We start from the raw sequence: 219,178 nt of genomic DNA on the forward strand, positions 1-219,178 counted from the left end.
ATGCCGAAGGATTCTTTTCCAAACGGATGCTGATGCTTGATCATGATGTGCTTGGGGGCGAACAATGAGAAAACTAAAAATAGGAATCACATGCTATCCGAGCGTTGGAGGCTCAGGTATCATTGCGACAGAACTGGGGAAGCAGCTTGCTGAAAAGGGACATGAAATCCATTTCATCACATCAAGCATTCCGTTTAGACTGAATACATATCATCCCAATATTCATTTTCATGAAGTTGAGGTTAATCAATATGCTGTTTTTAAGTATCCTCCGTATGATTTGACATTGGCAAGCAAAATCGCAGAGGTGGCGGAACGGGAGAATTTAGACATTATCCATGCTCACTATGCTCTCCCGCATGCCGTTTGCGCCTATCTTGCAAAACAAATGCTGAAACGCAATATCGGCATTGTTACCACTTTGCATGGCACGGATATCACGGTGTTAGGTTATGATCCGTCTCTAAAAGATCTGATCCGTTTTGCCATTGAGTCATCAGACAGGGTGACTGCCGTCTCCTCAGCGCTTGCGGCTGAAACATACGATTTAATTAAACCGGAGAAAAAAATTGAAACGATTTATAACTTTATAGACGAGCGTGTGTATCTGAAGAAAAACACAGCGGCAATTAAAGAGAAACATGGAATTTTACCAGATGAAAAAGTCGTCATCCATGTGTCCAACTTCAGAAAAGTTAAACGCGTGCAGGATGTCATCCGTGTGTTCCGCAATATCGCTGGCAAAACGAAAGCGAAGCTGCTTTTAGTCGGAGACGGTCCGGAGAAATCGACAGCCTGCGAGCTTATCAGAAAATATGGCTTGGAAGACCAAGTCTTAATGCTTGGAAATCAAGACCGTGTTGAAGAGCTTTATTCTATTAGCGATTTGAAGCTGCTGCTATCTGAAAAAGAAAGCTTCGGTCTTGTCCTGCTTGAAGCGATGGCTTGCGGAGTGCCTTGTATCGGAACAAACATTGGCGGTATCCCTGAGGTTATTAAAAACAATGTGAGCGGATTTTTGGTGGATGTCGGTGATGTTGCGGCTGCAACAGCCCGCGCGATGAGCATTTTAGAAGATGAACAGCTAAGCAATCGTTTTACAAAGGCGGCAATAGAGATGCTTGAAAATGAATTTTCTTCCCAAAAAATTGTCAGCCAGTATGAACAGATTTATGGCGATTTAGCAGAACCGGAGTGATCACATGGAAAAAGTTTTTATCAAAGCACTTCCCGTGCTCCGCATCTTAATCGAAGCGGGCCATCAGGCTTATTTTGTCGGGGGCGCAGTTCGTGACAGCTATATGAAACGAACGATCGGAGATGTCGATATCGCGACAGATGCGGCACCTGATCAAGTAGAACGGCTGTTTCAACGAACTGTTGATGTAGGCAAAGAGCACGGGACCATTATTGTGCTCTGGGAGGATGAAACCTATGAAGTCACGACATTCCGGACTGAATCTGATTATGTTGATTTCAGAAGACCGTCAGAAGTGCAATTTATCTCATCATTAGAAGAGGATCTAAAACGAAGAGATTTAACGATCAATGCGATGGCCATGACAGCGGACGGGAAGGTGCTTGATTATTTTGGCGGCAAGAAAGATATTGATCAGAAAGTGATTCGAACCGTTGGAAAGCCTGAGGATAGATTTCAAGAGGATGCGCTTCGTATGCTGAGAGCCGTACGCTTTATGAGTCAGCTTGGCTTTACGCTTTCACCGGAAACAGAAGAAGCCATTGCGAAAGAAAAATCACTCCTCTCCCATGTTTCAGTCGAACGAAAAACTATAGAGTTCGAGAAATTGCTGAAGGGAAGAGCTTCTCGCCAGGCGCTTCAAACGCTCATTCAAACGAGATTGTATGAAGAGCTTCCTGGTTTTTATCATAAACGAGAAAACCTGATTTCAACGAGTGAGTTTCCATTCTTCTCTTTAACATCCCGTGAGGAGCTTTGGGCTGCTCTTTTAATTAACCTTGGCATAGTTTTAAAAGACGCGCCCCTTTTCCTGAAAGCCTGGAAGCTCCCGGGAAAAGTGATCAAGGAAGCCATTCACATTGCCGATACGTTTGGCCAGAGCCTTGACGCAATGACAATGTACAGAGCTGGGGAAAAAGCACTGCTCTCAGCGGCCAAAATATCGCAGCTTCGTCAAAACGAAAAACTGGATGAAAAGAAACTGAAGGACATTCAGTACACTTATCAAAACCTGCCGATCAAAAGCCTTAAGGATCTTGATATCACGGGTAAGGACTTGCTTGCGCTTCGAAACCAGCAGGCCGGAAAATGGGTGTCGGAAGAATTACAGCGGATCGAGCAGGCTGTTGTGACAGGGAAGCTCTCCAATCAAAAGAAACACATAGAGGAGTGGCTGAAGACATGCGGTCAACATTAAGAAAAGACCTTATTGAATTATTTTCTCAGGCCGGCAATGAATTTATTTCCGGCCAAAAAATCAGTGATGCTCTCGGCTGTTCAAGAACTGCTGTGTGGAAGCATATTGAAGAGCTTCGGAAAGAGGGTTATGAAGTAGAAGCCGTTAGAAGAAAGGGATATCGGCTCATCAAAAAGCCCGGAAAACTCAGTGAAAGCGAAATTCGTTTTGGATTAAAAACGGAAGTGATGGGCCAGCATCTTATTTACCATGACGTTCTTTCAAGCACGCAAAAAACGGCTCATGAGCTCGCGAATAATAACGCACCGGAAGGCACCCTCGTGGTGGCTGACAAACAAACAGCCGGAAGGGGCCGAATGTCTAGGGTATGGCATTCTCAAGAAGGAAACGGTGTTTGGATGAGCCTGATTTTGCGGCCTGACATTCCGCTCCAAAAAACACCGCAGCTGACTCTTCTTGCTGCAGTAGCTGTTGTGCAGGGAATAGAAGAGGCAGCAGGCATCCAAACGGATATTAAATGGCCAAATGATATTTTGATTAACGGAAAAAAAACAGTCGGTATTCTAACGGAAATGCAGGCTGAAGAAGACCGCGTACGTTCAGTGATCATTGGGATCGGCATTAACGTTAACCAGCAGCCTAATGATTTTCCAGATGAATTGAAGGACATCGCGACAAGCCTCAGCCAAGCTGCTGGGGAAAAAATTGATCGGGCCGGCGTCATCCAGCATATTTTACTATGCTTTGAGAAACGGTACCGGGATTATATGACGCACGGATTTACGCCGATTAAGCTTTTATGGGAAAGCTATGCGCTCGGTATTGGCACTAATATGAGAGCCAGAACGTTAAACGGAACCTTTTACGGGAAGGCGTTAGGTATAGATGATGAAGGCGTTCTGCTTTTAGAAACGAACGAAGGCATTAAAAAAATCTATTCTGCCGATATCGAATTGGGCTAATGTGTTGGTACAAGCCCGTTGATTTTGGTATACTTCCATTGGGCAGTATCGCCTGCGAACTGCACCTATTATTAAAATAGATAGACATTGCAGCAGTCTGCCTTGATCCAAAAAAGGACTGGGACAGAGGGATGAAACTCGCCGAACTTTAGAAAGTGAAGAATCCTTCTCGTTGTAACGGAAGGTTTTTTGGCTTGCAGAAGAAAACGGCAGATCATCTCCTCTAAACATGAGGAGGAGAAAACATGAAAACAAAACTGGATTTTCTAAAAATGAAGGAGTCTGAAGAACCGATTGTCATGCTGACCGCTTATGATTATCCGGCAGCTAAACTTGCTGAACAAGCGGGAGTTGACATGATTTTAGTCGGTGATTCACTTGGAATGGTCGTCCTCGGCCTTGATTCAACTGTCGGTGTGACAGTTGCGGACATGATTCATCATACAAAAGCCGTTAAAAGGGGTGCGCCGAATACCTTTATTGTGACAGATATGCCGTTTATGTCTTATCACCTATCTAAGGAAGATACGCTGAAAAATGCAGCGGCTATCGTTCAGGAAAGCGGAGCTGACGCACTGAAGCTTGAGGGCGGAGAAGGCGTGTTTGAATCCATTCGCGCATTGACGCTTGGAGGCATTCCAGTAGTCAGTCACTTAGGTTTGACACCGCAGTCAGTCGGCGTACTGGGCGGCTATAAAGTACAGGGCAAAGACGAACAAAGCGCCAAAAAATTAATAGAAGACAGTATAAAATGCGAAGAAGCAGGAGCTATGATGCTTGTGCTGGAATGTGTGCCGGCAGAACTCACAGCCAAAATTGCCGAGACGCTAAGCATACCGGTCATTGGAATCGGTGCTGGTGTGAAAGCGGACGGACAAGTTCTCGTTTATCATGATATTATTGGCCACGGTGTTGAGAGAACACCTAAATTTGTAAAGCAATATACGCGCATTGATGAAACCATCGAAACAGCAATCAGCGGATATGTTCAGGATGTAAGACATCGTGCTTTCCCTGAACAAAATCATTCCTTTCAAATGAACCAGACAGTGCTGGACGGCTTGTACGGGGGAAAATAAGATGAGACAGATTACTGATATTTCACAGTTGAAAGAAGCCATAAAACAATATCATTCAGAGGGCAAGTCAATCGGATTTGTCCCGACGATGGGGTTTCTGCATGAGGGCCATCTAACCTTAGCAGACAAAGCAAGACAAGAAAACGACGCCGTTATTATGAGTATTTTTGTGAATCCTGCACAATTCGGCCCTAATGAAGATTTTGAAGCATATCCGCGCGATATTGAGCGGGATGCAGCTCTTGCAGAAAACGCCGGAGTCGATATTTTATTTACGCCAGATGCTCATGATATGTATCCCGGTGAAAAGAATGTCACGATTCATGTAGAAAGACGCACAGACGTGTTATGCGGGCGCTCAAGAGAAGGACATTTTGACGGGGTCGCGATCGTACTGACGAAGCTTTTCAACCTAGTCAAGCCGACTCGTGCCTATTTCGGTTTAAAGGATGCGCAGCAGGTAGCTGTTGTTGATGGGTTAATCAGTGACTTCTTCATGGATATTGAATTGGTTCCTGTCGATACGGTCAGAGAGGAAGACGGCTTAGCTAAAAGCTCTCGCAATGTATACTTAACAGCTGAGGAAAGAAAAGAAGCGCCTAAGCTGTATCGGGCCCTTCAAACAAGTGCGGAGCTGATCCAAGCCGGTGAAAGAGATCCTGAAGCGGTGATAAAAGCTGCAAAAGAAATCATTGAAACGACTAGCGGAACCATAGACTATGTAGAGCTTTATTCCTATCCGGAACTCGAGCCTGTGAATGAAATTGCTGGAAAGATGATTCTCGCTGTTGCAGTTGCTTTTTCAAAAGCGCGTTTAATAGATAATATCATTATTGATATTCGAGAAATGGAGAGAATATAATATGTATCGAACAATGATGAGCGGCAAACTTCACAGGGCAACTGTTACGGAAGCAAACCTGAACTATGTGGGAAGCATTACAATTGATGAAGATCTCATTGATGCTGTGGGAATGCTTCCTAATGAAAAAGTACAAATTGTGAATAATAATAATGGAGCACGTCTTGAAACGTATATTATTCCTGGTAAACGGGGAAGCGGCGTCATATGCTTAAACGGTGCAGCCGCACGCCTTGTGCAGGAAGGAGATAAGGTCATTATTATTTCCTACAAAATGATGTCTGATCAAGAAGCGGCAAGCCATGAGCCGAAAGTGGCTGTTCTGAATGATCAAAACAAAATTGAACAAATGCTGGGGAACGAACCAGCCCGTACAATTTTGTAGAAGAAAAGCCCCCTTTATCGGGGGTTTTCTTTTAAGATTTTGAGAGTAAAACGGTTTTGCCGCTCCATTTCCGTACAAAACGTGTTACACTTTTGTCGTATGCAAGAATTGAGGTGTCCATTTTAATGAATAAGCAACGGTTCGTTGTTATAGATGTAGAGACAACAGGGAATTCGCCGAAGAAAGGCGATAAAATCATACAAATCGCAGCGGTTGTAATCGAAAATGGACAAATTACTGAGCGGTTTTCAAAATACATTAATCCAAATAAATCAATCCCTGCTTTTATTGAGCAGCTTACTGGAATCTCTAATCAAATGGTCGAGAATGAACAGCCATTTGAAGCAGTTGCTGAAGAAGTATTCCAATTGCTTGACGGCGCTTATTTTGTCGCACACAATATCCATTTTGACCTTGGATTTGTCAAGTATGAGCTACATAAGGCGGGCTTTCAGCTCCCAGATTGTGAAGTGCTTGATACTGTCGAGCTCTCACGTATTGTTTTTCCGGGATTTGAAGGGTATAAGCTGACGGAATTAAGCGAGGAGCTTCAGCTGCGGCATGATCAGCCGCACCGGGCTGACAGCGATGCTGAAGTGACAGGGCTTATTTTTTTGGAAATCCTTGAAAAGCTGCGGCAGCTTCCTTATCCGACATTAAAGCAGTTAAGAAGGCTTTCGCAGCATTTCATCAGTGATCTGACGCATTTGTTGGATATGTTCATTAATGAAAACAGACATACCGAGATACCGGGCTATACGCGCTTTTCTTCGTTTTCTGTCAGAGAACCTGAAGCTATCGATGTTCGTATAAATGAGGACGAGAACTTCTCATTTGAGATCGAAAGCTGGGAAGCGGGAAATGAAAAAGCGCTGTCAGAGTTAATGCCTGGGTATGAAAAAAGAGACGGCCAAATGATGATGATGAGAGAGGTGGCTGATGCGTTTGCCAATCGTGAGCATGCGCTGATTGAAGCTCCTCCAGGCATCGGAAAAACGATTGGCTATCTTATTCCGGCTGCGCTTTTTGCCAAGAAATCAAAAAAGCCGGTCATAATCAGCACGTATTCGACGCTTTTACAGCAGCAGATTCTCACAAAGGATTTGCCGATTGTCCAAGATCTGTTTCCATTTCCGGTAACAGCGGCGATTTTAAAAGGGCAATCGCATTATTTATGCCTGTATAAATTTGAGCAGGTGCTTCATGAAGAAGATGATAATTATGATGCCGTACTGACAAAGGCACAGCTTCTCGTTTGGCTGACAGAGACAAATACAGGAGATGTAGCGGAACTGAATTTGCCTTCAGGCGGAAAATTGCTGTGGGACAGATTGGCTTATGACGATGACTCCTATAAAAGAAGTCGCAGTGAGCATGTGATCGGTTTTTACGAGCGGGCCAAACAGATTGCTTTGCGTTCCGATTTGGTGATCACCAATCATTCTCTTTTGCTGACCGATGAAGGCAGCCAGAAAAAAAGGCTTCCCGAAAGCGGCACATTTATTATTGATGAAGCACACCATTTTGAACGTGCGGCAAGCGAACATTTAGGGAAAAGAGCTACGTACATAGAATTGCATACGAAATTGAGCAGAATCGGCACTCTGAAGGAGCAGGGACTTCTAAAAAAGATGAGACAGCTATTCCAGCGAAACAGCCTGCCGGTTGATTCATTTTTCGAATTGGAAGAGTGGCTTCAGCACGTTCAAGCAGAAAGTGATGCTTTCTTCAGCTCTGTACATTCTTTTGTCAAACGAAGAAAACCTAAAGAAGACTTAAACCGTCTAGTGTTTAAGGTGAACAAAGAAAGCCAGGATAAAAGCTGGTCGATCTTAACAGATGGTGCGGAGAGGCTTTGTTCCATGCTGACACATTTGCAGCAGCTTTTTGAGGCGCAGTCATCCCTGATGGAAAAACATTTGAAGGGTATGAAGAGCAAAACCGTCTTTTTAGCCGATGAATACCAAAGAAGCATGAAAGGCTTGCAGCATTACTGTCAGACGTTGCGGAAGCTCTTCTTTGGGTCTGATGACGATGAAGCGGTTTGGATTGAAATAGATGCAAAGGGTGCGAAAAATGCAGTGGCCATTTACGCACAGCCTCTTGAACCTGGTGAACTTCTGGCTGATCAGTTTTTCGCGCGCAAAAATAGTGTGGTGCTGACATCTGCAACTCTTACAGTCGAAGGTTCTTTTCAATTTATGATTGAACGACTGGGACTGAGTGACTTTTTCCCGCGGACAATGAGAATTGAATCACCCTTTTCTTACGATGAGCGTATGCAGGTGATGATTCCAAAGGAAATGAAATCAATTCAGGATACAGGACAACCTGAATTTATACAGGATACAGCCCGTTATATCGAACTGATGGCAAAGGAAAAACAGCCTAAAATTCTTGTGCTGTTTACATCCCATGATATGTTGAAAAAGGTTCACCAGGAGCTCAAGCATAACATGAGTGCTTCCGGCATTCAGCTCTTGGCACAAGGGATTACAGGCGGAAGTCCCGGCAAACTGATGAAGACTTTTAAAACATCCAATCAGGCGATCCTGCTCGGAACAAATCATTTTTGGGAAGGCGTTGATTTCCCTGGTGATGAACTGACAACAGTAATGATCGTGAGGCTCCCATTCCGGTCCCCTGATCACCCGCTTCATGCTGCAAAATGTGAGTTTGCCCGCAAAAAAGGAAAGAATCCGTTTCAAACAGTGTCATTACCGGAAGCTGTGCTGACCTTCAGGCAAGGAATCGGACGCTTGCTGCGTTCTGCGGGAGACAAGGGAACGATTATGATATTGGACAGACGGATTAAAACCGCTGGTTACGGCCGGCTGTTTCTTGATGCCTTGCCGACAACCTCAGTATCCGAAATGACTGACAGCGAGCTTGAAGCTTATGTTGCAGGGGAAAAAGAATAAAAGCCGCATAAAGCGGCTTTTGCGGTGTGGGAGTAGGATGGTGTTTTATTTAAAAGCGGATTTCCCGCTCTGTGATACTAGTATGGCGTGTCCTGAAATGGAGTATGACTAACAATATTTGTTCAAACTGGAGGATGAAAAAATGGAAAGTAAAATCGAAATTCTTTCAACAATTAATGTAGAGCATTCTGATGATCTGTATAAAATTGTGGACACATTGAATCGTACATTGAAAAGAGACAATCTGATGTTCGGCCTTGCGCTGGATGAAGAAAACAAAAACCAAGCCGTTTTTACCATTTATCGTACGTAGGTGAGAAGATGAGAAAAAAAGCATTAATATTTACCGTCATTTTTGGTATTATTTTTTTAGCAGTACTTCTTGTCTCGGCAAGCATTTATAAATCAGCCATGGCACAAAAGGAAGAGGGGCACGAAGCAGCAGCTGCTGAAGCTAAAAAAGAAACCGATCTCGCCAATGTTGATCAAGTCGAAACATTTGTCGGAAAAGAAAAATATTATGTTGTAAAGGGAACGGATAAAAAAGGCACTGCATTATATGTCTGGGTTCCTGCCGATAAAAAAGCAAAAATTCTCTCAAAAGAAGCGAAAGAGGGAATCTCTGAAGACAAAGCGGCGAAAATCATAAAGGATGAAGGGCTGGTTTCAAAGCAAAAAGAGGTTCATCTGGCAAGAGAAGGAAACGTCCTGCTTTGGGAAGTGACGTACTTAGACAAAGAAGGGCAATACAGTTTAAGTTATGTGGACTTTACAACTGGAAAGATTCTCAAAAATATCACGCCTTAAGACGAATTAGGGGGAGTTCAAGTTGAAACTGGCAAAAAGAGTATCCGCATTAACACCATCAACCACACTGGCAATCACAGCGAAAGCGAAAGAACTGAAAGCCGCAGGCCATGATGTCATCGGCTTAGGAGCAGGCGAACCTGACTTCAATACACCGCAGCATATTATTGATGCCGCTGTGCGTTCGATGAACGAGGGCCATACGAAATACACGCCTTCCGGTGGTTTGGCTGAACTGAAAAACAGCATTGCAGAGAAATTTAAACGCGACCAGAATATTGAATACAAACCGTCTCAAATTATTGTCTGCACTGGTGCCAAACATGCTCTGTATACCCTTTTCCAAGTGATTTTGGATGAAGAAGATGAAGTTATTATTCCAACGCCTTACTGGGTAAGCTACCCGGAGCAGGTGAAACTCGCTGGCGGAAAGCCTGTTTATGTAGAAGGGCTTGAGGAAAATCACTTCAAAATTTCGCCTGAGCAGCTGAAAAATGCAATTACGGAAAAAACAAAAGCAATCGTTATTAACTCTCCAAGCAACCCGACTGGTGTCATGTATACGGAAGAAGAACTATCTGCGCTCGGTGAAGTGTGCCTTGAACATGATATCTTGATTGTGTCAGATGAAATTTATGAAAAACTTACATACGGCGGAAAGAAACATGTTTCCATTGCACAGCTGTCAGACAGACTGAAAGAGCAAACGGTCATTATAAACGGCGTATCGAAGTCCCACAGCATGACAGGCTGGAGAATCGGTTATGCGGCAGGCTCTGAAGACATTATTAAAGCGATGACGAACCTTGCAAGCCACAGCACGTCAAACCCGACATCAATCGCACAATACGGAGCGATTGCTGCTTATAACGGGCCTTCTGAGCCATTGGAAGAAATGAGAGAAGCATTTGAACATAGATTAAATACGATCTATGCAAAGCTCATAGAAATCCCAGGGTTCAGCTGTGTGAAGCCGGAAGGTGCTTTTTACTTGTTCCCAAATGCAAAAGAGGCAGCTCAATCTTGCGGTTTCAAAGATGTAGATGAATTTGTTAAAGCGCTTCTCGAGGAGGAAAAAGTTGCGATTGTTCCAGGATCCGGATTTGGCTCTCCTGAGAATGTCCGTCTTTCTTATGCAACATCGTTAGATCTTCTTGAAAAAGCCATTGAAAGAATCAAGCGTTTTGTAGAAAAACATAGCTAACAGATCAAAAAGCGGCTGACACAAAAGCCGCTTTTTATCTGCATTGACCCGGTTAGTTAAGAGCGGGTATAATAAAGTGATGATAAAAGAGTTCGCGGGGCAATGAGCTTCCGAATGTCTTTCTTGTTTTGGAGGGAAATATGTTGAAAACAACAATCAACCAAGTGTACAAGCACGTAGGTGAGGAAGTAACGATCGGAGCTTGGGTCGCTAATAAGCGTTCAAGCGGGAAAATTGCGTTTTTACAGCTTCGGGACGGTACCGGTTTTATTCAGGGTGTCGTAGTAAAAGCGGAAGTGGAAGAAAGCATTTTCCAAACAGCTAAATCAGTGACGCAGGAAACGTCGCTCTATATAAAAGGGATTGTCAAAGAGGACGAGCGTTCTCCGCTTGGATATGAACTTGCTGTGACAGATATTGAAGTCATTCACGAAGCGACCGATTATCCAATTACACCAAAAGAACACGGAACGGAATTTTTGATGGATCACAGACATTTATGGCTACGTTCAAAGCGCCAGCATGCGATCATGAAAATCCGTAATGAAATCATTCGCGCGACTTACGAATTCTTTAATAACGAAGGCTTCGTAAAAGTGGATCCGCCGATTTTGACTGGAAGCGCACCTGAAGGAACAACAGAACTCTTTGCGACAAAGTACTTTGATGAAGATGCATATCTGTCTCAAAGCGGCCAGCTCTACATGGAAGCTGCGGCAATGGCTTTAGGAAAAGTATTCTCTTTCGGACCGACATTCAGAGCGGAAAAGTCTAAAACAAAGCGTCACTTAATCGAATTCTGGATGATCGAACCGGAAATGGCGTTTGTAGAATTTGAAGAAAACCTTCAAGTACAGGAAAATTACGTTTCTTTCATCGTGCAATCAGTTCTTAAGAATTGCAAAATTGAATTAAACACATTGGGAAGAGACACGTCAAAACTTGAGCAAATCAAAGCCCCGTTCCCAAGAATCACGTATGATGAAGCGATTGAATTTCTGAAAGAAAAAGGCTTTGACGATATCGAGTGGGGAGATGATTTCGGAGCGCCTCATGAAACAGCGATTGCTGAACATTATGACAAACCGGTATTCATCACTCGCTATCCGACGTCCTTAAAACCGTTCTATATGCAGCCGGCTTCTGACCGTGAGGACGTTGTGCTTTGCGCTGACTTGATTGCGCCGGAAGGCTATGGAGAAATCATCGGCGGGTCTGAACGGATTCACGATATGGAACTTTTGGAATCGCGTCTTAAAGAACATGGACTGGATTCTGACGCATATAAATGGTATGCTGAACTTAGAAAATATGGATCAGTTCCTCATTCCGGCTTCGGCCTTGGATTAGAGCGGACAGTAGCTTGGATCAGCGGAGCGCCTCACGTTCGTGAAACGATCCCGTTCCCAAGACTGTTAAACCGTCTGTATCCGTAATACATTCAAATGAAACAAAAAAGAGTCTCCTGCAAGGGAGACTTTTTACAGTAAAGGGGCAATCACAATCCTTTACAGTAAGAGGTGTGACGATGAAAAAACAGCAATTTATTGATATGCAGGAGCAGGGAACATCAACCATCCCCAATCTTCTGCTTACGCATTATAAACAGCTTGGGCTTAATGAAACAGAACTTATTCTGCTGTTAAAAATTAAAATGCATTTAGAAAAAGGATCATATTTTCCTACACCGAATCAGCTGCAGGAAGGTATGTCAATTTCTGTTGAAGAATGCACAAACAGATTGCGGATGTTTATTCAAAAAGGCTTTCTGTTTATTGAAGAATGCGAGGATCAAAACGGCATCAAATTTGAGAAATATTCTCTTCAGCCTTTATGGGGGAAACTGTACGAGTATATTCAGCTTGCACAGAATCAAACACAGGAAAGAAAAGCAGAAGGGGAACAAAAAAGCCTTTATACCATTTTTGAGGAAGAGTTCGCAAGGCCGTTATCGCCTTTGGAGTGTGAAACGCTGGCGATCTGGCAGGACCAGGATCAGCATGACGCACAACTGATCAAACACGCGTTAAAAGAGGCTGTACTATCAGGAAAACTCAGTTTCCGCTACATTGACCGGATTTTGTTTGAATGGAAGAAAAACGGGCTTAAAACTGTGGAGCAGGCAAAAATACACAGCCAAAAATTCCGGCGTGTACAAGCAAAGCAGAATGAACCGCAAAAAGAGTATAAAAGGCAGGTTCCTTTTTACAATTGGCTTGAACAATAAAGTGAAAAGGTGACAATCGTGTTAAATCTAAAACAAATTGAATTCTGTTTAGACAAGATAGGTGACATGTTTCCTCATGCGGAGTGTGAACTGGTTCATTCCAATCCTTTTGAATTAGTGGTGGCTGTTGCTTTATCTGCGCAATGTACAGATGCACTTGTAAACAGAGTGACCAAAACATTATTCCAAAAATATAAACGGCCGGAAGACTATTTGGCTGTTCCGCTGGAAGAGCTTCAGCAGGATATTAAATCAATCGGTTTATATCGTAATAAAGCGAAAAATATTCAAAAGCTGAGTAAAATGATTATTGAAGATTACGGCGGAGAAGTGCCGAGAGACCGCGATGAGCTTGTCAAACTGCCAGGGGTCGGGAGAAAGACTGCAAACGTAGTGGTATCCGTTGCGTTTGGCGTGCCGGCCATTGCCGTAGATACCCATGTGGAGAGAGTCAGCAAACGATTGGGCATTTGCCGGTGGAAGGACTCGGTTCTGGAAGTTGAAAAGACGCTGATGCGCAAGGTTCCCAAAGAAGACTGGTCCGTTACGCATCACCGGCTTATTTTCTTCGGCAGATATCACTGTAAAGCCCAATCTCCGCGCTGTGCGGAGTGTCCGCTGCTTTCTTTGTGCAGAGAAGGGCAGAAGAGGGATAAAAAAGGACTGGTGAAACGATGACGCAAGCAAAAGAAGTGTTGGCTTCCTATGAGCAATACTTGCGCAGTCTTGACCAGAAGAGTTCCTCGGATATGAAGAAAACCTTGCAGACCAATCCCGTGTATTTTGATTTCTGCACGGAATTACAAGGCGATTTGCCATGGGAGGACAGCGGCAAGTATGTTCCGCTTTTATTTGAAGTGTGGGATGACATCAAAGCATCACTTCTTCCAGTCTTTCAAACACGAAAATCGAGATGTGACCAAAACGAAATGTTAAAGGGCATTGTGTGTTTGCTGGCTTCGTTACATTGGACAGCAGGTGAGCCGGTGAAATCGCTCGATTGGCAAGAACTGAGAGAGAAATCATATCCCGCAAAGCCGATTAATTGGGCTGAACGAGTGGAATTTATTCTTCTTAAGCCGACCCAATACCATTGCTTTATTCAGCTTGACGAGCTGATTACCGAAATGAAAAAGCATTTTTATAAATATCATGCGATGAATCGATAAAACCTCCTGTTAAAACGGGAGGTTTTTTATTGTGTACCAAAAAAGCCATCACCCCAAAGGTGACGGCTTTTTTGGTTAATTTGTTTTTTCAATTGATGATGAGTTTGTTTGTGTTTTATTAGATGTGTCTGTTTTATTTTTATTCGTGTCAGTACCTGTTGAGTCATTCGTATCTGAGTTCGAATCACCATCCGACGTATCCTGGTTGTTGCTGTTATTACTGTTATTGTTATTACTATTGTTAGATTGGTCTTGGTTACTGTTGTCAGACGGATTGGTGTTCGTGTTGTCTTGTTTTTTGTCTTGATCATTTGTTGAATCATCTGTCTGATCTTGATCCGTCTTACCGTCATCTTTTTGAGAATCATCAGTTTGTGTATCATCCTGAGTCTTCTCATCATCTTGTTTTTCATCATCCGTTTGCTGCTGGTCTTTTTTATCTTCATCGTCTTCAGCTTTTGGCACCTCATAGGATGTGGAAGCTGTACTTTTGCCATCATCACTGACGGCTGTTACTTCGAATTTGTATACAGATCCTGGCTGCACACCCGAAATGACTGCCTCTTTTGCAGAGCTGTTTTGAATTTCCGAGTAGCTGCCGCCGTCAACAGATTGCTTTACAGCAAAGGTTGCATCTCCATCATAATTCCAGCTTAACGTTAAAGATTGATTGTCTTTATCGTATTTCACGTTTAAACCAGACAATTTAGCTGTTTCCTCTTTTTCTTCTTTCTCATATGTTTTAGAAACAGTAGAAGGAGCTGTGCCTTTAACAAAGTACTCTGTGAGCTTCTTATCGCTTGGCGTATTTGGCCCTGCCAATTTTGCAGGGTTTGAGCCTTTTTCTACAGAGGCTTCCACTACGCTGTCAGGTTTCTCAAATGATCCGCTTCCGTCATCGACATCGGCGATGAGCTGGGCGAAGATGCGCTTTGCAATCTGTTGCTCTGTTTTATTTAAAGATTTTTTTCCTATCTTATTTTGAGAATCTACACCTGTCCAAACAGCAGCGGTATATTGAGGTGTATATCCTACAAACCAAGAATCTGGTACACCGCCTTGTGCGATATTGTATTTTTGCATATCCGCTTCATCAAAGTTTGTTGTACCTGTTTTACCTGCAACTTCCACTCCCGGAACTTGTGCAAGCTGTCCAGTACCTGTTTTAACAGCTGTTTTCAGCATATCTGTAATCATAAACGCAGTATAATCGCTCATTGCTGACTTTGATTTTGGTGTTAAATCAAGCTTTGTGCCATCGTTAAATTCAATAGACTTTACAAAATGCGGTTCGTTATATGTTCCGTTATTTCCGAATGCACTGTATGCTCCAGCCATAGTTAGAGTAGAGACACCGGGATTACCTTCTCCGAATCCTCCGATAGAATATGATTCATACACTTTTTCTTTATTTAATCCGAGCCCCAGTCCATTAGCAAAATCAACTGCTGCATCTTTTCCGACTGCTTGGAATGCTTTTAGAGCCGGAATGTTACGTGATTGGGCGAGGGCTTCACGCATAGACATGACCCCTTTATAGGAACGGTCAAAGTCTCGAATAGGTGTTCCATCTGAATACGTGTAAGCTGAGTCATCAATTTGCTCGTAAGTTGACCATTTTTTATTTTCAATCACTGGACCGTAGTCGAGAATAGGTTTAATGGTAGACCCAGGCTGTCGCTGGGCTTGGGTCGCGTAATTATAGCCACCAACCGTAGAATCTCTTCCGGAGCCAATCGCCCGCACTTCTCCGGTTTTCGTATCGAGAAGCGTCACACCGCCCTGCATGCCTTCAGTAAATCCGACGGTGTCTCCGTCCATTAATTCATCTAGTTTATCTTGTGCTTTTGTATCTAATGTCGTATAGATCTTTAATCCGTCAGCAGATGGATCGACATCAGATTTTTCATCAATTTCCTTCATAACCTCTTCAACAAATGCGCTGTATTTGTTTGTACTTGCTTTTTCATATTCCTTCTGTGACACGACGCCTTCGTCTTTCACTGCCACTTTTTTCGCTTTGTTATATTGAGAATCAGAAATAAATCCTTGCTTTTTCATCAGACTGAGTACGATGTTCCGTCGTTTTTCCGCTTTATCCGGGTTTTTAACGGGATTGTACGCTGTCGGGCTTTGCGGCATTCCTGCAAGCGTCGCAGCCTGTTCGACAGTCAATTTGCTTAAATCTGTAACGCCGAAAAATTCTTCCGCCGCTTTTCCGATTCCGTATGCTCTAGGAGAAAAATAAATCCGGTTTAAATACATTTCTAAAATTTCATCTTTAGAGTAATTGCGCTCCAGCTGAATCGAAAGCCATACTTCCTGCACCTTCCGTTTCAACGTCTTCTGATGTGAAAGAAGGGAGTTTTTGACGACCTGCTGGGTGATCGTACTTCCGCCTTCAGCCCCGAAGCCGTCTTTAAAGTTGGCAACTAAAGCACCGCCGATACGGACAGGGTCAATCCCGTGGTGCTCATAAAAACGAGCGTCTTCTGTCGCGATAAAGGCTTCTTTTACAACATCAGGAATTTCATCTATCGAGACGTAGGTCCGTTTTTCGGCGCCGACTTCGGCGATCTCTTTTCCATTTTTATCATAAATCGTTGATGAATAAGGCGTCTTCAATTTGCTTTCATCAAGAGACGGCGCATCAGAAACCATGACGGCAAATGTAACAGCACCGCCGACTACGCCTAAAACAAACAGAATGAGTAAAGTGAAAAGGGTCTTTTTAAACAATCCGCCCTTTTTTCGTTTCTTGCCTTTTTTCGGTGAAGGACTCGACTTGCTGTTCGCTTTTCGCCGAGCTTCACGGCTGTTAAATTGATCTGACATAACATCTCAACCTTTCGTTAATCAACCTTTCGCACCAGATGATGGCGAAAAATAAAGCTGTTCAATAATACTAATATAATCAATTCTGGGTGCGTATCCAAGAGAAATCGGATAAGCTGTTTCTTCCAACTCATCTTTTCGAATTGATTTTCTGCCGTTTTTTTCTTTTCTGTCCCAGAAATAAAACAGCTTATCGGCTTCCAAAAAATAAACCTGGTCGAAAGCGGATATAATAACAAAACAAATACCGTCTTGAGCCTTTACCTGCTTCATATGCTCGATTTGATGGTCATGAAAATTCTGCAGGGGGAAAGAGGTCTTGTTTTTCGTTTCTTTCGCCTCAAAATCAATATACCGCCCTTTGTAAATCCCATTGTAGTCTGTTGTCGATGATTGTTTAAAGTAAGCTTCTTTAATCACTGCGGCACTTCTTTTTGGATAATGGACATTTACAATTTGAACAGGTGTCGGCTTTTTGTGTATAACGGCAATTTGGTTTGTCAGATAATACTTATTCGTTTCGTTTAAGTCATCTTCGAGGGTCATTCCGCGATTGCTGTAAGACGGGGCCCTTTTCTGACTGTTTTGGGATGAAACCGAATGTTTCGGCTGAAATGTTTTTCCGTTAGGATACCGAATCACTTTCTCATCCTCCTTATTAAACTAATCATGACGGAAGTGAATGAACGTGCAAGAACAACAGACCATCAAAAAGCTTCTGAGCCGGATTGAGCGGCAGACAAAAATAAAAAACGCGGATAACATTTCAAGAACAAATGCTTATAAAGCATTTTACGACCGTCATCCGGAAATCAAATGGTCGCTTTTGGCTTCTTTCGTTTCTCGTAATGCAGGCTGGTCAATGACTGACTTAAAAGGCAGTCTGTTTCAGCTTGGACTCCGTGAGAGACAGCAAAAATGGTTCTTTTTAGCCTATGAAAGAGCGAACTGGCTTATATTTTCGGATGCCTATCCGCAGCTTCTATTATACCAATGGTCAAAAAGAGTCGGGAAACCGCTGTTTCATCTGCTGCATGTGTTTGGCGTCTCACAATTTATGATGGAAGAATGGACCCGTTTTTGGCATGAGCGAAATACGGAGCGGCTAATGTATGCCCTCATTATAAATGAACAAAACACTATCCAAACACCTATTATACAAAATCCTTCGTTTAAAAAGAATGTTTTTGACACGATTCCTTTTTATTTAAGTGATTGGTTACATTTTAACACCGTTATTTTTCCTTCCTCAAATGGGTTTCTTTACGGCATTTCAGTGAAACGCTTTTCAAAGGCGGAGGAAAGGATAAGGCTGGGAAAGCAGCTGTCTCAATTGCTGTTCAAGCCAGAATTGTTCTCCTCTTTTTATCACTTTTTGCACACAGTGCCGCACACAGGTTCCCGTTTTGATATGGAAAAGATAATCGGGATTACAAAAAGAACATCTCCTATGCTAAGGACATGCTACCCTGAGTTAATCCACTCATTAGACGGAACGAAAACAGATTGGTTTCATGGAAAGATAAAGAAAACGTTCTTTAGGCGCGAGGAATTGCCGAAGCAGATTGAATTGACAGACTGGTATTTACATAAAAAGCGCCAGCTTCATGCGCTTTTTGCGGTGGAGCAGTGGCTGAAAAAATAAAGAAGCAAGGAAATTCCTTGCTTCTTACGTAGAAGGGCGGTTCGGGCCGCCTAATTTTTTATCTAAAGAATCGATTGCCTTTGATTCAGTCTTTTTTTGCTGGCCGGCTTTTTTCGGTCTTGTTTTCATACGGCACCTCCTCACAAGTATCGTTTGCATTAACGAGGAGGATCATACAATTTTTGCGGGTGTTTTTGTCGAAAACTTCAGCTTTTCGTGGAATACCTGTTTGTTTGGCGATTTGCTTCTAGTTTTGTCATGAGGAAGGAAAGAGCCTTGAGAGCAAAGAATTTTAACCGGGAGAGACGAGGAAAGGGAGGTACACGAATGTCCGGTTATGTTAGCAAGACAGATATTCTCCGTATGCTTTCTGATATAGAAGATGAATTAACGCGAGCTGAGCAAAGCCTGAATCATTCTGTAAATGCATTAGAGGCTGAGATGCGGGAAACGGAAAACGATCGCCTGAGTGTGCTGGAAGAAGAAATCATAGATCTTCATATTTGTATAAATGAGCTGTATCAATCGCCTGAACACAGGTATGCGTTCGAGAAGGTATACCGCATCGGCTGAATTTGCGAGTGAAATTTGGTACGATAGGCATTGAGGTGAAAGATATTGCTATCACAAACTTTGCTGGAAATGACCGAGCAAATGATTGAAGTTGCTGAAAAAGGCGCTGATCGGTATCAGGAAGGGAAAAACAGTAATCATTCTTATGATTTTTTTGAGACGATAAAGCCTGCAGTTGAAGAGAATGATGAACTGGCCGCTCGCTGGGCAGAGGGTGCTCTTGAATTGATAAAAGTCCGCCGGCCTAAATATGTGCATAAAGAGCAAATTGAGACCGTAAAGGATAATTTCCTGGAATTGGTCCTTCAATCATATGTTCATCATATTCATAAAAAACGATTCAAGGACATCACTGAGTCAGTCCTTTATACATTGCACGCAGTAAAGGATGAAATTGCAAGAGAAGACAGCCGGTAAAAGGCTGTCTTCTTTTCTTTTTTATAGGGGGCCGGACGTTAATTCATCTCATATGCCGGGCTTTCTGCTCCATTTGCTTCGAGAACCTTCATACTGTTACGAAACTCAGTTATGCTGAGATGTCCTTGAATATAGAGGAACTTGGCAAAGTCCATCAGTTTATTCATACAGTCTGTTTCATATTTCTTCATTTCTGCAAAACGTTTGCTTAAGTATGATACGTTCATTATGGTGCATCCCCTCTCATCTGTATTGAAAATATGGTACCATAATGATTCGACTTTTTTCTGTTTTTAAAAAATTTAAACTTTCGACACAATTTGACAAATGCTAATCATCACTTGTGACACAAACAATAGAAGTCATTCATACATATATAGAAGAGAAATATGTTGTGTTTAGGGGGGAATCGCAATGAACGGGAGCTCTCGAAGCTATCCTCGGCAAATGGGCTATTATTATCCTCAGCAAATGCAAGGATATTATCAGCAGGCTGCACCCGGTTATTTAGAGCAACAACTGCCTCAGCAGCATTATGGACAGCAGGATTATTATCAGCCTTATGCTCCGATTCAGCCTATGCCTATGCAGCCGCCTGTATTTTCTAACCCTTATCCTATCCCAAGGCCTAATCAACAGCAGCCTTCGCAATTTCAAAGCATTATGTCGCAGTTTAAAAAAGCCAATGGGCAATTTGATTTTAATAAAATGATGGATACGACAGGTCAAGTAATGAGTGCAATGAATCAGGTCGGATCTTTAATAAAGGGATTTACCAGCTTTTTTAAATGATAGAAGCATGAATGAATCGTTCATTCATGCTTATTTTTTGGAAAGAAAAGTGTCATTGTCTGCTCGTTCCAAGACGTTTCCATATCTTCTTGGCGAACTTCATAAGGCAGCTGAACCGTTCTTGTCATGCTTGTAAAGGTAGCCTCATTTTGGTGTTTCTGTTTTTCTTGGAGTGTTACATGGAGATACCTCGATTTAACTTCAACGACGATCTCGCCATCTCGAAACGTCGCCGGAATGGTAATATCGATATACAGCCCAGTATCTCTTTCTCTGACATGTATGGTAGTCTGCACATCCTTTAAACTCGAGTTGACCAGGTTCTGAAATCCGTTTATAAGGTTGCCGAACGCTGAGGATTGAAAAAGAGTGTCGATTGCCTCCGTTATGATTTCTTCTTTCTTTTGCAGTTCGTTCTTTTTGTCATCATAGAATTCCAATTTCGCCACCGCCTTTTTTAACCAGATTATGCGTCTATGCCAGATGTTGTTATAAATTGAAGCAAAATTGAAAGTGTGGTTAAATAGTGGTGAATGAAGGGATAACGGTTGAAGTGAATGAGAAGGGAGAAAATACATTGCTGAAAAAATTATTCGGAATGGGCAAAACTCAGGAAAAGGTGACAGAAGAGGTTATTTATTCTCCGGCAGACGGTACAGTAATGGACCTGTCAGATGTACCGGACCCTGTTTTTTCACAGAAAATGATGGGAGAAGGAATAGCGGTGGAACCTTCTAGCGGTGAAATCGTTTCTCCCGCTGAAGGTGAAGTCATTCAGATTTTCCACACCAAACACGCCGTTGGCATTCGGACTCGCTCGGGAATTGAGCTGTTAATTCATGTCGGGCTGGAGACAGTCAATATGAACGGAGAAGGATTTACTGCCCACATTAAAGAAGGGGATAAAGTGAAGGTCGGTGACCCGCTGATTACATGTGATTTGGAATTAATAAAAGAAAAAGCGAGCAGCACAGTCATCCCAATCGTTATAATGAATGGTGAGGCTGTAGGATCAATTGTGCCGGCAGGCGAAAAGGCTGCTCGTAAAGGCGAATCAAAGCTCCTTACAATAAAAGCGAAATAAGCAGGGCGTATGCCTTGCTTTTTTTATTCAACTGTATAAAATTTGCACCTAGCCATGCAAACAAATATTCGGTAAACTGTACTTGACAAAGAGGTGTAAAGAATGAAAAAGAAATCACTGACTGAACTCATTTCTGATTTAAAAGGAAATGAAAACGTTGTGAATTGGCATGAAATTGAGCCTCGGGAAGCAAAAACAAGGCCTATGCCCGAAAGTATAGACGAGAGAATCAAAGTGGCCCTTTCGAAAAGGGGCATTGATGAACTATATACTCACCAATATTCCGCTTTTCAATATGTGCAAAAAGGAGAAAGCATCGTTACCGTAACGCCAACAGCATCAGGAAAAACGTTATGCTACAACCTCCCAGTCCTGCAGTCCATCGCCCAAGATGAAACAAACCGGGCGTTATATTTATTTCCGACTAAAGCGCTGGCACAAGACCAAAAGAGCGAGCTAAATGAAATTATTGATGAAATGGGCATTGATATTAAAAGCTTTACATATGACGGGGATACGTCTCCGGCAATCAGACAAAAGGTGAGAAAAGCAGGTCATATTGTCATTACAAACCCCGATATGCTGCATTCTGCCATTCTACCGCATCATACGAAATGGGTCAGTTTGTTTGAAAACCTTAAGTATATCGTCATCGATGAGCTTCATACGTATCGAGGTGTGTTCGGCAGCCATGTAGCAAATGTGATCCGGCGGCTAAAGCGGATCTGCCGGTTTTATGGAAGTGATCCGGTTTTTATTTGTACTTCCGCAACAATTGCCAACCCAAAGGAATTGGGAGAGCAGCTGACAGGCAAACCGATGCGGCTGGTCGATGACAACGGCGCACCGAGCGGACGCAAGCATTTTGTGTTTTACAATCCGCCAATTGTGAACAAACCGCTGAATATTAGAAGGAGCGCAACCGCAGAAGTGAATGAACTGGCGAAAGAGTTCCTTAAAAACAAAGTGCAGACCATTGTTTTTGCCAGAAGCAGAGTTCGGGTGGAAATTATTTTAAGCCATATTCAGGAGCTTGTGAAAAAAGAGATTGGAACAAAATCAATCAGAGGCTATCGGGGAGGCTATCTGCCGAAAGAGCGAAGAGAAATCGAAAAAGGCCTGAGAGAAGGCGACATTTTAGGAGTGGTCAGTACGAATGCCTTAGAGCTTGGTGTTGATATCGGCCAGCTGCAAGTGTGTGTAATGACGGGGTATCCCGGAAGTGTTGCAAGTGCTTGGCAGCAGGCCGGACGAGCCGGCAGAAGACACGGTGAATCTTTGATTATCATGGTAGCCAATTCAACACCGATTGACCAATATATTGTGCGGCATCCTGAATATTTCTTTAATCGTTCGCCGGAATCTGCAAGAATTAATCCGGAGAATTTAATAATTTTAGTAGACCACTTAAAGTGTGCGGCTTATGAGCTTCCTTTTAGAGCTGATGAAGAATTTGGAGCCATGGAAGTCAGTGATATTCTTGAGTATCTTCAGGAAGAGGCTGTTCTTCACCGCAACGGCGAACGGTACCATTGGGCAAGTGAGTCGTTCCCTGCTTCAAACATCAGTTTGCGTTCCGCCTCCCAGGAAAATGTCGTTATAGTTGATCAGTCGGATATTGCAAATGTAAGGATTATCGGTGAAATGGACCGTTTTAGTGCGATGACGCTTTTACATGATGAAGCGATTTATTTGCATGAAGGCGTTCAGTATCAAGTTGAGAGGCTCGATTGGGAACATAAAAAGGCGTATGTCAGAAAAGTCGATGTCGAATATTATACGGATGCAAACCTGGCAGTTCAGCTGAAGGTTTTAGAAATCGATAAAACGAAAGAAAAAAGCCGTACGTCATTGCACTATGGAGACGTCACTGTCAATGCCCTGCCGACCATTTTTAAAAAAATAAAAATGACCACTTTTGAAAATATTGGGTCTGGACCTATTCATTTGCCGGAAGAAGAACTGCATACAAGTGCAGCTTGGCTCGAAATCAAAACAGCGGATGAAGACATCGGGGAAAAGACACTGGAACAGTTGCTTCTTGGCATCTCGAATGTGCTGCAGCATATTGTCCCTGTGTATATCATGTGTGATCGAAATGATGTTCATGTTGTTTCTCAAATTAAAGCAGCCCATACCGGATTGCCAACCATATTTTTATATGATCATTATCCGGGCGGTATCGGTTTGGCGGAGGAAGTCTTTAAACGTTTTTCAGACATTAATGAAGCGGCGAAACAACTGATTACACATTGTCCTTGTTATGACGGCTGTCCGTCTTGTATAGGTACGGAAATAGAAGGGATAAAAGCAAAGGAAAGAATTTTGCAGCTGTTGGATCAAATGTCGTAAGGAGGGAGGCCGGATATGTCATTAAAAGGGAAACTCCAACGGATGAAAAAGCACATGGTGCTCGATGAAGGAGAACAAAAAATAGAAGCAGGCAAACAAGAAAACCACTTTGATGACATCCCGTTTTTAGAAGAGTGGGAGGCTTTTGGCATGAAGCCTTTCATCTTCGAAGATGAATACTGCCTCATCAGAGAAGTAGAATATCCGCTTTCTCACCGCCATGGGTTATACAGCTTTTCTGAGCTTGAGGAAGTGATCACACTGTGGAATCAAAGCGGCCTGTCGCATACGTTGTCAGCAAAAGGGTATAACAAAAACAACCTCTTTTTCTTTGATACAGAAACAACCGGTCTTGGGGGTGGAGCTGGGAATACCATTTTTTTGCTTGGGCATGCGAGAGTATATGAAGACCGAGTGACAGTCAAACAGCATCTTTTGCCCAAACCGGGGAACGAAGTCGCCTTGTACCAAAGCTTTTTAAGCGAGGTTGACATTACATCACTTGTGACCTACAACGGCAAAGCCTTTGATTGGCCGCAGGTGAAAACAAGGCACACCTTGATCCGTGACAGACTTCCGAAGCTTCCGGAGTTTGGCCACTTTGATCTTTTGCATGGAGCTAGACGCCTGTGGAAACACAAAATGGACCGCGTATCTCTTGGCACGGTTGAAAAAGAGGAGCTCGGCATCCGCAGACTAGAAGACACACCGGGCTACTTGGCGCCAATGCTTTACTTTCATTTTATCAAGGCGCAAGAGCCGGATCTTTTAAAAGGTGTCCTGCATCATAATGAAATGGATGTGTTATCACTCATTTCATTGTACATCCATATGTCTAAAAAAATCCTTTCAGAATCACATGCGCCAAAAGAACACAGTGAAGCCTATGCTATGGCGAAATGGTTTATGGCTCATAAAGAAACGGACCAAGCGATCAAGCAGTTGGAAAGGCTTATAGAAAAATCGTTTGAGAATCAGGACAGTGCACGGCTGGATTTATCGCTCCTGTACAAAAAACAAAACCGCTTGGAAGAAGCAGTGCCGCTTTGGGAAAAGCTGTCCCGCTCGCAAAACCAGAAGTGCAGATACGCTGCTGTAATAGAGCTCGCGAAATATTTTGAGCATAAGAAAAAAGAATTCGGAAAAGCATTGCAAATAGCAGAGCAATTGCTTAGCGATGCGGCATGCTTATCAGAGAAAGAAACTGAAAAACTGCATGTGAGAATTGCCCGGCTGAAGAGGAAATATTCCTCTTAAATATTCCCCGGGAAAGCGCAAAAGACGACTTGTTTCGCCATGAATTTTTTTTGCTGAATTCACATTGATTTTGTTGTAGAATAGCGGCGAATCCTGTAAAATGACGTTAGTTATTTTTAAAGGGAGAGTTGGTATGTATAAGGGTGTTTTTTACTTGTTCTTTGTTGTGGTATTTTTGATTGCTTTTGTGTTTTCAAACTTTAAAGACAGCTTAATTGCACACTTTTAAAATAGGTCTTTGCATCAGAACATGTACCCCTTATTTTTCATAGCTTAGTATTGTAATAAAGTTTATGGAAAGGGGATTTTATCATGCATCACTGCAGACCGCATATGATGGCGCCAATTGTCCATCCTACTCATTGCTGTGAACACCATACGTTTTCGAAGACTATCGTGCCGCACATTCACCCACAGCATACAACAAACGTAAACCACCAGCATTTTCAGCACGTTCACTACTTTCCACACACTTTCTCAAATGTTGACCCGGCTACGCATCAGCATTTTCAAGCAGGAAAACCTTGCTGCGACTACTAGTATGGAAAACGTGCAGCTTGATGGTGTAAACAATGCAGCACAACAAATGGGGCCCACGGGAGCCCCATTTTTTAAAGCAGGTGAAATGATGAAAGTACTGGCAATTACGGGCTATAAACCGTTTGAACTCGGGATATTTAAGCAGGATGACAAGGCGCTGTATTACATAAAAAAAGCCATTAAGAACCGGCTGATTGCTTTTTTGGATGAAGGATTAGAATGGATTTTAATTTCGGGCCAGCTTGGAGCGGAGCTGTGGGCGGCAGAAGCTGCATATGATTTGCAGGAGGAATACCCTGACTTAAAGGTAGCTGTCATCACACCATTTTACGAGCAGGAAAAGAACTGGAAAGAACCGAATAAGGAACAGTATGAAGCAGTTCTGGCTCAGGCAGACTATGAAGCAAGCCTGACTCACCGTCCTTATGAAAGCCCGCTTCAATTCAAACAAAAAAATCAGTTCTTCATTGATAAGTCCGACGGGCTTCTGCTTTTATATGACCCGGAAAAGGAAGGCTCCCCTAAGTATATGCTTGGGACAGCGGAAAAAAGGCGCGAAAAGGATGGCTATCCCATCTACTTTATTACAATGGATGACTTGAGAGTGACAGTAGAGGAAGACAGCTACTCATAGCAATAAGAGAAATTTGACAACCGTACAGATTTCTGAAAAAATATATGTGATGATTCACGATACGAGGTGAAAAAGATGCTTGCTGATAAAGTAAAGCTTTCTGCGAAAGAAATTTTGGAAAAAGAATTTAAAACAGGCGTTAGAGGCTACAAGCAAGAAGACGTTGACAAATTTTTAGATATGATTATTAAGGATTATGAAACCTTCCATCAAGAAATTGAAGAACTGCAGCAGGAAAATCTGCAGCTGAAAAAACAGCTTGAAGAAGCAAGCAAAAAACAGCCTGTGCAATCTAACACAACAAACTTTGATATTTTAAAACGGCTGTCTAACTTAGAAAAACACGTTTTTGGCAGCAAGCTTTATGATTGATCACGCTTGAAAAAAATGGCGCTTGTAAATTGTAATCAGTTGTTATATAATAATTCATGTTCTTAACGTTCGGGTAATCGCTGCAGATCTTGAATCTGTAGAGGAAAGTCCATGCTCGCACGGTGCTGAGATGCCCGTAGTGTTCGTGCCTAGCGAAGTCATAAGCTAGGGCAGTCTTTAGAGGCTGACGGCAGGAAAAAAGCCTACGTCTTCGGATATGGCTGAGTATCCTTGAAAGTGCCACAGTGACGAAGTCTCACTAGAAATGGTGAGAGTGGAACGCGGTAAACCCCTCGAGCGAGAAACCCAAATTTTGGTAGGGGAACCTTCTTAACGGAATTCAACGGAGAGAAGGACAGAATGCTTTCTGTAGATAGATGATTGCCGCCTGAGTACGAGGTGATGAGCCGTTTGCAGTACGACGGAACAAAACATGGCTTACAGAACGTTAGACCACTTACATTTAAAATGATGAAAACAAGCTCTCCCGTATAAGGAGAGCTTTTATCTTGAAAAGAGAAAAGTTTTAAAAGACAGGGTGATACGATGAAGAAGTATACACTAATTGCAACGGCGCCGATGGGCATTGAAGCTGTTGTCGCAAAGGAAGTACGAGATTTAGGATACGAATGCAAGGTTGATAACGGGAAAGTTATTTTTGAAGGTGATGCACTTGCCATCTGCCGTGCGAACCTTTGGCTTAGAACAGCCGACCGCATAAAGGTTCAGGTTGCTTCTTTTAAAGCGAAAACATTTGATGAACTGTTTGAAAAAACGAAAGCGATTAACTGGCGCTCATTTATACCTGAAAACGGGAAATTCCCTGTCATCGGAAAATCGGTAAAATCAACACTTGCAAGCGTTCCCGACTGTCAGCGGATCGTCAAAAAAGCAATTGTCGAAAAACTCAAGCTGCAGTCCGGCAAAGCCAATGATTGGATTGAAGAAACAGGTGCCGAGTATAAAGTCGAAATTTCTTTATTGAAAGATCAGGCTTTGATTACACTGGACTCATCAGGGACAGGCCTTCACAAACGAGGATACCGTGTCGATCAGGGCGGTGCGCCGATTAAAGAAACACTTGCTGCCGCTTTGGTGCAATTAACCAATTGGACGCCTGACCGCCCGTTTGTTGATCCTTTCTGCGGCTCCGGAACAATCGCGATAGAAGCGGCGCTAATCGGCCAAAACATCGCCCCGGGATTCAATCGCGATTTTGTTTCAGAGGATTGGGAATGGATCGGTAAAGATCTGTGGAACAAAGCGCGGCTTGAAGTCGAAGAAAAGGCAAATTATGATCAGCCGCTTACAATTTTCGCTAGCGACATATACCACCGCATGGTTCAAATCGCAAAAGAAAATGCAGAGGAAGCAGGATTGGGAGATCTAATCCAGTTCAAACAGATGCAGGTCAAAGACTTTACCACAAATCTGGAATTTGGCGTAATTGTCGGCAACCCGCCATATGGAGAGCGTCTCGGCGAGAAAAAAGCCGTTGAGCAGATGTACAAAGAAATGGGGAAGGCGTTCGAGCCGCTTGATACTTGGTCTGTGTATATGCTGACATCAAATGAAAACTTTGAGGAAGCATATGGCAGAAAAGCAACGAAGAAACGAAAGCTCTTTAACGGGTTTATTAAAACGGATTATTATCAATATTGGTCAAAAGTAAGGCCGCAGCGAAAGAAAACAGAAAACGCATAAAAAGAAGACGCTCTGCATGCGTCTTCTTTCATCTTTCAGCCCTATTCTATCGTTACCAACGGTGAGCTTTCGCGTTGCTTCTCAATATAATGTTGGTTTGGGACATTTCAGTGTGACCGTTTACTTGAGACTTAGAACGTTTAGGCCGCGTCCAATTGTGATGAAACAGTTCAGAATGCTGATCTAATCGGTTTCTATAACTCATGTCAACATCACTCCCTGATAGAATATTGTTGATAAGACGGATAATCCGGAGACGGAATATCAAGTGTAGTTTGTGCATGTTTCGGTGATAACATGCGGTAAAGCATGTATATAAAATGAAAAGTTCGCATACAATGATGATTATTTCCATCAGAGGTGATCTCATGCTGAACAGCGAACATTTTAATCTTATTCAAAGGGCGCTTGACGCAACAGCAAACGAGCTGAAGGAGCTCGGGACTGATTCGTCTCCGTCTGTGATTTCGCATGCGCAAACTGATTTAGAAAAAGCGGTAGAACATATTTATTCAACAGACCATCCTTTTTTATCGTCGCATGTGATCAATCGTAAGTAAACTGCAAAAAACTTGGCATTGCCAAGTTTTTTTATTGTATTCATCAGCGGAAAATGATATTATTGGTGGTCTGAATGTCGAATAGTTGGGGGTTGGAACTAGGTGACAACATCACGTTTGCCTTTTTCTTTAACGAAAACAAAGAATTTTTATGAAGAATTGAACAATTGGATTGGTGACGTGTTTTACGATATCCTTCCCGAAAAAGGGTTTGATCTTCGGGACGAGCAAGTATTTATGGCTTTTCAGCTGGAGCGGGCGTTTAAAGAGAAAAAAGTCATGTTCGCCGAAGCTGGAGTGGGAACGGGGAAAACGCTGGTTTATCTTCTTTTTGCAATCAGCTATGCAAGGTATGTCGGCAAACCCGCCATCATCGCTTGTGCAGATGAAACATTAATTGAACAGCTGGTGAAAAAAGAGGGCGATATTTCTAAGCTGGCTGAGCATCTTGATCTGAAAATTGATACAAGGCTGTCAAAATCACATGAGCAATATTTATGCTTGAAGAAGCTTGAAAAAACAATGCAGCGTTCTGATGATGATAAATGGCTGGATCTTTATGAGTCGTTACCGTCATTTGTCCACGAGTCACAGGCGATGCAGCGCTTTTATCCGTATGGCGACCGTAAGCAGTACGCAAATCTATCGAATGAAGAGTGGTCTGACGTAAGCTACGACTCGTTTCAGGACTGTCTGACTTGTGATATGAGACACAGATGCGGTCTGACACTTTCCAGAGATTACTACCGCAAGTCAACGGACTTAATCATTTGTTCCCATGATTTTTATATGGAGCATGTGTGGACGGAAGAATCACGCAAACGAGAGGGCCAGCTGCCGCTCTTGCCTGATCATAGTGCAGTTGTATTTGATGAGGGGCACTTGTTAGAGTTTGCTGCGCAAAAAGCGCTAACCTATAGAGTGAAGCAGTCTACTCTTGAATTGTTTTTAGAACGATTGCTGCAAAATGACATCAGAGAAGAGTTTGCAGAATTGATTGAAGATGCGCTTCTCGCAAACGACGAATTTTTCTATGTTCTTTCTGAAGAATCAAAGGAAGTAGCCGGTTCACACCGTTTAGAAATAAAAAATGACCAGCGTGTCAAAAAGGCGGCGGACGAGCTTTGCAGTTTACTTGATAAAATCGGTGAGGCACTTGTATTTGAGTCTGAAATGTATACGATTGATCAATACGAGCTGTCAGTAGTGGAAGAATATGTTGAACAAATGGCGTATTCATTATCTCTATATCAAAAGGATGCGATCAGCTGGCTGGAGAAAAAGGAAGCAGAATCAACTTTTGTCGTGATGCCGAGAACGGTAGCAGAAGTACTTGGCGAAAAAGTGTTTTCTAAGAAAATTCCTTATATCTTTTCTTCTGCTACGCTGTCAGAAGGCGGTTCGTTTGATTATATTGCCGACAGTCTTGGGATTCATGATTATTTGTCATTAACTGTTGATTCCCCTTATGATTATGACGAGCAAATGAGTATTAATCTATACGCAAAAACAGATATGGCCGCTGAACAAAAAACGGCTGAAACGATTGAAACAATCAAACGTTACAAAGGAAGAACGCTGGTGCTTTTCCCTTCTTTTGAAGAATTAAACGAGTTTAAAGAGCTGTCGGCGGCATGGGAGCTGCCGTATCCAATTTTCTTCGAAGGTGATGAGGAAATCAGCAGCTTAGTAGAGAAATTCCAAGAGGAAGAGGAAACAGTACTTTGTTCAGTTCACTTATGGGAAGGACTCGACATTCCCGGTGACGCATTGAAGAATGTTACCATTTGGTCATTGCCGTTCCCGCCACACGATCCTGTATTTACAGCGAAGCGCAACGGAGCGAAAAAAGATCCGTTCGAAGAAGTTGATCTGCCATATATGTTGTTACGTGTACGGCAGGGCATCGGGCGCCTGATTCGCTCGAATCAAGACAGCGGCTCGATTCACATTTACGCTGGCGGAGAAAATGAACGCATCATTGATGAGGTCAAAAAGGTCTTGCCTGTTGAACCGCACATGATGTAATGGAAAAAAGCTGACGGTCGTTCGTCAGCTTTTTTTATTTGTCAGCGGGATAGCCAGCCGCCATCAACTGCTAAAATATGTCCATTTACATAATCTGAAGCACGTGATGCCAAAAAGACTGCAGTCCCCCCGATATCATCCGCTTGGCCCCAGCGGCCGGCAGGAATTCTCTTTAAAATGTCCTCATTTCGCTTTTCGTCATCCCGAATAGGCTTTGTATTCGCAGTAGAAATATAGCCTGGGGCGATTGCGTTGACCTGAATACCGGACGCTGCCCACTCATTTGCAAATGATTTTGTCAAACCGGCAACAGCGTGTTTGCTCGCGGTGTAAGCCGGAACGAGGATGCCGCCTTGAAAAGACAGGAGAGAGGCAATATTAATAATCTTTCCATGACCTCTTTTCAGCATGTGCCTGCCAGCAAGCTGTGTCAGAATAAACAGGCTGTGTAGATTGACATTCAGTACGTGCTGCCAGTTCTCTTCTGAAAAATCTTCCGCTTTTTCCCGATGAATAATGCCGGCATTATTGACAAGGATGTCGATCTGCCTGTTTTCAAACAGGTCAGCTGCAGAATCCTTTATCGCTTCCGGCTTGCTCATGTCCAATGTAAAAGATGTAAATATCCGGCCTTCCTGTTCCACAAGCTGCTGTGTTTCAGACAGGCTGCTTGTATGTGATGTGCCGATAATATCAGCGCCAGCCCCGGCTAGGGCTTTGGCAATACCTTGACCGATCCCTGTTCCCGGGCCTGTCACCAGCGCTGTTTTTCCTTCTAATGAAAAGGCGTCATGTAGATAACCCATCTTATTTCAGCCCATCCATCGGAACGAGATCCATGTCCGTAAATGTGTAATTTTCTCCAGCCATCGCCCACACAAAGCTATAGTTTGATGTTCCTGCGCCAGAATGAATAGACCAGGCGGGAGAAAGGACAGCCTGCTCATTTCCAACAACAAGATGGCGTGTTTCGTCCGGCTGGCCCATGAAATGAAATACCTTTGAGTCCTTTTCAAGATCCAGATAAAGATAAGCCTCCATCCGACGGTCATGAACGTGTGCTGGCATGGTATTCCAGTTGTTGTTTTGATCTAATATCGTTATTCCCATCATCAGCTGACAGCTTTTAATGCCATCCTGATGAATGACTTTGTACAGACTTCTGACATTAGACGCTGCATCATCACCAAGGCGGTCCGGTGTCAGTTCAGCTAGGGCGGCTTTTTGTGTCGGATAGCTTTTGTGGGCGCAAGCGGAGACGAAGTAAAACTTCGCTTTTTCACCGTTCAGGCTTGAAAATGATACATCCTGATTACCCATTCCGATATAGAGAAAATCCTTTGTTTGAAGCACATATTCATCATCGCCGACTCTAACGGCACCAGGCTGGCCGACATTAATAATCCCGATTTCACGCCGTTCCAAAAAGAAGTCTGTTTTTAGAAAATCACCTGCATCAAGCTTCAGTTCACTTTGCCCTGGAGCCGCTCCGCCGATGACAACCCGGTCTTCATGTGAGTAATACATCGTAAGTTTGTTTTCTGTAAATAAAGGATCCATTAAGAAATGACTGCGAAGCTCCTCTGTTGTAAAGCGTTTTACTTGTTCAGGATGTACAGAATAACGATTTTCCATTATATTTCCCCCTTGGTTAGGATTTCAGCAACACTTGAATGAAAATATTTTGGTAACGGTTTCAAAGAAAATTTTAGGATAAATAGTGAAAAGAGTCAACGGAAAAATAATGAATTGACACATTATTAAAAAAACTCTTTCCAAATTCTAAAATTATGGTATCCTTTTGTTGTAACGGTTTTGAAATCGGTTTCAAATATATGAGATACAGGAGCACTTGAATGAAAAAGAAAACAACAGGCCATACAACCATCAAAGATGTAGCTGAATGTGCAGGAGTTTCGAAATCGACAGTTTCCCGCTATATTAACGGAAAAATTGACGCGATTTCTCCTGAAAAAGTGAAAAACATTAAAAAGGCAATCGCAGAATTGAATTATCGGCCGAGTAAAATGGCACAAGGTTTGAAAATAAAAAAAAGCAAGTTAATCGGATTTGTTGTAGCTGACATTACAAATCCTTTTTCGGTCGCTGCTTTCAGGGGAGTCGAAGAGGTTTGTGATCAATATGGATACAGCATTATGGTGTGCAACACAGATAACAGTCCTGAAAAAGAGCGGGAAATGCTCTTAAAGCTAGAAGCCCATTCGGTTGAGGGCTTGATTTTAAACGCAACAGGGGAAAACAAGGATGTACTGCGCGCTTTTGCTGAACAGCAAATTCCAACAATCTTAATTGACCGGAAACTGCCGGATCTGAAACTGGATACCGTAACGACTGACAACAGATGGATCACAAAAGAGATTCTTCAGAAGGTGTACAGCAAAGGATATACTGATGTCGCGCTGTTTACCGAACCGATTTCCTCTATCAGCCCTCGTGCAGAAAGAGCAGCTGTGTATCAGGAAATGGCTTCGGTTCATAATGTGAACGGGCTTGTCAGATTGCATGAAATTGACGTAAAGGACAAGGAGCAGCTTAAGGCGGCGCTCCGTTCTTTTCGCAAGGAAATGCCGGAGCAAAAAAAAGCGATTCTGGCTTTGAATGGCTTGATTATGCTGAAAATCATCAGCTGTATGGAAGAGCTTGGCCTGCGCATCCCTCAAGATATAGGGATTGCAGGATTCGATGATACGGAATGGTATAAACTGATCGGTCCAGGCATTACAACGATCGCCCAGCCGTCACATGATATGGGCAGGACGGCGATGGAACGTGTATTAAAAAGGATTGAAGGTGACAAAGGAGCGCCTCAAACCATTGAATTAGAGGCAAAAGTCATCATGAGAAAGTCACTTTAATCCTAGGTGCCCTCAACTAAGAGGAGGTTGGGAAGAGATGAAGCTTGATGCGGTGACATTCGGGGAATCAATGGCCATGTTTTACGCAAATGAGTATGGAGGCCTTCATGAAGTATCCACTTTTTCTAAAGGGCTTGCCGGAGCAGAAAGCAATGTCGCCTGCGGTCTTGCCAGACTCGGATTCCGAATGGGATGGATGAGCAAGGTCGGCAATGATCAGCTCGGAACGTTTATTTTACAAGAGCTTAAAAAAGAGGGAGTAGATGTGTCCCGCGTGATCCGCTCGCAGGACGAAAATCCCACCGGGCTGTTGCTGAAGTCAAAAGTGAAAGAAGGCGACCCGCAAGTTACCTACTATAGGAAAAACTCAGCTGCAAGCACATTAACTTCAGCTGAATATCCGAGAGATTATTTTCAATGCGCAGGCCATTTGCATGTGACAGGCATTCCGCCTGCTTTATCAGCCGAGATGAAAGACTTCACGTATCATGTCATGAACGACATGAGAAACGCAGGGAAGACCATTTCATTCGACCCTAATGTAAGACCTTCGCTTTGGCCTGATCAAGCAACAATGGTACACACAATCAATGATCTGGCTGGGCTTGCAGACTGGTTTTTCCCGGGTATCGCAGAGGGAGAGCTATTGACCGGAGAAAAAACACCTGAAGGCATTGCCGACTATTATTTGAAAAAAGGTGCCAGCTTTGTTGCTATTAAACTTGGAAAAGAAGGCGCTTACTTTAAAACGGGGACAAGTGAAGGATTTCTAGAAGGCTGCCGGGTCGACCGGGTGGTTGATACGGTCGGCGCCGGAGACGGATTTGCAGTCGGTGTAATCAGCGGTATCCTAGACGGTTTGTCGTACAAGGATGCGGTGCAAAGGGGAAATGCGATTGGCGCTTTGCAAGTGCAGGCACCGGGGGATATGGACGGTTTGCCGACCAGGGAGAAATTAGCTTCTTTTTTATCTGCTCAAAGAACGGTTCACCAAAAGAAAGGGGATTATTAATATGGAGTCCAAAGTCGTTGAAAACCGTCTGAAAGAAGCAAAGCTGATTGCAGTCATTCGTTCAAAGGATAAGCAGGAGGCCTGTCAGCAGATTGAGAGTTTATTAGATAAAGGGATTCGTGCAGTTGAAGTGACGTATACGACCCCCGGGGCATCAGATATTATCGAATCCTTCCGTAATAGGGAAGATATTTTAATTGGCGCGGGCACGGTCATCACCGCGCAGCAAGCTGGGGAAGCTGCTGAGGCTGGCGCGCAGTTTATTGTCAGTCCGGGTTTTTCAGCTGATCTTGCTGAACATCTATCTTTTGTAAAGACACATTATATCCCCGGCGTCTTGACTCCGAGCGAAATTATGGAAGCGCTGACATTCGGTTTTACGACATTAAAGCTGTTCCCAAGCGGTGTGTTTGGCATCCCGTTTATGAAAAATTTAGCGGGTCCTTTCCCGCAGGTGACCTTTATTCCGACAGGCGGGATACATCCGTCTGAAGTGCCGAATTGGCTTAGAGCCGGAGCTGGCGCCGTCGGAGTCGGCAGCCAGCTGGGCAGCTGTTCAAAAGAGGATTTGCAGGCTGTTTTCCAAGTGTAAGTGAAATTGTTTTTTCATAACCGGAGGATGGGAGAATCCACAATATGAAAATCAAGGCGACAATTGAACGGGTACCTGGCGGCATGATGATTATTCCGCTATTTCTTGGAGCGGCGCTCAACACGTTTGCGCCTGGAACAGCGGAGTTCTTTGGAGGGTTTACGGGTGCTTTGATTACCGGAACGCTGCCGATACTGGGTGTTTTTATCTTTTGCGTAGGAGCAACGATTGATTTTCGTTCTTCAGGCTATATCGCAAGAAAAGGAATCACGTTATTATTGGGAAAGGTCGGATTTGCAGCGCTGCTTGGCGTGATCGCAGCGCAATTTATACCTGACGAAGGCATACAATCCGGCTTTTTTGCAGGCCTTTCTGTTTTAGCAATTGTCGCGGTAATGAATGAAACGAACGGCGGACTGTATTTAGCGCTCATGAACCATATGGGAAGAAAAGAGGATGCAGGCGCTTTCGCCTTTATCAGTACAGAATCTGGTCCTTTTATGACCATGGTGACGTTTGGTGTGACGGGACTTGCCGCATTCCCATGGGAAACGCTGGCAGCGACAGTCATCCCGTTTTTACTTGGATGTATACTTGGAAATCTGGATCACGATCTCAGAGACTTATTCAGCAAAGTTGTGCCGGCGATCATTCCATTTTTCGCCTTTTCGCTTGGCAATACCTTGAATTTTGGAATGCTGATCCAATCAGGGCTGCTCGGCATTTTTATCGGAGTTTCTGTCGTCATTTTATCGGGCAGTTCCTTGTTTTTACTTGATCGTTTTGTCGCGCGGGGAGACGGTGTTGCGGGAGTGGCCGCTTCTTCTACGGCAGGGGCGGCTGTAGCCGTGCCATATGCATTAGCGGAAGCGAATGCCTCATTTGCGCCAGTTGCTGAGTCGGCAACTGCAATTATCGCGACAAGCGTTATTGTCACCTCGCTCTTAACCCCGCTGGCAACAGTGTGGGTAGATAAAAAAATCAAGCAGAAAAAGCGGAGAACACCTCCGCCAAAAAATCAAATGACGATCAACTGAATAAAAAGGCTGCCATAAAAACATCCCGGCAGCCTTTTATACAAACAATTTGACTTTCATACCCCCTTCCATTAGCCTGTAATGGAACGGCTAGAATAGGGAGGGAATGGATATGGAGATACATACATATGAAAAAGAATTTTTTGATCTTTTAAAAAGAATCTCACATTACAGCGAAGCAGTTGCGTTAATGCACTGGGACTCCAGAACAGGCGCGCCGAAAAACGGCTCAGAGGATCGTGCCGAAAGTATCGGCCAGCTTTCAACAGATATATTCAATATCCAAACATCAGATCGAATGAAGGAGCTTATCGATGTCCTGTATGAACGATTTGATGACTTGTCGGAAGATACGAAAAAAGCAGTGGAACTGGCGAAAAAAGAGTATGAAGAGAATAAGAAAATCCCTGAGGCTGAATACAAAGAATACGTGATTCTGTGTTCAAAGGCAGAAACAGCGTGGGAGGAAGCGAAAGGAAAATCTGATTTCAGCTTGTTTTCTCCTTATTTAGAACAGCTGATTGAATTCAATAAACGTTTTATTACGTATTGGGGATATCAAGAGCATCCTTATGATGCATTGCTTGATTTGTTTGAGCCCGGCGTCACGGTAAAGGTGCTTGATCAGCTGTTTGCTGAGCTGAAGGAAGCGATTATCCCTCTTGTTAAACAGGTGACAGCTTCCGGAAATAAACCAGATACAAGCTTTCTTACAAAAGCGTTCCCGAAAGAAAAGCAAAAAGAGCTCAGTCTGTATTTTTTACAGGAGCTTGGCTACGATTTTGATGGCGGAAGACTTGATGAAACCGTTCATCCGTTTGCAACTACGCTGAATCGGGGAGACGTTCGGGTCACGACGAGATATGATGAAAAAGATTTCCGGACGGCGATCTTTGGCACCATTCATGAGTGCGGGCACGCGATTTACGAGCAAAATATTGATGAAGCACTCAGTGGCACGAATTTGTCAGACGGCGCATCAATGGGAATTCATGAATCGCAATCATTATTTTACGAGAATTTTATCGGCCGCAACAAGCATTTTTGGACACCGTACTATCAGAAGATTCAAGAAGCATCACCTGAACAGTTCAAGGACATCTCCCTGGATGATTTTGTCCGGGCAATCAATGAATCAAAACCTTCATTTATTAGGGTCGAAGCGGATGAATTGACGTATCCTCTTCATATCATCATCCGTTATGAAATTGAAAAAGCGATTTTCAGCAATGAAGTGTCTGTGGAAGATCTGCCGTCGCTTTGGAATCAAAAATACCAAGATTATTTAGGGATTACACCGCAGACTGACGCAGATGGGATTTTACAGGACGTCCATTGGGCAGGTGGAGATTTCGGCTACTTCCCATCCTATGCGCTCGGCTACATGTATGCGGCTCAGCTGAAACAAAAAATGCTTGAGGATCTCCCTGAATTTGACGCTCTCTTGGAAAGAGGAGAGTTCCATCCGATAAAGCAATGGCTGACGGAAAAGGTGCACATTCACGGAAAACGGAAAAAGCCGTTAGACATTATTAAAGATGCAACAGGAGAAGAGCTGAATGTTCGCTATTTAATTGATTATTTATCAAACAAATATTCAAATCTCTATCTGTCATAATCAAAAGCCTGGCGGCGCGGTCGTCAGGCTCTTTTATATCGTATACCCTTGAAATACGAATGATATCTAAAAAAACAAAAATAAAGTTCGGGAATTTTTATTTTCAGCCTATGCAAGAGATTAGAATCTTGATATAATTTATTACAATATAATAGGAACACTCATATAATCGCGTGGATATGGCACGCAAGTTTCTACCGGGCACCGTAAATGTCCGACTATGGGTGAGCAATGGAACCGCACGTGTACGGTTTTTTGTGATATCAGCATTGCTTGCTCTTTATTTGAGCGGGCAATGCTTTTTTTATTCTCATAACGGAGGTAAGACAGGATGGAAGCACTGAAACGGAAAATAGAGGAAGAAGGCGTCGTATTATCTGATCAGGTATTGAAAGTGGATTCTTTTTTGAATCACCAAATTGATCCGCTGCTTATGCAGAGAGTTGGTGACGAATTTGCGTCCAGATTTGCAAAAGACGGTATTACCAAAATTGTGACAATCGAATCATCAGGTATTGCTCCCGCTGTAATGACGGGCTTGAAGCTGGGTGTGCCAGTTGTCTTCGCGAGAAAGCATAAATCGTTAACACTCACCGACAACTTGCTGACAGCGTCTGTTTATTCCTTTACGAAGCAAACAGAAAGCCAAATCGCAGTGTCTGGGACCCACCTGTCGGAACAGGATCATGTGCTGATTATCGATGATTTTTTGGCAAATGGACAGGCAGCGCACGGGCTTGTGTCGATTGTGAAGCAAGCGGGAGCTTCTATTGCGGGAATTGGCATTGTTATTGAAAAGTCATTTCAGCCGGGAAGAGAAGAACTTGTAAAACTGGGCTACCGAGTGGAATCTTTGGCAAGAATTCAGTCTTTAGAAGAAGGAAAAGTGTCCTTCGTACAGGAGGTTCATTCATGAGAAATGGATTCGGCAAAACGCTGTCTTTAGGGATTCAGCATGTTCTCGCCATGTATGCCGGCGCCATTGTCGTTCCTCTGATTGTCGGAAAAGCAATGGGACTGACCGTCGAGCAGCTGACTTACTTAGTATCAATTGATATTTTTATGTGCGGTGTGGCTACACTTCTGCAAGTGTGGAGCAACCGATTTTTTGGGATCGGGCTTCCGGTAGTGCTTGGATGTACCTTTACAGCTGTATCGCCAATGATTGCGATTGGATCTGAATATGGGGTTTCAACAGTTTACGGCAGCATTATCGCTTCAGGCATTCTTGTCATTCTTATTTCATTTTTCTTTGGAAAGCTCGTATCGTTTTTTCCGCCGGTCGTGACAGGCTCTGTTGTTACGATTATCGGTATTACACTGATGCCGGTTGCCATGAATAACATGGCCGGCGGAGAAGGAAGTGCAGATTTCGGAGATCTCTCCAACCTTGTTCTTGCTTTTACCGTGTTGAGTATCATTGTGCTTCTGTACCGTTTTACAAAAGGCTTTATCAAGTCCGTCTCGATTTTGATCGGTATTTTGATTGGCACCTTCATCGCTTATTTTATGGGGAAAGTTCAATTTGATAATGTTTCGGACGCGGCAGTTGTTCAAATGATTCAGCCATTTTACTTCGGCGCGCCGTCTTTTCATGCAGCGCCTATCATTACGATGTCCATCGTTGCAATTGTCAGCCTTGTGGAGTCAACTGGTGTTTACTTTGCTTTAGGTGACCTGACAAACCGCCGTTTGACAGAGAAAGATTTGTCTAAAGGCTATCGAGCTGAAGGACTAGCTGTGCTTCTGGGCGGTATTTTTAACGCTTTTCCTTACACGGCATTCTCTCAAAATGTCGGGCTTGTTCAGCTCACAGGGATCAAAAAAAATGCCGTCATTGTGGTCACAGGTGTGATCCTAATGGCATTTGGGCTGTTTCCAAAGATCGCTGCTTTCACGACCATTATTCCATCCGCTGTTTTGGGCGGTGCAATGGTGGCGATGTTTGGAATGGTGATTGCTTACGGAATTAAAATGCTCAGCCGCATTGATTTTGCGAAACAGGAAAATCTGCTGATTGTTGCTTGCTCAGTGGGATTGGGGCTCGGTGTGACCGTTGTGCCGGATATTTTCAAACAGCTTCCGAGTGCCTTAACGCTGCTTACAACGAATGGCATTGTGGCGGGCAGCTTTACTGCAGTCGTCTTAAATATTGTATATAACGTTTTTTCTAAAGCTAAAAAAACAGAACAAGAAGCTGACCTCGCTGAACAAAAAACAGCAGTCTAACTCCGCCGCGGCGGAGTTTTTTTGCATATAAAAAAGATTGTTGCGGCACAATGTATGCAAAGAGGTGATCGCATGGCGTTTATTTTATCCATTGGAACAAGTCTTCCTGCGTATAATGTAAACCAAGAGAAAGCGGCCGAGTTCGCCCGCTATATGTTTCAGCATTCTTTTAAGGATATTGACCGGCTGTTATCCTCCTTTAAAAACGGGCAAATCCATTCGAGACAGTTTGTTAAGCCGATTGAATGGTATAAAGAGGGGCACAGCTTTGAAGAAAAAAATCAAATATACATAGAAGAAACACTTAAACACAGCAGAGCGGCTGTTCGTGAGTGCCTCTCTCATCCGGAATTTTTTCAAGAAGCCATTCCTTATGAGAAAGTGGAAGCTGTTTTTTTCGTCTCCAGTACAGGTCTTTCCACACCGAGTATCGAGGCGCGGCTTATGAATGAACTTCCGTTTTCTCCATATACGAAGCGGATCCCGATTTGGGGGCTTGGCTGTGCAGGAGGAGCCAGCGGACTTGCGCGTGCAGCCGAATACTGCAAAGCGTATCCTGAGGCTTTTGTGCTTGTCATTGCTGCCGAGCTGTGCAGCCTGACATTCCAGCCGGAAGATAAAACGAAAAGCAATCTGATCGGCACCTCGCTTTTTGGTGACGGCATTGCCGCAGCTTTATTATGCGGAGAGAAGGCGGACCGCAGGATGTCAAAGCTGAAGCTTGCGCCGAAGATAATGGACGCCCAATCTGTTTTGATGAAACAATCAGAAGATGTCATGGGCTGGGACTTTACCGATCAAGGATTCAAAGTCATTTTCTCACGAGACATTCCAACCTTGGTGGAAAAATGGCTCAAAACAAATGTACAGATTTTTTTGGACAAACATAAGCTGTCATTCCATGATATCAGTGTTTTTTTGGCGCATCCAGGCGGAAAAAAAGTGATCGATGCATACATCAAAAGTCTCGGGCTGTCGTCAGAAAAGCTTTCATCTGCGCAAAGCATTTTGCAAAAGCACGGAAATATGTCTTCAGCCACAATCTTGTATGTGATCAAAGACCATCTGCAGAACGGACATAAAAAGGAAGCTGAACGAGGACTGATTGGCGCATTAGGGCCGGGTTTCTCATCAGAATTGCTGTTATTCAGCTGGGAAAAGGGGGCCTGACTCATGTTTTGGTTGTTGATCGCCATTCTCATTGTTCAAAGAGCAGCAGAAATGGCAGTGGCCAGGCAAAACGAACAAAAAGTAAAGAAGCAAGGAGCAATTGAATTTGGCGAGAGCCACTATCCGTATATCATTACGATGCATATCCTTTTTTTCCTGTCCTTAATTGCCGAGGTGCTGCTGATGAATAAACAGCCGTCCAGCTGGTGGCTCGGTATCGCTGCAGTTATTTTAAGCGCACAGATCGTACGGTATTGGGCGCTTTGTTCCTTAGGGGCATATTGGAATACGAAAATCCTTGTTGTTCCAGGTGTAGAGCTTGTAAAAAAAGGTCCATATAAATGGATGAAACATCCAAACTATGCCGTTGTTATACTCGAAATTTTGTTGATTCCGCTGCTTTATCAAGCATACGTCACCATGTGTCTGTTTTCCATTTTCAATGCAGTGTTGTTAAGCGTCAGAATTCGCGCAGAAGACAAAGCATTACAGGAATACAGCGTAAAATAGCGATTGAAAATCATTCTCAACCATGTTAAAATGGATTTGAAAAAGATTCTCAATCAGGATGGTGAAGCAAATGACAATGCTGTTTTTGCTTGGAGCGGTTTGTACATATAGTGTATTAATTGGTTTTGTATTAAAAGGAATCTCTAATAAATCTGTTTGATGAATCTGGAACTTGTAAAAGTTGCAGATTTTCTTTTATAGAAGCTGCCGTAATGGCGGCTTTTTTCTATTCTCCTAAAGAAATTTGGTTTATTCTTGTGTAAAATGAAAAGGGAATGAATTCAGATCTTTCGAAAAAGGTTCACAATTGAAACGGCACAAAGGGGTTCAGACTTATGACAGATCAAAACAGAAAAGAGCTTTTGCATAAAACCGGGGAACTTTATAAGCAATTTATTGAGAATCAAGATGAACAAAGGGCTGCTAAACTGGCTGCGGTCATGAAAAAAGCGGCTGATGAAGAGGTTTATATCGCGTTTACCGGGCATTATTCAGCGGGGAAATCGTCACTGCTGAACTGCCTGTTAATGGAGAATATTTTGCCGACAAGCCCGATTCCGACAAGCGCTAACCTTGTTGTGATCAGAAACGGGGAAAAGCGAGTTCGGCTTCATACAACAGACGGAGCGTGTGCTGAGCTGGAAGGGGCTTACCAGAAAGACAAGGTGCAGCAATATTGTAAAGACGGGGAACAGATTGAAAGCGTCGAAATTTTTGACAGATATACTGAGATCGATTCCGGGGTTGCGTATATTGATACTCCAGGGATAGATTCAACAGATGATGCGCATTTTCTATCGGCTGCTTCTATTCTTCACCAAGCGGATGCGCTGTTTTACGTCGTTCACTATAATCACGTGCACTCTGAGGAAAATGTAAAGTTTCTCAGATCAATAAAAGAAAGCATTCCGAATGTGTATTTTATCGTCAATCAAATTGACCGCCATGATGAGACGGAGACGAAATTTGGAGACTATAAAGCGCAGGTAGAGGAGATGCTTTGCAATGAAGGGATTTCAAAGGAAGCGCTCTATTTTACGTCAGTAACAGAACCGGACCACCCGTTCAATCAGATGGGGGCCCTGAGAGAAGAGTTAAGAAGAATAGAACAGCAATCAAAAAGCAATATGCAGGCTTTAACCGAACAAAAAGTCCGTAATCTGCTAAAGGAACATACGGAAATGCTGAAGAAAGACGACACAGGCGCTCCGAGTTTCGCTGAACAGCTTAATATCCAAACTGGACTGGTCCAATCGCTGCGTGATCAATTGGATGAGGCCGAAAAACAAACGACTGAGGCAGAGAAGAGGATGCAGGAAGAAATCAATCGTATTTTAAAAAACGCCAACCTGACGCCTTTTGAAATGCGTGAATTGGCGGCTGCATTTTTAGAATCACAAGAGCCTTCCTTTAAAACCGGCTTTTTCTTTTCTAAAGCGAAAACTGCACAGGAAAGAGATAAAAGGCGGAATGCTTTTTTCTCTGATGTGGCAAAACGAACAGAGGCCGAAGCGGATTGGCATATGATAGACACGCTTCATAAACTCGCCAAGGCATTTGATGTCTATACCGCTGAAAGTGAAAAGCTGATTCAGGCCTATCGCACACCGCTTGATATAAGCATCATTGAACGCGCGGTCAAGCATGGTGCAGCCTTTTCTTCTGAATATGTATTGCAATATACAAAAGATTTGGCAGAGCTCATCCGGAAAGAGGCGAAAAGAGAAGCCGCAGACATCATAAAGGTGCTCTCCGCTATGGTGAAAGAGCGTGTTTCCAAAGACGTGCAAACGATTAACGACCGGCTCGTCCAAGAATCAGAAAAACTTGTCTTTCTTCAAGAACAGGCGCGTTTAGAGAATAATGCCCGAGAGAAAACCGATCGCCTGTGGGCCATTTGGGAAGAAGAGTCCGCATGCCCAATGCATATAGACACAGAATGGTTTAAATCGAAGAAAACAAGAGTGGCGGCTCCAGAGCAGAAACAAGGCCGAAGCCAGCTGACGGCGCAGCCGATGCCGAAATCAGAAATCAAAATGGAACAAGAAATGCCGCTTCAAGACCAAATCAAACGCTTTTACACTTTGTCTGACCTTTTAGGCGAATGCAGCATGTTGTTAAAGCAAACTTCAGCGTTTCGTGAAAGGGTGAAAAGGCTTGAGGAACGGAAATTTACACTCGCTCTTTTTGGAGGCTTCAGCTCGGGGAAATCATCATTTGCCAATGCGCTTGTCGGCGAAAGAGTGCTGCCATCCTCACCAACGCCAACCACAGCGACAATTAACAAGATCACAATGCCAATCAATGGCAACTTAAACAAAACAGCGGATGTAGTGTTTAAGACAGAGGATGACATAACGGCTGAAATTTTGCAGCTCACCGGAATACCAAAGGAACCGGCAGGCCGTTCCTTCACAGAGAAGTGGGAAAAGGCAGTCAAAAAAAACAGGCTGCAGGAAGAACACGTGAAATTGATCAGCAATTTCCTGCTTGCATATGAGAAGTATCAGCAGTATATACAGGAACAGAAGAAATTAACGATTCCGCTATCTGAATTAAAGCCGTACGTAGCAGAGGAAACAACGGCCTGTGCTGTGAAAGAGGTAACGGTCTACTATACATGCCCGCTCACTGAAAAAGGGATTACGATCGTTGATACACCCGGCGCGAGCAGCATGAATAAACGGCATACAGAACTGGCATTCCAATATATCAAAGATGCTGATGCATTTTTTTATATGACTTATTATCAGCACTCTTTTTCAAAAGGAGACCGTTCATTTTTGCGAAAGCTTGGACTTGTGAAAGAATCGCTCAGCATGGATAAAATGTTTTTTATTATTAATGCTGCAGACCTTGCAAAAGATAAAACAGAACTCGAAACAGTGACCGATTATGTCAGCGCAGAGCTTGTAAAAGAAGGGGTTTATGAACCGCAGATCTTTACTGTATCAAGTAAGGAGGAACTGGTGGGAAAACCGGAGTCATTTTACAATCAGTTCTCAAAAGTAAGAAAACACTTAGACCGGTTTATCGAAGTGGATGTAAAAAAAGCGTCAGCAGCGCAGCTCAGTTCGGAGGCAGACAAACTATGCGAAACCGTTTTTCAGCTTCACCAATCCCAGCATCAGTCCCGAGAAGAGAAGGAAGCGCAGAAACAGCGCCTTATGCTGTCATTTGAGCGGACAGCGGCCGATATCGAGAAACGGCGGAACTCAGAAACCATCATTGAAAAAGTAAAAAAAGATACAAGAGAGCAGCTATATCACATTACACAGCGATTATCATATTTTGCAAATGATTTATTAAAATCGGCATTTCATCCCGGGCTGCAAAACGGGGATTGGAAAAAGAACGTCAGTAAGGCGATGACAACAGCCTTACATGAATATCAATTTGAATATATTCAGGAAATCAAAACGCTTGATGTTCGCATGAGCGGTTTCATCGAACGGCATATCAATGAAGAATGGCTGGATCATTTTCAAAAAACATTAAACGAGGACGGTTATTTTTCCGTTTATGCGGGTGATCAGCATTCGAACGGCATACAGTTGAAGGAAGTTGAACCGGAAATAGAAGAACGTGCTTTTGAGCAGGAACTAAAAGAGGTCAAATCACCGAAGCAGTTTTTTGAGCAGAAAGGAAAATCGGCCTTTATCGAAGCTGTACGGATGAAACTTACGAAAATCACAGAGGCATGGATAAAAAATGAAGAAGAAAGCCTGATTTCTCATTACACAGCTCACCTCAGACGCTTACAGGAAGATATGGGCGAAAAAGCAATCGCGCAAATAACGGATCAAAAAGAGACATATTTAAGAGGATATGCGGAAGGGGAACATGCGAAAGAGATTGAAATAGCGTACCAGGCGTGCATCTCCTGGAAAAATTCAGACAATACAATAAAAATGTAAAATTCAGTTGGCTTGTATTTCAAGTCATGGTAGACTAAATAGAAAAAAGCGAGATGAACGATTAATGTCAGAGGTACATAAAGCAATTTCAGCACATTCATCAAAACAGCACGAGCATATCAAAGCATTTATGCGTCTTGAAAATATGCGTGAATTGGCGATTGAAGAAGCTGTTGCGAAATGCAAAAACGATGAGCCTTATACTACAGAAGCAATTAATGAAATTACCGAGCAAATGAATCAGCTCGCTAAAAAAGGCATCGTCCCGACAAGACGGCTTGTATCAAAAGAAATGGTCAGAGAATACGTAAGCCGCATGTAAGCTGGATGATCCTGTCGCGAGTGAACCTCCTGCCGGAAGCATATACTATAATGCATCCGACGTAAGGGGGGATTCATGTTGGGCAGAACAAAGCTCGGAAACAGAAATGCACAGGCGAATAACAATGCCAAAAAGAAAAACGGATTTCAAACCCATTTTGACTCTTACGCAGGACGCGAAGCTGAAAAGCTGATCGCCAGCAACAAAAGACACAACGATTGATAAATATCCAAACAGTATCTCTAATTAAAGAGATACTGTTTTTTATTTTTGGGCTGCTTTATGATAAAATAGAAGGAATGAAAGAAAAGGGAGTTATTTGATGAATAATAATAAACTATTGCTGGTTGACGGCATGGCTCTTTTATTCCGGGCTTTTTTTGCCACGGCCGTACATCGCAACTTTATGATAAATGACAGCGGGGTGCCGACGAACGGCGTCAACGGCTTTTTAAAGCATTTGATTACAGCTGTGGAAACATTCCAGCCGACACACGTCGTCTGCTGCTGGGACATGGGGAGCAAAACGTACCGAAATGATTTGTTCCAAGATTATAAGGCCAACCGCAGCGCGCCGCCTGTGGAGCTGATTCCGCAGTTTGATTTGGCAAAGGAAGCAGCCGCAGAGCTTGGAATCATGAATATTGGCTTTGCCGGTTATGAAGCGGATGACTGTATCGGTACTCTTGCCGATTTATTTGCGAATGAAGCGGACATTACGGTCGTAACAGGAGACAGAGATTTACTTCAGCTGTTAACGGATAAAGTAAGCGTTGCTTTGCTTCAAAAAGGAATCGGAAATTATAAAGTCTATACAAAAGAGACTTTTTATGAAGAAACAGGCGTAATGCCGAAGGCTTTGATTGATATTAAAGCGCTTATGGGAGATTCCAGTGATAACTATCCCGGAGTCAAAGGGATTGGAGAAAAAACAGCCTACAAACTGATTCGTGAATACGAAACGATTGACCGTTTATTGGAAAATCTTTCTCTTCTTCCAAAAGGACAGCAGGGAAAAATTCAGCAAGGTTTAAGCGATTTGGAGATGTCGAGGAAGCTTGCGGAAATTCATTGCTCAGTGCCGCTGGCCTGCACACTGAAAGACGCTTTATTTACTTTGCAAATGGAGCAGGCGGCTGACATGCTTCGCCGCCACCAAATCAAAGGAATTGAGCGTATGCTTGAAAAGCTGAACGCTAGAGAGATCGTTTAGATCTTCTCTAGCGTTTTGTATTGCTTTTTTTTGCTCTCTCCTCAAGCTCTGTTTTAGGGTCATTATGTGTATTGCCTTCCAGGTCGCCTTGCGGAGTAACACCGCCGGTCAGCCGGCCTTTATCTTTCTTTTTCATGTTAGTTCACCTCCCCATTAGGATGAACCAATCATCAAGATTTAATTCTTTTCATTCAGCCGAATCGCTTCTTTTGCCAGAAGATCGGCTTTTTGGTTTTGCTTGCCCGGTATCCATTTGATGAAAAAAAGAGGGAATGCCGCTTTTAATCGGATGATTTCTTCTACGAACGGTTGAAACGTTTTATTTTTAACCATTTCAAGCTCAGTGGCGCGTTCCACAATATCTGAATCGGTTCGAAAGGAAACCGATTGATACCCGCGCGTTGCACATAGCTTCATCCCTTCAATTAATGCAAGAAATTCCGCTTCCTGATTTGTATGCACTCCGATTGGAATAGAGAAGGATTCTGCTGTTCCCTCATGTTTGATAAAAATGCCGATACCCGAAGGCCCGGGATTACCAGCGCTTGCGCCGTCTACGTATATTTCTGTAGGCATTATGAACTCCTTTCATCTTTAGGTATCATTTTTTTGGCTGCATAAGCATAAGGCAATGAAATCAAAGATACCGCAAACTTAATCAAATATGTAGAAATAAAAATATGAAGCCACACGCCTGCCGGATAAATGCCGAGAAAGGCGACTGCAGTGAATATGAATGTATCAAACAGCTGGCTGACTGCTGTACTGCCGCCGTTTCTGAGCCATAAAAGCCGATCAGAAGGAAATATCCTTCTAATTGCCGAATATACATAAACATCCAGCGTTTGGCTGAAGATAAAGGCAAGCAGACTTCCTAACGCAACTCGCGGAAGGAATCCGAAGATCGTTTCCAGCGCTGTTTGTGATATGTCGCTGGAAGCCGGTTCGAAAAGCAGCACACCCTGCATGACAAATGTCAGCGTCAGGAGCGTTGAGAATCCGAGCCATACCGCTTTTCTGGCTTCAGCTGGTCCGTATTTTTCATTCAGCACATCTGTCGCAAAAAAGATTGTGCCATACATCACATTTCCGAGTGTCGCTGTTAAGCCAAACAGTTCAACTGTTTTGACGACTTGGAGGTTGGCGCAGACTGTCGCAAAACCGATCCAAACAAACAGTCCCATTTTGCCAAATCCTTTATAAAATAAAAGAACAATGATAAAATGAATGATCGCAAAAAAGATCCAAAACGAATTATTAAACAAGATGAAAAAGCTTCCTTTCCGGGGTAAGATTGGTTTGATTATAGCATAAGCCCGGCAACTAATGAATGGTAAGGTGATTGTAATGAAGCTCAGACCGCATTTGAAAATAGAAGCAAAAGGAACGGGATCCGTCTCATTTTTTAGCGAAGACTGGCTGACAGCACAGCAGGCACGTATGCTCGCCAGAGAACTTGGTCGTTTTCCATACATGAAAGAGCTAGAGTTCGAAGACGAGAAAGGCGGCAGCTGGACGCTGAAGGAATTGGAAAAGCTGACAGAGGAGCTTGCTCAAGAGCCTGATGACATTACTGTTTATTTTGACGGCAGTTTCGATAAGGAGAGCGAACTGGCCGGTCTCGGGATCGTCATCTATTATTCATTGGGAGGAATCCGGCATCGCTTGAGAAAAAATAAAAGCTTCCGGCTGAAAACCAATAATGAAGCTGAATACGCAGCGCTTTATGAAGCAATAAGAGAAGTAAGAGAGCTTGGGGCAAGCAGAAATTCAATTACAATCAAAGGGGACTCGCTTGTTGTGCTGAATCAGCTTGACGGCAGCTGGCCTTGTTATGATCCATCTCATAATGAATGGCTTGACAAAATAGAAGCACTCCTTGAATCGCTGAAGCTTACTCCAACCTACGAAACAATACAACGAAAAGACAATCAGGAAGCTGACGGCCTCGCTAAAAAAATTCTATCCCATCAATTCGTAGAAAGCCACACGAAATTAGACCGTAACGGAGATGACGATATTGGATAAGAAAATGATCTTTAAAGAACTGACAGAACTGCACGATGAATATTGCAAGGACTGTTTTATTAAGAAGCAGTTTCGCAAAGAATTTGGCAAAACTTATGCGCATTCATTTTGTATCAATAAATGTACGGTTGGTGAAAAGCTGAAACAATACGGAGATGTCTTAACCAATCACTAAAAATAAAAACCGCAGAAGCTGCGGTTTTTATTCTTTGAATTCATCCAGCTGATGCTCGCTGTCATCTAGCAGTTGCTGTTGCTGCTTTACAAATTCAGGATCATCGAGAGCTGCCAGCTCTTCAGATTGTGACAGTTCTCTAGCATCCTCAATGGCTTGGTATGCAGAGTCAACTAATGTTTTGCTTTGGCCTCTCGTCGCAGCTCCTGTTGTTTTCTGCGCTGTTTCCACCGCTAGTTCCAGCTGCCGCTTATCCGTAAAGCCAGTCTGATCCTCATTATGAAATTCTGAAGTCACCAAAAACACCTCCGCCATTATTTTGCAGAGTTTTTTTGAAATTTATGTACCAAAATAGAAAAGAAAATAAAAATAAGCCGATATAACTATTGAACCAGAATAAATAGGACTGTTTTACTATTTGGGTATCTTGATAGAGAAGGGGAACGCAGCTATGGATGATAAAGACTTGAAGTTGATCCTTCACAAAACATTTATAGAAATATACAGTGATTTAGAAGAACTGGCGGATATTGCGAAAAAAGGAAAACCGTCAATGGAAAAGTATGTTGAAGAGATTGAACAGAGGTGCAAACAAAACATTTTGGCGATTGAAATCCAGATGAAAATCAAATAGGAGAGGCGAATGCCTCTCCTCTATTTGTCATCTCATCATCATGTATTGAGTTTAGAGTTTTACAACATTAGAAGCTTGAGGTCCACGATTACCTTCGACAATTTCAAAAGAAACTTCTTGTCCTTCTTCTAATGATTTGTATCCTTCTCCTTCGATAGCTGTGAAGTGAACAAATACATCGTCTCCGCCTTCAACTTCAATGAAGCCGAATCCTTTTTCGTTGTTGAACCATTTTACTTTACCGTTTTGCATATTGCTTAATTCCTCCTAGTACTGTAGCACCCATGTGCTAAAAAAAATTTTGTCATCATTTAACTTTGATTCATTGTTAAATGATGGTTCAACTATACACCATCTGGGAGCACCCGTCAAGTTGTGAAACGGCTTATTTTTCAAAAGAAGGGCAAGTTCCATAAAAAAATGTAACCGCTTTTATTGATGGCTGAATATAAATAAAAAGAGCACACGATTTTCGTATGCTCTCAAGTACGCCATTACGATAGCACTTTGGCTTTTTGTTTGGCAGTCATCATTTCTGATTCCTTCAGGATATCCTCTAAAATCACTTCAGAGGAGTTTGCTAAATGAAGGTCCTTAATGTTTTTCTTCATGCGATGCAAGGTATCTTCATCTGCAAGAAGGGAAGTGACTGATTCGAGAATCTCTTCATGACGGTTCACAACGATGGCAGCTCCGCGGTCTTCAAAGAAGTTTGCATTTTCTTTTTCCTGGCCAGGCACGGGTTTGTACAGAATGACAGGCACTCCAATGGCTGTGGCTTCTGTCAAAGTAATGCCGCCGGGCTTGGTAATCATGCAATCTGTGATCCGAAATAGCTCATCAATGCGCTCCACATAGCCCAGAACTTTTAATTTGTCACCATTTTCCGCCTCAAGCGCACTCAAAGATTCTTTTAAAGCCGTATTTTTCCCGCACACGACAACCACTTGCACTTGGTCATCCTTGACAAGGTTTTCGCACAGCTCTTTTACGTTCTTTAATACACCGTGAGCACCTGCCATGATCAGAAGCACTTTTTTGTTTGGTGAAAGATTGTACTTTTTATATATCGGGCCAACCGGCATGGATTCTTCAAATTGCGGCCTGATTGGAATTCCTGTGATTTTTACATTGCTTGGATGAGTGCCGATCTCCATCAGTTTTTCCTTCACGTAATCTGTCGCCACATAATATTTATCCACGTTTTCGTGAACCCAAATTTTATGAAGACAAAAATCAGTCATAACGTTGAAGGTAGGAATGACTCTTCCAGTTCGGCGTCTGTATTCCGGCACGACGATCATCGGAAATGTATTAATAATAATATCGGGCTGATGTTCATCGACAAGTTCGCCCAATCTTTTATTACCCATTTTAAAGTAAATATTGAATTTACGTTTATTATAGATTTTGTCAACTCCGTAATAAAACAAACGATAAAACTGTTTCCCGATTGAGAAGCTTTTTAAATAAAGGTATTGAGTTACCTCTGAAACAATCGGATTTGACTCTTGGTACAAATTAGAAACTGTTACATGCTGAAAGCCGAGCCGTACACATTGTTCATAAAGTGTTTTGGCTACCTGCACATGTCCATTTCCGTAATTTGCAGTCAAAATTAATACTCTTTTATTGGTATTCAAGTAAATTCACCTCAATGTAATCAACAACAAGCAAGCTTCATGCATCGTAAGGAGTTATTGTCTATACATAAACATAACACAAATACATAATCGAATTATTAATGCAGTGAAAAAGTTAAGCTAATTTTAAATGATTTGGATTCCAGTATTTTAAATTTTTGTTATACGCAGACTGAATCAGATGTATTTTATCATATTTTTTGCTCAGCGTATCACTAAAAAAGAAAAATTAGTCCCATTCATAAGGAGTTTCTTGGTAAACGTAATAATTCAGCCAATTCATAAACAATAATGTGGCATGCGCTTTCCAGCGATTCACTGGCTCGTTGCTGCCTTTTGCAAAATAATGTTTAGGCTCCTCGACAGTAGAAAGGTTTCGTTCCAAATCTCTTTCATACTCTTGAAGAAGCGTATTTGTATCATATTCAGGGTGCCCTGTCAAAAAGACTTGTTTTTCGTCTTTTGACACAATTAAGCAAACCCCGGCTTCCTTTGATGCGGTAAGAATGTTTAAATCGGGCACTGCTTGAAGCTGTTCCATATTTATATCTGTATGCCGGGAATGCGGCACGTAGTATAGCTCGTCAAAACCTCTTACCAATCTTTCGTGTTTTGAAAGAACGGTATGTTCGAACACACCGAAGATTTTTTTCGGCATTTGAATTTTTTCCACACCGTAATGGTAATACAAACCTGCTTGAGCACCCCAGCAAATATGCAAGGTTGAAGTGACATTTGTTTTGCTCCACTCCATGATTTCCTTGAGCTCTTCCCAATATGAAACATCTTCAAACGCCAAATGCTCGATCGGCGCACCGGTGATAATCATGCCGTCAAACCTCTTGTGACGGATATTGGAAAAAGTCGTGTAAAATTCGTCAAGGTGTTCTCTCGCAGTATTTTTCGGCGTGTGTGTGCTTGGGATTAAAAATGTGAAATGAACCTGTAAAGGCGAATTTCCAAGCAATCTGAGAAGCTGAGTCTCTGTTTGGATTTTTTTCGGCATCAAATTTAATATAATAATTTTTTGCGGCCGGATATCCTGATGAAATGCTCTGCTTTCATCCATTACAAATATATGTTCACTTTCAAGCACCTGTTTTGCCGGCAGGTGTGTTGGTATATTAATAGGCAACGTGCCACCTCCATTATTTCCCCGTTTAATTTTCTTCATTATAGGAATTTTCACGCCAATTTTCAATCTATCTATGCGTGTTGAGGGGGAAACAACAGAAAACTCTTTAAATAAAACGCACTGACACGCCTTTTGGTTTCACAGTAAAATGATTTTCAAAGATGTCAGAGGGAATTGTAATGTTTTATAGAATGATAAGATAAAAAATGAGCCATATGAATTGATAATGAACGGACGCTCATATCGTTAGGTTTCTTATGAGTTCTTAATTGATGTATACATTTTGAATTGCGATTTAAAAAAGGTAAAATAATCAGCACTAGGGACATAGGAGGGACTTACATGTCTATTTATCATATGAAGGTACGTACAATCACAGGGAAAGACATGACACTTCAGCCTTTCGCGGGAAAGGTACTGATGATCGTGAATACAGCAAGTAAGTGCGGTTTTACTCCTCAATTAAAGCAGCTGCAGGAATTATATGATACATATCAGCAGGAGGGGCTAGAGATCTTAGGGTTCCCCTGCAATCAATTCATGAACCAAGAGCCTGGTGAAGAGGCTGACATACAGGAATTTTGTGAAACAAATTACGGTGTTACATTTCCTATGTTTTCAAAAGTGGATGTAAACGGGAAAAACGCCCACCCGCTGTTTGTGTATTTGACAGAACATGCGAAAGGGATGCTGGGAACTAAGGCGATCAAGTGGAATTTCACGAAATTTATAGTGGATAGAAATGGAGAAATCGTTGGCCGTTATTCACCAAATACAAATCCGAAAGAGCTGGAAAACGATATCGTGAAGCTATTAGAGCAATAAAAAGAGGGTGTTTTTGTGAAGGAATTGAAGCAGGCAGAGCAAATCAGGACATGGGTTCAATCTATCCTGACTGACGAAAGCTCTGGACATGACTGGCATCATGTATCAAGAGTAGCAGATCTTGCAGCGTATATTGGAGAAAAGGAAAAAGCGGATTTGTTCATTGTTGAAACGGCGGCTTTGGTTCATGATTTAATTGATGTGAAGCTGCCTGACACGGTCAGGCTTTCTGTGAGCGAAGTATATGATCAGCTCGTTTTTTTCGGAGTAGGAAAAGAGAATGCTGACAGGGTGATTCATATTATAACAAGGATGTCCTTTCGGGACAGGGGGAAATTGGCGAAGGAGCCGCTCTCAATTGAAGGAAAAGCTGTACAGGATGCTGACAGACTTGATGCGATTGGTGCTGTCGGCATTGCGAGAGCTTTCATGTTTGCGGGCGCAAACGGGCATGGCCTTTATGGAGATGAGCAAAGCGCCTACGCTCATTTTTTTCATAAGCTCCTGCGGCTGAAAGATATGATGAATACAGACACTGCACGGGAACTGGCAGAAGAAAGACACAATTTTATGCTTCAGTTTGTCCGCCAATTAGAAAAAGAAATACCCGGGATTGATGCCAAAACGTCGTAATAGAAGGCTTGGAGCGACTATGATAGAATAAGTCACAGATATGCTATAGGAGGACGATCATGAAGATAAAATCAATTGAACCTACACCAAGCCCGAATACAATGAAAGTCATCTTAACGGAAGAGCTTCCGGCGGGCAAAAGCAATAACTATAAACCTGAGCAAGCAGAAGGCGCACCGCCTGTTATAGCGGAAATTCTTAAAATAGATGGAGTTAAAGGGGTATATCACGTCGCAGATTTTCTTGCTGTTGAACGGAATGCAAGATACGACTGGAAAGACATATTACCGCAAGTCCGCACTGCATTTGGGATGGAAAGTGCTGAAAGCGGAGAAGAAAATCGTTCTGATCAAGAATCTTTTGGAGAGGTAAAAGTTTTTGTGCAGATGTTCAGCGGCATTCCTATGCAAGTTAAATTAACCGATGGAGAGCGGGAAGAACGCTTCGGCTTACCTGAACGCTTTCAGAAGGCGATCTTAAAACTTAGATCTGAAGCTTCCAATGTTGTGTTTGAGCGGGCTTGGAAAGAACAAGGTGTCAGATTCGGTGACTTTGATGAAATCGGCCATGACGTGACAGAAGAGCTTCAGGCGGCATACAGTGATGAACGGCTGAAACGACTGACTGAAGCAGCCGCTCAAGGAAAGGGCGAATCAAAACAAACTGTACAGCGCAAAGCGTATAAAGTAACGCTTGACATGCTGGATGATGAGGACTGGAAAAAGCGTTATGCACACTTGGAACAGATGGATCCGAAAGAAGAGGATATCCCGGTTTTACAGAAGGCATTGGATGATCCAAAGGTGTCCATCAGAAGACAGGCTGTTGTGTACTTAGGGATGATTGAAACACCTGATGTTCTTCCTCTATTGTATAAAGCACTTGAGGACAAAGCTGTATCAGTCAGAAGAACGGCCGGAGACTGCCTGTCTGATATCGGCGATCCTCAAGCCATTCCTGCTATGATCAAGTCGTTAAGCGACTCCAGCAAGCTTGTTCGCTGGCGTGCGGCCATGTTCCTATACGAAGTCGGGGATGAAAGTGCAATTGAAGCTTTGCGCGCTGCCGAAGATGACCCCGAATTTGAGGTCAGCCTTCAAGTCAAAATGGCGCTTGAACGTATTGAGCATGGAGAAGAAGCAAAAGGTTCTGTTTGGAAACAAATGACGGAAAGCAGAAAAAAAGGCGAATAGAAATAAAAAAGGTGCAGATCATGCACCTTTTTTATGTGAATTCACTTTTTATAAAAATTATTTCGAATATTGTTGAAAAATATCCGAAAACTATTTATAGTAAGTAACAATATTAATAGTTGGAGGGTTCAAATCGAAAGAAAGCTATATAAATATAAAAACACGAAAGAACAAAACAAGGTGAGGGCGGCCTGTATTTATCTTATTTGCAAAAACAGCCCATAAATAAACTGAAAATTGTCAAAATAAAATCCAATCAAACAATTGAAAGAATTTAGGAGGATCACCATGGCAGAATTACGCAGTAATATGATCACACAAGGAATCGATAGAGCTCCGCACCGCAGTTTGCTTCGTGCAGCAGGAGTAAAAGAAGAGGATTTCGGCAAGCCGTTTATTGCGGTGTGTAATTCATACATTGATATCGTTCCCGGTCATGTTCACTTGCAGGAGTTTGGGAAAATCGTAAAAGAAGCAATCAGAGAAGCAGGGGGCGTTCCGTTTGAATTTAATACCATTGGGGTAGATGATGGCATCGCAATGGGGCATATCGGTATGAGATATTCGCTGCCAAGCCGTGAAATTATCGCAGACTCTGTGGAAACGGTTGTATCCGCACACTGGTTTGACGGAATGGTCTGTATTCCGAACTGCGACAAAATCACACCGGGAATGCTTATGGCGGCAATGCGCATCAACATTCCGACGATTTTTGTCAGCGGCGGACCGATGGCGGCAGGAAGAACAAGTGACGGGCGAAAAATCTCTCTTTCCTCAGTATTCGAAGGGGTAGGCGCCTACCAAGCAGGGAAAATCAACGAAAACGAGCTTCAAGAACTAGAGCAGTTCGGATGCCCAACGTGCGGGTCTTGCTCAGGCATGTTTACGGCGAACTCAATGAACTGTCTGTCAGAAGCACTTGGTCTTGCTTTGCCGGGTAATGGAACCATTCTGGCGACATCTCCGGAACGCAAAGAGTTTGTGAGAAAATCGGCTGCGCAATTAATGGAAACGATTCGCAAAGATATCAAACCGCGTGATATCGTTACAGTAAAAGCGATTGATAACGCGTTTGCACTCGATATGGCGCTCGGAGGTTCTACAAATACCGTTCTTCATACCCTTGCCCTTGCAAACGAAGCCGGCGTTGAATACTCTTTAGAACGCATTAACGAAGTCGCTGAGCGCGTGCCGCACTTGGCCAAGCTGGCGCCTGCATCGGATGTGTTTATTGAAGATCTTCATGAAGCGGGCGGCGTGTCAGCGGCTCTGAATGAGCTTTCCAAGAAAGAAGGAGCGCTTCATTTAGATGCGCTGACTGTTACAGGAAAAACTCTTGGAGAAACCATTGCCGGACATGAAGTAAAGGATTATGACGTCATTCATCCGCTGGATCATCCATTCACTGAAAAGGGTGGCCTTGCTGTTTTATTCGGTAATCTAGCTCCGGACGGCGCTATCATTAAAACAGGCGGCGTACAGAATGGGATTACAAGACACGAAGGGCCGGCTGTCGTATTCGATTCTCAGGACGAGGCGCTTGACGGCATTATCAACCGAAAAGTAAAAGAAGGCGACGTTGTCATCATCAGATACGAAGGGCCAAAAGGCGGACCTGGCATGCCGGAAATGCTGGCGCCAACATCCCAAATCGTTGGAATGGGACTCGGACCAAAAGTGGCATTGATTACGGACGGACGTTTTTCCGGAGCCTCCCGTGGCCTCTCAATCGGCCACGTATCACCTGAGGCCGCTGAGGGCGGGCCGCTTGCCTTTGTTGAAAACGGAGACCATATTATCGTTGATATCGAAAAACGCATCTTGGATGTACAAGTGCCAGAAGAAGAGTGGGAAAAACGAAAAGCGAACTGGAAAGGTTTTGAACCGAAAGTGAAAACCGGCTACCTGGCACGTTATTCTAAACTTGTGACAAGTGCCAACACCGGCGGTATTATGAAAATCTAGATAGCTGGGGACACTTTCTTTTATTTTAAGGTGTGAACATTTGAAATCCGGCCCTCTCTATAGTATCCTTTACTTCAGATGAAGGATACTAGAGGGGGCTTTTTTTATGTCAATGGCTTATGAAGAATACATGCGCCAGCTTGTCGTACCGATGCGCCGCGAGCTGACTGGAGCAGGTTTTGAAGAGTTAACAACAGCGGAAGAAGTAGAAAACTTTATGGAAAAGGCAGAGGGCACAACTCTTGTAGTCGTTAACTCTGTATGCGGCTGCGCGGCAGGCCTTGCGCGTCCTGCGGCTACACAGGCAGTCCTCCAGAATGACAAAACACCTGACAATACGGTGACTGTTTTTGCGGGCCAAGATAAAGAAGCTACTGCGAAAATGCGTGAGTATTTTACTGGCCAGGAGCCTTCTTCACCATCAATGGCTCTTTTGAAAGGCAAAGAAGTCGTACATTTTATTCCGCGTCATGAAATTGAAGGACACGATATGGAAGAAATCATGAAAAATCTGACTGCTGCCTTCGATGCGCACTGCTAAATGCCCGTTTTCCGGGCATTTTCTTTTTGGGAGTACAGAAGATGATAACAACAAGCTATAGACCGTCTGAACACACCATAAAAACCGCAAAGCAGCTTTCTAAAGAGCTAAATATGCCATACTGCGGCCGGAATAAACAAACGGTTGAACACCTGTTGAAGTCAGCTGAACGCGATTTGCTTGTGGTCGGCAAAGAGCGGTTTGAGCTGTATACGAAACAAGGTGCCAAATTCTTTTTTCATCCGAATACAGCGATGTTTAGAGCCAAACGCTTCTTACAGGGAGAGCAAGAGCCTATGCTTCGGGCTGCCGGCTTATCTGAAGGGGATGCGTTTTTAGATTGCACACTCGGGCTGGGGTCAGATGCCATTATCGCAAGTATGGCGGTAGGCGAAACGGGTTCTGTTGTTGGGATTGAAAAAAACCATCTTGTGTCTGTTTTAGTGAGGATGGGGCTGCATTCATGGGAAACGGGTATAGAAGAGCTTCAAGCTGCGATGAGAAGAATCCAGGTGAAGAATGGTGATTGCTTTGAACACATCAAGCAGCTTCCTGACAACTCTGTTGATGTGGTTTATTTCGATCCAATGTTTCATGAACCTGTAGAAACCTCTGACGGTATCGCGCCTTTACGTGATTTGGCAGAGGATTCCGTTTTGCACGAAGGATGTATCAATGAAGCGGTACGAGTTGCCAGAAAAAGCGTTGTGCTAAAAGACCACTGGAAAAGCCCGCGGTTTGAACAGTTTGGTTTTAACGTCATGAAAAGAAAAACAGCACTGTTCCATTATGGCGTCATTCAAACAAGCCCGTGATTCATATCACGGGCTTTCTGTTAATCGGTGACCTCCATGACGACAAAGTATAACAATGTTAAGAGTGAAACTGTGGCAAACAGAGCGTCAATCATGCGGAAAGCCTCCTTTCATGGAATATTGTAAGCGTTTTTACGCAAAGTGCATAGCAACGAATCTCCTAATTTGCATTTCAGTTTCATATAGTACATGACTTGCATGTTTTGGATGTGCTAAAATAAGAGAAACATGACAATAAAATAGAGAGGAATAAGCAGTCATGAAATTGTGGATGAGAAAGACCCTTGTGGTTTTATTTACCATTGTAACGTTCGGGCTCGTATCTCCTCCGGCTGCCCTTATGGCGGACAAGCCTTCCGGACAGCCGAGCAGTCTTGAGCAGAATGATTACACCGCTTTTTATGATGAGCATGACCTGTACGATGATGAGTCGGATGACAGGCGAGATCCTGAACTGCTTTTTCAATCGTACAAGGAACAGCTCCTTGACAGCGCTGAGGATCAGTCCTTTTTAAAATTCGGCAGCAGAATCGCTCCTGTCATTGAGGATGACTATCGGAAAGAGATCCTGCCAAAAATCGAAAATGTGATTAGTGATTATTTAGCGACATTGCAAGATGATGAGGCGTACCAAGATGTTGTGATCTCAAGCATGCCTTCAGCGGGCAAAACGGAAAAAATTTTCAACGTTTACAATCGGACAACTGGAGAAGATCTTCTCAGATTCCATGTGCGAAGAGACCACCCGCCTCATGACGGCTACTGGTTTAATTTTCATTATCATACAGCAGAAGATGGATTTCAATCACATCATGAGCTTGGGAGTATTTACTGGGACCGCAACACGCCTCCCAACTGGATGAGTGCCTAAAGGAGATGCCATTAGACATGAAAAAGTACACAATGAATGAAATGGTCGATATAACAAAGGATATGCTGAACAAACGGGGCGTTATGATAGAAGATATTGCACGGATTGTTCAAAAACTTCAGGAAAAATACAATCCAAATCTGCCGCTCAGTGTTTGCATGGAGAATGTAGAAAAAGTCCTGAACAAACGTGAAATTATTCATGCTGTTTTGACAGGCCTTGCACTCGATCAGCTTGCAGAACAGAAGCTTCTCCCCGAACCGCTGCAGCACCTTGTTGAAACGGATGAACCGCTTTACGGCATAGATGAAATTATCCCGCTTTCCATCGTTAATGTGTACGGGTCGATCGGTTTGACCAATTTCGGTTATTTGGATAAAGAAAAGATTGGAATTATTAAGGAACTTGATGAAAGTCCAGACGGTATTCACACCTTTTTGGATGATATTGTGGCAGCTCTTGCTGCAGCAGCGGCGAGCAGAATTGCACATACGCATCAGGATCTGCAAGATGAAGAAAAAGAACAGGATGAAAAGCCTGTCGTCAGCTGACTATAAAAAAATCATTTCTGGGTTCAGAAATGATTTTTTATTGTGTTACACTACTAGAAGACTACTTTTAAAGGATGAAAAAAATGAAACAGTTTAAGGATTTATGTAGACATGTTTTAGAGCAAAAAGGGGCGGTAAGCGTATGATTTCATTCATTTTTGCGATGGATGCCAACAGGCTTATCGGCAAAGACAATGATTTGCCGTGGCATTTGCCCAATGATCTTGCATACTTTAAGAAAGTAACATCGGGCCATTCAATCATTATGGGCCGAAAAACATTTGAATCGATCGGACGTCCGCTTCCAAATCGGAAAAATATTGTCGTTACCTCAGCGCCGGCTTCAGAATTTCCGGGATGCACGGTTGTCGGTTCATTAAAGGATGTACTGGACATTTGTTCAGGCCCTGAAGAATGCTTTGTGATCGGAGGGGCTCAGCTCTATACGGACCTTTTCCCTTATGCGGACAGACTGTATATGACGAAAATTCATCACGAGTTTGAGGGTGATCGTCACTTCCCTGAATTTGATGAATCCAATTGGAAACTGGTTTCTTCTGAGCAGGGGATCAAAGACGAAAAAAACCCGTATGATTACGAATTTCTAATGTATGAAAAAAAGAATTCTTCTAAAGCGGGAGGATTTTAATTGGTTCGCTACAGCCTTCTAGTGGTTTATATTGTGTATATGCTGTTAAAAAATATGAAACAATTATTTAATCAAACAATGCTTGATCCCCGTCTGTCATACAAAAAACAGATGACTCTTGTGTACGAACAGCCAAAGGCGTTTTTGGAAGGCTGTATCGGTATCTCCGGTTCAGTTGTGACAATCCATCAGCCAGAGCCAATACCACAAGGTCCTGTTTTGTATGTGCATCCCCGTTTGCGTTTGGCTGAACTGGCCTTAATTGCTGGATATATTGAGGAACCGGCTGGCTTTATCGCCAACCCAAAAGTGTTCCGCTTGCCTTTTATCGGGCAATGGCTGGATCGGATGGATGTGATTTCAGACGGTGATTCAGAAAAGGTATATGAAGATGTGACAAAACAGCTGGAAAAGGGACAAAGCCTGATTCTTTCACTAGATGGTTCTATTGATCCTATAGAACTTGCGGCCCGCTATCATCTTCCGTTGGTGATGGTGGAAACGAAAGGAACAGATAACATGCAAAAGGGCTCGTTTTTTAAACGCTTAAAACCGGCAGACATTGAATTGTCCTTTTCAAAAGCTTATATACCTGCCAATGAAAAACAATTACGTGCATAAAAAAAGCGCAGTCGTGAAGACTGCGCTTTTCTGTTACTGTTACGAAAGGAACGGCACCTTTACACAATAGAAGAGCACGCAGAAAAACATGGCAGCGCTCCCGCCCAATACAAAGCTGTGCCAAATGGCGTGATGGAAGGGGATCTTTTTCCAAATGTAAAAGATGGTTCCGACAGAGTATAAAATGCCGCCGAGAAAAAGGAGGCTGAATCCCGCTCCGCTCAGTGAAGCATATAAAGGTTTAACTGCAATAATCATCAGCCACCCCATGACTAAATACACGAAGGTTGACAATAGGATAAACCGTTTCACAAAGAAAATTTTAAAAACGATTCCGCCTAGGGCAAGTGACCATACGATAACCAACAGGGTAAAGCCGAGTGTGCCTTTCAGCGGCCCAAGCAAAAAAGGCGTGTAGGTTCCGGCGATGAGTACGTAAATTGCGCTATGATCAATAATCTCCAAAATGTCCTTCGTTTTTTTATGTGTGATGCTGTGAAGCAGGGTGGAGCTCAAATATAACAGCAGCATAGAGACACCGAATATTGTAAAGCTGACAATGTCCCATGCAGACCCGTAATTAGCCGCAAATATGATTAGAAACACTAATGCTGGGATGGATAAGAGGACACCGATGCCGTGTGTAATCGCATTGGCGATCTCTTCTTTGATTGTAAACAAGTACATTCTCCTTTCGATCGCTAGATCATTTGATTTTTTAACGTCTCTATAAAGCTCAAGCCCTCAAAGGTAATTTTTGTGCCTGCGCGTCCGCGGCTTTTGGTGACATAATCTTTTTTCTCCAAATAGTCGAGACGGCTTCTGACCTGCTGAGGAGTTAACGAGGTTTGGGTATTTTTGCTGTGTTCAGAAATGATCCGTCTGCTGGCAGGTTCTCCTTTTTCGTTCAATACTTTTATTGTTTCCAAAATAAACAAAAACTCAGCTTTTTCCATTAAAGTCAGCAGTTTCGCTTTTTTCTTCGACGTTTTTCCGTCTATCGTGCCTCTAATATACGGCGGCAGGTCATATGGCTGAATCGTTCCCCCGCTTGATACTGCCGCCATATAATCTGCAGCGTTTTTTAATTCCCTGACATTGCCTTCAAATGCATGCTTCTCAAGCACGGGAAAAATGGAGGGATCGATTAACAATTGCTGACCAGAATTTGAGAGAAAATGCTGTGTCAAAAGCGGAATATCGCTTTTTCGTTCCGATAATTCGGGCAGTGTGAGCGTTAAAATGTTCAGTCTGTAGAATAAGTCTTGCCTGAATGTATGTTCCACGGATCGGTCTGCAGAAGCACAGATCATTCGCGGTTTCTCCGTGTCTGAATCAAGCGCTTTTAACAGCTGAGCTTGTACAGAAGCAGGCATGCGCCATACATCATCAAGAAAAAGGGTTCCTCGTACCGCTTTTTGAAAAACACCAGTGTTTCCGTTAGGGCCAAAAAGCTCATGAATAAGGGTTTCTTCCGAATGGGTGCTGCAATTGACGCTTATAAACGGTTCATTGCTTCTCGAAGATTCCAAGTGTATGGCATGTGCGAAGTGATTTTTGCCTGTTCCGATTTTTCCTGTTATTAAGACAGGAAGCTCCGATAACGAGAACTGCTTGGCGATTCGCTTCGCTTCCAGGAAAGTTTGATGTTCTCCGATTAGATGTTGAAATGTATTGAGTTTTGGTGCACTATTCATCAATTGGCTCCTTTTGGTTCTAATTGGTTTCATTATATCATGCCTTTTGGTTGAAAACACCCTTTATTTTACGATCATCTTTTTTCTTGACTCTGCAGGATAATGGTTGAACAGAAGTTACCACAAGATGTGGTGGACATAGTCTGTATTTTTTTAATAATTAAATAAAAATAATTGTCTTATTTTTTGAATATTCATGTTATAATGGCATATTAAATAGGGATTTAAAACAAGAAAGGAATCTGTACATGAAACCGTTGCTTAAAGAAAACTCTCTCATCCAAGTGAAAGACATTTTGAAGGCTCACCAAAACGTAAAGGACGTTGTCATTCACACACCTTTGCAGAGGAATGACAGACTTTCTGAGAGATATGAATGCAATATCTATTTAAAACGCGAAGACTTGCAAGTTGTCAGATCTTTTAAGCTCAGAGGGGCTTATCATAAAATGAAACAGCTTTCCAGCGAGCAGACAGAGAACGGAGTTGTGTGTGCAAGTGCCGGAAACCACGCTCAAGGTGTGGCATTTTCGTGTAAACATCTTGGCATTCACGGGAAAATTTTTATGCCGTCTACTACACCGAGACAAAAAGTATCTCAAGTTGAACTATTCGGAAAAGGATTTATCGATATTATTTTGACAGGCGATACGTTTGACGACGCGTATAAAAGCGCTGCTGAATGCTGTGAGGCGGAATCTCGGACGTTTATCCATCCGTTCGATGATCCGGATGTGATGGCCGGACAGGGAACGCTCGCAGTCGAGATTTTAAACGACATTGATACAGAACCGCATTTTCTTTTTGCAAGTGTCGGAGGCGGCGGCCTTCTCTCTGGGGTAGGTACATATTTGAAAAACGTGTCTCCTGATACAAAGGTAATTGCTGTTGAGCCGGCGGGAGCGGCATCCTACTTTGAATCAAACAAAGCTGGGCATGTCGTCACACTTGATAAAATTGATAAGTTTGTAGATGGTGCGGCTGTTAAAAAAATTGGCGAGGAAACCTTCCGGACGCTGGAAACTGTCGTTGATGACATTCTCCTTGTGCCTGAAGGAAAAGTATGTACATCCATTCTTGAATTATATAACGAATGTGCGGTTGTTGCTGAACCGGCTGGAGCTCTTTCTGTCGCAGCGCTTGATTTGTACAAGGATCAAATTAAAGGGAAAAACGTGGTGTGTGTGGTAAGCGGGGGCAATAACGATATCGGAAGAATGCAGGAAATGAAGGAGCGTTCCTTGATTTTTGAAGGTCTTCAGCATTATTTTATCGTCAATTTTCCGCAAAGAGCGGGGGCGCTCCGCGAATTTCTTGACGAAGTCCTCGGGCCGAATGATGACATTACAAGGTTTGAATATACGAAGAAAAATAATAAAAGCAATGGACCTGCTCTTGTCGGCATCGAGCTGCAGAACAAAGCCGATTATGGGCCGCTGATTGAACGGATGAACAAAAAACCGTTTCATTATGTAGAGGTGAACAAGGATGAGGACTTGTTCCATTTGCTAATCTAATTTTTTTACACAACCGCGCAAAATGACAGACAGCCCGGCTGGCATCATATATAATAGAAGAAAAACAAAAAAGAGGATTGATAGCTTGTTACTCAAAAGCCTAGAGTTCAAACGCGATGACGGGATTCAGGTGAAAGTGACAGAAATACCTGTATTAAAGGAAGATGAGCACTATTTCTTTATGTTACATCACCATTTGCAATTCTACTTAAAAGAAGTGTTTTCATCAAACAGCAGGGCAAAAGTGTATTCTTTCCGACATTATATGAAGCGCCGGATGAAGTGGGCAGATTATCAGGCTGTATTTCATCAAGAGGTGTTAAAGCACAACGCGTAACATGCCGTTTTTTACCTGCATGCCCTCCTTTGTAATCGTTAATGGGGAGGCATGCAGGATTTTTTTTGCTCAGTATCGAATACAAACATGGGACAGTAAGGACGGTTTTAGAAAGCGTTTTTATGCTGGCTGGAAAGGATGGATGTCATGAAGGTTATCAAGGGGTTAACGGCTGGGCTGTTTTTTCTGTTTTTGTGTGCATGCGGAGGACAGCAGATTAAAGATCCGCTCAATTACGAGGTGGAGCCTTTTACATTTCAAAACCAAGACGGCAAGAACGTTTCTTTAGAGAGTTTAAAAGGAGAAGTATGGCTGGCGGATTTTATTTTTACCAATTGTGAAACTGTATGTCCGCCGATGACCGCTCATATGACCGAGCTGCAAAAAAAACTGAAGGCTGAGAACATAGATGTCCGTATCGTATCCTTTAGCGTTGATCCAGAAAACGATAAGCCGAAACAGCTGAAGAAATTTGCCGCAAACTATCCATTATCTTTTGATAACTGGGATTTCCTCACGGGATACAGCCAGAGTGACATTGAGGCATTCGCGCTTAAGAGCTTTAAAGCGATTGTGAAGAAACCGGAGGGAGAGGACCAAGTCATTCATTATTCTTCTTTTTATTTGGTAGGCCCGGACGGTAAGGTGCTGAAAGATTACAACGGAGTGGAAAATACACCGTACGATGATATTATCGCCGATGTGAAGACAGCCAGTACACTCAAGTAAGCTAGGAGACTGGGCATTTGCAAATCTTCTAAAACATGATACACTTTCCACTAGTAGAATGGGAAGGAGCAACAAGATTGAAGCTGCGCATTTTTTCAATCATGGCCAGTTTGATTTTGCTTCTTACTGCGTGTACGAGCATACGTACATCATCTGAGGGAAAACAAAAAGCCCATGAAACGAAAACAAAAGAACACATTGTCATAGCGGCTGTCGGAGATTCGCTGACAGAAGGAGTCGGAGATCCCGACGGAAAGGGATATGTCGGCAAGGTGGCGGATTCTATCCGGTCAGATAAACAAGTCAAAACGGTCGACGTGAAAAATTATGCCGTAAAAGGGAACCGTTCGGATGATTTATTAGAAAAACTAAAAGATAAAAAGGTTCAAAAAGGCATAAAGGACGCAGATTATGTCTTTTTTACAATTGGCGGTAATGATTTGATGAAAATCCTTCGCCAAAACTTTCTGCAATTAACCGTTGAACCGTTTCAGGAAGCGGAAAAACCGTACGAAAAGCGCTTTGAAAAAATCATTTCTGAAATTCGCGAGCTGAATGATCACGCTGAGCTGATTTATGTCAGCATGTACAATCCGTTTACGTTTACATTATCAGAACTAAATGAAATAAATGGTGTCGTCACGGATTGGAACCATATTGCTGAAAAAGAGCTGAAAAAAGATAAACATGCAAAAATCGTTCATATCGAAGATTTGTTCAATCAAAAAAGTGACAGCAGCCGAATTTCTGAGGAAGATGATTTTCATCCTAATGGTACGGGTTATTCTCTTATCGCAAAGCGCGTCTATCAAGCCATTAAAAAAGAAGGATTACCGAAAGAGTAGGGTGACAGCATGAATAAGTGGAAGCGACTGTTTATTATATTGCTTGCAATCAATTTTATCCTCGCCGCCGGGTTTGTGGCACTTGTTTTGCTCCCGGGGGAACAGGCTCAGGTGAAGGATTCATCTGAGAGCGAGTATGGATTTCAAGTGACAAGCACAAAAGAATCATTAGCTGCGTTTGTTAACTCATATTTAAACGACAAAGCATCAAACAAGCTTGATTATAAAGTAGAGATTGATGATGATGTTCATGTCGCAGGGAAAATCAAGGCATTTTCCACGTCTATTGATGCGTTTATCGCTTTTGAGCCGACTGTGAAAAAAAACGGTGATGTAGAGCTGAATGTCACGAAATTTTCGTTAGGGAAATTGAGTATACCAATTAGCTTTGTGTTAAATTATATGGACAGCTTTTATGAATTGCCGTCATTTGTCCATGTTCACCCCGGAGATAAAAGCATTGAAGTGCGTTTGTCAGAAATGCCTTTAACGAATGGAATGTATGTCAAAGCGGATAAGATAAATTTAGAAAAAGATGAAATTGAGTTTTCCTATTACCATCCTAAACAATAGAGGTGACTGAAAATGAAAAGGATTTACCAGTATTTCAGTTTATTATCCTTTACATTTTCCCTGTACTTCGGCTGGCTTGCTTATCATCATCTGGCTGCTGAAGACATGGATCAAATGTATTTGAATGTTTCCTATTGTGCCTTGTTCCTAAGTGTGATGGTGTTTACATTCGGTATGCGAGACCGAAAAAAAACCGATAAGTCATGAAAAAAGAGACATGAAACAACGTCTCTTTTTTCGTGCGGTCCGAAGAAAATTTGAGAACACAAGGAGAAAAGATGAAAGCATACGATTTTACACAGGGGAACGTGCTGAAACAGCTTGTACTGTTTTCAATGCCTATTATGCTCGGAAACGCATTGCAGGTTTCCTTTCAATTTATAGACAGCTTGTGGATCGGCAATTTACTGGGGGCAAAGGCCCTTGGGGCAGCCGCGGTATCAAGCACGATTGTTTTGACCGTGCTGTCTTTTATTTTGGGCCTTAACAATGCGACGTTAACCATTTTATCTCAGCAAAAAGGAAAAGATGATGTAAAAGGAATGGCGTCGTATATTAACGCTTTTGTTGTTTTATTAACAGGCCTAAGCATCGGATTCGGCGCGGCCGGTTTTTTTCTCTCAGAGCTTTTGCTGCGTCTTCTAAAAACGCCGGAGTCAATGATACCGCTTGCTGAGACGTATTTACAGATTCAATTTATCGGCATTTTATTTTTGTTTGGTTATAACTTTATCAGTACTGTGCTTCGTGCGCTGGGCGACAGCAAGACACCTCTCCGGTTTATTGCGTTTGCTGTTGTACTGAATACAGTGCTTGCGCCGCTCTTTATTTCTGTGTTCCGCATGGGAATAGCGGGAGCGGCTTATTCAACGATTTTGTCACAGGGCATTGCGTTTTTGTATGGGTTGTTTTATGTGGTCAAACACAAGCTTGTGCCATTCTCAATTCCGAGAATGCCCAAGTGGGAAGAGTCCGCGCTGATTTTGAAACTCGGGATTCCGGCAGGTCTGCAGATGATGGTGATTACAGGCGGTATGATGGCGATTATGAGTGTTGTTAACTCATACGGGGATCACGTGGTATCAGGCTTTGGCGCGGTGCAGCGGCTTGATAGTATCATCACGCTTCCAGCAATGGCTGCCGGTACGGCCGTCAATAGTATGGCAGGGCAAAATATTGGAATCGGAAACGAAAAAAGAGTGGGAACAATTGCAAGGCTAGGTGTGATAGCTGTTATTTCCTGCATGCTGGTGATTGCGGTTATGATTTGGGTATTTGGTAAATATCTCATAAGGTTATTTATCAGTGAGCCCGATGCGGTCGCATTTGGTGAACAATATTTGAAGTGGATCGCGTTTTTCTACCCTTTTATTGGGATTAATTTTGTGCTGAACGGAATCGTCAGGGCCGCGGGAGCGATGCTGCAGGTTCTGGTATTAAATTTGATCTCGTTTTGGGTGTTGAGATATCCTTTCACAGCTCTATTTTCAGCTTGGCTTGGACAAAAAGGAATCGGGCTTGGAATCGGAATGAGTTTTTTATTTAGCAGCTGCGCGGCATTTTTGTATTATAGATATGGCCGCTGGAAAGCAATGAAGCTGTTTATTGAAAAATAAGTGAAGCACTGCGAAAAGCACATACCTATATATCGGTATGTGCTTTTTTTCACCGTTTTTTATCAAGTTTGCTGAAGAGCTCGATTAACGTGGCAAGTTCAGCATCAGTGTAGCAGTCAAAGCGTTTAAAGAAATATTCCGTTTTTTTCTCGTTAAAGTGCTGAAGGACTTTTTCGCCCGCTTCAGTGATATGAATGCGGATGATGCGTCTGTCTTCCTTCGATCTGATTCTCGTAATCCATTCCTTTTCTACCAGCGCATCTGTCACAGCCGTAATGTGGCTTGCCGATACTTCTAAAATAGGCGCAAATTCAGTGACTTTTTTAGGCCCTTGTTCACTGAGGATCCGAAGAATGGTGAATTCATTCCGCGACAGCTCTTTATCTAAAATTTCATTGATTTCATTGCGTATTTGTTTAAAGACTTTACGGAGTAAAGTTTCCATATCGTACATCATCTGTGTTCTTACTTTCAAATTTGTGAACCTCCATTACATAAGCATATTGCTTAAAACCTATAGATTTTATTGAAAAGCAGAATCATTTTCATTCTATTTTTACATGCTATAATATAATAATACCACGTATTAACAAAGGAGGCACCAGTATGTCTGAAAAAAAAGAAATCGCCACATTTGCAGGAGGCTGTTTTTGGTGTATGGTTAAACCTTTTGACGAACAGCCGGGAATTGAAAAAGTGGTGTCCGGGTATACAGGCGGCCATACTGAAAACCCTACGTATGAAGAGGTGTGCAGTGAAACGACGGGACATCGTGAAGCCGTTCAAATTACGTTTAATCCTGATGTATTCCCTTATGAAAAACTGCTTGAATTATTTTGGCAGCAAATCGATCCGACAGATGCCGGGGGGCAGTTTGCTGATCGCGGCAGTTCCTATCGCGCAGCCATTTTTTATCATAATGATAAACAAAAGGTGCTTGCGGAAGCTTCCAAGCAACGTCTGGCTGAAAGCGGCATCTTTAAAGATCCGATTGTAACGGACATTTTAAAAGCTGAACCTTTCTATGAAGCGGAAGGCTACCATCAGCATTTTTATAAAAAGAATCCAGCACATTATCAGCGCTACCGGACAGGTTCCGGACGTGCGGGATTTATCAGCGAGCATTGGGGGGCTAAATAAATGGCGTACAATAAAGAAGAAAAAATGAAGTCGTTAAATCGCATGCAATATGAAGTAACGCAAAATAACGGCACGGAGCCGCCGTTTCAAAATGAATATTGGGATCATAAGGAAGAAGGGTTGTATGTAGACATTGTGTCAGGGAAGCCATTGTTTACATCCAAAGATAAATTTGATTCCCACTGCGGCTGGCCAAGCTTTACAAAGCCGATTGAAGAAGAAGAAGTGGAAGAAAAACTGGACACGAGCCACGGCATGATTCGCACAGAAGTAAGAAGCCGAACTGCTGATTCTCATCTTGGCCATGTATTTAATGACGGACCGGGTCCAAACGGACTTCGTTACTGCATAAATTCAGCAGCGCTGCGGTTTGTTCCGAAGCATAAGCTGAAAGAAGAAGGATACGAAAGCTATCTGCATCTCTTTAATAAATAAACTGTTAAAAACAGGCCTGCCTAATGGATAGACAGGCTTGTTTTTATGCCTTTTTCTCTTGATGCAATTCTTCAATAATCTGAGCAATTCTTTCTTTCGTAATGAGCGGGGCTTGATCTGATTGATACCCAGGCAGATTGACTTTGCGAAAGTCAGGATGTTTTTCCGGCTCTGGAAGGATTGCATAAAGGTTGCCCCATTCATACAGTGATTCAATTTCATGTGGAGATGTTAATTCTTCGTGAAGCTTTTCACCTGGACGCTTGCCCACTTCTACTGCAGCCGGCCGCGGGAGCCCGTGCTGCGATGCATATTCTTCAAACCCATGAATCAGTTCTTCAAGTTTCAGTGATTCCATTTTGAAAATAAAGGTTTCTCCGCCTTTTGTAATAGCAGCCGATTGTAATGTCAATGTAGCTGCATCGTCTATTGACATGAAAAATCTGGTCATGTTTTTGTCTGTGATGGTCAGAGGTTCACCCTCCATCATCTGTTCAAATAATATGGGGATGACCGAACCTCTGGAACCGAGAACATTTCCAAAGCGGACCGAACAAAACAAGGTTCCTTTGTTTTGGACGTGGCGGTTTGCTTGATGAAACAGCTTTTCAGATAACAGCTTGGTGGCACCCATTGTGTTCACAGGAGATACAGCTTTATCTGTACTGATATTAATGACATGCTGCACTCGGTGTGAAAGGGCAGCTTCCACCACATTTTGTCCGCCGATGAGATTGGTCTGAATCGCTTCAAATGGATGGTCCTCACATGTCGGAACCTGTTTCAGCGCAGCCGCGTGAAAGACGATATCGACGCCTTTCATCACCTGATTCACCCTTCTGTGATCGCGTACATCTCCGAGTACAAATAATAGCCGCTTATCCTCCGCATACTTTTGGCTCATGACATACTGTTTACTGTCGTCTTTGCTGAATACAATCACCTGTTTAGGTGTAAGCAGCAAAAGGCGTTTGACAATTTGACTCCCGATTGAACCCGTTCCGCCAGTGACTAAAACTGTTTTGTTATGGAAAAATGGTTTTAGTTCTGCTGTTTGCTGTTTAGGCATGGCTTATCCTCCAACTCTCGTTTCTCTACCATGCATCATATGTTCAACTTTGTAATCGAATTAATGAAAGCAACCAATAAAACAAAATTTAGGGGAATGATCATGTCACAAAGTGTTCTTTTTTAATGGAAAATGGAAAAACGGACGTAACTAGGGAATAACAAAACTAAAAAAACAATGTACTAAATATTCAACATATTTTTATTTCGCTCCGCAAAAGCAAAGCTGGCAAAGTCATCTCACGTACCTCTTTGGGGAATAAGTTGTTTATGAGTCAGAAACCCTATAAAAAAAGGTTCATTTTCCTCACGGTAATCACCTGTATATATTTTACAATAGTAGTGATAGTGATAAAAGAGGAGGGTACCAAATGAAGGTTTCAAAAACAATGCTGCTAAGCACTGCCGCGGGTTTATTGCTTAGCCTGACAGCAACCTCGGTGTCGGCTCATTATGTGAATGAGGAACATCATTTCAAAGTGACTGCACACACGGAGACAGATCCGGTCGCATCTGGCGATGACGCAGCAGATGACCCGGCCATTTGGGTTCATGAAAAACACCCGGAAAAAAGCAAGTTGATTACAACAAATAAGAAGTCAGGGCTCGTTGTGTATGATTTAGACGGAAAACAGCTTCATTCTTATGAGTTTGGCAAGCTCAATAATGTCGATCTGCGCTATGATTTTCCATTGAACGGCGAAAAAATTGATATTGCTGCTGCATCCAACCGGTCCGAAGGAAAAAATACAATTGAAGTATATGCAATAGACGGGGATAAAGGAAAATTGAAAAGCATTACAGATCCGAAACATCCTATTTCCACCAATATTTCTGAGGTTTATGGATTCGGCCTGTATCACAGCCAGAAAACAGGAGCATTTTACGCATTAGTGACAGGCAAACAAGGGGAATTTGAGCAGTATGAAATTGTTGATGGTGGAAAGGGTTATGTAACAGGGAAAAAGGTGCGTGAATTTAAGTTGAATTCTCAGACCGAAGGCCTTGTTGCGGATGATGAGTACGGAAACCTATACATAGCAGAGGAAGATGAGGCCATCTGGAAATTTAACGCTGAGCCCGGCGGAGGGTCAAAGGGGCAGGTTGTTGACCGTGCGACAGGAGATCATTTGACAGCTGATATTGAAGGACTGACAATCTATTATGCACCAAATGGCAAAGGATATCTCATGGCTTCAAGTCAAGGAAATAACAGCTATGCAATGTATGAACGCCAGGGGAAAAATCGCTATGTAGCCAACTTTGAGATTACAGATGGCGAGAAGATAGACGGTACTAGTGACACGGATGGTATTGATGTTCTCGGTTTCGGACTTGGCCCAAAATATCCGTACGGGATTTTTGTGGCGCAGGATGGCGAAAATATCGATAACGGACAAGCCGTCAATCAAAATTTCAAAATTGTATCGTGGGAACAAATTGCACAGCATCTCGGCGGAATGCCTGATCTTCATAAACAGGTAAATCCGAGGAAGCTGAAAGACCGTTCTGACGGCTAGAATAGAAAGCAGCTTGTGCAGCTGCTTTTTTCTATGAATAAAAAAATCGTTCATAGCAATGAACGATTTTTCAAGAAAGCGCCAGATGAATCGCTTTTAGTTTTGCAGGAAGCTCATCAAACGTAAATGCGGGTACGGTCTCTTTATAATTGGCTGCTGCAGCTTTTTGCCGTTCTTCAGGATGGTTGATATAGAAAGCGGCTTTTTCCTTAAAGTCGTTCATGCCGTGATAAGAAATAAAGGATGAAAAAGGATGCGCCGCGGGTAAATCTGTTAATTGAAATGCTTCGCATGCAGCGATATCAAACGTTCGGTTATTAAAACTGGCATTTTTGATGCGCATAGTATTTTGGTTGAAAGCAAAATGATAGGGACGATGCGCATTAATTACGATGTCTGCCCCATTATAATAATGAACGGCCTGTTCGGGTGGAACCCATGCGCTGACGACATCAATATGCGGCTGTTTGAGCACTTTTTTAGGCAGATATTTTCTCCATTCCTTGCCGATTACCCGAACCGTGAATGGCAGATGGACCGCTTCTTTCATAAGCTGAACCCGATTAGGGTAAGGGTAGCCGATGATTAACAGATTTGAATGATAGGATTGTTTGGTGCCCATTTTTTTAAACAGCCGATGATTAACTGGTATCGGAACATAATAGACGTGCTGGTAGCCGAGCCCTTGATAATAGAGAACGGCATTTTGTTCAATCGTTAATATGGCGTCAGCGAGCTTGATTACCTGTAGGCTGATATCCATATAAAATGGGTCTTCGGTCAGCCAAACATATACGGGGATACCCTTACCCTTTAACCAGGTCAGCCAGTCGTGAGGAACGCGGTCTCCAACCATCAAGAGTGCGAAGTCCGGCTGAAACGTTTCGATCTTCACCAAAGATTCTGCTTCAAGTGTATCTGCAGACATATACTCTGTATGAGTGTTCCGAAAACATTCTTCAGCCCAGCGATCAAAATAACAATATATTCCTCCGTATCCCGACTGGATATACAAGACTTTCATCGGATGTTATGAAAAGAACGTAACGCTTTCTACTTTGTCTACATCAATTAATGTTGTAGCTTGGCCTGCTGGAGTGACGGAACTTTCCTGTGTTACAAATACGATCCCGTGAACCTGATCGAAAGCAACGAAGACAACCGGCCCGATCATGTCTCCTGAATCGGTTACAATGCTGATTGTCGTGCCTGGCGTAACTCTGGCAAAAATCCATCTTGCCGGAAGGGAAGGGTCTAAAAGAGATTCTGCCGTAACCATCTCACTTTCATCTACTCTTTGATCGATGGCAGCTTCAAGCAAGTCTTTAAGGTTACTATCCATGTTTTCTCCTCCTTCTGTTGCAGTTGGAAATAAAGGGCTTAAAACGGCTTTAATTAAATCCTTTTTTAACTGTGCATTTTCAGAGCTCATTACACACACCTCCTATTCGATAGTGAACTCACGTTAATCATATTCTTCCGGCTGTTATTTGGTATGAGTCGAACGCCGTACCTGATCTAATTTTCATCTATTTAAGGAAAATGCTGATTTTTTAATGGAGTGGACATAGCCTATACCATAAATCGGAGTCGCACATATTGTGAAACAGAGATAAGGATAAGGGAGAGGGATGATTTGGATTTAGAGAAACAAGTGGATCGAGAAGAAAACCAAGATGAACTGCATTTTATTTTGCTTTTGCTGATTCTGCTGATACGTCAATCGTCTTCTGAAGGAAATCCATCTGACCTCAGACGCCAGCTTGTTTTTGCAAAAGAGCTGGGCGTACCGGTTTCAAAAGTCAATTTGATCAACGGAGATACACTTCAAAATGTCATCGTAAAAGAAGTTCTGACTGATTTGGTTATTTTCCAAAACCCGTTAAATAACATGAGCTCTCATGTTTCACTCTCAAGTGTTGTAAGCTGGGGTGCTTTTTAAAAGATGACAGAGGCTCTGCTTGCTGCGGAGCCGTTTTTATGTTTGACGGCGGGAGGCGGTATAGATGGGAGAGAAAGTGTCTATTATTTTAACAAGTTACAACAAACCCCATTATTTGCAAAAAGCGATCGAAAGCGTGATACAGCAAACGCATGATCTTTGGGAGCTTTTTATCATGGATGATCATTCGAATGCAGAAACAACTGCGGTGATTCACAAGTATCTCCATGACCGGCGCATTCAATATCATAACAGTTTCGTGCATCCTGCAGATCGATTAAAAACAGCTCGTTATGCCACATTAATTAACAGTGCGCTCCCATTTGCAGACGGCGATTACATTTCCTATCTTACTGACGACACTGTTTATCATCCTGAGCGGCTGAGCCGTATGATGCAAGAGTTTTCACATAAGCCTGAAGCGCAGGCGGTCTATTCAAAACAAAAAGTTGTACATGTAAACGAAAGGGGAGAGGAAATCTCACATTTCTACAGAAATGCCAATGCAGTGTTTGATCAGGCCGCTTTTCAAGTTGATCATTGCTCCGTTATGCATCGCCGTTCGTTACTTAATCTCATCCATCATAAATTTGGAGGCTACTGGGATGATGATATGAAGCATTGGAATCATGGCGACGCAATTTTTTGGGCGAGACTCAACAACTTTACCCGATTTCTGCCGATAAATGAAGTATTAGACACAACCTATAAAACCCCAGATTCATTTCAAAATGCATATCGGTTTCTGCCCGCCGATTTGATTGACGGCTCTTTTGTAAAAGGTTCAGATCAAAATGTGTATTTTTTTGATCAGGGTGTAAGGCATCCTGTTGGAGAAAAGTGGGGTTTTTTGTATCTAAATCGGACTGTCGCTGTTCCAGACCCATATTTATTCCAATATAGGATTGGAAAAATTTTAAACATTCCGAATTATATTTTAGTAAAGGAAGCTGACCATCCTGCAATATTTTATATCGAAGCCGGAAAAAAAAGGCGAATTGTGGACCAGTATGCGTTTCAATTTTATCAATTTCAAAGAAAAGACATAGTGACAATTGGAAAAGAAGAGATGGAGACGCTTCCGGAAGGGCCGCCGATTACGTGGAAACGATCTGAATTGATCAAAAATCCGCCTGGCCGACGTCTGTTTTTCATCGAACGCGAGCCGTTTTTGTTTCTAAACGGCGTCTTTCACCCGATTAGTGAACAAGTAACAAGGAAGTTTTTTTTACATCAGAAGCCAATCTCCGCTTCTTTCCGAAATATTCAGCAATTTCCAATTGGAAAGCCGTTTTATCCGGTGTACGATGAGATTATAAAGAAATTGAATATTGCAACAGAGTAAAGGTATAGGTCATAAAAAGGAGACGTTCATGACAGGACATTATTCAAAAACGGAACATCAATATATATTGTTAACGTCTGAATCGGCATCGTTTGATCATTACAGCGTATACAGAGATCCGCAGCTTCCGCAAATTTTTTCTCATAACTTTGTTCAGCTCCATGATACGTTTCCATTGGAGCGGTTACTTAACTTTTTACCCTCCGTACCAAAGCTGCTTGATGCGAATTATCTCCATTTAAAAGCGTCGCCGCAGCATGTTTTTCCGCTCGGTTTGAAGCAGTCGCTTGTAAAAAGCGGTTTTGTCGTCGAGGATGAGCTACTATATGACATGAAGCTTAGTGACTGGAAGGGGCAGATGGGACATCCTTTAACCGCATGGGGGACGGCAAAAAGTCTTTGCGACGGATCTTCTATTATGAAAATTTACGATTCCATTTATATTGGAGAAGCAATCGCTGTACAAAAATTAAAAAGAAAATATCCTTTCTATGAAGCAGGTATAATCATTCTTGTTGTTTGTTACAGCGACCAGGCACAGAAAGTTCCCATTGGGTGCGGCGAGCTGTTTATCGATCATCAAGAGAAAACGGCTAAAATCGAAGAAGTGGCAATTTTAGATCAGTTTCAAAGGAAGGGCTACGGCAGTATCTTAGTGAAAGAAATGCTGTCTATCGCCAAATCACTAGGAATGGAAGCAGCCTACTTAGTGGCTGCAAGCACTGACGGTGCAACTCAGTTTTACGAAAAGCTGACGTTTAAAAAATATGAGCGGGTGCATACTGTATTTCATTATTTCCTTACATGAAATAGGCGTTTGCACAAACCATTTGGGACTTGGCCCGCATAAAATGCCGTATATCGTGATAAGAAAGGATGAAAACAGCATGTATGGATACTCTGGGTACGGTTACGGATTTGGCTGCGGGACAAATACATTTGTGTTAATTGTTGTCTTGTTCATTTTATTAATTATTGTTGGAGCCGCTTTTATTTGCTAGATGCTGAAATTCCAAAAGAGCCTTCCCTATTAGGAAGGCTCTTTTTATGTGAAAAAGTTTTTGCGGGGAACGTCATGCCGCCATTTGGACACTCATACAATATGGTAAAAGGGGTTTTGAGGTGGGAGCATGAGCAGTTATTTGATTAAGCCAGAGCTTAGCTCGGCCTATCCGGTTGTCAGTTATGCGAAGGGTTCATATGTTTATGATCAGACCGGAAAAAAATATCTCGACGGCTCGTCAGGTGCGGTGACATGTAATATCGGCCACGGAGTTCGTGATGTGACTGAGAAGCTGAAAGAACAGCTTGATCAGGTGTCTTTTGCTTACCGCTCACAGTTTACGAGTGAGCCCGCCGAGCAATTAGCCGCTCTCTTGGCACAGGAGCTGCCCGGAGATGTGAATTGGTCTTTTTTTGTCAACAGCGGATCAGAAGCGATAGAAACAGCTATGAAAATTGCCATTCAGTTTTGGCAGGAAAAAAAGCAAACACAAAAATCCATCTTTTTGTCTCGATGGAGCAGTTACCACGGAATAACTTTGGGAGCGCTTTCATTGTCTGGTTTTTATGAAAGGAGATACCGGTTCACCCATCTCATTGAGCGGTATCCAGCTATCTCAGCTCCTCATATTTATCGGCTGAATTATGAGACGGAAGAAGACTTTGTTCAGACTGCAGCTGATGAACTGGACACTATGATCAAAAGAATCGGAAGCCAATTCATCGCCGGCTTTGTGGCTGAGCCTATTATTGGTGCTGCAGGCGCAGCGATTACTCCGCCTCCGGGATATTATGAGAGATTAAGTGAGGTATGCCGCACACACGATGTGCTTTTTATTGCAGATGAAGTGATGACGGGGCTTGGGAGAACAGGAAGGATGCTCGCGACAGAGCATTGGGACACCGTACCTGATATTGCTGTACTGGGGAAGGGACTCGGTGCGGGGTATGCGCCTATTGCCGCTGCCGTCGTATCTGATTCTATTATTGAAACGATAAAACAAGGGTCAGGTGTGATTATGAGCGGTCACACATATAGTGCACATCCCTATTCAGCCAAAGCTGCTCTTGAAGTTTTGCGATATGTGTTAAAGCACGGCTTGATCAAACAATCAGAAAAAAAGGGCGCTGTGCTGAAGAAGAAGCTTGATGAGGCGGCATCTCAAAGCGGCATTATAGGTGATGTGCGCGGAAAAGGACTGCTATTAGGCATTGAATTTGTGACAGACCAAAAAACGAAGAAAGTGTTTCCGCCAGAGCAGGCGGTAACCCAGCTTATTGTCAGTGAGGCGAAAAAACGCGGGCTGATTGTTTATCCTTCCAAAGCTGGAATAGACAGTGGAGAAGGAGATGCTGTCATTATTGCTCCTCCTTTTACTATTTCAGACGGTGAAATGGAAGAGCTTATCTCTATTTTTTCAGAAACAGTTGCAGCGGTCGAAAAAAACTTAAAAAAGGATTGACATTAAATGGCGCCATTTCAAAAAGCAATCAGCATTGACACAGCAATTGCAGATGTTCGGGATGGATCGGTTCTGATGTTTGGCGGTTTTGGGGGAGTCGGGTCGCCTCCTTCATTGATTGAAGCGATATTGGACAGCGGTGTAACGGATTTAACTGTGATTTGCAATGACGCCGGTTTCCCGGATATCGGGATCGGCCCGCTTATTGTTAATCAACGGGTCAAAACCCTGATCGCCTCGCATATCGGTTCCAATCCTGTAGCCGGAAAACAGATGACAGAGGGGACGTTAGAGGTTCAATTTTCACCTCAGGGAACGCTTGCGGAACGGATTCGCGCTGGCGGAGCGGGACTTGGCGGTATTTTAACCGATGTGGGCATTGATAATCCAATGGTTTGCGAAAAAAAGGACATCGTAACAGTGGCGGGAAAACGATACTTGATTGAAGAGGCGCTGACGGCTGATTTTGCTTTCATCAATGCTTACATTGCAGATGAATTCGGCAATCTAACGTATGACAAAACCGCGCGCAATATGAACCCGCTTATGGCAATGGCCGCCAGGAGAACCTTTGCCGAAGCTGAGCGTATCGTTCCGATGGGGGAGATTTCTGAAGAAATGATTGTCACACCGGGGGTTTTTGTTGAGGGAGTTGTACGAAGCGAGGGAGTGAAGTGGAAATGGGCTTGGGAGTAGCAGAAAGAGAACAGATTGCAAAACGGGCTGCTACTGAAATTAAGCAGGGCATGATTGTGAATCTCGGTATCGGTATCCCATCCTTGGTACCGAACTTTTTGAAGCCTGACATACAGGTCATGTTTCAAGCGGAAAACGGTGTCCTTGGCATTGGAGAAAGTCCCGAAAAGGGAGAAGAGGATGCGCATTTATGCAACGCCGCGGGCTATCCTGTCCGCGCTGTAAAAGGGGCGTCTTATTTTGATACAACCATGTCTTTTGCGATGATCAGAAAAGGCAAAATTGATATTACGATTTTAGGCGCCCTGCAGGTGAGCCAATCAGGAGATTTGGCAAATTGGCTTGTTCCGGGAAAAAAGGTGCCTGGTATGGGCGGGGCGATGGAGCTTGCCCAAAAAGCGAAAAAAGTGGTTGTCGTCATGAGTCATACAGATCAAAAGGGAAGGCCTAAATTAACAGAAAGATGTACGCTGCCATTAACTGCTGCAGGCTGTGTAGATTTGATTATTACCGAAAAAGCGGTTCTTGAGGTCGATAGCCATCACTTCATTTTAAAAGAGCTGATGAATGGCTCGACAATCGATGAGGTGACGAGGCTGACAGAAGCTGAAATCAAAATAGATATGCCTTTTTCTTAAGAGGGGGAATGAGGATGCAAGACATTGAAAGAAAAGTAATCGGGTGGCTTGATCAGCATTCGGCCAAAGCCATTCGTCTTCTCAAAAGGCTGATTGGGGAAAAAAGCACATTGGGGTCAGAGTTTAACGCCCAAGCTGTTGTGCTTGAAAAGCTGCGGCAATTTCATATGGACATTGATGTATGGGAGCCAAGCATAAAGCAATTAAAACAGCATCCCTACTTTAAATCTAACCGATCCGATTTTCATGAGAGCCCGAATATCGTGGCTAAAAAAAAGGGAGCCGGCGGAGGCAGGTCCCTGATTTTGAACGGCCATATCGATGTTGTGCCTGAAGGAAGCGTAAAGGATTGGAAGTATGAACCGTATCAAGCTGTCGAAGAAAACGGTAAAATATACGGCCGCGGTTCAACGGATATGAAGGGAGGCAATACAGCCCTTCTTTTTGCTTTAGAAGCCCTGCACGCCTGCGATGTCAAACTGAAGGGAGATGTATTGTTTCAGAGTGTTGTAGATGAAGAGTGCGGCGGCGCCGGTACACTGTCCGCCATCATGAGAGGCTATCGTGCTGACGGGGCACTGATTCCTGAACCGACGAATATGAAACTATTTATTAAGCAGCAGGGTTCGATGTGGTTTCGGATCACTGTGAAGGGATTATCCGCACATGGGGGCACACGCTATGAAGGGGTAAGCGCGATTGAAAAAAGCATGCACGTTATCACAGCGTTACAAGAGCTGGAGAAAGTCCGCAATGCGAGAATTTCAGATCCGCTGTATGACAATATCCCAATACCGGTACCGGTGAATATCGGCACCATCTCAGGCGGTGCCTGGCCATCTTCAGTTGCAGACCGTGTCGTCATAGAAGGGAGATGCGGAATTGCTCCCCATGAGAAACCAGAAGCTGTAAAACTTGAATTGGAAAACTGGCTGAAGGATTTAGAATACCATGACGAATGGTTTAAACGCCATCCCGTACAAGTCGAATGGTTTGGCGCTCAATGGCTGCCGAATGATTTACCTGATGATCACCCTTTAATTTCTGTGCTGCAATCAGCCTATCAAAAAATGAAACAGACAGAGCCGATTATTGAGGCTTCCCCGTGGGGAACGGATGGAGGGCTTTTGTACCATGCAGGAGATACACCAGTAATCGTTTTCGGGCCGGGGGAAACAAAAACGGCTCATCAGGCCAATGAATACATTGAGGTTGAAGCCATGATAGAATCTGCTAAAATTATTGCACTTTTTGTCATGGATTGGTGCGGGCTTCATACAGATGGGGAGGATGCGGATGCTCAAGTCAATAAAGAGTAGCGGTGTCACAGCAGTTTTGGACCATGACGGTTTTAATAAACGAATCAGAGTGGTCCGTTATGACGGAGCCATTGAGAAGGCTCTGCCGGATATCGTGGCAGCGGCAAAAGAAGAGAATGCAGAAAAAATCATCGTCTATGCGAAGCAGCATGATGAGCCAATGCTTGTCAAACAATTATTTGCGCCTGAGGGCTATCTAAAGGGCTATTATCTCGGCCATTCGGCTTGTGTCATGGTACGTTATCTGTCAGAAAGCCGAAGACAAACAGATTCTTATACAGAGGAACAGGAGATCATCGAAGCCATATATCGCACAGCGCCCCGTCTTCGCAACGACAGTACACCCGTTTTTACGATGAGAAAAGCAGAAACAAACGACATGTACCAGCTATCGATGCTGTATAAAAAAGTATTCCGCACGTACCCAACCCCAGTATTTGACCCCGCTTATATTGAAAAGACGATGAATGCAAATACGGTGTATTATATCATGCTTGATCATGACCGCCTGATCAGCGCAGCAAGCGCAGAAATCAATCCAGAGCTTGGGCATGCAGAAATAACCGATTGCGCTGTGCTGCCGGAATATCGCGGCCATTCGTTAACAAGCTTTTTAATCGAGGCGTTAGAAAAAGAAATGGCTGGAAAGGATATCTTTCATGTGTTTTCTCTCGCCCGTGCTTCGTCTTTTGGGATGAATGCTGTGTTGTACCATTCAGGTTATCAGTATGGCGGAAGGCTGATCAATAATTGCTTTATAGCCGAAGGCCTTGAAAACATGAATATTTGGTGCAAGCAACTGTAAGTCAAAATATGCGCGAGGAGGAGTTCGTTTGAAAAACAAATGGTATAAACCGAAACGGCATTGGAAGGAGATCGAGTTATGGAAGGACGTTCCGGAAGAGAAATGGAACGATTGGCTTTGGCAGCTGACACACACTGTAAGAACGTTAGATGATTTAAAGAAAGTCATCAATCTGACCGAGGATGAAGAGGAAGGCGTCAGAATTTCTACCAAAACGATCCCCTTAAATATTACACCTTACTATGCTTCTTTAATGGACCCCGACAATCCGAGATGCCCGGTACGCATGCAGTCTGTGCCGCTTTCTGAAGAAATGCACAAAACAAAATACGATCTGGAAGACCCGCTTCATGAGGATGAAGATTCACCGGTACCCGGTCTGACACACCGCTATCCCGACCGTGTGCTGTTTCTTGTCACGAATCAATGTTCCATGTACTGCCGCTACTGCACTAGAAGGCGCTTTTCCGGACAAATCGGAATGGGCGTCCCAAAAAAACAGCTTGATGCTGCAATTGCTTATATCCGGGAAACACCCGAAATCCGCGATTGTTTAATTTCAGGCGGTGATGGGCTGCTCATCAACGACCAAATTTTAGAATATATTTTAAAAGAGCTGCGCAGCATTCCGCATCTGGAAGTCATCAGAATCGGAACAAGAGCGCCCGTTGTCTTTCCGCAGCGCATTACCGATCATCTGTGCGAGATATTGAAAAAATATCATCCGGTCTGGCTGAATACCCATTTTAACACAAGCATCGAAATGACAGAAGAATCCGTTGAGGCATGTGAAAAGCTGGTGAACGCGGGAGTGCCGGTCGGAAATCAGGCTGTCGTATTAGCAGGTATTAATGATTCGGTTCCAATTATGAAAAAGCTCATGCATGACTTGGTAAAAATCAGAGTCCGTCCTTATTATATTTACCAATGTGATCTGTCAGAGGGAATCGGGCATTTCAGAGCTCCTGTTTCCAAAGGTTTGGAGATCATTGAAGGGCTGAGAGGCCATACCTCAGGCTATGCGGTTCCTACCTTTGTCGTTGACGCACCAGGCGGAGGAGGTAAAATCGCCCTGCAGCCAAACTATGTCCTGTCACAAAGTCCTGACAAAGTGATCTTAAGAAATTTTGAAGGTGTGATTACGTCATATCCGGAACCAGAGAATTATATCCCCAATCAGGCAGACGCCTATTTTGAGTCCGTTTTCCCTGAAACCGCTGACAAAAAGGAGCCGATCGGGCTGAGTGCCATTTTTGCTGACAAAGAAGTTTCGTTTACACCTGAAAATGTAGACAGAATCAAAAGGAGAGAGGCATACATCGCAAATCCGGAGCATGAAACATTAAAAGATCGGCGTGAGAAAAGGGATCAGCTCAAAGAAAAGAAATTTTTGGCGCAGCAGAAAAAACAGAAAGAGACTGAATGCGGAGGGGATTCTTCATGAAAACATGCGAATGGTGCGGCGAGCTTGAAGCGGTGCCCGGCAGGAACACGGTGTACTGGGAGCTCCCTGATGGAACGAGGGCTATAGAACTGACAGACACCCCTGCCATGGTATGTTCTTCCTGCGGTATGACCTATCAAGAGGAAAACACGGTTAAGGAGATTGAGGATCAGCTGCTTTTAATTCAAACAAAAAAACTGCCTGAAAGCCTGACATATCAGCAGCTCATGGAGACAGAAAGAATTTTGAAACGCAACTATTTTGACTTCTCCTGAGTCATGTTTCAGTATTCTTTTGTTGTAATTTTACACTTCAACTGTATAATAGAACAACAAAAGACAGACACCAGGAGGGGAAACCCATGAAATCCTTTTATCACTATTTATTGAAATACAGACACCCTAAGCCGAAGGACAGCATCAGTGAATTTGCCAATCAGGCGTATGAGGATCACAGCTTTCCAAAAACATCTACCGATTATCATGAAATCAGTTCATATTTGGAGCTGAATGCTGATTACCTTCACACGATGGCGACGTTTGATGAAGCTTGGGATCAATACGAGTCTGAAGTGCACGGCAGATAATAGCTGTTTCATCCGCAGATCACTGCGGATTTTTTTATGTCTCCCATACCATAATTGGATATTTCCTTTGGTTTTCATGCCCATGCGAATTGGCTTCACCCGGCATACGATAGCGTATGAGAAATGTTGCGGCGAGGGGGAGACACCATGAAGCAAAATAAACCGAAATTCCAAGTAGGGGATATCGTAGTCGTCATTATGTATGGAACAGTCGGCACCATCACAAAAGTACACCAAATTGATAAACACTATCTTTATGAAGTCAATCATAACGAAGTTTTATACTTTGAATCATCTATTCAGCTTTATAAAGATTATGAGGGTGTCATTGTCGACATGGAGAAGCTTGATATTGAGTATGAATTCCTTATTGGGGACGTTGTTTATGTAAAAGATTATGGAAAAGAACTCTTTCGCATTATCGGCCATAGAACAGAAATTTGGAGATATTTAGAAGATGGCTGGGAAGATATCATTTATGAGCTGACCCGTTTAAAGGATGGAGAGTGGCTTGAAACGGAGGAAGAGGATCTCACGCTGGTGCTTAGAAAATATGAAATGGACCAGTTTGTGCATCAGCTGTTGTTTGTCCATTATGTCGGAGAAACTGGCCATGAGATCGGCGAAGATATCGCATCGTCTGCTCTTCTTCAGTTTGAAGGCGATGATGAAGATCAAGATACCCTTCACATCCTTGCTGTGTCAATTGTTGATGAGCTTCTGGATATTTATAATGACTACAAAATTCTGTACGAAATGTTTCATGATGAAGAATATAAAGACATGATGATGTTTGTTTTGGAAAGTTTAAAAGAGCATTTCAGTTAGTTTGTGAACATACGGATCAAGACATATAAAAAATATGGCAGACAGCCCCAAATCATCACACGCGTCATTCCTTTGAGCGTTTTTTCCATTATGATATCAAATCTTTCTCCGTCCAGTGCTTCCATCATTTTAGCAATCATAGCGTCAGCCTCCCATGGCTCGTTTTTTATTCAATATATGACTGAAAGAATTGTTTAGAACACCGGGTATAATTCAGCCTGTTTTTTCATAAAACATAAAAAAGGAGGCGGTACGGAGATGAAAGAAATAGATCTTGTGATTGATACGGAAGAAATCGCTGAATTTTTTTACAGAGAGCTTGCAAGACGGGGCTACATACCGAGTGAGGATGAGCTGTTTGAAATCGCTGATATCACCTTTGATTATTTGATAGAAAAATGTATGATAGATGAAGAGCTGGATGAAGATGAATGAGGCTTAAAACCGGAGTTGTCAGCTCCGGTTTTATTATTCATGTTCTATGACTTCTGTGAAAATTGAGGTGGTTAAATTGTACAAGCCCGTTAGTTTGTTTCTTTTCTTTCTCATTCTAGCTGCGGCCATTCATACAAATGCTGTTCAATCTGCAGATGAAGCAATAAGCAAGGCAGCTGTTTTGATCCGTCAGCCATGGCTTAATGAAGTCATGACGGAGATCACGCATCTTGGTGCTTCTTCTTTTCTGCTCCCTCTAATTGTCATCATTGGAGCAGGCATGTTTTTCTACAGAAAAACATGGGACGGCCTGTTGATGTTCTTAGTATTCGGCACAGATCGGCTGTTAAACAAAGTCTTAAAAGAATGGATCGAAAGAGTGAGGCCTGATTTTGCACCGCTGGTTCATGAATCATCCTTCAGTTTTCCGAGCGGCCATTCCATGAATGCTGCTTGTGTCTATCCTGTTATTGCTTACTTTTTAGTGAAACACCTCCCGTTTTTGTCCAAGCATAAAAAAATGGTATATATCATAGCCGGTGTAATTGCTGTTTTAGTCGGCATAAGCAGAGTGTATCTGGGGGTTCATTTTGTGACAGATGTGTTAGGAGGCTTTAGCCTCGGCTTGCTTCTGTTTTTCCTAGTAAAAGGTTTTGACGAAAAGATTAAGCGGTTTCGACAAAAATAGAGAGAGGAAAACACAGCAAAAACGCCAATATGTTAAAGAAATAAAAGGGAGGGGATCTTGATGATGTTATCCGTGTTTAAAAAGAAGTCTTGTTCCTATGACGTGACAATATTTCAGACACCCCGGTTTGGCGAAAAAAAGGGCTACAGAGCCGTCTATCGAACTGAACTGAACGGGAGCGATCATCAAGACGTGCTGAAAAGAGCATTCTCTTTGTTTAATGTATTCGACACTGTTCCGAGTGATTATGATGCAAGATTTATGGCCACAGGGGACGTGATCTTGATTGATGAAGGCAGAAAAGGGAAAACATATTATCAACTGCTTCCCGCCGGCTGGAGGAAAATCAATCGTCTGATTGTACAAACGACATAATGAAAAGAAAACTGCGGAAACCCGCAGTTTTCTGCAGTTTTAAGGCTTGCGTTTGGCAGCAGAATATTCTTTCCCGTGTGCTTCTTCAGCTGCAATGATATCTTTTTCAGGTATATGATTGTTCTTTTTTTGGCCGGTGATCCGGTTGCGATGTTTTTTACCCATGTCCCACCCCTCCTTCCTGCGGTTAGGTTTTCAAATTAACACCCCGATTATCCGTTTTTCTGAGGAAGTGCCTAACAGATCCTCGAACATTTCTTTTTTCGACATATTCCTTTATAATCAATGCTGAAGTTTGTTTCATCATGACATTCGTTGTAAAATGGACGGGCTGGATGATAATTTAGATTTACAGGAGGATATGAGATGAGTGTACATATAGGTGCTGAAAAAGGACAAATTGCGGATACAGTGCTTTTGCCGGGAGATCCTCTCAGAGCAAAATTTATTGCAGAAACGTATCTTGAAAATGTAGAATGCTACAATGAAGTCAGAGGCATGTATGGATTTACGGGTACATATAAAGGTAAAAAAATCTCAGTACAAGGCACGGGAATGGGTGTTCCGTCTATTTCAATTTATGTGAATGAATTAATTCAAAGCTACGATGTGCAAAATCTAATAAGAGTCGGTTCCTGCGGCGCTATTCGTAAAGATGTCAAAGTGCGAGACGTCATTTTGGCGATGACCTCCTCAACTGATTCACAAATGAACAGAGTCGCTTTTGGAAGCATTGATTTTGCGCCTTGCGCAGATTTTGAGCTTTTAAAAAATGCCTATGATGCCGCAAAGGATAAAGGTGTGCCGGTGACTGTAGGAAGCGTATTTACAGCTGACCAGTTCTACAACGACGATTCGCAAATTGAAAAACTTGCAAAATACGGTGTGCTTGGCGTTGAAATGGAAACAACTGCATTGTATACATTAGCAGCGAAGCACGGAAGAAAAGCCCTGTCAATTCTCACCGTGAGTGATCACGTATTAACAGGAGAAGAAACGACAGCGGAAGAGCGTCAAACGACATTTCATGATATGATAGAAGTGGCTTTACATTCCGTATCACAATAAAATATATCAAGAGGCGTGCTGGGTGCCGGCAGCCTCTTCTTTATGAATGCGGAAACGATTGATAAAAGGAAGGTAATGTAATATGAAAAAGTCCGGTAAATGGTTCTCACTGGCTGCCGCTCTGAGTGTAACGGCAATAGTCGGAGCCGGCTGCAGCATGTCGAACGGTGATGCTCAAAAGGATACGAAAACCACAGCAGAAACAAAGCAAACAGAACAAAAAACAGCTGACAGCAAAAAATCAAACACTCAAAACAGTGAGTTTTCATTGGAAAGCCAGTATTTCAATGATATTAAAAAAGTCGATGGTCTGGAAACCATTCAAAATCCAGAAAATATACTCGCGCTTGTCAATAAACAATATGCACTGCCCGGAAACTATGAACCTAGCGATCTTGTCATACCTGATGTAGAGTTTTCTTTTGAAGAAAAGATTCAAAAACGTTACATCAGAAAAGAAGCGGCCGACGCATTAAAAACAATGTTCGATGCTGCCAAAAAGGAAGGCTATGAACTGGCAGCTGTCTCAGGGTACCGTTCGTATGACAGACAGAAAGTCATTTTTGACAATGAAGTAAGCCTAAAAGGGGAAAAGAAGGCAAAGGAAGCGGTCGCTTACCCGGGTGAAAGCGAGCATCAAACAGGCCTTGCGATGGACATTTCGAGCCGGAGCAATGGCTTAGAGCTAAATGAAGCGTTCGGAAGCACGGCAGACGGGAAATGGGTGCAGGACAATGCTTATAAATATGGCTTTATCATTCGCTATCCGAAAAATAAAGAAGATATCACGAAATATGAATATGAGCCATGGCATCTGCGCTATGTAGGCAAAAAAGCCGCAAAGGTCATCCAAGATAATGATTTAACGCTTGAAGAGTACTTTGAAAAAGTGAAGAAAATTTAAAATGAAAAGCCCGCTTACACTAGATAAGCGGGCTTCATTGTGTCTGGTGAATCTAGCATTTGTTCTATGCTTACCAGAAGAATAAACCAGCAAGAGCGACCCCTGTAATTAAACCGAGGGAAATACCGTAAGCTGCTCCGTATCCCCAATAACCGCCCCAATATCCGTAACCGAAACCTCTTGGCCCTCCGCCGGTCGGAGCTATAAAAACTCTGTCTCTTGTTACACGGGTAATTCTGCCGACGTGAACTCTCCCGCCTCTCTCTGTAATTCTGACGACTTTACCTTGATGGTTTTTGCAAAGATGATAATATCTCTCCAATATTGTTCCCCTCCTATCCTGACTTTCTATCAGCATATGATAGATAGGAAAAAAAGGTTGGACGAAAACAGGGGGCGATACGCCGTTTTACTTGTACGCGATAAAAATACAATGACCCATGTACTCACTATATAACTGCATGAGCTGATAATGTGTTTGAAGCGTATCGTAATAGATGGGATCAATCGTTTGCGATAAATCCATTTCTGTGGTTGGTTCAAATTCCATGTCTTCCGGAAGAAGTGTCATCGCTTCTGTTTTTTGAAAGCCATAGGATCTTAGGAGTTTATGCCATTCGCTTTCTTCATGTAAGCAAGTAAATCCGTAAAAATCCATCATTTGCTTCTTTTCTGCAGGGGGCATCGGTTTTTTTAAAGCAGCTTCGATACCAATCAGCATCCCGCCGGGTTTTAAAACTCTTGAAATTTCTTGAAGAGAGGATGTCAGGCGTGAAAAACTGAGGACCGATTCTGACAGGACGCAGGAAAAGGACTCAGAAGAAAACGGGAGATGTTCCAGCTCCGCCTGATATGCAGGGATGGCAAGCCCTTCATTCGCAAATCTTTTTTTCGCTTTCTCAAGCATAATAGGATCTTTATCAACGACTGTTACAGGATACAGCAAATGTCCTAAATAAGCCGCCGTTTGCCCTGTTCCGCATCCGGCATCAAGAATCGGCTGATCCGGGGAGGGCGCAGCCTTTTGCAAGACCGCTTTTGAAAAAGCCAGCCCGCCTGGGTGCGCCCCTGCGACACCGAATAAGGACAGCATTTCTAAATATCGGCTCAATATCGAATCCTCCTTTTTCCTTATCATATGTCGTATAAAGACATAGGTTTATGAAAAGCAAAAGAAGGGCGTTTCTCTTTCATTTCTGCTCCGAGTTGACGAATAAGAATTCGTCCATGATAATAATGTAAGAAGAAAAAGGTGGTGTTTAATTGAAACGGCAATTAAAACTGTTTTTTATTGTGCTGATCACTGCAGTTGTCGCTTCGGCGCTTACTTTATTTATTACGGGCAATTCCAGTATCCTGGGCCAAAAATCAGCAAGCACAGGAGACAGTAAGTTCGACAAATTAAATAAAGCGTATGAGCAAATCAAAAGTGATTATTACCAAAAAACAGATGATGACAAATTAGTAGACGGAGCAATTAAAGGAATGATTCAATCACTGGATGATCCGTACTCTACATATATGGATCAAGAGCAAGCGAAATCATTCGACGAGACGATTTCAGCATCTTTTGAAGGAATCGGAGCCCAAGTAGAGGAGAAAGACGGAGAAATCCTTATTGTATCCCCAATTAAAGGTTCACCTGCTGAAAAAGCCGGTATCAAACCGAGAGACCAAATCATTAAGGTGAATGGAAAAAGCGTAAAAGGCATGAATGTAAATGAAGCCGTCGCTTTAATCCGAGGCAAAAAGGGCACAAAGGTGAAGCTTGAACTGAACAGAGCGGGAGTGGGGAATATCGATCTTTCCATTAAGCGCGATACTATTCCTGTAGAGACTGTCTATTCAGAGATGAAAGACAACAACATCGGAGAAATTCAAATCACTTCTTTCTCTGAAACAACAGCTAAAGAGCTGACAGATGCGATTGACGGTTTAGAGAAAAAAGGCGCCAAAGGCTATATTTTAGACTTGAGAGGCAACCCGGGCGGCTTAATGGAACAGGCGATTACGATGAGCAACCTGTTCATTGATAAAGGGAAAAACATCATGCAGGTTGAATACAAAAACGGTTCAAAAGAAGTCATGAAGGCCGAAAAAGAACGGAAAGTGACCAAGCCGACCGTCGTTTTAGTAAATGACGGTACAGCAAGCGCAGCCGAAATTATGGCCGCTGCCCTTCATGAATCGTCAAACGTACCGTTAATCGGCGAGACGACATTCGGAAAAGGTACAGTGCAAACGGCAAAAGAATATGATGATGGCTCTACTGTCAAACTGACAGTTGCCAAATGGCTGACTGCTGACGGCGAATGGATTCACAAAAAAGGCATCAAGCCTCAAGTGAAAGCTGAGCTGCCTGATTACGCGAAGCTGCCGTATTTGGACGCAGATAAAACGTACAAATCAGGTGATACAGGCACAAACGTCAAAGTGGCTCAGAAAATGCTCAAAGCACTTGGTTACAAGGTAAACGTTAACAGTACGTATGACCAGGACTTTGTATCTGTCGTCAAACAGTTCCAGAAAAAAGAGAAGCTGAAAGAGACAGGCATACTGACTGGCGATACAACAACGAAATTAATGATAGAACTTCAGAAGAAGCTGTCTGATAATGATACGCAAATGGAAAAGGCAATTGAAACACTGAAAAAAGAAATGTAAAAAAACCATACGCGGCTGCCGCGTATGGTTTTTTTATGCACCCTTTTGATTTGGATTAGCGTCTTGTTTTTTGCCAAATAAACCTTCAATGACAGGATTGGATCCCGCGTTTTTAACGAACAGCGGATTCAGGATCACCACAGCGATCATGTTGGCGGCCAATCCCCAGAATCCTTCATAAATGCCATGTGCGGATTGAGTGGTATACACAATAAACGTAACCGCAAGGCCGACTAATAATCCGATAACTGTCGCTTCTTTCGTTTGACGCTTCCAGAATAGACTGACAGCAATCGCCGGGAAGATTTGCACCATGCCGGATACACCTAATAGCTGGAGTGTCACTAAGGCAGTCGGGAACAGCATTCCAAACAGCAGCGCGAGACCGATGACAACAAACACCATTGAACGTGTGACGAGGGTCAGCTTGCTTTGCGACACATTCGGATGAATCAAATCCCGGTATAGGTTGTTGGCGAATAAATTCGATGCGCCGATTGCCATAATGGAACAAGGTATTAATGAAGCAAGAGCGATAGTGGCATATGCAAAGCCTTGTGCCACGCCGCCGTAAGATGTTTGAATCAAATGCAGCAGCGCGAGTCTTGGATTTGTATCTTCCGGCAGGATAAGAAAGGCGATAAAGCCAAGAAAAATGACCAAAATTAACACGATATTATAAAGCGGCAAAAACATGCTGTTTTTTCTTACTGCATCAGCGCTTTTCGCCGTGAAAACTCCTGTAGCGGCATGTGCCCACATAAAAAGTGCCAGAGCGGAAACAATAGATGCTGTGATAAACCAAGGAATGCCTTTTGGTCCTTCTGACGGTATCGTCAGCATTTGCGGCGCTTCCTTCACTAACGTGTCAATCATTGGCGTCCAGCCGTTAAAATGAATGAGAGGGAGGGACACCACCATAAACAGCATAATGACCCATACTAAAATGTCCTTAATGATGGCTGTATATGTGGGCCCTTTAATCCCGCTGAAGAATGTGTAAAGAGCAACCAGAATAAATGAAATGATCACAACGAATTTTACGTTAATATAGCCAGTGCCGGCAACCTGAAGCGTGTCTTGAATGCCGCTAAGCTGAAGGCATATGTACGGAATAAGCATGAGTACCCCAACGATGGCAACGAGGCTTGCCAAAAGCTTACTGTTAAAACGTTCCCGGGCATAATCCGCGAGTGTTGTTAATTTATGAATTTTCGCAACTTTCCAAAGTTTTGGCAAGAAGAAGTAGGCGATAAAGTAGGCCAACACAGAATAAGGAATGGCGAAAAATGCAACACTTCCGCCTGTAAAAGCAGTACTGGTCAACCCTAAGAAAGTATAGGCCGTATAAAGGTCAGCGCCTACTAAAAACCAGACGAGAAGACCGCCGAAGCGTCTGCCGCCGACAGACCATTCTTCCACAGAAGTGCGCGAGGATTTGTCTCTTCCGGCGAGAAAGCCGATACAGACAACGGTTAAAACAATAATAGAAGTAATGAGAAGTGCAGTCAGATTCCCTTGCATTATTCAAGTCCTCCATCTTTTTTTTGCATCTGATAAATGCCAAACGAGCATAACGGCGTAACAATAATCCACAGCAGCAGCCAAAAGTGGAAAAACGGCAGGCCGAACATAATCGGTTCTATTCGATTCACAAGCGGCAAAAGCGCGAGCTGAACGAATGGCAAAAGAATGAGAATAACAATAAGTGCTTTTTTAACCATTTACTTTCCTCCTGAAACATGATAATGCTCACTATAATAGCAGTTGTTAGAAAAGATCACAAGATAATTATTAGAAAAAAATGATTTTTTCAATTATTTAAACAAAACACATGGTTTGCATCCTTTTCAATAAAGGTTTAAAATAATAAATATCTTGAAATCGAGATAAATAGGAGTGAGAAAATGAAAACAGAAGGATTGCACCATGTCACAGCATTCGCCAGAGATCCGCAAGAAAACTTGCGATTTTATACAGAAGTGCTTGGGCTCAGACTTGTTAAAAAAACAGTAAACTTTGATGATCCCGGGACGTATCATTTTTACTTTGGGAATCAAAACGGAGATCCCGGTACAATAATGACCTTTTTTCCGTTCCAAGGAAGCGGACAGGGAACGGTAGGAAAAGGCCAAGCGGGCCGGGTGTACTTTTCAGTTCCCTCAGGCTCCCTGTCTTTTTGGAAGGGGCGTCTTGAGAAAAGCGGGCTGAGCCTAGAGGAAAAAACGTTGTTTGGTGAAAAAGGTCTTATTTTTGATGATACAGAAGACCTTCCGCTGGCGATCATGGAGGATGCGAAAAGCGGCAAAAGCGAGTGGACGCCTGACGGGATCACAACAAATGAAGCAATTACGGGAATGAAAGGTGTGCTGCTATATTCCTACGACCCGCAGGCGACCATACAATTGTTAACGGAAAGCTTTGGATACACCAAAGTGGCTGAAGAAGACCAGATTGTCAGACTGGCAACCTCAGCGGCCGTCGGCGGTGTCATTGATGTCCATTTACACCCTGAAAAAAGAGGAGTCGGAGGATATGGTACGGTACACCATGTAGCGTTTCGGACTAAGAAAAAGGAACAGGCGAAATGGCTGCCGATTATTGCTGAAAACCATCTGCCTTCGTCAGAAATTCTCGACAGGGAATACTTTACATCAGTTTATTTCAGGGAGAAAGGCGGTATCTTATTTGAAATTGCCACAGATGAACCGGGCTTTATGACAGATGAAACGTTTGCTGATCTAGGAACTTCCTTAAAACTGCCTGAATGGCTGGAGAAACATAGACAACAAATTACAGACGTTTTACCTGAACTTTAAAAGGGGGAATTTATAATGAAGCATATTTATGAAAAAGGAACATCTGACAACGTACTTTTGCTGTTGCATGGCACGGGCGGTAATGAACACGATCTGCTTTCATTGGGGCGGTTTATAGACCCTGATGCCCATTTGCTTGGTGTCAGAGGATCGGTGCTTGAAAATGGAATGCCGCGATTTTTCAAACGTCTGAGTGAAGGAGTTTTTGATGAAAAGGATCTTGTGGTGCGGACAAGAGAATTGAAAGATTTTATCGACGAGGCTGCAGAAACGCACCAGTTTAATCGCGGCCGAGTGATTGCAGTCGGTTATTCAAACGGCGCAAACATTGCGGCAAGCCTGCTTTTTCATTATAAAGATGTGTTAAAAGGGGCTATTCTGCATCATCCAATGGTTCCGATTCGGGGTATCGAGCTGCCTGATATGGCGGGGCTCCCTGTTTTTATCGGTGCCGGGAAATACGATCCTCTTTGCACGAAGGAAGAATCAGAAGAGCTTTACCGCTATTTACGTGACAGCGGGGCATCAGCCTCCGTTTACTGGCAGGACGGGGGCCATCAGCTGACTCAGCATGAAGCTGAACAGGCTCGTGAATGGTACAAAGAGGCGATTGTATAAAAAAACCTTAGTCCGGATTTCGGACTAAGGTTTTTCATATCCTTACAGCCAAGTTGATACTTTTGAAAGCGGCAGACGGTTGCTTTGATGCGCAGGCTTCACTGCTTTGCCGATTGAAATAAGCATAACCGGAACATAGCGCTTACTGATATCAAATTGCTTTTGGAACTGCTCTTTGTTAAATCCGCCAATTGCGCAAGTGTCATAACCTTTTGCTTTTGCGGCAATCATAAGCTGCATAGCAGCTAAAGAAGCATTTAAGAAAGCGGAATCACGTGCGAATTGCTCGCTTTGGTAAGCACCGTTGATTTGGCCGAGTAATGTTTGTTTGATTTCATCCGTAATATAGCCTTGGCTTGCTAATTCAGCATAAACTTCTTCACCGTTTTCATTTGCCTTTAAATCGCCTAAAATGGCAACAACAGCAGAAGACTCAACGATTTGTTTTTGATTATACGCTACAGGAAGAAGCTCAGCTTTTGATTCATCGCTGTGGAATACTGTAAAATGCCAATGCTGAAGGTTCCAAGCGGAAGGCGCTTTAGCGGCAAGGTCTAATAGCTCAGTCAGCTCCTCCTTAGAGATCGGGGCATTTGTATCATATTCCTTTACAGATGCACGTGCTTTTAAAACATCCAGAGTATTCGTCATAGTGTTTCCTCCTTCGGATAAACGTGGTATGATAATAGAAAAGTTAGAAGCTTACTAAATGTAACTTGAAAGATTATTGTAATGGATCATTGAATACATGTCAATCAATAGATGAAGGGATGAAGGCTTGTGGGAAATACGATGTGCCCTAAAATGGAATCCGCATTCTCATTGCTGGGAAAACGATGGAACGGTCTGATCATCCATGTGCTAATGGATGGGCCGAAACGGTTTAAAGAGATAACGGAAACAATACCTATGATCAGCCAAAAAATGTTGGCAGAGCGCTTGAAGGAGCTTGAACAAAACGAGATTGTCGAACGGCAGGTTCTCCCTGAAACGCCGGTCAAAGTCATCTACACGCTGACTGAAAAAGGAACAGCGCTTCAAGCTGTATTTCAAGAGATGCAGGCATGGGCCGATCAATTTTGCGAGCCTGGTGACACAGTGTGTGAAGAAGAGAAATAAGGAAAGCGGCGTCTGAAAAAGCGCTCTTGTTTCCATGGTGAGTCATGTAAGTACGGTTCACACCCGTTTACATGACTTTTTATATTTGTCAGACTGATATTTCCGGATTGACAAAAGTGTCATGTGCATATGAAGGGGATATATAAAATAGGAAATGATCAATAAGCTATAACATCCAACCTATTGTAAATGGGGATTATGATGTATCTTATTATGCAAATCAGCAAAATTTTATATTTTCGGCCAAAACCCAGTCAGCTTCCAATTGGCATTTAAACCGGATATAAAAGGAGATCCAGGTTTTTCGTATTGCTGGATGCTTCTATACTGATGACTTCCGCATTTATGAAAAAAGAGAGAGCTTCTTTGGAGCTCTCTCTTCTTTTTTTTGTGGGGAGACGAAATCTTATAGTTTTCCATTCAAAAATTGCGCCTCACCGAGACCAAAACTCCAGTCTGCGTCACCATTCTCAGTAATAGATACCATTAGGTCTTCAGGGGAAATTCCGCATTTTTCTTCTAGCCTTTCAGCAAGCAGAGCATATAATTTTTCCTTTTGGCTTTTGGTTCTTGCTTTGCTGGTCATACTGATGATGACCAGATCCTTGCTTCTTTGCAATCCTAATCCTGTATCCTGGATAATAAGCTCGTTTGCAGGGTGCTGGTGGACAATTTGATAACGGTCTCTTTCCGGAACACCAAATGCTTCAACCATCGCTTGGTGAGCAGTATCTAATAACAATTGCAGCGATTTTTCATCACGGCCTTCAATTACATCAAAACGCAATAATGGCATGTGTACTCCTCCTTCTGTGAAGTTGTTATCCGTCTGTTCTCATATTGTCATATTTGCTTCCAGACAATGGATAGATATAATGATTGGCAGTCAACTTTTAAAAACATAACATATAACCAAAAGTTAATCAACATATAACTAATAAATCATTGGGTTAGGCGGTAGGTAATTGAGACAAGCTCATAAAAACGATTGACAGTCATTGATTAGGAGATTAGTATGAACATATTAGTTGATCAAAAGGTAACAATCATATAACCAATACGTTGTTATTTATAAATGAAAGCGTTTTCTATTCATCTAGGCATGAAAAGCGCCGAAACAATGTCGCGAGAATCATATAAAACACTTTTGGAGGGGTTTCCATGCCGATTTTAATTGTAGCTGTCGGAGTGCTGATTCTGTTATTTCTCATTATTAAAATAAAATTAAATACCTTTGTCTCACTGATTGTCGTTTCATTTTTAGTAGCCATCGGACTTGGAATGGATATCAATAAAATTGTTCTTTCAATTGAGACTGGAATTGGGGGGCAACTGGGGCATTTAGCTTTAGTGTTTGGACTTGGCGCAATGCTCGGGAGACTTGTCTCAGATGCTGGGGGCGGCTACCGGATTGCCATTACGCTGATTGACAAATTCGGGAAGGAACGAATACAGGCGGCGGTTGTAGTTGCCTCTTTTATCATCGGTATTGCGCTGTTTTTTGAAGTGGGTCTTGTTCTGTTGATACCGATTGTTTACGCGATTGCTAAAGAATTAAAAATGCCTTTTCTGTATCTGGGAATCCCGATGGCCGCCGCCTTAAATGTTACTCACGGATTTTTGCCCCCGCATCCTGCTCCAACTGCTATCTCAGTTGCATACGGTGCCCATATTGGCCAGGTGCTGCTTTTTGGAATCATCATCGCTGTTCCGACAACTGTGATTGCCGGGCCTTTATTTAATAAATTTGCGATGAAACGGTTTCCTGGTGCGTATCAAAAGCATGGAAACTTATCGGGGTTAGGACCGAGGAAAGAATTTCAGCTGGATGAAACACCGGGCTTTGCGATCAGTGCTGTCACGTCTTTATTCCCGGTTATCTTTATGGCAATGGCAACAGTTTTTTCTTTATTATTGAATGAACATTCAAAAGGAAAAGACATTATAGAATTTATCGGCACTCCAGGAACGGCAATGCTCATTTCGCTGTTGCTTGCACTCTATACGATGGGATATGCCCGTAAAATATCTATGCAGGAAATCAGCAGATCTATTTCAGAATCAATTTCGCAAATTGCGATGATGCTGCTCATCATAGGAGGGGGAGGAGCGTTTAAACAGGTGCTGATTGACGGCGGGGTCGGCGATTATGTCGCTGATTTTTTCCGCCAAACAAACATGTCGCCGCTATTCGTTACATGGACCATCGCCGCGGTTCTGCGTCTGTGTCTAGGCTCTGCTACCGTGGCTGCGCTTACCACAGCGGGAATGGCAGCTCCGCTTATGGAGGCTGGCAGTGTAAACCCCGCGTTAATGGTGCTTGCAACAGGAGCCGGCAGTGTCATTGCGTGTCATGTAAATGATGCAGGATTTTGGATGGTAAAGGAATTTTTCGGCTTGAGCATGAAAGAAACATTTCAAACCTGGACGCTGCTTACAACAGTTCTTTCGGTTACAGGACTCGGCTGTGTGTTTTTGGCAGAGCTTGTGATGTAACAATCATAGACAGTCCGTAGCCCAATCGTTTTTCTTCCTTGCTGAATACTTTACGTATAGGCAGACATAAAGGAGGAAAAAATCATGTACCCTCATCATTCGTATTTACGCGGAATCCCAGGTCCAGCCGGATATCCGGCGCGTAGTCCTTTTTTGTTTGGCGCTCCTCTAGTCGGCGGTTTATTAGGCGGTTTTCTCGGGAGTGCGCTGTTTAACTATTCTCGTCCCTATGCCTATCCTCCTGGCCCTTATGGATACGGAGGCGGACCGTACGGTTTTGGTGCCGGCGTGCCATACGGGGGATATCCCGGCTTCTATTAATAAAAACGGCCTGCATCGATTGCAGGCCGTTTTTTATCGGATGATTTCTACCTCGGACATATTGTAGTCTTGCTGCTTTTGAAACATGACTTCCAGAAGGCCATCCTTATAGACGGCTTTTGTTCCTTTGCGTTTGACTAAACAAGGAAGATTTACTTTTTTCGGATGATCTGCTCTTGGGAAGTTTTCCAACCATAATTCGTGAGATGTGTGTTTGATTCTCACTTGTTCCAGCCATTCTTCGCTGATTGGCACCTTTACAAACACATGGTCTGCAGTTTCGAATATATCAATATCAGGTTTGACATCAGGTTTGGCGGGCTGTTCTTTTTGGGGGAGAGGATCGCGGAAAGGAAATTGAGCCGCATAATCACTGCCGAACACACTTTCCATCACACGATTGACATACGTTTCAACTTCTTTCGGATCAGCTTTTTTTAATGCTTCTTTAGAAAATTGATTGTGGAAAGGAAAGTACTTGTTCCACTCAAACATTGTCTTCACATCCTTTCTTCACGGACAAAATAGTATATGCCCGCCAGATCTTTCACGTGATATAATATAAGATGCTCTAAAGAAAGGCAGGGATATAAATGCAATATTCAGAAACAAAAAAAGGCGTTATTTACACAGCCGTTTCCTTTATCATGTGGGGCCTGTTTCCGCTCTATTGGAAGCTTCTCGAACAGCTGCCGGCTCTTGATATTTTGGCTCATCGTATTATATGGTCTTTTGTTTTTATGTGTATCGTACTTTTTTTCTTGCGGCAATGGAAAATAGGATGGCAGGAGCTGCGCTCTCTGAAAAAGAACGGAGGGATCCTCTCTTTATTTCTTGCTTCTATCCTGATTTCGATCAACTGGTTTGTATACATATGGGCTGTAAACCATGGCTTTTTGCTTGAGGCTAGTCTTGGCTATTACATTAATCCGCTTGTATCAGTGCTCCTTGGGATTTTATTTTTAAAGGAAAAACTGAATCGCCTGCAATTAGTGGCCGTTTCGATTGCGGCAGCCGGTGTCATCATCTCGGCGTTCCAATACGGCTCCATTCCTTATGTTGCGCTTCTCCTCGCATTCAGCTTTGGGCTGTACGGGTTAAGCAAAAAAAGAACAAGCCTGCCGAGCGCCATCGGTTTAACGCTGGAAACATTCATGATTATGCCGATTGCATTAGGGTATTTGCTGTTCAGCGGACATGTTCAGCCAGCGGGTGCAGAAAGCGGAGGGACGTGGCTGCTTCTCTTTTTGGCCGGTGTGTTTACGGCTTTGCCGCTCTTATTGTTTGCGGAAGGAGCGAAACGGCTGCCACTGTATCAAGTCGGTATCTTACAATATATTGCGCCGACCATTACCCTTCTGATCGGGCTGTTTGTTTACAATGAGCCATTTTCCAGCTCGAAGGCTTTTACATTCAGCTGTATATGGGCTGCGCTGATCTTGTTTACGTTTTCACAAGTGAAGTGGAAACGGGCGTCAAAAAGCCATTGAGGCCTTTGGCTTTTCAGCTGATGCATATATTATGTATAATCATTTCATGTATGTAAGACATAAAGGAGCAAGACGATGGACAATGATAAAGAGATAGTGAAAGCCTATGCTTCACTTTGGAATAACCGATCTCTCGCACATGATGACGCAGAAGCGGTAGCAGAGGCGATTGATCTTGAGCTCTTGGATAAACGAACACATCCAAGACTCCGAAAACCGATGCTGGAAAAATATTTTGCCGCGATTCAGCGCATTGTGAATTCACAGCTCGAACCGGCTGTGAAATATCAGCTGGTCAAATTACATACAGAACGTGCAGCGCATTTAAAAGAAGAAAGAGGGGAGCAATCATGAAAGCGATCATAAAAGAAGATGTGCAAGCATCTTTAGAACGATATGCGGACCGCCCTGTATATATCCATTTAGAAACCACCACAGGTTCTTATTCAGCGCACTTAAATGAAAAGAACATGACGGTTGTTGCGTATATCCGCAATGCAAAAGTCACTTATCATCAGGCAAAAATCAAAGGCAACGGGCCTTACCGCGTTGGCTTGAAAACAGAAGAAGGCTGGATTTATGCTGAAGGCTTGACTGAATACACGGTAGATGAAGAAAACCGTTTATTAATGGCGGGACACCTGCCGGGCGGTAAACTGGCTATTTCTCTGCAAATCAGCGAAAAACCGTTCACAGTTTAAAGAAAAGGGTGAATAATAATGAAAGAACATGTACTAGTAATCCTGCCTCACCCTGATGATGAATCATATGGAGTGGCAGGCCTCATTGCCTTAAACAGAAAAAAAGACATTCCCGTTACGTATGCCTGCGCTACTTTAGGTGAAATGGGCAGAAATATGGGCGATCCATTTTTCGCGAACCGGGAAACGTTGCCGCTATTAAGAAAACAAGAGCTCATCAATGCTTGCAAAGAAATGGATATCAATGACCTTCGTATGCTTGGACTCCGTGACAAAACGCTCGAATTTGAAGATGATGAGTATTTAGCTGATATCATGGAAGAGATCATAGATGATGTAAAACCAAGTTTAATTGTCACATTTTATCCCGGACACGGTGTGCACCCTGACCATGATGCATGCGGGGAAGCGGTTATCCGTGCATTATATCGCAAAAAGAAAGAAGACCGTCCGCGCACGCTCTGCATGGCCATTACCCGCAATAGAGAAGAGGTTCTCGGCGAAGCTGATGTCGTACTTGATATCAAAGAAGTAGCTGATATTAAAATGAATGCGTTAAGAGCTCACCGCACACAAACAGAAGGCATGCTCAGAGAGCTTGAAGAGAAATTGAAAAATAATGAACCTGTTATGGCAACATGGTTTGAAGAAGAAATATATTGGACGTATCAATGGAATGATTAATCAAAAAGGTATAAGGCCTTAAGCCTTATACCTTTTTTAATTTTAAGTCCGATGCAATTGCTGAAGCGAGAGTGGATCTCAAGGAAATACCTTCGAAAGACAAACCTAGCTGAACCGCTGTTTGCGCGATTTCCGGACGGATTCCAGACAAAGTTGAAGAAACACCGATTAAACGAAGCGCCTCAATCAGACTGAACAGCTGATGAGCAACCATCGTATCAATCACAGCTACTCCTGACAAATCAATATACAGTTGTGTCACCTTTTTTTTCGCACATTGATGCAGTGTGTTTTCCATAATCAGCTTGGCGCGGACTGTATCAATATCTCCGATTAAAGGCAGCAGTCCGACGCTGTGAAACAGCACGATGACCGGAGCGCTCAATTCAGTAATCATATCTTTTTGGGCCTGAAGCTGAAGGCTTGTGTTTTTGTACATTTCTTCTATAAAAATATGAATCACAAGATCAAACGCTTTTATAAGGGCGTGATACAGGTCTTCGGCTTCTTCGTTTTTCACAGTATCCTGATTGAGATGGACAAATTCTTTCACATAGGAAACATATAAATCTCTCACTCTGACAAACTCCCGAATAATATAGTGGATAGGAGTTTTTAAATGCTCTTGATCCTGTGTGACTTCAAAGGCCCATTCTTTCAGTATAGGCAAGTATACATCCTCATTATCTATAAAAATACGGTTTATTTTATAGTTAAAGGCAAGATTCTGGCTCTTTAAATTGTGAATGACAACAGGGTCTGTTGAGGCATAAATGGAATTGGGGTCAGTCTCCTCGATTGTTTCATACCACGTTGAACTGATGGTTTCCGCATGCTGGGAAAGATACTCGAATAATTTTTTGTTTTTTGCCATGATTGATCACCTCTTTTAAATGTGTTGTTTTTGCGAATAACGTTTTTGCAGTTTTGCCAGCCTGAAAAACAGCCCAACTGCTCCGGCGGCGAGTCCTGCTATTAATCCAATCCAATAGCCGAATGCACCGAGGCTTGTAAACGTACCGACCATATAACCGACCGGAAGGCCAATGACCCAGTAAGAGACAAAAGCGGCCGCAAGCGTATAGTTCACATCTTTGTACCCTCTGAGTGCTCCTTGGATCGGTGCGGCAACAGCATCGGAAAGCTGAAAAAATAGCGCATAAATTAAAAAGTGCTGTGTCAGCCGGAGCACATCGGGGTCAGAAGTGTACATGCCCGCAATTTGCTCTCTGAATAAAAGGATACAGGCGGCAGTGAACAAAGAAAAGCCGATTGCCATCATGATGCCGATTAAGCTATATGAGCGTGCATCCTTAAAACGGGCTGCACCCGCTTCAAACCCGACAACAATTGTTAGAGCCATGGACACGCTGAGCGGCAGCATATATAAAAGAGACGCAAAATTCATGGCTGCCTGGTGGGACGCGATGGTCACTGTATGAAAATGGCTCATTAGAAGCGTGACAGCTGCGAAAATGCTCGTTTCAAAAAACACGGCGAACCCAATAGGCAGCCCGATTTTGAGCAAATTTTTGCATGCTTTCCAAGAGAACTTATACATGGTAAGGAAAATCCCGTATTCAGAAAACGGTGCGTTTTTATGAATAATGAAAAAACTGATGATGCAGATACACCAATAAGTTAAAGCGGATGCCAGCCCCGCGCCGACACCCCCAAGTGCCGGCATTCCGAACTTCCCGAAGATAAATACATAATTCAATACAAAATTGATCGGAAGAGAACTGAGTGTAATCATCATGGTGACTCTCGTTTTTCCTAATGAGTCGATGAATGATCTCAACACGGTGTAAACAAATAGAGGGAAAATTCCCAGTGATAAAAAGCCTAAAAAGTGTTTAGCAATCTGATGCACGTGAATATCAAGGTTCAATCGGCCAAGAATAAGGTCAACTGCAGCATATCCAATCAATAAAACGGCGATGCTAAGTAGCGCGGCCACGTATACAGCCTGTAAAACAGTAAAGGGGATCTTCTGTTTTTTCTCTGCGCCTAATAGCTGAGCGACAATCGGGGTGACCGCCATTAATATACCTGCAAGTCCTGTGTAAACAGGGGTCCAAAGGCTTGAGCCAATCGCGACACCCGCTAAATCAGCGGGGCTGACTTTCCCTGACATCACCGTATCTAGAAAAGTCATAAGAGAAAGCCCCGCCTGGGTAATGAATATCGGTATTAAAATGTGCAAGAGCTGTTTGATTTTTTCCCGGGCATTTTGAGTTTCTTTCATACATTGATCTCCGTTTCTTTTTCATAACGAGAGAAATTATAACATTTTATGTATAAAAAGCAATGAACGCCGGGCCTATTCTTTTTTTGTCGGTTTCGTTTTTCTAAACATTTGGGCATAAATAAAAGAAAGCGAAATCACGCCTAAAAAGGTGCAAATATACTGAATGATTCTTTCGATTTCCATTCTTTACATCCCTCCTTTACCAATAGAATGTGCATCAATAAGATAAGCATTCGTGAAAAGTTGGAAATTTGAACAGGAGATGAAGATTATGCGCTATGAGCAGATATCAGAAAATGCGTTCAAGGGGAAAATACAGGTGTACCTAGAGCAAATATTAGGTGATGCATCTCTAATCTTGAAAACGCTTCACGAAAAAGACCAGTGTCTCCTTTGTGAATTAGATGAATTAGGGCACATTTTTCAGGACATGCAGGGGATTGCATCCTCCTTTTATTTGCAATCATACATTGAGGAATTTACGCCGGCATTTATTGAGCTGGCCAAGGCGATTAAAGCCTTATCGGAACATAAGCATGGAGCTTTAATTGTGATTGAAAGAGCGGACCCGGTTGAACATTTTATTCAAAAAGGCACCTCCCTACACGCCGAGATCAGCTCTTCATTAATTGAAAGCATCTTTTTCCCCGGAAACCCTCTTCATGACGGCGCTTTGTTAGTGAGGGAAAACAAACTCGTGTCAGCAGCCAATGTGCTCCCGCTGACGACGAAGGAAGTGGATATCCATTTGGGAACCCGGCACCGGGCGGCTCTCGGTATGTCGGGCTATACGGATGCACTGGTGCTCGTGGTTTCAGAGGAAACAGGGAAGATGTCGTTTGCCAAAGACGGTGTATTATATCCGTTAATTTCACCAAGAACGTAAAAATAATAAAAAGGGCCTGATTAAGAATCCTATCATGAGACAAAATGACTGAATTCGCATCTTTATTAAAGCATTCGCTTCAAGCTGAATGCTTTTTGTCTTGAAGACAGGGAATATAAACTGGTAGAAAAGTTATATATGATGAATATTAATTAAGTGAAATACTTTACCTGTTTATGCATTTATAGTACCGTATAAAATATTACATAAATTCTCAAAGGAAGGGTGCTGCCGCATGGCTAATGTATTAATGATCGGTTTCCCCGGTGAAGGGCATATTAATCCCTCTATCGGTGTGATGAAGGAGCTGAAATCCCGGGGAGAAAACATTACGTACTACGCAGTGAAGGAATATAAAGAAAAAATCACAGCTCTTGATATAGAGTTTCGTGAGTATCATGATTTCAGAGGAGATTACTTCGGGAAAAACGCAACCGGCGATGAAGAAAGAGATTTCACAGAAATGCTCTGCGCTTTTTTGAAAGCCTGTAAGGATATCGCGACTCATATTTATGAGGAAGTCAAACATGAATCGTATGATTATGTCATATATGATCACCATCTTCTCGCGGGTAAAGTCATTGCCAACATGCTGAAGCTGCCAAGATTTTCATTGTGTACAACCTTTGCGATGAATGAGGAATTTGCGAAGGAAATGATGGGAGCGTACATGAAAGGATCACTTGAAGATTCGCCTCATTATGAATCATACCAGCAGCTTGCAGAAACGTTAAATGCTGATTTTCAAGCAGAGATCAAGAAGCCATTTGATGTTTTTTTAGCTGATGGTGACTTGACAATCGTCTTTACATCAAGGGGATTTCAGCCACTGGCTGAGCAATTTGGCGAGCGATATGTATTTGTCGGTCCTTCCATTACAGAAAGAGCCGGAAACAATGATTTCCCATTTGATCAGATTGACAATGAAAACGTGCTGTTTATTTCAATGGGAACCATTTTTAATAATCAAAAGCAGTTTTTTAATCAATGCCTTGAAGTGTGTAAGGACTTTGACGGTAAAGTTGTGCTTTCCATCGGCAAGCATATTAAAACAAGTGAGTTAAACGACATTCCGGAGAATTTCAATGTACGCCCGTATGTCCCTCAGCTTGAGATCTTGAAAAGAGCCAGCTTATTTGTGACCCACGGCGGAATGAACAGCACAAGTGAAGGTTTGTATTTTGAAACCCCGCTCGTTGTCATTCCGATGGGAGGCGACCAATTTGTTGTCGCAGATCAGGTAGAAAAAGTCGGCGCAGGAAAAGTAATTAAAAAGGAAGAATTGTCTGAAAGCCTACTGAAAGAGACGATACAAGAAGTAATGAATAATCGTTCGTATGCTGAAAAGGCAAAAGAAATTGGACAATCACTGAAAGCGGCAGGCGGCTCTAAAAAAGCGGCCGATAGCATTCTTGAAGCTGTAAAACAAAAAACTCAATCAGCAAACGCATAGTGTAAAAGCCTGTTCTTATCGAAAGAACAGGCTTTTTGCCATTTCATAAGAATGCAGAGGAAGGGATTTGATACGCCGATAGAGAATTGATTAGAAAAATAGACAAGAAAGGAGGAGAAACTGCTTCGTTCATCAATAGAAAACCATCATTTTTACCCTCACTTAAATAGTTCCTAAGACTTTCGAAAAACATATCGTGCTTATGTAAAATGTTAGATGTTTATTTGAAGGTTTAAAGGTCGAACGATGCTGAAAATGCTGCGCCAAATGTTTGAAAAGGGTTTAACTTGCTGAAAAATTGACGATAAAACAGTTGTGTGCCATTTTTGGAAACAAAATACTAGCTGTTTTTACAAAAAAACAGTTTAGGAGGTTGAATGAATGAAAAAGAAGATTGTAGCCGGCTTGGCTGTTTCTGCAGTTGTTGGGTCGTCGATGGCCGCAGCACCCGCGGAAGCAAAAACGATAAAAGTAAAAAGCGGTGACTCTCTTTGGAAACTTTCCCGCCAGTATGATACGACAATATCAGCTCTGAAATCCGAAAACAAATTGAAATCAACGGTGCTTTATGTCGGACAAAGTCTTAAGGTTCCTGAAAGCAGCAAAAAAAGCACGACATCCCCATCTAATTCAAGCAAAACGTCAACATACACAGTTGCATATGGTGATTCCCTATGGATGATTGCTAAAAATCATAAAATGAGTGTTTCTGAGCTTAAAAGCTTAAACAGCCTGAGCAGTGACCTGATTCGTCCGGGGCAAAAGCTTAAGATCAAAGGGACAAGCAGTTCAAGCGGATCAAATGGATCAAAGAAAAACAGCGGTTCCAATTCTTCAGGTTCTTCAAAAAGTACATATACGGTCAAGCTTGGTGACTCACTGTGGAAAATCGCAAACAGCTTAAATATGACTGTAGCCGAATTAAAAACTTTAAATGGCTTAACATCAGATACACTTTATCCTAAACAGGTGCTCAAAATAAAAGGAAGCAGTTCGCCTAAGAACGGAAACAGCGGTTCCAAAAAGCCGTCAAACTCCAATCCCTCAAAAACAACGACGTACAAGGTAAAAGCAGGCGATTCGCTGTGGAAAATTGCAAATCGGCTCGGAGTCACTGTCCAAAGCATCCGTGATAAAAACAATTTATCATCGGATGTGCTGCAAATCGGGCAGGTTCTGACTATTTCTGGAGCATCAAAATCTAATCCTTCAAATCCGACAAAGCCAACAAAGCCAAAAGATAACTCAGGGTCAAACATTCAAATAGGCTCGAAGATTGACAGAATGATCACGGAAGCGAAAAAATATGTCGGAGTGCCTTACCGATGGGGCGGAAACACGCCTGCCGGTTTTGATTGCAGCGGCTTCATTTATTACCTCATTAATAATGTATCATCTATATCAAGATTGAGTACGGCAGGATATTGGAATGTCATGCAGAAAGTCAGCCAGCCGTCAGTAGGAGACTTTGTCTTCTTTACCACATATAAATCCGGCCCGTCTCATATGGGGATTTATCTAGGCGGCGGTGATTTTATTCATGCAAGCTCATCGGGCGTCGACATTTCCAATCTCAGCAATTCGTATTGGAAACAGCGGTACTTGGGCGCAAGAAGTTATTTTTAAAAATGAGTATGACAAAAAGCCTTTTATAGGCTTTTTTGTTTATACCAGACAATGATTGACCACACTGTTAGAAAAAACAAGGGGGAGACAGTATGCACCGTCTCTTGCTGTTGATGATGCTGACGGCACTGGGAGTTGCCGGATGCGGACAAAAAAAACCTCCAGACCCTCCTAACCGGGTGCCGGAAAAAAAAGTGGTTGAAACGTCAGCGTTTGGTCATCATGTCCAGCTGGTCAATCGTGAAGGGAAAGCAGTCGGTTTTATAGAGATCAAAGAATCAGATGATGAAGGCCTCGATATTCATATTTCCGCAAACAGCCTGCGTCCAGGTGCTTCTCTCGGTTTTCATATTTATGAGAAAGGTTCTTGTGTCAGGCCGGATTTTGAATCAGCGGGCGGTCCCTTTAATCCACTGAACAAAGAACACGGCTTCAATAATCCGATGGGGCATCATGCCGGAGATCTGCCGAACCTTGAAGTCGGTGCTGATGGAAAGGTAGATGTCATAATGAATGCGCCTGACACTTCACTGAAAAAAGGAAGTAAACTAAATATTCTCGACGAGGACGGAAGTGCATTTATTATTCATGAACAAGCGGACGATTATCTGACAAACCCAAGCGGCAATTCCGGTGCGCGTATTGTCTGCGGAGCCCTTTTGGGAAATAACGAGAAGCAGTAATTATCATCCAAGCCCTTTTGTATTGAGCATACAGGGGCTTTTTTAGTATACTCGTTAATGGAATATGAATAGGAAAGGGAATCTGTCTATGACAACTCAACTACAGCACTTAACATTGCCGGAAGATATACAACAAAAGCTTTTATCATATAAAGAGCAGCCTATTTCCCCGGAGTTTCAATCGCTTATAGGAACATCAGGCTATGAGGCGGAGGATGAAGCCATTTTATTTGACGCCATTATTGCATTAGCCATGGGGAAAAATGTCCTGCTGAAAGGGCCTACAGGTTCAGGAAAAACAAAGTTGGCAGAAACATTGTCCAGCTATTTTAATAAACCGATGCACAGCGTCAACTGTTCAGTCGACTTGGACGCTGAGGCATTGGTCGGTTATAAAACGATTGAAAATCAATCTGGCCAGGCGACAATCGAGTTTGTTTCAGGACCTGTTACAAAGGCAATGAAGGAAGGCCATTTTCTTTATATAGATGAAATCAATATGGCGAAGCCGGAAACACTGCCTATTTTAAACGGTGTATTAGATTACAGAAAAATGATGACAAATCCGTTTACAGGCGAGGTCATACGGGCTAAAAGCGGTTTCGGAGTCATTGCAGCCATCAATGAAGGCTATGTCGGAACTGTTCCTCTGAATGAAGCGTTGAAAAACCGTTTTGTCATCATTGATGTGCCTTATATTAAAGGCGAGCTGCTGAAACAAGTGCTCATGTCTCAGTCAGCCCTGAAAGACGAGAAATTGATTGACAGATTTATCACGCTTTCCTCTGACTTGATCGTTCAGGCCAATAACGGACAGGTGTCTGAAGAAGCGGCGTCCATCAGAGCTTTAATCGATACATGTGATTTAGCTGCTTATATTCCGCCGCGTCGTGCCATTGAGCGAGGAATTGTAGAAAAGCTTGATGATGATCGGGAAAAAGCGGCCGTCCGAAATATTGCAGAAACTCTGTTTGAATGAGGGGGCTGCGATGAAATTTATCAAATTTAACGACAGCACGATTGATTCATTTTTATTTATGATGCTGACTGATTTGGCCAAAACACTCACCAAGAGTGAAGCGGTAGAAGTGGAGTATGGCGTTCAGTCCTATTACAATCCATTTGAAAAGAAAATCTATATGAGCCACTTTTGGAAAGACAGGGCAGCTGAGGACATGGAAGCGGGTCTGAAAAGCGACGTCTACCTGCGTTCAGTCGGAACAAGATATAGCTCGCTGCATGAGTTTGCGAACTTTTTGAATGATACCCATCGTCATCTCACCTTTAAAAGTTTTGCCAAGCAGCTCTTTATGCTGCTTGAAGACATTAGGATCGAAGAATGCATCAAACGTGAGCGTCCGGGTACGAAACATGTATTTGCGAAGCGAAAAGACATGTACAGAAAACATTTCTCAACCCAGCTGACCTTAAATTTGGAACGAAGCATTTTTACCGATGCGCTCTTTTGCGCGATCTATGTCAAGCTCACAGCGGAATCGCCGCTCGAGACCCTTCCATCCATGCGTGAAGATATCGATCTGATGCGCCCGTTTATTGAGCAGCAGCTCTTGCGTGTGTATGAAGCAGATTCGACACGGCAGGTTCTGAAAATTGTTGAGGACCTCATGGACGGACTTGAAGAGGTACTCGATAAAGACATGTTGAACACCTACTTCTTTTTGCCTGAGCTTGATTACGCAAAAGCTGCAGAACAGCCGTTATTTGAAGAAGAGAAAAAAGCGCCGAAGCTGAGTGATGACATCACGCTTCCAAAACAATCAGACGGTGATGAGGATATCCATGAAGAAGAAATGCCGACATGGCACCGGGAAACAGAAGCACCGTCTAAAAGCTTCCTTCAATTTGATATTGAACACGGCGCAAAATCAGATTTAGGAAAAGATGCTTCAAGGGAAGGCGACGATGGAGATCAGGCCCTTGGCTCTGTTCAAGGATCAGCCAGACAAACGAAACGGAAAGACTATTCCAAGCTGGAAGCGCTGGAGTCCCAAAAAGACCAGCCGAACGGAGCGGGTATGGCTGACGGCAAAGAAAATAAATATGCATTTCCAATTTATAAAGAACCGCAGCCGGCAACCAGTGAAGAAGAGCTTTCTTATAAACAGCAGGCAAAAACGATTGAATCGTATCAAAAGCGTTTGAAACAAATGATTCAAAAAACGCTGGAGCATAAAAAAACATTGCCGAGAACAGACCTTCATGCCGGGAGACTGAACAATAAGCTTCTTCGTTACTTCACTGAGCGAAATCCGCGCCTGTTCTACAAAAAGCAAGAACCATCTTCAGAAATCGACGCAGTTTTTACATTGCTGGTCGATTGTTCCGCCAGCATGTTCGACAAAATGGAAGAAACAAAACGAGGAATCGTGCTGTTTCACGAAGCGTTGAAATCGGTAGCGGTTCCGCATCAGATTGTCGGTTTTTGGGAGGACACAAATGATGCAACCGAAACAAGCCAGCCAAACTATTTCAATACGGTTATTCCCTTCCAATCATCATTAAGACAAGAGTCTGGACCGGCCATTATGCAGCTTGAGCCAGAGGAAGATAACCGTGACGGGTACGCAATTAGGCAGATGACGAAAAAAATGCTGCATCGCAGCGAGGCGCAAAAGTTCTTAATTGTTTTCTCAGATGGAGAGCCGGCCGCATTTGGCTACGAACAAAATGGGATCGTTGATACAAGTGAGGCGGTTATCGAAGCCCGAAAAAGAGGAATAGAAGTGATAAATGTTTTTCTCTCCAACTCAGAAATAGAAGAATCGCAAATGAAGACGATCCAGGATATGTACGGAAAATTCAGTATATTTGTCCCGGATGTTGATCAGCTACCGGATGTTTTGTATCCGCTGCTGAAAAAACTGCTTCATAAAAGCATAGGATAGCCCTTAATCCTATGCTTTTTGGCGTTTGTTTTTTCGAATGATTAAATTTTTTGTTTTTTATAAAGGTTTTTTACTATTTTGTGAACAATCAAGGTAGAATCAAATTGCAAACAGTGGTAAAATATCGTTGGAAGCGTTTTTATTACATAATTTTGGACACAGCGTTCGAAAGTTATTTCAAGATAGTGAATCAATCACTTGATTATTTAAGTTGGGGGTAATATTCAAATGTTTCAAAATAGTATGAAACAACGAATGAATTGGGAAGATTTTTACGGTCCGAACCTCGGCTATGCGCTGGAGCTTTACGATCAGTATACCCAGGATCCGAACAGCATTGACCCGGATTTGAAGGAAATGTTCGACGAGCTCGGTGCTCCGCCAAGCGATATAAAAGAGGCCTCGGGAACAAAAGAAAAGGGACGTGTTACAGCCGATCTGATTCAAAAGATCGCATCCGCAGTCAGACTTGCAGAAGATATCCGAACCTATGGCCATTTGAACGCTTCCGTCAATCCGCTCAGAAAGGATGAGAAAAAGAGCGAACTTTTTCCATTATCCGATTACGGGCTAACAGAAGAGGAAATAAAAGCAATACCTGCGTCTGTCATCTGCAAAGACGCTCCTAAAAACATTACGAACGGTTTAGAAGCCATTCAGTATTTACGAAATACGTATAAAAGAACCATCTCTTTTGAATTTGACCATGTGCATGACTTCAAAGAGCGCGAGTGGCTGACAAGAAAGATTGAATCTGGCGAGCTGTTCCAGAAGAACTCAGCTGAAAAGCTGTCAGCTGTGCTGGAAAGATTGACAGAAGTAGAGGGCTTTGAGCAGTTTTTGCACCGCACATTCGTCGGGCAGAAGCGCTTTTCCATTGAGGGTCTGGACGCTCTTGTTCCAGTGCTTGATGACATTATTGCACAATCTGTCAAATCAGGCACGACAAGTGTCAACATCGGGATGGCGCACAGGGGACGCCTGAATGTCTTGGCACATGTGCTCGGCAAACCGTATGAAATCATCTTCTCTGAATTCCAGCATGCGCCGAACAAAGATCTTGTACCGTCTGAGGGATCCATTGGAATCAGCTACGGATGGACAGGGGATGTCAAATACCATTTGGGGGCGAATCGGGAGCTTCAAGACGCTGAAACAAAATCAGCGCGCATTACGTTAGCGAACAACCCGAGCCACTTGGAATTTATCAATCCGATTGTTGAAGGCAGCACAAGAGCGGCACAGGAAACGCGAACACAAAGCGGATACCCGGTACAAGATGAAACAAAATCGCTGGCCATTTTAATCCATGGAGATGCTGCATTCCCTGGGGAAGGAATTGTAGCTGAAACATTGAATTTAAGCTCTTTAAAAGGGTATCAAGTAGGCGGTGCGATTCATATTATCGCCAATAACATGATCGGATTCACAACAGAAAGCGCTGAATCCAGATCGACAAAATATGCCAGCGACCTGGCCAAGGGTTATGAAATTCCGATTGTTCACGTGAATGCGGACGATCCTGAAGCTTGTCTTTCAGCTGTTAAGTTTGCGGTCGAATACCGAAAAACATTCAACAAGGATTTTCTGATTGATTTGATCGGGTACAGACGCTATGGACACAACGAAATGGATGAACCGTCAACCACTCAGCCAATGCTGTATGATGCTGTCAGAAAGCATCCGACCGTCAAACAAATTTTCGCTGAAAAGCTGGTAAAAGAAGGCGTGCTTACCGAGGAAGTCGTTCAAAACATCGAAAAATCGGTAACGAAGCGCATTGAGGATGCATATCAGAAAGTTCCGTCTAAAAAGGAACACACTGCTTGTGAAATTGAACTTCCAGAGCCTGTATCAAACGGTTTCCCAGATGTGGACACTTCGATTGATTTTGATGTGCTCCGCAAGCTGAATGGCGAATTGATCAACTGGCCGGAGTCATTTAATGTTTTCGGCAAGCTAAAGCGCATTTTAGAAAGACGCGCCAAGGCGTTCGATGATGACAGAAAAGTGGAATGGTCTTTGGCAGAATCACTCGCGTTTGCTTCAATTTTGAAAGACGGAACACCGATTCGTTTAACAGGACAGGATTCCGAGCGCGGAACGTTCGCCCAAAGAAACCTTGTGCTTCATGACAGTGAGACGGGCAAAGAATTTGTGCCGCTTCATCACTTATCTGACTGCAGCACATCATTTGCTGTTCATAACAGCCCGCTGTCTGAAGGATCGGTTCTCGGTTTTGAATACGGCTATAACGTGCATTCACCGGAAACGCTTGTTTTGTGGGAAGCACAGTACGGAGATTTTGCCAACGCTGCTCAAGTGTATTTTGACCAATTTATTTCTGCCGGACGCGCGAAATGGGGCCAAAAATCCGGATTAGTCATGCTGCTCCCGCACGGTTACGAGGGACAGGGGCCTGAGCACTCAAGCGGAAGAATTGAGCGATTCCTGCAGCTTGCAGCGGAAAACAACTGGACGGTTGCCAACCTGACAAGCGCGGCACAGTATTTCCATATTTTAAGAAGACAGGCTAAAATGCTGCTTCGTGAAGAAATCAGACCGCTCGTCATTATGACGCCGAAGAGCCTTCTTCGCAACCCAAATACGGTGTCGGAAGTGCAGGAGCTCAGCGAAAGCCGCTTCCAGCCTGTTTATGAACAGTCGGGACTTTCTCATGACTATGAAAAAGTAACCAGACTTGTATTATCCAGCGGTAAAGTGTCTATAGACATTAGCGATCATTTTAATAAGTTAGAAGACGGTAAAGAGTGGCTTCACATTGCGAGAATCGAACAGCTGTATCCATTCCCGGCAAAAGGAGTCAAAGAATTATTTGCAAAACTTCCGAACCTGAAAGAAATCGTTTGGGTGCAGGAAGAGCCGCAGAACATGGGGGCTTGGGGTTATATCAGCCCGTATTTGACAGAGATTGCACCAGAGGGAGTAAGCGTTCAATATATTGGACGAAGAAGACGATCCAGCCCTGCAGAGGGAGATCCGACAGTTCATAAAAAAGAACAGGAACGTATTGTATCTGATAGCTTGACTCGCAAAAACTAAGGGGGAAATGAAAAAATGGCGGAAATTAAGGTACCTGAATTAGCAGAATCAATCTCAGAAGGAACAATAGCCCAATGGTTAAAGCAGCCTGGTGACTATGTAGAACAGGGTGAATATCTGCTTGAACTAGAAACGGATAAAGTGAATGTTGAATTGACAGCAGAAGAATCGGGTGTACTTCAAGAGGTATTGAAAGATTCGGGTGATACCGTCCAGGTCGGAGAAATTATCGGTACGATTTCAGAAGGCGCGGGTGAAAGTTCTGCCCCTGCTCCTACAGAGAAAACAGAAAGCAAGGAAAGCGTAAAAGAAGAGAAACAGGCTGAACCAGCTGCACAAGAGGTGAGCGAGGAAGCACAATCTGAAGCAAAATCAAGAACGATCGCTTCTCCGTCGGCCCGTAAGCTTGCGAGAGAAAAAGGAATTGACCTGTCTCAAGTTCCAACTGGAGATCCGCTTGGAAGAGTGCGCAAGCAGGATGTCGAAGCGTACGAAAAACCGGCATCAAAACCGGCTCCTCAGCAAAAGCAGCAGCCTCAGGCTCAAAAAGCACAGCAAAGCTTTGACAAACCTGTTGAAGTGCAAAAAATGTCACGCCGCAGACAAACGATTGCAAAACGCCTTGTAGAGGTACAGCAAACATCAGCGATGCTGACTACATTTAATGAAGTGGACATGACGGCTGTCATGAATCTCAGAAAACGCCGCAAAGATCAATTTTTTGAGCAAAATGAAGTGAAGCTCGGCTTTATGTCTTTCTTCACGAAAGCGGTCGTGGCTGCATTGAAAAAATATCCGCTGTTGAATGCAGAAATTCAAGGCGATGAGTTGATCGTTAAAAAATTCTACGATATCGGAATCGCTGTTGCTGCTGATGAAGGTCTTGTCGTTCCGGTTGTGCGGGATGCGGATCGCCTGACATTTGCAGGAATCGAAAAAGAGATCGGCGAGCTTGCGAAAAAAGCAAGAAACAATAAATTAACCCTTAGCGAGCTTCAGGGAGGCTCCTTCACTATTACAAACGGAGGGACTTTCGGTTCATTGATGTCAACTCCAATTTTAAACAGCCCGCAAGTCGGTATACTGGGCATGCATAAGATTCAGCTGCGCCCTGTAGCCATTGATGAAGAGCGTTTCGAAAACCGTCCGATGATGTATATCGCTTTATCTTATGATCACCGAATTGTAGACGGTAAAGAAGCGGTTGGTTTCCTCGTGACAATCAAAAATTTACTGGAAGATCCTGAACAGCTTTTATTAGAAGGATAATAAAAAAGGGTACATCACGATAAAGTGATGTACCCTTTTTGATGCATATTTAAAGTGATAGATTGCTGCTTTTGGATCCAGCTTGCTTCTTTTTCACTTTTTTTGACCAATATGTTGCAAGCATAGAACCTGAAAGGTTATGCCACACACTGAATATTGCGCTGGGTACGGCAGATAACGGTGAGAAATGAGCCGTGGCAAGTGCGGCCCCGAGTCCGGAGTTTTGCATGCCGACTTCGATTGCGATCGCTTTTTGAGACGGGTAATCCATTTTTAAAAGCTTTGCACAAAGAAACCCCAGTAAATAACCGATACCGTTATGCAGGATAACAACTGAAAAAATGAGCAACCCCGATTGAAGCAGATTTTCCCGATTGCCGCTGACGACAGCTGAGACAATCGCAACGATGCCAATGACAGAAACAAGCGGAAGGGCATGTACGGCTTTTGCCACTTGTTTTCTGAAAAACATTTTGACAATCAGACCTGCAATGATCGGAAATAAAACCGCCTGTAAGATTGAGATAAACAAAGACCCCGGCGAGACAGGAAGCCATTCTTTGGCAAACAGCATAATCAACAACGGTGTTACAACAGGTGCCAATAAGGTAGAAATTGTCGTAACCGCAACAGAAAGGGCAGTATTTCCTTTTGCTAAGAATGTCATAACATTAGATGCAGTTCCCCCGGGACAGCAGCCGACAAGAATAACACCAACTGCGATTTCAGCTGGAAGATGAAGCCCAAATGCGAGGCCGAAAGCAACGAGCGGCATGATCGTATACTGAGCTATTACTCCAATAATAACTTGCCAAGGCTTTCTGACCAGCTCTTTGAAATCATCGGCTTGCAGTGTAAGGCCCATCCCAAACATGATAATGCCAAGAAAAATCGTAATATAAGAACTGATCCACGTAAATAAAGATGGGAAAGAAAATCCCAGCACTGCAAAAACAATGACCCATATGCCAAAGGTTTGTCCTGCAAAATGACTTATTTTTCTAATGATGTCCATAAAAACACTCCTAACACACTTATCAAGAACTTCAGCAGAAATTCTTACAAATTTCATAACATTCTCTTATTATAAATAATTTTCTGAATAATTCAATATTAGTTTTTGGCAGATGTCTATAGATATATGATGTAAACTAATTAAAATGTTCTTGACTATATAGGAAGATATTCTTACAATGAACCTTTATAATGGTTAGATCAAATAGGAGTGATACGGTGAAGGAAGCAAATCAATGGTCTTCGAAGCTCGGCTTTATTTTAGCCGCGGCAGGATCAGCTATCGGGCTTGGTGCGATATGGAAATTCCCATATGTTGCCGGAACCAGCGGAGGAGGCGCATTTTTACTTATTTTTATTTTATTTACGGTTTTAATCGGACTGCCTTTATTGTTAGGTGAATTCATCATAGGCAGAAGAACACAGAAAGATGCCGTTCAGTCCTATAAAACACTTGCTCCAGGAACGAAGTGGCATTGGATCGGTTATTTAGGCATGGTGACGTGCTTTATTCTTCTATCTTTCTACAGTGTCGTAGGCGGATGGATTTTAATTTATATTATAAAAGGCTTCACTGGCGGTTTATCGCAAACATCTGGTTTTGATACGATATTTGCAAGTACCATTTCAAATCCTTATTTGGCTGTAGGAGGCCAGCTGCTCTTTATGGTGGTAACAATTTTAGTTGTTGCAAAAGGGGTAAGCAGCGGAATTGAAAAAGCAAGCCAAGTATTAATGCCGGCGCTTTTTCTATTATTCATCATTTTAATGGTGCGTTCGGTTACACTTGATGGCGCGATGGAAGGAATCAAATTTTTCCTCATGCCTGATTTAACTGCAATTGATGCCAATACCATTTTATATGCAATGGGACAATCCTTTTTCTTATTAAGTGTCGGTGTATCTGTCATGGTAACGTATAGCGCTTATTTAGAGAAACAGGAAAATCTGGTACAGTCCGCTGTATCTGTAACTGTTATGAACATGCTTGTTGCTGTAATGGCCGGAATTGCGATTTTTCCAGCTGTCTTTTCATTCGGCCTCAAGCCAGACCAAGGCCCGGTTCTGTTATTTAACGTTCTGCCGACTGTGTTTAATCAAATGCCGTTCGGAATTATCTTTTTATTAGCATTTTTACTTCTATTTTTATTTGCTGCATTGACATCTGCTTTTTCAATGCTGGAAATTTTGGTCGCAGTACTGTCGAAAGGCGATATCAATAAGAGAAAACGATTCGCTTGGTTAGGCGGTATTGCTATTTTTATTGTCGGTGTGCCGTCTGCATTATCATACGGTGTCTTAAGTGACGTCACTATATTTCATCTGTCTATTTTTGATGCGGCTGACTATCTTGTGAGCAATATTTTAATGCCGTTAGGTGCGTTACTGATTTCGATTTTTGTTCCGCTAAAAATACCGAAACAGGATTTGTTTGACGAGCTGAAAAGCGGTTCCAATCTCAAACGAAAGTGGTTTGCGGTTTGGCTGCTGCTCATTCGATATTTATCTCCTGTTGCCATCATCATCGTGTTTTTGCATGTGGTAGGGATTTTTTAAAACACGAAGCCCCCGAGGAAAGGGGGCTTTTTTTAATAGAGCTTCCAAACGACTTTTTTTGCCTGCTCAAAACGTTTTTCTGCCTCGCGCCAATCCACGACATTCCACCAGTGGTCGACATAGCTGGCCCGGTCATTTTTATATTGCAAATAGTAGGCATGCTCCCATACGTCAAGCGGTAAAAGGGGGATCACATCCCATTGGCTAAAGAGCTGGTGTTTTTCTGCCGTTAAAATCTCCAGCCGTCCTGATCGAGGTGCCCAGACCAGAATGGCCCAACCGACGCCTTCCACTTTTTTAGCGGCCTGGGTAAAATGTTCTTTAAAAGCGGAATAGCTTCCAAATGAAAGGTCTATCATTTGGAACAATGCCCCTGTAGGACGCCGTTTTCCGTTTGGATGCATAGAAAACCAAAAAATACTGTGCAAATAATGGCCTGCTCCATGGAACGCAAGCTCTCTTTCCCAATGAGTGATTAAGTCATAATTCTTTGTCGCTCTCGCTTTTTTAAGCTCTGATTCTGCCTTGTTCAGGCCATCGACATAGCTTTGATGATGTTTTGTATGATGAAGGACCATAATATCGCGTGAAATATAAGGTTCTAAGGCGGAGTATTTGTAAGGAAGCTTTGGCAGCACGTGTTTCCCTATAGGGACATAAGCGCGTCTTTCACTTGTATCATCTGATTCTGTAATATCCCGATAAAGGGCAGCGGCCTGTTTATACCAATCTTCTTCTGTTGTTTGGTCATCTTCCAGAGCCTCAATCATCTTGTCGATTTGATCTTCAAACTGGTCAAGCTGTCCTCGCTTTTGAATCTGATCTTTCAGGGCTTCACACCAATTGAACATCTCCGTTTGATAAGATTCACGTTTCATTTGCTGTCTCCTTTTCAATAGAATCTAAATATTTCCCGACAGCCAGCAAAGAGAATACATATGGATAACTGTGATAGCGAATATAAAATTGTATCGGCAATCCGATCCCTGCTGGATACGCGAGGCTTTCGGCGCTATGCGAACTGCTGTCGGTAAGGTATTGCATGCCTTTCACAACAGACGGATGTTCGGAATTTTCATATGTGAGCAAAGCGTCTAAAGCCCAGGCCGTTTGTACAATGGTTCCTCTATGAAGCGGTACATATGTTTTGATTTCGGCGCTTTTGCAGGATTCTCCCCAGCTTCCGTCATCATTTTGTATGGATTTGAGCCAACGCAGAGCCTTTTGTATACCGGGATGCTTTCGGTCAACCCCGCATGCATACATACCAGTAAGGGCAGCCCAAGTGCCGTAAATGTAGCAAACACCCCATCTGCCGTACCAAGACCCATTTTGTTCCTGATGTTCGAAAAGCCACTTCACTGCGCGTTGAATATGTTGATGTTTTTCTGTGAAGCCAACTTTCTCGCCTAAAAAGTGCAGTACACGTCCGGTGAGGTCGGCGGTTGAAGGGTCAACTGCAGCGTCCTCGGCGGATTCAAGCGGCAGAAGGCGGATCAGTGGGTGGTTCACGTTTTTTTCGAAAGCAGAAAATCCGCCGTCATTGTTTTGCATCGATAAAAGCCAAGATACCCCTCGCTCCCATGCTGCAGGAGAATGATTGCGGGGAATCGCTTTTAAAACGGCTGCAGTGTCGTCACAGTCAGGGTTATTTGTATTAATGTTTGAAAACCCCCAGCCGCCAGGAACTGAATTTGGATTTTTGACAGACCAATCTGCTATTTTGGTATGCTGGCGTTCTAGCAAAAAGTCGGCTGCTTTTGTAACAGAGCCATCCGTTTCGGTCACACCATTTTTTTGAAGGGCATAGCTGATTAGAGCTGTATCCCAAACAGTTGATGTAGAGTTTTCCAGATAAGGAATCCCGTTGCATTTAGTCACCAGTGATTTAATGCCGGTAATCGCCCTCCTGATAACAGGGGAATAGCGTGACACACCAAGTGACAGAAGGCTGTAAACCATAAATATGGTTGCGCTCGCATAGCTGTATAATGTTCCATCTTTTTCAATCCGGTCCAGCATATACGTTTTGGCTGTCTGTAGGCCCAGCTGCTGAAAAGCAAATGGTGCATGAAAAACGCGTTTCCAATGTGACAAAATAGACGTGAGATCTCTTTCTTCGAAAGCATCAGACCGAAGCCAAGTGAAAGGATTTTTTGTCATGTGCGGATCGAGATGGTGAAGAGATGAAATATTGCGGTTAATAAGGACAAATCGCTGATTGAGTGTTACAGCCATAGGAGCAAAATGAATACGGGCATATGAGCTGAACTGATAGAAATGAATCGGCAATGTTGGGGGGAGCGCCATGAGTGATAATGGTAAATACAAAGCAGGCCAAGGATAAAGCCCGTTCGCGGCAAGCATCCATTTTGTCATAAAATGAACATGTCTCAAACCGCCATGTGAGATGATAAATTGTTCAGCTTTCTTCATGTGTGGCTCAGATCTGTGAAAACATCCTGAAGCCAGCATCCCGACATATCCTTGGACGGTAGCCGTTAGATTTCCGCACGTTTCATCGGGATAGTTGATAAATGTGCCGTCTGGCTGCTGTTTTGCATGAATGCCGGCTGCAAGGGATGATATCAGTTCTTTTTCATTTTCGCCTTCATCTAGTGAGGTAAGGAGCAAAATAAAAAAGGAATTTGTCAAGATTGGTCCTTCAAAGCAAAATGTCCATGAACCATCAGCATTTTGCCTGTCTCTTAACTCGGTAATGGTTTTCTTTTGAAAACGCCTCACTTTCTCCTGAAGTGTGCCCATCACGCTCAACTCCTTCAGAAGCATATATATTCAGCGTCTTTTACTGCCATTACAGAAAGAAAAAAACTGCTGGCAGGCAGCAGTTTTTTAAAAATACATGTTAGTCTTCAAGGTTTATCCATACACTTTTGACTTCTGTGTAATTATCCAAGGCATATGATCCCATTTCTCGTCCGAGTCCTGACTGTTTATAACCGCCAAATGGAGACGCCGCGTCAAACACATTATAGCAGTTCACCCAAACGGTTCCGGCTTGAAGTCGGTCCGCGATATAGTGAGCCTGCTTGACGTTCTCTGTCCATAGTCCGGCCGCAAGCCCATATTCTGAATGGTTTGCCCGTTCAATAACTTCATCGACAGTTTCGTACGGAATTGCAGTCAGCACAGGTCCGAAAATTTCTTCTTTTGCGATGGTCATTTCGTCTTCAACATTCGCAAACACAGTCGGTGCGACAAAATATCCTGCTTCAAAAGGACAGCTTCCGCCGGTCACTGCTTTTGCTCCTTCATCTTTTCCTTTTTGAATATAGGAAAGAACGCGCTCATGCTGTTCCTTGCTTACGAGAGGCCCGATTTGAGTATCTTTATGAAGTCCCGCTCCTTGGCGGAGTGACTCAGCATAGGACGCCATTTCATCAACAACTTCATCATATTGGTCTTTATGAATGAAGACACGTGAGCCCGCACAGCAGACTTGGCCCTGGTTAAACATCACACCGTTTAAAGCGCCCGGGATGGCTTTTTTCAAATTCGCATCCGGCAGAAGAATATTAGGTGATTTTCCGCCCAGCTCCAATGTAACACGCTTAATGCTTTTCGCTGCGGTGGACATGATTTTCTTTCCGATTTCAGTGGAACCGGTAAAGGCAATTTTATCAACCGCTTCGTGGTTCGTCAGAGCTTCTCCGGCATCTTCACCGAATCCTGGGATGATGTTAATTACACCGGCAGGGAAACCGGCTTGATCAATTAATTCTGCCAAATAAAGAGCTGAAAGCGGTGTTTGTTCAGCCGGTTTGAGGACGATTGTACAGCCTGTTGCAAGTGCCGCGCCCATTTTCCACATCGCCATCAGGAGCGGGAAATTCCATGGAATGATCTGGCCGACGACACCGACAGGCTCATGACGCGTATAATTAAAATAAGCGCCGGAAACCGGAATCGTCTGTCCTGTTATTTTTGTACACCAGCCGGCGTAATAGCGCATATGCTCAATAGCCAGCGGAATATCTCCATTAGTCGTTTCATTGATCGGTTTCCCATTATCAAGTGTTTCAAGCTGAGCAAGCTCAGTTTTATGCTCTTCCATTAAGTCCGCCAGCTTATACATCAGTCTGCTTCTCGAAGCTGGAGACATTGTTCTCCATTCACCTTGGTCAAAGGCTTTCCGGGCAGCTTTAACCGCTTTGTCCACATCCGCAGCCTGGGCTTCATACAGCGTCATCAAGGTTTCGCCGGTCGCCGGGTTTGGAGTGTCAAAGGTTGCCCCTGAGGCACTCGGAACAAACTTTCCGTCAATATAAAGCTTCTTTGTTCCCTGTAAAAATGTCTCCAGCCTTTTCGTCACTTGCATCGTTAAAGAACTCATCCGTAACAAACCTCCAGTCATTTTTTATGGTCTGTTCTGAGATTCTTGGTGATAGCACATTGATTCCTGGATTGAATAGCAGAAATAAGCTGTGATAGTTGCTTCAAACGTAAGCGTATACAAACATTCTATAATAGAAATCAAGGCAAAATCAATGAATAACCGATATTGCAATTTACAAAAGAAAAAAGCTACAATAAGCTTATAGATAAGAAAAGGAGATTTCATCATGATTCATAAAAATTGGCTTGAAAAAGAAACAATTAAAAAAGTAAAGTGTGTGCAGACAAACGCAAAAAAATATATCGTAAACCGCGTTTTAACGCCGGGAAAAGAATATGAAGTAAAAAATGAAACAGAGGAGTTTCTCTTTGTGGTCGACAATACGAATAAAGTCGGCGGCTATTATAAAGAATACTTCGAAGAGATGTAATGCTTCCTTGAATAATCAGGAATATTTTGTTAAAAGTGGTCGATCCACAAAACCGCAGCTCAGCTGCGGTTTTTTTGTGGTTAAAACAGGAAATATAAAACAAGAATAAAAAATCATTAAAAACCACTTTTTTATAAAAACATTGCTGAATATTGAAACTTTTTTCTCTATATGTGCGTATTACTTGATGACAACAGCTTAAAAGCCAAAAAACAAATCAAAAATTTGAAAAATGTAATCTGTTCGTAATGGTTTAAATGTCTTCTATGTCGTATTCTTATATAGGGATAAAGGACTTATTTTTATGTAGTGAATGATAAAACAAATAGATAAATGCAGAAAGAGGGGTTCTTCATTGGGTATTTTTTCTGTTAGCAGATCAACGGACGCAAAGAAGCTTGAGGCTTTGCTCGTTGAAGGGGAAAGAATAGAATCGATTTATAAGCTCCGAGTGGACCAAATTTGCTTTACAAATAAGCGGATCATTTTCTTTGACAATAAAATGTTTTCTAAAAAGAAGGTTCGTGTATTTCTTCCATATAAAACAATTGAAAGCTTTGCCATTCAAGAAGCGGGAATGTTTGATCCGGACACTGGGCTTTTATTGATGACAAGAAGCAAAACGTTCGAATTAGAATTTGCGAAAGACACCGATTTAAGCGAGGTTCAGGCGGTGCTGACAAAGCATTTGTGCAGCTGAATATTTGATGAGCCAGCCGTTCAAAAAATGGTTAGGCTTTTTTTTATATATAAAAACAAGAACAGGGCATGTGCGCCCTGTTCTTATTACTTATTACACCACACTGTTTTTCGCTGAGTTCGAATCAACAAGATCTGCATCTAATACATTTGAAATCGGTACGACAAGAGGAGTAAAGTCGCCATTTTCTTCTCCAAACCCTTGATTTATTTTAGCTGATAAAAAGTAATCGACCTGCTGATACGGACCGAGTGTTAAAGAGGAACCACGGTCCATTGTATTGATTTTAAATCCGCCGACATTCACGACGGAGGGAGAAAAGAACATCTCATCACTTCCTTTTGATTGAGGAGTTAACCGCTTCACTTTCAAAAGAGGCCGGAGAATCAATTTGGTCTCTGTCATCCACATGGCTTCTCGTGCCCATAAATCCGCTCGCATCTCCAAAATTCTGTCCGTAGCCTTGATTTTTTTTATCAGAATTTTGCCATTCTGCCAATAAATTTTGTCCTACGTTAACCGCTGAAGCATTTTCAAAGGAATTAATTTTCAGCATGAAAATATTAATATTGATATACGGAGTTGGTTGAACCACAGGCAAACCTCCTTTCTATAGTTGTATGCTGGCGGTTATAAAGTATGTTAAGACAGGGGGCTTCAAATGGATTTCGAAAAGATGAAGCAGTGGATGGAATTCGCACAGCAGATGTACGGCGGTGACTTTTGGAAACAGGTATTTGATGAAGACCAAAAAACCCCTTTTATGACAAGTGGCCAATCTCCGTTTCCGTTTGCGCAGCAAGATCAGCGAGGGAAAGGAGATGCTTCATTTCCGAGCATGGATATTGTAGATACCGTTACGGAAGTACAATTTTTAATTTATCTTCCAGGCTACCGTAAACAAGACGTTCACATATTATCGTACGGAGATTATTTAGTGGTGAAGGGGCAGCGCTTTTCCTATTTTAATGAACAGGACTTTCGCCAAAAAGAAGGGAGATACGGAAGTTTTGAAAAGAAAATTCCGCTTTCCGATCATCTTCATGGAAAGATGAATGCCATTTTTAAAGACGGAATCCTATACATCACTATTCAAAAAGACGAAGGTCAAGCGAAAACCATTGTTATTGATGATTGATTTTCATACCGAGTGCATCTGCCCCATCACGGTCATCAATTGATTCAATCGGAATGACCATGACAATAACATCTGCATTTTGTTCCCCAAAACCGTTATTTCTTTTGATAGCAGAGCGCCTGTTCCTTAACTCCGCAGAACCAAAGGTAAGGGATGAGCCGGTGCCTATCGAGTTAGTCTTGAGATGAGAAATATTGATGTTAGTCGGAAGCATGAAAACCTCTCCTTTCTATGGGATATACCTCATTATATATGTAGACGAAAGAGGAGTATGCAAAGGGTCGTGATGTCATGAAAAAAATGTTCCGATCGCTGATCAGGCATTGCTTGAAACCAGAACTTGACAAACTGCGTGAATATGAAGAAAGACTCTCAGTGATTGAGAAACAAAAACAAAGCAGCAAACAGGAGTCTGAAGAAACCTATATACATATTGAAACGCTGAATGTCGAAAAAATTGACTATCATCTTGAATTCGGCGAGCTGACCATTGATGAACTGAGCGGCAGATTAAATATAGGCGCAACCTATTATATACCGCCAGAAGAGAAGGACAAAAAGTGCCAACGAAAACCCGAAGCACCATCGACGCCAGCGGTCACGATCCGTTCAAAAAGGCAGTAGCTCATCTTTCCATCGATGTTTCCATGTTTGACAGAAGGCAAAACGGGAAACAGGATAGAAAGGAGAGGATATACATGGCACTGACAAAAGAACAAACACAGCATCTCTATCATAAATTGCTCGATATGCAAAAAGAATTGTCTGGCGAGAGGAAGGAAACAGAATCAATGACGGAAGAAGTGGGGGAGCTTTCCAACGGGGTTGACAACCATATGGCAGACCACGGGACGCTCGTCACAGACCGGATGACAGACCAAACAGTGAAAGAGATTGACCGGGAGCTGTTAGAGGAGGTCAACCGTGCATTACAAAAGATGAAAGACGGAACTTACGGCGTGTGTGAAAAAACCGGCCAAGAGATTCCTTACGAAAGACTTGAAGCTGTTCCTTATGCAAGAATGACAGTTGAGGCCCAAGCTGATGTGGAGGATGATCTGGAGACAGATGCTCCTTCTTATGAAAGAGAGTTTCATGAACAGGTAAAAGACTTATCCAACAAAGAAACAATTGATCAAAAAAGCTCGCAGACGTATGAAATCTTGGATCGTGAACAAGATTCGAAGTAAAAATGCCAAGCAAGTACACCGATATTAGATGTACTTGCTTTTTTTTTGAAAAAAAATCTCATATTCAAAATAAAGTGATTGACTTTGCGTAAAAAAGAAAGTAACATACTATTTGTAAGTAAATATAAAAAGTTTACCGGGAGGAATACAGATGTCTACAGTTTTATTTGTAAAATCAAGCGACCGTACAGCTGAAGAAGGCGTTTCAACTAAACTTTACGAAGCTTTCTTAGCTGCTTATAAAGAAAACAACCCTAATGATGAAGTGGTTGAATTAGATCTTCATAAGGAAAACCTTCCTTACCTTGGCAGAGATATGATTAACGGAACATTTAAAGCAGGTCAAGGAATGGAAATGACAGAAGATGAGAAAAAACAAGCAGCAATTGCTGACAAATATCTGAACCAGTTTGTAAAAGCTGACAAAGTTGTTTTCGCATTCCCGCTTTGGAACTTCACAGTGCCAGCAGTGCTTCATACTTATGTTGATTATCTGTCTCGCGCAGGCGTTACATTCAAATACACACAAGAAGGACCAGTCGGTTTAATGGGCGGCAAAAAAGTTGCGCTTCTTAACGCACGCGGCGGTGTCTACTCAGAAGGACCAATGGCTGCACTTGAAATGTCATTAAACTTCATGAAAACAGTTCTTGGTTTCTGGGGTGTTCAAGACTTGCACACAGTTGTCATCGAAGGACATAACGCAGCACCTGATCAAGCGCAAGAAATCGTTGAAAAAGGTTTACAAGAAGCAAAAGATCTTGCTGCAAAATTCTAATAAAGCCAAGACTCCTATCGTTACAAATAGGAGTCTTTTTGTATATACACATTAATATAGAAGAAAATAATCATTCGCTTTTAGCGAAAAAGGCTGTTTTTTTTTATTGTAATATATTTTTTGTTTGTCGAATTGTCAGGTATTTTGGAGAAAAAGCAGTTTTATTCACTGGAAAAAGTTTTTCTAAACAATTGTTCAGACCTCTTGATTAAAAGCGCCTGATGGTGTACTATATTAAAGAAGCTACTTTGTGCGTATTGTTAATTAAGTTTTAACCTTTAAGCTGTAATAGGGAGTTTTATATCGAAGCCGGAATGTCATGCCTCCATTGCAGAGGACGACAGGAACGTTTCTGCAAACACCCACTTTGAGGAGTGGTGGTTTAAAACTTTCTTACTTGCATACGGCAAGACGTAGCGAAAGCCATTTCCTTTTCGGAAATGGCTTTTTATTTTATCTAAAAAGGTTTGGTATAGTGAATATTCCATTTTTGTGTGAATGAAATGAAGGCCGCTTTTTTATGATATGATGGGAGAAATTCAAGGAAAAGCGAGGTTTACACGTTATGTTACATAGAGCCCAATCCCTTCTGGCTCATTATTTTGGTTATGAGAAGTTTCGGAGCGGCCAAGATGAAGCGATCCGCTTGGTGACGGAAGCGAGGCAAAATACGGCCTGCATTATGCCGACGGGAGGCGGCAAATCGATTTGCTATCAAATTCCGGCATTAATGTTTGAAGGGACGACGATCGTCATATCACCGTTGATTTCCTTGATGAAGGATCAAGTTGATGCATTAGAAGAAGCGGGGATTAACGCCGCCTACATTAACAGCACACAATCCAATCAGGAAATATATGAGAGGCTGAACGGACTCAAAGAAGGGGCTTATAAGCTTTTTTACATTACACCAGAGCGACTAACGTCCACAGAGTTTATCCGGATTTTGCAGGGCATAGATGTTCCTTTGGTCGCAATAGACGAGGCGCACTGTATTTCTCAATGGGGCCATGATTTCAGGCCAAGCTACAGGAATATTGAAATCTTGTTCCGTGAATTACACGACAAGCCAGTCATCATGGCGTTAACAGCAACAGCCACACCCGAGGTTCATGATGATATTTGCAAACAGCTGCATATTCAAAAAGAAAACACGGTATATACCGGATTTTCCCGAGAGAATTTAACCTTTAAAGTAGTAAAAGGAGAAAATAAAGATCGGTTTATAGACGAATATGTGCAAAACAACAGGCATGAAGCAGGAATTGTCTATACAGCGACCAGAAAAGAAGCTGATCGGATATATGAGAGATTGAAACGAAATCAGGTCAGGGCAGGCCGGTATCATGGAGGTTTGGCTGATGATGAGAGAAAAGAGCAGCAGGAAAGGTTTCTTAATGATGAGCTTCAAGTGATGGTGGCAACCTCTGCTTTTGGAATGGGTATTGATAAATCAAATATTAGATTTGTTCTGCATGCACAAATTCCGAAAGATATGGAAAGCTATTATCAAGAGGCAGGACGAGCTGGACGGGACGGCCTTGCCAGTGAATGTGTTCTCCTGTTTTCACCGCAGGATATTATGGTGCAGCGCTTCTTAATTGAGCAATCAGAACATGAAGAGAAACAAAAGCAGGATTTAAAAAAGCTGAGACAAATGGTCGACTACTGTCATACCGAAGATTGTCTGCAGCGTTTTATCCTTATGTATTTCGGAGAAAAGGAGCCTGATGCGTGCGGACAGTGCGGAAACTGTACCGATACAAGAGCGGCCCATGACGTGACGCGGGAGGCGCAAATGGTCTTATCTTGTATCATTCGCATGAAAGAACGGTTTGGCAAGACGATGGTTGCCCAGGTGCTTGCCGGCTCCAAAAATAAAAAAGTTCTTGAAAACGGCTTTTCAGACCTTTCAACATACGGGATATTAAAACACCAATCCGTTGGCGAAATCAGCGATTTTATCGAATTTCTTATTTCTGACGACTTCATCAGGATGTCAGACGGAACGTTTCCGACTCTTTTTGTCAGCAGTAAAGGAAGGAATGTGCTGAAAGGAGAATTATCAGTAGCGAGAAAAGAAGCGTTAAAAGCGGCAGCGATTACTGAAAATGACGAGCTATTTGAACGATTGCGCATGGTTCGGAAAGAAATTGCGGCTGAGCAGGGTGTTCCGCCATTTGTTGTTTTCTCTGACCAAACGTTAAAAGAAATGTCAGGAAAACAGCCCGTAAATGATGATGAACTTTTGTCTATAAAAGGAGTCGGAGAACAAAAAAGAGCAAAATACGGCCGGCTTTTTTTACAAGAAATACAAGCTTATGCAAGGATGACAGACTAAAAAAACAGAAAAACAATCTTTTTTTCTATAAAAAACACATTTTATTTTCTCTGTTTCGCCTCAAAATAAAAAGACCTGCGAAGCCTATTATATCAAGGGTTCAGCAAGTCTTTCCATCAGAGAGAAATCCTTCATGTAAAGGAACTGTAATCTAAATCATATCTTTTTGTTATTGATTTGACATTTACGTGTGTTACGATATCACCTGTTAGCCGCCAATAAAAAGCTAACAAGGGAGGATTTACTTATGAAGAAGACGATTATGTCCTTTGTGGCAGTTGCTGCACTTTCAACAACTGCATTCGGAGCTCACGCTTCTGCAAAAGAAATTACGGTGCAAAAGGGTGATACGCTCTGGGGAATCTCTCAGAAAAATGGAGTGAACCTAAAGGACTTAAAAGAATGGAACAAGTTAACTTCTGATAAAATCATTGCAGGAGAAAAACTGACCATTTCTTCAGAAGAAACAACCACGACTGGGCAATATACAATTAAAGCGGGAGATACGCTTTCTAAGATTGCTCAAAAATTCGGAACGTCAGTCAACAACCTGAAAGTTTGGAATAACTTAAGCTCTGACATGATCTATGCTGGATCAACTCTTTCAGTAAAAGGTCAGGCAACAGCAGCAAACACAGCTACTGAGAATGCGCAAACAAACGCACCTCAAGCTGCGCCAAAACAAGAGGCTGTGCAAAAGGAGCAACCTAAACAAGAAGCTGTACAACAGCAACCTAAACAAGAAACAAAAGCTGAGGCAGAAACTTCTGTTAACACAGAAGAGAAGGCTGTTCAATCAAATACAAATAATCAAGAGGCTTCAAAAGAACTAACAGTTACTGCTACTGCTTACACTGCTAACGACGGCGGCATTTCCGGCGTTACAGCTACAGGCATTGACTTAAATAAGAACCCGAACGCGAAAGTTATTGCGGTTGATCCTAATGTGATTCCGCTAGGTTCTAAAGTCTATGTTGAAGGCTACGGGGAAGCAACAGCAGGAGACACTGGCGGCGCTATTAAAGGAAATAAAATCGACGTATTTGTACCAAGTAAAAGTGATGCATCTAATTGGGGCGTCAAAACTGTAAATGTTAAAATCTTAAACTAATAATATAGATTGTGGTAAAAGACATGAGCTTTTGGCTTGTGTCTTTTTTTCGTTCTGCTTAGAGCTGTTTATATCATATGCTGATAAAAGAAAGTGGTCCCGTTTTTCTCTTTATGTGCGATTCAGGGGCTCTCGGGTTAAAAGATTGATTCCACATTACAGAGACATTCGGCATCATGACATTTATAGCTGGTTGTTACTATCTTTGATCAGCGAAACGAGCTGGTGTTGTATCTTTTTTGGCAGATAATAAGCAGTTGGATGTAGCAGATGCCATTGACGGAATCGGATTGATTTCAGACGGTTTTTTATTGTGTTATTAGGCTCTTGCAGTTGGGCATGGCAGCTTCGGGAGCGAAGTGGCACAACTTTGTCATACTGAAAATACAATATAATCAATATCAGAAATTCTGCTGATGTGCAATGGCCGACCATTTTAACAGGGATATCATTCAATCCAGTCTTTTATTGGGCTGTTAACCAAGCAATCGTTCAGCGGGCATAGGAGCGAGGATATGGATCAGTTTAATTCTTCTGGTTGCGGCGAGGTTCTCAAACGGGAATTTCAGGTTAAAAAAAGGATCCTGGCAGATGCCAAGATCCTTTTTTATTTAAACCAGCCTTTTTCCTTTGACCGGGTAATGGCTTCAATTCGATTTTTCACTTCAAGCTTTTCTAGAATCATTGAGATATAATTCCGCACCGTCCCGCTTTTGATGCTGAGTTCCTGAGCGATTTCTTTTGTGTTTTTACCGTCAGCCACAAGTTCAAGCACTTCTTTTTCTCTATCTGTAAGAGGGTTAGCTTCGCTGTATAAGTCCTCCATCAGCTCAGGTGCATAGATGCGTTTTCCGTTCATGACGCTACGGATGGCGTTGGCCAGCTCTTCACTCGGACTGTCTTTTAACAAATAGCCTTTAACGCCAGCTTTAATAGCTCTCTGAAAGTAACCGGGTCTGGCGAAAGTGGTTAAGATGATAATTTTGCAGCCTGTATCTTTTAGCTCCTCAGCAGCTTCAAGCCCTGTTTTTCCGGGCATTTCAATGTCCATAATACATACATCAGGCTGGCGTTTTTTGACAAAATCAACAGCATCTTGGCCGGTTGTACCTTTGCCTACGACTTCCATATCGTCTTCGAGGTTTAGAAGTGATCCTAAAGCGCCCAGCAGCATTTGCTGATCTTCTGCAATAAATATACTAATCATATAAGCCATCCTTTATGTTTATTTTGAATTATTAGGAATTGCCATGGTAAGCTTGGTTCCGTTTTCGGTATTGATGTGAAGGCTTCCATTTGCAAACTCAAGCCGTTCTCTCATCCCGAGTAAGCCATGTCCTTTTGAAAAGGAATTTTCTTCTCCTTTGAATGTTCCATCGTCAGACACTGTTATCACAACTTCCTTCCAGAGCTGCTGAATGTCAACTCGGCAAGTTTTAGCCTGGCTGTGTTTGACGACATTTGTGACAGCTTCCTTTAAGCACATGCTCAAAATGTTTTCATTCAGCAATGAGATATTTTCGGGCCATTTCTCTTCTTCATAGATAAACATAATGTCAGCTGCTTCGAGAATTTGTTTGATGTTGATCAATTCATCCTTGAGCCGTATGCCCTTCATAGAGGAAACGATTTTTCTTACTTCATTTAAAGAAGTTCGCGCTGTTTGCTGAACACTTTTCAGTTCACGAGCTGCTTGTTCGGGATCTTTGTATATCAATTTTCTTGCTAAGTCGCTTTTTAAACCGATAAGAGAAAGCTTTTGCCCAAGCGTATCATGGAGATCGCGGGCAATTCGCTGACGTTCTTCTAATTTTACCAGTTCTGCAATCCGTTCATTTGCATCCTCGAGCTTTTCTTCAAGCCGTTCGCGCTCCTTGCGGCTTCTTATACTAAAGGGCAATAAAATTGCGCTGATGAGGGTAATGACGACAAAAGGAATTTGTGTCAGAAAGAATTCCTTTTTTAATACGAGACTGAAATTGGCTGCGACGGCTGCGCTAATTAAATGGACATAATATAAAATATGAAAAGGGACGCGTTCCTTAATGTTTCCAATAAAATACGCGATAAAAAAAGCAAAATAAATATAACTGAACAGGGTAATGGAAGCGGTTGAAATGCCAATTAATAAAAATCCCCACAAATAAATGGTCCAGCCTTTTGAGACAAAAGCAAATCGATATACCGAAAAAAATAAAAGCGTCAAAATGATGCCGACAATAATAACAAATGTAGATGATGATTTCCATATAAAGTAGAAGGGGAGGATGAAAAATATCGTCCATATATAGGGCGTAATCCCGTTTAGTTTTTGAAATGTAAAATGATTTTTAATCATGATCTTACCTCATTTTCAGCTTTTCATCTTACTTGTAACTTTATCATTGTGAAAGCCAGAATGCACCCTCCAACAATAAAAAGGAAGCCTTCTAGTATATTAGAAGACCTCCTTTATCATCAGGCATTCTTCCGCAGCTTCTGTTTTTCTGGTGAATCAGGCGGAAGGCTTACAGGTATATGTTTTATAGCCCGAAATGACACAAACTGTTTGTTATCTTCATCCCATAGACGGAACGCAAGTGATTGCAGGCTTGTTTTTAAGGTGATTGTCGGTACGTTTTTTAATGGTTCGTGATGTTCATGAGCAACTTCAAGCTTATAGTTAGGCACCTTTGGACTCAAATGATGAACGTGGTGGTAACCAATATTGCCTGTTAGCCATTGAAGCAGTTTCGGGAGTTTATAAAATGAACTGCCTTCAACAGCAGCCTGAACGTAGCTCCAGTTTTCATCCGCTTCAAAATAAGAATCTTCAAAGGTATGCTGCACATAAAACAGCCAAACACCGATTGAACCTGAAATCAGAAATATCGGGCCTTGCACCAGTAAAAACGATTGCCAGCCAAAGATCAGACAGCAAGCAGCAGCCAACGCGACAATTGCCAGATTCGTAAGGTATGTGTTTACACGTTCCTTGCGTCTTGCGCCTTTTTTGTTAAAACGGTTCGTAATCAGAAAAACATAAATCGGTCCGAGAATAAACATGATAAACGGGTTTCTATAAAGTCTGTATGCAAGCTTTGTTCGTCTGGATGCAGCTTTATATTCGTTTACTGTTAACATCCAGATGTCTCCTGTTCCGCGTTTATCCAGATTGCTGCTAGTCGCATGATGAATCGAATGGCTGTGCTGCCATTGAAGATACGGGAATAAAGTCAGGACACCTGTCAGAAAACCGAGAATGTGGTTATAGCGTTTTTGTTTGAAAAAAGATTGATGGCAGCAGTCATGGAAGATGATAAAAATTCTTGTCAGAAAACCTGCGGCAATCACCGTTAATGCTAACGTAAGAAGATAGGAGACATCGAGGCTGAGATAAGCAAGAAACCATAGGCCGAAGAATGGGATAAACGTGTTTAAAAGCTGAATCAGGCTGTTTTTTGTTTCAGGCTGAGCAAATGCAGCAACTTGCTTTGTCAGCTGTTTTTGTTTATGTGCAATGGTTTGTTCAGTCATAGTAAGTATCCTCTCATTGTGTGTCTCGGTTCAGTATACGCTAATGAGAGAAGTCTTTTGTAGTAGCACACATCATGCCTCCTATATGACATTTGTCATGTCTCGTGCGGCATGCATAACCGATTGCGCTAAAAAAGCTTGTAAAAAAATTTACAAGCTGATTAATGTTTATCAATCCATATGCGTGATGTACCCGAAATAGCTTCAATCCTGCATGTTCCTCCTATAGGGAACGTGGCAATTGGCGAGGTATGTCCGGCATTTATATTTGCGATGATCGGGATGCCGGATAATTCTTTTTTTGTTTCGATCATGGCTTTTACAAGATCCATTGATACGTTCGATGCTTTCTGAAATCTGCCGATCAAAATCGCCTTTACATGTGAAAAAGCGGGGAGGTGGATGAGTGATTGCAGATCGCGGTCAAACATGTGGATGTCTGACATATAATCATCTTCAATCAATAAAATAGTATGTTCTGTTTCAGGAAAATACTCCGTACCCTGCAGCAAATTAAGCGTGCATAAGTTTCCGCCAATTAAAGTGCCTTCCGCATAACCTTCTTGGATTACTACAGGGCCGTTATTAGGATAAAAACGCCTGTTTTCTTGATCCAAAAACCAGCGATCATCGCTCCACTCACTTGAAGGAAGAATTTCAAACGGATCGTCTGAAGCGCAGCAAGAAAGAAAATACTCTTGTGTATAATCAAGCCCTTTTTTCATTGCAAATGTTGAGAAGTGGGGACCTGAATACGTAACAAGACCCGTTTTTTGATAAATAGCGTTGCAAAGAGCGGTTATATCGGAATAGCCGCACAGAATTTTTGGATGTCGTTTGATTTTCTCGTAATCAAGATAACGCAGCAGCTGATTTGAATTAAACCCTCCGAGTGTCGTTAAAATCGCTTTGACGCCTGGATCAAAAAAGGCAGCGTGCAGATCATGGACTCTTGACTCGATAGAGGATGAATCAAATTCGTTACATTCATTTGCGTGTTCAGCGATGGTTACCCGATAACCTAAGCGTTCTAACGCCGTTTTTGCTTGGATTTTTGCTTCATTTGATAATATAGACATGCTGGTCGCGGGAGACACGATCCGGATTTCGTCTCCCTTTTTCAGTTTTGAGGCGTACATAGAACCCTCCATCAATGGTTTTATACCATTACAGCATATCTTGGCTCTTTCTTCCAGACTTTTTTACAAATCAACCCACTTAATGCTGCCGGATTGGGTATCATGATCGATACATACTTTGAATTGATGTTTTTCATAAAAGTGAATCAGCCGGTCTACATGATTCCAATCCCGTTTGGCGATGTCTCCGGTGACTTTCGGTATATTGTGGTCTCTTGCAATATCTTTTAAATATTTCATGCAAATGGAGCCAAACCCGTGATTCGGAGGGCCTTTGATGTCCCCTATATGAATGGCATCGTCCTTGTAAGACGCTACAAGTGAAAAACAGCCTTTTCCTCGGTATGCCGTTTTACAATCAGTTAGCATAATTTTGCATGTTTGGCCATCATCAATCGAGGAAACAATCATCCACTCATCATGTTTCGATTGATCAATACCAAGCACTTTGGCATCTTTAGATAAATCCTTCATATTCTCCTGCATGCGATAAATTTGAAATTCTAAATCATTTAGTTCTTCTTCAAGCTCTTGACGATTTTTTTCTTTAATAGTAAACAAGATCAAACTCCTTTCAAAAATCAGCTTAGAAACACAGTTACCAATTGTATTAGAAGAGAGGCGTATTGTAAACAACAATTCCATTATTACTAGAAATTAGCGGAAAGTCAGGTTTGATCGTTTTTAAGAGAGGAAAAAGAAAACTAACCTGTGAAAAAGGAGGAATCGGAATGGCGATTGATTCATTGATTAACAAATTACAGTATGTCCAATTGGAACCGCCGGATAAAATTCTCTCTCTGTATCTCAATACAGACATGAGAGATCCAGAGCAGCAGGGGGGAGAATGGAAGATTGCCCTAAAGTCAGGATTCAGCCGATTAAAAGAGTATTTGGCAGCTAGTGATCCAGAGGAGGAAAAGTGTCTGGATGGAATCAGGGCTAAAATGAATCAATACTTGAATGCAATGGGAAAAGACATGCCCCGCAGTCTCGTGTTTTTTGTTTCCGACAGCGGCATATGGGAACCTATTAAGCTTCAAGTCCCTGTAGATACAAGATTTTACTGGGAAGAAACAGCTGTCCTGGATCAGCTGAAGGGTTTGCGCCAGGCATACCCAAGTACGGCGTTTATTTTAACTCAGCAGCATGAAGTGAAAATTATTGAAACTGTTTTAGGAAAAATTGAGGCGGTGGAGCGTTATGAGTATGATATGATCAATGAGTCTTGGAAGAATAGCCATTCCGCTGTAGACAAAGCGCCACCATTTGAAGAGAACCGGATGAGGGAACATGTAACAGAGAACCAATCGAGACTGTATAAGCGGCTGGCTGCCAGCCTTGATCAAAAAGCTGCCGCGAAAAGATGGGAACGAATGGTTATTGCCGGGGATAAAGAAACGGCCGATATCTTGGATCAGCATATGAATAAACCCATTCATTCGAAAATTCAAAAGAACCTGCTGAATGAAAATGAACATAAGGTCATTGAACATTTGATAAAAGAGGCGTAAACCTAACAGGCCGGGGCTAATAGCCTCCGGCCTTTGAAGTGTGTCTAATTTCTGACGAAGCAATCGAAACCGTTGACATCTTCTTTGAATTTGCATACGATTTGGATAGCCAGTACAAATTAGGAGAGGTCACCAAATGAACCAAACAGAAAATAAACCGAAAAATTACACGGGGATTGTCCTTACGCTGACAGTTCTGATTAACGGTTTAATCGCAGTGCTGTTTTTTATGCCTAAATTAGATCAGTTCAGCCATGCGAATATTCACATTTTGCCAATGCTGAATGCGATATTCAACAGCTTTACGTTTATCTTCTTATTGGCCGCGCTGATTATGATTAAACAGAAAAATATCAAAGCTCACAAACGCTTTATTTTGGCCGCATTCACAACAACATTACTATTTTTGATTTGCTATGTGACGTACCACTCGATTGCGGAAAACACGCTCTATGGCGGAGAAGGTATTATGCGCCCGATTTATTTCTTTATTTTAATTACACATATCTGCCTTTCTGCAATCATTGTGCCGCTTGCGCTGTTTACGCTGATCAGAGGCTTCAGCATGCAGGTAGAGCGCCACAAAAAAATTGCGAGATGGACAATGCCTCTATGGCTGTATGTAAGCCTTACAGGCGTTATTGTATATTTGATGATTTCACCGTATTATTAAAAGCCATACTCAGTATGGCTTTTTTTACGTGTAAACATGGCAAAAGCCCAAATTCATTTTTGGGCTTTTGTCAGTAAATTGATAGACTCTTATTCATGAGCCTTGGATTCCATGGTTTCAAGTGTTGCAACCTGCAAAGATTCTTCAACAGTTTTTGTTTTTTCTTTTACTTTTTCTGCATACGTATAATCACCGTAGCAATACGGATAGCGGAAATTTTTCGCATTTCCCCCGCAAGTATACAGATCAGGATTTTTTTTGACTTGCTGCTCGGAGTATTGTTTTGCCAATTCCTCAGTATGCGTTCCTCCATGTTCAGCTACAAAATCAATGTAACCTGCCCCCATGTTGTAGCTTTGAATAATGGTATCCAAATCCACGCCTTTTTCCTTACCGGTCTTGTACATGAGGGTAAATTGCTTGATGCCTTGTTTAACACTGAGTTGAGGGTCTGTTATCTCATTGCGTTTTAACCCCAGAGATTCAGAGGACTGCATGGGATCATTGCCTTTTCCTTTTGACTCCTGATACATCATGCCTAATATGAGTGATGTATAATTAGAGAGTCCTTGGCTTTCAAGCTCTTCTTCCACCAAGGGTTTGTAATCGGTTAAACGTTCCAAAACAATCGTTTTTGTATCGATCGGAAGTTTTTTGACTAAATCCCGGTTGAAAAAAAGCAGGACCAATAAAAAAGAGGCGATGACAAAGACAAAAATCATCATAAAACCCGCAGCAGCGAAACAGCCTTTTCTCTTTTTCTTCACTGTGTTTCACCCTCAATGTTTGGAGCAGTATGACCTTTTTTATTATGACATAAGACGGTATATCAGACCAAGTAAAAACCTGATTTGAAACATAAATTTAAACTATGAGATTGAAATGGAATACAAGCAGGCTGGTTTGCACTCAAGCGCATTTGTTATAAGATAAAACTATGAATAAAGAAAGGTGATACCATATGACTGAATTTAGAGAAACGGAACAATCGGCTGCTGATCTGGACGAGGAGACGCTGTTTCTAGTCGCGCAAACATTCAAAGCGCTTTCTGATCCAACCCGAATCAGGATTCTCCATTTATTGTCCCAGGGAGAACATGCTGTAAACGGAATTGCAGAAAAGCTGAATTTACTGCAATCCACCGTGTCCCACCAGCTTAGATTTTTGAAAAATCTTCGGCTTGTCAAATCGCGCAGAGAAGGAACATCGATTTATTACTCTCCGGAGGATGAACATGTTTTAGATGTTCTTCAGCAAATGATCCATCATACACAGCATGATTGAAAAAGACATCCTTGCTTAACTCGCTGTTAGCGGGCAAGGATGTCTTTTTCTTTATTGTATTCGTGCTGTTCGAGTTCGTTTCTGCTGAGCTTGATGACAAAAGAAGAAAAACCGATATAATAAACGGCTATCAGAAAACAGACGCCAATTGTCAGAGGGTCCGTTCCGATTGACTGACTGTATGATCCAAGGCTGTTTAGATCAGGTGAGGTAAGATAAAGCTCCGTCACTCGATACAGAAATCTTGATAGAAATAAAGTTAAGAGAATCACCTCTACCCAAATATGAGTCCGAAAATAGATCTTTCCTCTGCGTTTTTCAAAGGAGATGTTTTTCTTAGCGAAAAAGACAAGGAGCCATCCGCCAAGAATGCCCAAAATGAGATATCCATATAAAAAAGGGTGAATGGCGCTGAAGATTGAAAGGCCAAAAGCAAACAGCGAGAAAAGAATGATACGGGTGAACAGCCAGCGGGGCTTCAGCGGCTGGTATCCGATGGACCTTTTAATTTTTTTATACAGAAAAAAGATGATGATCATGGCAGGATAAACGCTCTGAAGTGTAAGATGCATGATGTGAAATCCCCTCCGTTGAGAAGTGTATGCTTATCCGGTCAGAAATAGTAGCTGAAATAAATACTGAACACAAAAAAGAAGGGGAAACCCCTGTTTTCATAGCATATGCAAGGTGTATTCCGCCGCATAATAGATATGCCCAAGCTTTATCAAAATGTTATGATTGTTTTGTTGGAAAATACAAGAAGAAAAGGTGCGCAGAATGAAACTGGAACGTTTGTTAGCGATGGTTGTGTTATTGATCAGCAAAAAACAAGTGCAGGCTGCAGAGCTTGCTGAGCTGTTTGAAGTATCTGTCAGAACAATTTACCGTGATATTGAGACGATCAATAGGGCTGGTATTCCGATTGTGACCTCACAGGGTTCCGGGGGCGGAATTGGCATCATGGAAACGTATCGGCTTGAAAGAGAGTGGCTGAAGGAGGAGGAATTGTTTGCAATTGCTTCCGCTTTGCAGAGCGTTTCATCTATGTATGAACCCGTTTCTCACAGCACAGCCTATCAAAAAATCAAACACCTTATACCTGAGCAATCTGCTCAAGCATTTAAGCACCAAACAGAAAAATGGTTTATTGACATGACGGCTTGGGGCCATACTGAGGATCAAAAGACGCTGCGCGAGAAAATCAGCGCTGCCATCGATCGGTTGTCAACGATATCTTTTACATATACAAGCGCAAGCGGGGAAACACTTCTTCGTGAAACTGAACCTTATACATTGGTTTGCAAGGCGGGGCACTGGTATTTATATGCCTACTGCCTGGTAAGAAATGATTTTCGTTTTTTTAAACTAAACCGGATGAAAGATCTGGCTATCTTACATCAGACCTTTATCAGAAAAGACATTCAGCTGGACACTTTGCCATGGGATAAGAATTGGTACCAGAAGGGCCGTTTAACTGAATTGGTTATTCTTGTTCAGCCGGCAGCACGTCAGCGTATAGGTGAATGGTTCGGATATGATGTCCTTCACTGTGAGGAAGATGAAATCTGCCGGGCAGTGATTTCACTTCCAGAAGATCAATGGCTGATCGGTTTTTTGCTCCAGTTCGGAAAGGATATTGAGGTTCTGCAGCCTCTTCATATACGGGATAGAGTAAAAGAAACCATTCATCACATGCAAAAAATATATGAAACCTGACACACTGCTGTCAGGTTTCTTTGTCTATAATCTTAAAAAAAGGAGGAGATCGTATGGGCTTTTCACATATAACACACTTAGACCGGAAACGATTTGCCGGACTGTCACAACGGACAAGCAACGCACTGGAAATGACGGAAGAAAGGAGGATTCCGGCACTGTGGGACCAATTCTGGAAGCAGGATATGAGCGCTCTTTTATCACAGGCTGAAAAAGACAAGAGCATTATTGCCTTATATTCGAATTATGAACAAGAGACGAATGGGTTTTATACGTTTTCAGTCGGAACGTTTCAGGAATACGACGACATTCTTCCGGGACCATATGAAAACATTGATTTGCCGGCTTCCGCTTACGCCGTTTTCACTTCCAGAATCGGTCCTATTGAAGAGATTGTGCTTGAAACGTGGAAGGAAATTTGGACTTGGGATAAGCGGCATCTGCGCACGTTTACAGGTGATTTTGAGATGTATGATCAAAGTGCCGCAGTGCCACAGCGAGCACAAGTTAACATTTATGTAGCGATAAAAAAATAATAAACTCTTGAAAAACTAATGGTGTTAGTTAATAATAAAACTAACGCCATTAGTTTTTGTTAGGAGGGTAAAAAGATGAGAATTACTCAGTACCAAACGGTTTGGCAGCTGACTTTTTTTCCAGCATTGTTTCCGGTTAATTGCTATTTAGTAGAGGAAGAAAACGAAGTCACCCTTATTGATGCCGCACTGCCAGGCAGCTATAAAGGGATTATTCAAGCTGTGAATCAGCTTGGAAAACCGCTTCAGCATATTTTACTGACTCATGCACATGGGGACCATGTCGGATCACTGGATACATTGGCACAAACATTTCCGCATGCAAAGGTCATGATCTCGGAACGGGATTCATTCTTGCTTCAAGGTGACACATCCTTGCGGCAAGATGAGCCGCAGACGCCTATAAAAGGAGGTATTCCGAAACACATACAAACAAAGCCTCACCAACTGCTGACGGGCGGTGAAACAATTGGTTCTCTGCTTGCCATTCCAACACCGGGCCATACACCGGGCAGCATGTCATTTCTTGATACAAGAAACGGCACTTTAATAGCAGGAGATGCGTTTCAGTTGCGCGGAGGAATCGCTGTATCAGGTCAGATAAAATGGACGTTTCCTTTTCCCGCTTTCGCCACATGGAATAAGGAGGAGGCCATCAAAAGTGCACAATTGCTCGCCGATAAGGCGCCTTCCTGTCTCGCTGTCGGACATGGAAATTTCCTGAGATCACCCGCAGAGCGGATGAGACAGGCGATCCAAAAAGCAAAGAAAGGATGATGAGCATGTCACCGAGAATAGGTTTGACCCAAAAAATGATTGTAGACGCTGCAGCGGAGATTGCCGATCAGGAAGGGGTAAATGGTGTCTCACTTGCGGCACTTTCTAAAAAAATGAATGTGCGCCCCCCGTCATTGTATAACCATATCAACGGGCTGCAAGCGATCAGAACAGAACTTGCTGTCAGAGGACTGACAAAGCTTTTTGATCAAATGGCGGACTCCGTAACCGAACGAAAGGGAGATTCCGCTATGCTTTCTTTAGCACATGCATATGTTGATTTTGCAATTGAAAATCCCGGATATTATGAAGCGGCTCTGCTTAAGGTTCAGGACAAACGGACGGAAATCGTCTCTGACCAAATTGTCTGTCTTGTGACGAAGCTGCTCATTGAAAACGGCTATGCAAGTGAAAAGACTGCCATTCATGCGACAAGGGGGCTTAGAAGCCTGCTGCATGGCTTTACTGCTTTAATCGCAAAAGAAGCATTTGAACGTGAAGAGGACATTTTAGAAAGCCTGTCATTTTCAATTCGGACATTTTTGTCGGGATTATTAATAAACAATAAAAATATTATGTAAACAAATAAATGGATGTCTTATATTTCTGAATATTGTATAATATCAAGGGAGTATACATAGGGGAGAGGCATTATGCAATGGATGACATTCACAAGATTGAACGGTTAGCGGCAGCTTCATGGCCGGCTTATTTTCAAAAAAGCATAGGGCAATGGCTTCTCAGAGCGAATTTTGGCGTAACCAAAAGGGCAAATAGCGTATGGACGTCTGCGGATATGCCAGAAGGGGATTTTCAGCTAGAGGCTGAACTTTTTTATCAAAGTTTAGGCTTACCTGTTTGTTTTCATATTAGCAACGCATCACCGAAAGGGCTTGATGACGCATTGGCAGACAGCCGTTATGAAAAGGTAGACGAGTGCTTCCAGATGACAGCGTTGTGCCGGTCAATTATGAGCCGAACAAATGACAACAGCCGATTTACATACAAGTGGGAACAAGAGCCATCATCTGTTTGGATAGATGAATTTATTCAATTAGAAGGGTTTTCACCCGAGCGTCACAAAGGTTACAAACACATTTTCGAACGCATGCCGCCGTGTAAAACTTTTTTCAAGATGTATGACAAAGAAAGCCTGACAGCGCTTGGCACGGTTTCTGTCATTGATGGTTATGGCGGACTTAGTAATATCGTTGTAGCTGAGGAGCACAGAGGAAAAGGGGCAGGAACCCAAGTGATCAGGGTGTTGACTGAATGGGCAAAAAACAACGGAGCGGAACGCATGTTTTTACAAGTGATGAAAGACAATCTGGCGGCAGTTTCTTTATATGAAAAGATCGGATTTTCGCCTATATCGGAACACCATTACCGGATTAAAAGATGACCAAAGGAAGGGGTTTGCTGATGGACTCGCTTCAAGAGATGATTTGCGAAAAACGGACATACACACGCCTTTATCATTCACATAAGCACGCATACAGCCAATTTCTTTTTCCGCTTGAAGGGAGTATTGATCTTGAGACTGAAGAGCGCCAGGTGAAATTAAAGCCAGATCATTTTTTATATATTCCGCCGGAGTGTGAGCATCGTTTCCGTTCTATCGGAAGAAATGAATGTCTTGTACTGGATGTTCCGCTTCATGCAATGAAAATTGATGAGTATCGTGCAGGATCGGGAATTGAAGCTGCACTCGATCCTTTCTGGTCTTCGATCAGGTACTTGCTGACAGAGGAAGCAAAGGCCGGAACAGCCAACTCGCTTCATATGCTAGTACAATACATAAAAGAAAAGCTTCAATCCCATAACTATGCCTCAATTGCATACATTCACAGCCATTTATTTGAGCGGCTGACGATTAAGAAGCTGGCAGAAATCGAGCATTATCACCCAGCTTACTATTCAAGCTGGTTCAAAAAACAGACAGGGAAGTCCCCGCAGAACTATATTGCCGACCTTCGCCTTGAGGAAGCAAAACGAATGCTGATGGAGAGAAATGAAACCCTTACCGTCGTGAGCGAGGCGCTGGGCTTTCAAAACCTTTCTTCTTTTACAAGATGGTTCACGAAAAGCACAGGAATGCCGCCCCGCCTGTATCGAAACACCTTATATTCAGATAAAAAATAATGGCTATTTGGTTAAACAAATCTTGAATATCTCCTTTACAATAGGAGAAAAAGGAGTTATTGATATGGCAGTCATTGAAGACTTTGAGAAATTGGATATCAGAACGGGAACAATTGTAAAAGCGGAAGAATTTCCTGAAGCAAGAGTACCGGCAGTCAAGCTTGTGATAGATTTTGGGACTGAAATCGGCATAAAACAATCGAGCGCACAAATCACGAAGCGTTACAAGCCAGAAGATCTCATCAACAAGCAAGTCATAGCAGTCGTGAACTTTCCGCCCCGCCGGATCGCCGGATTTAAATCGGAAGTCTTGGTCCTCGGCGGCATACCCGGCCAGGCCGACGTCGTCCTTTTGCACCCGGATCAGCCTGTCCCAAACGGCACAAAAATCGGATAACGCAAAAAAAGACGTTTGCCTAAGGCAAACGTCTTTGCGTATTGAGGCGATGCACCACACGCCACATTCGTGTGTGCCGTAAGGCATGTACATCGGCTTACACAATTCAGCTCATCGCTATATGAATATAGCATGGAGGGCGAAGGAATGCAAGGATTACTTTGTTTTTGTGATTGAATTTGTCCGTCTAATCAAGATCTTATTATATGAAATGTAATAATCTTTTAGTACAGAAGGTGAGCATGATCTAAGGTAAGCGATTGACCTCATAAGCAACACGTATTCCAGATTCAATCGCGCCTTGCATCCACGCATGAGTGAGTGAGGCGTGTTCTCCGGCGAAATGAATTCTGCCCTCAGGGACAGGAATATAGGGATACAGCTCTAATTCTTGTCCTGGTTCGAAAGCTGTAAAACCTCCCGCAGAATACGGGTACTGGCTCCAGCTAAAAGAAGTGCCAGACACAAATTCAGACCACACAATATCACCATAGATTTCAGATAAATTCAGTAAAGTATACTGGATTCGCTCTCCTTCTGAAAGACTGTCCCATATCAGTGCCTCATCAGCCCAAGTATAACTTGCCAGAATGACGGCATGTCCATTTGCTCCAATATTTCTGCTTGGATAATACGAAAAACGAATCGGTAGATCAGTAATAGATTTGCCGCCGCGCTGCCCGGCTTTTTCCCAAAATCGGCTTTTAAACTCTATGCCGATTTTTGTTGCACTGATATAGTTTAGCTCACGGATGGCCCTCCGTTTATAGTAAGAGAATGAATGGTATGGTTCGACTTTTACAAATCGCAATGTTGAAAAAGGAATGGTTACAATAGCGAGATCTGCTGTGAACGATGCAAATTCTGCCGTTTGTTGATGCTGACAATGGATCGTAACACTATTTTCCCCCTGAGAAATTTTCATCATTTTTTGATGGTATAGAATGTTTGTTTTTAATTGAGGAAGAAACGCGTGAGGCAGCAGATCCATGCCGCCAGTTATCTCATAGAAGTGAGCGGGCGATGAAAAAAAGATAGATTCCCGCAATACTTCAACAAGGGACATCCCCATATACGCTTCCATATCCAAAAGTACACCAATCATATCGATCGCGCCATATGAAAAATACGTGTTTAAAAAAGAGCTTAACGAATGATTTTTGTATTGTTCTTCGACAATCCGCCAATTTCTCGCTGGATTTTGATTGATAAAATTTAGAATAGGCTGCAGTAAAGAAAGCATCAGCTCTTCAGACGTTTTCCCTTGTTCATTTGGTGCAACTGGGTATCTCAATATTCCAGGAGCTCGTTCAAAAACTTGGAGACGTGTTTTGATTCCATTTGCATAAATGATGTCCATCGGGGTTCTGTTGAGAAATACATTTGTTGGCAATTTGAATTTTTTTATATATTCTAAGGTTAACGAATGGTTATTCGGTATGCGCATCGGGCCAGCGTTAAAATACAAATCATCACTAAAGGGAGCTCTCAAAGTGCAGACACGGCCGCCCGCTCTGCCGCTCGCTTCGAGAATCGTTACTCTGTGACCGGCATTTTTCAGCAATGATGCTGATACAAGCCCGGACAATCCAGCTCCTACAACAAGAATATGCTTTGGATGCTGGGATGCGCTAAGGCCATTTCTAATGATCTTTACCATGTCATCATTCATTAGAGAATTCAATTTTTAGAGGCACCTCTTTTTAGAATTTATTGCATTATATTCACTGAAAAGAGCACCTATCACGATCTGTTCACATCTTTTGGAATTTGAAAGGTTATTGTTAAAAGGAAATAAAGGGGTGATGTATGTGACTAACTTTGTTCATAAGACTGTAAATGGCTTGAAAAGTCTTTTAGACGAAAAAGGAGCCATTCAATTGTTTTGTTCTGAAGGAGATATCATGGAGTTCCTTGTTACATTTTCACAGGACAAAGCAACCCTTAACGACATTCAAAGCTTTGAAGCTAAACATCAGATTACCCTTCCAGAGGATTATCAGAAGTTCATGACACTGCATAACGGTGCGAAAATTTTTGAGATTCTTTCTGATGGGGAGAATATAGGTGGAGGACTTCAGCTATTTAGCCTTGAAGAGATTGAAGAGGAGTTAAAATATGAGGATTTGTTTGAAGATATCAATGGTATTCCAATTGGCTACTTATTGGAAGAATGCCATTTAATGATTGATAAAGATAAAGTGAACCAAGGTGATCCCAACTATCTCTATATATTTGAAAGTGGTTTAGAATATAATCCATTAAATGTAAACTTTGAAATATTTTTAGACCGGTATATATTGGCCAATGGAGAACCTTTTTGGGATTGGCGCTACTATACCGCAGAAAATTATTATAGAACAAGATAGTGTGTGATGTATAAGACAGTCATTTGGGCTGTCTTTTTCTGTTATTCAAATAGATTACTGTGGTAAAATTTACATAGAGTAGTCTAGGAAGGAGAATGATATGAAGGTATTTGAGGCTGATTCATTACTCTTTGAGGCCGATAAAAGAACCAAAGAGTATAAGGAACTAAGGTCGCAAATGGTGAAGCTAAGAAAAGCTTTTCAAAACGTAGCTAACCTAGATGACAGTGAGTTTTCAGGCAAGGGTGCTGACAACATTAAAGCATTTTATCATGATCATGTCGGTGTTACTGATCAATGGATTGATTTAATTGACATGAAGATTGCTTTCTTAAGCAGCATGTCTGCAAAACTTGAAGATGCTAAGATGTCTGATGCTTACATAGAAGAATCCTTTTTAGAACACGAGTTGGCTAACGCCTATACAAAATCAAAATCCATTATGTCTGAACAGAAAAAAGCAATGAAAGACATATTAAACGACATCAATGATATTCTTCCCCTTGAAATATTTTCAACAGAAGACTTCAAAGACAAACTTTCTTCTGCAGATGACAAACGTGAAAAAACAATCGATAAGCTAAACAAGCTTGATGAGGATTTAAAAACAGAATACGCTGAAACAGAGCCTAACGAACAGTTCATCCAGCAAGATTTTAAAAAGCTGCAGGAATCAACAGGCAAAGGGAAGAACGCCACTCCGATTCACTATAACGCCAAAGCGTATAGAGAAAGTGACATACATAAGAAAAAAGGCGACATAGAGAAGCATTCTGAAGCTTACTTAAGCGTGAAGAAAGAAGAAGCAAAGGAACGTGAAATCAAGGAATTAAAGAAAAAACTTAATGACGGTGTCTCTGACCCTGATGAATATTTAGAGATTGCTAAGAAAGTAGGGTACGAGAATCTGGAGCCAGCTCAAGTACAGCTTGCAATGCAAATTGAACAAGCGAAGCAACTAGAAGGAGCAGGAGAAATCACTTGGGATATCGTAAAAGGTGTAGGAGTAGGCTTATATGATGTAGGAAAAGACACTGTAACCGGCATATGGGACTTCATCACCGATCCAGGAGAAACACTCTTAGCGCTGGGCAATGCAGTTATTCATCCAGTGAAAACATATGATGCCATTTCAGTAGCCATAGAAGAGTCATATCAAAAGGATATGGTGAATGGAGATGCCTATTCTAGATCAAGATGGGTTACCTATGCTATTGGTTCAGTGGCTGTAGCTGTTGTTGGTACAAAAGGTGCAGGAGCCATTAACAAAGCAGATGCAACGGGGAAGATCATAAACAAAGCAAGTCAGGCAGGGAAGAAAATAAAAGACGTCAAGATTCCAGATTTGCTGCCTTATAATCCTAAGTACGACTTTGCTATGGCAGGGGGCGTGCCATACAATGTGGTTGATAGCCAAAGCCTTAAGAATGAACTTTTGACTAATGCGAAGAAAATACCGGATGGAACAAGAAAACCGTTTACTGGCCAAAAGATAAGCCCCCCTTGGCTAAATAAAGAAAAGTATGAAGCATATGAAATAGAGGGGAAGGTAAAGGCGAAGGGGAAAGTTAAAGATGTAAGCCGTAGAGTGTATACTATGAAAGATATTGATATTAATCAAAAAACAGAATTCGGTGTTACAAATCTTCAGCTTATGAAAAACGGGAATGCCCCTTATGCAAAAGACGGTACACAGATTAATTTACATCACTTGATTCAAGAAGAACCTGGCCCAATGCTTGAAATCCCGAATAGCTTACATACAAAATATAGTGATGTCATTCATCAGCTAAAGTCTGATGGTGAAAGTTTTAGAAATGATAAGGTTTTAAAAGCACAATACGAGAGTTTTAGAAAGAGATATTGGAAGTGGAGAGCGAAACAATTTGAAAATGAGAATTGAGGTGTTTATATGATTTATTCGAAGGTTGAGAAATTTATTAATGAAAATAAACAAAATGCTATATTTACAGAAGGCGCAAGTCATGAAAACATTGGTCGCATTGAAGAAAACCTCCAATGCGATCTCCCCAACAGTTATAAATGGTTTTTAGAAAAATACGGTGCTGGTGGTTTATTCGGTGTTTTAGTTTTAGGCTACAACTTTGATCATGCATCAGTTGTAAATAGGACTAATGAATATAAAGAACACTATGGCCTTACTGATGGACTTGTGGTTATTGAAGATGTTGATTACTTTGCTTACTGTCTAGATACAAATAAAATGAAAGACGGAGAATGCCCTGTAGTTGAATGGGATAGGGTAGTTGGTTATCAAGATACTGTTGCAGAAAGCTTTATTGAATTTTTTTATAATAAGATTCAGGAAGCGAAAGATGATTGGGAAGAGGATGAAGACTGGGACGATTAAGTAAAAATATTGCAATTGCTCAATAGATACACTTGAGTTGCACATCCTCAATCTAAATAAAATAATGGTTTTATCCATAAAGCAATTGTATTCAAATAACATTTCTATATGGTTATAATTAGGATAAGGATTATGCTTTTTAAGATATAAAAAATGCATAAAATAAAAAGACTAGGGTGCTATCAACACCCCGTCTCTGTACTAAAGCTACCCACTAAAGGGCTTGCTCGATGTGATTTCTTGGTAGACCTATCCCTTCAGGTTCTTAGGCTCAAGGGAGGTCTATTTTTTATTTATATATGTCAACAGGGCAATTACAAATGACCCGAATGCAAGCATTAGCATTAATGCCTGGATGTTGACATAGCCTCACTCTCTTTCATAGGGGATGAGCAAGACTCCCTTGAGTGAGCAAACTTAATGTACAGGAAATATTATACTATACTAAATCCCCTTGACGTTGTAAATTCAAACAATATATTGACAACAGCATTTAATAGAATTTCTATTAACATCAATTACATTTGAAATGACAGACACATATGGTAGTTTGCGACTCGCAAAATTCAAGGCGTAATCCTAATTCAGCTATTGAGTAGGATTGTTAAAAAGTGTTGATTTGTTATTTTCAAAATGAAAAGTGAGGATTGTATATGAAGATTGTTAGCCAAGAAATTCAAGATTTGTCCATTAAATCCTTGGAATCAACTTTTAGTAAACTTTCAAATGCTTATAAAAGTACGACAGAAAAAGGTTCAAACACAACTCTTGTCAAAAAGAGACTAAACGCAGTAAAAATTGGCTTAGAAAGCCTAAAAGGTACCTGGAATGGTGAAAATTTTTGCTATGAGCAAGAAATCATATTGACTTCTAAAGAAGTTCTACAAGATATCATTCCATTTATTGAAAAACAAATAGCAAAAGCAAAAGAAGGCAGGTCTCAAAAAACATTAAATGAGCGTCGCTTAACTGCACTAAAACTGGCAATCGAATCTTTAGAGAACCGTCTTATTTGAGAAAATTAATTGTTCCAGAATCGGGTGCGTTACATAAACAAGATTGAAGGAAACCCTATCTACTATGGTTTCTTTTTATTTTTGCGTATTTATCAATATTAAAATTTGACAGAACCTTATTAAATCATTTAAGGGATTGTCGATATTTAACATGTGTAAAAATGGAAAAGGCAATACGATTATAAAAAGCTCTGAGAGGATCGTGATTATCGGTGGTAAATGTAAACTCAAGCGATCTTATTTATAATCCAAAATTCTTAGCATTTTGCAGCTTGGCTACAGAAGGATACGGGGGAAATAACTCAGCTCCCAGTAGATCCATTGGTTTTAGTGAATTCTGTGAAAAACTTGAGAAAAATGAAGTAGTTAAACCCGAGAACAAAAAAAGCTCACCTGACCTAAATAAGTCTTTAGATTATTGGAAATCAAGATTTAATCCAGGAGGCAATCTTTCTGCGCTAGATTCGCAGGTATTAGATATTATCAAAAAAGCTTATAACTTTAATAAAGATAATATGCTGTTGCGAAATGAAGCAGTTAATGCGTATAAAAATTCAAATTAATTATGAGACAGAGCCCAGCTTAATAAAATGCTGGGCGTTTTACTTATTGGGGTTATTTGCTTGCGAATACTCTCGATGTTCTTTCTCCAATTTTAGTATTATCAATAAAGGAGTGAGTCGATATGTTTAGGGATCGGGGAACAATCAATGGATATCAATGATGCTTCCAGAGCATTTAATACAGCTTAAACAAGATTTGATTGATGGATCAAAAATTGAGATGATCAACAAATTGAAGAGATGGGCGTTTTCGTTTCTGAAGCACTTGAATTTTGAAATTCAAACTTTTCAACTATGGATTTGTTTGAAAATGCCGTTGGCAGAGTTCATTCCATTAATTTTGAACAACATAAGCTTTACGTTAAAGATCAACATAACAACACAGTATATATCAACATGAATAACATCATAGGAGTTACATACAATGATTGATTACTCACAATTTCTACGTAAGAATATACTTTGTGTTTTTATACTTCTGGATCGGCTGTTGCAATGGGGCTTAATCCTTGAACATAGTATCTTGCTGTTGTAGGAAATATGGAGAGACAGGGAAGTGTAGTGTCAGCTGCGTCTCCTGCGTTTAAAAAAGAAAAACAGGATCGAGACTTTTTGAGATGCCTGAAGATCAAGAGTGCACATTTACAGTTCCCGAAAAACCATTGTCCACTGCAATATCATAAGCTGATTTCTTTTCTTTGGCCAGATTAAAGTAAGCTAATTCGTTTCCTTGCAGGCCTTCAATAACAAATACATTATCATGGTCAAGGTTGAGATCTAAAAGCATATTTTTGCGTTCACTGAGTGGCTTATTAGCGATTGAATACCCATCAAATTACATCAAAGACACAGTAAACTACCTTATGGACTGATTTTTTGGACATGAAACGTTGCACTGCAGCTTCAAAGTCAAGAGCACCACCTGGGTCAGCTACAATGATTTCACAATCTCTACTGAATATCTCCTTTATACGCAATGGTTCAATGGGGATTAATTACAGATATTACTCCATCTGAATTAGAAACAAGAATTGTGATCCTGCGAAAAAAGGATCAGGATATGGTGGAAGAAGACCACTTATAATGTGTTTCTAGGTATTTGTAATTAAATTACAAATACTTTTAATATTTGCTCATGAATTCGTGGTATTATACTGAAGGGGACGATCAAAAGCTTTGGCGTTAGTAATTAAAAATGTTTTAAATGTATACGAGTGCTGCCTCAAAGTTGGAAAAAATATTATAGGAGGTAACATATGTTTAAGTTTAAAAAGAATTTCTTAGTTGGATTATCGGCAGCTTTAATGAGTATTAGCTTGTTTTCGGCAACCGCCTCTGCAGCTAGCACAGACTACTGGCAAAATTGGACTGATGGGGGCGGTATAGTAAACGCTGTCAATGGGTCTGGCGGGAACTACAGTGTTAATTGGTCTAATACCGGAAATTTTGTTGTTGGTAAAGGTTGGACTACAGGTTCGCCATTTAGGACGATAAACTATAATGCCGGAGTTTGGGCACCGAATGGCAATGGATATTTAACTTTATATGGTTGGACGAGATCACCTCTCATAGAATATTATGTAGTGGATTCATGGGGTACTTATAGACCTACTGGAACGTATAAAGGTACTGTAAAAAGTGATGGGGGTACATATGACATATATACAACTACACGTTATAACGCACCTTCCATTGATGGCGATCGCACTACTTTTACGCAGTACTGGAGTGTTCGTCAGACGAAGAGACCAACTGGAAGCAACGCTACAATCACTTTCAGTAATCATGTGAACGCATGGAAGAGCCATGGAATGAATCTGGGCAGTAATTGGGCTTACCAAGTCATGGCGACAGAAGGATATCAAAGTAGTGGAAGTTCTAACGTAACAGTGTGGTAACAGATCATCTTTAATTAGGGGTAGCTAACGGGCTGCTGATCGTTCCTTGAGAAGTTTTATAATCAATGATTATTAAAATCGTTAGTAATGGTTAAAGGTTGTTTTCTACTAGGTGAACGGCCTTGCAATTGCTGGAGGTAGGGTATTCTCCATCTGGTTTTATAACTTTTCCAATAGGTTAATAGAATGGTATTTAAATGAGAATGCTACAATTTTTTGTAGTCAGCGCTTGCTCACAACAGACACCTTTACATAACTCTTCTTTATCAAACATAAGCCTTATTCAAAATAAAAATATCTAGTAGTTAACCAAATCTTCATAACTTTACACTAGTTAAAGGTGGGACTGTTAAGAACAAAAAGTCTAATTTATGAATGGGGACTCTACGAACAAAGCAAGTAAGTTCAAAAAGAACCCAACTTTAGGATTTCCTTAGAGGATTGAATCAGCTCAAACCAAGTTTTTTAATGCGACTAGCTATGGAAATTAAGAAAAGAACCTGGGCAATTTCACCAGGTTCTTTTTATATTGCACAAAAACAGACACGGTGATATAATCACACTACGTGCGCTTTCTAGTTAAAAGGTTATAGATATCCATCTTATAATTTTATTATATCCTGCTAGGAAGCTCTTGTCAATATTTTTTTTGAAGGGGAGATGTAGAATGAGTTCTTTGGTTCTCGGTTTACATGAAATTGAAAAAACACAGCTTTCGCTCGTTGGAGGAAAAGGGTTACATTTAGGGGAATTATCAAAAATTCAAGGTATACAAGTACCAGAAGGATTTTGTGTCACAACAGTAGGATATCAAAAAGCCATCGAACAAAACGAAACGTTACAAGTGTTGTTGGATCAATTGACCATGCTAAAAGTTGAGGACCGAGATCAAGTTGGTAACATCAGCAGAAAGATTCGGCAAATCATTATGGAAGTAGACATCCCTTCCGATGTTGTGAAAGCAGTGGCTCAATATCTCTCCCAGTTTGGCGAGGAACATGCCTATGCCGTGCGTTCTAGTGCGACTGCTGAAGATTTACCTCATGCTTCTTTTGCCGGTCAACAAGACACCTATTTAAATATTATCGGCGTCGATGCAATCTTGCAGCATATCAGTAAATGCTGGGCGTCCCTATTTACGGATCGCGCGGTTATTTACCGTATGCAAAATGGATTTGACCACAGCCAAGTCTATTTATCCGTTATCGTTCAAAGGATGGTTTTCCCTCAGGCTTCGGGGATTTTATTTACCGCTGATCCGATTACCTCAAGCCGAAAGGTGTTATCCATCGATGCCGGTTTTGGACTTGGTGAAGCACTGGTTTCCGGCTTGGTATCTGCCGATTGTTATAAAGTACAGGATGGGCAAATCATCGATAAGAGAATAGCAACTAAAAAATTGGCTATCTACGGACGAAAAGAAGGCGGAACAGAAACACAGCAGATCGATTCTGATCAGCAAAAGGCTCAAACACTGACTGATGAACAAATTTTACAGCTGGCACGCATTGGAAGAGAGATCGAAGCTCATTTCGGCCAGCCGCAAGATATCGAATGGTGTTTGGCCCGCGATACTTTTTATATTGTACAGAGTCGTCCAATCACTACTTTATTCCCCATCCCTGAAGCGAGTGACCAAGAAAATCACGTCTATATTTCTGTTGGTCATCAACAAATGATGACGGATCCCATAAAACCACTGGGATTGTCTTTTTTTCTGTTGACGACTGCTGCACCCATGCGTAAAGCCGGTGGAAGGCTATTTGTTGATGTCACACATCATCTGGCATCCCCTGACAGCAGAGAAGTTTTCTTAAAAGGCATGGGGCAGCACGATCAGCTCTTAAAAGACGCACTTATGACCATAATAAAGCGACGAGATTTCATAAAGTCGATACCAAATGATAAAACAGCACCAAATCCCAGCAGAGGCAATGCAGATATGCCGGCTCAAGTTGAAAACGATCCGACAATCGTGTCTGATTTGATTGAGAGCAGTCAAACATCGATAGAAGAGTTAAAACAAAACATCCAAACGAAATCAGGATCAGATTTATTTCGTTTTATTCTAGAAGATATCCAGGAATTAAAGAAGATTTTATTTAACCCAGAAAGTTCGGTTGTGATTCGAACTGCTATGAATGCTTCATTATGGATTAACGAAAAAATGAACAAGTGGTTAGGTGAAAAAAACGCAGCAGATACGCTTTCTCAATCTGTACCCCATAATATTACTTCAGAAATGGGTCTTGCGCTATTAGACGTCGCAGATGTGATTCGTCCTTATCCAGAGGTAATTGATTACTTACAACATGTAAAAGATGATAACTTTTTGGATGAACTGGCTAAGTTTGATGGCGGAAGCAAAACCCGAGACGCGATCTATGATTATCTCAGCAAATACGGAATGCGATGTACCGGAGAAATTGATATTACAAGAACTCGATGGAGTGAAAAACCAACTACACTTATCCCAATGATTCTTAATAATATCAATAACAGTGAGCCAAATGCCAGCCATCGGAAATTTGAGCAAGGGCGACAGGAAGCTTTGAAGAAAGAGCAAGAGTTATTAGATCGATTAAAGCAATTACCGGATGGTGAACAAAAAGCCAAAGAAACAAAACGAATGATAGATATCATCCGAAATTTCAGCGGGTTTAGGGAATATCCAAAATACGGCATGATTAATCGATACTTCGTTTATAAGCAGGCTTTACTGGAAGAAGCCGAACGACTCGTAGAAGCGGGCGTTATTCAAGAAAAAGAAGATATATACTATCTCACTTTTGAAGAACTTCACGAAGTCGTACACACACATAAACTGGATTATCAAATCATCAGTACACGAAAAGACGAGTACAAATTATATGAAAAACTATCTCCACCACGTGTTATCACGTCTGATGGTGAAATCGTTACAGGTGAGTATAAACGAGAAAATCTCCCAGCCGGAGCGATTGTAGGTCTACCTGTTTCCTCCGGAGTGATAGAGGGGCGAGCGCGTGTCATTTTAAACATGGAAGATGCTGATTTAGAAGATGGAGATATATTAGTTACCTCCTTTACCGATCCAAGCTGGACACCATTGTTTGTATCCATAAAAGGCCTAGTCACCGAAGTTGGGGGGCTGATGACCCATGGAGCTGTTATAGCCCGTGAATATGGCTTACCTGCAGTTGTTGGCGTTGAAAATGCTGCCAAGCTGATAAAAGATGGGCAACGAATTCGCGTTCATGGTACAGAAGGCTACATTGAAATCTTATAATGTCTGATGTGTGTAGAGAGCCATCAGATATTCCCCACCAGCCCTAACTAGAAGTTGGGAGGCTGCAATTGTACCGAATGATAAAGTTCCCGTTGAACTAACGAAGATCGATAGCACATTAAGAAAAGCTGGAACCTCTTGGAGGAGGTCTGGCTTTTCTATATAAAATTGGCGTAGTGTGCAAAAGCCGCATTTTACGGGCGGCGCTTCTTTAAAGTGAATTGTTTATTACCAGCATTTAAACTTGTATTTGTGCTTAAAACAAGAGAAAAAGGAGCTAAAATGCTCCTTTATAAATTTAAACAACTTTTGTATAAATAGCCTTGTAAAACCCGATTGAGTAATCAAAATAATGACGTGTAAGCGTATAAGTATAACCGTTGTATTCTATTGTTGGCTGGAAGTCCATTGGCAGAGGACTAATGCGGTATATAGTGTCATAATCATATTCATCACTTTTTACTGCAACCTCAGACGAAGTGCCAGCAGCCAATGCGGGAACCGCGGATATTAGCATGCCAAAGGATAAAGCAGAACTCAATAAGATTTTCTTAATCTTCAATTACATCAACTCCATTTACAATTTATACATATATTATGCTGTGATTGGAAGTTGTTTCGAAAGTGAATAATGGATCGTAAAAAGTAAAAAATCTCGATTTTAGCGGAATAAGAGTAAGGGTATGGTTCGAAGGCAACCACATACGAACATTTGAGAAAGAACAAAAAGAAGTAGATCCGTTTGGTGAATGTCCCTTACATATTAACTAAAGTGTAAGTCAATGAAACAATGAATAAAAAATACGAAATATAAGATATTGCTTTTGAAGAACTTGTTTTATGTTTTTGGAATGTATAGATAAGTGCAAAACCCAAGAAGAAAACTGTTACAAACCAAGAAGTGTATTGTGGAAAGAGGGCGACCGCCAATACCATGATTGTTGAAAAAATAAATGAAGAGTAATGAGTTACTTTATGATCATCATTCAATGAAATCACCTCTACGAATTTTTACCCGATTTAGTCTGTGTATTAACAGCTTGTAAAAGATTCAATATGAGAAAATGAAGAAGTTTCTGGATAGGTTTACACTACAGTTTATTGATATGTAGTTATGGAGTGAGATTGTTAAACATGACGGGAGGGAGAAAGGTTGCCGAAAATTGGAGTAAGCTTGATAGTGCTCATTATTTTTCTTGCAGGCTGCAATAAAAATGAACAAAACGGTGACGAAACAAAGATGCAGAGCCTAGTAGGCTATGTCGTGCTTAAAGACAATGAAAGAGCAATTCTCATTACCGATACAAAAGCTCCAGTAAAAGAAGATTACGATCTTTCTGAAGGACAACTTATGAACAAGTTTAAAAATAACATAGTAATTGTAGGATTAAGTGAGATTGATAACACAGATGATCTCAAAAGAGGTGAAAAAATAAAAGTGTGGTTCCATACACTTAAAGAGTCAAATCCACCAAGTGCAACGATACAAAAATATGAATTATTATAAAAAAAATTGTTGAATTCTCATATAGATAACCTCTGAGACAACAAATGTTGTTCTATTGCATTGAAACTGCCAGTGACCAATATCAAGTTCAGTTATGTTAATTCAAGTGGTTTGATATGTTAGTGTCTTCGAACGAGACGAAATATTGGGAAGAGAGTCCGAATATCAATGAGTATTACAAATTGGTCACAGAATAAGAGACTTAAGAGAGTTGTCTGCATTGTATGTTTACTTGAAGGAGAAGAAAATGGATTTTAGGGTGCTTAATCTTAATTCTTGTCAGGTCAAACTTTACTTGTTCCATAGAATGAAAACTTGCCGTTAATTATAATAACGTTTAATTTTGTGGTGTTTAAATATCTGATTCTAGAGGTCTTATGAAAGAACCGTTCATCAAAAAATGAACGGTAGGAGCTTAAAAAAGTAATGTCTTTTCCTTTGTGGCAAAAGGCTAAACACTTTATTTGAGATCGTTAAGGACGACTTTTGCAGCCTCAGCGATAAGAGCATTATCATAATTAGCATCTTTCGTAAAGCGGTTTGACAGAATTGCCACAACAATAGGAGCTCTGTTTGGCGGCCAAACGATAGCAATGTCGTTTCGTGTCCCGTAACTTCCGGCTCCGGATTTATCGCCGACTTCCCATCCTATTGGAGCGCCTGCCCGAATCAGTTCGTCACCAGTAGCATTGCCTCGCATCCAATCGGTTAAGATCGTGCGTTTGTCAGTCGTGAGAGTGTTATCTAAAGTGAAGGCTTTAAGATCGGTTGCCAGTGCTTTTGCGGTGCTGGTGTCACGAATATCACCAGGAATCGCAGAGTTTAGATCCGTCTCGAATCGTTTAGCTTTCGTTACATGATCCCCAATCTGTTTCAGTGACTTTTCAAAACCTTTAGGGCCGCCAAGCTGTTGCAACAAGATGTTCCCAGCGGTATTATCGCTGTAACGGATAGCCGCTTCCGAGATTTCTTTTAGGCTCATGCCTGTATCTAGGTGTTTCTCTGTGATTGGAGAATATGTAACAAGATCGTCCTTGCTGTAGTGGATGACTTCATTAAGTTTTTCAATTGAGTTTTTCTTCAGGACAGCAGCTGCGGCTAGAACTTTATAGGTTGATGCGTAAGCAAATCGTTCATTCGGCCGATAGGCGATTGTCTTGTTTGAACCTGTATCAATTGCATAAACACCAAGCCTGGCATCAAATTTTTTCTCAAGTTGAACAAATTTTTTATTCGTTATACAGCTTGCCATGTTTGTGTCTTCTATGGATTTTGCTTCGGCATGTGTTGAGCTGTAAAAAGGTGTGAAACCAGTAATGCTTAAACATAAAAGCCCAACACATATTCCGAATTTTATTGACGCTTTATTTTTCAACTTCATCAGGCCTCCTCATTCAAATGATTTTGTATTACCTTTGAAATGTTTCCCATGACAGTTAGTGTAACAAACCCCTTTGCGCTAGTAAACATAGAATCAATTGATCTTATATTTTTAATAAGTTGGGAGAACAAGGGCATAAGAATAGAATCAACAAAAAAGCTGACAATGGCTGTCAGCAAAGTCATCTATTAGAAAGCTTTATCAATTGTGTTTGGAGTGTTATTGGATGCAAACGAGAAAAGTTTATCTCTACGTATTTCACACAATGTCAGACTGGGAATATGGATATTTAATTGCGGAACTAAACTCAGGGAGATACTTTAAACAAGATGCAGCATCTTTAAAAGTAGTTACAGTAGGGGTTAATAAAGAAATGATAACTACGTTGGGAGGATTAAGCATAAAACCAGATATTTCTCTTGACGAATGTATTCTTGGGAGTCAAGATCTTATCATTTTACCCGGAGGAAACACTTGGGGAGAAGTTATTCATCAGCCGATCTTGAAAAAAGTAGGCGACGCTTTAAAGCTCGGCACGACTATTGCTGCAATTTGTGGGGCAACCTTGGGCCTCGCGAATGAAGGATACTTAAATTCGAGAAAGCACACAAGCAATGACCTAGAGTATATGAAAATGGTCTGCCCTAATTACAAAGGAGAAACACTATATGAAAAGGAACCTGCAGTATCTGATAAAAATTTGGTTACTGCATCAGGAATTGCTCCTTTGGAATTTGCAGTAGAAGTATTGAAAAAATTAGATGTATTTGCACCAGATACATTGCGTTCATGGTATAAGCTAAATAAGACTCAAAAGCCTGAATATTTCTTTGAGCTAATGAATACAATAAATCGATAGAAAACACTTTAGCAGTTTTTTGTAGTGCTCCTGAACTTATAGGAGCATTTTTTATATGTGTCTAGGAGCTAAATAAAGAAATGCAGAAACTTTTAAAAAGAATATAGATTGGTAAGCCTTATTTCGAATAGAGTTTGATTTGGGTTAAAACTGTTCTTATTAAGGCTCATTTCATGGTGCTAAAGATTCATTTGGAGAAGACTGTCTTGATCAGAAAAGACCCTTCCAATATATTGAAGTAAAAGATATCGGGAGGAACTCTTTTGAAAAAGATGTTGATGTTAGCTTTTACATTTCTTTTGGCTTTGACTATCCATGTAGGGGAAGCTTCGGCCGTTATCGTGAAAGATGAGGAGAAAGTGAGTTTTACAATGACAGAGAATGAAAAATGGTTTATGAAGTCTGATGACCTAAATTCAAACCATTGGACATCTCACTTTGGGTACAGATTCACCATTTTCGATACTGAAGGATGTACAATTAACGCAAGAATCATGCGAATGACTTTGTCAGGATATGAAATAACCGTTAGTGAAAAAAACTTCTCGGGGGATCATTTTGATTTTAGTGCAACTGATCGAGTTGAGACGATGCCTTATAAGACTCATTATTTGATTTTGACAAAAGATCCAGATTGCGGAGATGTTAAAGTAAAAGGTCTATACGGTTTTCAGTTTGATCAGCCAGAATGGTAATAAAAAAGTATCTGGATTCTCACCAGCCTAAACGCCAGCCAAGCTAATGTCTCACATGCAGACATTAGCTTTTTCCATTGTTTTATAGGCTGTCGTCAGGATTCTAGAAGACTTTCTCGTAATAGTCGTCACCTGTCACATGAAGCCCAAATGACAGGGGAAATGTATATCTTTATACATTCACACTTTCCGTCGTGAAAATGTAAATGTATTCATAAAAATCCCGCAGCATATCAGCAGTGCGCCGAGGATAATATTGATGGTGATCTGTTCGTGCAATTGCAGCCATCCAAAGAATAGGGCCAATACGGGAACAAACATTAATGCCATGGATGCTTTTGACGCTTGGATTTGATTGAGCACCCAAAACCATACGACAAAGGTAAAGCCGGTGGAAAGCAAGCCATTAAACAGCAATGACCACACCGCCTGATATGTCCACTCGGCTGAAGGGACCGGCTCAAATATAAAGGAAAACACCAATAACATGACGGCTCCCATCATAAGGTGCCAGGCATTCATGTGAATAATATCGATATGCTTGAATTGTAGCTTGCTGAACACATTCGCGATTCCCCAGCTAAGCGCTGCCGCAAGTACGCACAGCTCCCCAAATAAAGCACTTTGATCGATATTGAGCATTTCCTTTCCAAATATAAATAACAGTCCGAAGAGGCCGCAGACCAGTCCCATCGTTTTATACACATTCATTTTCTCGTTTAATGAAAAATGGCTGATCACCGTAACAAATATAGGCATTGTATATACCAAAACAGAGGTTTTCCCTGAATCGACAAACTGCATTCCATACGTCAAAATCCCCATATAGCCCAGCCCCATCAACAGGCTCATAATGATATAGCTTTTGAGATGTTCTTTTTGAATTGAAAGCTTTTTTCTTTGGATGAAGAGAATGAGAAATAAAGGAACTGCTCCGATGAACAGGCGCAAACCCGAAAATAAAAGCGGGGGGATGTCATGAATTCCTACTTTCATCGCAACCCAAGTATAACCCCAAATAAGTGTGACAGATATGATTCCCAGCATAACTTTTACCATAATGAAGCCGCCTTTCTTGTTAAAATATCGTGCTGGTTTCTATCATATGTTACATTTATGTATAACTGAAATACATTTTTATTATTGGGGGTATAACCAAATGGTTATGAACATGAACCATCTTCACATATTTGTAAAAGTCGGGGAGAAATTAAATATTACAGAAGCGGCAAAAGAATTGTTCATCTCTCAGCCGGCGGTAAGTAAAGCGATAAAAAACCTGGAGAGCTCACTGCAGCTCAAATTATTGATCAGGGATAAACATCATGGTTTAATGCTGACTGACATCGGAAAAGAAATATTGCTGCTGGCGAGGCAAATGAAGGGAATTGAAAGCAAAATATATCAAGTAGCCAACCGGGAAAACAAGCTGTTAAACGGGAAGGTGAAAATTGGTTCATTTCCTGCAGTTTCAACAAATATCATGCCACAGGCGATTGCGGCATTCAGATCAAACTACCCGCTGATCCGCATAGAATTGATCGAAGGAACCTCTGACCAAATAAAAGGATGGGTTGAAGATCGGACGGTTGATATCGGGATCGCAGCATCTCCATTTGAACCGTTTGAAAATCAGCTATTGTGTAACGACTATATGGTGGCCGTCATCCCGCCGCAGCGTGACGAATTAAAACTTGAAAAGCATGTCGACCTTGAAACATATCAAGATGACCTCATTTTTTGTAAAGGCGGTCATGAAATCGCGATGTCAAACGCATTTTCGCAATACAACATCGAATTAAAGGAAAACTTAACTGTGCAAAATGCCGAAACCTTGATTAATATGGTCAAAAATAACTTGGGTATCGGCATCATTTCAAACTTTACACTTTCATCCGTCCCGCATCAATTGATTAAAAAGGACATCTTTCCTAGGGTTACACGCGATATTGGCGTCATCGTACATTCATTTGAAGAGATAACGCCGGCGGCGCATGAGTTTGTCAAAGTGTTGAAAGCAGTTGTAATCTGAATCAGTTATCGTGTTGCGATGAAATTTGAAGAAGATGAATACTCACCGGCAGAGTTACATAAAAGAAAAAAGCAACCATTTGAACGTTGCTTTTCACTCTATTTGGGACCTTGTATGCGTATGCTAAGAAAAAGATTCATCCATCTCTGCCTTTGTGAGACTCTGCTCCTTAACTTGTTTTAATGATGCTACTATAAGAAAGCTAACAATCACTAGCAAGAGCCATGAACTTACCTTTCCAAGGTGTACGAGACTCCATGTATCGATTTGGTTTGGATATTTCCAAGCTCCAAAAAACGTAGCGATATTTTCCGCTATCCATATAAAAAATCCGATGAGTACAAAAGAAAGTGCGAGCGGCATACGGTAACGAGCTCCATTCACCTCGTATGTAACCCATGTTTGCCAAAAGACAATGATGACAAGCCCAGATAACCACCATCGAATATCTATAGAAAAATGGTGGGTGAAAAAATTCAAATAAATTGCTGCGGCAAGCGGGACAACTGCAAAAAAAGGCGGCCACTTAACCAGTTCAACTTTAAGCCTTCTCCATGCCTGGCACAAATAACTGGCTACACTTGCGTACATAAAGCCGCTATACAAAGGTACTCCAAATATTTTGGAGTATCCTTCTTCTGGGTAAGACCAGGAGCCCATATGGACTTTAAAAAGTTCCAGAGCAAGCCCAATAAGATGGAATAATGTGATCACTTTTAATTCATCCCGTGTTTCAAGACCGGAACGCACCATCCACAATTGCATGAGAACGCAGATAATGAGCAGCCAGTCATATCGCGGCAAGAAGGGCAGTGGGATGATTTGCGTAATAGCCAAAGAGGCAAAAATAACGGCAGGAAACAAACATGAAAGGGCTTGTTCCCAGCCAAAATGAACGATTTGTTTTATTGCTCTCATGATATATGCCTCCTCCATAGTTGTGTTCTTCGTGTATGGAAGGGACGCTTAGTATAGCAGCTAGATGGATATAAGTTTATGTCCATAAGCTCACCGCCAATCACTTTATTTTTCTGTTGATCTTACATATTTTTTTGCGAATCCTGTGTGGCTTCATCACTTCGGTATTCCAATATATCCCCGGGCTGACATTCTAAAGCCTTGCAAATCGCTTCTAAAGTTGATAATCGAATAGCCTTTGCTTTTCCGTTTTTCAATATCGAAAGATTAGCCATGGTGATGCCAACTCTCTCTGAAAGCTCTGTTACGCTCATTTTCCTCTTAGCAAGCATCACATCAATGTTGATAATAATCGCCATGTCATCACCTCAGACCGTTAAGTCATTTTCTGATTTTATATCTATCGCTTCTTTTAACAGTTTTTGAAGAACAGCAGCAAAGACCGCAATCACCATTGAAGCAAAAATAATAACCAATCCGATCACAATGATACCGGGGGCGTCGTCTATCTCGGCCATCAGATAAAAGACAGGCATGCCTGCTGCGTAAAAGATACTGATAGTGACTGCGCAGTATTTTATATTCTTCAAAGCTCTTACAGACAAACCCGAGAAAGCTTTGTTTTTGTCAATATAGCTTAAAAGTTTGAACGCTTGATAAAGAGCAAAGTAAAAAGGTATCGCCGTTACATACAAATAGATGAAAACGAGATATTTTATATAAGCGATATTTGGAAATAATTCTGCTGAATAGTTGGCTATCTTAGGCACTAAAAAAATGCATAAAGCAAGAATTGGAATTCCAATAAGAACCAAAGCTATCTTTAAAAAAATTGTCGACATTCGATTCATAACAAGCACCTCATTTATTTGTTGTCTAATTGAATGTAACAAAAAATTTATCGTTTCTCAATAAAAAAATATTGAAATGGATTGATTTGTTGTTGTTATAGGAGACCCTTTTCATTTTTGCCAAGACAAAAAAGCATCCCTCATCACTGGGAGATGCTGAACTACTTCAAACTTGCCGACTGAATGAACCGTGTGCTCAGTGAGCTCAGGGATCGGTCTGATCATAAAGCTAAGCTCTTTTATGAAGGTTTTTATCAACGTCTAAAGATTCAAACAAACGATGGGAAGAAATACATCAAAGGATAAGCGGCTGTTCATACTAATGATCGGGAGGTAAACCGACTTATGATACAAATTTTGATCACTGGTCTTTTTTTATTGGCTCAGCCGAGTGAGCCGCAGGACAGTTTAACGGTCACACAGCAAGGACGGACGATTGCCACTGTTAACCGTGAAGACTTTACAATGCCTCTTCCCGGCACTCCAATGGTTGACTATGAAAAATACAGTAAATTCATCAAACAGCTTGATCAGAAAGTGTACCGTGAGCCGATAAATGCTGTCCTTAACGATCATGGAAGCATCGTCCCGGGCAGGGTTGGCTACAAACTGTATCAACAGGCGTTTATGGAAAAGTTTTATGCGTATTTTTATGGGCAAGGTCCCTCCAAGATAGAAGTGCCGGAAATGAACATTTATCCGAAAGTTGACAGCGAGCTGCTAGCTCACATCAGTACGCAGCAGCTTGGTCAGTACGTGACGTATTTTAACTCAAGCAATAAAAGCCGTTCACACAATATTTCTCTATCTGCAAAAGCAATCGACAATCACGTTGTTTTCCCTAATGAGACGTTTTCGTTTAACCAAGTTGTGGGAATGAGAACTCGGAACAAAGGATATAAAAGTGCACCCATTATTGTAAAAGGGGAGTTGTCTGAAGGTGTAGGAGGAGGAATTTGTCAGGTGTCCTCAACTCTATTTAATGCAGTTGATCGTGCAGGACTGCAGATCGTTCAGCGCTATTCTCATACTAGAAGTGTACCATATGTACCGCCCGGACGGGATGCGACGGTAAGCTGGGGAGGTCCTGACTTTCGCTTTCAAAACCAATATAACCAACCAATCTTAATTCGGGCAAAAAGGTATGGGGGAAGTATGATTATTACGCTATACTCTTCTGATGTGATAAACAGCAAATTGAGAAAAATCCCCAAAGCTCCCTCTCGGATACCGAAAGAAATAAATGCAGAGCAGTAAAGACAAAACCTCAGGTAAGGTTTTGGTTAAGAGAGCTTGTAGAATGCTCAAAATCAATTCTTTAAGGAGCGGCCAGTGAAAGGAAGGAGGGATAAATGAAGTGAAAAGGGTATTATTTTCTGTAATTGTTTTTACAGCAGTTGGATTTACGTTTTGCCAATCAAAAGCGCATGCCCTGACTTTTACGGTGTTGCCTATTACACAAAAAACAGACCAGTGGTCAGTAAAAGTAAGTGAAGCAAAAAATGTAAAGGAATTTGCGAGACCTCAAAAAGGAGAATATCAAGTATATTCCTTGGAAGTCAAAAATATAGGGGAAAAAGCAGCTACAGTGGATGTGCAATTGTATAGAAATGATCCTGATTCAATCACAAGATTTTCACTTTTTGGATGCCTCGATGAAAATTGTGACAAACCAAAAGAAGATTCTAAAATGTTAGCTGAAAGTTTAAATGATGGCTCACCGCTGAAGTTCAATCATTTTATGCTGGCAGATAAGGCCTCTGAATTAGAGGTTGTGATTATTTGGACACAGAAGGGGCAAGAAGGACGCAATTTAAAACAGACCTTTAAATTCACTGAAGATGGCGTTAATTAGACAGTAAAGATAGAATGGCTTTGATGATTCGATCTCTTACTTTGCCTGAGGAAAAAACGAAAATAATTGTTGGAAAACCAATCGTAGCTGAGTCAAATGTCAAAGTGACTGTGATTTATGACTATAGAGAAGAACCAGAGGAGGCTTTTTGGATACACTTATCCGATGGGAGTGAAATGTTTGTCGATGATCACAAAGTCTTTATGGAATACGAATAGAGACTTTGTGACTGACTGCGCATTTCAGCGTAACATTTTACTGATAATGACAGTGACACCTAAACAAGTGCAGCCCGTTTCATTATTAAAAATCTTTAATTTCGAAATTTTCACAGTTCAATTTCAGTCAATTCAGTTATCATTGAAAGAAGAGGAACAAAAGTCACCAGCTATTTGGACAACTTTTAGCGTTTTTTTTGATGGGAGATTTGTGACTCACGAGATCATGAGTATAAATAAATTTGAAAAGTTACTTAATACACTAGCTTGATTTTTAATAATAAAAAGCCATTTTAAGGTTCTTGACTCAGTGAAACAAAAGAGCTGTTATACGTTTTAATCTTGTCTTTAGAGAGCGCTTTAATTTAAGTCAAAAGTTTAGACAGTCATCTGTTAGATCATTAGCTCTTTTATTTTCTTTTCAGTAACATTTTGATCATATTTTCCTACTAAAGAGTTAGGGAAGTGGGGAAAAGCATGAGAAAAAAGAACAATATTAAGAAATGGCTATTGATCATTGCTGGATTCTTGATCATCTGCATCATCACATTATTTGTAATGGTATCAGGAAACAAAGTGAAATATGAGGGCAGCGGGAAAAGCGGACTGTGGATGTCTAACCTTGAAAAATCAGGAAAAACTTCAATTGGACCTAATTATTTTCTAAATCTGTATTGGCAGGGGAGTAAGAAGGACGAAAAGAGGACTGTCATAGAAAAAATCACCTTATACATAGATGGTAAAATGTATGATGACAGGGAAAATTATGATTTGTCAGAATACACAGGTGATGAAATGCCAGGTGGGGGACGCATGGAGGACCATATTGCCACCTTTGATTATATGCCTGAAGATGAAGTGATAGGACATGATGTATTAGTGAAAGTGGAGTGGAAGACAGGCCAGAAAAAACAGACAGAAGAAATCAAATTACATAAGAAGCCATGGTATAAAAAATAGCTTATTCGCTGTATTTGTGATCACATTCGTGGTCACTTTTTTATTTGCGGATTCCTAGGCACAGCAATCTAAGATTCTGCATAGGCTGAAATAAAATCTTGTTCATTTTCTAAAACGAGGTGCATGCTGTTGGAACAACAACCAATCAATCATGAAGACAGAAACGTGCCGCAGCCTATTCGAAGTGATGGAGCTGGAGCTATTGATGCAGGCCCGCGAAATATAATGCGGGATATTCAAAATCCGAATATACTTGTTCCGCCTGTTACAGATGAGGGTATGATTCCTAACTTGAGATTTTCATTCTCAGACGCTCCCATGAAATTAGATCATGGCGGCTGGTCAAGAGAAATCACCGTAAGACAGCTTCCGATTTCGACTGCGATTGCAGGTGTAAACATGAGCTTAACTGCGGGAGGAGTCCGTGAGCTTCATTGGCATAAGCAAGCGGAGTGGGCTTATATGCTTTTGGGACGGGCACGTATCACCGCTGTTGACCAAGACGGACGAAATTTCATTGCTGATGTTGGTCCCGGCGACCTTTGGTACTTCCCAGCAGGAATTCCGCATTCCATACAGGGATTGGAACACTGCGAGTTTCTGCTCGTATTCGATGATGGAAACTTTTCTGAGTTTTCAACGTTAACCATTTCAGATTGGCTTGCACACACACCAAAAGACGTTCTGTCTGCAAATTTCGGTGTCCCAGAGAATGCTTTCAACTCTCTTCCGTCTGAGCAAGTCTATATTTACCAAGGGAATGTGCCGGGATCAGTCGCGAGTGAAGACATTCAGTCACCATATGGAAAAGTCCCCATGACCTTTAAACACGAGCTGTTAAATCAACCCCCAATTCAAATGCCAGGGGGGAGTGTACGAATTGTGGATTCTTCTAACTTCCCAATTTCAAAAACGATAGCCGCTGCACTTGTTCAGATTGAGCCTGGCGCGATGAGAGAGCTTCATTGGCATCCCAATAGCGATGAGTGGCAATATTATCTAACAGGACAGGGACGAATGACGGTATTTATCGGAAATGGGACTGCCCGCACATTTGATTATAGAGCAGGCGACGTGGGATACGTGCCTTCTAATGCTGGCCACTATATACAGAATACTGGTACAGAAACATTATGGTTTTTAGAAATGTTCAAAAGTGACCGTTATGCAGATGTGTCACTCAATCAGTGGATGGCATTGACGCCTAAAGAATTAGTGCAAAGCAACTTGAATGCTGGATCAGTCATGCTTGATTCTCTGCGTAAGAAGAAAGTGCCTGTTGTGAAATATCCCGGTACGTAAAGACTGAACCGATCACACAGTGGTCTTAAAGTAACTAGAGTTGAATTTTGGCCTGTGTTTTATCAAATCCCTATATATACGTTATGTAGGGTTTTTCTGCTTGAATCGTATTGTAATGAGCTTTAAAATGTTAATGTGGAAATGATAACCATTCGATAATGGGAATTCAATGGCCGATTTCTACCAGTTTGATTGGCTTTAAAGGAGGACAAGAAATGAAAGCACTCATATTTTTATCCAGTTTGACTGCCATTGGGAGCTCTATATTGGGGCGATGGTTAGGGATGCTGGATGATTCTTATGCTGTTGGCGATGCTTGGTTTATAGGTGTTTTAGCTGGATTGATTTCACTTCTAATATTGATTGATAGTCAAACGATGACAAAGAATTACATAGTAAGTTTAAGTACGATACTAGGCATTCTTGGAGTGGGATTTATATATTTTCCAGCTGCATTCATCAACATATTATTAAGTATTACACTAGATAAACAAAAGAAAGAAGACCTTCATGTAAGATGAAAGAAATTTCATTTAATTCTTAGGAGGGAAAGTGTATGGATTTACCTCTATGGGCTTATATCATATTTGCAATCACAGGTGCGGCAGGATTCATAAGTTTAATGTGGTTCAGTTTTTTTGCTGACAAAATAGAAAAGTGAAGCGATTTTATAAAAATGTAAACTATTTTATATGAAAGGGATAACATTGCTTATTTAAGTTTACATAATAAAATTATTTCAAACTGATGCTAAAAAAACTAATTGATCTATGTACTAAATATTCATAATTACTAGAGGGATTGGCACCTAAGGAACAAAGCTATTTGACAAGTTCTTGCTAGAGAATTTCAATCACTACATATGATTTTCTGCATCAAGAAGCTCAGCTGAATTATTTTTGGGTGAATTTACTAATGATGAAACCTGGTATGCTTCCATGTCATCAGCATCATAAGGCAGCAGCAAACTTTGCAGATAATCAGGGCTTGTATTTTTGGGGTTAAGCCACTCCTTTTTATGATCATGGGCCAATATAACCGGCATTCGGTCGTGTATATCTTTCATGAACTCATTAGGCTCAGTTGTTATGATAGTGCAGGTATAAAGAGGGTATCCTTGATGTGTGCTCCACTTTTCATATAAGCCAGCAAACGCAAAAAGAGTAGATGATTTCAATTTGATCCGCATTGGGATTTTGGTTTTGGAATCAAGCCGTTTCCATTCATAAAAACTGTCTGCTGGTATGATGCAGCGTTTGCTGACAAGCGGTCTTCGAAAGGCCGGTTTCTCGGTAATTGTTTCGGCTCGAGCATTGATCATTTTATAACCGATCTTTTCATCTTTTGCCCAAGGTGGAATAAGTCCCCATCTAAGCTTGCCTAAGCGATTATTTGATCCATCATTGATGATTGCAAGGATGTTTTGTGATGGTGCGACATTATAGCTTGGCTGGTATTCACCTTTAGGAAAAAATTGATCGATGTCAAATTGGTCAATAATATCATCAAATGCAGAGTACAAAGTAAACCTGCCGCACATATCCATCATCCTTTTTAGGGGTTTTTGAATAGTTTGTCGGACGAACGTTCATTTAATACAGGTCCAGAACAATGATTTCTTTTCACTTGCGATAAACTGGTATAATAAGAAAGCCAGTTAAGAAGTTATTGTGGAAAAGAACATATGCTTTTTAGTTTGACCGACGCTGGATCTTGATGGAATTACAAGGATCGCTTAAAAATAGCCTATAGTATAAAAAGAGGCACAGCGTTTTTAACGCAGGGCCTCTTTTATATCAGTAGCCAAATACCAGAGTTGTACTTTGTGATCCGGCATATTTCGTGACAAATTCTTTTGTATATTCCGGCGTTTGGACACGATAGCTATAGTTTGACCCGGGATTCCAAGAAGTCAGCGGAGAGGTTTGCTTGTTGAGTGATGGATAGCTGCCTATGTCTTTGAAATAACCAGTGCCCTTGTCGTCAAGGATGCCGCCTTTTTCACTGCCTTTCCCAAAGTAATTATATTCGGAATATATTTTTGCTTTTGTAGCAATTGTAATCGCCTGGTTAAAATTATTGCTGTAATTGTTTTTAACATGAAAGTAACCGTATCTCATCAGACCTGGGCCTCTAACATACAAGTTCTCAAAATAATTATTGGCGATTGTCATGTGGGGGTAGCCGTCATATTGATGCTGAGAATCATCCGGGTATCCTAAAATCAAACCGTATTTATGATTCGCAAATTTTGAGTTGCTGATCGTGATATAATCTGCGGATTTTCCGATATACACGAGTTTATCCAAATCGCTTCCGCTTGCATTATAGCTATGACCTGAGAATGTGACGTGATCAATCCAATAGTTCATACCGGAATCTAAATAAAGCTGGATATCATTATTTCCGTTAATCTGCGGACTGTGTTCAAACGTTAAATTTTGAAAAATGACATTTCCAGAAGCTGATGAAGTTGTTAAATAAATATTTTTCAGCGTTTTTTTCGCGTAAGAGCCCACGAGTGTTTTATTTGAGCCAATGGTAACTGTTGTTTTCGCAGATGCGGAAAGATCATTTTGAAGCACTAAAATTTTCGGAGTGGATCCTCCTAGATGGGTTTTTAAATCATTTACGCTTTGAATGTAAACAATCTGCCCGTTTTTTCCACCCGTTGTGCCCGTTTTAGAGATGCCTTTTTCATTTTTGGCATTTCCGGCAAAACCTAAAAGGCCATTTGTTGAGGTATTCGGAAAATCGACTGCACCTAATGCTTTTCCAGGCAAGAGAACCAAAAACAAGCTAAAGACGGTGAACCATAAACAAAGTCGTTTCATCACAATATGCTTCCTTTCAATTTTAATCATTTCCTTGCGGGATTATTATTACAGTTAATGGAAAGGAATGATAGGTTCTATCTTCCTAATTAATGTTGGGTTACTTAAAAAATAGAGATTGCGCCAAAAGACATACTAACAATTGAAATAGAAGAAAGGATTGATACACCGTTGACTGCAGCAGCTTATCGAAACACCTTGCTATCACTTTTATGTTTAACAGCTGGAATCGTGGATGTAATCGGGTATTTAAGCCTGGGACATGTGTTCACAGCTAATATGACTGGAAACATTGTATTATTGGGGTTAGCTATAGGCAAATCCATTCAGGTCACTGTTTTTAATTCCTTGACTGCGCTAATCGGATTTATATGCGGCGTGATCATTGCTACATTGATGGTCGGAAAGGCGGAAAATACCCTTTGGCCTTCTGCTGTGACAAAAGCCCTCGCACTTGAAGCATTCATTTTGTTTGTCTTTGCTTGTCTTTCTTTTTACCGGGCATTTGTTCCTGTGCACATTCTGATTATACTCATGAGCATTTCTATGGGGATTCAAACTACAGCAGCAAAAAAACTGGGGATTGCAGGTATTTCTTCAACTGTGTTGACCGGCACTTTGGCTTCTCTTTTAGAGGATATATCCGGCCGTTTGTTTTTTAAGAAGCAAAAGAAGACTTTCTTAAGAGATACTGTGTTAAGAGCACTGGCTATTATTTTGTATTGTGTAGGGGCTATTATTGTTGCTCTGGCTGAGCCTGATTTTTATCACTTCATTATTTGGGTTCCGATTGTGCTGATCTTTGGCATCATGATGACAGCTAAGTTGAAACTGAGCGGGGAAAAATAGCTTTTCCTGTATAGCTGTTATCAGGCCAACAGCCTGTTTCATTTCGTTATTGAAGTGCGAATTTTGAGAGGGAAAAATAAGACATTCGGCTGAAGTGCACATTCGTTCATTTGTATTGGCTTTTTCATAAGTACCTACATTTGATATATGAATGATAGTGAATTTGCCTTAAAATCATCTATGAATCTATTTCCTCTTTCAAACCAGATGGATTGAGTCTTATAATGATAATGATTCTCATTTGAAGTCTGGTTTGAGGAGGACCAAATATGAAAAAGATCATGAGTGCATTTGTTGGTATGGTTTTGTTGACGATCTTCTGTTTTTCCCCGCAAGCTTCGGCAGCATATGACGACCTGCATGAAGGTTATGCAACGTATACAGGGTCAGGTTATTCAGGAGGAGCTTTCCTGCTGGATCCCATTCCTTCCGATATGGAGATTACTGCAATAAATCCGGCGGATCTCAATTACGGAGGAGTAAAAGCAGCACTTGCCGGCTCTTATTTGGAAGTTGAAGGGCCAAAAGGGAAAACAACCGTATATGTTACTGATCTTTATCCCGAAGGCGCTCGGGGAGCTCTTGATCTGTCACCTAATGCCTTCCGTAAAATCGGCAATATGAAAGACGGAAAAATCAATATTAAATGGCGTGTTGTCAAAGCCCCAATCACCGGCAATTTCACCTACCGGATCAAAGAAGGCAGCAGCAGGTGGTGGGCAGCAATCCAAGTCAGAAATCACAAGTATCCTGTTATGAAAATGGAATATGAAAAGGATGGTAAGTGGATCAACATGGAGAAAATGGACTATAACCATTTTGTGAGTACGAATTTAGGTACAGGCTCTCTCAAAGTCAGAATGACTGACATCCGCGGAAAAGTTGTGAAAGACACCATTCCAAAGCTGCCTGAAAGCGGAACGTCCAAAGCCTATACTGTACCGGGCCATGTTCAGTTTCCTGAATAAAAAATACGAAACAGCGGATCTTTTCCCGCTGTTTTTTCATTGTTCTGCATCTGCATGTAAAAATGTTTTAATCATGTTCAACTGCTCCTGCTTTGGATAACTGGTATACAGCCTGCTTGAAATCCGAATAGGATCTCCGAAAAAGTATCTTTCATAGTGAGTTTGTCTAGTTCCGAATGAACTCATTGTTAAATCCCATGCCAAACGGAAAATTTTCACACGTTCTTCAGCATTTGTATTGGTTGCTTGAAGATATTGGTCAAGATCTTCCCGTATCTCTGAGTCAAATGCATTTTCGGTAGGCAATGTCACCATTCCGCTAGCTCCAATTAATTGTATGATTTCAGTAAATCGAGGATATAGCTTAGGAATGATTGTACTGATGACTTGAAGAGGAATTAAAGAGGGGCGCATATAGCCGAATTCATCTAACTGAGCATCATTTTCCGATTTGTCAATGAGCGCTTTGATTGTTTCCAATCCCACAATGATTTCTGAGAGCTTTTCTTGGATGTGCTGATATTCGGATACATTAATGGTGTCGACAAGAAGCTGTGCAACACCTAATAGAAATTCAATTTTTATCATTTGCCTAATGACAACCTGGTGAAAGGTAAAGGCATGAAAAGAGCTTTTTGTCATAAAATCTTTAGCTGCTTCCACATTATCGTAAAAAAACACACGATTCCACGGCACTAACACATGATCAAAAACCACAATTGAATCCATTTCTTCATACCTGGAGCTTAAGGGATGATTGAAGGAAGAGTCGCTTAATACAAATGATTCTCTTGTGATGAATTTTACGCCTTTTGTATTAGAAGGGATTGAAAAAGCATAAGCTTCATCTGTTTCAAAGAAAAATTTAGGCGCTGAAAAAACCAAGATTTCATCGGTCAATCCGCCCTGTGTTGCAAGCAGTCGTGCGCCATGAATCATTAAACCTTTTTCGGTTCTATCAATGACTTTAGCAGATATCGGTTTTTCACTTAGCCCAAAATAGGACTGTGACCGGTTCACTTGCGGAGTAATGAATGTATGGGTAAAAGAAAGGTCATGCTTAGCAGCTTGTTCATACATATCTAGTATATGTTCAGGAAAGCAATTCTCTTTATCTTTTAGAAGCTCCGCTGACGAAGCAAAGCTCATCATAACCGTATTCATGTAATCCGGACTTCTCCCCATCATTCCATGAGTATGTCTAGCCCAATGTTCAATCATGGTCCTTCTTTTTTTTAAATCATTTTTGGTTTTAGGCTGGAGATAGGAAAGGCCGATTCGATTATGATCTCCAGGAAGGCAATAAGTCATTTCATGTATTAACTCATCCTTTGTTTGCAATTCATAAAGTGAGCTTTTTGTTTTGATTATTCCTTTAAATGCAGGATGCTCAGAAATGTTACCCTTTATTTTTTCGCCATCATACCATATTTCGTTTTCTAGTTTATTCAATCGGTCAATGAATTCTTTACCATTGATGATCCCCATTTAAGTTTCGCTCCTTCATATTATGCTGCGTATTGTATTATATTTTCGAGAAAACAGCCGGTTCAGCCAATTTGAGGTGGGAAAAGCCTTTTTTGTATGCCTAATAGAAAATGAGAATAAGAGTGACTTATACGACAAAAGACAGTCAATTTTTCGTGAAGCCTTTCTGAAGATTTAGAGCCGTAAAGAATTTGCTTATTCATATGAAAATAGCACTATAAAACTTGATAACACGTGTCGATATTATGGACATGAGCGTAAGCGAATTGGATTCAAACGCGCTTGAACATATTTTATTTCAGCCATTACATTGTGCGGAAAGGGAAAACGACACATGAAAGTGAAAACAAAATTGCTGGGGATTATATCAATATTAGTTGTTTCAATTATTGGAATTGGAGGCTCCTCAGTATTTATGATTTCTTCTACTGTGAAAAAGAATGAAGAACTTAAAGACAAAATGGAATTCCAAAAAGAGATAAAACACATCCAATATGAATTGACCGGGTTATCAAATGATGAAAGAGGCTTCTTGATTACCGGAGACAAAGAATACGACGAGGGTATGAAGGAAAAAGCAGACGATGTCTTAAAGAGCCTTGACCGGGTTAATGACTTGATTGATGAAGAGAAGTATCAATCCAATATTGAAGACATTAAGACAAGTTTTACTCAGTATAGAGCTTTGAATCAGCAGGTAGTAACAGCCTACTCTTCAAATCCTAAAAAAGCAGAAACCATCCATTTTGGAGAAGAAAGAACATTAAGAAAAGAAGTCGTAGATCCGGCTGTCAATAAGCTGTCTGATCGCCTGGATCAAGAGGTAGAGGATCTAAAGGATGAAATACAGGGCAATGGGAAAATGAGTCAATCGCTCATTATCATTGTCACAGGGATATCAGTAATATTAGGCATTGTTCTAAGCATAATGCTGTTAAAGTCCATTATGGTGCCACTAAGAAGCATAAATAAGCAGCTGGAGGAAATTGCTCATGGCGAGGCTGATTTAACCAAAAAAGTCATAGTGAAAAATAAAGATGAATTTGGCCAGCTTGCCAAATCTTTTAATTCTTTTACTCATTCATTATCTCAAATTGTGAAGCAAATCAGCAGTTCATCTGAACAAGTCGCCGCTTCCTCCGAAGAATTATCGGCAAGCGCGGAAGAATCGAAATCAACATCTGAACATATTTCCCGAGCCATGCAGATGGCTGCCGAAAGCAATGTGAAACAAAGCTCAATGACAGAAAAGAGTGCGGAATCCATTACTGAATTATTAGACAGTATATCATCTGTTGCTTCAAATACAGGGAACATAGCGGATCTTTCTTCTTCGATGAGAGACAAGGCTGAAATAGGCTCTAAGTCCGTCAACAAGATGTTAGATCAGATGAAATTCATTGATAAATCTGTAGATTCAGCCGGCAATGGATTACAGGCATTGGTAGCGAGCACAGCAGAAATCAGTGATATTTCCTCGCTTATCACGACGATTTCAGAGCAGACCAATTTGCTGGCCCTAAACGCAGCGATCGAGGCGGCCAGAGCCGGAGAGCAAGGAAAAGGATTTGCCGTGGTGGCTGAAGAAGTTCGGAAATTAGCGGATGAAACAAATAAATCAGCAAACCACATCCAATCGGTGGTAGCGACCATCCAAAACGAATCGATAGAAACGGTAAATAATATTAAAGTTGTTCAAGAAAATGTGAGCTCAGGTATTGTTCTTTCTCAAGAGACAACAGGAAATTTCAATGAAATACTGAACCTGGTGGAACAGGTCACTTCTCAAATACAAGAAGTTGCAGCAGCAACTCAACAGCTTACTTCAGGCGTTGAAGTGATTCAGCACACAGTTCATACATTGGCTGCTGGTACAAAAGAAACGTCTGCAAATACAGAAGCGGTTGCAAAATCATCAGAGGAACAGCTTCATTCAATGGGGGAAATCTCCTATGCCGCAGAATCTCTATCTCAGTTGGCAGAAGAACTTCAAACCGTCATTAATCGTTTTAAATATTAAACTGGCTACTTACGTGCAACCCCCATCCTATTCGGTGGGGGTTGGCTCTTTTACTGTGGTTGTTTCTAAAAACAGAGTTAACTGACTTCTTTTAAGTTAGCTCCGTTTGTATGGCTAGTCCAAATTTTGATCGATTGTCCCTTCAAAATAGTCATCGCTCACCTGTTCATGAGTTTCAGCCAATCCTTTTTCCAATTGCGTGCTTCCTTTATAATCTGAGGGCTCAAAGTATTTCCCGGCTACATCTGTTGTGTCATTTTTGTTTTCTTTGTTATGAGTTTGTGTTTCAGTGTTTACACTTTCTGTCTCAGTATTGCTGCTTATAGATTGCTGAAAATCATATTCCTTGTCTAATGAAGAAAATCTTTTATAATCATCAGGTCTGTCTGCACCGTTTTTTTGAGTCACTTTACTTCCTCCAGATTATTGATATTTTAGTGGGGGTAAGAACTTATTTCGTTCTTTTAGGATCAGAACCATGTTTTTTAGGATCATCTGCTTTAAAAGCTGTTTCAGTCTCATGGTCATTTCTCATTTGTTCAATACTTGAATTTTGAATTCCCTTTTTACTCATTGGTTTCACTCCTTTACGAAAAGTGTTGAATATCAACTCTTCTTATTCTGTCTGTTAGGCAGGTATTCATTCGCTTTTTTTCGTTGACTCTTCCCCATTAGGAAAAGAGCCAGTTATGCCAGGCGTGCATTTGATTTTTGAAACCTTTTGTTAGTATATTGCGTATATGAAGAGGCTGTATAGAACTGGGAACAAATTTGTTAAGGTGAGTAACATTCTTTCTTATCATAAAGGGGAGATATGGGAGATGAGTCTGGTGAAAAATGGAGATTCGATAAAGGTTGTATTTGTGTTTCAAAAAAACGAACAGATTGAAGAAGTTGAGCTTAACTCAGCGCAGCTGTCTGCTTTATTACACTCAAAACAGGTATGAATCGAAACATTCAGCCAGAACCTCAAAATTGAAAACACCGTTTGGTCTTACATCAATCGTCATGTATCTTTGCAAGTTTACTTAAAATAGAAAATGGTGTTTTGATTGAGAGGATTAGCAGCGATATTATTTGCTTAATGTGTCTTTATCCGTTAATGGGTTAGATAGGGGCTGGACAAGATATTGCAATGCTTCATAAAGTTAAAAAAGATTATTGAAATCTTCACAGTTATCTTTACAATAGCCTATATAGAGCGCTTTCCAAATCGTGCATTTTTTAGCTGGTTACTTGTATGGAGAAAGAGGTTTTTAGCAAAATGAAAACTACAATCTACGATGTTGCAGAAAAAGCCGGCGTGTCCATTTCAACAGTTTCAAAAGTGATCAATCATCAGCCGGTCGGGATGAAATCGAAACAAAAAGTGCTAGATGCCATGCAAGAGCTGAATTATAAACCAAGTGTGCTCGCTTCAGCATTAACAGGGAAACGGACTTCGACAATAGGATTTCTTTTACCGGACATAGCTAATCCTCTGATTGCAGAAATGGCACGGAGAGTAGAGGATCGGGCACACGAATATGGATTCAATGTCGTCATTTGCAGTACGGATTTCAAGTCAGAGAAGGAAGAGAGATACGTCTCATTATTAAGGCAGAAGCGTGTTGACGGGTTTATTTTAGCTGGGGGGTTTAGGAATAAACAGGTTATTCATGAGTTAATCAGCGATAACATTCCTGTTATCCTTCTTTCGGAATCACAGCCATACTCATCTCTTACAACGGTTACAGTTGATAATTTCTTGGGAGGGTATGAATTAACAGCATATTTAATTTCGCTTGGCCACTCAAGGATTGCGGTGATTGCAGAAGACAATTCAAGCAGCAGAGAACGAATTCGCGGATATTCACAGGCATTACAAGAGTCTGATCTTGATATTCACGAAGATCTGATTGTTGTAACAGATTCAACGGCCGAGTCTGCACAGTCTTTGGCCTCTTCATTATTACAATCTTCAAATCCGCCCACAGCTATGATTTGTTGTAATGATATCTTAGCAATTGGTGCGCTCCTTGCAGCAAGGGAGGAACATGTGTTGGTTCCTGAAGAACTTTCTATCACAGGCTTTGATAATACACTGATATCAAAAAGTAGTGATCCCCCTTTGACAACAGTTGAAGTGCCTGTGCAAAGCATGTGTTCACAGGCAGTGGATTTACTAATTGATGAAATAGAAGGAAAAGCCTCTGAAAAACAAAAAATTTTAGTATTGCCGAAATTAATTGTCCGAAAATCAACAAGCCGTTTTCATTAAAGACGTGTGTTCCAAATCAATAATATTTGTTTAGCAGCTGGAAAGTCCCCGCTGCTTTTTTGTGTTTCACCATAGAATGACAAAAGGGAAGCAAAAAAAACTCAAAAAACAACATTGATAGGTCGGAATATCCTTTTTTAAAGTGGAAGGTGTATATATATTGGTATATTGTTGATTATTTTCTGAAAGGAATTTCAAAAAAACGTTTACAAAATATATTGAATATTATACAATCAACTCACAAAATATAAAGCGCTTTCTATATGCAGGGATATAATTAGTAAAAAAGAAATCTATTTGCTTTTAAAAACGGAGTGTAAAGCGCTTTATATGATTTGTTTCCGGTTTTAGATAAAGTGCACGATTAAGAAGAGAAGATCAACTCGGAGAACCGAAATAAACGTACTTTTAAATCCAGTTAAAAGAAAGCGCTTTATTTTTTGGTTGCGATTCATAATTCATTTGATTAGAGGTGTCTTGGATGAGTATTCACATTGCTGGCGCGCCGTGCTGCTGGGGCGTTGACGATCCGAAAAATCCTTATCTTCCTCCATGGGAGAGAGTGCTGCAAGAAGCATCACAAGCTGGTTATAAAGGGATTGAGTTAGGTCCATACGGCTATATTCCGATGGATATCGAACGTGTCCAAGCAGAGCTTTTGAAAAACAATTTATCCATTATTGCCGGTACGATTTTTGATGATTTAGTATCAGAGTCGCACTTAGGAAATTTGCTGGAGCAAGTTGATGAGATTTGTTCTCTGATTACAAAACTACCTTTCTCTTTTCAGGATAAAGAGGAGCGCTTTCGCTTTTCACCTCCTTATTTGGTCCTGATTGACTGGGGGCATGACGAAAGAGATTATAAGGCGGGGCGTCCTGATCAAGCGAAACGGTTATCTAAAAAGGAATGGAACCGTATGATGTCTCATATTCGGACAATTGCGGAACGGGCGTGGAAGCAATATGGCGTACGAGCCGTCATCCATCCTCATGCAGGGGGATATATTGAATTCGAGGATGAGATTCAGCAATTACTAAAAGATATACCATACGATATTGCGGGGCTTTGTCTTGATACAGGACATTTATATTATTCAAAGATGGATCCGGAACAATGGCTGCGGGACTATGCGGACCGTGTAGACTATATCCATTTTAAAGACATTGATGAACATGTTTATCAACAAGTAATGGGTGAGCATATCCGCTTTTTTGATGCTTGCGCAAAGGGAGTCATGTGTCCGATAGGCCAAGGAATTATTGATTATGAAGCGATTTACAAGTTGCTAAAAGACATTCACTATCACGGCTATATTACGATTGAGCAAGAACGTGATCCGAGAAACTCTGATACTAGTTTAAGAGATGTCAGTCAAAGCCTTGCCTATTTAAAAAATGTTGGTTACTAGTGAGGGAGGAATCAAAAATGATTAATGGTGAAAAAAAGGTAGATAGACCGATACGCTGGGCAATGGTAGGAGGCGGCCGGGGAAGTCAAATTGGATACATTCATCGCTCGGCTGCCTTGCGTGATCATCACTTTCAGTTGGTTGCAGGGGCATTTGACATCAATCCGGAACGGGGAAAAGATTTTGGGATGAATCTTCATGTTACTCCGGAACGCTGCTACTTGGATTTCCAGCAAATGTTTGAAGAAGAAGCAAAACGAGAAGACGGTATTGAAGCTGTTTCTATCGCAACTCCAAACGGCACTCATTATGAAATTTGTAAGGCGGCCCTGAATGTCGGTTTGCATGTTGTATGTGAAAAGCCTCTTTGTTTCACGTTTGAAGAAGCAAAAGAGCTTGAGAATTTGGCAAAGAAAAAGAACAGAGTTGTCGGCATTACATATGGTTATTCTGGGCATCAAATGATTGAACAGGCGCGCCAGATGATCGCAAATGGAGAGTTGGGTGACATCAGAATTATTAATATGCAATTTGCACATGGTTTTCACTCAGATCCTGTAGAAATGAATAATCCAAGCACGAAATGGCGTGTAGACCCGAAATTTGCCGGTCCGAGCTACGTGTTAGGAGATTTAGGAACTCATCCGTTATTTTTATCGGAAATCATGATTCCGGAACTGAAAATAAACAAACTGTTATGTACTCGCCAGAGCTTTGTAAAAAGCAGAGCGCCTCTTGAAGATAATGCTTATACGATTATGGAATACGATAATGGGGCGGTCGGCACGGTGTGGTCTTCATGTGTAAATGCCGGATCAATGCATGGCCAGAAAATTCGTGTGATCGGTTCCAAAGCAAGTATTGAATGGTGGGATGAACAGCCTAACCAGCTGCGTTTTGAAATACAGGGAAAACCTGTACAGATTTTAGAGCGCGGAATGGGATATTTATACCCAGAAGCATTACAAGATGACCGTATTGGAGGCGGCCATCCAGAAGGTCTATTTGAAGCGTGGTCGAATCTTTATTCCCGATTCGCTGTTGCTATGGAAGCTGCTGATCGAGGGAAAGAATTGGAGCACATGTGGTATCCAGGAATTGAAGCGGGTGTGGGAGGTGTACGCTGGGTGGAAAACTGCGTTCGATCCGCGGATAAAGGCGCAGTATGGGTGGACTATCAATAACATGTAGCGATTGTAAGTCCTTTTAAAAGGAGGAGAAAAATGGACCAGCGTGAAAAAATGGATACTGCAGGCGGAAATACCTCGTGTAAACATAAAAAATTTTTCCGCAAGATTACCATCATTTCTACATTCGGAGGCCTTCTCTTTGGTTATGACACTGGAGTAATCAATGGAGCGTTGCCTTTTATGGCACAAAGAGATCAGCTTGATCTAACTCCCTTCACCGAAGGTCTCATCACAAGTTCCCTCCTTTTCGGAGCCGCATTTGGCTCCCTGGCTGGAGGACGGTTAGCAGATCGTATTGGCAGGCGGAAAACCATCTTAAATCTAGCTTTCTTGTTTTTAATTGCTACGATTGGTTGTTCGTTCGCACCAAACACATCTGTTATGATAATCTGCCGAAGTTTACTTGGTCTTGCAGTAGGGGCAGCATCTGTCACGGTACCGGCCTTTTTAGCTGAAATGTCGCCAGCGGAACAGCGGGGCAAAACAATTACTCAGAACGATCTGATGATTATTTTAGGTCAGCTTCTTGCATTTACATGTAATGCAGTCATTGGTACATCAATGGGTGAATATGCGCACGTTTGGCGATTTATGCTTATCTTGGCAACACTGCCGGCCATTTTTCTGTGGTTCGGGATGCTTATTGTACCAGAGAGCCCGCGCTGGCTGGCATCGAAAGGGAAGGTGGGGGAGGCGTTCAGAGTTCTTAAGTATGTAAGGGAAGAAAATTGTGCCAAAGCTGAGCTGACTGAAATCAAAGCTTCAATCAATCGAGAGACTGAAATAAATCGGGCGACACTGAAAGACTTGTCAGTCCCATGGATTCGCCGACTTGTAGGTCTTGGAATAGGAATCGCTGTAGTGCAGCAAATAACCGGTGTTAACTCCATTATGTTCTATGGCACGCAAATTTTGCAGAAAGCTGGTTTTGCCAGAGACGCAGCACTTGTCGCAAACATTGGAAATGGCGTTATTTCAGTGATAGCCTGTACATTCGGCATCTGGATTGTAGGTAAAGTCGGGAGGCGGCCTCTTCTCCTTACAGGACTTGCAGGCACAACAGCTTCTATTTTGCTTATAGCGATTTGTTCCATCACACTTCAAGGAACTCCCGTGCTGCCGTTTATCGTGATTGGCCTGACAATTACGTTCCTGGCTTTTCAGCAGTCAGCGGTATCCGTGGTTACGTGGCTCATGATTTCAGAAATATTCCCGCTCAGATTGCGAGGGCTCGGAATGGGGATTTCAGTGTTTTTCCTTTGGATGATGAATTTTCTTATCGGCTTAACGTTTCCTGTGTTACTAGATCAATTGGGGATGTCGTCAACGTTCTTCGTCTTCGTTGTTCTGGGGGCTTCTGCGATTCTTTACGTGAAAAAGTATCTGCCGGAAACAAAAGGTCGTACTCTAGAAGAGCTTGAAAACGACTTTAGAAGCAATCAAGGTGTTCGAAAAGCATCATCGGGCAAAGGAGAAATAAATATGTAAACGCTCTCTTTTATTATGATTAAAAAGGCGTTGCTTTTGAAGCAAGCCTTTACTTTCAAATGTTTTCCATTAAACAACTAGCAAATCCCGTTTTTCTTAATACTAACTTCATCCTGTTGCTTTTTGACTAATGCAAATATCCATTCTATTAAACTTTGTTTTTGCACATACTTTTTCCCGTTGATTTTAATGTAAGGCAGGTCTGTCATGTCTCCGGCTAACTGTTTTGCCTCAGTTGTCGTTATTCCTAAAAAATGTCCGATGTAAAAGTAAATATCTCGTTCTTTTATAAGCAAGGTATCACTTTTTTCATATGCTTTTGGATGGTTCATCTGCTTTAAGCCTTCACCGATAAAATAACCAGCCAAAGCAACACCGATTCCTAAAAAAACGTCCATATGCATGCCTCCATTATGTCGATGTTATGTTATACGGGCTTGGTATACTCCGGGTTTCATTATCAACCAAAAAAAACCGCCAGAACATGATCTGGGCGGTTTTTTCGTTTATGCTTTTTCAATCTGCACGCGTCCTGAAAAAAAGGTGGCGCCGCCGCCCATATCGGACAATCGGTCAGGGGTTAGCGCGTTTACAAGCTGTTTTTTTCCTTGTTCATCCGCCCATAATCCTTGGCTGACAACGACACCTGGCAGCACTTGTTCTCCAACTGCAGCGGTCAGCTCGCATTCTCCCCGGCTGTTCCAAATTCGTACAGGTGCCCCATCAACGATTCCGTGCTCTTTAGCATCTTTTGTGTTGATAAAGAGCTTTGGCGTCTTTTCAAGCTTGATGTGTTTTTCATTATTGGAAAATGTTGAGTTTAAGAAATTATGGTTTGGCCCCGGAACATACATAAACGGATGTTCATTATCGGTTACAAGAGGTGTATATGTCGGTAAAGCAGGGAAGCCGTCTTGTTTCATTTGTTCTGAATATAATTCTATTTTTCCGCTTGGCGTTGGAAGTTCGCCCGGAAACAGTCGCTTTTCGCGTTTCGCTTTCATAAATGAATGCTTAGCAAGTGCATCGTAATCAATCTCTGCCAAATGTGGATTATCTGGATGGTCAAGCGCCTGGCGGATTAATTCTTCATCTGAATCTTTAAGCTCCTGGTCTGTGAATCCCATGGCTTCAGCCAGTAATCGGAAAACCTCAGTGTTAGACTTGCTTTCCCCATATCTCTCAATCACCGGCTGCTGAAGCTGAATGTAATGGTGCCAGTAGGAGGTGTAAAAATCAGTATTTTCAAAAGCGGATGTTGCAGGCAGTACAATGTCCGCATATGCAGCCGTTTCCGTTAAAAACAAATCATGAACCACAGTAAACAAGTCTTCCCGCAGCAAGCCCTGTCTGACTTTGTTTGCTTCGGGCGCGACGACGGCAGGGTTCGTTCCATAAATAAATAGAGAGCGAATCGGCGGGTCTGTTTCCAAAAGCACCCTGCCAAGCTGATTCATATTAAACGACCTCGGGGTGCGCCCTTTCAATAAGTCGGGCCGCTGCAAGGCATTTGTGTTATATTCTAAAATTCCGCTGTTATGCTTAATTGCGCCGCCCCCTGTGTGCAGCCATTGGCCGGTGATCGCCGGAAGACAGGCAATCGTCCTTACAATCATCCCGCCGTTATCGTGATGCTGGGGTCCGTTTCCGATTCTGATAAAAGAAGGGGAGGTTTCCCCGTACATTTTTGCCAGTCGGTAAATATCTTCGGTACTGACACCGGTGATCGTCGATACCTTTTCAGGATCATATTGTTTCACGTGTTCACAGAGCTCTTCATAGCCAACCGTGTACTCGGACAGAAATGCTTCATCATGAAGGTTTTCTTTAAATAAAATGTGCATGATGCCAAGAGCAAGTGCACTGTCGGTTCCCGGTTTTATTGGGATAAACCAATCTGCAAGACGTCCTGTTTGATTTTTATGCACATCGATCACGACAATTTTGGCACCTTGTTTTCGCGCTTTTTGGGCGATCGTAATTTGGTGCATGTTTGTGCTGACCGCATTGATTCCCCAAAAAATAAATAGTTTTGTATGAACGGTTTCCTCAGGATCGATTCCCGCGCTTATGCCCATTGTATATTTATAGCCTTCAGATCCCGCTTTGCTGCAAATCGTCCGTTCAAGCTGGCTTGACCCCATGCGGTAAAAAAAGCGGCGGTCCATTCCTTCAGCTGTCAATTTCCCCATATTTCCGTAAAAGCTGTAAGGAAGTATGCTTTCAGCTCCCTCTGCATCAATCAGCTGTTTCCAGCGGGAGGTGATCGTATCGATTGCCTCTTCCCAAGAAATCGGTTCAAATATCGCTTGGCCTTTCGCACCTGTTCGTTTGAGCGGTGTAGTCAGCCGCTTTTCATCATAGATGCGCTCTGTCATATTCCGGACTTTGTTGCATATGTTTCCGGCTGTGACAGGATGATCAGGATCTCCTTGCACTTTTACGATTTTTCCGTCTTTTTTATGTATTAACAATCCGCACTGATCCGGGCAGTCCAGCGAGCAAACGGATTTGAAAATGCCGTTTTGTTGTGTGGCAAAAGATTTCATGGCCCAGTTCCTCTCTCTAGTTAGATATTTTGTAAGAATTATAACATTTCGGATGATAACGTCAATTCTGAAAAAAGAGATTGACATCAATCTGAGACTTCTTTATGATAAACGTATTCTTCATTCTGAAAATTACATACTCAACATTTTCTATCCAGAGAGGTGGAGGGACTGGCCCTATGAAACCTCGGCAACATTATTATTATTGTGCCAATTCCAGCAAGCGTCAGCTTGAAAGATAGGAAAGCAAGGTTTATACCGGCGTCTGCCTGTAACAGAGCGCGCCTATATATGAATCTCTTTCCATCTGCGGAAAGAGATTTTTTTTATGAAAAAATACGATGAAAAGGATGTTTTGCACCATGACGGTTTTGGTTACAGCACCGTACAACGAAGAAGGACGAAAAGAGCTAGAAAACTTGTTTGACTCAGTTGCTTATCAATCTTGGAAGGAACAAGGCCGGGCATATCGGGAGGACGAACTCATTCAGCTGCTAAAAGCAACAAATGCGACAGGCTTGATTACTGAGCTTGATCAGGTAACAGACAGCGTATTTGCTTCTGTTCCCGAACTTTCATTTGTCGGTGTTTGCAGGGGAATGCCCTCCAATGTGGATGTGGCAGCTGCCTCAAAAAGAGGCATACCTGTTTTTTATACACCAGGGCGGAATGCACAAGCCGTTGCTGAAATGTTTATTGGAAATGTGATTTCCTTTCTGCGCCATACCAGCGCCTCGAATCAATGGCTGAAGGATGGAAAGTGGAACAGTGATTACCTGCAGGCTTATGTCAAATTTAAAGGAAATGAATTAACAGGAAAAACGGTTGGCATGATTGGGTTCGGGGCGGTTGGTCAAAGGATTGCAAAACTGCTGACTGCGTTTGACTGTAAGATAAAATATTACGATCCATTCATTCAAGACGATCATCCGCTGTATGAAAAAGTATCTCTTAAAACGGTGTTTTCAGACAGTGATATCGTTTCTGTCCATCTGCCTCGTACTGAGGAAACACTTGGACTTATTGATCGGAAGTATTTTGATCTGATGAAACAGAGTGCGATTTTCGTCAATACTTCAAGAGCAGTTGTTGTAAACCGTGAAGATCTTTTATCTGTATTAAAAGAACATAAAATCAGAGGTGCGATATTAGACGTTTTTTATCATGAACCTCCAGAGGAATCAGATTATGAATTGATTTCATTGCCTAATGTTCTGGCAACACCGCATCTCGCTGGAGCAACATTTGAAGTGGAGGATCATCACGTGACGATACTGAATAAAGCCCTCAAAAAGTGGAAGGGTGAAAAAACTCTTAATATTCCGACAATGTATAACAAGGACGAACTGAAAACAGGGGTATAAGAAAGGAGGCTAACAGAATGAAAAAACAAAAAGGCTATCTCGTTTTTGATATTGGCACAGGCAATGCGAGGGTAGCGGTCGTGAGTGTAACCGGCAGTGTTTTAACAGTTGAACGGGAGGACATCGTGTATTCCACAGAGACGCTTTACCCGGACAGCCGTTATTTTTCTCCTCAGGTGCTGTGGAAGCAGGTGATGAATTTGGCAAAACGTGTGCTATCCCGTTCGTGTGATATTGACATCATTGGTTTGACATCGACGAGTCAAAGACAGGGGATTGTTCTGATCGATCAAAACGGCGATTCTTTTCTTGGGCTGCCGAACATCGATAACCGCGGCCGAGAGTGGGAGGCGAGCATTCCCGATCGGGAAGAGATATACAGCCGCACAGGCCGCCTGCCAACCGCACTTTTTTCCGCGCTCAAGCTTAATGGATTAAAACAGCGCCAGCCCTCTTTATGGGAAAAGACTGCAAGCTTTACTAGCATCAGTGATTGGGTGACGTACCAACTGAGCGGAATATTAACATATGAACCATCACAGGCAACAGAAACCCTGCTGTTTGATGTGAAGCAAAACACTTGGTCAGAAGAGATGTGCGACATATTCGGCTTTTCTCCATCTATCCTTCCGCCTCTTGTAAGAGCGGGAACAGCAATTGGAACGATAGCAAATGAATATGCATCCGAATTAGGCCTTTCAATAAATGCTAAGGTTATAGCAGGGGGCGGGGATACACAGCTAGCTGTCAAAAGCACCGGAGCTGGACTTGAGGACATTGTCATTGTATCAGGGACAACAACGCCAATAACCAAAATTACTGCGGATCATGGCGACACAAAACATAAAGCCTGGCTGAACTGTCATACGGATCAAGGGCATTGGCTTGTGGAAACGAATCCGGGAATTACCGGCTTGAATTATCAAAAATTAAAACAGATTTTTTATCCGAATGAAACGTACGAAGTAATGGAGGAGGAGATTTCTGCACTTGCAAAAGAAGACCATGCATGTGTAGCGGCTCTCGGCTCTTATTTATCGGCTGAAAAGAATGCGTTAACGAGAGGCGGTTTTCTTTTTGATGCCCCGCTGTCAGCACATTTAAAGAGGGCACATTTTGTACGTGCAGCGCTAGAAGAGATCGCATTTTCAATTAAATGGAACTTTGACATTTTAACAGAGGTTACTCCGTTTGAACGTGACTATGTTTGGGTGTGCGGAGGGGGATTCCAAAGCAAAGCGCTCACTCAATATATCGCGGATTTTCTTCAAAAAAAGGTCTATGTCCAAGAGGGATATCATCAGGCATCTGTTGTTGGAGCTGCAGTCATTTGCAATGAAACCTTTCAATTAACGGAGGAGATATCAGCAAATGTCCGGGTGATCGAACCGAAGGACTGTCAGACAGAATTGGCTTTATATGAGAAATGGAAGCAAACACAGCGCTTTTTTTCAGGTTCAGAAAGCAAAGTATTAATTTAAGGCGGCATTTCTGCTGTTTTGAGGAATCATTTAATTTTCAACTTTAATAAGGTAATACGGTAATTGATTGATATGAGCATCTAAGGAGGAGACAGATATGTTGGATAAAATAGGAATACCGAAGCGGCTTGCCTGGGGATTTTTAGGGGTTGTTTTGTTTATGATGGGAGATGGCCTTGAACAAGGCTGGCTCAGTCCTTTTTTGATCGAAAACGGGCTCACCGTTCAGCAGTCCGCTTCCATTTTTAGTATATACGGAATTGCGCTTGCCATAGCTTCCTGGTTTTCGGGTGTATGTCTCGAAGCATTTGGCGCAAAACGAACGATGTTTATGGGGCTGTTGTTTTATGTGATCGGTACAGCTGCTTTTATCGTATTTGGATTTGAACAGCTGAACCTGCCAGTGATGTATGTGACTTACTTCGTAAAAGGGTTAGGTTACCCGCTTTTTGCTTATTCTTTCTTGACATGGGTCATTTACAGAACACCGCAAAGCAAACTGAGCACTGCTGTCGGCTGGTTTTGGATTGCATATTGCCTCGGCATGTTTGTGTTCGGCGCTTGGTACTCAAGCTACGCGATCAAAGCGTTCGGTTATTTGAATACGCTTTGGAGCTCTATTTTCTGGGTATGTCTCGGTGCATTTTTTGCATTGTTTATCAATAAAGACCGTTTTGAAAAGAAGAAAAGAAAAAGATCAGAAACAGCTGAGGAGCTTTTAAAAGGGGTTACGATTCTATTTACAAATCCGCGCGTGCTTACAGGCGGAATCATCAGAATCATCAACAGCATTGGTACATACGGTTTTCCAGTCTTTTTGCCGATGCACATGGCCCAGCATGGAATTTCAACCAATGTGTGGTTGCAAATTTGGGGAACGATTTTCCTGGGGAACATTGTGTTTAACCTTATCTTTGGTATTGTCGGCGATAAATTCGGCTGGAAAAATACTGTTATTTGGTTCGGCGGAGTCGGCTGCGGCATTTTCACCCTCTTATTATACTACGCACCTGTTTTCTCCGGCGGAAGCTTAGCGGTTGTCAGCGTGATCGGCTTTATTTGGGGCGGTTTGCTGGCAGGCTATGTGCCGATTGGTGCAATTGTGCCGACGGTGGCAGGAAAAGATAAAGGGGCAGCCATGTCTGTATTGAATTTGGCTGCAGGTTTATCAGCGTTTGTCGGCCCCGCACTCGCTTGGCTGTTCATCGGTCTCGTCGGTGCGCAAGGCGTGGTCTGGATCTTTGCGGCCCTTTACCTTGCAAGTGCGGTCTTGACGAAATGTATTCATATACCTGAGGAAAAAGCAGTTAAGGAGGAAACATCTCCTCAATATGCATCTTAATTAGAAAGCGCCCATTTTCCGGGGCGCTTTTTATCATTTGTTCAGCAATGTAAGGATTTCCGATACGGAATGACGCAAAAATGATTGATCTGGACGGGATTTCACCATCACAGTCAGCCGATAAGAAACAGAATATAAGTCTGAACCGTTTGTTCCACGTTAATTTCACGTCTTAACTCGCCCGAATGTTCTCTCAAAACAGATTCATAACGCTTTATTCTTCATTGAATTCTCGTTGACGAGCCATCAACATTATCTCTTTCTGAATCGATCAGTATATTACTATTCTATGAATTATCGAGGGATTCTAAAGAAAAATAGACAACATATTGACAATACAGTGAGAAATGTTATGATGAATAGACAATAAGTTGTCTATTCAAGGAGGGAACATCGTGGATTATTCTAAGGAACTGAAAGATTTATTTTTAATGCAACAGTCTTACGCTACACTTTTTTCCACATTAAACAAAATCCAATCACGCGGAGACGATTATTATGAAAGCTTAACGTCGAGGCAATTTATGACGATGGTTGCCATACTGCATTTACCGGAAGAGGAAACGACATTCAACAACATTGCAAAAAAATTAGGCACTTCAAAACAAAACATCAACAGACTTGTCAGCGGTATTGAAAAAAGAGGTTATGTCATCACTGTACCAAGTAAACACGACAAGCGTGCAGTTAATGTGAAGATTACTGATTCAGGAAAGCGTGTCATGGAGGAATGCGGTGAAAAAGCGGTGTATTTTATGGCCGATCTATTTAAAGGCTTTTCGACGGAAGAGCTGGAAACATTGTGGATTTTATTGAAGAAACTGTACAGTTTTGATGGAGAAGAACAGGATGGTTTTGAAGAAGACGCTGCTGATTTTGACATTGAACAAAATCGAGACAATTTGAAAACAAATTTATTGCAGGAATTCGCAAAACGGAGAAAGTAAAAAGGAGAACCAACTATGAACAACGTAGCAATAGTAGAAAACTTGAAAATGCAGTATGAAAACAAAACGGCAGTAGATGGGATTTCGTTCGAAGTGAGAGAGGGGGAAGTGCTTGGCTTACTAGGTCCAAATGGTGCAGGAAAAAGCACAACCATTCATATTTTATCAGGAGTATTGTCGGCCAGTTCCGGAAACGTTTCGATATTGGGCCATAGTGTGAAAAAAGGGTCAAAGGAAATGAAGAAAGGCATCGGGATTGTGCCTCAAGATATCGCGATTTATGAGGAGATTTCAGCTGAGAAAAATGTTCGTTTTTTTGCCAGTCTTTATTCTCTTAAAGGAGAAGAACTGAAAGCCCGAGTCAAAGAGGCTTTGGAGCTCGTACAGCTATATGAACGGAAAGATGACAAGCCAAAGACGTTTTCAGGCGGGATGAAAAGAAGATTAAACATTGCGTGCGCCATTGCCCATCAGCCGAAACTGATTATCATGGATGAGCCCACGGTAGGAATCGATCCGCAATCCCGGCATCACATTTTGGAATCGATAAAAGAGCTGAAAACAAAAGGCGCAAGCATCATTTACTCTACACATTATATGGAAGAAGTCGAGGCGATTTCAGATCGTATTATGATCATGAATGAAGGAAGAATTATTGCCAATGGAACAAAAGAAGAGCTGTACAGAGAAGTCAATAAAGAAATAACATACGCTTTTCAACTGGCGCATGTTCAGCGATTAAATAAAAACTCGATTAGAGAAATCATAGGAGTGACAGGAGTTGATTTCTCTGACCATCAACTAAATGTTACCGTTCAAAAGAACCAAGATCACCTGAGTGAAATCATATTAGAATTGAGTGCCCAAGGCTGCAGCATCCTAAACATGAACAAAAAAGAGGCATCGTTAGAAACGGTATTTTTAGAGCTGACGGGAAGAAATTTAAGAGATTAGGAGAGCAAAATGAGTTTGTTAAAATTGATAACATTTGATTTTATGAATATTTTAAGGAATCCGGTTCTTGTAATAGCCAATACGGCCTTTCCTTTCGTTCTCATTCTGGTCATGGGCTTTGTTACGAAAAGCAGCTTTGGAGCAGGCGGGGTAAGTTCTTATGATTATTACGGAGTGAATATGATGATTTTCACTGCAGCTCTGATTGCTATGACGACCTCTAATACGTTTATGGAGGAAAAGGTGAAGAAAGCGAACCTTCGTATTGTGTATGCGCCGGTTTCGACAACTAGTATTTATCTTTCTAAATTACTATCAACCTTTATATTCAGTGTCATTATGTACAGCATGAATGTGTTGATAGCCCAAACGATTTTTCATTTGAACTTTGGAGGACAATATCTTACGTATTTCATGCTTTTATTGTATGTATTTTTATTTTTCGGTTGCTGTTTAGGCACAATGTTCTGCAGTTTGTTCAAGAATGAAGAACAGGCGAATGGGATTATGCAAATTCCGATAGCTTTTTTTATTTTCTTTGGTGGCGTATTTTTCGGAATTCATAGATTTGGAGATACCGTCAATCAGATATCGATTCTTTCTCCGATTAAATGGGTAACAGAATGTTCATTTCGTCTCATTTATGATCATGATTTCAGTATGCTGCAGCCTGTTATGTCAGGACTAATATTGGCTTCAATCATTTGTATTGCCGTTTCTCATGTTGTATTTAAGCCGGAGGGATATATATGCTGAGTTTATTCCAAAACAGGTGGGAGCGAATCCTGACCAAAAAAGACATTATTATCATTGCATTAATCATTATCCCTCTGATGATTGGCGTTGCGATTATGTTTTCCGGGAAGCCGGTTTTCAAAGAAACAATCGCTTTTGTTACAGAACTGGACGAAGTTCATCATTTGCCGAGTGATTCTGCATTTAGAGTGGTAACGGTAGATCAGAAGCCGAAGTTTTCTGATCTGATGTTAGGGAAATATGCAGCCATTGTAGAAAAAAATCAACTTGATTACAAAGTAACCACGTTGAAAAGTAAAGCGGATCAAAAAATGATTCAGCAATTTTTTGAGACTGGAGAAATGCCAGGCAGCTACCGGGGAGAGGATGAATTAAGGACTGAACGGGGAACGGGAACGAATATATTAGGCTTTATCATGATGCTTGTATTGATGCAAGGTGTGGCATTAGCTGCGTTATATCCAGAAGACCGGATGCTCAAAACCTTCAAAAGGATTTTAGTGTCTCCCGTGCATGTGGGGAAATATTTGTTGGTTCAGTTTATCTTTACTTTTTTATGTTTATACATACCCACTTACTTGGCCATCCTAATTACAAATGTACTCTTTCATGCTGAAATTGGTTTCCGTTTAAATATTCTTGCTGGGTTACTGGGTGTTCTTACAGTGCTTGCAACAGCATTCGCTATCTTTATGGCTTCTGTGATGGATCGAAACATCAGTTTGATGACGAGTGGTATCAGTGTGATCACGTGTGTATTGTCAGGCTGTTTTATTTCTTTTGCTCCACATCATCCAATATTAAATGCCCTTTGTGCGATACTGCCACAAAAAGCGTATATGACTTTCATTCACGGGGTAGAAATGGGGGATTCAATGTGGGAATACAAAACTCAGGTTATTTATATTTTGATGTGGTCGGCTGCGTTTTGTTTCCTTGGGGATTTTATCACAAGAAGAAGAACCAATAAAGGGATTTATGAGTAGGGGAAAAAGTTATTAGCATTGTTTTAAGAGATGAAAATCTTGTAGGGATTGATCAAGAATCAAAACGTCATAGCTGATGCAGGTCATGAATCGGACATTTTAAAGGAAAAGGGATGTGGCACAGACCAAGAGAATACCGTCATTCTCTTGGTTTCACAATAGAGTACACATTTGTATCATATGGAGTCCCATTTTGATACATGTACTGTCTTAAAACACCTTCTTTTTGAAACCCCATTTTTAGAAGCAGACGATTTGATGCTTCATTAGCGATAAATACAACTGCGCCAATACGCGTCAGTCCAAGGGCAGAAAATCCGTAAGATACGACCTTTGAAAGGACTTCTGATGCAAATCCGTTTTGCCAATGCTCCGGGATGATTTCATAACCGATTTCCGCGCGCCTATGCTTTTGGGCCAGAGCGTGAAAGCCTATTGTTCCGATCAGTTCTTTAGTGTCCAGTCTTTCAATTCCCCACCGTATACCGCGTTTTTCTTGATAGAGGGCAGCAAACGTTTGAATCATTGAAATGGCCTGTTCTTTAGATTCCATGTTTTCAAGCCCATAATAGCGTGTCACCTCATCGTTTGAGAAACAAGCAAAAATGGCTTCCGCGTCCTGATCTGTGATTTGCCTAAGTATAAGCCGATCCGTTTCTAATATAGGAAACATTCAACCACTCCCCGCGTTTGTGTTTTTGTTTATCATATCCCTTTTATTTCCTCTTTTCTATAGCGAAATCAACCAATGCAGCAAAGGAACGAATTTGTGTTTCTAGTTGCTCTTTGTTTTTGCTGAATTGTTTCAAACGATGGCCGTTCGCGCCTGATGGATGGGGAAAGCCGTTAAGGCAAATCAAATTCTGGAGGCTGTGTTGTCTGATCAATGTTTCACATACTGTTTCGGCCGCTTTTCCTAACGGAATGAGAAGAGCTGGTCCCGTCACATGATTAAGCTCCGCAGGGAAGTGCCCAAAAGCATAGGTGCTCAGGATAGGAGAATGAGTGATAGCCGGTTTGTATCCGGTATAGTTTTTTTGCTGGATAAAGACAGGATATTTAATAACGGAAGTTGTATGGAGCATATGCCGTAATTCTCCAAAAAGCTTTGCGGCGCTTTGAATGCCAAAAGCTTGCGGCAGCCCGCATAAATCCAGCATGGTGATAAGGTTATGTCTCATCGACCCGGAGAAACCCGCTGCTATTTTTGTATCTACCGCCATTTGCTCAAGAGTGCGGCCTTGCCGCAGACTTTCGACTGCTGTTTCGTACGCTGTTTTCATCTGGGAAAAACCCGGCGTGATCCCGGCAATCACAATCGTAGCAGTCCGATTGATATATTCATTATGAGGTGAATAGTAGATGTCAAGTTCATTTTCTTGATGGAGATGAAATGGAGAAATAAGTAAATCCGACTTTGTAAGTGAAGAGGGAAGAGAATGTAGTTTTTCTGCGAACTCCTTTAAGCAACTGTGGTTTACAATCATGCGAAAGCCTCCTCAAAAAATGATATCCCATTGTCCATTCTGATCGAAACAACGGGATATCATTCATCATGACCTGCTATTTAAATGACCAGCCTGCCACACCTCTTTAACAGCTTTAGGAACTTCTTTTACTTCAGCTGCGGTCTGCTGAAACGCGGATTTTTTCATTTGGACATCCTGCTGAATCTTCTTTTGTTTTTGCGTCAGCAGCTCTGTTTCTGTTTTTAATCCTTCGATTTGTTTTTGCATAGCCTGCGTAACAGAGGAAAGCTCCTTTAGTGCAGGGTCCATTTTTTTCTTGTTTTGAATCACGGTAACTCCTAAGAAGATAATAGAAACTGCTAATACTGCAAGACTGATATAAACAATAATCATATGTTCACTCCTTTTCTTATGTCATTACCCTGTATCCGTTTTTTTAATCAGAAGAAATGATATTTACACAGTTCGTTTGATTTGCGTATTGGATGTATTGTACTTATAATGTGATATCGTACATATGTAAACAAAGAAAGGGTGCTTCAATTGCAAAATTTACAACATAAAACTGCACTAATCACAGGCGGAGGCAGAGGAATTGGCCGCGCTACTGCTTTGGCGCTTGCCAAAGAAGGCGTGAATATCGGGTTAATTGGCCGGACTTCCGCTAATGTAGAAAAAGTGGCTGAAGAAGTCAAAGCGCTTGGTGTAAAAGCTGCATTTGCTGCTGCAGATGTAAAAGATGCCGATCAGGTTAACCAAGCTGTAGCTCAAGTGAAGGAACAGCTCGGTGATATCGATATTCTCATTAATAATGCCGGCATCAGCAAATTTGGCGGTTTCTTAGATCTGTCAGCCGATGAGTGGGAAAATATTATTCAAGTCAACCTAATGGGTGTGTACCATGTCACGCGCGCGGTGCTTCCGGAAATGATCGAACGCAAAGCCGGAGACATCATTAATATTTCGTCTACAGCGGGTCAAAGAGGAGCTGCTGTAACAAGTGCTTACAGCGCTTCTAAATTTGCCGTTCTCGGGTTAACAGAGTCTCTTATGCAAGAAGTGAGAAAACATAATATCAGAGTCAGCGCGTTAACGCCGAGCACTGTCGCTAGTGATATGTCTATCGAATTGAACTTAACAGACGGTAATCCTGAAAAAGTTATGCAGCCTGAGGATCTTGCTGAGTACATGGTGGCACAATTGAAATTAGATCCTCGTATTTTCATCAAAACAGCGGGATTATGGTCAACAAATCCTTAAAAATGAAAACCTGTCTTTCGACAGGTTTTTTTATTTGAATGAAATCAGTACCGGTAAAATGAGATATGTAAACCCTGGCAATCGTTTAAATTGAAGATAGCAGTAAATGCAGGCTATAATAGAACTAAGAAAACTATGTACCAAATGTTCAGTCGAAATTTATTTTTTCCGCTACACCTATAATCAGTAAACATGAAATGACTGGACTATCAGTCTTTAATATAAAGAAGGAAAACAATAAAAGAAAATTGAATATTTAGTACATAGTGTTGTCAGTGACAGAAGAAGGAGTGCATATGATGAAAGAAGAAAAAAGGAGTTCAACAGGCTTTTTAGTGAAACAGCGCGCATTTTTGAAGCTTTATATGATAACGATGACAGAGCAAGAGAGACTCTATGGGTTAAAGCTGCTTGAAGTACTTCGGTCTGAATTTAAAGAGATTGGTTTTAAACCAAATCATACAGAAGTATACCGGTCTTTGCATGAGCTTCTTGATGACGGGATACTAAAACAAATTAAAGTAAAAAAAGAAGGGGCTAAGCTCCAGGAAGTCGTCCTCTATCAATTTAAAGATTACGAAGCCGCCAAGCTATATAAAAAACAGCTGAAGGTAGAGCTGGATCGCTGTAAAAAACTGATTGAAAAAGCCCTCTCAGATAATTTTTAATAGAAACAAACACCCGGCGCAGCAGTGTGAACCGGGTGTTTTCTGCTTTTCATTATACATATTTGTCGAAAAGAAACAATACAAATCAATGATGACCTTCAAACTTGACATCATTTCCTCACGTGGTAACATTTTAAACGTGTGAAAATGCGAACAAAAAAGCGAACAAAGGAGATGTTACCGATCTTTGATCAAAAGAAAGTAGCCTTTATAGGAGCAGGATCTATGGCGGAAGGAATGATATCAGGTATCGTTCGTGCCAACAAAATCCCGAAACAAAACATCTGCGTTACAAACCGCAGCAATACAGAGCGATTAACTGAACTTGAACTTCAATATGGCATTAAAGGCGCCTTGCCGAACCAACTATGTATTGAAGACATGGATGTGCTCATTTTGGCAATGAAGCCAAAAGACGCCGAAAACGCTCTGTCATCACTAAAATCACGTATTCAACCCCATCAATTAATATTGTCGGTCCTTGCCGGCATAACTACCTCTTTTATTGAACAATCATTGCTTAATGAACAGCCGGTTGTCAGAGTGATGCCTAACACTTCCAGTATGATTGGCGCTTCTGCAACAGCTATTGCCCTTGGCAAATATGTGTCGGAAGACCTGAAGAAGCTGGCCGAAGCATTGCTCGGATGCATGGGCGAAGTCTATACAATCCAAGAAAATCAAATGGATATATTCACCGGAATTGCAGGCAGCGGACCCGCGTATTTTTATTATTTAATGGAATTCATTGAAAAGACAGGCGAGGAAGCGGGCCTCGATAAACAGTTATCTCGAAGCATCGGCGCACAGACACTTTTAGGTGCCGCAAAAATGCTCATGGAAACAGGAGAACATCCTGAGATCTTAAGAGATAATATCACGTCACCGAACGGAACGACAGCAGCGGGGCTGCAAGCCTTGAAAAAGAGCGGCGGCGGAGAAGCGATTTCTCAAGCAATAAAGCATGCGGCTAAGCGTTCAAAGGAAATCAGCGAAGATATCGAAAAAACTGCAGCACCGCTATCAGGAGTGATAAAGTGACGCCTGATACAAGCATGAAAAGAGTCGTTGTGAAGATTGGAAGCAGTTCATTAACAAGCCTTCATGGAGAAATCAGCATTCGAAAATTAGAAGCGTTGGTCGACCAGGTCGTCAAACTCAAAGACGCCGGTTATGAAGTGATTTTGGTTTCCTCAGGCGCAGTGGCGGCGGGATATCGCAAGCTCGGATTTATCCAAAGGCCCGAGAAGCTTCCAGAAAAACAAGCATCAGCTTCAATCGGCCAGGGATTGCTGATGGAGGCTTATTCAAAGCTGTTCTTGGCACACGGCTATGTCGCATCCCAAATTTTAATTACGAGAAGCGATTTTTCTGATGAATATCGATACAACAATGTCAGGAATACAATGAATGTACTGCTCGAGCGCGGCATCATCCCGATCATAAACGAAAATGATACAGTTACCGTCAATCGGCTCAAGTTTGGCGACAATGATACACTCGCGGCAAAAGTCGCAGGATTGATTGATGCAGATATGCTTGTGATTTTATCAGATATAGACGGATTATATGACGGCAATCCGCGCACAAATCCAGAAGCGAAAAGGATACAGCGGGTGAGTGAAATAACACCTGACATCGAAGCATTCGCAGGTGACACTGGAAGCATCGTTGGCACCGGCGGCATGCGCTCTAAGCTTGATGCGTTTAAAATCGTAATGGCGTCTGGCATTAAAGGTTTCCTTGGTCAGGCAGATGCTGGCGATATTTTATATCACGCCGTTCATGAACAGGCGGAAGGCACCTATTTTGAAGCAGAAGGAACGCTTCCGTTGAATCAAAAGGAGAAATGGATCGCTTTTAATTCCGGTCCGGAAGGTGAAATGTTTTTATCAGATGACTGTTCACGAAAAATAACAAACGGCCAATCGAGTTTATACCTGGACGGTGTACAGAAGATTAAAGGGAAATTCAAAAGCGGTTCAGTTGTTCGGCTGATGGATTCAAAAGGGACGGAAATCGGCCTTGGAATCGTCAATTACTCTTCTGTACAGCTTCAAGAACCGGAAAAGAAAAAGGAACTGACAAACAGAGCTCTAATTGATCAAGAAGCCTTTGTTTGCCATGTGGATTTTTCTTTACCTGTAAATTAATTTGCAGAAAAAAACCCGAAGCTTCTATATAGAAGCTCGGGTTCATTTTTTTATTGATACTGCTCCAGCTTAGAGAAAAATTGAATGACAAACTCATAAAAATCATTCGCAGAAGGCGCAAGCTCTCTATTTTTCGGTTTAATGATTCCGACAGTCCGTTTTACTTGAGGGAACTCAATTGGAATTTTCACAGTAAAACGAGGTGTTGTTTCAGCAAAAGTACTTTCAGGCAGAAGGGTAACGCCCATTCCTGCGGACACTAACCCTTTGATAGCATCCAAATCCTCACCCTCCGTGGAAACGAGAGGAGCAAAGCCTGCTTGTTTGCAAGTATCGATTGCCATCTCTCTAAGTACAAATCCTTCCGGGAACAATACAAATTGGTCGTTGCGCAAATCGATTAAATGAACCGTTTTTTGTTTAGCAAGCGGATGATTTAATGGAACAAGCGCGTAAATTTTTTCAGTAAATAATATTTTTCCCGTTATGTCAGAGAAATTCGTCGGCACCGGTCCTAATAAGGCCAGATCAATATCGCGGTTTCTGACAGCTTCAATCAGAAACTTATAGGAGCCTTGGCGCAGCAAAAATTCGACGTGCGGATATTCTTCTTTAAACGCTGAAATGACAGTCGGCAAAAGCTGGCTGGCGAGGCTTGTAGGAAAGCCGATCTTTACCGTTCCGCGATGCGGGTCAAGATACTCATCAATTTGCTCTTTCGCATAATCAATGGCTTTCATCGCCGTTTTCACATGAATCAAAAATTCTTTTCCGATTGGCGTGAGTTTGATATTTCTCCCTTCACGCTCAAATAAGGTCACATTTAATTCTTCTTCAAGATTGGCAATTTGTCTGCTGATTGCTGATTGGGCCACATGCAAATGATCAGCGGCTTCTGAAACGTGTTCTCTTTCAGCCACCTCCATGAAATAACGCAGTTGGCGCAGCTCCATGTTTGTCTCACATCCATCTATCTCATTTTGAGATTCTTTTGATCTAAATTATATATTGTTTATATCGTTTTGAAAACCTACAATGATTATAGAGTTGTTAGATTTTATGACCGGTATTATCGGAAATTGATCGGGGGAGAGGAATTATGACGTACAATCAAATGCCAAAAGCTCAAGGTCTCTACCGTCCTGAATTTGAACATGATGCATGCGGAATCGGCCTATATGCACACTTAAAGGGCAAGCAGACTCACGACATTGTCAAACAAGGACTTAAGATGCTTTGCCAGCTAGACCATAGAGGAGGGCAAGGCAGTGATCCGGATACAGGAGACGGAGCCGGCTTACTGGTTCAAATCCCTGATGCTTTCTTTAGAAAAGAGTGCAAAGACATCAATCTGCCAGAAAAAGAACGTTACGGGGTAGGAATGGTCTTTTTCTCACAGAAAGAAGATGAAAGAAAAAAAATTGAAAAGCAAATCAATGCACTGATTGAACAAGAAGGCCAAGTCGTTCTTGGATGGAGAACTGTACCTGTAAATGTCGGAAAAATCGGAACAGTGGCGCAAAAAAGCTGTCCGTTTGTCCGTCAGGTATTTATCGGCGCAAATTCTGATCTAAAGGACAATTTATCTTTTGAACGAAAATTGTATGTCATTCGTAAACAGGCTGAAAATTGGGGAGTAACGGAAGGTCTTGATTTTTATTTTGCCAGTCTTTCAAGCCAGACCATTGTTTACAAAGGCCTTTTAACACCTGAACAGGTTGATGCATTTTATTCTGATCTGCAAGACGAAGCATTCGTTTCTGCTTTTGCGCTCGTTCATTCACGCTTCAGTACCAACACATTCCCTACATGGGAAAGAGCGCATCCTAACCGCTATTTGGTTCACAACGGTGAAATTAACACCCTTCGCGGAAATATCAACTGGATGAGAGCACGTGAGCAGCAATTTGTTTCTGAAAGCTTCGGTGAGGACTTAAACAAGATTTTGCCGATTCTCAATGCTGATGGCAGTGACTCTTCCATTTTGGATAACGCATTTGAGTTTTTTGTGATGGCTGGACGCAAACCGGCACATACGGCAATGATGCTCATTCCAGAGCCTTGGACGGAAAATACGCATATGTCCAAGGAAAAAAGGGCGTTCTACGAGTACCATAGCTCCCTGATGGAGCCTTGGGACGGACCGACAGCCATTTCATTTACTGACGGTAAACAAATCGGGGCGATCCTTGACCGGAATGGTCTCCGTCCGGCCCGTTATTATGTCACAAAAGATGATTATATTATTTTCTCATCTGAAGTAGGCGTTATTGAAGTTGAACAGGAGAACGTTTTATATAAAAACCGCCTTGAGCCTGGGAAAATGCTTTTAATCGACCTGGAAGAAGGCCGTATTATCTCCGATGAGGAAGTCAAAACACAAATTGCAACTGAGTATCCGTACCAAAAATGGCTTGAAGAAGAGCTTGTACAAGTAAATCCTGATCCGGAGTCAAGAGAAGAAGAACAATTTAGTGATCTTCTTACTCGCCAGAAGGCATTCGGATACACATATGAGGATATCCAAAAATATCTAATTCCCGTTATTAAAGAAGGCAAAGATCCCCTTGGTTCAATGGGGAATGACGCGCCGCTTGCTGTACTTTCTGACCGAGCGCAATCACTGTTTAACTACTTTAAACAGCTGTTTGCACAAGTAACGAACCCGCCAATCGACGCGATTCGTGAGCAGCTTGTCACTTCAACGATGACTTGGCTCGGTGCGGAAGGCGATCTTCTTCATCCAAGTGAACGAAATGTTCGCCGGATTAAACTGTATACACCTGTTTTATCCAATGAACAGTTTTACGCATTGAAAACGATTGTTCATCCTGATTTAAAAAGCCAAAAAATTGATGTGCTGTTTTCAGAGGATCTTGAACGCGGATTAAAGGACATGTTCACACAAGCAGAGAAAGCCATCAGCCAAGGCGTAAGTTTGTTAATTTTATCAGACAAAAAGATGAACGAACGACTGACACCAATTCCGCCGCTTCTGGCAGTAAGCGCGCTGCACCAGCACTTAATCCGCAAAGGGCTGCGTACGAAGGTCAGCATTATTGTGGAATCGGGAGAAGCACGTGAAGTGCATCACTTTGCAGCGTTAATCGGTTATGGCGCAGATGCGATTAACCCTTATCTCGCTTATGCGACCTACAAGCAGGAAATTGATGAAGGCCGTTTGGATATCAGCTATGAAGAAGCGGTCAGCAAATATGGAAAAAGCATTACTGAGGGCGTCGTAAAAGTGATGTCCAAGATGGGAATTTCAACTGTGCAAAGCTACAGAGGCGCCCAAATCTTTGAAGCGGTAGGAATCAGCCGCGATGTGATCGACCGCTATTTCACAGGTACTGCATCACAGCTAGGCGGCATCGATTTACAAACAATTGCAGAAGAGGCACAGCGCCGCCACCGGGAAGCTTATCAGGATGATTACAGCAAAACGCTTGAACCGGGAAGTGACTTCCAATGGAGAAATGGCGGAGAGCATCATGCCTTTAATCCGAAAACGATTCATACTTTGCAATGGGCGTGCCGCAGAAATGATTACAGTCTGTTTAAACAGTATACAAAAGCGGCTGATGAAGAACGCATCGGATTTTTGCGGAACTTGTTCGCATTTGACGGAAACCGCAAGCCTTTGAAGTTGGAGGAGGTTGAATCCGCTGAATCGATTGTCAAACGTTTTAAAACGGGTGCGATGTCATTCGGGTCCTTGAGTAAGGAAGCGCACGAAGCTTTAGCAATCGCAATGAACCGTCTTGGAGGAAAAAGCAACAGCGGTGAAGGCGGAGAAGATCCCAAACGCTTTGTTCCAGATGAGAACGGCGATGATAGAAGAAGTGCGATCAAACAAATTGCATCCGGACGGTTTGGTGTCAAAAGCCATTACCTTGTCAATGCTGATGAGCTGCAGATTAAAATGGCTCAAGGTGCTAAGCCGGGTGAAGGCGGGCAGCTTCCTGGCAACAAGGTATATCCATGGGTTGCCGATGTCCGCGGGTCAACGCCAGGTGTCGGATTAATCTCACCTCCGCCACACCATGACATTTATTCGATTGAGGATTTAGCCCAGCTGATCCACGATTTGAAAAATGCCAACCGTGACGCAAGAATCAGCGTAAAGCTGGTGTCAAAAGCAGGTGTAGGAACAATCGCTGCAGGTGTTGCCAAAGCGACTGCAGATGTCATTGTGATCAGCGGCTATGACGGAGGTACAGGCGCTTCTCCGAAAACCAGTATTAAACATACAGGGCTTCCGTGGGAGCTTGGCCTTGCAGAAGCACATCAAACACTAATGCTGAACGGACTTCGTGACCGTGTTGTATTAGAAACAGACGGAAAGCTCATGACGGGCCGCGACGTTGTGATGGCTGCCTTGCTCGGCGCCGAAGAATTTGGTTTCGCAACGGCTCCGTTAGTTGTACTCGGCTGTGTCATGATGCGTGCCTGCCATTTGGATACATGCCCTGTCGGTGTAGCGACACAAAACCCAGAGCTTCGCAAAAAGTTCATGGGGGATCCTGACCATATTGTGAACTATATGCTGTTCATTGCTGAAGAGGTTCGTGAGTACATGGCTGCGTTAGGCTTCAAGACATTTGATGAAATGATCGGCCGCACTGATGTACTTCATGTAAGTGAACGGGCGAAGGGGCACTGGAAAGCAAGCCAGCTTGATTTGTCTACACTTCTTTATCAGCCTGAAGGGGTGCGGACGTTCCGATCGCCGCAAAATCATAAAATTGATCAATCGCTTGATATCACAACAATTCTCCCGGCTGTACAAGAAGCCATCGAATCTGGAAAAGAAGCTGATATTTCGATTGAAATCAATAATACAAATCGTGTAGCCGGAACGATAACCGGCAGTGAAATCTCAAAGCGTTACGGAGAAGAAGGTCTTCCTGAAGATACAATCAAGCTGCACTTTACCGGATCAGCCGGCCAAAGCTTTGGAGCTTTCGTTCCTAAAGGGATGACGCTTTATTTGGACGGAGACTCAAATGATTACGTCGGAAAAGGGCTTTCTGGCGGAAAAATCATCGTCAAGTCACCAGAAGGATTCAACTCTGCTTCGGATGACAATGTCATTATCGGCAACGTGGCTTTTTACGGTGCGACAAGCGGAGAAGCATATATTAACGGACGTGCTGGTGAACGCTTTGCCGTTCGAAACAGCGGTGTGAACGTAGTTGTAGAAGGTATTGGCGACCACGGCTGTGAATACATGACTGGCGGCAGCGTTGTCGTTCTCGGTGATGTAGGCAAAAACTTTGCGGCAGGTATGTCCGGCGGAATCGCTTATGTACTGGCCGAAGATGTCAAAGCGTTTAAACGCAAATGCAACCTTGAGATGATTTTATTTGAATCATTAGAGGATGAGAAAGAAATCCAGCAAATCAAAGCAATGCTTGAAAGACATACTGCGTATACAAACAGCCAAAAAGCAGAAGATCTGCTAGATCAATGGGAAGACAGTGTGAAAAAATTCGTCAAAGTCATTCCGAAAAACTATAAACAAATGCTCGCAAGCATCGAAGAGCAAAAAGCTGCAGGTTTATCAGATGAAGAAGCCATCATGTTCGCTTTTGAGGCCAACACGAAGCCAAAGCAGAATACAGCAGCATCGGGACAAAAACAAGCGGTAGTACAGTAAGGAAGGGGAGAGGAACATGGGGAAACCAACTGGATTTATGGAGATCAAACGAGAAAAACCTGCGGAGCGGGACCCTCTCACTCGCTTAAAGGATTGGAAAGAATATTCTGCTTCTTTTTCAGAAGAAGCATCGAAACGGCAGGGGGCGCGGTGCATGGATTGCGGTACACCGTTTTGCCAGATCGGTGCGGACATTAACGGATTTACATCCGGCTGTCCGATTTACAACTTAATTCCTGAATGGAATGATCTTGTCTACCGGGGCAGATGGAAGGAAGCATTGGAACGCCTGTTGAAAACAAACAACTTTCCTGAATTCACAGGGCGGGTATGTCCCGCTCCTTGTGAAGGATCATGCACTTTAGCGATTTCAGACCCGGCCGTTTCAATTAAAAATATCGAGCGAACCATTATCGACAAAGGATTTGAGAACGGCTGGATTCAACCTAGAATTCCTAAAAAACGAACAGGCAAAAAAGTGGCCATTGTCGGGTCAGGCCCAGCCGGACTGGCGAGTGCTGACCAGCTGAATCAAGCGGGACATTCCGTCACTGTTTTTGAACGAGCAGACAGAGCGGGCGGCCTTTTAACATACGGCATTCCAAACATGAAGCTTGAGAAGGGCATTGTAGAACGCCGAATTAAATTGCTGACGCAAGAGGGAATTGATTTTGTAACGAATACAGAAATCGGTGTTGACATTACAGCTGATGAGCTAAAGGAGCAATTTGATGCTGTGATCTTATGCACAGGCGCTCAAAAACAGCGGGACCTCTTAATTGAAGGACGCGACTCAAAAGGAGTCCATTACGCGATGGACTACCTCACACTTGCAACAAAAAGCTATTTAGATTCTAATTTTAAAGACAAGCAATTCATTGATGCCAAAGGGAAAGATGTCATCGTAATCGGAGGCGGAGATACAGGAGCTGACTGTGTGGCTACCGCTCTGCGTCAAAAAGCCAAAAGTGTGCACCAATTCGGCAAACACCCGAAACTTCCGCCAGCCCGCACGAATGACAATATGTGGCCTGAACAGCCACACGTCTTTACGCTTGAATATGCATACGAGGAAGCAGAAGCAAAATTCGGAAGAGATCCGAGAGAATACTCCATTCAAACGACAAAAATGGTCGCGGATAAAAACGGAAAGCTGAAAGAGCTTCATACCATCCAAATGGAAAAAGTGAAAAATGAGCATGGTAAATACGAGTTCCGCGAGCTGCCTGGAACGGAAAAAGTATGGCCTGCTCAGCTTGTCTTTATCGCTATCGGCTTTGAAGGCACAGAACAGCCGCTGTTGAAACAGTTCGGTGTTGATTCAGTAAATAACAAAATCAGTGCAGCATATGGGGATTATCAAACAAATATCGATGGTGTATTCGCCGCAGGGGATGCAAGAAGAGGCCAAAGCTTAATCGTATGGGCGATTAATGAAGGCCGTGAAGTGGCGCGTGAAGTGGATCGATATTTGATGGGGAGTTCAGTTCTTCCGTAAATAAAGGGGATTATCATATAAGAGAAACCGGTCTGGCTGCCAGCCGGTTTCTTTTTTTATTCCATTACGATCCCGATGTTTCCAAACTGTCTGCCTTCCTGCATTCTTTTATATGCTTCACATGCTTTTTCTAAAGGATATATCCGGTCAATTACAGGCCGCAGCTTATGTTTGTCAATGAAAGCGAGCATAGCTTGAAATTCCTCACCGCTTCCCATCGAGGTTCCCAAAACATTGACCTGAGGAAAGAATAAAGAACGCACCGGAAAACTGAGATTATCCCCTGAGCTTGCCCCAAAGCTGACAATACGGCCATTTGGTTTTACATGGCGGAAGTATTCCGAAAAGAGGGCAGGTCCTATGCTGTCAAGAACAACATCTATCTTTTTTCCCTGCAACTGATCATCCCAATTGCTGTAGCTGTCAAATGTGTAATCAGCACCTAATTGCAGCGCCCTTTTTCTTTTCTCCTCACTGCGGGAGGTCACGCTTACTGTTGCCCCAATCGCTTTAGCCATCAATAAAGCGTAGGTTGCAACCCCGCTTCCGATGCCGGGTATCAATAGTTGCTCGCCTTTTTTTAATTGCCCCTTTGTAAACAAGGCCCGATATGCAGTTAAAGCGGATAAAGGTAAAACGCCCGCTTCTTCCCATGATAAATAAGCAGGTTTTTTGATTGCATTTTGTGAAGGAATGATCACATATTCAGCAAGTGTTCCGTCTGAAGGACCTCCCAGAATCTCAGGTACAGGTGGAACATTCTCTGTCAAATCCCAGTTCAATGTCGGGAAAATGACTACTTCTGTCTGAACAGTAACATTTTTCACGCCTTCACCAATCTCTTCAATGATACCCGCGCCGTCAGAACCGAGGATCACGTGAGGATCTTGTTCAGATTTGTTTTTCATAAGAAACAAGTCACGATGATTCAGACCCGCAGATTTCAATTTAACCTTTACCTCTCCGTATCCAGGCTTTGTTGATGGAACGTCCTGAACTGATAACCCCAGAAGACCGGCTTTTCCGTTGTGAATTACAGCTTTCATGCTGTCTGCCTCCTCATTGAATTGTATTCTCATATCTTTACATATTTTACATAGCGGTTTTCTTCGAGTAAAATGAACAAATATGATAGCCAATATCACTTTTCATCATAGCAAGCAGGTGAGAGCGCGTGGAAAGCGGAGATTTAAAGATTTTTCAGGCTGTTGCCCGCGAAGGAAGCATAACGAAAGCAGCCCAAATGCTGAATTATGTTCAGTCGAATGTGACAGCCAGAGTGCATAACCTTGAGGAAGATTTGAATATCAGGCTTTTTCATCGAACGAATCGGGGGATGAAGCTGACTGCTGCAGGAGAAAATCTTTTGCAATATGCAGATCAAGTATTATCGCTGTTAGACCAAGCTGAAAAATCGACCCGAATGAGCAGGCAACCAAAAGGGCCTTTGCGGATCGGATCACTGGAAACGACGGCGGTAACGCATCTGCCTGAGCATGCAGCATCCTTCCTCAGGCGTTTTCCTGAAGTGGATTTATCAGTGAACACAGCTGATACGCATCATTTGATTCAACAGGTTCTTGATCATAAAGTTGATGGCGCTTTTGTATATGGGCCGGTTGAGCACGCTGCAGTTAGACAACTCCATGTCTCCCATGATGAATTAGTTTTGATTTCATCACGAGAAGGGACGTCAGAAGACATGCTTCAGCAGCCGATGCTCTTTTTTGGGGCTGGCTGTTCTCATCGTGACAGGGTCAAAAGATTACTAGAGGAAGCAGGCATACACAATCAAAAAATCATAGAGTTTGGCACATTGGAGGCTATTATAAAAGGTGTTTCCGCCGGGATGGGTACGGCGCTGCTCCCAAAGTCCGCTGTTAACTGCTCCGAGCATCGTACAAATGTATGGATTCATCAATTGCCACCAGCATATCAAGACTTAGAGATCGTCTTTATATACAGGAAAGACTTTTTTATTACGAGTGCGTTTCAGACATTTCTTGATGAGATAAACGAAATGAAAAGATGAAGATAGACGTGCATTAGCAGAATAAAGACGTTTGTCAGTTTTTATTTTAAAGATGTGTATAAAAAAACTGTACTCGTTTGAAGCGAGTACAGTTTTTTTATTTATTTACGTTTTAAATTAATGCCGATCGCCGCGCCGTTTCTGCTTGAATCAGCTACGCCTTTAAAGGTGCCGTTTTCATGGTCGATCGATATGCTTTGCACGTTTCCGATATCCACCGGACTTGTGCCGAATTTGTGGCCCATACCGTTCAGCTTGCTGAGGACATCTTTAGGAACTCCGTCTTCGTAACGGTAAGAGCTCATACTGTTTGTGTAAATTCTCGGCTCTTCAACAGCTGCTTTTAATTCCATACCATATTCAATGTGGTAGAGAATGGTTTGCAAAACGGATGAAATAATTGTGGCCCCGCCAGGAGATCCAACAGTGAGGACAGGCTTGTCATCCTTAAATAAAATCGTCGGGGTCATGCTGCTTAAAGGCCGTTTGTTTGGCTGTACTTCGTTAGCTCCGCCTGGTATCGCATCAAAATCCGTTAATTCATTGTTTAAAATAACACCGTAATCAGGGACCATAATACCCGTTCCGAATAGCTGTTCGATTGTTGTTGTGTAAGAAACAACATTTCCCCATCGATCAGCAACTGTAAAGTGGGTTGTTTGGCCTTCTACTTTGTCTTTCGGCTGTTCAACTTGTTTATAGTTTGCTGATCCTTCTTGGTATTTCCAAGGGTCACCGGCTTTCGGTTTTTTATTCACTTGATCTAGGTTGATTAATTTCTGGCGTTCTTTAATATAATCGGGATGAAGCAGGCCTTTGAGAGGAACATTTACAAATTCGGGATCACCTGCGTAAGACGCACGGTCGGCATATGACAAATGCATCGTTTCAGCAAGCAGCTGATATTTTTCCCATGAGCGGACATCGTATTGTGAAAGATTAAAATCATCAAGGATTTTTAGCATTTGCAATAAGAAAATACCGCCGGAGCTTGGAGGAGGAGTAGTAGCGATTTGATAGCCTTGATAGTCTCCCCAAATCGGTTCATCAATTGTAATGTCGTAATTTTCTAAATCTTTTTCTGTCATTGATCCGCCGAAATCCTGGACAGTGTCAGAAAGCGTCTTGGCGAATTTTCCTTTATAAAAAGCGTCAGTGCCTTTGGAGCGAATAAGCTTAAATGTTTTAGCCAAATCCTTTTGAATAAGGGTATCTCCTTCTTTAAGCGGTTCGCCATTTGGTAAAAATACATCTTTTGCGGCAGTCCGTGAAAGTTTTTCCTGATAATCAGAAATGGCATCTGCCAACACTGAATCAATCGGAAAGCCTTTTTCAGCGAGTTTAATAGAAGGGGTAATTAATTGCTTCATCGAACGGGTTCCCCATTTATCCAAGGCTTCTTCCAGCCCTTTCAGAGTGCCTGGAACACCAACGGCAGTACCTTTTGTTACACGTTCAGAGAAAGGAATTGCTTTGCCGTTTTCGTCCAGAAACATATCAGGAGTTGCGCCTGCTGGAGCACGCTCACGGCTGTCGATTATCGTTGTATCCTTCGTTTTTCCGTCATACACCATCATAAAACCGCCGCCGCCAATACCTGACATCATCGGCTCTGTTACATTGAGTGCAAATTGAATGGCAACCGCTGCGTCAATAGCATTTCCTCCTTTTTTCAGCACATCAGCACCGATTTCAGAAGCAAGAGGATGTGCGGTCGCAACCATGCCGTCTTTTCCAACATCTACTTGTTTGTACTCATCGTAGCTTTTGGGCGGTTTTTTAGCTTCCGCGTGAAAAGGGACACTTCCAGCGACTAACAGAACACTAAGCAGAGCTGTTAAACAGACGTTCCACGTTCTTTTCATGTTCTCCCTCCTATATGAAGCTGTATTGTTACAATCTTAGCGTAAAAAAATTACAGCGTTTTCACAAGTGACAAATGGTATATTATATAGTACATAAAGCCGTTTTTCTGTGCAAAATTGATTATATTGATATGAGTCATGTGCTATATTAGAATCAGCATACGGATTAAGAAGGGACTGCTATATGTATTTAACGATTGAAGAAACAGCAGAATATACAAATCTTTCAGAGGATTATATTAAAAGCTTGGTGCTCGAAGGAAAAATCAGAGCCGTTCATGACGGGGAGCAATTTTTGATTTATAAGGAACAGTTCAAAACGCATCTCGAACAGCTGGAGAATTACAAAGCACTGGTGCAGGAAATATTAAATGAACCGATCCCGGAAGATATTGATGTAAAGGATGAGGATTAGGACACAATTTGAAATTGTGTCTTTTTTTGTATATTTTTGCGGAAGCTCCAGAAAATTGGGAGTGTCAGATTTCGTTTTAAGAGGTTTTTTGATGATTAGTAGGGGGATAAGTATCCAAGAGGTTAAAAGCTTTATAAGAGTCTTTAAAGCTTATTTTATAGGGTGAAGGTTGGAAGAAGCTTTTTTAAAAGCTTATGTAACACTATGCATATTATGTTACATAAACGCCGCCGCACTTTGACATTCAACGTTTTTCAGCTATAATAGTAACATAGACCTCAAAACGTTACATAACGGTTTTTAAGGAGTTTTTTGATGCATATTGTACAGCCGATTCGCAGTCTAGAGAAAATCCAAGAAGTCAAACAGTATTTGCTTAACAAAAACAAGCGGGATTATTTTCTGTTTATTTTCGGCATCAACAGCGCGCTCCGCATTTCTGATATTCTGCCGCTGCAAGTGAAGGACGTTCAAAATAAAGATCATTTATGGGCGACTGAAAGCAAAACGAATAAGAAAAGAAAGATTCTTATTTTAGAATCGCTGAAACAGGAAATATACGAGTATACGAAAGACATGAAGGAAAACGAATATCTTTTTAAATCAGTGCGGACCAGGAAGCCGATTTCCCGCATTCAGGCCTACAGAATTTTAAGAGAGGCCGCTGCGGCGTGCGGACTTGAGGAGATAGGGACGCATACACTCCGGAAAACGTTTGGCTATCATTTTTATCAGCGAACGAAAGACATCGCCGAGCTGCAGAGAATACTGAATCATTCATCACCATCAATTACAATGCGGTATATTGGTATTGATGAAGATACAACAAGAGCCGCGTATAAGGTTTTTGGAGGGCTTTAATACAAATCGCTTGAAAATATTGATCATCAGAGCTACTATATAAATACCAAAAGCTCTAGTAGCACAGCGGATAGTGCAGCAGTTTCCTAAACTGCAGGTCGGGAGTTCGAATCTCTCCTAGAGCGTTATATTCACAAAAAGACAACAGGCACTTTTCGCCTGTTGTCTTTCTTTATGCAGACCAAATAAAAAACGCCCGCTTATCCCGGGCGTTTTTCTTATATAACTGCGTCAAATTGATTGACTTTCCATTTTTTATTTTCTTTCACAAATGTCACTTTCCGTTTTGCAGAAGGGGATCCGTCTAATGTAGGGACGGTAAATTCGTATGTGATTGTGCTGCCTTTTTTAGAGATCAGTTTAGCAGTTGATTTTTTCCAATTCAAAAGATTGTCTCCGTCACCGATTGGAACAGCAAGTTTTCCTTTTGAAACAGTGAAATGATAATCTTTAAAGCCTTTTTCGATTGCTGTTTTTGTAAAAATAGGAGTTAAATAATTCACCGCTTTTGCTTTAGTGCCTAGATCACTGCACATGTATACATATTGAAGATTTTGATACTCGAATGTGCCTGATGGGCAAACTGCTTTTTTCACCTTCGGATTGTGTCCGCTCATGGTGTTCCAAAAATGTTCTCTAGCGGATAATGCCAACTGTAATGCTTGTTTTTGTGATAAATCGCCTGATGTATTTTTCGCAAATGCATTTGTGCTTAATGACAGAATAAGTGCAATGGTTGTTAGAAATAGAAGACATTTTTTCATTATCGCTCTCTCCTTCAAAATCTCTTTCTCTTATGTTACAAATGTTACAATAATTACGGATAGATTACAATACTTTTGCATAAATTATTTTTTATTCTTTTACTCACAAAAAATATGCCATTACTTGCTAGTTTATTCTTTATAAGCTAAAAAGATGTGTAAAATTAGAAGAATCGGGAAGGGTTTCATATGTGCAGTGATGAATAATAACATGTTACATATCCTGTTTTTGTCAAAAAATGAGGGCATGTTTAAAAACGATTTCAAATAAAGGAGTCCTTTAATATGGAAACATCACAAGAACCTCTTGTAACTCAAAAGAAAAGCAAACCATCAGTTTGGCGGTCGATGTCACTCTTTTTAGTGCCGCTTCTGCTGAGCAATGTGCTGCAATCAGTCGGCCAGCTAGTCGGGATGATGGCTGTAGGCAGATGGCTTGGTGTTGATGCAGTGGCAGCTGTATCATCCTTTTTCCCGTTATTTTTTCTTTTAATCTCATTTACGATTGGGATCGGTTCAGGTAGTTCGATTCTGATCGGACAAGCTTACGGAGCGAAAAATGAGGAACGGCTAAAGGCTGTTGTCGGGACGACGCTCACGTTTACATTTTTATTAGGCGTTGTGTTAGCCGTCATCGGCAGTATTTTCACCCTGGATATCCTTCGTTTAATGGGCACGCCTGAAAATGTCATTCATGTCAGCGCTAACTATGCACGTATTTTATTTTATGCTATGCCGTTTATGTTTTTATATTTTGCATATACTACCTTTTTGCGCGGAACAGGGGATTCTAAGACACCGTTTTATACGCTGATTGTGAGCACGGTCATCAACATCGCGCTTTTGCCTGTTTTAATCCTTGGCATGTTTGGTTTTCCGAAACTGGGCATATACGGCTCGGCATATGCAACTGTCATTTCCACGATTGCGACTTTTCTCGTGTTAATGGTGTATTTACGAAAGCGAAAACACCCGCTGCAATTTGATAAAACAGTGCGTCGTTATTTGAAAATGGATAAGGAACTGCTGGTTCTCCTGCTGCGTCTTGGGGTCCCAGCAAGCATCAATATGATTCTTGTCTCATTATCAGAGATAGCGGTTATTTCATTCGTCAATCATTACGGCTCTAATGCAACAGCTGCATACGGAGTGGTCAACCAGGTGGCCAGCTATGTACAGATGCCGGCCGTCAGCCTTGGTATTGCGGTTTCTATTTTCGCTGCGCAATCGATTGGGGCAAACGAGTTTGACCGCTTAAAGCAGGTCATTCGCGTGGGGATTTGGCTGAATTATATCATTGGCGGCGTACTGATCATTCTGATCTATGTTTTTTCACATCAGATTTTATCGTTATTTTTAACCGAGCAAGAGACGCTTTACATTGCACACCGTCTTTTGATGATTACATTGTGGAGCTATTTGCTGTTTGGAAATGCCCAAATTATTTCTGCAACGATGCGGGCAAGCGGAACAGTTTTATGGCCGACCGTCATCAGTATTTTTGCAATCTGGGGAGTAGAGGTGCCTGTCGCTTTCGTCCTTTCTCACTATACAAAGCTTGAAATACTCGGCGTCTGGGTTGGTTATCCAGCTGCGTTTGCCGTCAGCTTGCTGTTGATTTATGGGTATTATCAATTCGTCTGGAAAAAGAAACAAATCACACGTCTCATCCAATAGCCTCCGAATCACACCGTTCATAAGTTTGAACGGTGTTTTTTTATTTGATAGGGGAAAATATAAAATGGAGGAAATATGGTACAGTACATTGAATTCTTATACTAGCAATGAATCAAGGAGAGGTTGAGTAAACATGGCAAACTTTATTGAGAAAATCACGTATTTGGGAACGCCGGCCATCAAAGCGGGCAACGAACATCTAGAAATGATTGTTGTCCCTGAGTGGGGGAGCAACGTCATTTCTCTCGTGGACAAAAAAACAAAAGTCCAGCTTTTGCGTGAACCGGAAACAGCAGAAAGTTTTCACGACACACCAACATTGTATGGCATTCCAATCCTGTTCCCGCCTAACCGCATAGGTGACGGTACATTCAGTTTCCGGGGCAGAACGTATCATTTTGATATCAACGAGAAGGATAAACACAACCATCTTCATGGGTTTCTTTACCATGAAAAGTGGAATGTCGTGACCACGAAGCAAACTGATGAAGAAGTGACTGTTGAAACAGAAATTGATCTTTCTGAGCTTCCCCATGTGCAGAAGCAATTTCCTCATCATGCCGTCGTTCGGATGACATACACGATCAAGGGGAATACCCTATTTAAACATGCGACGGTCATGAACAAAGGAAAGGAAGCGTTTCCTTGGGGAATTGGTTATCATACTACATTTATATTTCCGGCAGAAAGCTCATTATTTTCCCTGACAGCAGATCAGCAATGGGAGTTGGATGAACGCCTGCTGCCGACCGGGAAGCTGATGGATGTCCCGTATAAAGAAGCTTTGCATGAAGGAATGGATTTGCGCCACAAGCAGCTGGATGATGTCTTTTTATCTTCTTATCAGAAGAGAGGCGGAGAAAATCAGGCTGTCATTTATCATCAGCATGCACATATCAGCATTTTTTATAAGGCAGATGAACAGTTTAACCATTGGGTTGTATACAATGCGGACGGAAAACAAGGGTATTTATGCCCTGAGCCTTACACATGGGTGACAAACGCCGTGAATCTTGATTTACCTTCGTCACTCACTGGTTTACAAGTGCTGGAGCCGGGAGAAGAAACGACAGCTAAAAGCAGTATCACCATTGAACTGAATCATCAATAGCCAATGATGAAGCGCAGAGAGGCGGGGAAATTAATGAAAAAAAGCATAAAGCTTTATGTTGCTGTTTTACTGCTTTTCGTTGTTGCTTCGGTGCCTTATATGCATCAGGCTGCGCTTGCCGCTGAAAAACAAGATGCACTTTCCGAGCAGATCGATAAGATTTTAGCTGATCATCCTGCCCTCGAAGGCGCAATGGCCGGCATCACCGTTCGCTCTGCGGAAACAGGTGCTGTTCTATATGAACATTCAGGAGACACCCGAATGAGGCCTGCCTCTTCTCTAAAGCTTTTGACAGCGGCCGCGGCACTTTCTGTCCTTGGCGAGAACTATTCTTTTACAACCGAGGTCCGGACGGATGGAACACTGAAAGGGAAAAAGCTGAATGGTAACCTTTATTTGAAAGGGAAAGGCGATCCGACACTTTTACCATCTGATTTTGACAAAATGGCTGAGAAATTGAAACATTCCGGCGTAAAAGTAATTAAAGGCAATCTGATCGGTGATGATACGTGGCATGATGACATGCGATTATCACCTGATATGCCTTGGAGCGATGAATACACATATTATGGCGCGCCAATTTCCGCTCTAACAGCGTCTCCGAATGAAGACTATGATGCAGGCACTGTGATTGTTGAGGTCACCCCAAATCAAAAAGAAGGGGAAGAGCCTGCCGTGTCTGTCTCTCCGAAAACCGATTATATAACGATAAAGAACGATGCTGAAACGACTGCTGCCGGTTCAGAGAAAGACCTCACAATCGAAAGAGAGCATGGAACAAACACGATTACAATTGAAGGGAGCGTACCGGTTGACGCAAACAAGACAAAGGAATGGATTTCTGTCTGGGAGCCTGCCGGATATGCCTTAGATTTATTTAAGCAGTCACTAAAAAAACAAGGTATTACTGTGAAAGGGGACATCAAGATGGGTGAAGCACCTAGTTCTTCAGATGTGCTGCTCTCTCATCGCTCAATGCCTTTATCGAAACTTTTTGTGCCGTTCATGAAATTAAGTAATAACGGACATGCCGAAGTGCTCGTAAAAGAGATGGGGAAAGTGAAAAAAGGAGAAGGGAGCTGGGAAAAGGGGCTCGAAGTGTTAAACAGTACGCTTCCGGAATTTGGTGTTGATTCTAAATCACTCGTCTTAAGAGACGGATCAGGAATCTCACATATTGATGCTGTATCCTCAGATCAACTTTCACAGCTGTTATATGACATTCAGGATCAGAGTTGGTTCTCGGCTTATCTAAATTCTTTACCTGTTGCGGGCAATCCTGACAGAATGGTGGGCGGAACGCTGAGAAACCGCATGAAAGACACTCCTGCACAAGGAAAAGTAAGAGCAAAAACCGGATCGCTCAGTACCGTAAGCTCTCTATCGGGGTACGCAGAAACAAAGAGCGGAAAAAAACTTGTTTTCTCTATTCTTCTAAATGGATTGATTGATGAAGAGGATGGAAAAGATATTGAGGATCAAATCGCTGTCATTTTGGCAAATCAATAATAGCGGCAGACCTGTTTTCCAAGAGAAAACAGGTTTTTTTTATGTCTGTAATAACGCTTTGTCGAACCTTCCAACAATTAGAAGAATCATGCACAAAAGAAAATTAGTCCGATTAAAAAGTAGTGTATAAGACCTTATGTAAAACAATACTTTTATCACTTTATATCCGGAAATTTGATAAAAAAAGAAACGAAAAATAAAGAAATAATACTATATTCAAAAAAATGTTATAAAAATTTAATGTTTTTTATTGTACTTTAAAAAATATCCGTTAATATAGTGCATATATGGATTATATAGTCATATAATTTCTTTTATTGACATTTTTCTGCTTTTTTCTACTTTTTCTTATCCTCTTATTATGAGAACTGGAGGGAATCCGTTGAGCGAACATACTTATTCTTTAACCCATGCCCAAAGGAGAGTGTGGTTTACTGAACTGCTGGAGCCAGATACCAGCATTTGCAATCTCACAGCCTGTGTGAAATTCAAAGGCAATATTGAGCTTGATACTCTAGAGGGAGCGCTGAATCATTCCATCTCCCGCAACGATGCCATTAGATTTCAGCTGTTAGAAGGAGAAGAGCTTGAGCCGCGATTGCACCTTACTGAATATAAATATTATCCACTTAGAATAATTGATTTTTCAAATGTTGAAATGATAGAAATAGAGCAATGGATTCAGGATCAAGCGAGCATTCCATTTAAACTGTTCAACTCGCCTCTTTATCAATTTTACCTCCTTAGAATTGACTCTCATGAAGTTTGGCTATTTGCGAAATTCCATCATATCATAATGGATGGAATCTCTTTAAATGTGATGGGAAATCAAATTATAGATCTTTATCAAAAAATGAAAAAGAAAGATCCTTTACCTGATCAGCCGGAACCTTCTTACTTGAGTTACATCGAAAAAGAGAGTCAATATCTACAATCTCCGCGGTTTGCAAAGGACCGTTTATTTTGGACGCAAACCTTTGAGCACCCGTTGGAATACCACTCGTTAGCCGACCAGACGTCCTTACAAAAACAGAGCACTTCTGCATCCAGAGACACCATCATTCTTTCACCTGATCTAGAGCAAACGATTCGAAACTTCTGCGAAGAACACAAGATCAATATCATTTCCTTATTTATGGCTTCATTTTACATATGCATTAGCCGAATCACTTCTAAAAAAGATCTTGCCATTGGCACCTACTATGGCAACAGAGGGTCAAAGGCTGAAAAAGAAATGCTCGGCATGTTCGTTAGTTCTCTTCCAATCAGAATAACGGTTGATCCTGACACAGATTTTCTTTCCTTTGTCCGCACAATAGGCAGGGAACAGCTTTCTGTTATGCGTCATCAACGGTTTCCTTATAATTTGCTTGTAAATGAATTAAGAAATGAACAGAAGGATTTACACAACCTTATCGGTATATCTATGCAGTATCAGCCACTTCAGTGGCATAATGCAGATGATTTTGACTATGAAACAGCGCTTTATTTCAGCGGATACACCGCAAACGAGCTTTCAGTTCAAATACAAGAACGGATAGACAATGGAACCATTCAATTAAATTTCGACTATCAAAATACCTTGTTTTCTCTTGAGGATATTAAACGAATACAATCTCATCTGCTTACCATACTGGAAAACGCCCTTCAACATCCGCACAGCTTTATAAGAGAATTAGATATGACGAATACAAGAGAAAAGCAAAAATTGTTGTATGAGTTTAACAAGACGGAAGCTGTTTCGCCTAAAGCTTTCACCCTGCATGGGCTGTTTGAGCGACAGGCAGCTTTCACACCGGAGCGGCTGGCCATTGTCTTTTCAGGCGGTTCGCTGACATACGCTGAGCTTGATATGTACGCCAGCCGGCTGGCTGCGCACCTTGCGGCACGCGGCGTCACAAACGAAAGTATCGTCGGTGTCCTGTCTGAACGCTCACCTGACATGCTGATCGCTGTCCTTGCTGTACTGAAGGCCGGCGGGGCGTATTTGCCGCTTGATCCTGCGTATCCAAAGGAGCGGCTGAGCTACATGCTGAAAGACAGCGGGGCATCGCTCTTGCTGACACAGCCGGGATGCTCCGCACCGAACTTTTCTGGCGAAACGCTTGAAGTGGACATGACATCTCTTGCAGGCGAAAAAGCAGAAAACCATCTGTTTACTCCTGCTGACGGCGGTTCTCTCGCCTATGTCATCTATACATCGGGGTCTACCGGGCAGCCGAAAGGAGTGGCCGTTGAGCACCGCCAGGCTGTTTCCTTTCTGACCGGCATGCAGCACCAGTTTCCGCTTTCAGAAGATGACATTGTCATGGTGAAAACCTCTTTTTCCTTTGATGCGTCTGTGTGGCAGCTGTTTTGGTGGGCTCTTTCCGGTGCTTCGGCGTATCTGCTTCCGCCCGGCTGGGAAAAAGACTCCGCATTGATCGTAAAAGCCATTCATCAGGAAAAAGTGACAACGGCTCATTTTATTCCGGCTATGCTGAATAGCTTTCTGGATCAAGCAGAAATGTTAGCGCTTGGTGACGGGACAAACCTAAAGCGTGTATTCGCCGGAGGTGAACCGCTTGCGCCGCGTACGGCAGCCCGTTTTGCTTCTGTATTGCCGCAGGTATCATTAATCCATGGCTACGGGCCGACAGAAGCAACGGTAGACGCGGCATTTTACGTGTTAGATCCAGAACGGGACAGAGACCGTTTGCGGATTCCGATTGGGAAGCCCGTACCCGGTGCGCGTTTGTATGTTTTAGATCCGCATTTAGCCGTACAGCCTTCCGGTGTCGCCGGCGAACTGTACATTGCCGGAGCGGGTGTTGCCAGAGGTTATTTGAATCGGCCGGCATTAACGGAGGAGCGTTTTCTTGAGGACCCATTTTACCCGGGTGAACGCATGTACAAAACAGGGGATGTGGCGCGCTGGCTCCCTGACGGGAATGTTGAATTCCTCGGGCGCACGGATGATCAGGTAAAAATCCGCGGCTACCGGATTGAGCCGGGAGAAATTGAAGCGGCACTAAGAAGTATAGAAGGTGTAAGAGAGGCGGCCGTTACCGTACGGACAGACAGCGGCGAGCCGGAATTATGCGCTTATGTAGAAGGGCTCCAAAGAAACGAAGTCCGAGCGCAACTTGAGAGCCTGTTGCCGGGCTACATGGTCCCAGCCTATATGATAGAAATGGAACAGTGGCCGGTTACACCAAGCGGAAAGCTCGACCGAAACGCCCTGCCAGCTCCTGGCGGAGCGGCAGATGCGGAGACCTACACAGCGCCGAGAAACGTGACTGAGATGAAGCTTTCTCAGCTGTGGGAGGACGTGCTGAAAAATGGCCCTG

At 42.0% G+C, this 219,178-nt stretch carries 234 protein-coding genes, 1 tRNA gene, 2 other RNA genes, 9 pseudogenes and 2 riboswitches; of the genes and pseudogenes, 175 read left to right on the top strand and 71 right to left on the bottom strand.

Features of this window, described 5'->3' with window-relative positions; all coding sequences use genetic code 11:
* From FB592_RS21190 to FB592_RS17860, 15 genes are all read left to right on the top strand, one after another.
* The coding region (locus tag FB592_RS21190) for a hypothetical protein (RefSeq protein WP_260438922.1) at positions 1–68 on the top strand (68 nt) is incomplete at its 5' end.
* A complete protein-coding gene (gene bshA, locus FB592_RS17795; RefSeq protein WP_021481533.1) occupies positions 65–1,198 on the top strand; it encodes an N-acetyl-alpha-D-glucosaminyl L-malate synthase BshA in 1,134 nt (377 codons plus the stop codon). The genes FB592_RS21190 and bshA, both read left to right, overlap by 4 nt.
* A gap of 4 nt (positions 1,199–1,202) precedes the next feature.
* Complete coding sequence (locus tag FB592_RS17800; protein WP_141949915.1) at positions 1,203–2,396, top strand: CCA tRNA nucleotidyltransferase; 1,194 nt, start codon at positions 1,203–1,205, stop codon at positions 2,394–2,396.
* Complete coding sequence (locus FB592_RS17805) at positions 2,381–3,358, top strand: bifunctional biotin--[acetyl-CoA-carboxylase] synthetase/biotin operon repressor (RefSeq protein WP_003230650.1); 978 nt, start codon at positions 2,381–2,383, stop codon at positions 3,356–3,358. The genes FB592_RS17800 and FB592_RS17805 overlap by 16 nt, the downstream gene beginning before the upstream one ends.
* A 245-nt stretch (positions 3,359–3,603) precedes the next feature.
* Entirely contained in the window at positions 3,604–4,437 is an 834-nt protein-coding gene (gene panB / locus FB592_RS17810) for a 3-methyl-2-oxobutanoate hydroxymethyltransferase (protein WP_141949917.1), read from the top strand.
* Between the two features lies 1 nt (position 4,438).
* Entirely contained in the window at positions 4,439–5,299 is an 861-nt protein-coding gene (panC, locus tag FB592_RS17815) for a pantoate--beta-alanine ligase (RefSeq protein WP_024571841.1), read from the top strand.
* 1 nt (position 5,300) lies between these two features.
* Positions 5,301–5,684 (top strand): aspartate 1-decarboxylase, encoded by a 384-nt coding sequence (panD, locus tag FB592_RS17820; RefSeq protein WP_003225586.1) that lies wholly within the window; start codon positions 5,301–5,303, stop codon positions 5,682–5,684.
* 125 nt (positions 5,685–5,809) lie between these two features.
* The gene (gene dinG / locus FB592_RS17825; protein ID WP_141949919.1) at positions 5,810–8,605 is read left to right on the top strand and encodes an ATP-dependent DNA helicase DinG; all 2,796 of its coding nucleotides are present in this window, start codon (positions 5,810–5,812) and stop codon (positions 8,603–8,605) included.
* Positions 8,606–8,747: 142 nt separating this feature from the next.
* On the top strand, positions 8,748–8,918 hold the full coding sequence (locus FB592_RS17830; protein WP_003225588.1) for a YpmA family protein: 171 nt from the start codon (positions 8,748–8,750) through the stop codon (positions 8,916–8,918).
* Between the two features lie 8 nt (positions 8,919–8,926).
* Positions 8,927–9,412, top strand: a complete 486-nt coding sequence (gene tseB, locus FB592_RS17835) for a cell wall elongation/penicillin-binding protein regulator TseB (protein ID WP_014477164.1) — start codon at positions 8,927–8,929, stop codon at positions 9,410–9,412.
* 22 nt (positions 9,413–9,434) lie between these two features.
* Positions 9,435–10,616, top strand: coding sequence for an aspartate transaminase AspB (aspB, locus tag FB592_RS17840; RefSeq protein WP_003230667.1), 1,182 nt, complete (start codon positions 9,435–9,437; stop codon positions 10,614–10,616).
* 143 nt (positions 10,617–10,759) lie between these two features.
* Entirely contained in the window at positions 10,760–12,052 is a 1,293-nt protein-coding gene (gene asnS, locus FB592_RS17845; RefSeq protein ID WP_004398777.1) for an asparagine--tRNA ligase, read from the top strand.
* Between the two features lie 92 nt (positions 12,053–12,144).
* Complete coding sequence (gene dnaD, locus FB592_RS17850; protein WP_004398499.1) at positions 12,145–12,843, top strand: DNA replication protein DnaD; 699 nt, start codon at positions 12,145–12,147, stop codon at positions 12,841–12,843.
* Between the two features lie 18 nt (positions 12,844–12,861).
* The gene (nth, locus tag FB592_RS17855) at positions 12,862–13,521 is read left to right on the top strand and encodes an endonuclease III (protein ID WP_009967580.1); all 660 of its coding nucleotides are present in this window, start codon (positions 12,862–12,864) and stop codon (positions 13,519–13,521) included.
* Entirely contained in the window at positions 13,518–14,012 is a 495-nt protein-coding gene (locus FB592_RS17860; protein ID WP_015383948.1) for a YpoC family protein, read from the top strand. The genes nth and FB592_RS17860 overlap by 4 nt, the downstream gene beginning before the upstream one ends.
* A 75-nt stretch (positions 14,013–14,087) precedes the next feature.
* On the opposite strand, the gene FB592_RS17865 is transcribed toward FB592_RS17860, so the two are convergent.
* Both FB592_RS17865 and recU read right to left on the bottom strand, forming a co-directional pair.
* Positions 14,088–16,847, bottom strand: coding sequence for a transglycosylase domain-containing protein (locus FB592_RS17865; RefSeq protein WP_038429203.1), 2,760 nt, complete (start codon positions 16,845–16,847; stop codon positions 14,088–14,090).
* A gap of 21 nt (positions 16,848–16,868) precedes the next feature.
* Positions 16,869–17,489, bottom strand: coding sequence for a Holliday junction resolvase RecU (recU, locus tag FB592_RS17870; protein ID WP_004399067.1), 621 nt, complete (start codon positions 17,487–17,489; stop codon positions 16,869–16,871).
* A 40-nt stretch (positions 17,490–17,529) separates the two neighbouring features.
* On the opposite strand from recU, the gene FB592_RS17875 reads away from it, so the two are divergent.
* Positions 17,530–18,492: a DUF2515 domain-containing protein gene (locus tag FB592_RS17875; RefSeq protein WP_134991240.1), complete on the top strand. Its 963-nt coding sequence runs from the start codon at positions 17,530–17,532 to the stop codon at positions 18,490–18,492.
* Between the two features lie 24 nt (positions 18,493–18,516).
* Here the strand turns inward: FB592_RS17875 and sspM are convergent, their stop codons facing one another.
* Positions 18,517–18,621: an acid-soluble spore protein SspM gene (sspM, locus tag FB592_RS17880; protein WP_003225606.1), complete on the bottom strand. Its 105-nt coding sequence runs from the start codon at positions 18,619–18,621 to the stop codon at positions 18,517–18,519.
* Positions 18,622–18,819: 198 nt separating this feature from the next.
* Between sspM and FB592_RS17885 the strand changes: the two genes are divergently transcribed.
* Both FB592_RS17885 and FB592_RS17890 read left to right on the top strand, forming a co-directional pair.
* Positions 18,820–19,065, top strand: coding sequence for a DUF5446 family protein (locus FB592_RS17885; protein WP_021481526.1), 246 nt, complete (start codon positions 18,820–18,822; stop codon positions 19,063–19,065).
* Between the two features lie 45 nt (positions 19,066–19,110).
* Positions 19,111–19,482: a YppE family protein gene (locus FB592_RS17890; RefSeq protein ID WP_021481525.1), complete on the top strand. Its 372-nt coding sequence runs from the start codon at positions 19,111–19,113 to the stop codon at positions 19,480–19,482.
* A 38-nt stretch (positions 19,483–19,520) separates the two neighbouring features.
* Here the strand turns inward: FB592_RS17890 and FB592_RS17895 are convergent, their stop codons facing one another.
* Entirely contained in the window at positions 19,521–19,709 is a 189-nt protein-coding gene (locus tag FB592_RS17895) for a YppF family protein (protein WP_003230690.1), read from the bottom strand.
* A 187-nt stretch (positions 19,710–19,896) separates the two neighbouring features.
* Here FB592_RS17895 and FB592_RS17900 point away from each other — a divergent pair, with 187 nt between their 5' ends.
* A complete protein-coding gene (locus FB592_RS17900) occupies positions 19,897–20,274 on the top strand; it encodes a YppG family protein (RefSeq protein WP_015251832.1) in 378 nt (125 codons plus the stop codon).
* A gap of 20 nt (positions 20,275–20,294) precedes the next feature.
* On the opposite strand, the gene FB592_RS17905 is transcribed toward FB592_RS17900, so the two are convergent.
* Complete coding sequence (locus FB592_RS17905) at positions 20,295–20,714, bottom strand: Hsp20/alpha crystallin family protein (protein WP_021481524.1); 420 nt, start codon at positions 20,712–20,714, stop codon at positions 20,295–20,297.
* 137 nt (positions 20,715–20,851) lie between these two features.
* Between FB592_RS17905 and FB592_RS17910 the strand changes: the two genes are divergently transcribed.
* From FB592_RS17910 to FB592_RS17950, 9 genes are all read left to right on the top strand, one after another.
* Positions 20,852–21,358: a PTS sugar transporter subunit IIA gene (locus tag FB592_RS17910; protein ID WP_015483368.1), complete on the top strand. Its 507-nt coding sequence runs from the start codon at positions 20,852–20,854 to the stop codon at positions 21,356–21,358.
* 102 nt (positions 21,359–21,460) lie between these two features.
* A complete protein-coding gene (gene mrfA, locus FB592_RS17915; RefSeq protein ID WP_021481523.1) occupies positions 21,461–23,710 on the top strand; it encodes an ATP-dependent helicase MrfA in 2,250 nt (749 codons plus the stop codon).
* A gap of 15 nt (positions 23,711–23,725) precedes the next feature.
* On the top strand, positions 23,726–24,967 hold the full coding sequence (gene mrfB / locus FB592_RS17920; protein WP_070547477.1) for a metal-dependent exonucleaseMrfB: 1,242 nt from the start codon (positions 23,726–23,728) through the stop codon (positions 24,965–24,967).
* Positions 24,968–25,067: 100 nt separating this feature from the next.
* Positions 25,068–25,196 (top strand): hypothetical protein, encoded by a 129-nt coding sequence (locus tag FB592_RS17925; RefSeq protein ID WP_003230707.1) that lies wholly within the window; start codon positions 25,068–25,070, stop codon positions 25,194–25,196.
* Between the two features lie 83 nt (positions 25,197–25,279).
* Positions 25,280–25,507: a spore coat protein CotD gene (cotD, locus tag FB592_RS17930; RefSeq protein ID WP_010886551.1), complete on the top strand. Its 228-nt coding sequence runs from the start codon at positions 25,280–25,282 to the stop codon at positions 25,505–25,507.
* A gap of 88 nt (positions 25,508–25,595) precedes the next feature.
* Positions 25,596–26,141, top strand: coding sequence for an SLOG family protein (locus FB592_RS17935; RefSeq protein WP_015483367.1), 546 nt, complete (start codon positions 25,596–25,598; stop codon positions 26,139–26,141).
* A 75-nt stretch (positions 26,142–26,216) separates the two neighbouring features.
* Positions 26,217–26,513, top strand: coding sequence for a cell division regulator GpsB (gene gpsB, locus FB592_RS17940; RefSeq protein WP_003225629.1), 297 nt, complete (start codon positions 26,217–26,219; stop codon positions 26,511–26,513).
* A gap of 65 nt (positions 26,514–26,578) precedes the next feature.
* Positions 26,579–26,959: RNase P RNA component class B (rnpB, locus tag FB592_RS17945), an RNA gene on the top strand.
* Between the two features lie 100 nt (positions 26,960–27,059).
* The gene (locus FB592_RS17950) at positions 27,060–28,217 is read left to right on the top strand and encodes a THUMP domain-containing class I SAM-dependent RNA methyltransferase (RefSeq protein ID WP_141949921.1); all 1,158 of its coding nucleotides are present in this window, start codon (positions 27,060–27,062) and stop codon (positions 28,215–28,217) included.
* A 52-nt stretch (positions 28,218–28,269) separates the two neighbouring features.
* On the opposite strand, the gene FB592_RS17955 is transcribed toward FB592_RS17950, so the two are convergent.
* Positions 28,270–28,422 (bottom strand): YpzG family protein, encoded by a 153-nt coding sequence (locus tag FB592_RS17955; protein ID WP_010327933.1) that lies wholly within the window; start codon positions 28,420–28,422, stop codon positions 28,270–28,272.
* A 163-nt stretch (positions 28,423–28,585) separates the two neighbouring features.
* Between FB592_RS17955 and FB592_RS17960 the strand changes: the two genes are divergently transcribed.
* Together FB592_RS17960 and FB592_RS17965 are read left to right on the top strand one after the other, a co-directional pair.
* Complete coding sequence (locus FB592_RS17960; protein ID WP_003246090.1) at positions 28,586–28,777, top strand: hypothetical protein; 192 nt, start codon at positions 28,586–28,588, stop codon at positions 28,775–28,777.
* Between the two features lie 102 nt (positions 28,778–28,879).
* Positions 28,880–30,805 (top strand): ATP-dependent DNA helicase, encoded by a 1,926-nt coding sequence (locus FB592_RS17965; protein WP_049141304.1) that lies wholly within the window; start codon positions 28,880–28,882, stop codon positions 30,803–30,805.
* Positions 30,806–30,846: 41 nt separating this feature from the next.
* Here FB592_RS17965 and kduD read toward each other — a convergent pair whose 3' ends face one another.
* Both kduD and kduI read right to left on the bottom strand, forming a co-directional pair.
* On the bottom strand, positions 30,847–31,611 hold the full coding sequence (gene kduD / locus FB592_RS17970; RefSeq protein WP_049141306.1) for a 2-dehydro-3-deoxy-D-gluconate 5-dehydrogenase KduD: 765 nt from the start codon (positions 31,609–31,611) through the stop codon (positions 30,847–30,849).
* A 1-nt stretch (position 31,612) separates the two neighbouring features.
* Positions 31,613–32,440, bottom strand: coding sequence for a 5-dehydro-4-deoxy-D-glucuronate isomerase (gene kduI, locus FB592_RS17975; RefSeq protein WP_103804274.1), 828 nt, complete (start codon positions 32,438–32,440; stop codon positions 31,613–31,615).
* Positions 32,441–32,661: 221 nt separating this feature from the next.
* On the opposite strand from kduI, the gene kdgR reads away from it, so the two are divergent.
* The 14 genes from kdgR (at position 32,662) to exnP (ending at position 47,301) form a co-directional block, all read left to right on the top strand.
* Positions 32,662–33,681: a pectin utilization transcriptional regulator KdgR gene (gene kdgR / locus FB592_RS17980; RefSeq protein ID WP_124048178.1), complete on the top strand. Its 1,020-nt coding sequence runs from the start codon at positions 32,662–32,664 to the stop codon at positions 33,679–33,681.
* 37 nt (positions 33,682–33,718) lie between these two features.
* The gene (kdgK, locus tag FB592_RS17985) at positions 33,719–34,693 is read left to right on the top strand and encodes a 2-dehydro-3-deoxygluconokinase (RefSeq protein WP_015251846.1); all 975 of its coding nucleotides are present in this window, start codon (positions 33,719–33,721) and stop codon (positions 34,691–34,693) included.
* 1 nt (position 34,694) lies between these two features.
* Positions 34,695–35,285: a bifunctional 4-hydroxy-2-oxoglutarate aldolase/2-dehydro-3-deoxy-phosphogluconate aldolase gene (gene eda, locus FB592_RS17990; RefSeq protein WP_087961031.1), complete on the top strand. Its 591-nt coding sequence runs from the start codon at positions 34,695–34,697 to the stop codon at positions 35,283–35,285.
* A 44-nt stretch (positions 35,286–35,329) separates the two neighbouring features.
* Positions 35,330–36,322: a 2-keto-3-deoxygluconate transporter gene (gene kdgT, locus FB592_RS17995; protein WP_040082818.1), complete on the top strand. Its 993-nt coding sequence runs from the start codon at positions 35,330–35,332 to the stop codon at positions 36,320–36,322.
* 112 nt (positions 36,323–36,434) lie between these two features.
* Positions 36,435–37,940 (top strand): carboxypeptidase, encoded by a 1,506-nt coding sequence (ypwA, locus tag FB592_RS18000; RefSeq protein ID WP_141949924.1) that lies wholly within the window; start codon positions 36,435–36,437, stop codon positions 37,938–37,940.
* A gap of 141 nt (positions 37,941–38,081) precedes the next feature.
* Positions 38,082–38,181: riboswitch (purine riboswitch) on the top strand.
* 90 nt (positions 38,182–38,271) lie between these two features.
* On the top strand, positions 38,272–38,856 hold the full coding sequence (gene xpt / locus FB592_RS18005) for a xanthine phosphoribosyltransferase (RefSeq protein WP_032726019.1): 585 nt from the start codon (positions 38,272–38,274) through the stop codon (positions 38,854–38,856).
* Positions 38,853–40,169, top strand: a complete 1,317-nt coding sequence (gene pbuX / locus FB592_RS18010; protein ID WP_021481516.1) for a xanthine permease PbuX — start codon at positions 38,853–38,855, stop codon at positions 40,167–40,169. The genes xpt and pbuX overlap by 4 nt, the downstream gene beginning before the upstream one ends.
* Before the next feature lie 72 nt (positions 40,170–40,241).
* Positions 40,242–41,339 carry a type III polyketide synthase BpsA gene (gene bpsA, locus FB592_RS18015; RefSeq protein ID WP_015714140.1) on the top strand — a complete coding sequence of 366 codons (1,098 nt, stop codon included), beginning with the start codon at positions 40,242–40,244 and terminating at the stop codon, positions 41,337–41,339.
* A 3-nt stretch (positions 41,340–41,342) separates the two neighbouring features.
* A complete protein-coding gene (gene bpsB / locus FB592_RS18020; RefSeq protein ID WP_014480088.1) occupies positions 41,343–41,849 on the top strand; it encodes an alkylpyrone methyltransferase in 507 nt (168 codons plus the stop codon).
* A gap of 70 nt (positions 41,850–41,919) precedes the next feature.
* Positions 41,920–42,009, top strand: a complete 90-nt coding sequence (fbpC, locus tag FB592_RS18025) for a Fur-regulated basic protein FbpC (protein WP_100069434.1) — start codon at positions 41,920–41,922, stop codon at positions 42,007–42,009.
* 175 nt (positions 42,010–42,184) lie between these two features.
* Positions 42,185–45,766: a dynamin GTPase gene (gene dynA, locus FB592_RS18030; protein WP_070547471.1), complete on the top strand. Its 3,582-nt coding sequence runs from the start codon at positions 42,185–42,187 to the stop codon at positions 45,764–45,766.
* Positions 45,767–45,830: 64 nt separating this feature from the next.
* The gene (locus FB592_RS18035; RefSeq protein ID WP_021481513.1) at positions 45,831–46,088 is read left to right on the top strand and encodes a YpbS family protein; all 258 of its coding nucleotides are present in this window, start codon (positions 45,831–45,833) and stop codon (positions 46,086–46,088) included.
* 75 nt (positions 46,089–46,163) lie between these two features.
* The gene (locus tag FB592_RS18040) at positions 46,164–46,310 is read left to right on the top strand and encodes a hypothetical protein (RefSeq protein ID WP_003230761.1); all 147 of its coding nucleotides are present in this window, start codon (positions 46,164–46,166) and stop codon (positions 46,308–46,310) included.
* A gap of 100 nt (positions 46,311–46,410) precedes the next feature.
* Positions 46,411–47,301: a 5'-3' exonuclease ExnP gene (gene exnP / locus FB592_RS18045; RefSeq protein ID WP_003230763.1), complete on the top strand. Its 891-nt coding sequence runs from the start codon at positions 46,411–46,413 to the stop codon at positions 47,299–47,301.
* Between the two features lie 7 nt (positions 47,302–47,308).
* Here exnP and sspL read toward each other — a convergent pair whose 3' ends face one another.
* From sspL to FB592_RS18060, 3 genes are read right to left on the bottom strand one after another with little or no spacing between them, the layout of a single operon-like run.
* Complete coding sequence (sspL, locus tag FB592_RS18050) at positions 47,309–47,437, bottom strand: small, acid-soluble spore protein L (protein WP_003218255.1); 129 nt, start codon at positions 47,435–47,437, stop codon at positions 47,309–47,311.
* 41 nt (positions 47,438–47,478) lie between these two features.
* Positions 47,479–47,877, bottom strand: a complete 399-nt coding sequence (locus FB592_RS18055) for a reverse transcriptase-like protein (RefSeq protein WP_015251853.1) — start codon at positions 47,875–47,877, stop codon at positions 47,479–47,481.
* A complete protein-coding gene (locus FB592_RS18060) occupies positions 47,877–48,566 on the bottom strand; it encodes a queuosine precursor transporter (protein WP_014477139.1) in 690 nt (229 codons plus the stop codon). The genes FB592_RS18055 and FB592_RS18060 overlap by 1 nt, the downstream gene beginning before the upstream one ends.
* Before the next feature lie 82 nt (positions 48,567–48,648).
* On the opposite strand from FB592_RS18060, the gene FB592_RS18065 reads away from it, so the two are divergent.
* The gene (locus tag FB592_RS18065; protein ID WP_021481511.1) at positions 48,649–49,329 is read left to right on the top strand and encodes a ribonuclease H family protein; all 681 of its coding nucleotides are present in this window, start codon (positions 48,649–48,651) and stop codon (positions 49,327–49,329) included.
* Complete coding sequence (locus FB592_RS18070) at positions 49,322–49,504, top strand: zinc-finger domain-containing protein (protein WP_004399003.1); 183 nt, start codon at positions 49,322–49,324, stop codon at positions 49,502–49,504. Before FB592_RS18065 ends, FB592_RS18070 begins: the two co-directional genes overlap by 8 nt.
* Positions 49,505–49,531: 27 nt before the next feature.
* Here FB592_RS18070 and FB592_RS18075 read toward each other — a convergent pair whose 3' ends face one another.
* Positions 49,532–49,801 (bottom strand): DUF2564 family protein, encoded by a 270-nt coding sequence (locus FB592_RS18075; RefSeq protein WP_004398863.1) that lies wholly within the window; start codon positions 49,799–49,801, stop codon positions 49,532–49,534.
* A 154-nt stretch (positions 49,802–49,955) separates the two neighbouring features.
* On the opposite strand from FB592_RS18075, the gene degR reads away from it, so the two are divergent.
* Complete coding sequence (degR, locus tag FB592_RS18080; protein WP_003230774.1) at positions 49,956–50,138, top strand: transcriptional regulator DegR; 183 nt, start codon at positions 49,956–49,958, stop codon at positions 50,136–50,138.
* Positions 50,139–50,189: 51 nt separating this feature from the next.
* Here degR and cspD read toward each other — a convergent pair whose 3' ends face one another.
* The 4 genes from cspD to metA all read right to left on the bottom strand — a co-directional run bounded on the left by cspD (position 50,190) and on the right by metA (position 52,916).
* Complete coding sequence (gene cspD / locus FB592_RS18085) at positions 50,190–50,390, bottom strand: cold-shock protein CspD (protein ID WP_003153604.1); 201 nt, start codon at positions 50,388–50,390, stop codon at positions 50,190–50,192.
* Between the two features lie 15 nt (positions 50,391–50,405).
* Positions 50,406–50,552, bottom strand: coding sequence for a hypothetical protein (locus FB592_RS18090; RefSeq protein ID WP_141949926.1), 147 nt, complete (start codon positions 50,550–50,552; stop codon positions 50,406–50,408).
* Between the two features lie 80 nt (positions 50,553–50,632).
* Positions 50,633–51,781 carry a diglucosyl diacylglycerol synthase gene (locus tag FB592_RS18095; protein ID WP_021481509.1) on the bottom strand — a complete coding sequence of 383 codons (1,149 nt, stop codon included), beginning with the start codon at positions 51,779–51,781 and terminating at the stop codon, positions 50,633–50,635.
* 229 nt (positions 51,782–52,010) lie between these two features.
* The gene (gene metA / locus FB592_RS18100; protein WP_021481508.1) at positions 52,011–52,916 is read right to left on the bottom strand and encodes a homoserine O-acetyltransferase MetA; all 906 of its coding nucleotides are present in this window, start codon (positions 52,914–52,916) and stop codon (positions 52,011–52,013) included.
* Between the two features lie 342 nt (positions 52,917–53,258).
* On the opposite strand from metA, the gene FB592_RS18105 reads away from it, so the two are divergent.
* The 10 genes from FB592_RS18105 to FB592_RS18150 all read left to right on the top strand — a co-directional run bounded on the left by FB592_RS18105 (position 53,259) and on the right by FB592_RS18150 (position 61,580).
* Positions 53,259–53,741 (top strand): glutathione peroxidase, encoded by a 483-nt coding sequence (locus FB592_RS18105; RefSeq protein WP_015251858.1) that lies wholly within the window; start codon positions 53,259–53,261, stop codon positions 53,739–53,741.
* A 15-nt stretch (positions 53,742–53,756) separates the two neighbouring features.
* Entirely contained in the window at positions 53,757–54,374 is a 618-nt protein-coding gene (hdhQ, locus tag FB592_RS18110) for an Mn(2+)-dependent (deoxy)ribonucleoside pyrophosphohydrolase (RefSeq protein WP_064671094.1), read from the top strand.
* A gap of 59 nt (positions 54,375–54,433) precedes the next feature.
* Entirely contained in the window at positions 54,434–55,567 is a 1,134-nt protein-coding gene (locus tag FB592_RS18115) for a conserved virulence factor C family protein (RefSeq protein ID WP_041849947.1), read from the top strand.
* A 288-nt stretch (positions 55,568–55,855) separates the two neighbouring features.
* Positions 55,856–57,532 carry a dihydroxy-acid dehydratase gene (gene ilvD / locus FB592_RS18120; RefSeq protein ID WP_043857695.1) on the top strand — a complete coding sequence of 559 codons (1,677 nt, stop codon included), beginning with the start codon at positions 55,856–55,858 and terminating at the stop codon, positions 57,530–57,532.
* A gap of 106 nt (positions 57,533–57,638) precedes the next feature.
* Positions 57,639–58,073: a bacilliredoxin BrxA gene (gene brxA, locus FB592_RS18125; protein WP_003230794.1), complete on the top strand. Its 435-nt coding sequence runs from the start codon at positions 57,639–57,641 to the stop codon at positions 58,071–58,073.
* Between the two features lie 41 nt (positions 58,074–58,114).
* A complete protein-coding gene (locus FB592_RS18130; protein ID WP_043857694.1) occupies positions 58,115–58,888 on the top strand; it encodes a class I SAM-dependent methyltransferase in 774 nt (257 codons plus the stop codon).
* Between the two features lie 259 nt (positions 58,889–59,147).
* Positions 59,148–59,759 carry a YpjP family protein gene (locus FB592_RS18135; protein ID WP_009967559.1) on the top strand — a complete coding sequence of 204 codons (612 nt, stop codon included), beginning with the start codon at positions 59,148–59,150 and terminating at the stop codon, positions 59,757–59,759.
* Between the two features lie 17 nt (positions 59,760–59,776).
* Positions 59,777–60,310, top strand: coding sequence for a phosphatidylglycerophosphatase A family protein (locus FB592_RS18140; RefSeq protein WP_003230797.1), 534 nt, complete (start codon positions 59,777–59,779; stop codon positions 60,308–60,310).
* 142 nt (positions 60,311–60,452) lie between these two features.
* Positions 60,453–60,959, top strand: coding sequence for a dihydrofolate reductase DfrA (dfrA, locus tag FB592_RS18145; RefSeq protein WP_015714128.1), 507 nt, complete (start codon positions 60,453–60,455; stop codon positions 60,957–60,959).
* Positions 60,960–61,580: a lysophospholipid acyltransferase family protein gene (locus FB592_RS18150; RefSeq protein WP_038828628.1), complete on the top strand. Its 621-nt coding sequence runs from the start codon at positions 60,960–60,962 to the stop codon at positions 61,578–61,580.
* Positions 61,581–61,619: 39 nt separating this feature from the next.
* On the opposite strand, the gene trhA is transcribed toward FB592_RS18150, so the two are convergent.
* Entirely contained in the window at positions 61,620–62,261 is a 642-nt protein-coding gene (trhA, locus tag FB592_RS18155; protein WP_004398522.1) for a PAQR family membrane homeostasis protein TrhA, read from the bottom strand.
* Between the two features lie 20 nt (positions 62,262–62,281).
* Entirely contained in the window at positions 62,282–63,277 is a 996-nt protein-coding gene (locus FB592_RS18160) for a sigma 54-interacting transcriptional regulator (RefSeq protein WP_141949929.1), read from the bottom strand.
* 248 nt (positions 63,278–63,525) lie between these two features.
* Here FB592_RS18160 and ilvA point away from each other — a divergent pair, with 248 nt between their 5' ends.
* The 7 genes from ilvA (at position 63,526) to FB592_RS18195 (ending at position 68,894) form a co-directional block, all read left to right on the top strand.
* Positions 63,526–64,794, top strand: a complete 1,269-nt coding sequence (ilvA, locus tag FB592_RS18165) for a threonine ammonia-lyase IlvA (protein ID WP_003230803.1) — start codon at positions 63,526–63,528, stop codon at positions 64,792–64,794.
* An 85-nt stretch (positions 64,795–64,879) separates the two neighbouring features.
* Positions 64,880–65,131, top strand: coding sequence for a DUF2535 family protein (locus tag FB592_RS18170; RefSeq protein WP_014480066.1), 252 nt, complete (start codon positions 64,880–64,882; stop codon positions 65,129–65,131).
* A gap of 147 nt (positions 65,132–65,278) precedes the next feature.
* Entirely contained in the window at positions 65,279–65,860 is a 582-nt protein-coding gene (gene scuA / locus FB592_RS18175) for a cytochrome c oxidase assembly accessory protein ScuA (protein WP_019258696.1), read from the top strand.
* Between the two features lie 77 nt (positions 65,861–65,937).
* Entirely contained in the window at positions 65,938–66,705 is a 768-nt protein-coding gene (locus tag FB592_RS18180; RefSeq protein ID WP_003245956.1) for an SGNH/GDSL hydrolase family protein, read from the top strand.
* Positions 66,706–66,714: 9 nt separating this feature from the next.
* Positions 66,715–67,278: a YpmS family protein gene (locus FB592_RS18185; protein ID WP_041849942.1), complete on the top strand. Its 564-nt coding sequence runs from the start codon at positions 66,715–66,717 to the stop codon at positions 67,276–67,278.
* Between the two features lie 12 nt (positions 67,279–67,290).
* A complete protein-coding gene (gene ypmT / locus FB592_RS18190; protein ID WP_003230808.1) occupies positions 67,291–67,485 on the top strand; it encodes a protein YpmT in 195 nt (64 codons plus the stop codon).
* Between the two features lie 71 nt (positions 67,486–67,556).
* Positions 67,557–68,894: an MATE family efflux transporter gene (locus FB592_RS18195; protein ID WP_072175289.1), complete on the top strand. Its 1,338-nt coding sequence runs from the start codon at positions 67,557–67,559 to the stop codon at positions 68,892–68,894.
* A gap of 49 nt (positions 68,895–68,943) precedes the next feature.
* On the opposite strand, the gene FB592_RS18200 is transcribed toward FB592_RS18195, so the two are convergent.
* Positions 68,944–69,369, bottom strand: a complete 426-nt coding sequence (locus FB592_RS18200) for a MarR family transcriptional regulator (RefSeq protein ID WP_004398634.1) — start codon at positions 69,367–69,369, stop codon at positions 68,944–68,946.
* Positions 69,370–69,500: 131 nt separating this feature from the next.
* Between FB592_RS18200 and msrA the strand changes: the two genes are divergently transcribed.
* The gene (msrA, locus tag FB592_RS18205) at positions 69,501–70,034 is read left to right on the top strand and encodes a peptide-methionine (S)-S-oxide reductase MsrA (protein ID WP_041849940.1); all 534 of its coding nucleotides are present in this window, start codon (positions 69,501–69,503) and stop codon (positions 70,032–70,034) included.
* The gene (msrB, locus tag FB592_RS18210; protein WP_021481498.1) at positions 70,035–70,469 is read left to right on the top strand and encodes a peptide-methionine (R)-S-oxide reductase MsrB; all 435 of its coding nucleotides are present in this window, start codon (positions 70,035–70,037) and stop codon (positions 70,467–70,469) included.
* 43 nt (positions 70,470–70,512) lie between these two features.
* Here msrB and FB592_RS18215 read toward each other — a convergent pair whose 3' ends face one another.
* Positions 70,513–71,538, bottom strand: coding sequence for an SDR family NAD(P)-dependent oxidoreductase (locus tag FB592_RS18215; protein ID WP_014477115.1), 1,026 nt, complete (start codon positions 71,536–71,538; stop codon positions 70,513–70,515).
* Positions 71,539–71,908: 370 nt separating this feature from the next.
* On the opposite strand from FB592_RS18215, the gene FB592_RS18220 reads away from it, so the two are divergent.
* Positions 71,909–73,057, top strand: coding sequence for a phytase (locus FB592_RS18220; protein ID WP_141949931.1), 1,149 nt, complete (start codon positions 71,909–71,911; stop codon positions 73,055–73,057).
* A gap of 70 nt (positions 73,058–73,127) precedes the next feature.
* Here the strand turns inward: FB592_RS18220 and cgeB are convergent, their stop codons facing one another.
* Both cgeB and cgeA read right to left on the bottom strand, forming a co-directional pair.
* Complete coding sequence (gene cgeB / locus FB592_RS18225; RefSeq protein WP_041849938.1) at positions 73,128–74,081, bottom strand: spore maturation protein CgeB; 954 nt, start codon at positions 74,079–74,081, stop codon at positions 73,128–73,130.
* Positions 74,082–74,087: 6 nt separating this feature from the next.
* Positions 74,088–74,489, bottom strand: a complete 402-nt coding sequence (cgeA, locus tag FB592_RS18230) for a spore crust protein CgeA (RefSeq protein WP_032726000.1) — start codon at positions 74,487–74,489, stop codon at positions 74,088–74,090.
* Positions 74,490–74,693: 204 nt separating this feature from the next.
* Here cgeA and cgeC point away from each other — a divergent pair, with 204 nt between their 5' ends.
* The 14 genes from cgeC to FB592_RS18305 all read left to right on the top strand — a co-directional run bounded on the left by cgeC (position 74,694) and on the right by FB592_RS18305 (position 85,125).
* Positions 74,694–74,999, top strand: coding sequence for a spore maturation protein CgeC (gene cgeC, locus FB592_RS18235; RefSeq protein WP_141949933.1), 306 nt, complete (start codon positions 74,694–74,696; stop codon positions 74,997–74,999).
* 64 nt (positions 75,000–75,063) lie between these two features.
* Positions 75,064–76,344, top strand: a complete 1,281-nt coding sequence (gene cgeD / locus FB592_RS18240) for a spore maturation glycosyltransferase CgeD (protein ID WP_141949935.1) — start codon at positions 75,064–75,066, stop codon at positions 76,342–76,344.
* Positions 76,345–76,372: 28 nt separating this feature from the next.
* A complete protein-coding gene (cgeE, locus tag FB592_RS18245; RefSeq protein ID WP_101502369.1) occupies positions 76,373–77,152 on the top strand; it encodes a spore maturation N-acetyltransferase CgeE in 780 nt (259 codons plus the stop codon).
* 43 nt (positions 77,153–77,195) lie between these two features.
* A complete protein-coding gene (locus tag FB592_RS21195; RefSeq protein ID WP_015251877.1) occupies positions 77,196–77,345 on the top strand; it encodes a YjcZ family sporulation protein in 150 nt (49 codons plus the stop codon).
* Complete coding sequence (locus FB592_RS18255; protein ID WP_015714119.1) at positions 77,339–77,494, top strand: hypothetical protein; 156 nt, start codon at positions 77,339–77,341, stop codon at positions 77,492–77,494. Before FB592_RS21195 ends, FB592_RS18255 begins: the two co-directional genes overlap by 7 nt.
* The gene (locus FB592_RS18260; RefSeq protein WP_070547466.1) at positions 77,475–78,809 is read left to right on the top strand and encodes an aspartate aminotransferase family protein; all 1,335 of its coding nucleotides are present in this window, start codon (positions 77,475–77,477) and stop codon (positions 78,807–78,809) included. Before FB592_RS18255 ends, FB592_RS18260 begins: the two co-directional genes overlap by 20 nt.
* A 6-nt stretch (positions 78,810–78,815) precedes the next feature.
* The gene (locus FB592_RS18265) at positions 78,816–79,505 is read left to right on the top strand and encodes a CoA transferase subunit A (protein WP_032725995.1); all 690 of its coding nucleotides are present in this window, start codon (positions 78,816–78,818) and stop codon (positions 79,503–79,505) included.
* Complete coding sequence (locus FB592_RS18270) at positions 79,490–80,143, top strand: 3-oxoacid CoA-transferase subunit B (RefSeq protein WP_042976303.1); 654 nt, start codon at positions 79,490–79,492, stop codon at positions 80,141–80,143. The genes FB592_RS18265 and FB592_RS18270 overlap by 16 nt, the downstream gene beginning before the upstream one ends.
* A gap of 8 nt (positions 80,144–80,151) precedes the next feature.
* Entirely contained in the window at positions 80,152–81,462 is a 1,311-nt protein-coding gene (locus FB592_RS18275; RefSeq protein WP_141949937.1) for a peptidase, read from the top strand.
* Positions 81,440–82,267 carry a putative beta-lysine N-acetyltransferase gene (gene ablB / locus FB592_RS18280; RefSeq protein ID WP_021481488.1) on the top strand — a complete coding sequence of 276 codons (828 nt, stop codon included), beginning with the start codon at positions 81,440–81,442 and terminating at the stop codon, positions 82,265–82,267. Before FB592_RS18275 ends, ablB begins: the two co-directional genes overlap by 23 nt.
* Positions 82,268–82,295: 28 nt before the next feature.
* Positions 82,296–83,711 (top strand): lysine 2,3-aminomutase, encoded by a 1,416-nt coding sequence (gene kamA, locus FB592_RS18285; protein WP_004399420.1) that lies wholly within the window; start codon positions 82,296–82,298, stop codon positions 83,709–83,711.
* Positions 83,708–83,986, top strand: coding sequence for a YokU family protein (locus FB592_RS18290; RefSeq protein WP_004399539.1), 279 nt, complete (start codon positions 83,708–83,710; stop codon positions 83,984–83,986). The genes kamA and FB592_RS18290 overlap by 4 nt, the downstream gene beginning before the upstream one ends.
* An 86-nt stretch (positions 83,987–84,072) precedes the next feature.
* On the top strand, positions 84,073–84,297 hold the full coding sequence (locus FB592_RS18295; protein WP_003231160.1) for a YozE family protein: 225 nt from the start codon (positions 84,073–84,075) through the stop codon (positions 84,295–84,297).
* A 147-nt stretch (positions 84,298–84,444) separates the two neighbouring features.
* A complete protein-coding gene (locus FB592_RS18305) occupies positions 84,445–85,125 on the top strand; it encodes a hypothetical protein (protein ID WP_014480050.1) in 681 nt (226 codons plus the stop codon).
* Here FB592_RS18305 and FB592_RS18310 read toward each other — a convergent pair.
* The gene (locus FB592_RS18310; protein WP_003231164.1) at positions 85,122–85,265 is read right to left on the bottom strand and encodes a hypothetical protein; all 144 of its coding nucleotides are present in this window, start codon (positions 85,263–85,265) and stop codon (positions 85,122–85,124) included. The two genes, FB592_RS18305 and FB592_RS18310, sit on opposite strands and share 4 nt — an antisense overlap.
* Positions 85,266–85,383: 118 nt before the next feature.
* On the opposite strand from FB592_RS18310, the gene FB592_RS18315 reads away from it, so the two are divergent.
* The 3 genes from FB592_RS18315 (at position 85,384) to yodL (ending at position 86,623) form a co-directional block, all read left to right on the top strand.
* Entirely contained in the window at positions 85,384–85,560 is a 177-nt protein-coding gene (locus FB592_RS18315; RefSeq protein WP_003231166.1) for a YozD family protein, read from the top strand.
* A 76-nt stretch (positions 85,561–85,636) separates the two neighbouring features.
* Positions 85,637–86,248 (top strand): phosphatidylglycerophosphatase PgpB, encoded by a 612-nt coding sequence (pgpB, locus tag FB592_RS18320; RefSeq protein ID WP_141949940.1) that lies wholly within the window; start codon positions 85,637–85,639, stop codon positions 86,246–86,248.
* A gap of 60 nt (positions 86,249–86,308) precedes the next feature.
* Positions 86,309–86,623: a shape determination protein YodL gene (yodL, locus tag FB592_RS18325; RefSeq protein ID WP_004399431.1), complete on the top strand. Its 315-nt coding sequence runs from the start codon at positions 86,309–86,311 to the stop codon at positions 86,621–86,623.
* A gap of 39 nt (positions 86,624–86,662) precedes the next feature.
* On the opposite strand, the gene FB592_RS18330 is transcribed toward yodL, so the two are convergent.
* Entirely contained in the window at positions 86,663–86,788 is a 126-nt protein-coding gene (locus FB592_RS18330) for a hypothetical protein (RefSeq protein WP_003231174.1), read from the bottom strand.
* A 201-nt stretch (positions 86,789–86,989) separates the two neighbouring features.
* Here FB592_RS18330 and deoD point away from each other — a divergent pair, with 201 nt between their 5' ends.
* Positions 86,990–87,691 (top strand): purine-nucleoside phosphorylase, encoded by a 702-nt coding sequence (gene deoD, locus FB592_RS18335; protein WP_003241589.1) that lies wholly within the window; start codon positions 86,990–86,992, stop codon positions 87,689–87,691.
* Between the two features lie 82 nt (positions 87,692–87,773).
* Entirely contained in the window at positions 87,774–88,595 is an 822-nt protein-coding gene (gene ldcB / locus FB592_RS18340) for an LD-carboxypeptidase LdcB (protein ID WP_141949943.1), read from the top strand.
* 70 nt (positions 88,596–88,665) lie between these two features.
* On the opposite strand, the gene FB592_RS18345 is transcribed toward ldcB, so the two are convergent.
* Both FB592_RS18345 and FB592_RS18350 read right to left on the bottom strand, forming a co-directional pair.
* Positions 88,666–88,917: a hypothetical protein gene (locus FB592_RS18345; RefSeq protein ID WP_014477099.1), complete on the bottom strand. Its 252-nt coding sequence runs from the start codon at positions 88,915–88,917 to the stop codon at positions 88,666–88,668.
* 87 nt (positions 88,918–89,004) lie between these two features.
* Positions 89,005–89,706 (bottom strand): class I SAM-dependent methyltransferase, encoded by a 702-nt coding sequence (locus FB592_RS18350; RefSeq protein ID WP_015714112.1) that lies wholly within the window; start codon positions 89,704–89,706, stop codon positions 89,005–89,007.
* Positions 89,707–89,858: 152 nt separating this feature from the next.
* On the opposite strand from FB592_RS18350, the gene ctpA reads away from it, so the two are divergent.
* Entirely contained in the window at positions 89,859–91,259 is a 1,401-nt protein-coding gene (gene ctpA, locus FB592_RS18355) for a carboxy-terminal processing protease CtpA (protein ID WP_103804325.1), read from the top strand.
* 33 nt (positions 91,260–91,292) lie between these two features.
* On the opposite strand, the gene FB592_RS18360 is transcribed toward ctpA, so the two are convergent.
* The gene (locus FB592_RS18360; RefSeq protein WP_103804322.1) at positions 91,293–92,783 is read right to left on the bottom strand and encodes a sodium:solute symporter family protein; all 1,491 of its coding nucleotides are present in this window, start codon (positions 92,781–92,783) and stop codon (positions 91,293–91,295) included.
* The gene (locus tag FB592_RS18365; protein WP_003231189.1) at positions 92,783–92,983 is read right to left on the bottom strand and encodes a DUF3311 domain-containing protein; all 201 of its coding nucleotides are present in this window, start codon (positions 92,981–92,983) and stop codon (positions 92,783–92,785) included. The genes FB592_RS18360 and FB592_RS18365 overlap by 1 nt, the downstream gene beginning before the upstream one ends.
* Before the next feature lie 183 nt (positions 92,984–93,166).
* On the opposite strand from FB592_RS18365, the gene FB592_RS18370 reads away from it, so the two are divergent.
* Both FB592_RS18370 and FB592_RS18375 read left to right on the top strand, forming a co-directional pair.
* Positions 93,167–94,078, top strand: coding sequence for a ring-cleaving dioxygenase (locus tag FB592_RS18370; protein ID WP_049141178.1), 912 nt, complete (start codon positions 93,167–93,169; stop codon positions 94,076–94,078).
* 15 nt (positions 94,079–94,093) lie between these two features.
* Positions 94,094–94,696: an alpha/beta hydrolase gene (locus tag FB592_RS18375; RefSeq protein WP_003231194.1), complete on the top strand. Its 603-nt coding sequence runs from the start codon at positions 94,094–94,096 to the stop codon at positions 94,694–94,696.
* A 42-nt stretch (positions 94,697–94,738) separates the two neighbouring features.
* On the opposite strand, the gene FB592_RS18380 is transcribed toward FB592_RS18375, so the two are convergent.
* Entirely contained in the window at positions 94,739–95,347 is a 609-nt protein-coding gene (locus FB592_RS18380) for a nitroreductase family protein (protein ID WP_021481484.1), read from the bottom strand.
* A gap of 129 nt (positions 95,348–95,476) precedes the next feature.
* Between FB592_RS18380 and yodB the strand changes: the two genes are divergently transcribed.
* A complete protein-coding gene (gene yodB, locus FB592_RS18385; protein WP_004399427.1) occupies positions 95,477–95,815 on the top strand; it encodes a transcriptional regulator YodB in 339 nt (112 codons plus the stop codon).
* A 406-nt stretch (positions 95,816–96,221) separates the two neighbouring features.
* On the opposite strand, the gene FB592_RS18390 is transcribed toward yodB, so the two are convergent.
* Positions 96,222–96,611, bottom strand: a complete 390-nt coding sequence (locus FB592_RS18390; RefSeq protein ID WP_141949947.1) for a tautomerase family protein — start codon at positions 96,609–96,611, stop codon at positions 96,222–96,224.
* A 365-nt stretch (positions 96,612–96,976) separates the two neighbouring features.
* Between FB592_RS18390 and FB592_RS18395 the strand changes: the two genes are divergently transcribed.
* The gene (locus tag FB592_RS18395) at positions 96,977–98,311 is read left to right on the top strand and encodes a gluconate:H+ symporter (protein WP_141949950.1); all 1,335 of its coding nucleotides are present in this window, start codon (positions 96,977–96,979) and stop codon (positions 98,309–98,311) included.
* An 84-nt stretch (positions 98,312–98,395) separates the two neighbouring features.
* Positions 98,396–98,632, top strand: coding sequence for a hypothetical protein (locus FB592_RS18400; protein WP_004399366.1), 237 nt, complete (start codon positions 98,396–98,398; stop codon positions 98,630–98,632).
* A gap of 33 nt (positions 98,633–98,665) precedes the next feature.
* Here FB592_RS18400 and FB592_RS18405 read toward each other — a convergent pair whose 3' ends face one another.
* Positions 98,666–99,127 (bottom strand): Hsp20/alpha crystallin family protein, encoded by a 462-nt coding sequence (locus FB592_RS18405; RefSeq protein WP_021481480.1) that lies wholly within the window; start codon positions 99,125–99,127, stop codon positions 98,666–98,668.
* A gap of 98 nt (positions 99,128–99,225) precedes the next feature.
* Between FB592_RS18405 and rarD the strand changes: the two genes are divergently transcribed.
* From rarD to bshB2, 4 genes are all read left to right on the top strand, one after another.
* Positions 99,226–100,122 (top strand): EamA family transporter RarD, encoded by an 897-nt coding sequence (rarD, locus tag FB592_RS18410; RefSeq protein WP_021481479.1) that lies wholly within the window; start codon positions 99,226–99,228, stop codon positions 100,120–100,122.
* A gap of 75 nt (positions 100,123–100,197) precedes the next feature.
* Positions 100,198–100,476, top strand: coding sequence for a hypothetical protein (locus FB592_RS18415; protein ID WP_021481478.1), 279 nt, complete (start codon positions 100,198–100,200; stop codon positions 100,474–100,476).
* Positions 100,473–100,823, top strand: coding sequence for a YojF family protein (locus tag FB592_RS18420; protein WP_003231213.1), 351 nt, complete (start codon positions 100,473–100,475; stop codon positions 100,821–100,823). Before FB592_RS18415 ends, FB592_RS18420 begins: the two co-directional genes overlap by 4 nt.
* 18 nt (positions 100,824–100,841) lie before the next feature.
* Entirely contained in the window at positions 100,842–101,507 is a 666-nt protein-coding gene (bshB2, locus tag FB592_RS18425) for a bacillithiol biosynthesis deacetylase BshB2 (protein ID WP_021481477.1), read from the top strand.
* 25 nt (positions 101,508–101,532) lie between these two features.
* Here bshB2 and rsbRC read toward each other — a convergent pair whose 3' ends face one another.
* Positions 101,533–102,381: an RsbT co-antagonist RsbRC gene (rsbRC, locus tag FB592_RS18430; protein ID WP_021481476.1), complete on the bottom strand. Its 849-nt coding sequence runs from the start codon at positions 102,379–102,381 to the stop codon at positions 101,533–101,535.
* 15 nt (positions 102,382–102,396) lie between these two features.
* The gene (locus tag FB592_RS18435; protein WP_021481475.1) at positions 102,397–103,755 is read right to left on the bottom strand and encodes an MATE family efflux transporter; all 1,359 of its coding nucleotides are present in this window, start codon (positions 103,753–103,755) and stop codon (positions 102,397–102,399) included.
* Positions 103,756–104,020: 265 nt separating this feature from the next.
* Between FB592_RS18435 and cdaS the strand changes: the two genes are divergently transcribed.
* From cdaS to odhB, 8 genes are all read left to right on the top strand, one after another.
* Entirely contained in the window at positions 104,021–104,644 is a 624-nt protein-coding gene (gene cdaS / locus FB592_RS18440) for a cyclic di-AMP synthase CdaS (RefSeq protein WP_072174170.1), read from the top strand.
* 235 nt (positions 104,645–104,879) lie between these two features.
* Positions 104,880–106,097 carry a macrolide family glycosyltransferase gene (locus FB592_RS18445; RefSeq protein ID WP_021481473.1) on the top strand — a complete coding sequence of 406 codons (1,218 nt, stop codon included), beginning with the start codon at positions 104,880–104,882 and terminating at the stop codon, positions 106,095–106,097.
* Positions 106,098–106,478: 381 nt separating this feature from the next.
* Positions 106,479–107,723, top strand: coding sequence for a D-gamma-glutamyl-meso-diaminopimelic acid endopeptidase CwlS (gene cwlS, locus FB592_RS18450; RefSeq protein ID WP_004399265.1), 1,245 nt, complete (start codon positions 106,479–106,481; stop codon positions 107,721–107,723).
* A gap of 92 nt (positions 107,724–107,815) precedes the next feature.
* Complete coding sequence (locus FB592_RS18455; RefSeq protein WP_004399243.1) at positions 107,816–108,406, top strand: superoxide dismutase family protein; 591 nt, start codon at positions 107,816–107,818, stop codon at positions 108,404–108,406.
* 64 nt (positions 108,407–108,470) lie between these two features.
* Positions 108,471–109,385: an AAA family ATPase gene (locus FB592_RS18460; protein WP_085187506.1), complete on the top strand. Its 915-nt coding sequence runs from the start codon at positions 108,471–108,473 to the stop codon at positions 109,383–109,385.
* A gap of 10 nt (positions 109,386–109,395) precedes the next feature.
* Complete coding sequence (locus FB592_RS18465; protein WP_141949954.1) at positions 109,396–111,312, top strand: nitric oxide reductase activation protein NorD; 1,917 nt, start codon at positions 109,396–109,398, stop codon at positions 111,310–111,312.
* 228 nt (positions 111,313–111,540) lie between these two features.
* On the top strand, positions 111,541–114,375 hold the full coding sequence (gene sucA / locus FB592_RS18470; protein ID WP_015483337.1) for a 2-oxoglutarate dehydrogenase E1 component: 2,835 nt from the start codon (positions 111,541–111,543) through the stop codon (positions 114,373–114,375).
* 15 nt (positions 114,376–114,390) lie between these two features.
* Entirely contained in the window at positions 114,391–115,644 is a 1,254-nt protein-coding gene (odhB, locus tag FB592_RS18475) for a 2-oxoglutarate dehydrogenase complex dihydrolipoyllysine-residue succinyltransferase (RefSeq protein ID WP_004399364.1), read from the top strand.
* A gap of 49 nt (positions 115,645–115,693) precedes the next feature.
* On the opposite strand, the gene FB592_RS18480 is transcribed toward odhB, so the two are convergent.
* Positions 115,694–116,659 (bottom strand): bile acid:sodium symporter family protein, encoded by a 966-nt coding sequence (locus tag FB592_RS18480; protein WP_004399225.1) that lies wholly within the window; start codon positions 116,657–116,659, stop codon positions 115,694–115,696.
* A gap of 218 nt (positions 116,660–116,877) precedes the next feature.
* On the opposite strand from FB592_RS18480, the gene FB592_RS18485 reads away from it, so the two are divergent.
* Complete coding sequence (locus FB592_RS18485; protein ID WP_123373198.1) at positions 116,878–118,215, top strand: sodium-dependent transporter; 1,338 nt, start codon at positions 116,878–116,880, stop codon at positions 118,213–118,215.
* Between the two features lie 32 nt (positions 118,216–118,247).
* Here FB592_RS18485 and FB592_RS18490 read toward each other — a convergent pair whose 3' ends face one another.
* The 3 genes from FB592_RS18490 to dhaS form a co-directional block, all read right to left on the bottom strand.
* Positions 118,248–119,093: a superoxide dismutase gene (locus FB592_RS18490; protein ID WP_141949959.1), complete on the bottom strand. Its 846-nt coding sequence runs from the start codon at positions 119,091–119,093 to the stop codon at positions 118,248–118,250.
* Positions 119,083–120,981, bottom strand: coding sequence for a sporulenol synthase (gene sqhC / locus FB592_RS18495; RefSeq protein ID WP_141949962.1), 1,899 nt, complete (start codon positions 120,979–120,981; stop codon positions 119,083–119,085). The genes FB592_RS18490 and sqhC overlap by 11 nt, the downstream gene beginning before the upstream one ends.
* Before the next feature lie 100 nt (positions 120,982–121,081).
* Positions 121,082–122,569: an aldehyde dehydrogenase DhaS gene (gene dhaS / locus FB592_RS18500; RefSeq protein ID WP_015714095.1), complete on the bottom strand. Its 1,488-nt coding sequence runs from the start codon at positions 122,567–122,569 to the stop codon at positions 121,082–121,084.
* A 229-nt stretch (positions 122,570–122,798) separates the two neighbouring features.
* Between dhaS and FB592_RS18505 the strand changes: the two genes are divergently transcribed.
* Complete coding sequence (locus tag FB592_RS18505) at positions 122,799–123,002, top strand: DUF6501 family protein (RefSeq protein WP_003231245.1); 204 nt, start codon at positions 122,799–122,801, stop codon at positions 123,000–123,002.
* 355 nt (positions 123,003–123,357) lie between these two features.
* The gene (locus FB592_RS18510; protein ID WP_003220141.1) at positions 123,358–123,702 is read left to right on the top strand and encodes a PH domain-containing protein; all 345 of its coding nucleotides are present in this window, start codon (positions 123,358–123,360) and stop codon (positions 123,700–123,702) included.
* A gap of 93 nt (positions 123,703–123,795) precedes the next feature.
* Here the strand turns inward: FB592_RS18510 and FB592_RS18515 are convergent, their stop codons facing one another.
* Together FB592_RS18515 and FB592_RS18520 are read right to left on the bottom strand one after the other, a co-directional pair.
* Positions 123,796–124,029, bottom strand: coding sequence for a hypothetical protein (locus FB592_RS18515; RefSeq protein WP_003231251.1), 234 nt, complete (start codon positions 124,027–124,029; stop codon positions 123,796–123,798).
* Positions 124,030–124,033: 4 nt separating this feature from the next.
* Entirely contained in the window at positions 124,034–124,297 is a 264-nt protein-coding gene (locus FB592_RS18520; protein WP_004399338.1) for a hypothetical protein, read from the bottom strand.
* 66 nt (positions 124,298–124,363) lie between these two features.
* On the opposite strand from FB592_RS18520, the gene yocM reads away from it, so the two are divergent.
* On the top strand, positions 124,364–124,840 hold the full coding sequence (yocM, locus tag FB592_RS18525; RefSeq protein WP_141949965.1) for a salt stress-responsive protein YocM: 477 nt from the start codon (positions 124,364–124,366) through the stop codon (positions 124,838–124,840).
* Here the strand turns inward: yocM and FB592_RS18530 are convergent.
* Entirely contained in the window at positions 124,827–125,054 is a 228-nt protein-coding gene (locus FB592_RS18530; protein WP_077671345.1) for a hypothetical protein, read from the bottom strand. The genes yocM and FB592_RS18530 overlap by 14 nt on opposite strands.
* A 77-nt stretch (positions 125,055–125,131) precedes the next feature.
* Between FB592_RS18530 and FB592_RS18535 the strand changes: the two genes are divergently transcribed.
* The 6 genes from FB592_RS18535 (at position 125,132) to FB592_RS18565 (ending at position 130,260) form a co-directional block, all read left to right on the top strand.
* Positions 125,132–125,464, top strand: a complete 333-nt coding sequence (locus FB592_RS18535; protein ID WP_072174099.1) for a hypothetical protein — start codon at positions 125,132–125,134, stop codon at positions 125,462–125,464.
* A 74-nt stretch (positions 125,465–125,538) separates the two neighbouring features.
* Positions 125,539–126,030 carry a TraR/DksA family transcriptional regulator gene (locus tag FB592_RS18540; protein ID WP_076458017.1) on the top strand — a complete coding sequence of 164 codons (492 nt, stop codon included), beginning with the start codon at positions 125,539–125,541 and terminating at the stop codon, positions 126,028–126,030.
* 151 nt (positions 126,031–126,181) lie between these two features.
* The gene (azoJ, locus tag FB592_RS18545) at positions 126,182–126,808 is read left to right on the top strand and encodes an FMN-dependent NADH-azoreductase AzoJ (RefSeq protein WP_003231260.1); all 627 of its coding nucleotides are present in this window, start codon (positions 126,182–126,184) and stop codon (positions 126,806–126,808) included.
* A 237-nt stretch (positions 126,809–127,045) separates the two neighbouring features.
* A non-coding RNA gene (gene ssrS / locus FB592_RS18555) (6S RNA) lies at positions 127,046–127,232 on the top strand.
* A 141-nt stretch (positions 127,233–127,373) separates the two neighbouring features.
* On the top strand, positions 127,374–129,149 hold the full coding sequence (gene recQ, locus FB592_RS18560) for a DNA helicase RecQ (RefSeq protein ID WP_069837564.1): 1,776 nt from the start codon (positions 127,374–127,376) through the stop codon (positions 129,147–129,149).
* A gap of 247 nt (positions 129,150–129,396) precedes the next feature.
* The gene (locus FB592_RS18565; protein ID WP_021481459.1) at positions 129,397–130,260 is read left to right on the top strand and encodes a LysM peptidoglycan-binding and 3D domain-containing protein; all 864 of its coding nucleotides are present in this window, start codon (positions 129,397–129,399) and stop codon (positions 130,258–130,260) included.
* Between the two features lie 607 nt (positions 130,261–130,867).
* On the opposite strand, the gene desR is transcribed toward FB592_RS18565, so the two are convergent.
* The 5 genes from desR to FB592_RS18590 form a co-directional block, all read right to left on the bottom strand.
* On the bottom strand, positions 130,868–131,467 hold the full coding sequence (desR, locus tag FB592_RS18570; protein WP_004399356.1) for a two-component system response regulator DesR: 600 nt from the start codon (positions 131,465–131,467) through the stop codon (positions 130,868–130,870).
* A gap of 18 nt (positions 131,468–131,485) precedes the next feature.
* Positions 131,486–132,598 carry a two-component sensor histidine kinase DesK gene (gene desK / locus FB592_RS18575; protein WP_014480016.1) on the bottom strand — a complete coding sequence of 371 codons (1,113 nt, stop codon included), beginning with the start codon at positions 132,596–132,598 and terminating at the stop codon, positions 131,486–131,488.
* Between the two features lie 119 nt (positions 132,599–132,717).
* Positions 132,718–133,776 carry a Delta(5) desaturase DesA gene (desA, locus tag FB592_RS18580; protein WP_004399588.1) on the bottom strand — a complete coding sequence of 353 codons (1,059 nt, stop codon included), beginning with the start codon at positions 133,774–133,776 and terminating at the stop codon, positions 132,718–132,720.
* A 161-nt stretch (positions 133,777–133,937) separates the two neighbouring features.
* Positions 133,938–134,915 carry a S66 family peptidase gene (locus tag FB592_RS18585; protein ID WP_014477062.1) on the bottom strand — a complete coding sequence of 326 codons (978 nt, stop codon included), beginning with the start codon at positions 134,913–134,915 and terminating at the stop codon, positions 133,938–133,940.
* Between the two features lie 63 nt (positions 134,916–134,978).
* Positions 134,979–135,476, bottom strand: coding sequence for an N-acetyltransferase (locus tag FB592_RS18590; protein WP_014477061.1), 498 nt, complete (start codon positions 135,474–135,476; stop codon positions 134,979–134,981).
* A 170-nt stretch (positions 135,477–135,646) separates the two neighbouring features.
* On the opposite strand from FB592_RS18590, the gene FB592_RS18595 reads away from it, so the two are divergent.
* Both FB592_RS18595 and FB592_RS18600 read left to right on the top strand, forming a co-directional pair.
* Positions 135,647–136,429, top strand: coding sequence for a VLRF1 family aeRF1-type release factor (locus tag FB592_RS18595; RefSeq protein WP_015251912.1), 783 nt, complete (start codon positions 135,647–135,649; stop codon positions 136,427–136,429).
* A gap of 136 nt (positions 136,430–136,565) precedes the next feature.
* Positions 136,566–137,102: a DUF420 domain-containing protein gene (locus tag FB592_RS18600; protein WP_003231280.1), complete on the top strand. Its 537-nt coding sequence runs from the start codon at positions 136,566–136,568 to the stop codon at positions 137,100–137,102.
* An 89-nt stretch (positions 137,103–137,191) separates the two neighbouring features.
* Here FB592_RS18600 and FB592_RS18605 read toward each other — a convergent pair whose 3' ends face one another.
* Positions 137,192–137,869: a lysozyme family protein gene (locus tag FB592_RS18605; protein ID WP_014480011.1), complete on the bottom strand. Its 678-nt coding sequence runs from the start codon at positions 137,867–137,869 to the stop codon at positions 137,192–137,194.
* A gap of 194 nt (positions 137,870–138,063) precedes the next feature.
* On the opposite strand from FB592_RS18605, the gene czrA reads away from it, so the two are divergent.
* Positions 138,064–138,387 carry a Zn(II)-responsive metalloregulatory transcriptional repressor CzrA gene (czrA, locus tag FB592_RS18610; RefSeq protein ID WP_003231284.1) on the top strand — a complete coding sequence of 108 codons (324 nt, stop codon included), beginning with the start codon at positions 138,064–138,066 and terminating at the stop codon, positions 138,385–138,387.
* Positions 138,388–138,413: 26 nt separating this feature from the next.
* Here the strand turns inward: czrA and csk22 are convergent, their stop codons facing one another.
* The gene (gene csk22, locus FB592_RS18615) at positions 138,414–138,959 is read right to left on the bottom strand and encodes a mother cell-specific sporulation protein Csk22 (RefSeq protein WP_014480010.1); all 546 of its coding nucleotides are present in this window, start codon (positions 138,957–138,959) and stop codon (positions 138,414–138,416) included.
* A gap of 205 nt (positions 138,960–139,164) precedes the next feature.
* Between csk22 and FB592_RS18620 the strand changes: the two genes are divergently transcribed.
* From FB592_RS18620 to csaA, 7 genes are all read left to right on the top strand, one after another.
* Complete coding sequence (locus tag FB592_RS18620; protein WP_038829954.1) at positions 139,165–140,103, top strand: helix-turn-helix transcriptional regulator; 939 nt, start codon at positions 139,165–139,167, stop codon at positions 140,101–140,103.
* A gap of 53 nt (positions 140,104–140,156) precedes the next feature.
* Positions 140,157–140,639, top strand: a complete 483-nt coding sequence (locus FB592_RS18625) for a GyrI-like domain-containing protein (RefSeq protein ID WP_014480008.1) — start codon at positions 140,157–140,159, stop codon at positions 140,637–140,639.
* Between the two features lie 75 nt (positions 140,640–140,714).
* On the top strand, positions 140,715–141,416 hold the full coding sequence (locus tag FB592_RS18630) for an MBL fold metallo-hydrolase (protein ID WP_014480007.1): 702 nt from the start codon (positions 140,715–140,717) through the stop codon (positions 141,414–141,416).
* Between the two features lie 5 nt (positions 141,417–141,421).
* Complete coding sequence (locus FB592_RS18635) at positions 141,422–141,997, top strand: TetR/AcrR family transcriptional regulator (protein WP_029318048.1); 576 nt, start codon at positions 141,422–141,424, stop codon at positions 141,995–141,997.
* Positions 141,998–142,074: 77 nt separating this feature from the next.
* A complete protein-coding gene (locus tag FB592_RS18640) occupies positions 142,075–142,818 on the top strand; it encodes a GNAT family N-acetyltransferase (protein WP_021481454.1) in 744 nt (247 codons plus the stop codon).
* Positions 142,819–142,832: 14 nt separating this feature from the next.
* Positions 142,833–143,558: a helix-turn-helix domain-containing protein gene (locus FB592_RS18645; protein WP_072174094.1), complete on the top strand. Its 726-nt coding sequence runs from the start codon at positions 142,833–142,835 to the stop codon at positions 143,556–143,558.
* 64 nt (positions 143,559–143,622) lie between these two features.
* On the top strand, positions 143,623–143,955 hold the full coding sequence (csaA, locus tag FB592_RS18650; protein WP_070549171.1) for a chaperone CsaA: 333 nt from the start codon (positions 143,623–143,625) through the stop codon (positions 143,953–143,955).
* 247 nt (positions 143,956–144,202) lie between these two features.
* Here the strand turns inward: csaA and FB592_RS18655 are convergent, their stop codons facing one another.
* Entirely contained in the window at positions 144,203–145,639 is a 1,437-nt protein-coding gene (locus tag FB592_RS18655; RefSeq protein WP_120363441.1) for a flavin monoamine oxidase family protein, read from the bottom strand.
* Between the two features lie 127 nt (positions 145,640–145,766).
* Between FB592_RS18655 and FB592_RS18660 the strand changes: the two genes are divergently transcribed.
* From FB592_RS18660 to yobK, 3 genes are all read left to right on the top strand, one after another.
* Complete coding sequence (locus tag FB592_RS18660; protein ID WP_032726556.1) at positions 145,767–146,324, top strand: SMI1/KNR4 family protein; 558 nt, start codon at positions 145,767–145,769, stop codon at positions 146,322–146,324.
* 100 nt (positions 146,325–146,424) lie between these two features.
* Entirely contained in the window at positions 146,425–148,227 is a 1,803-nt protein-coding gene (gene yobL, locus FB592_RS18665) for an LXG family T7SS effector ribonuclease toxin YobL (protein ID WP_141949967.1), read from the top strand.
* Between the two features lie 9 nt (positions 148,228–148,236).
* A complete protein-coding gene (gene yobK / locus FB592_RS18670) occupies positions 148,237–148,695 on the top strand; it encodes a type VII secretion system immunity protein YobK (RefSeq protein WP_141949969.1) in 459 nt (152 codons plus the stop codon).
* Positions 148,696–148,977: 282 nt separating this feature from the next.
* Here the strand turns inward: yobK and FB592_RS18675 are convergent, their stop codons facing one another.
* Positions 148,978–149,052, bottom strand: coding sequence for a putative holin-like toxin (locus FB592_RS18675; protein WP_256683490.1), 75 nt, complete (start codon positions 149,050–149,052; stop codon positions 148,978–148,980).
* A 296-nt stretch (positions 149,053–149,348) separates the two neighbouring features.
* Here FB592_RS18675 and FB592_RS18680 point away from each other — a divergent pair, with 296 nt between their 5' ends.
* From FB592_RS18680 to FB592_RS18695, 4 genes and pseudogenes are all read left to right on the top strand, one after another.
* Positions 149,349–149,711 (top strand): hypothetical protein, encoded by a 363-nt coding sequence (locus FB592_RS18680; protein ID WP_049141160.1) that lies wholly within the window; start codon positions 149,349–149,351, stop codon positions 149,709–149,711.
* A gap of 212 nt (positions 149,712–149,923) precedes the next feature.
* On the top strand, positions 149,924–150,274 hold the full coding sequence (locus FB592_RS18685) for a hypothetical protein (protein ID WP_049141159.1): 351 nt from the start codon (positions 149,924–149,926) through the stop codon (positions 150,272–150,274).
* Positions 150,275–150,396: 122 nt separating this feature from the next.
* Positions 150,397–150,706, top strand: a pseudogene (locus FB592_RS18690) (YolD-like family protein).
* Positions 150,699–150,954: pseudogene (locus FB592_RS18695) on the top strand (UV damage repair protein UvrX); the annotation flags it as partial. The pseudogenes FB592_RS18690 and FB592_RS18695, both read left to right, overlap by 8 nt.
* An 11-nt stretch (positions 150,955–150,965) precedes the next feature.
* Here FB592_RS18695 and FB592_RS21200 read toward each other — a convergent pair.
* Positions 150,966–151,224 (bottom strand): annotated as a pseudogene (locus tag FB592_RS21200) (ATP-dependent DNA ligase); the annotation flags it as partial.
* Positions 151,225–151,530: 306 nt separating this feature from the next.
* Here FB592_RS21200 and xynA point away from each other — a divergent pair.
* Positions 151,531–152,172 (top strand): endo-1,4-beta-xylanase XynA, encoded by a 642-nt coding sequence (gene xynA / locus FB592_RS18700; RefSeq protein WP_015251938.1) that lies wholly within the window; start codon positions 151,531–151,533, stop codon positions 152,170–152,172.
* A gap of 667 nt (positions 152,173–152,839) precedes the next feature.
* Complete coding sequence (gene ppsA / locus FB592_RS18705) at positions 152,840–155,440, top strand: phosphoenolpyruvate synthase (RefSeq protein ID WP_141949971.1); 2,601 nt, start codon at positions 152,840–152,842, stop codon at positions 155,438–155,440.
* 298 nt (positions 155,441–155,738) lie between these two features.
* On the opposite strand, the gene FB592_RS18710 is transcribed toward ppsA (FB592_RS18705), so the two are convergent.
* Together FB592_RS18710 and FB592_RS21205 are read right to left on the bottom strand one after the other, a co-directional pair.
* Positions 155,739–156,002, bottom strand: a complete 264-nt coding sequence (locus FB592_RS18710; protein WP_038829969.1) for a hypothetical protein — start codon at positions 156,000–156,002, stop codon at positions 155,739–155,741.
* A gap of 194 nt (positions 156,003–156,196) precedes the next feature.
* Positions 156,197–156,430, bottom strand: a complete 234-nt coding sequence (locus FB592_RS21205) for a hypothetical protein (RefSeq protein ID WP_080332523.1) — start codon at positions 156,428–156,430, stop codon at positions 156,197–156,199.
* 163 nt (positions 156,431–156,593) lie between these two features.
* Here FB592_RS21205 and FB592_RS18720 point away from each other — a divergent pair, with 163 nt between their 5' ends.
* On the top strand, positions 156,594–156,947 hold the full coding sequence (locus FB592_RS18720; RefSeq protein ID WP_038829970.1) for a DUF3221 domain-containing protein: 354 nt from the start codon (positions 156,594–156,596) through the stop codon (positions 156,945–156,947).
* A gap of 107 nt (positions 156,948–157,054) precedes the next feature.
* Positions 157,055–157,144 (top strand): annotated as a pseudogene (locus FB592_RS18725) (SMI1/KNR4 family protein); the annotation flags it as partial.
* Between the two features lie 263 nt (positions 157,145–157,407).
* Here the strand turns inward: FB592_RS18725 and bla are convergent.
* Complete coding sequence (gene bla, locus FB592_RS18730; RefSeq protein ID WP_046160472.1) at positions 157,408–158,328, bottom strand: class A beta-lactamase; 921 nt, start codon at positions 158,326–158,328, stop codon at positions 157,408–157,410.
* A gap of 226 nt (positions 158,329–158,554) precedes the next feature.
* Here bla and FB592_RS18735 point away from each other — a divergent pair, with 226 nt between their 5' ends.
* Both FB592_RS18735 and FB592_RS18740 read left to right on the top strand, forming a co-directional pair.
* Positions 158,555–159,187 (top strand): type 1 glutamine amidotransferase family protein, encoded by a 633-nt coding sequence (locus FB592_RS18735; protein WP_072174149.1) that lies wholly within the window; start codon positions 158,555–158,557, stop codon positions 159,185–159,187.
* A 263-nt stretch (positions 159,188–159,450) separates the two neighbouring features.
* On the top strand, positions 159,451–159,882 hold the full coding sequence (locus FB592_RS18740) for a hypothetical protein (RefSeq protein WP_004399438.1): 432 nt from the start codon (positions 159,451–159,453) through the stop codon (positions 159,880–159,882).
* A gap of 180 nt (positions 159,883–160,062) precedes the next feature.
* On the opposite strand, the gene FB592_RS18745 is transcribed toward FB592_RS18740, so the two are convergent.
* Positions 160,063–160,941 carry a DMT family transporter gene (locus FB592_RS18745; protein ID WP_021481420.1) on the bottom strand — a complete coding sequence of 293 codons (879 nt, stop codon included), beginning with the start codon at positions 160,939–160,941 and terminating at the stop codon, positions 160,063–160,065.
* 100 nt (positions 160,942–161,041) lie between these two features.
* Between FB592_RS18745 and FB592_RS18750 the strand changes: the two genes are divergently transcribed.
* Positions 161,042–161,914 (top strand): LysR family transcriptional regulator, encoded by an 873-nt coding sequence (locus FB592_RS18750; protein ID WP_021481419.1) that lies wholly within the window; start codon positions 161,042–161,044, stop codon positions 161,912–161,914.
* A gap of 123 nt (positions 161,915–162,037) precedes the next feature.
* Here FB592_RS18750 and FB592_RS18755 read toward each other — a convergent pair whose 3' ends face one another.
* The 3 genes and pseudogenes from FB592_RS18755 to FB592_RS18765 form a co-directional block, all read right to left on the bottom strand.
* Positions 162,038–162,832 (bottom strand): DUF817 domain-containing protein, encoded by a 795-nt coding sequence (locus tag FB592_RS18755; RefSeq protein ID WP_021481418.1) that lies wholly within the window; start codon positions 162,830–162,832, stop codon positions 162,038–162,040.
* A 105-nt stretch (positions 162,833–162,937) separates the two neighbouring features.
* A pseudogene (locus FB592_RS18760) lies at positions 162,938–163,191 on the bottom strand (helix-turn-helix domain-containing protein).
* A 9-nt stretch (positions 163,192–163,200) separates the two neighbouring features.
* Positions 163,201–163,683, bottom strand: coding sequence for a DUF2975 domain-containing protein (locus tag FB592_RS18765; protein WP_015251949.1), 483 nt, complete (start codon positions 163,681–163,683; stop codon positions 163,201–163,203).
* 345 nt (positions 163,684–164,028) lie between these two features.
* Between FB592_RS18765 and FB592_RS18770 the strand changes: the two genes are divergently transcribed.
* From FB592_RS18770 to FB592_RS18800, 8 genes and pseudogenes are all read left to right on the top strand, one after another.
* Positions 164,029–164,940, top strand: a complete 912-nt coding sequence (locus tag FB592_RS18770; protein ID WP_015714063.1) for a VanW family protein — start codon at positions 164,029–164,031, stop codon at positions 164,938–164,940.
* A gap of 100 nt (positions 164,941–165,040) precedes the next feature.
* Positions 165,041–165,538 (top strand): hypothetical protein, encoded by a 498-nt coding sequence (locus FB592_RS18775; RefSeq protein ID WP_021481414.1) that lies wholly within the window; start codon positions 165,041–165,043, stop codon positions 165,536–165,538.
* Positions 165,539–165,642: 104 nt separating this feature from the next.
* Positions 165,643–165,877: pseudogene (locus FB592_RS18780) on the top strand (hypothetical protein); the annotation flags it as partial.
* A pseudogene (locus FB592_RS20970) lies at positions 165,872–166,027 on the top strand (YoaP domain-containing protein); the annotation flags it as partial. The pseudogenes FB592_RS18780 and FB592_RS20970, both read left to right, overlap by 6 nt.
* Positions 166,028–166,085: 58 nt before the next feature.
* Positions 166,086–166,209: pseudogene (locus FB592_RS18785) on the top strand (hypothetical protein).
* A 24-nt stretch (positions 166,210–166,233) separates the two neighbouring features.
* Positions 166,234–166,716 (top strand): DUF4944 domain-containing protein, encoded by a 483-nt coding sequence (locus FB592_RS18790; RefSeq protein WP_031315569.1) that lies wholly within the window; start codon positions 166,234–166,236, stop codon positions 166,714–166,716.
* A gap of 123 nt (positions 166,717–166,839) precedes the next feature.
* Positions 166,840–168,018, top strand: a complete 1,179-nt coding sequence (oxdD, locus tag FB592_RS18795) for an oxalate decarboxylase (protein WP_124058210.1) — start codon at positions 166,840–166,842, stop codon at positions 168,016–168,018.
* A gap of 215 nt (positions 168,019–168,233) precedes the next feature.
* Positions 168,234–168,539 (top strand): membrane protein, encoded by a 306-nt coding sequence (locus FB592_RS18800; protein ID WP_004399414.1) that lies wholly within the window; start codon positions 168,234–168,236, stop codon positions 168,537–168,539.
* A gap of 335 nt (positions 168,540–168,874) precedes the next feature.
* Here FB592_RS18800 and FB592_RS18805 read toward each other — a convergent pair whose 3' ends face one another.
* Positions 168,875–169,558 (bottom strand): SOS response-associated peptidase, encoded by a 684-nt coding sequence (locus tag FB592_RS18805; protein ID WP_141949993.1) that lies wholly within the window; start codon positions 169,556–169,558, stop codon positions 168,875–168,877.
* A gap of 256 nt (positions 169,559–169,814) precedes the next feature.
* Positions 169,815–170,852, bottom strand: a complete 1,038-nt coding sequence (locus FB592_RS18810) for a polysaccharide lyase family 1 protein (RefSeq protein ID WP_004399365.1) — start codon at positions 170,850–170,852, stop codon at positions 169,815–169,817.
* Between the two features lie 171 nt (positions 170,853–171,023).
* On the opposite strand from FB592_RS18810, the gene FB592_RS18815 reads away from it, so the two are divergent.
* Together FB592_RS18815 and exlX are read left to right on the top strand one after the other, a co-directional pair.
* Positions 171,024–171,701: a YoaK family protein gene (locus FB592_RS18815; protein WP_004399503.1), complete on the top strand. Its 678-nt coding sequence runs from the start codon at positions 171,024–171,026 to the stop codon at positions 171,699–171,701.
* A 269-nt stretch (positions 171,702–171,970) separates the two neighbouring features.
* Positions 171,971–172,669: an expansin ExlX gene (exlX, locus tag FB592_RS18820; protein ID WP_003231419.1), complete on the top strand. Its 699-nt coding sequence runs from the start codon at positions 171,971–171,973 to the stop codon at positions 172,667–172,669.
* Positions 172,670–172,705: 36 nt separating this feature from the next.
* Here the strand turns inward: exlX and hpaB are convergent, their stop codons facing one another.
* Entirely contained in the window at positions 172,706–174,157 is a 1,452-nt protein-coding gene (gene hpaB / locus FB592_RS18825) for a 4-hydroxyphenylacetate 3-monooxygenase, oxygenase component (protein ID WP_134157009.1), read from the bottom strand.
* A gap of 334 nt (positions 174,158–174,491) precedes the next feature.
* Here hpaB and FB592_RS18830 point away from each other — a divergent pair, with 334 nt between their 5' ends.
* On the top strand, positions 174,492–176,177 hold the full coding sequence (locus tag FB592_RS18830) for a methyl-accepting chemotaxis protein (protein WP_141949973.1): 1,686 nt from the start codon (positions 174,492–174,494) through the stop codon (positions 176,175–176,177).
* Between the two features lie 114 nt (positions 176,178–176,291).
* On the opposite strand, the gene FB592_RS18835 is transcribed toward FB592_RS18830, so the two are convergent.
* Both FB592_RS18835 and FB592_RS18840 read right to left on the bottom strand, forming a co-directional pair.
* Positions 176,292–176,585 (bottom strand): YozQ family protein, encoded by a 294-nt coding sequence (locus FB592_RS18835; RefSeq protein ID WP_014477001.1) that lies wholly within the window; start codon positions 176,583–176,585, stop codon positions 176,292–176,294.
* 43 nt (positions 176,586–176,628) lie between these two features.
* Positions 176,629–176,751: a hypothetical protein gene (locus FB592_RS18840; RefSeq protein WP_014477000.1), complete on the bottom strand. Its 123-nt coding sequence runs from the start codon at positions 176,749–176,751 to the stop codon at positions 176,629–176,631.
* 247 nt (positions 176,752–176,998) lie between these two features.
* Here FB592_RS18840 and FB592_RS21210 point away from each other — a divergent pair, with 247 nt between their 5' ends.
* The 5 genes from FB592_RS21210 (at position 176,999) to FB592_RS18865 (ending at position 182,526) form a co-directional block, all read left to right on the top strand.
* Complete coding sequence (locus FB592_RS21210; protein WP_257475318.1) at positions 176,999–177,124, top strand: hypothetical protein; 126 nt, start codon at positions 176,999–177,001, stop codon at positions 177,122–177,124.
* A 317-nt stretch (positions 177,125–177,441) separates the two neighbouring features.
* Complete coding sequence (locus tag FB592_RS18850) at positions 177,442–178,437, top strand: LacI family DNA-binding transcriptional regulator (RefSeq protein WP_046160535.1); 996 nt, start codon at positions 177,442–177,444, stop codon at positions 178,435–178,437.
* 481 nt (positions 178,438–178,918) lie between these two features.
* Positions 178,919–179,848, top strand: a complete 930-nt coding sequence (locus FB592_RS18855; protein ID WP_038829981.1) for a sugar phosphate isomerase/epimerase family protein — start codon at positions 178,919–178,921, stop codon at positions 179,846–179,848.
* A gap of 17 nt (positions 179,849–179,865) precedes the next feature.
* On the top strand, positions 179,866–181,032 hold the full coding sequence (locus FB592_RS18860; RefSeq protein WP_038829982.1) for a Gfo/Idh/MocA family protein: 1,167 nt from the start codon (positions 179,866–179,868) through the stop codon (positions 181,030–181,032).
* Positions 181,033–181,071: 39 nt separating this feature from the next.
* Positions 181,072–182,526 carry a sugar porter family MFS transporter gene (locus tag FB592_RS18865; protein ID WP_077671326.1) on the top strand — a complete coding sequence of 485 codons (1,455 nt, stop codon included), beginning with the start codon at positions 181,072–181,074 and terminating at the stop codon, positions 182,524–182,526.
* 77 nt (positions 182,527–182,603) lie between these two features.
* Here FB592_RS18865 and FB592_RS18870 read toward each other — a convergent pair whose 3' ends face one another.
* A complete protein-coding gene (locus FB592_RS18870) occupies positions 182,604–182,924 on the bottom strand; it encodes a hypothetical protein (RefSeq protein WP_038829983.1) in 321 nt (106 codons plus the stop codon).
* Between the two features lie 108 nt (positions 182,925–183,032).
* The gene (locus FB592_RS18875; protein ID WP_038829984.1) at positions 183,033–185,075 is read right to left on the bottom strand and encodes a molybdopterin oxidoreductase family protein; all 2,043 of its coding nucleotides are present in this window, start codon (positions 185,073–185,075) and stop codon (positions 183,033–183,035) included.
* Positions 185,076–185,222: 147 nt separating this feature from the next.
* Positions 185,223–185,320, top strand: a riboswitch (SAM riboswitch).
* 96 nt (positions 185,321–185,416) lie between these two features.
* Between FB592_RS18875 and FB592_RS18880 the strand changes: the two genes are divergently transcribed.
* From FB592_RS18880 to FB592_RS18910, 7 genes are all read left to right on the top strand, one after another.
* Positions 185,417–186,439, top strand: coding sequence for a 2-hydroxyacid dehydrogenase (locus FB592_RS18880; protein ID WP_080121384.1), 1,023 nt, complete (start codon positions 185,417–185,419; stop codon positions 186,437–186,439).
* A 17-nt stretch (positions 186,440–186,456) separates the two neighbouring features.
* A complete protein-coding gene (locus FB592_RS18885) occupies positions 186,457–187,920 on the top strand; it encodes an FGGY-family carbohydrate kinase (RefSeq protein ID WP_141949976.1) in 1,464 nt (487 codons plus the stop codon).
* A 97-nt stretch (positions 187,921–188,017) separates the two neighbouring features.
* On the top strand, positions 188,018–189,262 hold the full coding sequence (locus tag FB592_RS18890) for an MFS transporter (RefSeq protein WP_021481398.1): 1,245 nt from the start codon (positions 188,018–188,020) through the stop codon (positions 189,260–189,262).
* 395 nt (positions 189,263–189,657) lie between these two features.
* Positions 189,658–190,209 (top strand): MarR family winged helix-turn-helix transcriptional regulator, encoded by a 552-nt coding sequence (locus tag FB592_RS18895; RefSeq protein WP_041849910.1) that lies wholly within the window; start codon positions 189,658–189,660, stop codon positions 190,207–190,209.
* A gap of 15 nt (positions 190,210–190,224) precedes the next feature.
* A complete protein-coding gene (locus FB592_RS18900; protein WP_141949978.1) occupies positions 190,225–191,163 on the top strand; it encodes an ABC transporter ATP-binding protein in 939 nt (312 codons plus the stop codon).
* 9 nt (positions 191,164–191,172) lie between these two features.
* On the top strand, positions 191,173–191,919 hold the full coding sequence (locus FB592_RS18905) for an ABC transporter permease (protein WP_141949980.1): 747 nt from the start codon (positions 191,173–191,175) through the stop codon (positions 191,917–191,919).
* A complete protein-coding gene (locus FB592_RS18910; protein ID WP_049141141.1) occupies positions 191,913–192,905 on the top strand; it encodes an ABC transporter permease in 993 nt (330 codons plus the stop codon). The genes FB592_RS18905 and FB592_RS18910 overlap by 7 nt, the downstream gene beginning before the upstream one ends.
* 139 nt (positions 192,906–193,044) lie before the next feature.
* Here FB592_RS18910 and FB592_RS18915 read toward each other — a convergent pair whose 3' ends face one another.
* The 3 genes from FB592_RS18915 to FB592_RS18925 all read right to left on the bottom strand — a co-directional run bounded on the left by FB592_RS18915 (position 193,045) and on the right by FB592_RS18925 (position 194,767).
* On the bottom strand, positions 193,045–193,578 hold the full coding sequence (locus tag FB592_RS18915) for a GNAT family N-acetyltransferase (RefSeq protein WP_049141140.1): 534 nt from the start codon (positions 193,576–193,578) through the stop codon (positions 193,045–193,047).
* A gap of 43 nt (positions 193,579–193,621) precedes the next feature.
* Positions 193,622–194,392: a hypothetical protein gene (locus tag FB592_RS18920; RefSeq protein WP_021481396.1), complete on the bottom strand. Its 771-nt coding sequence runs from the start codon at positions 194,390–194,392 to the stop codon at positions 193,622–193,624.
* Between the two features lie 66 nt (positions 194,393–194,458).
* Positions 194,459–194,767, bottom strand: a complete 309-nt coding sequence (locus FB592_RS18925) for a DUF948 domain-containing protein (protein WP_021481395.1) — start codon at positions 194,765–194,767, stop codon at positions 194,459–194,461.
* A gap of 150 nt (positions 194,768–194,917) precedes the next feature.
* Between FB592_RS18925 and FB592_RS18930 the strand changes: the two genes are divergently transcribed.
* From FB592_RS18930 to proB, 4 genes are all read left to right on the top strand, one after another.
* Positions 194,918–195,634: a 3-ketoacyl-ACP reductase gene (locus FB592_RS18930; RefSeq protein ID WP_015483302.1), complete on the top strand. Its 717-nt coding sequence runs from the start codon at positions 194,918–194,920 to the stop codon at positions 195,632–195,634.
* A 299-nt stretch (positions 195,635–195,933) separates the two neighbouring features.
* On the top strand, positions 195,934–196,302 hold the full coding sequence (rtp, locus tag FB592_RS18935; protein WP_003220337.1) for a replication termination protein: 369 nt from the start codon (positions 195,934–195,936) through the stop codon (positions 196,300–196,302).
* A 147-nt stretch (positions 196,303–196,449) separates the two neighbouring features.
* On the top strand, positions 196,450–197,343 hold the full coding sequence (gene proC, locus FB592_RS18940) for a pyrroline-5-carboxylate reductase (protein ID WP_010886524.1): 894 nt from the start codon (positions 196,450–196,452) through the stop codon (positions 197,341–197,343).
* Complete coding sequence (proB, locus tag FB592_RS18945) at positions 197,340–198,455, top strand: glutamate 5-kinase (RefSeq protein WP_049141139.1); 1,116 nt, start codon at positions 197,340–197,342, stop codon at positions 198,453–198,455. Before proC ends, proB begins: the two co-directional genes overlap by 4 nt.
* Positions 198,456–198,505: 50 nt before the next feature.
* Here the strand turns inward: proB and gltC are convergent, their stop codons facing one another.
* Positions 198,506–199,408, bottom strand: a complete 903-nt coding sequence (gene gltC / locus FB592_RS18950) for a glutamate biosynthesis transcriptional regulator GltC (protein ID WP_004399246.1) — start codon at positions 199,406–199,408, stop codon at positions 198,506–198,508.
* A gap of 146 nt (positions 199,409–199,554) precedes the next feature.
* Between gltC and gltB the strand changes: the two genes are divergently transcribed.
* The gene (gltB, locus tag FB592_RS18955; protein ID WP_103804371.1) at positions 199,555–204,117 is read left to right on the top strand and encodes a glutamate synthase large subunit; all 4,563 of its coding nucleotides are present in this window, start codon (positions 199,555–199,557) and stop codon (positions 204,115–204,117) included.
* A 16-nt stretch (positions 204,118–204,133) separates the two neighbouring features.
* The gene (gltD, locus tag FB592_RS18960; RefSeq protein WP_141949982.1) at positions 204,134–205,615 is read left to right on the top strand and encodes a glutamate synthase small subunit; all 1,482 of its coding nucleotides are present in this window, start codon (positions 204,134–204,136) and stop codon (positions 205,613–205,615) included.
* Between the two features lie 56 nt (positions 205,616–205,671).
* Here the strand turns inward: gltD and FB592_RS18965 are convergent, their stop codons facing one another.
* Positions 205,672–206,661 (bottom strand): zinc-binding dehydrogenase, encoded by a 990-nt coding sequence (locus tag FB592_RS18965; RefSeq protein ID WP_103804368.1) that lies wholly within the window; start codon positions 206,659–206,661, stop codon positions 205,672–205,674.
* Between the two features lie 128 nt (positions 206,662–206,789).
* Here FB592_RS18965 and yofA point away from each other — a divergent pair, with 128 nt between their 5' ends.
* Positions 206,790–207,647, top strand: a complete 858-nt coding sequence (gene yofA / locus FB592_RS18970) for a LysR family transcriptional regulator YofA (RefSeq protein ID WP_125121264.1) — start codon at positions 206,790–206,792, stop codon at positions 207,645–207,647.
* Between the two features lie 101 nt (positions 207,648–207,748).
* On the opposite strand, the gene ggt is transcribed toward yofA, so the two are convergent.
* Positions 207,749–209,512 (bottom strand): gamma-glutamyltransferase, encoded by a 1,764-nt coding sequence (gene ggt, locus FB592_RS18975; protein ID WP_141949985.1) that lies wholly within the window; start codon positions 209,510–209,512, stop codon positions 207,749–207,751.
* 184 nt (positions 209,513–209,696) lie between these two features.
* Between ggt and FB592_RS18980 the strand changes: the two genes are divergently transcribed.
* The 3 genes from FB592_RS18980 to FB592_RS18990 all read left to right on the top strand — a co-directional run bounded on the left by FB592_RS18980 (position 209,697) and on the right by FB592_RS18990 (position 210,913).
* Positions 209,697–209,927 (top strand): excisionase family DNA-binding protein, encoded by a 231-nt coding sequence (locus FB592_RS18980; protein WP_003231472.1) that lies wholly within the window; start codon positions 209,697–209,699, stop codon positions 209,925–209,927.
* 315 nt (positions 209,928–210,242) lie between these two features.
* The gene (locus FB592_RS18985) at positions 210,243–210,788 is read left to right on the top strand and encodes a site-specific integrase (RefSeq protein ID WP_141949987.1); all 546 of its coding nucleotides are present in this window, start codon (positions 210,243–210,245) and stop codon (positions 210,786–210,788) included.
* Positions 210,789–210,840: 52 nt separating this feature from the next.
* Positions 210,841–210,913 (top strand) — tRNA-Arg (locus tag FB592_RS18990).
* Between the two features lie 93 nt (positions 210,914–211,006).
* Here FB592_RS18990 and iseA read toward each other — a convergent pair.
* Entirely contained in the window at positions 211,007–211,552 is a 546-nt protein-coding gene (gene iseA, locus FB592_RS18995) for a DL-endopeptidase inhibitor IseA (protein WP_004399558.1), read from the bottom strand.
* Positions 211,553–211,837: 285 nt separating this feature from the next.
* Here iseA and FB592_RS19000 point away from each other — a divergent pair, with 285 nt between their 5' ends.
* The 4 genes and pseudogenes from FB592_RS19000 to ppsA (FB592_RS19015) all read left to right on the top strand — a co-directional run.
* On the top strand, positions 211,838–213,229 hold the full coding sequence (locus FB592_RS19000; RefSeq protein WP_004399508.1) for an MATE family efflux transporter: 1,392 nt from the start codon (positions 211,838–211,840) through the stop codon (positions 213,227–213,229).
* 133 nt (positions 213,230–213,362) lie between these two features.
* Positions 213,363–214,340, top strand: a complete 978-nt coding sequence (gene galM / locus FB592_RS19005; RefSeq protein ID WP_049141133.1) for an aldose 1-epimerase — start codon at positions 213,363–213,365, stop codon at positions 214,338–214,340.
* Between the two features lie 33 nt (positions 214,341–214,373).
* A complete protein-coding gene (gene dacB, locus FB592_RS19010; RefSeq protein ID WP_141949989.1) occupies positions 214,374–215,849 on the top strand; it encodes a D-alanyl-D-alanine carboxypeptidase/D-alanyl-D-alanine endopeptidase in 1,476 nt (491 codons plus the stop codon).
* 382 nt (positions 215,850–216,231) lie between these two features.
* Positions 216,232–219,178: pseudogene (ppsA, locus tag FB592_RS19015) on the top strand (plipastatin non-ribosomal peptide synthetase PpsA); the annotation flags it as partial.

It is taken from the genome of Bacillus sp. SJZ110 (genome assembly GCF_006715455.1).
GTDB lineage: Bacteria > Bacillota > Bacilli > Bacillales > Bacillaceae > Bacillus > Bacillus subtilis.

Excerpts from the sequence above, each read along its gene's own strand:
- bshA (WP_021481533.1), top strand. The coding sequence starts at position 65 with ATGAGAAAACTAAAAATAGGAATCACATGCTATCCGAGCGTTGGAGGC.
- FB592_RS17800 (WP_141949915.1), top strand. The coding sequence starts at position 1,203 with ATGGAAAAAGTTTTTATCAAAGCACTTCCCGTGCTCCGCATCTTAATC.
- FB592_RS17805 (WP_003230650.1), top strand. The coding sequence starts at position 2,381 with ATGCGGTCAACATTAAGAAAAGACCTTATTGAATTATTTTCTCAGGCC.
- panB (WP_141949917.1), top strand. The coding sequence starts at position 3,604 with ATGAAAACAAAACTGGATTTTCTAAAAATGAAGGAGTCTGAAGAACCG.
- panC (WP_024571841.1), top strand. The coding sequence starts at position 4,439 with ATGAGACAGATTACTGATATTTCACAGTTGAAAGAAGCCATAAAACAA.
- panD (WP_003225586.1), top strand. The coding sequence starts at position 5,301 with ATGTATCGAACAATGATGAGCGGCAAACTTCACAGGGCAACTGTTACG.
- dinG (WP_141949919.1), top strand. The coding sequence starts at position 5,810 with ATGAATAAGCAACGGTTCGTTGTTATAGATGTAGAGACAACAGGGAAT.
- FB592_RS17830 (WP_003225588.1), top strand. The coding sequence starts at position 8,748 with ATGGAAAGTAAAATCGAAATTCTTTCAACAATTAATGTAGAGCATTCT.
- tseB (WP_014477164.1), top strand. The coding sequence starts at position 8,927 with ATGAGAAAAAAAGCATTAATATTTACCGTCATTTTTGGTATTATTTTT.
- dnaD (WP_004398499.1), top strand. The coding sequence starts at position 12,145 with ATGAAAAAACAGCAATTTATTGATATGCAGGAGCAGGGAACATCAACC.
- FB592_RS17860 (WP_015383948.1), top strand. The coding sequence starts at position 13,518 with ATGACGCAAGCAAAAGAAGTGTTGGCTTCCTATGAGCAATACTTGCGC.
- FB592_RS17865 (WP_038429203.1), bottom strand. The coding sequence starts at position 16,847 with ATGTCAGATCAATTTAACAGCCGTGAAGCTCGGCGAAAAGCGAACAGC.
- FB592_RS17875 (WP_134991240.1), top strand. The coding sequence starts at position 17,530 with ATGAACGTGCAAGAACAACAGACCATCAAAAAGCTTCTGAGCCGGATT.
- sspM (WP_003225606.1), bottom strand. The coding sequence starts at position 18,621 with ATGAAAACAAGACCGAAAAAAGCCGGCCAGCAAAAAAAGACTGAATCA.
- FB592_RS17885 (WP_021481526.1), top strand. The coding sequence starts at position 18,820 with ATGTCCGGTTATGTTAGCAAGACAGATATTCTCCGTATGCTTTCTGAT.
- FB592_RS17895 (WP_003230690.1), bottom strand. The coding sequence starts at position 19,709 with ATGAACGTATCATACTTAAGCAAACGTTTTGCAGAAATGAAGAAATAT.
- FB592_RS17900 (WP_015251832.1), top strand. The coding sequence starts at position 19,897 with ATGAACGGGAGCTCTCGAAGCTATCCTCGGCAAATGGGCTATTATTAT.
- mrfA (WP_021481523.1), top strand. The coding sequence starts at position 21,461 with ATGAAAAAGAAATCACTGACTGAACTCATTTCTGATTTAAAAGGAAAT.
- mrfB (WP_070547477.1), top strand. The coding sequence starts at position 23,726 with ATGTCATTAAAAGGGAAACTCCAACGGATGAAAAAGCACATGGTGCTC.
- FB592_RS17925 (WP_003230707.1), top strand. The coding sequence starts at position 25,068 with ATGACGTTAGTTATTTTTAAAGGGAGAGTTGGTATGTATAAGGGTGTT.
- cotD (WP_010886551.1), top strand. The coding sequence starts at position 25,280 with ATGCATCACTGCAGACCGCATATGATGGCGCCAATTGTCCATCCTACT.
- FB592_RS17935 (WP_015483367.1), top strand. The coding sequence starts at position 25,596 with ATGAAAGTACTGGCAATTACGGGCTATAAACCGTTTGAACTCGGGATA.
- gpsB (WP_003225629.1), top strand. The coding sequence starts at position 26,217 with ATGCTTGCTGATAAAGTAAAGCTTTCTGCGAAAGAAATTTTGGAAAAA.
- FB592_RS17950 (WP_141949921.1), top strand. The coding sequence starts at position 27,060 with ATGAAGAAGTATACACTAATTGCAACGGCGCCGATGGGCATTGAAGCT.
- FB592_RS17955 (WP_010327933.1), bottom strand. The coding sequence starts at position 28,422 with ATGAGTTATAGAAACCGATTAGATCAGCATTCTGAACTGTTTCATCAC.
- FB592_RS17960 (WP_003246090.1), top strand. The coding sequence starts at position 28,586 with ATGCTGAACAGCGAACATTTTAATCTTATTCAAAGGGCGCTTGACGCA.
- kduD (WP_049141306.1), bottom strand. The coding sequence starts at position 31,611 with ATGGGTTATCTACATGACGCCTTTTCATTAGAAGGAAAAACAGCGCTG.
- kduI (WP_103804274.1), bottom strand. The coding sequence starts at position 32,440 with ATGGAAAATCGTTATTCTGTACATCCTGAACAAGTAAAACGCTTTACA.
- kdgR (WP_124048178.1), top strand. The coding sequence starts at position 32,662 with ATGAAAAAGAAAACAACAGGCCATACAACCATCAAAGATGTAGCTGAA.
- kdgK (WP_015251846.1), top strand. The coding sequence starts at position 33,719 with ATGAAGCTTGATGCGGTGACATTCGGGGAATCAATGGCCATGTTTTAC.
- eda (WP_087961031.1), top strand. The coding sequence starts at position 34,695 with ATGGAGTCCAAAGTCGTTGAAAACCGTCTGAAAGAAGCAAAGCTGATT.
- kdgT (WP_040082818.1), top strand. The coding sequence starts at position 35,330 with ATGAAAATCAAGGCGACAATTGAACGGGTACCTGGCGGCATGATGATT.
- ypwA (WP_141949924.1), top strand. The coding sequence starts at position 36,435 with ATGGAGATACATACATATGAAAAAGAATTTTTTGATCTTTTAAAAAGA.
- xpt (WP_032726019.1), top strand. The coding sequence starts at position 38,272 with ATGGAAGCACTGAAACGGAAAATAGAGGAAGAAGGCGTCGTATTATCT.
- pbuX (WP_021481516.1), top strand. The coding sequence starts at position 38,853 with ATGAGAAATGGATTCGGCAAAACGCTGTCTTTAGGGATTCAGCATGTT.
- bpsA (WP_015714140.1), top strand. The coding sequence starts at position 40,242 with ATGGCGTTTATTTTATCCATTGGAACAAGTCTTCCTGCGTATAATGTA.
- bpsB (WP_014480088.1), top strand. The coding sequence starts at position 41,343 with ATGTTTTGGTTGTTGATCGCCATTCTCATTGTTCAAAGAGCAGCAGAA.
- fbpC (WP_100069434.1), top strand. The coding sequence starts at position 41,920 with ATGACAATGCTGTTTTTGCTTGGAGCGGTTTGTACATATAGTGTATTA.
- dynA (WP_070547471.1), top strand. The coding sequence starts at position 42,185 with ATGACAGATCAAAACAGAAAAGAGCTTTTGCATAAAACCGGGGAACTT.
- FB592_RS18035 (WP_021481513.1), top strand. The coding sequence starts at position 45,831 with ATGTCAGAGGTACATAAAGCAATTTCAGCACATTCATCAAAACAGCAC.
- FB592_RS18040 (WP_003230761.1), top strand. The coding sequence starts at position 46,164 with ATGTTGGGCAGAACAAAGCTCGGAAACAGAAATGCACAGGCGAATAAC.
- exnP (WP_003230763.1), top strand. The coding sequence starts at position 46,411 with ATGAATAATAATAAACTATTGCTGGTTGACGGCATGGCTCTTTTATTC.
- sspL (WP_003218255.1), bottom strand. The coding sequence starts at position 47,437 with ATGAAAAAGAAAGATAAAGGCCGGCTGACCGGCGGTGTTACTCCGCAA.
- FB592_RS18055 (WP_015251853.1), bottom strand. The coding sequence starts at position 47,877 with ATGCCTACAGAAATATACGTAGACGGCGCAAGCGCTGGTAATCCCGGG.
- FB592_RS18065 (WP_021481511.1), top strand. The coding sequence starts at position 48,649 with ATGAAGCTCAGACCGCATTTGAAAATAGAAGCAAAAGGAACGGGATCC.
- degR (WP_003230774.1), top strand. The coding sequence starts at position 49,956 with ATGGATGATAAAGACTTGAAGTTGATCCTTCACAAAACATTTATAGAA.
- cspD (WP_003153604.1), bottom strand. The coding sequence starts at position 50,390 with ATGCAAAACGGTAAAGTAAAATGGTTCAACAACGAAAAAGGATTCGGC.
- FB592_RS18090 (WP_141949926.1), bottom strand. The coding sequence starts at position 50,552 with ATGGAACTTGCCCTTCTTTTGAAAAATAAGCCGTTTCACAACTTGACG.
- FB592_RS18105 (WP_015251858.1), top strand. The coding sequence starts at position 53,259 with ATGTCTATTTATCATATGAAGGTACGTACAATCACAGGGAAAGACATG.
- FB592_RS18115 (WP_041849947.1), top strand. The coding sequence starts at position 54,434 with ATGAAGATAAAATCAATTGAACCTACACCAAGCCCGAATACAATGAAA.
- ilvD (WP_043857695.1), top strand. The coding sequence starts at position 55,856 with ATGGCAGAATTACGCAGTAATATGATCACACAAGGAATCGATAGAGCT.
- brxA (WP_003230794.1), top strand. The coding sequence starts at position 57,639 with ATGTCAATGGCTTATGAAGAATACATGCGCCAGCTTGTCGTACCGATG.
- FB592_RS18130 (WP_043857694.1), top strand. The coding sequence starts at position 58,115 with ATGATAACAACAAGCTATAGACCGTCTGAACACACCATAAAAACCGCA.
- FB592_RS18135 (WP_009967559.1), top strand. The coding sequence starts at position 59,148 with ATGAAATTGTGGATGAGAAAGACCCTTGTGGTTTTATTTACCATTGTA.
- FB592_RS18140 (WP_003230797.1), top strand. The coding sequence starts at position 59,777 with ATGAAAAAGTACACAATGAATGAAATGGTCGATATAACAAAGGATATG.
- dfrA (WP_015714128.1), top strand. The coding sequence starts at position 60,453 with ATGATTTCATTCATTTTTGCGATGGATGCCAACAGGCTTATCGGCAAA.
- FB592_RS18160 (WP_141949929.1), bottom strand. The coding sequence starts at position 63,277 with ATGAATAGTGCACCAAAACTCAATACATTTCAACATCTAATCGGAGAA.
- ilvA (WP_003230803.1), top strand. The coding sequence starts at position 63,526 with ATGAAACCGTTGCTTAAAGAAAACTCTCTCATCCAAGTGAAAGACATT.
- scuA (WP_019258696.1), top strand. The coding sequence starts at position 65,279 with ATGAAGGTTATCAAGGGGTTAACGGCTGGGCTGTTTTTTCTGTTTTTG.
- FB592_RS18185 (WP_041849942.1), top strand. The coding sequence starts at position 66,715 with ATGAATAAGTGGAAGCGACTGTTTATTATATTGCTTGCAATCAATTTT.
- ypmT (WP_003230808.1), top strand. The coding sequence starts at position 67,291 with ATGAAAAGGATTTACCAGTATTTCAGTTTATTATCCTTTACATTTTCC.
- FB592_RS18195 (WP_072175289.1), top strand. The coding sequence starts at position 67,557 with ATGAAAGCATACGATTTTACACAGGGGAACGTGCTGAAACAGCTTGTA.
- msrA (WP_041849940.1), top strand. The coding sequence starts at position 69,501 with ATGTCTGAAAAAAAAGAAATCGCCACATTTGCAGGAGGCTGTTTTTGG.
- msrB (WP_021481498.1), top strand. The coding sequence starts at position 70,035 with ATGGCGTACAATAAAGAAGAAAAAATGAAGTCGTTAAATCGCATGCAA.
- FB592_RS18215 (WP_014477115.1), bottom strand. The coding sequence starts at position 71,538 with ATGCCTAAACAGCAAACAGCAGAACTAAAACCATTTTTCCATAACAAA.
- FB592_RS18220 (WP_141949931.1), top strand. The coding sequence starts at position 71,909 with ATGAAGGTTTCAAAAACAATGCTGCTAAGCACTGCCGCGGGTTTATTG.
- cgeB (WP_041849938.1), bottom strand. The coding sequence starts at position 74,081 with ATGAAAGTCTTGTATATCCAGTCGGGATACGGAGGAATATATTGTTAT.
- cgeA (WP_032726000.1), bottom strand. The coding sequence starts at position 74,489 with ATGAGCTCTGAAAATGCACAGTTAAAAAAGGATTTAATTAAAGCCGTT.
- cgeD (WP_141949935.1), top strand. The coding sequence starts at position 75,064 with ATGGGAGAGAAAGTGTCTATTATTTTAACAAGTTACAACAAACCCCAT.
- cgeE (WP_101502369.1), top strand. The coding sequence starts at position 76,373 with ATGACAGGACATTATTCAAAAACGGAACATCAATATATATTGTTAACG.
- FB592_RS21195 (WP_015251877.1), top strand. The coding sequence starts at position 77,196 with ATGCCGTATATCGTGATAAGAAAGGATGAAAACAGCATGTATGGATAC.
- FB592_RS18260 (WP_070547466.1), top strand. The coding sequence starts at position 77,475 with ATGAGCAGTTATTTGATTAAGCCAGAGCTTAGCTCGGCCTATCCGGTT.
- FB592_RS18265 (WP_032725995.1), top strand. The coding sequence starts at position 78,816 with ATGGCGCCATTTCAAAAAGCAATCAGCATTGACACAGCAATTGCAGAT.
- FB592_RS18270 (WP_042976303.1), top strand. The coding sequence starts at position 79,490 with ATGGGCTTGGGAGTAGCAGAAAGAGAACAGATTGCAAAACGGGCTGCT.
- FB592_RS18275 (WP_141949937.1), top strand. The coding sequence starts at position 80,152 with ATGAGGATGCAAGACATTGAAAGAAAAGTAATCGGGTGGCTTGATCAG.
- ablB (WP_021481488.1), top strand. The coding sequence starts at position 81,440 with ATGCTCAAGTCAATAAAGAGTAGCGGTGTCACAGCAGTTTTGGACCAT.
- FB592_RS18290 (WP_004399539.1), top strand. The coding sequence starts at position 83,708 with ATGAAAACATGCGAATGGTGCGGCGAGCTTGAAGCGGTGCCCGGCAGG.
- FB592_RS18295 (WP_003231160.1), top strand. The coding sequence starts at position 84,073 with ATGAAATCCTTTTATCACTATTTATTGAAATACAGACACCCTAAGCCG.
- FB592_RS18305 (WP_014480050.1), top strand. The coding sequence starts at position 84,445 with ATGAAGCAAAATAAACCGAAATTCCAAGTAGGGGATATCGTAGTCGTC.
- FB592_RS18310 (WP_003231164.1), bottom strand. The coding sequence starts at position 85,265 with ATGATTGCTAAAATGATGGAAGCACTGGACGGAGAAAGATTTGATATC.
- FB592_RS18315 (WP_003231166.1), top strand. The coding sequence starts at position 85,384 with ATGAAAGAAATAGATCTTGTGATTGATACGGAAGAAATCGCTGAATTT.
- yodL (WP_004399431.1), top strand. The coding sequence starts at position 86,309 with ATGATGTTATCCGTGTTTAAAAAGAAGTCTTGTTCCTATGACGTGACA.
- FB592_RS18330 (WP_003231174.1), bottom strand. The coding sequence starts at position 86,788 with ATGGGTAAAAAACATCGCAACCGGATCACCGGCCAAAAAAAGAACAAT.
- deoD (WP_003241589.1), top strand. The coding sequence starts at position 86,990 with ATGAGTGTACATATAGGTGCTGAAAAAGGACAAATTGCGGATACAGTG.
- ldcB (WP_141949943.1), top strand. The coding sequence starts at position 87,774 with ATGAAAAAGTCCGGTAAATGGTTCTCACTGGCTGCCGCTCTGAGTGTA.
- FB592_RS18360 (WP_103804322.1), bottom strand. The coding sequence starts at position 92,783 with ATGCAAGGGAATCTGACTGCACTTCTCATTACTTCTATTATTGTTTTA.
- FB592_RS18365 (WP_003231189.1), bottom strand. The coding sequence starts at position 92,983 with ATGGTTAAAAAAGCACTTATTGTTATTCTCATTCTTTTGCCATTCGTT.
- FB592_RS18370 (WP_049141178.1), top strand. The coding sequence starts at position 93,167 with ATGAAAACAGAAGGATTGCACCATGTCACAGCATTCGCCAGAGATCCG.
- FB592_RS18375 (WP_003231194.1), top strand. The coding sequence starts at position 94,094 with ATGAAGCATATTTATGAAAAAGGAACATCTGACAACGTACTTTTGCTG.
- FB592_RS18380 (WP_021481484.1), bottom strand. The coding sequence starts at position 95,347 with ATGACGAATACTCTGGATGTTTTAAAAGCACGTGCATCTGTAAAGGAA.
- FB592_RS18390 (WP_141949947.1), bottom strand. The coding sequence starts at position 96,611 with ATGCCATTATTGCGTTTTGATGTAATTGAAGGCCGTGATGAAAAATCG.
- FB592_RS18395 (WP_141949950.1), top strand. The coding sequence starts at position 96,977 with ATGCCGATTTTAATTGTAGCTGTCGGAGTGCTGATTCTGTTATTTCTC.
- FB592_RS18400 (WP_004399366.1), top strand. The coding sequence starts at position 98,396 with ATGTACCCTCATCATTCGTATTTACGCGGAATCCCAGGTCCAGCCGGA.
- FB592_RS18405 (WP_021481480.1), bottom strand. The coding sequence starts at position 99,127 with ATGTTTGAGTGGAACAAGTACTTTCCTTTCCACAATCAATTTTCTAAA.
- rarD (WP_021481479.1), top strand. The coding sequence starts at position 99,226 with ATGCAATATTCAGAAACAAAAAAAGGCGTTATTTACACAGCCGTTTCC.
- FB592_RS18415 (WP_021481478.1), top strand. The coding sequence starts at position 100,198 with ATGGACAATGATAAAGAGATAGTGAAAGCCTATGCTTCACTTTGGAAT.
- FB592_RS18420 (WP_003231213.1), top strand. The coding sequence starts at position 100,473 with ATGAAAGCGATCATAAAAGAAGATGTGCAAGCATCTTTAGAACGATAT.
- bshB2 (WP_021481477.1), top strand. The coding sequence starts at position 100,842 with ATGAAAGAACATGTACTAGTAATCCTGCCTCACCCTGATGATGAATCA.
- rsbRC (WP_021481476.1), bottom strand. The coding sequence starts at position 102,381 with ATGGCAAAAAACAAAAAATTATTCGAGTATCTTTCCCAGCATGCGGAA.
- FB592_RS18435 (WP_021481475.1), bottom strand. The coding sequence starts at position 103,755 with ATGAAAGAAACTCAAAATGCCCGGGAAAAAATCAAACAGCTCTTGCAC.
- cdaS (WP_072174170.1), top strand. The coding sequence starts at position 104,021 with ATGAAGATTATGCGCTATGAGCAGATATCAGAAAATGCGTTCAAGGGG.
- FB592_RS18445 (WP_021481473.1), top strand. The coding sequence starts at position 104,880 with ATGGCTAATGTATTAATGATCGGTTTCCCCGGTGAAGGGCATATTAAT.
- cwlS (WP_004399265.1), top strand. The coding sequence starts at position 106,479 with ATGAAAAAGAAGATTGTAGCCGGCTTGGCTGTTTCTGCAGTTGTTGGG.
- FB592_RS18455 (WP_004399243.1), top strand. The coding sequence starts at position 107,816 with ATGCACCGTCTCTTGCTGTTGATGATGCTGACGGCACTGGGAGTTGCC.
- FB592_RS18460 (WP_085187506.1), top strand. The coding sequence starts at position 108,471 with ATGAATAGGAAAGGGAATCTGTCTATGACAACTCAACTACAGCACTTA.
- FB592_RS18465 (WP_141949954.1), top strand. The coding sequence starts at position 109,396 with ATGAAATTTATCAAATTTAACGACAGCACGATTGATTCATTTTTATTT.
- sucA (WP_015483337.1), top strand. The coding sequence starts at position 111,541 with ATGTTTCAAAATAGTATGAAACAACGAATGAATTGGGAAGATTTTTAC.
- odhB (WP_004399364.1), top strand. The coding sequence starts at position 114,391 with ATGGCGGAAATTAAGGTACCTGAATTAGCAGAATCAATCTCAGAAGGA.
- FB592_RS18480 (WP_004399225.1), bottom strand. The coding sequence starts at position 116,659 with ATGGACATCATTAGAAAAATAAGTCATTTTGCAGGACAAACCTTTGGC.
- FB592_RS18490 (WP_141949959.1), bottom strand. The coding sequence starts at position 119,093 with ATGAAACGTGAATCTTATCAAACGGAGATGTTCAATTGGTGTGAAGCC.
- sqhC (WP_141949962.1), bottom strand. The coding sequence starts at position 120,981 with ATGGGCACACTTCAGGAGAAAGTGAGGCGTTTTCAAAAGAAAACCATT.
- dhaS (WP_015714095.1), bottom strand. The coding sequence starts at position 122,569 with ATGAGTTCTTTAACGATGCAAGTGACGAAAAGGCTGGAGACATTTTTA.
- FB592_RS18505 (WP_003231245.1), top strand. The coding sequence starts at position 122,799 with ATGATTCATAAAAATTGGCTTGAAAAAGAAACAATTAAAAAAGTAAAG.
- FB592_RS18515 (WP_003231251.1), bottom strand. The coding sequence starts at position 124,029 with ATGTTCTTTTCTCCCTCCGTCGTGAATGTCGGCGGATTTAAAATCAAT.
- yocM (WP_141949965.1), top strand. The coding sequence starts at position 124,364 with ATGGATTTCGAAAAGATGAAGCAGTGGATGGAATTCGCACAGCAGATG.
- FB592_RS18530 (WP_077671345.1), bottom strand. The coding sequence starts at position 125,054 with ATGCTTCCGACTAACATCAATATTTCTCATCTCAAGACTAACTCGATA.
- FB592_RS18535 (WP_072174099.1), top strand. The coding sequence starts at position 125,132 with ATGAAAAAAATGTTCCGATCGCTGATCAGGCATTGCTTGAAACCAGAA.
- FB592_RS18540 (WP_076458017.1), top strand. The coding sequence starts at position 125,539 with ATGGCACTGACAAAAGAACAAACACAGCATCTCTATCATAAATTGCTC.
- azoJ (WP_003231260.1), top strand. The coding sequence starts at position 126,182 with ATGTCTACAGTTTTATTTGTAAAATCAAGCGACCGTACAGCTGAAGAA.
- recQ (WP_069837564.1), top strand. The coding sequence starts at position 127,374 with ATGTTACATAGAGCCCAATCCCTTCTGGCTCATTATTTTGGTTATGAG.
- FB592_RS18565 (WP_021481459.1), top strand. The coding sequence starts at position 129,397 with ATGAAGAAGACGATTATGTCCTTTGTGGCAGTTGCTGCACTTTCAACA.
- desR (WP_004399356.1), bottom strand. The coding sequence starts at position 131,467 with ATGATTAGTATATTTATTGCAGAAGATCAGCAAATGCTGCTGGGCGCT.
- desK (WP_014480016.1), bottom strand. The coding sequence starts at position 132,598 with ATGATTAAAAATCATTTTACATTTCAAAAACTAAACGGGATTACGCCC.
- desA (WP_004399588.1), bottom strand. The coding sequence starts at position 133,776 with ATGACTGAACAAACCATTGCACATAAACAAAAACAGCTGACAAAGCAA.
- FB592_RS18585 (WP_014477062.1), bottom strand. The coding sequence starts at position 134,915 with ATGTACGCCTCAAAACTGAAAAAGGGAGACGAAATCCGGATCGTGTCT.
- FB592_RS18595 (WP_015251912.1), top strand. The coding sequence starts at position 135,647 with ATGGCGATTGATTCATTGATTAACAAATTACAGTATGTCCAATTGGAA.
- FB592_RS18600 (WP_003231280.1), top strand. The coding sequence starts at position 136,566 with ATGAACCAAACAGAAAATAAACCGAAAAATTACACGGGGATTGTCCTT.
- czrA (WP_003231284.1), top strand. The coding sequence starts at position 138,064 with ATGACTGAATTTAGAGAAACGGAACAATCGGCTGCTGATCTGGACGAG.
- csk22 (WP_014480010.1), bottom strand. The coding sequence starts at position 138,959 with ATGCATCTTACACTTCAGAGCGTTTATCCTGCCATGATCATCATCTTT.
- FB592_RS18620 (WP_038829954.1), top strand. The coding sequence starts at position 139,165 with ATGAAACTGGAACGTTTGTTAGCGATGGTTGTGTTATTGATCAGCAAA.
- FB592_RS18625 (WP_014480008.1), top strand. The coding sequence starts at position 140,157 with ATGGGCTTTTCACATATAACACACTTAGACCGGAAACGATTTGCCGGA.
- FB592_RS18630 (WP_014480007.1), top strand. The coding sequence starts at position 140,715 with ATGAGAATTACTCAGTACCAAACGGTTTGGCAGCTGACTTTTTTTCCA.
- FB592_RS18635 (WP_029318048.1), top strand. The coding sequence starts at position 141,422 with ATGTCACCGAGAATAGGTTTGACCCAAAAAATGATTGTAGACGCTGCA.
- FB592_RS18640 (WP_021481454.1), top strand. The coding sequence starts at position 142,075 with ATGGATGACATTCACAAGATTGAACGGTTAGCGGCAGCTTCATGGCCG.
- csaA (WP_070549171.1), top strand. The coding sequence starts at position 143,623 with ATGGCAGTCATTGAAGACTTTGAGAAATTGGATATCAGAACGGGAACA.
- yobL (WP_141949967.1), top strand. The coding sequence starts at position 146,425 with ATGAAGGTATTTGAGGCTGATTCATTACTCTTTGAGGCCGATAAAAGA.
- yobK (WP_141949969.1), top strand. The coding sequence starts at position 148,237 with ATGATTTATTCGAAGGTTGAGAAATTTATTAATGAAAATAAACAAAAT.
- FB592_RS18680 (WP_049141160.1), top strand. The coding sequence starts at position 149,349 with ATGAAGATTGTTAGCCAAGAAATTCAAGATTTGTCCATTAAATCCTTG.
- xynA (WP_015251938.1), top strand. The coding sequence starts at position 151,531 with ATGTTTAAGTTTAAAAAGAATTTCTTAGTTGGATTATCGGCAGCTTTA.
- ppsA (WP_141949971.1), top strand. The coding sequence starts at position 152,840 with ATGAGTTCTTTGGTTCTCGGTTTACATGAAATTGAAAAAACACAGCTT.
- bla (WP_046160472.1), bottom strand. The coding sequence starts at position 158,328 with ATGAAGTTGAAAAATAAAGCGTCAATAAAATTCGGAATATGTGTTGGG.
- FB592_RS18735 (WP_072174149.1), top strand. The coding sequence starts at position 158,555 with ATGCAAACGAGAAAAGTTTATCTCTACGTATTTCACACAATGTCAGAC.
- FB592_RS18745 (WP_021481420.1), bottom strand. The coding sequence starts at position 160,941 with ATGGTAAAAGTTATGCTGGGAATCATATCTGTCACACTTATTTGGGGT.
- FB592_RS18750 (WP_021481419.1), top strand. The coding sequence starts at position 161,042 with ATGGTTATGAACATGAACCATCTTCACATATTTGTAAAAGTCGGGGAG.
- FB592_RS18755 (WP_021481418.1), bottom strand. The coding sequence starts at position 162,832 with ATGAGAGCAATAAAACAAATCGTTCATTTTGGCTGGGAACAAGCCCTT.
- FB592_RS18765 (WP_015251949.1), bottom strand. The coding sequence starts at position 163,683 with ATGAATCGAATGTCGACAATTTTTTTAAAGATAGCTTTGGTTCTTATT.
- FB592_RS18770 (WP_015714063.1), top strand. The coding sequence starts at position 164,029 with ATGATACAAATTTTGATCACTGGTCTTTTTTTATTGGCTCAGCCGAGT.
- FB592_RS18790 (WP_031315569.1), top strand. The coding sequence starts at position 166,234 with ATGAGAAAAAAGAACAATATTAAGAAATGGCTATTGATCATTGCTGGA.
- oxdD (WP_124058210.1), top strand. The coding sequence starts at position 166,840 with ATGCTGTTGGAACAACAACCAATCAATCATGAAGACAGAAACGTGCCG.
- FB592_RS18800 (WP_004399414.1), top strand. The coding sequence starts at position 168,234 with ATGAAAGCACTCATATTTTTATCCAGTTTGACTGCCATTGGGAGCTCT.
- FB592_RS18805 (WP_141949993.1), bottom strand. The coding sequence starts at position 169,558 with ATGTGCGGCAGGTTTACTTTGTACTCTGCATTTGATGATATTATTGAC.
- FB592_RS18810 (WP_004399365.1), bottom strand. The coding sequence starts at position 170,852 with ATGAAACGACTTTGTTTATGGTTCACCGTCTTTAGCTTGTTTTTGGTT.
- exlX (WP_003231419.1), top strand. The coding sequence starts at position 171,971 with ATGAAAAAGATCATGAGTGCATTTGTTGGTATGGTTTTGTTGACGATC.
- hpaB (WP_134157009.1), bottom strand. The coding sequence starts at position 174,157 with ATGGGGATCATCAATGGTAAAGAATTCATTGACCGATTGAATAAACTA.
- FB592_RS18830 (WP_141949973.1), top strand. The coding sequence starts at position 174,492 with ATGAAAGTGAAAACAAAATTGCTGGGGATTATATCAATATTAGTTGTT.
- FB592_RS18840 (WP_014477000.1), bottom strand. The coding sequence starts at position 176,751 with ATGAGTAAAAAGGGAATTCAAAATTCAAGTATTGAACAAATGAGAAAT.
- FB592_RS21210 (WP_257475318.1), top strand. The coding sequence starts at position 176,999 with ATGAGTCTGGTGAAAAATGGAGATTCGATAAAGGTTGTATTTGTGTTT.
- FB592_RS18850 (WP_046160535.1), top strand. The coding sequence starts at position 177,442 with ATGAAAACTACAATCTACGATGTTGCAGAAAAAGCCGGCGTGTCCATT.
- FB592_RS18855 (WP_038829981.1), top strand. The coding sequence starts at position 178,919 with ATGAGTATTCACATTGCTGGCGCGCCGTGCTGCTGGGGCGTTGACGAT.
- FB592_RS18860 (WP_038829982.1), top strand. The coding sequence starts at position 179,866 with ATGATTAATGGTGAAAAAAAGGTAGATAGACCGATACGCTGGGCAATG.
- FB592_RS18865 (WP_077671326.1), top strand. The coding sequence starts at position 181,072 with ATGGACCAGCGTGAAAAAATGGATACTGCAGGCGGAAATACCTCGTGT.
- FB592_RS18870 (WP_038829983.1), bottom strand. The coding sequence starts at position 182,924 with ATGGACGTTTTTTTAGGAATCGGTGTTGCTTTGGCTGGTTATTTTATC.
- FB592_RS18875 (WP_038829984.1), bottom strand. The coding sequence starts at position 185,075 with ATGAAATCTTTTGCCACACAACAAAACGGCATTTTCAAATCCGTTTGC.
- FB592_RS18880 (WP_080121384.1), top strand. The coding sequence starts at position 185,417 with ATGAAAAGGATGTTTTGCACCATGACGGTTTTGGTTACAGCACCGTAC.
- FB592_RS18885 (WP_141949976.1), top strand. The coding sequence starts at position 186,457 with ATGAAAAAACAAAAAGGCTATCTCGTTTTTGATATTGGCACAGGCAAT.
- FB592_RS18890 (WP_021481398.1), top strand. The coding sequence starts at position 188,018 with ATGTTGGATAAAATAGGAATACCGAAGCGGCTTGCCTGGGGATTTTTA.
- FB592_RS18900 (WP_141949978.1), top strand. The coding sequence starts at position 190,225 with ATGAACAACGTAGCAATAGTAGAAAACTTGAAAATGCAGTATGAAAAC.
- FB592_RS18905 (WP_141949980.1), top strand. The coding sequence starts at position 191,173 with ATGAGTTTGTTAAAATTGATAACATTTGATTTTATGAATATTTTAAGG.
- FB592_RS18910 (WP_049141141.1), top strand. The coding sequence starts at position 191,913 with ATGCTGAGTTTATTCCAAAACAGGTGGGAGCGAATCCTGACCAAAAAA.
- FB592_RS18915 (WP_049141140.1), bottom strand. The coding sequence starts at position 193,578 with ATGTTTCCTATATTAGAAACGGATCGGCTTATACTTAGGCAAATCACA.
- FB592_RS18920 (WP_021481396.1), bottom strand. The coding sequence starts at position 194,392 with ATGATTGTAAACCACAGTTGCTTAAAGGAGTTCGCAGAAAAACTACAT.
- FB592_RS18925 (WP_021481395.1), bottom strand. The coding sequence starts at position 194,767 with ATGATTATTGTTTATATCAGTCTTGCAGTATTAGCAGTTTCTATTATC.
- rtp (WP_003220337.1), top strand. The coding sequence starts at position 195,934 with ATGAAAGAAGAAAAAAGGAGTTCAACAGGCTTTTTAGTGAAACAGCGC.
- proC (WP_010886524.1), top strand. The coding sequence starts at position 196,450 with ATGCGAACAAAAAAGCGAACAAAGGAGATGTTACCGATCTTTGATCAA.
- gltC (WP_004399246.1), bottom strand. The coding sequence starts at position 199,408 with ATGGAGCTGCGCCAACTGCGTTATTTCATGGAGGTGGCTGAAAGAGAA.
- gltB (WP_103804371.1), top strand. The coding sequence starts at position 199,555 with ATGACGTACAATCAAATGCCAAAAGCTCAAGGTCTCTACCGTCCTGAA.
- gltD (WP_141949982.1), top strand. The coding sequence starts at position 204,134 with ATGGGGAAACCAACTGGATTTATGGAGATCAAACGAGAAAAACCTGCG.
- FB592_RS18965 (WP_103804368.1), bottom strand. The coding sequence starts at position 206,661 with ATGAAAGCTGTAATTCACAACGGAAAAGCCGGTCTTCTGGGGTTATCA.
- ggt (WP_141949985.1), bottom strand. The coding sequence starts at position 209,512 with ATGAAAAGAACGTGGAACGTCTGTTTAACAGCTCTGCTTAGTGTTCTG.
- FB592_RS18980 (WP_003231472.1), top strand. The coding sequence starts at position 209,697 with ATGTATTTAACGATTGAAGAAACAGCAGAATATACAAATCTTTCAGAG.
- FB592_RS18985 (WP_141949987.1), top strand. The coding sequence starts at position 210,243 with ATGCATATTGTACAGCCGATTCGCAGTCTAGAGAAAATCCAAGAAGTC.
- iseA (WP_004399558.1), bottom strand. The coding sequence starts at position 211,552 with ATGAAAAAATGTCTTCTATTTCTAACAACCATTGCACTTATTCTGTCA.
- FB592_RS19000 (WP_004399508.1), top strand. The coding sequence starts at position 211,838 with ATGGAAACATCACAAGAACCTCTTGTAACTCAAAAGAAAAGCAAACCA.
- galM (WP_049141133.1), top strand. The coding sequence starts at position 213,363 with ATGGCAAACTTTATTGAGAAAATCACGTATTTGGGAACGCCGGCCATC.
- dacB (WP_141949989.1), top strand. The coding sequence starts at position 214,374 with ATGAAAAAAAGCATAAAGCTTTATGTTGCTGTTTTACTGCTTTTCGTT.